This window comes from Bacillus sp. LL01 (assembly GCF_001037965.1).
In genome coordinates, this window is record NZ_LFEL01000003.1 from 55903 (window position 1) to 286588 (window position 230686).

Annotated in this window: 219 protein-coding genes, 4 pseudogenes and 5 riboswitches (2 of these 228 running past the window's edge); of the genes and pseudogenes, 169 read left to right on the forward strand and 54 right to left on the reverse strand. The window is 41.2% G+C overall.

The genetic code is table 11. The annotated features are described in order from the left end of the window. Positions 1-700: the 3' portion of a M42 family metallopeptidase gene (locus AB685_RS09840; RefSeq protein WP_047970442.1), read on the forward strand. Its footprint begins 356 nt before the window's first position; the window shows 700 of its 1056 coding nt (coding positions 357-1056); its start codon lies beyond the left edge, outside the window; its stop codon occupies positions 698-700. Positions 701-775: 75 nt separating this feature from the next. Here the strand turns inward: AB685_RS09840 and splB are convergent, their stop codons facing one another. After that, positions 776-1801 carry a spore photoproduct lyase gene (splB, locus tag AB685_RS09845; protein ID WP_047970443.1) on the reverse strand — a complete coding sequence of 342 codons (1026 nt, stop codon included), beginning with the start codon at positions 1799-1801 and terminating at the stop codon, positions 776-778. Positions 1802-1816: 15 nt separating this feature from the next. Continuing rightward, complete coding sequence (locus AB685_RS09850; RefSeq protein WP_047970444.1) at positions 1817-2074, reverse strand: transcriptional regulator SplA domain-containing protein; 258 nt, start codon at positions 2072-2074, stop codon at positions 1817-1819. Positions 2075-2286: 212 nt separating this feature from the next. On the opposite strand from AB685_RS09850, the gene AB685_RS09855 reads away from it, so the two are divergent. From AB685_RS09855 to AB685_RS09885, 7 genes are all read left to right on the forward strand, one after another. Continuing rightward, on the forward strand, positions 2287-3114 hold the full coding sequence (locus AB685_RS09855) for a VanW family protein (protein ID WP_047970445.1): 828 nt from the start codon (positions 2287-2289) through the stop codon (positions 3112-3114). A 27-nt stretch (positions 3115-3141) separates the two neighbouring features. After that, a complete protein-coding gene (locus AB685_RS09860) occupies positions 3142-3396 on the forward strand; it encodes a DUF2164 domain-containing protein (RefSeq protein WP_047970446.1) in 255 nt (84 codons plus the stop codon). Positions 3397-3636: 240 nt separating this feature from the next. Continuing rightward, positions 3637-4980: an NAD(P)/FAD-dependent oxidoreductase gene (locus AB685_RS09865; RefSeq protein ID WP_241773273.1), complete on the forward strand. Its 1344-nt coding sequence runs from the start codon at positions 3637-3639 to the stop codon at positions 4978-4980. A gap of 2 nt (positions 4981-4982) precedes the next feature. After that, positions 4983-5975: a class I SAM-dependent methyltransferase gene (locus AB685_RS09870; protein WP_047970448.1), complete on the forward strand. Its 993-nt coding sequence runs from the start codon at positions 4983-4985 to the stop codon at positions 5973-5975. 243 nt (positions 5976-6218) lie between these two features. Continuing rightward, entirely contained in the window at positions 6219-7178 is a 960-nt protein-coding gene (locus tag AB685_RS32360) for a 3D domain-containing protein (protein ID WP_047970449.1), read from the forward strand. 159 nt (positions 7179-7337) lie between these two features. Further along, positions 7338-8144 (forward strand): GNAT family N-acetyltransferase, encoded by an 807-nt coding sequence (locus AB685_RS09880; RefSeq protein WP_047970450.1) that lies wholly within the window; start codon positions 7338-7340, stop codon positions 8142-8144. A 127-nt stretch (positions 8145-8271) separates the two neighbouring features. Further along, positions 8272-9012 (forward strand): phosphatase PAP2 family protein, encoded by a 741-nt coding sequence (locus AB685_RS09885; protein WP_053073781.1) that lies wholly within the window; start codon positions 8272-8274, stop codon positions 9010-9012. Positions 9013-9514: 502 nt separating this feature from the next. Here AB685_RS09885 and AB685_RS09890 read toward each other — a convergent pair. Next, positions 9515-10114, reverse strand: a complete 600-nt coding sequence (locus tag AB685_RS09890; protein ID WP_047970451.1) for a hypothetical protein — start codon at positions 10112-10114, stop codon at positions 9515-9517. Between the two features lie 124 nt (positions 10115-10238). Here AB685_RS09890 and AB685_RS09895 point away from each other — a divergent pair, with 124 nt between their 5' ends. The 5 genes from AB685_RS09895 to AB685_RS09915 all read left to right on the forward strand — a co-directional run bounded on the left by AB685_RS09895 (position 10239) and on the right by AB685_RS09915 (position 13920). Then, entirely contained in the window at positions 10239-10781 is a 543-nt protein-coding gene (locus AB685_RS09895; RefSeq protein WP_198530485.1) for a hypothetical protein, read from the forward strand. Between the two features lie 124 nt (positions 10782-10905). Continuing rightward, complete coding sequence (locus AB685_RS09900; RefSeq protein ID WP_047970453.1) at positions 10906-11133, forward strand: hypothetical protein; 228 nt, start codon at positions 10906-10908, stop codon at positions 11131-11133. An 84-nt stretch (positions 11134-11217) separates the two neighbouring features. Then, positions 11218-12489, forward strand: coding sequence for a kynureninase (gene kynU / locus AB685_RS09905; protein WP_047970454.1), 1272 nt, complete (start codon positions 11218-11220; stop codon positions 12487-12489). A gap of 15 nt (positions 12490-12504) precedes the next feature. Then, complete coding sequence (gene kynB / locus AB685_RS09910; RefSeq protein ID WP_047970455.1) at positions 12505-13128, forward strand: arylformamidase; 624 nt, start codon at positions 12505-12507, stop codon at positions 13126-13128. A 69-nt stretch (positions 13129-13197) separates the two neighbouring features. Beyond that, on the forward strand, positions 13198-13920 hold the full coding sequence (locus AB685_RS09915; RefSeq protein WP_047970456.1) for an alpha/beta fold hydrolase: 723 nt from the start codon (positions 13198-13200) through the stop codon (positions 13918-13920). A 74-nt stretch (positions 13921-13994) separates the two neighbouring features. Here AB685_RS09915 and AB685_RS09920 read toward each other — a convergent pair whose 3' ends face one another. Beyond that, positions 13995-14297 carry a Ger(x)C family spore germination C-terminal domain-containing protein gene (locus tag AB685_RS09920; RefSeq protein WP_082153587.1) on the reverse strand — a complete coding sequence of 101 codons (303 nt, stop codon included), beginning with the start codon at positions 14295-14297 and terminating at the stop codon, positions 13995-13997. Positions 14298-14311: 14 nt separating this feature from the next. Then, positions 14312-15663 (reverse strand): annotated as a pseudogene (locus AB685_RS09925) (spore germination protein). Positions 15664-15790: 127 nt separating this feature from the next. On the opposite strand from AB685_RS09925, the gene AB685_RS09930 reads away from it, so the two are divergent. From AB685_RS09930 to AB685_RS09935, 3 genes are all read left to right on the forward strand, one after another. Beyond that, positions 15791-18079, forward strand: coding sequence for a helicase C-terminal domain-containing protein (locus tag AB685_RS09930; protein WP_047970458.1), 2289 nt, complete (start codon positions 15791-15793; stop codon positions 18077-18079). Further along, positions 18055-18375: a hypothetical protein gene (locus tag AB685_RS31670; RefSeq protein WP_198530486.1), complete on the forward strand. Its 321-nt coding sequence runs from the start codon at positions 18055-18057 to the stop codon at positions 18373-18375. The genes AB685_RS09930 and AB685_RS31670 overlap by 25 nt, the downstream gene beginning before the upstream one ends. 124 nt (positions 18376-18499) lie before the next feature. After that, positions 18500-18685, forward strand: a complete 186-nt coding sequence (locus AB685_RS09935; RefSeq protein WP_047970459.1) for a hypothetical protein — start codon at positions 18500-18502, stop codon at positions 18683-18685. A gap of 16 nt (positions 18686-18701) precedes the next feature. On the opposite strand, the gene AB685_RS09940 is transcribed toward AB685_RS09935, so the two are convergent. Next, on the reverse strand, positions 18702-19838 hold the full coding sequence (locus AB685_RS09940) for a mechanosensitive ion channel family protein (RefSeq protein ID WP_082153590.1): 1137 nt from the start codon (positions 19836-19838) through the stop codon (positions 18702-18704). 309 nt (positions 19839-20147) lie between these two features. Here AB685_RS09940 and AB685_RS09945 point away from each other — a divergent pair, with 309 nt between their 5' ends. The 3 genes from AB685_RS09945 (at position 20148) to AB685_RS09955 (ending at position 23046) form a co-directional block, all read left to right on the forward strand. Next, entirely contained in the window at positions 20148-21065 is a 918-nt protein-coding gene (locus tag AB685_RS09945; protein WP_047970460.1) for an ABC transporter permease subunit, read from the forward strand. A gap of 12 nt (positions 21066-21077) precedes the next feature. Continuing rightward, a complete protein-coding gene (locus AB685_RS09950) occupies positions 21078-21968 on the forward strand; it encodes an ABC transporter permease subunit (RefSeq protein WP_047970461.1) in 891 nt (296 codons plus the stop codon). A gap of 100 nt (positions 21969-22068) precedes the next feature. After that, complete coding sequence (locus tag AB685_RS09955) at positions 22069-23046, forward strand: putative sulfate exporter family transporter (RefSeq protein WP_047970462.1); 978 nt, start codon at positions 22069-22071, stop codon at positions 23044-23046. A gap of 63 nt (positions 23047-23109) precedes the next feature. Here the strand turns inward: AB685_RS09955 and AB685_RS09960 are convergent, their stop codons facing one another. From AB685_RS09960 to AB685_RS09970, 3 genes are all read right to left on the reverse strand, one after another. After that, on the reverse strand, positions 23110-23445 hold the full coding sequence (locus tag AB685_RS09960) for a hypothetical protein (RefSeq protein WP_047970463.1): 336 nt from the start codon (positions 23443-23445) through the stop codon (positions 23110-23112). Positions 23446-23479: 34 nt separating this feature from the next. After that, complete coding sequence (locus AB685_RS09965) at positions 23480-25312, reverse strand: DNA ligase D (RefSeq protein WP_347230865.1); 1833 nt, start codon at positions 25310-25312, stop codon at positions 23480-23482. A gap of 63 nt (positions 25313-25375) precedes the next feature. Further along, positions 25376-26269 carry a Ku protein gene (locus AB685_RS09970; RefSeq protein WP_047970464.1) on the reverse strand — a complete coding sequence of 298 codons (894 nt, stop codon included), beginning with the start codon at positions 26267-26269 and terminating at the stop codon, positions 25376-25378. Positions 26270-26382: 113 nt separating this feature from the next. Between AB685_RS09970 and AB685_RS09975 the strand changes: the two genes are divergently transcribed. The 3 genes from AB685_RS09975 to AB685_RS09985 all read left to right on the forward strand — a co-directional run bounded on the left by AB685_RS09975 (position 26383) and on the right by AB685_RS09985 (position 30065). Beyond that, positions 26383-27471, forward strand: a complete 1089-nt coding sequence (locus tag AB685_RS09975) for an SDR family oxidoreductase (protein WP_047970465.1) — start codon at positions 26383-26385, stop codon at positions 27469-27471. A 679-nt stretch (positions 27472-28150) separates the two neighbouring features. After that, a complete protein-coding gene (sigI, locus tag AB685_RS09980; RefSeq protein ID WP_047970466.1) occupies positions 28151-28933 on the forward strand; it encodes an RNA polymerase sigma factor SigI in 783 nt (260 codons plus the stop codon). Next, entirely contained in the window at positions 28902-30065 is a 1164-nt protein-coding gene (locus AB685_RS09985) for an anti-sigma factor domain-containing protein (RefSeq protein ID WP_047970467.1), read from the forward strand. The genes sigI and AB685_RS09985 overlap by 32 nt, the downstream gene beginning before the upstream one ends. Positions 30066-30159: 94 nt before the next feature. On the opposite strand, the gene AB685_RS09990 is transcribed toward AB685_RS09985, so the two are convergent. Further along, positions 30160-30348 (reverse strand): alpha/beta-type small acid-soluble spore protein, encoded by a 189-nt coding sequence (locus tag AB685_RS09990; RefSeq protein WP_047970468.1) that lies wholly within the window; start codon positions 30346-30348, stop codon positions 30160-30162. Between the two features lie 208 nt (positions 30349-30556). Here AB685_RS09990 and AB685_RS09995 point away from each other — a divergent pair, with 208 nt between their 5' ends. From AB685_RS09995 to AB685_RS10020, 6 genes are all read left to right on the forward strand, one after another. Next, positions 30557-31915 carry a TrkH family potassium uptake protein gene (locus AB685_RS09995; RefSeq protein ID WP_047970469.1) on the forward strand — a complete coding sequence of 453 codons (1359 nt, stop codon included), beginning with the start codon at positions 30557-30559 and terminating at the stop codon, positions 31913-31915. 164 nt (positions 31916-32079) lie between these two features. Next, positions 32080-33081, forward strand: a complete 1002-nt coding sequence (locus tag AB685_RS10000) for a LacI family DNA-binding transcriptional regulator (RefSeq protein WP_047970470.1) — start codon at positions 32080-32082, stop codon at positions 33079-33081. A gap of 157 nt (positions 33082-33238) precedes the next feature. Continuing rightward, the gene (locus AB685_RS10005) at positions 33239-35341 is read left to right on the forward strand and encodes an amylo-alpha-1,6-glucosidase (RefSeq protein ID WP_047970471.1); all 2103 of its coding nucleotides are present in this window, start codon (positions 33239-33241) and stop codon (positions 35339-35341) included. Positions 35342-35388: 47 nt separating this feature from the next. Continuing rightward, complete coding sequence (locus AB685_RS10010; protein ID WP_047970472.1) at positions 35389-36636, forward strand: ABC transporter substrate-binding protein; 1248 nt, start codon at positions 35389-35391, stop codon at positions 36634-36636. Between the two features lie 187 nt (positions 36637-36823). Beyond that, the gene (locus AB685_RS10015) at positions 36824-37729 is read left to right on the forward strand and encodes a sugar ABC transporter permease (RefSeq protein ID WP_047970473.1); all 906 of its coding nucleotides are present in this window, start codon (positions 36824-36826) and stop codon (positions 37727-37729) included. Positions 37730-37741: 12 nt separating this feature from the next. Then, positions 37742-38569 (forward strand): carbohydrate ABC transporter permease, encoded by an 828-nt coding sequence (locus AB685_RS10020; protein ID WP_047970474.1) that lies wholly within the window; start codon positions 37742-37744, stop codon positions 38567-38569. 68 nt (positions 38570-38637) lie between these two features. Here the strand turns inward: AB685_RS10020 and AB685_RS10025 are convergent, their stop codons facing one another. Then, positions 38638-38985 carry a DUF3905 domain-containing protein gene (locus AB685_RS10025; protein WP_047970475.1) on the reverse strand — a complete coding sequence of 116 codons (348 nt, stop codon included), beginning with the start codon at positions 38983-38985 and terminating at the stop codon, positions 38638-38640. A gap of 84 nt (positions 38986-39069) precedes the next feature. On the opposite strand from AB685_RS10025, the gene AB685_RS32365 reads away from it, so the two are divergent. The 3 genes from AB685_RS32365 to AB685_RS10035 are packed head-to-tail and all read left to right on the forward strand — an operon-like array spanning position 39070 to position 39586. Beyond that, a complete protein-coding gene (locus AB685_RS32365; RefSeq protein ID WP_277814280.1) occupies positions 39070-39201 on the forward strand; it encodes a hypothetical protein in 132 nt (43 codons plus the stop codon). Positions 39202-39236: 35 nt separating this feature from the next. Then, positions 39237-39392, forward strand: a complete 156-nt coding sequence (locus tag AB685_RS10030; RefSeq protein WP_241773274.1) for a hypothetical protein — start codon at positions 39237-39239, stop codon at positions 39390-39392. 14 nt (positions 39393-39406) lie between these two features. Beyond that, entirely contained in the window at positions 39407-39586 is a 180-nt protein-coding gene (locus tag AB685_RS10035; RefSeq protein ID WP_047970477.1) for a hypothetical protein, read from the forward strand. A 6-nt stretch (positions 39587-39592) separates the two neighbouring features. Here AB685_RS10035 and AB685_RS10040 read toward each other — a convergent pair whose 3' ends face one another. Beyond that, positions 39593-41356, reverse strand: a complete 1764-nt coding sequence (locus AB685_RS10040; protein ID WP_047970478.1) for a B12-binding domain-containing radical SAM protein — start codon at positions 41354-41356, stop codon at positions 39593-39595. A 340-nt stretch (positions 41357-41696) separates the two neighbouring features. On the opposite strand from AB685_RS10040, the gene AB685_RS10045 reads away from it, so the two are divergent. The 3 genes from AB685_RS10045 (at position 41697) to AB685_RS10055 (ending at position 45569) form a co-directional block, all read left to right on the forward strand. Next, the gene (locus tag AB685_RS10045; RefSeq protein ID WP_047970479.1) at positions 41697-43907 is read left to right on the forward strand and encodes a PAS domain-containing sensor histidine kinase; all 2211 of its coding nucleotides are present in this window, start codon (positions 41697-41699) and stop codon (positions 43905-43907) included. Positions 43908-43938: 31 nt separating this feature from the next. Beyond that, positions 43939-44427 carry a methylated-DNA--[protein]-cysteine S-methyltransferase gene (locus tag AB685_RS10050; protein WP_047970480.1) on the forward strand — a complete coding sequence of 163 codons (489 nt, stop codon included), beginning with the start codon at positions 43939-43941 and terminating at the stop codon, positions 44425-44427. Between the two features lie 560 nt (positions 44428-44987). Next, positions 44988-45569 (forward strand): metalloregulator ArsR/SmtB family transcription factor, encoded by a 582-nt coding sequence (locus AB685_RS10055; RefSeq protein WP_047970933.1) that lies wholly within the window; start codon positions 44988-44990, stop codon positions 45567-45569. Between the two features lie 499 nt (positions 45570-46068). Here AB685_RS10055 and mtnA read toward each other — a convergent pair whose 3' ends face one another. Next, the gene (mtnA, locus tag AB685_RS10060) at positions 46069-47118 is read right to left on the reverse strand and encodes an S-methyl-5-thioribose-1-phosphate isomerase (RefSeq protein WP_047970481.1); all 1050 of its coding nucleotides are present in this window, start codon (positions 47116-47118) and stop codon (positions 46069-46071) included. A gap of 6 nt (positions 47119-47124) precedes the next feature. Next, on the reverse strand, positions 47125-48318 hold the full coding sequence (mtnK, locus tag AB685_RS10065; RefSeq protein WP_047970482.1) for an S-methyl-5-thioribose kinase: 1194 nt from the start codon (positions 48316-48318) through the stop codon (positions 47125-47127). A 111-nt stretch (positions 48319-48429) separates the two neighbouring features. Continuing rightward, positions 48430-48589, reverse strand: a riboswitch (SAM riboswitch). Between the two features lie 303 nt (positions 48590-48892). Between mtnK and cspD the strand changes: the two genes are divergently transcribed. After that, positions 48893-49090: a cold-shock protein CspD gene (gene cspD / locus AB685_RS10070; protein WP_047970483.1), complete on the forward strand. Its 198-nt coding sequence runs from the start codon at positions 48893-48895 to the stop codon at positions 49088-49090. A gap of 534 nt (positions 49091-49624) precedes the next feature. Here cspD and AB685_RS10075 read toward each other — a convergent pair. After that, complete coding sequence (locus tag AB685_RS10075) at positions 49625-50407, reverse strand: carbon-nitrogen family hydrolase (protein ID WP_047970484.1); 783 nt, start codon at positions 50405-50407, stop codon at positions 49625-49627. 98 nt (positions 50408-50505) lie between these two features. Between AB685_RS10075 and AB685_RS10080 the strand changes: the two genes are divergently transcribed. The 7 genes from AB685_RS10080 to cbpA all read left to right on the forward strand — a co-directional run bounded on the left by AB685_RS10080 (position 50506) and on the right by cbpA (position 57946). Next, positions 50506-51678 (forward strand): pyridoxal phosphate-dependent aminotransferase, encoded by a 1173-nt coding sequence (locus AB685_RS10080; RefSeq protein WP_047970485.1) that lies wholly within the window; start codon positions 50506-50508, stop codon positions 51676-51678. Between the two features lie 101 nt (positions 51679-51779). Next, positions 51780-51885: riboswitch (SAM riboswitch) on the forward strand. 260 nt (positions 51886-52145) lie between these two features. Beyond that, positions 52146-53390 carry a 2,3-diketo-5-methylthiopentyl-1-phosphate enolase gene (gene mtnW / locus AB685_RS10085; protein WP_047970486.1) on the forward strand — a complete coding sequence of 415 codons (1245 nt, stop codon included), beginning with the start codon at positions 52146-52148 and terminating at the stop codon, positions 53388-53390. Further along, positions 53387-54052, forward strand: coding sequence for a 2-hydroxy-3-keto-5-methylthiopentenyl-1-phosphate phosphatase (locus AB685_RS10090; RefSeq protein ID WP_047970487.1), 666 nt, complete (start codon positions 53387-53389; stop codon positions 54050-54052). Before mtnW ends, AB685_RS10090 begins: the two co-directional genes overlap by 4 nt. After that, positions 54049-54687 carry a methylthioribulose 1-phosphate dehydratase gene (locus tag AB685_RS10095; protein WP_047970488.1) on the forward strand — a complete coding sequence of 213 codons (639 nt, stop codon included), beginning with the start codon at positions 54049-54051 and terminating at the stop codon, positions 54685-54687. The genes AB685_RS10090 and AB685_RS10095 overlap by 4 nt, the downstream gene beginning before the upstream one ends. Positions 54688-54737: 50 nt before the next feature. Beyond that, the gene (locus tag AB685_RS10100; protein ID WP_047970489.1) at positions 54738-55271 is read left to right on the forward strand and encodes a cupin domain-containing protein; all 534 of its coding nucleotides are present in this window, start codon (positions 54738-54740) and stop codon (positions 55269-55271) included. 590 nt (positions 55272-55861) lie between these two features. Then, a complete protein-coding gene (locus tag AB685_RS10105) occupies positions 55862-57199 on the forward strand; it encodes a CoA-disulfide reductase (protein ID WP_047970490.1) in 1338 nt (445 codons plus the stop codon). Between the two features lie 108 nt (positions 57200-57307). Next, positions 57308-57946, forward strand: a complete 639-nt coding sequence (cbpA, locus tag AB685_RS10110) for a cyclic di-AMP binding protein CbpA (RefSeq protein WP_047970491.1) — start codon at positions 57308-57310, stop codon at positions 57944-57946. A gap of 37 nt (positions 57947-57983) precedes the next feature. Here cbpA and AB685_RS10115 read toward each other — a convergent pair whose 3' ends face one another. Further along, a complete protein-coding gene (locus AB685_RS10115) occupies positions 57984-58754 on the reverse strand; it encodes a divergent polysaccharide deacetylase family protein (protein WP_047970492.1) in 771 nt (256 codons plus the stop codon). A 229-nt stretch (positions 58755-58983) separates the two neighbouring features. Between AB685_RS10115 and AB685_RS10120 the strand changes: the two genes are divergently transcribed. Then, positions 58984-59175, forward strand: coding sequence for an aspartyl-phosphate phosphatase Spo0E family protein (locus tag AB685_RS10120; protein WP_047970493.1), 192 nt, complete (start codon positions 58984-58986; stop codon positions 59173-59175). Positions 59176-59211: 36 nt separating this feature from the next. Here the strand turns inward: AB685_RS10120 and AB685_RS10125 are convergent, their stop codons facing one another. Beyond that, a complete protein-coding gene (locus tag AB685_RS10125) occupies positions 59212-59943 on the reverse strand; it encodes a ZIP family metal transporter (protein WP_047970494.1) in 732 nt (243 codons plus the stop codon). Positions 59944-60317: 374 nt separating this feature from the next. Here AB685_RS10125 and AB685_RS10130 point away from each other — a divergent pair, with 374 nt between their 5' ends. The 14 genes and pseudogenes from AB685_RS10130 (at position 60318) to AB685_RS10195 (ending at position 76867) form a co-directional block, all read left to right on the forward strand. After that, positions 60318-61256, forward strand: coding sequence for a phosphate/phosphite/phosphonate ABC transporter substrate-binding protein (locus tag AB685_RS10130; RefSeq protein ID WP_047970495.1), 939 nt, complete (start codon positions 60318-60320; stop codon positions 61254-61256). 78 nt (positions 61257-61334) lie between these two features. Beyond that, the gene (gene phnC / locus AB685_RS10135; RefSeq protein WP_047970496.1) at positions 61335-62108 is read left to right on the forward strand and encodes a phosphonate ABC transporter ATP-binding protein; all 774 of its coding nucleotides are present in this window, start codon (positions 61335-61337) and stop codon (positions 62106-62108) included. A 50-nt stretch (positions 62109-62158) separates the two neighbouring features. Next, on the forward strand, positions 62159-62905 hold the full coding sequence (phnE, locus tag AB685_RS10140; protein WP_082153610.1) for a phosphonate ABC transporter, permease protein PhnE: 747 nt from the start codon (positions 62159-62161) through the stop codon (positions 62903-62905). Next, the gene (gene phnE / locus AB685_RS10145) at positions 62905-63702 is read left to right on the forward strand and encodes a phosphonate ABC transporter, permease protein PhnE (protein WP_047970498.1); all 798 of its coding nucleotides are present in this window, start codon (positions 62905-62907) and stop codon (positions 63700-63702) included. The genes phnE (AB685_RS10140) and phnE (AB685_RS10145) overlap by 1 nt, the downstream gene beginning before the upstream one ends. A gap of 70 nt (positions 63703-63772) precedes the next feature. Next, positions 63773-65349: pseudogene (locus tag AB685_RS10150) on the forward strand (bifunctional UDP-sugar hydrolase/5'-nucleotidase). Between the two features lie 113 nt (positions 65350-65462). Then, positions 65463-65912, forward strand: coding sequence for a MarR family transcriptional regulator (locus tag AB685_RS10155; RefSeq protein WP_047970499.1), 450 nt, complete (start codon positions 65463-65465; stop codon positions 65910-65912). 118 nt (positions 65913-66030) lie between these two features. Further along, entirely contained in the window at positions 66031-67725 is a 1695-nt protein-coding gene (locus AB685_RS10160) for a M3 family oligoendopeptidase (protein WP_047970500.1), read from the forward strand. Positions 67726-67935: 210 nt separating this feature from the next. After that, positions 67936-69426 carry a UDP-N-acetylmuramoyl-L-alanyl-D-glutamate--2,6-diaminopimelate ligase gene (locus AB685_RS10165; protein ID WP_047970501.1) on the forward strand — a complete coding sequence of 497 codons (1491 nt, stop codon included), beginning with the start codon at positions 67936-67938 and terminating at the stop codon, positions 69424-69426. Positions 69427-70027: 601 nt separating this feature from the next. Further along, positions 70028-70939 carry a polysaccharide deacetylase family protein gene (locus AB685_RS10170; RefSeq protein ID WP_047970502.1) on the forward strand — a complete coding sequence of 304 codons (912 nt, stop codon included), beginning with the start codon at positions 70028-70030 and terminating at the stop codon, positions 70937-70939. A 78-nt stretch (positions 70940-71017) separates the two neighbouring features. After that, positions 71018-71350: a hypothetical protein gene (locus AB685_RS10175; RefSeq protein WP_047970503.1), complete on the forward strand. Its 333-nt coding sequence runs from the start codon at positions 71018-71020 to the stop codon at positions 71348-71350. Positions 71351-71504: 154 nt separating this feature from the next. Next, positions 71505-71611: riboswitch (SAM riboswitch) on the forward strand. Positions 71612-71757: 146 nt separating this feature from the next. After that, positions 71758-71871: riboswitch (SAM riboswitch) on the forward strand. Between the two features lie 270 nt (positions 71872-72141). After that, entirely contained in the window at positions 72142-73461 is a 1320-nt protein-coding gene (locus tag AB685_RS10180; protein ID WP_047970504.1) for an O-acetylhomoserine aminocarboxypropyltransferase/cysteine synthase family protein, read from the forward strand. Between the two features lie 15 nt (positions 73462-73476). Next, positions 73477-74562, forward strand: a complete 1086-nt coding sequence (locus AB685_RS10185) for a homoserine O-acetyltransferase (protein ID WP_047970505.1) — start codon at positions 73477-73479, stop codon at positions 74560-74562. Then, on the forward strand, positions 74550-75755 hold the full coding sequence (locus AB685_RS10190; RefSeq protein ID WP_047970506.1) for a homoserine dehydrogenase: 1206 nt from the start codon (positions 74550-74552) through the stop codon (positions 75753-75755). The genes AB685_RS10185 and AB685_RS10190 overlap by 13 nt, the downstream gene beginning before the upstream one ends. Before the next feature lie 89 nt (positions 75756-75844). After that, a complete protein-coding gene (locus AB685_RS10195; protein ID WP_047970507.1) occupies positions 75845-76867 on the forward strand; it encodes a membrane protein in 1023 nt (340 codons plus the stop codon). Between the two features lie 444 nt (positions 76868-77311). Here the strand turns inward: AB685_RS10195 and AB685_RS10200 are convergent, their stop codons facing one another. Further along, complete coding sequence (locus tag AB685_RS10200; protein ID WP_047970508.1) at positions 77312-77713, reverse strand: hypothetical protein; 402 nt, start codon at positions 77711-77713, stop codon at positions 77312-77314. Between the two features lie 70 nt (positions 77714-77783). Further along, the gene (locus tag AB685_RS10205) at positions 77784-78398 is read right to left on the reverse strand and encodes a CPBP family intramembrane glutamic endopeptidase (protein ID WP_047970509.1); all 615 of its coding nucleotides are present in this window, start codon (positions 78396-78398) and stop codon (positions 77784-77786) included. 112 nt (positions 78399-78510) lie between these two features. Between AB685_RS10205 and AB685_RS32095 the strand changes: the two genes are divergently transcribed. The 3 genes from AB685_RS32095 to AB685_RS10215 all read left to right on the forward strand — a co-directional run bounded on the left by AB685_RS32095 (position 78511) and on the right by AB685_RS10215 (position 80002). After that, positions 78511-78630 (forward strand): DUF6254 family protein, encoded by a 120-nt coding sequence (locus AB685_RS32095; RefSeq protein ID WP_010193219.1) that lies wholly within the window; start codon positions 78511-78513, stop codon positions 78628-78630. 131 nt (positions 78631-78761) lie between these two features. Beyond that, positions 78762-79526, forward strand: a complete 765-nt coding sequence (locus AB685_RS10210; protein ID WP_047970510.1) for a hypothetical protein — start codon at positions 78762-78764, stop codon at positions 79524-79526. A 17-nt stretch (positions 79527-79543) separates the two neighbouring features. Next, positions 79544-80002 carry a hypothetical protein gene (locus tag AB685_RS10215; RefSeq protein ID WP_047970511.1) on the forward strand — a complete coding sequence of 153 codons (459 nt, stop codon included), beginning with the start codon at positions 79544-79546 and terminating at the stop codon, positions 80000-80002. An 83-nt stretch (positions 80003-80085) separates the two neighbouring features. On the opposite strand, the gene AB685_RS10220 is transcribed toward AB685_RS10215, so the two are convergent. Continuing rightward, the gene (locus AB685_RS10220; protein ID WP_047970512.1) at positions 80086-81048 is read right to left on the reverse strand and encodes a DUF2254 domain-containing protein; all 963 of its coding nucleotides are present in this window, start codon (positions 81046-81048) and stop codon (positions 80086-80088) included. After that, positions 81033-81416 (reverse strand): DUF2254 family protein, encoded by a 384-nt coding sequence (locus AB685_RS31285; RefSeq protein WP_047970513.1) that lies wholly within the window; start codon positions 81414-81416, stop codon positions 81033-81035. The genes AB685_RS10220 and AB685_RS31285 overlap by 16 nt, the downstream gene beginning before the upstream one ends. A 157-nt stretch (positions 81417-81573) precedes the next feature. After that, positions 81574-81619: riboswitch (PreQ1 riboswitch) on the forward strand. A 129-nt stretch (positions 81620-81748) separates the two neighbouring features. Here AB685_RS31285 and queC point away from each other — a divergent pair. The 7 genes from queC (at position 81749) to AB685_RS10260 (ending at position 86566) form a co-directional block, all read left to right on the forward strand. Beyond that, on the forward strand, positions 81749-82420 hold the full coding sequence (queC, locus tag AB685_RS10230) for a 7-cyano-7-deazaguanine synthase QueC (protein ID WP_047970514.1): 672 nt from the start codon (positions 81749-81751) through the stop codon (positions 82418-82420). Further along, positions 82417-82860 (forward strand): 6-carboxytetrahydropterin synthase QueD, encoded by a 444-nt coding sequence (gene queD, locus AB685_RS10235; RefSeq protein WP_047970515.1) that lies wholly within the window; start codon positions 82417-82419, stop codon positions 82858-82860. Before queC ends, queD begins: the two co-directional genes overlap by 4 nt. Next, positions 82853-83572 carry a 7-carboxy-7-deazaguanine synthase QueE gene (queE, locus tag AB685_RS10240; RefSeq protein ID WP_047970516.1) on the forward strand — a complete coding sequence of 240 codons (720 nt, stop codon included), beginning with the start codon at positions 82853-82855 and terminating at the stop codon, positions 83570-83572. Before queD ends, queE begins: the two co-directional genes overlap by 8 nt. An 18-nt stretch (positions 83573-83590) precedes the next feature. Then, positions 83591-84088 (forward strand): preQ(1) synthase, encoded by a 498-nt coding sequence (gene queF, locus AB685_RS10245; protein WP_047970517.1) that lies wholly within the window; start codon positions 83591-83593, stop codon positions 84086-84088. Between the two features lie 296 nt (positions 84089-84384). Then, on the forward strand, positions 84385-85398 hold the full coding sequence (locus AB685_RS10250; RefSeq protein WP_047970518.1) for a DUF3231 family protein: 1014 nt from the start codon (positions 84385-84387) through the stop codon (positions 85396-85398). A 60-nt stretch (positions 85399-85458) separates the two neighbouring features. Then, positions 85459-86148, forward strand: a complete 690-nt coding sequence (locus AB685_RS10255) for an oxidoreductase (protein ID WP_047970519.1) — start codon at positions 85459-85461, stop codon at positions 86146-86148. A 103-nt stretch (positions 86149-86251) separates the two neighbouring features. Continuing rightward, positions 86252-86566, forward strand: coding sequence for an AbrB/MazE/SpoVT family DNA-binding domain-containing protein (locus AB685_RS10260; RefSeq protein WP_047970520.1), 315 nt, complete (start codon positions 86252-86254; stop codon positions 86564-86566). 256 nt (positions 86567-86822) lie between these two features. Here AB685_RS10260 and AB685_RS10265 read toward each other — a convergent pair whose 3' ends face one another. Beyond that, entirely contained in the window at positions 86823-87005 is a 183-nt protein-coding gene (locus AB685_RS10265; protein ID WP_047970521.1) for a DUF2187 family protein, read from the reverse strand. Between the two features lie 527 nt (positions 87006-87532). Here AB685_RS10265 and AB685_RS10270 point away from each other — a divergent pair. Further along, complete coding sequence (locus tag AB685_RS10270; RefSeq protein WP_047970522.1) at positions 87533-87727, forward strand: hypothetical protein; 195 nt, start codon at positions 87533-87535, stop codon at positions 87725-87727. 41 nt (positions 87728-87768) lie between these two features. Here the strand turns inward: AB685_RS10270 and AB685_RS10275 are convergent, their stop codons facing one another. After that, positions 87769-88242: a sigma-70 family RNA polymerase sigma factor gene (locus tag AB685_RS10275; protein WP_047970523.1), complete on the reverse strand. Its 474-nt coding sequence runs from the start codon at positions 88240-88242 to the stop codon at positions 87769-87771. A 204-nt stretch (positions 88243-88446) separates the two neighbouring features. Here AB685_RS10275 and AB685_RS10280 point away from each other — a divergent pair, with 204 nt between their 5' ends. The 7 genes from AB685_RS10280 (at position 88447) to AB685_RS31290 (ending at position 94498) form a co-directional block, all read left to right on the forward strand. Continuing rightward, positions 88447-88770, forward strand: coding sequence for a hypothetical protein (locus AB685_RS10280; protein ID WP_047970524.1), 324 nt, complete (start codon positions 88447-88449; stop codon positions 88768-88770). A 148-nt stretch (positions 88771-88918) separates the two neighbouring features. Then, positions 88919-90439 carry a spore germination protein gene (locus AB685_RS10285; RefSeq protein ID WP_082153594.1) on the forward strand — a complete coding sequence of 507 codons (1521 nt, stop codon included), beginning with the start codon at positions 88919-88921 and terminating at the stop codon, positions 90437-90439. Positions 90440-90457: 18 nt separating this feature from the next. Then, the gene (locus tag AB685_RS10290) at positions 90458-91564 is read left to right on the forward strand and encodes a GerAB/ArcD/ProY family transporter (protein WP_347230866.1); all 1107 of its coding nucleotides are present in this window, start codon (positions 90458-90460) and stop codon (positions 91562-91564) included. After that, positions 91554-92627 carry a Ger(x)C family spore germination protein gene (locus AB685_RS10295; protein WP_047970526.1) on the forward strand — a complete coding sequence of 358 codons (1074 nt, stop codon included), beginning with the start codon at positions 91554-91556 and terminating at the stop codon, positions 92625-92627. The genes AB685_RS10290 and AB685_RS10295 overlap by 11 nt, the downstream gene beginning before the upstream one ends. A gap of 62 nt (positions 92628-92689) precedes the next feature. Then, entirely contained in the window at positions 92690-93646 is a 957-nt protein-coding gene (locus tag AB685_RS10300) for a nucleoside hydrolase (RefSeq protein ID WP_047970527.1), read from the forward strand. A gap of 337 nt (positions 93647-93983) precedes the next feature. Further along, positions 93984-94316, forward strand: a complete 333-nt coding sequence (locus AB685_RS10305) for a TIGR04104 family putative zinc finger protein (RefSeq protein WP_047970528.1) — start codon at positions 93984-93986, stop codon at positions 94314-94316. A 23-nt stretch (positions 94317-94339) separates the two neighbouring features. Then, positions 94340-94498, forward strand: coding sequence for a hypothetical protein (locus AB685_RS31290; protein WP_157860716.1), 159 nt, complete (start codon positions 94340-94342; stop codon positions 94496-94498). A gap of 304 nt (positions 94499-94802) precedes the next feature. Here the strand turns inward: AB685_RS31290 and AB685_RS31675 are convergent, their stop codons facing one another. Then, positions 94803-94958: a hypothetical protein gene (locus AB685_RS31675; protein ID WP_198530487.1), complete on the reverse strand. Its 156-nt coding sequence runs from the start codon at positions 94956-94958 to the stop codon at positions 94803-94805. A gap of 291 nt (positions 94959-95249) precedes the next feature. Here AB685_RS31675 and AB685_RS10310 point away from each other — a divergent pair, with 291 nt between their 5' ends. The 10 genes from AB685_RS10310 to AB685_RS10355 all read left to right on the forward strand — a co-directional run bounded on the left by AB685_RS10310 (position 95250) and on the right by AB685_RS10355 (position 103831). Continuing rightward, complete coding sequence (locus tag AB685_RS10310) at positions 95250-96035, forward strand: hypothetical protein (RefSeq protein ID WP_047970529.1); 786 nt, start codon at positions 95250-95252, stop codon at positions 96033-96035. Continuing rightward, positions 96032-96409: a GntR family transcriptional regulator gene (locus AB685_RS10315; RefSeq protein WP_047970530.1), complete on the forward strand. Its 378-nt coding sequence runs from the start codon at positions 96032-96034 to the stop codon at positions 96407-96409. Before AB685_RS10310 ends, AB685_RS10315 begins: the two co-directional genes overlap by 4 nt. After that, positions 96406-97098, forward strand: coding sequence for an ABC transporter ATP-binding protein (locus AB685_RS10320; protein WP_047970531.1), 693 nt, complete (start codon positions 96406-96408; stop codon positions 97096-97098). The genes AB685_RS10315 and AB685_RS10320 overlap by 4 nt, the downstream gene beginning before the upstream one ends. A 12-nt stretch (positions 97099-97110) precedes the next feature. Then, entirely contained in the window at positions 97111-97887 is a 777-nt protein-coding gene (locus tag AB685_RS10325; protein ID WP_047970532.1) for a hypothetical protein, read from the forward strand. 15 nt (positions 97888-97902) lie between these two features. Beyond that, on the forward strand, positions 97903-98820 hold the full coding sequence (locus tag AB685_RS10330; RefSeq protein WP_047970533.1) for an ABC transporter ATP-binding protein: 918 nt from the start codon (positions 97903-97905) through the stop codon (positions 98818-98820). Between the two features lie 2 nt (positions 98821-98822). Continuing rightward, a complete protein-coding gene (locus AB685_RS10335; protein ID WP_047970534.1) occupies positions 98823-99779 on the forward strand; it encodes an ABC transporter permease subunit in 957 nt (318 codons plus the stop codon). 570 nt (positions 99780-100349) lie between these two features. Next, positions 100350-101333, forward strand: coding sequence for a nuclease-related domain-containing protein (locus tag AB685_RS10340; RefSeq protein WP_047970535.1), 984 nt, complete (start codon positions 100350-100352; stop codon positions 101331-101333). Positions 101334-101451: 118 nt separating this feature from the next. After that, a complete protein-coding gene (locus tag AB685_RS10345; RefSeq protein WP_047970536.1) occupies positions 101452-102156 on the forward strand; it encodes an ABC transporter ATP-binding protein in 705 nt (234 codons plus the stop codon). After that, positions 102140-103474: an ABC transporter permease gene (locus AB685_RS10350; RefSeq protein WP_047970537.1), complete on the forward strand. Its 1335-nt coding sequence runs from the start codon at positions 102140-102142 to the stop codon at positions 103472-103474. The genes AB685_RS10345 and AB685_RS10350 overlap by 17 nt, the downstream gene beginning before the upstream one ends. 102 nt (positions 103475-103576) lie before the next feature. Continuing rightward, the gene (locus AB685_RS10355) at positions 103577-103831 is read left to right on the forward strand and encodes a hypothetical protein (protein ID WP_047970538.1); all 255 of its coding nucleotides are present in this window, start codon (positions 103577-103579) and stop codon (positions 103829-103831) included. Positions 103832-103967: 136 nt separating this feature from the next. On the opposite strand, the gene AB685_RS10360 is transcribed toward AB685_RS10355, so the two are convergent. The 3 genes from AB685_RS10360 to AB685_RS10370 all read right to left on the reverse strand — a co-directional run bounded on the left by AB685_RS10360 (position 103968) and on the right by AB685_RS10370 (position 106699). Beyond that, positions 103968-104423 (reverse strand): DUF2269 family protein, encoded by a 456-nt coding sequence (locus tag AB685_RS10360; RefSeq protein WP_047970539.1) that lies wholly within the window; start codon positions 104421-104423, stop codon positions 103968-103970. A gap of 76 nt (positions 104424-104499) precedes the next feature. Beyond that, positions 104500-106188 carry an arginine--tRNA ligase gene (argS, locus tag AB685_RS10365; RefSeq protein ID WP_277814281.1) on the reverse strand — a complete coding sequence of 563 codons (1689 nt, stop codon included), beginning with the start codon at positions 106186-106188 and terminating at the stop codon, positions 104500-104502. Between the two features lie 313 nt (positions 106189-106501). Beyond that, on the reverse strand, positions 106502-106699 hold the full coding sequence (locus AB685_RS10370) for an aspartyl-phosphate phosphatase Spo0E family protein (RefSeq protein WP_047970541.1): 198 nt from the start codon (positions 106697-106699) through the stop codon (positions 106502-106504). A gap of 365 nt (positions 106700-107064) precedes the next feature. On the opposite strand from AB685_RS10370, the gene AB685_RS10375 reads away from it, so the two are divergent. Further along, positions 107065-107352 carry a hypothetical protein gene (locus tag AB685_RS10375; RefSeq protein WP_047970542.1) on the forward strand — a complete coding sequence of 96 codons (288 nt, stop codon included), beginning with the start codon at positions 107065-107067 and terminating at the stop codon, positions 107350-107352. Between the two features lie 135 nt (positions 107353-107487). Here the strand turns inward: AB685_RS10375 and AB685_RS10380 are convergent, their stop codons facing one another. Both AB685_RS10380 and AB685_RS10385 read right to left on the reverse strand, forming a co-directional pair. Further along, complete coding sequence (locus AB685_RS10380) at positions 107488-108258, reverse strand: alpha/beta hydrolase (RefSeq protein WP_047970543.1); 771 nt, start codon at positions 108256-108258, stop codon at positions 107488-107490. Continuing rightward, positions 108259-108735: a hypothetical protein gene (locus AB685_RS10385; protein WP_047970544.1), complete on the reverse strand. Its 477-nt coding sequence runs from the start codon at positions 108733-108735 to the stop codon at positions 108259-108261. A 441-nt stretch (positions 108736-109176) separates the two neighbouring features. Between AB685_RS10385 and AB685_RS10390 the strand changes: the two genes are divergently transcribed. From AB685_RS10390 to AB685_RS10405, 4 genes are all read left to right on the forward strand, one after another. Then, positions 109177-110073 (forward strand): manganese catalase family protein, encoded by an 897-nt coding sequence (locus AB685_RS10390; protein ID WP_047970545.1) that lies wholly within the window; start codon positions 109177-109179, stop codon positions 110071-110073. Positions 110074-110224: 151 nt separating this feature from the next. Beyond that, positions 110225-111265: a peptidoglycan endopeptidase gene (locus AB685_RS10395; protein WP_047970546.1), complete on the forward strand. Its 1041-nt coding sequence runs from the start codon at positions 110225-110227 to the stop codon at positions 111263-111265. 512 nt (positions 111266-111777) lie between these two features. Beyond that, complete coding sequence (locus tag AB685_RS29725; RefSeq protein ID WP_053073786.1) at positions 111778-113904, forward strand: sigma factor; 2127 nt, start codon at positions 111778-111780, stop codon at positions 113902-113904. Beyond that, positions 113904-115967: a hypothetical protein gene (locus tag AB685_RS10405; RefSeq protein ID WP_047970547.1), complete on the forward strand. Its 2064-nt coding sequence runs from the start codon at positions 113904-113906 to the stop codon at positions 115965-115967. The genes AB685_RS29725 and AB685_RS10405 overlap by 1 nt, the downstream gene beginning before the upstream one ends. Positions 115968-116035: 68 nt before the next feature. Here the strand turns inward: AB685_RS10405 and AB685_RS10410 are convergent, their stop codons facing one another. Beyond that, positions 116036-116863 (reverse strand): prenyltransferase/squalene oxidase repeat-containing protein, encoded by an 828-nt coding sequence (locus tag AB685_RS10410; protein ID WP_047970548.1) that lies wholly within the window; start codon positions 116861-116863, stop codon positions 116036-116038. Between the two features lie 127 nt (positions 116864-116990). Between AB685_RS10410 and AB685_RS10415 the strand changes: the two genes are divergently transcribed. The 7 genes from AB685_RS10415 to hutG all read left to right on the forward strand — a co-directional run bounded on the left by AB685_RS10415 (position 116991) and on the right by hutG (position 124606). Next, the gene (locus AB685_RS10415) at positions 116991-117776 is read left to right on the forward strand and encodes an SDR family oxidoreductase (protein WP_047970549.1); all 786 of its coding nucleotides are present in this window, start codon (positions 116991-116993) and stop codon (positions 117774-117776) included. A gap of 49 nt (positions 117777-117825) precedes the next feature. Continuing rightward, positions 117826-118440, forward strand: coding sequence for a hypothetical protein (locus AB685_RS10420; RefSeq protein WP_047970550.1), 615 nt, complete (start codon positions 117826-117828; stop codon positions 118438-118440). Positions 118441-118533: 93 nt separating this feature from the next. Next, complete coding sequence (gene hutP / locus AB685_RS10425) at positions 118534-118974, forward strand: hut operon transcriptional regulator HutP (protein WP_047970551.1); 441 nt, start codon at positions 118534-118536, stop codon at positions 118972-118974. Positions 118975-119108: 134 nt separating this feature from the next. After that, positions 119109-120608 (forward strand): histidine ammonia-lyase, encoded by a 1500-nt coding sequence (gene hutH, locus AB685_RS10430; protein WP_047970936.1) that lies wholly within the window; start codon positions 119109-119111, stop codon positions 120606-120608. A 106-nt stretch (positions 120609-120714) separates the two neighbouring features. After that, on the forward strand, positions 120715-122385 hold the full coding sequence (gene hutU / locus AB685_RS10435) for a urocanate hydratase (RefSeq protein WP_047970552.1): 1671 nt from the start codon (positions 120715-120717) through the stop codon (positions 122383-122385). 3 nt (positions 122386-122388) lie between these two features. Further along, complete coding sequence (gene hutI / locus AB685_RS10440; RefSeq protein WP_047970553.1) at positions 122389-123648, forward strand: imidazolonepropionase; 1260 nt, start codon at positions 122389-122391, stop codon at positions 123646-123648. Continuing rightward, positions 123641-124606 carry a formimidoylglutamase gene (hutG, locus tag AB685_RS10445; RefSeq protein ID WP_047970554.1) on the forward strand — a complete coding sequence of 322 codons (966 nt, stop codon included), beginning with the start codon at positions 123641-123643 and terminating at the stop codon, positions 124604-124606. Before hutI ends, hutG begins: the two co-directional genes overlap by 8 nt. Positions 124607-124712: 106 nt before the next feature. On the opposite strand, the gene AB685_RS10450 is transcribed toward hutG, so the two are convergent. Further along, the gene (locus AB685_RS10450; RefSeq protein ID WP_047970555.1) at positions 124713-125600 is read right to left on the reverse strand and encodes an NAD(P)-dependent oxidoreductase; all 888 of its coding nucleotides are present in this window, start codon (positions 125598-125600) and stop codon (positions 124713-124715) included. A gap of 279 nt (positions 125601-125879) precedes the next feature. Between AB685_RS10450 and AB685_RS10455 the strand changes: the two genes are divergently transcribed. The 11 genes from AB685_RS10455 to AB685_RS10505 all read left to right on the forward strand — a co-directional run bounded on the left by AB685_RS10455 (position 125880) and on the right by AB685_RS10505 (position 142536). Next, positions 125880-127745 (forward strand): PAS domain S-box protein, encoded by a 1866-nt coding sequence (locus tag AB685_RS10455; protein WP_053073787.1) that lies wholly within the window; start codon positions 125880-125882, stop codon positions 127743-127745. 394 nt (positions 127746-128139) lie between these two features. After that, on the forward strand, positions 128140-129981 hold the full coding sequence (locus AB685_RS10460; RefSeq protein WP_241773275.1) for a GAF domain-containing sensor histidine kinase: 1842 nt from the start codon (positions 128140-128142) through the stop codon (positions 129979-129981). After that, positions 129974-130612, forward strand: a complete 639-nt coding sequence (locus AB685_RS10465) for a response regulator transcription factor (protein WP_047970938.1) — start codon at positions 129974-129976, stop codon at positions 130610-130612. The genes AB685_RS10460 and AB685_RS10465 overlap by 8 nt, the downstream gene beginning before the upstream one ends. Positions 130613-130718: 106 nt before the next feature. After that, entirely contained in the window at positions 130719-132062 is a 1344-nt protein-coding gene (locus tag AB685_RS10470; RefSeq protein WP_047970557.1) for a sodium-dependent transporter, read from the forward strand. Between the two features lie 375 nt (positions 132063-132437). Further along, positions 132438-133871, forward strand: coding sequence for a S8 family serine peptidase (locus AB685_RS10475; protein WP_047970558.1), 1434 nt, complete (start codon positions 132438-132440; stop codon positions 133869-133871). Between the two features lie 27 nt (positions 133872-133898). Beyond that, entirely contained in the window at positions 133899-136355 is a 2457-nt protein-coding gene (locus AB685_RS10480) for a S8 family serine peptidase (protein ID WP_053073789.1), read from the forward strand. A 317-nt stretch (positions 136356-136672) separates the two neighbouring features. Next, positions 136673-137806, forward strand: coding sequence for a S8 family peptidase (locus tag AB685_RS10485; RefSeq protein ID WP_047970940.1), 1134 nt, complete (start codon positions 136673-136675; stop codon positions 137804-137806). Between the two features lie 281 nt (positions 137807-138087). Next, complete coding sequence (locus AB685_RS10490) at positions 138088-139227, forward strand: S8 family peptidase (RefSeq protein ID WP_047970559.1); 1140 nt, start codon at positions 138088-138090, stop codon at positions 139225-139227. Between the two features lie 232 nt (positions 139228-139459). Continuing rightward, positions 139460-140029 carry a sigma-70 family RNA polymerase sigma factor gene (locus AB685_RS10495; RefSeq protein ID WP_047970560.1) on the forward strand — a complete coding sequence of 190 codons (570 nt, stop codon included), beginning with the start codon at positions 139460-139462 and terminating at the stop codon, positions 140027-140029. Beyond that, entirely contained in the window at positions 140001-140339 is a 339-nt protein-coding gene (locus AB685_RS10500; protein ID WP_047970561.1) for a hypothetical protein, read from the forward strand. Before AB685_RS10495 ends, AB685_RS10500 begins: the two co-directional genes overlap by 29 nt. Beyond that, positions 140317-142536, forward strand: a complete 2220-nt coding sequence (locus AB685_RS10505; RefSeq protein WP_047970562.1) for a hypothetical protein — start codon at positions 140317-140319, stop codon at positions 142534-142536. The genes AB685_RS10500 and AB685_RS10505 overlap by 23 nt, the downstream gene beginning before the upstream one ends. Before the next feature lie 56 nt (positions 142537-142592). Here the strand turns inward: AB685_RS10505 and AB685_RS10510 are convergent, their stop codons facing one another. Further along, the gene (locus AB685_RS10510) at positions 142593-143747 is read right to left on the reverse strand and encodes an aminotransferase A (protein ID WP_047970563.1); all 1155 of its coding nucleotides are present in this window, start codon (positions 143745-143747) and stop codon (positions 142593-142595) included. Positions 143748-143878: 131 nt separating this feature from the next. Between AB685_RS10510 and AB685_RS10515 the strand changes: the two genes are divergently transcribed. Both AB685_RS10515 and AB685_RS10520 read left to right on the forward strand, forming a co-directional pair. Further along, the gene (locus AB685_RS10515) at positions 143879-144331 is read left to right on the forward strand and encodes a DMT family transporter (RefSeq protein ID WP_241773276.1); all 453 of its coding nucleotides are present in this window, start codon (positions 143879-143881) and stop codon (positions 144329-144331) included. 303 nt (positions 144332-144634) lie between these two features. Continuing rightward, positions 144635-144853, forward strand: a complete 219-nt coding sequence (locus AB685_RS10520; RefSeq protein ID WP_047970564.1) for a hypothetical protein — start codon at positions 144635-144637, stop codon at positions 144851-144853. A 16-nt stretch (positions 144854-144869) separates the two neighbouring features. Here the strand turns inward: AB685_RS10520 and AB685_RS10525 are convergent, their stop codons facing one another. Next, on the reverse strand, positions 144870-145106 hold the full coding sequence (locus tag AB685_RS10525) for an IDEAL domain-containing protein (protein ID WP_047970565.1): 237 nt from the start codon (positions 145104-145106) through the stop codon (positions 144870-144872). Between the two features lie 426 nt (positions 145107-145532). On the opposite strand from AB685_RS10525, the gene AB685_RS10530 reads away from it, so the two are divergent. After that, positions 145533-146831: an NCS2 family permease gene (locus AB685_RS10530; protein WP_047970566.1), complete on the forward strand. Its 1299-nt coding sequence runs from the start codon at positions 145533-145535 to the stop codon at positions 146829-146831. Positions 146832-147086: 255 nt separating this feature from the next. Here AB685_RS10530 and AB685_RS10535 read toward each other — a convergent pair whose 3' ends face one another. Next, positions 147087-147662 carry a PadR family transcriptional regulator gene (locus tag AB685_RS10535; protein WP_241773285.1) on the reverse strand — a complete coding sequence of 192 codons (576 nt, stop codon included), beginning with the start codon at positions 147660-147662 and terminating at the stop codon, positions 147087-147089. Between the two features lie 248 nt (positions 147663-147910). Between AB685_RS10535 and AB685_RS10540 the strand changes: the two genes are divergently transcribed. Beyond that, positions 147911-149173 carry an ATP-binding protein gene (locus AB685_RS10540; protein ID WP_047970568.1) on the forward strand — a complete coding sequence of 421 codons (1263 nt, stop codon included), beginning with the start codon at positions 147911-147913 and terminating at the stop codon, positions 149171-149173. Between the two features lie 59 nt (positions 149174-149232). On the opposite strand, the gene AB685_RS10545 is transcribed toward AB685_RS10540, so the two are convergent. Next, entirely contained in the window at positions 149233-149649 is a 417-nt protein-coding gene (locus AB685_RS10545; RefSeq protein ID WP_047970569.1) for a hypothetical protein, read from the reverse strand. A 274-nt stretch (positions 149650-149923) separates the two neighbouring features. On the opposite strand from AB685_RS10545, the gene AB685_RS10550 reads away from it, so the two are divergent. The 6 genes from AB685_RS10550 to AB685_RS10575 all read left to right on the forward strand — a co-directional run bounded on the left by AB685_RS10550 (position 149924) and on the right by AB685_RS10575 (position 153630). Then, entirely contained in the window at positions 149924-151192 is a 1269-nt protein-coding gene (locus tag AB685_RS10550; RefSeq protein WP_047970942.1) for an MFS transporter, read from the forward strand. 433 nt (positions 151193-151625) lie between these two features. After that, positions 151626-152072, forward strand: a complete 447-nt coding sequence (locus tag AB685_RS10555; protein ID WP_047970570.1) for a redoxin domain-containing protein — start codon at positions 151626-151628, stop codon at positions 152070-152072. Between the two features lie 136 nt (positions 152073-152208). Continuing rightward, the gene (locus AB685_RS10560; protein ID WP_053073790.1) at positions 152209-152637 is read left to right on the forward strand and encodes an Hsp20/alpha crystallin family protein; all 429 of its coding nucleotides are present in this window, start codon (positions 152209-152211) and stop codon (positions 152635-152637) included. A gap of 31 nt (positions 152638-152668) precedes the next feature. Next, entirely contained in the window at positions 152669-152875 is a 207-nt protein-coding gene (locus AB685_RS10565) for a hypothetical protein (RefSeq protein WP_047970571.1), read from the forward strand. A gap of 17 nt (positions 152876-152892) precedes the next feature. Beyond that, positions 152893-153330: a spore germination protein GerPC gene (gerPC, locus tag AB685_RS10570; protein ID WP_047970572.1), complete on the forward strand. Its 438-nt coding sequence runs from the start codon at positions 152893-152895 to the stop codon at positions 153328-153330. Next, the gene (locus tag AB685_RS10575) at positions 153331-153630 is read left to right on the forward strand and encodes a hypothetical protein (protein WP_047970573.1); all 300 of its coding nucleotides are present in this window, start codon (positions 153331-153333) and stop codon (positions 153628-153630) included. On the opposite strand, the gene AB685_RS10580 is transcribed toward AB685_RS10575, so the two are convergent. Further along, positions 153627-153869, reverse strand: a complete 243-nt coding sequence (locus AB685_RS10580) for a hypothetical protein (RefSeq protein WP_047970574.1) — start codon at positions 153867-153869, stop codon at positions 153627-153629. The two genes, AB685_RS10575 and AB685_RS10580, sit on opposite strands and share 4 nt — an antisense overlap. A gap of 13 nt (positions 153870-153882) precedes the next feature. Beyond that, positions 153883-154128 carry a hypothetical protein gene (locus AB685_RS10585; protein ID WP_047970575.1) on the reverse strand — a complete coding sequence of 82 codons (246 nt, stop codon included), beginning with the start codon at positions 154126-154128 and terminating at the stop codon, positions 153883-153885. A gap of 229 nt (positions 154129-154357) precedes the next feature. Here AB685_RS10585 and AB685_RS10590 point away from each other — a divergent pair, with 229 nt between their 5' ends. From AB685_RS10590 to AB685_RS10600, 3 genes are read left to right on the forward strand one after another with little or no spacing between them, the layout of a single operon-like run. Then, on the forward strand, positions 154358-155560 hold the full coding sequence (locus tag AB685_RS10590; protein WP_047970576.1) for a M20 family metallopeptidase: 1203 nt from the start codon (positions 154358-154360) through the stop codon (positions 155558-155560). A 17-nt stretch (positions 155561-155577) separates the two neighbouring features. After that, positions 155578-156885 (forward strand): amidohydrolase, encoded by a 1308-nt coding sequence (locus AB685_RS10595; protein ID WP_047970577.1) that lies wholly within the window; start codon positions 155578-155580, stop codon positions 156883-156885. 26 nt (positions 156886-156911) lie between these two features. Beyond that, entirely contained in the window at positions 156912-158222 is a 1311-nt protein-coding gene (locus AB685_RS10600; protein ID WP_047970578.1) for a hypothetical protein, read from the forward strand. 249 nt (positions 158223-158471) lie between these two features. Here the strand turns inward: AB685_RS10600 and AB685_RS10605 are convergent. Beyond that, positions 158472-159137, reverse strand: a pseudogene (locus AB685_RS10605) (AbgT family transporter); the annotation flags it as partial. A 16-nt stretch (positions 159138-159153) separates the two neighbouring features. Here AB685_RS10605 and AB685_RS10610 point away from each other — a divergent pair. The 3 genes and pseudogenes from AB685_RS10610 to AB685_RS10620 form a co-directional block, all read left to right on the forward strand. Next, positions 159154-159894: pseudogene (locus tag AB685_RS10610) on the forward strand (AbgT family transporter); the annotation flags it as partial. Between the two features lie 92 nt (positions 159895-159986). Next, positions 159987-160250 (forward strand): HPr family phosphocarrier protein, encoded by a 264-nt coding sequence (locus AB685_RS10615; protein ID WP_047970579.1) that lies wholly within the window; start codon positions 159987-159989, stop codon positions 160248-160250. Between the two features lie 567 nt (positions 160251-160817). Beyond that, positions 160818-161807 (forward strand): acyltransferase family protein, encoded by a 990-nt coding sequence (locus AB685_RS10620; protein ID WP_047970580.1) that lies wholly within the window; start codon positions 160818-160820, stop codon positions 161805-161807. 66 nt (positions 161808-161873) lie between these two features. Here the strand turns inward: AB685_RS10620 and AB685_RS10625 are convergent, their stop codons facing one another. Then, a complete protein-coding gene (locus AB685_RS10625) occupies positions 161874-162164 on the reverse strand; it encodes a hypothetical protein (protein ID WP_047970581.1) in 291 nt (96 codons plus the stop codon). Between the two features lie 96 nt (positions 162165-162260). Here AB685_RS10625 and AB685_RS10630 point away from each other — a divergent pair, with 96 nt between their 5' ends. Together AB685_RS10630 and abc-f are read left to right on the forward strand one after the other, a co-directional pair. Continuing rightward, on the forward strand, positions 162261-162707 hold the full coding sequence (locus AB685_RS10630) for an NUDIX hydrolase (RefSeq protein ID WP_047970582.1): 447 nt from the start codon (positions 162261-162263) through the stop codon (positions 162705-162707). A gap of 374 nt (positions 162708-163081) precedes the next feature. After that, positions 163082-164806 (forward strand): ribosomal protection-like ABC-F family protein, encoded by a 1725-nt coding sequence (gene abc-f / locus AB685_RS10635; protein WP_047970583.1) that lies wholly within the window; start codon positions 163082-163084, stop codon positions 164804-164806. A 66-nt stretch (positions 164807-164872) separates the two neighbouring features. On the opposite strand, the gene AB685_RS10640 is transcribed toward abc-f, so the two are convergent. The 4 genes from AB685_RS10640 to AB685_RS10655 all read right to left on the reverse strand — a co-directional run bounded on the left by AB685_RS10640 (position 164873) and on the right by AB685_RS10655 (position 168456). Next, positions 164873-165382, reverse strand: coding sequence for a hypothetical protein (locus AB685_RS10640; RefSeq protein WP_047970584.1), 510 nt, complete (start codon positions 165380-165382; stop codon positions 164873-164875). Between the two features lie 64 nt (positions 165383-165446). Next, complete coding sequence (locus AB685_RS10645) at positions 165447-166124, reverse strand: LysM peptidoglycan-binding domain-containing protein (RefSeq protein WP_047970585.1); 678 nt, start codon at positions 166122-166124, stop codon at positions 165447-165449. Between the two features lie 166 nt (positions 166125-166290). Beyond that, positions 166291-167322 carry an SDR family oxidoreductase gene (locus AB685_RS10650; protein ID WP_047970586.1) on the reverse strand — a complete coding sequence of 344 codons (1032 nt, stop codon included), beginning with the start codon at positions 167320-167322 and terminating at the stop codon, positions 166291-166293. Between the two features lie 69 nt (positions 167323-167391). Next, complete coding sequence (locus AB685_RS10655; protein WP_198530488.1) at positions 167392-168456, reverse strand: AbrB family transcriptional regulator; 1065 nt, start codon at positions 168454-168456, stop codon at positions 167392-167394. 216 nt (positions 168457-168672) lie between these two features. Between AB685_RS10655 and AB685_RS10660 the strand changes: the two genes are divergently transcribed. Both AB685_RS10660 and AB685_RS10665 read left to right on the forward strand, forming a co-directional pair. Next, entirely contained in the window at positions 168673-169179 is a 507-nt protein-coding gene (locus AB685_RS10660; protein ID WP_047970587.1) for a hypothetical protein, read from the forward strand. A gap of 102 nt (positions 169180-169281) precedes the next feature. Continuing rightward, on the forward strand, positions 169282-170478 hold the full coding sequence (locus tag AB685_RS10665) for an MFS transporter (RefSeq protein ID WP_047970588.1): 1197 nt from the start codon (positions 169282-169284) through the stop codon (positions 170476-170478). A gap of 318 nt (positions 170479-170796) precedes the next feature. On the opposite strand, the gene AB685_RS32370 is transcribed toward AB685_RS10665, so the two are convergent. Continuing rightward, positions 170797-170931 carry a hypothetical protein gene (locus AB685_RS32370; protein WP_277814282.1) on the reverse strand — a complete coding sequence of 45 codons (135 nt, stop codon included), beginning with the start codon at positions 170929-170931 and terminating at the stop codon, positions 170797-170799. 90 nt (positions 170932-171021) lie between these two features. Between AB685_RS32370 and rsgA the strand changes: the two genes are divergently transcribed. Next, positions 171022-172083, forward strand: coding sequence for a ribosome small subunit-dependent GTPase A (gene rsgA, locus AB685_RS10670; RefSeq protein ID WP_047970589.1), 1062 nt, complete (start codon positions 171022-171024; stop codon positions 172081-172083). A gap of 99 nt (positions 172084-172182) precedes the next feature. On the opposite strand, the gene AB685_RS10675 is transcribed toward rsgA, so the two are convergent. Continuing rightward, positions 172183-172971, reverse strand: coding sequence for an alpha/beta hydrolase (locus tag AB685_RS10675; RefSeq protein WP_047970590.1), 789 nt, complete (start codon positions 172969-172971; stop codon positions 172183-172185). 300 nt (positions 172972-173271) lie between these two features. Here AB685_RS10675 and AB685_RS10680 point away from each other — a divergent pair, with 300 nt between their 5' ends. The 5 genes from AB685_RS10680 to AB685_RS10700 all read left to right on the forward strand — a co-directional run bounded on the left by AB685_RS10680 (position 173272) and on the right by AB685_RS10700 (position 177027). After that, positions 173272-174252 (forward strand): S66 peptidase family protein, encoded by a 981-nt coding sequence (locus tag AB685_RS10680; RefSeq protein WP_047970947.1) that lies wholly within the window; start codon positions 173272-173274, stop codon positions 174250-174252. 117 nt (positions 174253-174369) lie between these two features. After that, positions 174370-175107 (forward strand): TIGR02206 family membrane protein, encoded by a 738-nt coding sequence (locus AB685_RS10685; RefSeq protein ID WP_047970591.1) that lies wholly within the window; start codon positions 174370-174372, stop codon positions 175105-175107. A 302-nt stretch (positions 175108-175409) separates the two neighbouring features. Next, the gene (locus AB685_RS10690; protein ID WP_047970592.1) at positions 175410-175688 is read left to right on the forward strand and encodes a hypothetical protein; all 279 of its coding nucleotides are present in this window, start codon (positions 175410-175412) and stop codon (positions 175686-175688) included. Between the two features lie 201 nt (positions 175689-175889). Then, positions 175890-176216, forward strand: a complete 327-nt coding sequence (locus AB685_RS10695) for a cyclic-phosphate processing receiver domain-containing protein (RefSeq protein ID WP_198530489.1) — start codon at positions 175890-175892, stop codon at positions 176214-176216. A 283-nt stretch (positions 176217-176499) separates the two neighbouring features. Continuing rightward, complete coding sequence (locus tag AB685_RS10700) at positions 176500-177027, forward strand: mismatch-specific DNA-glycosylase (protein WP_047970594.1); 528 nt, start codon at positions 176500-176502, stop codon at positions 177025-177027. A 55-nt stretch (positions 177028-177082) separates the two neighbouring features. Here AB685_RS10700 and AB685_RS10705 read toward each other — a convergent pair whose 3' ends face one another. The 3 genes from AB685_RS10705 to AB685_RS10715 all read right to left on the reverse strand — a co-directional run bounded on the left by AB685_RS10705 (position 177083) and on the right by AB685_RS10715 (position 179383). Next, positions 177083-177343 carry a hypothetical protein gene (locus tag AB685_RS10705; protein ID WP_047970595.1) on the reverse strand — a complete coding sequence of 87 codons (261 nt, stop codon included), beginning with the start codon at positions 177341-177343 and terminating at the stop codon, positions 177083-177085. Between the two features lie 173 nt (positions 177344-177516). Continuing rightward, a complete protein-coding gene (locus AB685_RS10710; RefSeq protein WP_047970596.1) occupies positions 177517-178362 on the reverse strand; it encodes an STAS domain-containing protein in 846 nt (281 codons plus the stop codon). A 58-nt stretch (positions 178363-178420) separates the two neighbouring features. Further along, a complete protein-coding gene (locus tag AB685_RS10715) occupies positions 178421-179383 on the reverse strand; it encodes a D-2-hydroxyacid dehydrogenase (protein ID WP_047970597.1) in 963 nt (320 codons plus the stop codon). Between the two features lie 381 nt (positions 179384-179764). Between AB685_RS10715 and AB685_RS10720 the strand changes: the two genes are divergently transcribed. The 20 genes from AB685_RS10720 (at position 179765) to AB685_RS10815 (ending at position 207605) form a co-directional block, all read left to right on the forward strand. Then, the gene (locus tag AB685_RS10720) at positions 179765-180076 is read left to right on the forward strand and encodes a hypothetical protein (protein WP_128755845.1); all 312 of its coding nucleotides are present in this window, start codon (positions 179765-179767) and stop codon (positions 180074-180076) included. A gap of 120 nt (positions 180077-180196) precedes the next feature. Further along, positions 180197-180718, forward strand: a complete 522-nt coding sequence (locus tag AB685_RS10725; protein ID WP_241773277.1) for a sigma-70 family RNA polymerase sigma factor — start codon at positions 180197-180199, stop codon at positions 180716-180718. After that, the gene (locus tag AB685_RS10730) at positions 180711-182042 is read left to right on the forward strand and encodes a DUF4179 domain-containing protein (RefSeq protein WP_047970599.1); all 1332 of its coding nucleotides are present in this window, start codon (positions 180711-180713) and stop codon (positions 182040-182042) included. The genes AB685_RS10725 and AB685_RS10730 overlap by 8 nt, the downstream gene beginning before the upstream one ends. 176 nt (positions 182043-182218) lie before the next feature. Next, complete coding sequence (locus tag AB685_RS10735; RefSeq protein WP_047970600.1) at positions 182219-182986, forward strand: 3-hydroxyacyl-CoA dehydrogenase; 768 nt, start codon at positions 182219-182221, stop codon at positions 182984-182986. 860 nt (positions 182987-183846) lie between these two features. Next, positions 183847-184506, forward strand: coding sequence for a hypothetical protein (locus tag AB685_RS10740; RefSeq protein ID WP_047970601.1), 660 nt, complete (start codon positions 183847-183849; stop codon positions 184504-184506). A gap of 5 nt (positions 184507-184511) precedes the next feature. Beyond that, on the forward strand, positions 184512-186548 hold the full coding sequence (locus tag AB685_RS29730; RefSeq protein ID WP_053073791.1) for a DUF6792 domain-containing protein: 2037 nt from the start codon (positions 184512-184514) through the stop codon (positions 186546-186548). Between the two features lie 122 nt (positions 186549-186670). Next, positions 186671-186892 carry a hypothetical protein gene (locus AB685_RS10750; protein WP_047970602.1) on the forward strand — a complete coding sequence of 74 codons (222 nt, stop codon included), beginning with the start codon at positions 186671-186673 and terminating at the stop codon, positions 186890-186892. 202 nt (positions 186893-187094) lie between these two features. Next, the gene (locus tag AB685_RS10755) at positions 187095-187388 is read left to right on the forward strand and encodes a WXG100 family type VII secretion target (RefSeq protein ID WP_047970603.1); all 294 of its coding nucleotides are present in this window, start codon (positions 187095-187097) and stop codon (positions 187386-187388) included. Between the two features lie 129 nt (positions 187389-187517). Further along, positions 187518-187757 (forward strand): EsaB/YukD family protein, encoded by a 240-nt coding sequence (locus AB685_RS10760; RefSeq protein WP_047970604.1) that lies wholly within the window; start codon positions 187518-187520, stop codon positions 187755-187757. An 11-nt stretch (positions 187758-187768) separates the two neighbouring features. Next, the gene (essB, locus tag AB685_RS10765) at positions 187769-188968 is read left to right on the forward strand and encodes a type VII secretion protein EssB (RefSeq protein ID WP_241773278.1); all 1200 of its coding nucleotides are present in this window, start codon (positions 187769-187771) and stop codon (positions 188966-188968) included. Between the two features lie 43 nt (positions 188969-189011). Continuing rightward, complete coding sequence (gene essC / locus AB685_RS10770) at positions 189012-193484, forward strand: type VII secretion protein EssC (protein ID WP_128755846.1); 4473 nt, start codon at positions 189012-189014, stop codon at positions 193482-193484. Next, entirely contained in the window at positions 193481-196336 is a 2856-nt protein-coding gene (gene esaA, locus AB685_RS10775) for a type VII secretion protein EsaA (protein WP_047970607.1), read from the forward strand. The genes essC and esaA overlap by 4 nt, the downstream gene beginning before the upstream one ends. Next, positions 196326-196799, forward strand: a complete 474-nt coding sequence (gene essA, locus AB685_RS10780; protein ID WP_047970608.1) for a type VII secretion protein EssA — start codon at positions 196326-196328, stop codon at positions 196797-196799. Before esaA ends, essA begins: the two co-directional genes overlap by 11 nt. 122 nt (positions 196800-196921) lie before the next feature. Next, a complete protein-coding gene (locus AB685_RS10785) occupies positions 196922-198994 on the forward strand; it encodes a sigma-54-dependent Fis family transcriptional regulator (RefSeq protein ID WP_047970609.1) in 2073 nt (690 codons plus the stop codon). Positions 198995-199365: 371 nt separating this feature from the next. Then, complete coding sequence (locus AB685_RS10790) at positions 199366-200889, forward strand: long-chain-fatty-acid--CoA ligase (protein ID WP_047970610.1); 1524 nt, start codon at positions 199366-199368, stop codon at positions 200887-200889. Between the two features lie 12 nt (positions 200890-200901). Next, entirely contained in the window at positions 200902-202077 is a 1176-nt protein-coding gene (locus AB685_RS10795; RefSeq protein ID WP_047970611.1) for an acyl-CoA dehydrogenase family protein, read from the forward strand. A gap of 17 nt (positions 202078-202094) precedes the next feature. Next, on the forward strand, positions 202095-203246 hold the full coding sequence (locus tag AB685_RS10800; RefSeq protein WP_047970612.1) for a thiolase family protein: 1152 nt from the start codon (positions 202095-202097) through the stop codon (positions 203244-203246). Between the two features lie 28 nt (positions 203247-203274). Next, positions 203275-204849 (forward strand): fatty acid--CoA ligase, encoded by a 1575-nt coding sequence (locus AB685_RS10805; protein ID WP_047970613.1) that lies wholly within the window; start codon positions 203275-203277, stop codon positions 204847-204849. Next, positions 204846-205943, forward strand: a complete 1098-nt coding sequence (locus tag AB685_RS10810; protein WP_047970614.1) for a CaiB/BaiF CoA-transferase family protein — start codon at positions 204846-204848, stop codon at positions 205941-205943. The genes AB685_RS10805 and AB685_RS10810 overlap by 4 nt, the downstream gene beginning before the upstream one ends. Before the next feature lie 39 nt (positions 205944-205982). Continuing rightward, positions 205983-207605 (forward strand): long-chain fatty acid--CoA ligase, encoded by a 1623-nt coding sequence (locus AB685_RS10815; RefSeq protein ID WP_047970615.1) that lies wholly within the window; start codon positions 205983-205985, stop codon positions 207603-207605. Positions 207606-207711: 106 nt separating this feature from the next. On the opposite strand, the gene AB685_RS10820 is transcribed toward AB685_RS10815, so the two are convergent. The 3 genes from AB685_RS10820 to AB685_RS10830 all read right to left on the reverse strand — a co-directional run bounded on the left by AB685_RS10820 (position 207712) and on the right by AB685_RS10830 (position 210564). Continuing rightward, on the reverse strand, positions 207712-208836 hold the full coding sequence (locus AB685_RS10820) for a M14 family metallopeptidase (RefSeq protein ID WP_047970616.1): 1125 nt from the start codon (positions 208834-208836) through the stop codon (positions 207712-207714). Positions 208837-208863: 27 nt separating this feature from the next. Continuing rightward, complete coding sequence (locus AB685_RS10825) at positions 208864-210054, reverse strand: sodium:proton antiporter (protein WP_047970617.1); 1191 nt, start codon at positions 210052-210054, stop codon at positions 208864-208866. A gap of 102 nt (positions 210055-210156) precedes the next feature. Further along, on the reverse strand, positions 210157-210564 hold the full coding sequence (locus AB685_RS10830) for an ion channel (RefSeq protein ID WP_047970618.1): 408 nt from the start codon (positions 210562-210564) through the stop codon (positions 210157-210159). A gap of 490 nt (positions 210565-211054) precedes the next feature. On the opposite strand from AB685_RS10830, the gene AB685_RS10835 reads away from it, so the two are divergent. Then, positions 211055-211942: a TIGR01777 family oxidoreductase gene (locus AB685_RS10835; RefSeq protein WP_047970619.1), complete on the forward strand. Its 888-nt coding sequence runs from the start codon at positions 211055-211057 to the stop codon at positions 211940-211942. 67 nt (positions 211943-212009) lie between these two features. Further along, positions 212010-212384 (forward strand): TraR/DksA C4-type zinc finger protein, encoded by a 375-nt coding sequence (locus tag AB685_RS10840; protein ID WP_047970620.1) that lies wholly within the window; start codon positions 212010-212012, stop codon positions 212382-212384. A gap of 89 nt (positions 212385-212473) precedes the next feature. Here AB685_RS10840 and AB685_RS10845 read toward each other — a convergent pair whose 3' ends face one another. The 3 genes from AB685_RS10845 to AB685_RS10855 form a co-directional block, all read right to left on the reverse strand. Next, entirely contained in the window at positions 212474-213748 is a 1275-nt protein-coding gene (locus AB685_RS10845) for an ATP-binding protein (RefSeq protein WP_047970621.1), read from the reverse strand. A 130-nt stretch (positions 213749-213878) separates the two neighbouring features. Then, positions 213879-215240 (reverse strand): MFS transporter, encoded by a 1362-nt coding sequence (locus tag AB685_RS10850; protein WP_047970622.1) that lies wholly within the window; start codon positions 215238-215240, stop codon positions 213879-213881. 28 nt (positions 215241-215268) lie between these two features. Beyond that, positions 215269-216111 (reverse strand): patatin family protein, encoded by an 843-nt coding sequence (locus AB685_RS10855; RefSeq protein WP_047970623.1) that lies wholly within the window; start codon positions 216109-216111, stop codon positions 215269-215271. A 236-nt stretch (positions 216112-216347) separates the two neighbouring features. Between AB685_RS10855 and AB685_RS10860 the strand changes: the two genes are divergently transcribed. The 13 genes from AB685_RS10860 to leuD all read left to right on the forward strand — a co-directional run. Then, positions 216348-217340 carry an iron-siderophore ABC transporter substrate-binding protein gene (locus AB685_RS10860; RefSeq protein ID WP_047970624.1) on the forward strand — a complete coding sequence of 331 codons (993 nt, stop codon included), beginning with the start codon at positions 216348-216350 and terminating at the stop codon, positions 217338-217340. Positions 217341-217404: 64 nt separating this feature from the next. Continuing rightward, entirely contained in the window at positions 217405-218199 is a 795-nt protein-coding gene (locus AB685_RS10865) for a (2Fe-2S)-binding protein (RefSeq protein ID WP_047970625.1), read from the forward strand. Positions 218200-218517: 318 nt separating this feature from the next. Beyond that, a complete protein-coding gene (ilvA, locus tag AB685_RS10870) occupies positions 218518-219768 on the forward strand; it encodes a threonine ammonia-lyase IlvA (RefSeq protein ID WP_047970950.1) in 1251 nt (416 codons plus the stop codon). A gap of 377 nt (positions 219769-220145) precedes the next feature. Continuing rightward, positions 220146-220304 (forward strand): hypothetical protein, encoded by a 159-nt coding sequence (locus AB685_RS31680; protein ID WP_198530490.1) that lies wholly within the window; start codon positions 220146-220148, stop codon positions 220302-220304. Next, positions 220297-221241 carry a branched-chain-amino-acid transaminase gene (gene ilvE / locus AB685_RS10880; RefSeq protein ID WP_047970627.1) on the forward strand — a complete coding sequence of 315 codons (945 nt, stop codon included), beginning with the start codon at positions 220297-220299 and terminating at the stop codon, positions 221239-221241. The genes AB685_RS31680 and ilvE overlap by 8 nt, the downstream gene beginning before the upstream one ends. A 77-nt stretch (positions 221242-221318) precedes the next feature. Then, complete coding sequence (gene ilvD / locus AB685_RS10885; protein ID WP_047970628.1) at positions 221319-222986, forward strand: dihydroxy-acid dehydratase; 1668 nt, start codon at positions 221319-221321, stop codon at positions 222984-222986. Between the two features lie 27 nt (positions 222987-223013). Next, entirely contained in the window at positions 223014-224729 is a 1716-nt protein-coding gene (gene ilvB, locus AB685_RS10890) for a biosynthetic-type acetolactate synthase large subunit (RefSeq protein ID WP_047970629.1), read from the forward strand. Beyond that, positions 224726-224983 carry an acetolactate synthase small subunit gene (ilvN, locus tag AB685_RS10895; protein ID WP_053073792.1) on the forward strand — a complete coding sequence of 86 codons (258 nt, stop codon included), beginning with the start codon at positions 224726-224728 and terminating at the stop codon, positions 224981-224983. The genes ilvB and ilvN overlap by 4 nt, the downstream gene beginning before the upstream one ends. Positions 224984-225182: 199 nt before the next feature. Further along, entirely contained in the window at positions 225183-226208 is a 1026-nt protein-coding gene (ilvC, locus tag AB685_RS10900; RefSeq protein ID WP_047970630.1) for a ketol-acid reductoisomerase, read from the forward strand. After that, the gene (locus AB685_RS10905) at positions 226195-227745 is read left to right on the forward strand and encodes a 2-isopropylmalate synthase (protein ID WP_047970631.1); all 1551 of its coding nucleotides are present in this window, start codon (positions 226195-226197) and stop codon (positions 227743-227745) included. Before ilvC ends, AB685_RS10905 begins: the two co-directional genes overlap by 14 nt. Then, positions 227742-228833 carry a 3-isopropylmalate dehydrogenase gene (leuB, locus tag AB685_RS10910; RefSeq protein WP_047970632.1) on the forward strand — a complete coding sequence of 364 codons (1092 nt, stop codon included), beginning with the start codon at positions 227742-227744 and terminating at the stop codon, positions 228831-228833. Before AB685_RS10905 ends, leuB begins: the two co-directional genes overlap by 4 nt. 88 nt (positions 228834-228921) lie before the next feature. Further along, positions 228922-230343, forward strand: a complete 1422-nt coding sequence (gene leuC, locus AB685_RS10915; protein ID WP_047970633.1) for a 3-isopropylmalate dehydratase large subunit — start codon at positions 228922-228924, stop codon at positions 230341-230343. Next, on the forward strand, positions 230343-230686 hold the 5' portion of the coding sequence (gene leuD, locus AB685_RS10920; protein ID WP_047970634.1) for a 3-isopropylmalate dehydratase small subunit. It continues 247 nt past the right edge of the window; 344 of the gene's 591 nt are visible here — the first part of the coding sequence; it begins with the start codon at positions 230343-230345; the stop codon falls past the right edge of the window. The genes leuC and leuD overlap by 1 nt, the downstream gene beginning before the upstream one ends.

The window sequence follows — 230686 nt, forward strand, 5'->3', positions numbered from 1 at the left end:
AATTCTAATGCACCAGACCTCTGTCCATGTGTATAAAAATGCAGGAGATGCTCCCAGAAACGATGAAAATATTGAAGTCCGAATCGACGAAAAAGTAACCAACGCCAAAGAGGTGCGAGCACTTGGAATTGAAGTGGGGGACTTTGTTTCATTCGATCCTCGTGTTCAAATTACAGACAGTGGCTATATTAAGTCGAGACATCTGGACGACAAAGCAAGCGTCGCAATCTTGCTTAAACTGATCAAATTCATTCAATCTGAAAAAATAACACTTCCATACACGACACATTTCTTGATTTCCAATAATGAAGAGATTGGCTATGGCGGTAACTCCAACATCACTCCGGAAACAGTGGAATATCTTGCAGTAGATATGGGAGCTCTGGGGGATGGACAATCCTCGGATGAATACACGGTTTCCATCTGTGTAAAGGATTCAAGCGGTCCATATCATTATGGCCTAAGAAAGCATCTTGTCGACCTTGCCAATAAAAACAATGTAGATTACAAAGTGGATATCTATCCATTCTACGGTTCGGACGCATCTGCTGCCATCCGTTCAGGTCACGATATCATCCATGGTCTCATAGGACCTGGAATAGAATCCTCCCATGCGTTTGAACGGACTCATGAGAGTTCCATCCGGAATACGGAGAAGCTTATTTATCATTATTTGTTGTCTGAGATGGTGAAGTACTAGAGAATGTTTCAAATATACAATTGAAAAACAGTATCCCTTGGAATTATAGGGATGCTGTTTTTTAGTTGAAAAGTATCATGTAAAATACTCAATCCTCGCCTGTGGAAAATACGAATGGATATATTCAGATAAAGTCTCCTTGATTTCCGTTGCCTCATCCTTTTTATAGACATACTTTCCGATTCCATAACGTCCCCATTTGTATTGGCGTTTTGCTTCATCAAGTTCAAGCTTTGTCATTGGATAGTTCTGCTGGATGACCCTTTTGGCAGGCTTGGTGAATCTGTGCTGAATCAATTCAAAGGTCAGGTCCTCAGTTGCGCTGGCAGGAAGTTTGTCGTAAAGCTTCTGGAACAAAGTCTTGTAACCTTCCTCCCATCCATCGTGCAAGTAGATGGGAGCGACGATAAATCCAAGCGGATAATCTGCATTTGCCACTTTAGCGGCTGCTTCTATTCTAAGGTCTAGAGAAGAGGTTCCCGGTTCAAAGTTTTTGATGACGTAATCGGCATTGACACTGAAGCGGAATCTAGTTTTTCCGCGGTGATCGGCATCTAAAAGATGATCGACATGATGGAATTTCGTAACAAAGCGTAGGAGACCATGTTCTGATTTACCGAAGTACTCTATCGCTTTTTTTAAGGAATGTGTCAGATGGTCAATTCCTACGATATCCGAGGTACATGAGGCCTCAAATCTCGTGATTTCGGGAGCGCGTTCCTGCATGTATTTATCGGCAGCGTCAAATATCTCGTCCAGATTTACGTATGTTCGGATATAGGGTTTGCTTCCCATTGTTGTTTGTAAGTAACAATAGTGGCAATGCCCCATACAGCCAGTAGCGAAGGGGATTGCATATTCTGCGGAAGGTTTGGATGAATCGAACTTCAATGTTTTTCTTACTCCGACAACAAGCGTCGATTTAGCGGTTCTGTATTTTTGAAAATCATTATCTCCAGGAAGGTTTCTAATTTGATTATGTGAAGTGGTTTCCCGAATCTCCAATCCCATCGACTCAAACTTCTCTTTCAATTCCATCCCAAGCGGGTAGTCGAGGGCCTTTGGTTCAATATAAACAAGCTGTGGAACAAACGGCTTCAATCAAATCCCTCCTTATTATTCGTATGTTGGTCCAAAATAATCGTTATACAGTGCTTCCGCTTCCTCTAGAGACGTGAAAAACACAAATTCATCAGATAAAGGATAGTAGGTGTCATATAAGAAAATAGATAATTGTCCGTCCTCATAAGGATTTGCCACAATGCTTGCTTGCTGGACAGTTGCGACATTCTGAGTATGGGGGTTGCGATAAAATAGGTAAACGACATCTCCTTCCTTAAGGGAAGATGATTGTGCTTGCTCATAAAGTTCCATTACATTCACCTGCTTTTTGGTAGGTTCTTTTCTTCTTTTGCGTTGCTACTTTTATAGTTTTTAATAAAGGGGGAAAATTATCCTTGAGAAAATATGGGAGTGAAATAAGATGGAAACATTTCCTTTTTAGTTTTAGTTTTTTAAATATTTTGAAACTTATAGTTGCCCTCAAACGTCTAATGTATAGGAATATACTGGGAGGAGGATGTTTGATGAATCATGTTGATTTAAGACCGAAGAAAAGGTCTGCATTTCGTATTTGGCTTGGAACGCAATTTTACATAATAAAGCGCTGGTTTGAATGGAAAATGGGGGATAAAACTTATGCGGAAGAGTTAACAAATGAAAAGCTTCCATATAAAGCTTTCGCTCATAAAACTCCAACCCTGCGGAAGTTGAAGAATGTGGATATGTGGTATCAGCATAAAAAAGTGATCAATTTGAGACTTGCTGTGGAAAAGCTGAATGGTCTTGTCATCAGGCCAGGAGAAACATTTTCGTATTGGAAACTTATTGGAAACCCTACAAGAAGGAAGGGCTATGTGGATGGTATGGTGCTTTTTTATGGCACATATAAACCTGGACTTGGCGGAGGGTTGTGTCAATTGTCTAATCTTATCTACTGGATGACGTTGCATACTCCGCTAACCGTTACGGAGCGGTACCGCCACAGTTTTGATGTTTTTCCTGATAGCAGGAGGACTCAGCCGTTTGGAAGTGGAGCGACCTGCTCATATAATTATCTGGATTTGCAGCTTAGAAATGATTCAGACCAGCCTTTTCAACTATGTGTTTGGCTGGAAGGAGACTATTTGGTTGGGGAGTGGAGAATGGCCAATCCCCCGCTTCATCAATATAAAGTGTATGAAAAGGAACATAGTATCACAACAGCGTATTGGGGAGGTTATCTTCGTCACAACATCATTCACCGAAAAGTCATGAATTTGGATGGGAATAAAGTTGATGACCAATATATTACCGAAAATCATGCTATTATGATGTATGAGCCACTCTTGGAAGCAGCGGAGCAAAGTGGCTAATCTACGTCTAAAGGTGTGTGTACTAAAATGATTTCCATTCCAAAAGAAATGAAAGACCAGATGATAGGCAAGATACAAGCCTATTTTCAGGATGAACGCGACGAAGAGATCGGTGAACTTGGAGCGGACCTTCTATTGGACGTCTTTATGAAAGAACTAGGGCCGTATTATTACAATCAGGGTATTGCTGATGCGAAAGCTTTGATGGAAGAGCGTTGGGTAACTGTTGAAGAGGACATCGAAGCCCTGAAGCGGTCTACCGGGGGCGGCAGGTACAGGTAAAGTTTTTGACGTGTTTCTTCTATATAAGGTGACATAATGAAAACAATTTTTTTGGCTTTGTAGGCCAGAGAGGTTGTTTTTTTGTTTTGGGTTTTAGGAGGAGGGTGTACATATTGTGGCTTTCGACACAAGGGTCGAAAATCCTGCTGGGGTCTGACCCTTTATTTGCTTTATTTGACCTTTTATTTTGTGACCCATTTTTTAGAGAGTTAACACGTTTTGCTTTTTTGGTTTAGTGGAATGAATGGAGTAGAGGTGGTGATGGTAATGAAAGCGAATGTGTTGGTGATTGGGGGCGGTGTTGGCGGATTGACGGTAGCGCTGAAGCTTGCGAAGTGTGGTATTGGGGTTACGGTTGTGGAACAGGTCAAAGGTAGTACTCATATGTACAAGGGAGAATTGGTGCAGCCGAAGACGTTGCAGATCTTTGAGAAGAATGGAATTCTCAAAAGTGTATTGGACCAAGGTCATATTATAAACAAAATAGAGCTGATAGAAAAGAATAAGCTCGATAAGAAGCCCTCCCTACCGATGCAATCCATGAGTTATAACATATTACCGGAACCATATAACTTCGCGTTGATGATTCCCCATGAAACATTGAAAAAAATCCTACTAGAGGAAGCTGAGAAATACCCTTCCTTCAAATATATACAGCCTGGAAGGTTTATAGGCTTTGAAGGTAAAAAAGCAAAGGTGAGAATAGAAAAAGAAGAAGTATTGCTTGAGGCAGATTACTACATTAGTGCAGAGGGCCGTAAATCGAAAATCAGAGAAACGATGGGTGTGCCGAAAAAGGAGAAGAAGTATGACCATCACTTTCTGACCGTTACCTTTCCGAGGCCTGAAACATTGACAGAGGGAAAAATTATCTCCACTGATGATACATTCCTTGGACTTTTCCCTTTACCGGATAATCTTGTGCGAACGGTGTATCTGATTCCTAAAGGTACCTACAAGGAAATGATAGAAGAAGGGCTGGAATCTTTTTATAAAAAGTATTTGGAACTTTATCCTGAACTGGATGGTTATGTACAACAAATCGATTCATGGAAAAAAATCCAACTTATGATTCCGGTACATTATCATGTTTCCAACTATGTGAAGGATAACGTGGCATTGCTTGGGGATGCAGCGCATAGCGTCCATCCGATGGCAGGTGAAGGGATGAACCTCGCCATTCAAGATGGTGATGTGTTAGGTGAACTCCTTTGTTGGATGTACGACAATGACCAGCATAGCACCGAGAAACTTTCCTATTACGAAAATGTAAGGAAGCCTAGGGTCCGACATGTATTAAAATTGAGCCATCTTTCAGCTCTTGCCTATTCCAGGCCTTTAAAATCCTTGGTGTCTTGGAGAAGTAAGGTGATGGAACAGCTCACGAATGATCCGGTTCTTCATACTAAGCATATGTTGAATATTTCCGGACTCGGCATATGGAAGGAGTCACTGGTTGACCGGGTCATTCAGACCGGGGTGGCCCCTAAAAGGAAGGAGCGGGAAAATCACCTAATCGATCGTCGACATCTTTTTACAGAAGAAGAAGATTACCCGTGGAGAGAGAAGAAGGAGGAAGCATAGGTATGATAAGTGAATATGTAAGGCTTTTAAAAGCAAGAGGGTATATGAAAAGAAATCTACCATTCCTTTATAGTTGGCATGCCTATGTTGGATATGAACTGGATTTATATGAAGCATTCAAGAAACCGAAGACAATAATGGAAGTTGCTCAGGAACAAGACTTGAAAGAAGATCTTTTAAAAAGATGGGTTGAGGTTGGCGGGGTCATCGGCTATTTGAAAAAGAAATCCAAAGAACGCTACCAGACGGTCAAAAAGTTCATGGTCCCTTCCAGTAAGAATAACCCGAGGTCCACTGGTGTACTGTTGAAAGAAATGATGGAGTTGCATATTCCGACACTGATAAAATATCCGAAGATGATGAAAACAGAAAAGAAAGAACAGTTTAATCAAAAGGAACATGGCATGGTCGTGGCGCAAACGTCCTCACTGTTGGAGCAGCTGGCCATACCGAGGGTCATGAATGTAATGAAAAAGGCCAAACCGAAAACAGTGGTGGATGTTGGTTGTGGTAGTGGAGGCTATCTTCTGAAACTCTCACAAAAGTTTCCTAAAGCAACGATGCTCGGGATAGAGTTGAATGAAGATGTGGCAGAAGAAGCAAGCAGAAACTGTGAAAAACAAGAACAAATCAAGATAGTTTGTGAGGATGTTCATAAATGGTCACCAGATGAAAAAGTGGACTTTGTCATGTTGAACAATATTCTTCATTATATATCCCCGGATGACCGAATCCAACTGTTCAAGAGAATCAGCGAATGGCTTCCGAAAAAAGGGACGTTATCGGTGGTAACACCTATTCATAATTCAAAGCATGGAGGACAATTTTCCAGCGTGTTCAACAGTTTTTTTACAGCGTTCGATAATTTGTACCCTCTCCCATCAGAAAGTGATCTCGAACATCTAGCCGATATGGCACAACTGAAAGTGGAAAAATTGAAGCCGGTTATTAAAGAGGGTGGATGGTATCAGATCACTTTTAAGAAAATAAAATAGTTTAACACAGTAAAGTAAACAAGGGCTGAGCTTTGGAGAAATTCCAGGTTCAGCCTTATTTTTTGGATCAATAACCCTCTACTAGAATAGTTTTCCTTATCCTTCTAATATAAGGAAAACTCGTAATAGTCCCTTAATATACTCGTTATGTACGTAACCTAAATGTTATTCTACTGTTCTTTGAATCTATCAGAAAAATGTTATGATGGTACCACTGAGTCAAATACATAGGAGGTATTTAGTATGAAAAAGACCATGGTATCCTTGGTAACGGCAGCGGCCCTTGCAGGCACGTTCAGTTTAGGTGCGAATGCCTCTGCTGCAGAAGTTACGGTAAAGAAAGGCGATACTCTTTGGGACATCGCTAAAGCTAATAACATATCAGTAGAAGAGATAAAAGATTGGAACGGACTATCAAGCGACGTTATCTTCCCACAAGATCAATTAAAAGTGGCATTATCTGAACGCTACAAAATTGAAAAGGGCGATACGTTATGGGGAATCTCCCAAAACTATGAAGGTGTTACCTATCAGAAACTAGCAGAATGGAATTCCATTGCTAACCCTGATTTAATTTATGCAGGAGACGATCTAGTAATTTATGTGAATGGTAATCCAGTCCCTGTAGAAGCTCCTGTCAAAGAAGAGGCGCCAGCAGAAGAAGCACCAGCTGAAGAGCCTGTAACAGAAGAGCCAGCGGAAGAAGTACCTGCTGAAGAACCTGCTGAAGAACCTGTAACAGAAGAACCAGCAGAAGAAGCACCAGCTGAAGAGCCTGTAACAGAAGAACCAGCGGAAGAAGTGCCAGCTGAAGAACCTGTAACAGAAGAGCCAGCAGAAGAAGCACCAGCTGAAGAACCTGTAACAGAAGAGCCGGCTCAAGAAGAAGAAACAGCAGCTGATCCGGAAGTAGCGCAGGAATTAACGATGACAGCGACTGCTTACACAGCAACATGTGAAGGTTGCTCCGGTATTACTGCAACAGGAATCAACTTGTTGGAAAATCCTGACATGAAAGTAATCTCTGTTGATCCAGATGTTATTCCTCTAGGATCCAAAGTTTGGGTTGAAGGATATGGTGAAGCAATCGCTGGAGATACTGGTGGAGCAATCAAAGGAAACAAAATTGATATCTTCATTCCAGAATACAAAGATGCTATCAACTATGGTGTACAAGAAGTACAAGTTAAAGTTTATAAGTAATTTAGAGGAAGAGGGGTTGCCTAATGTGATTGGGTGGCCTCTTTTTTTTGGCATCTGATTTTTGGGTAACGGTAAAATAAAATTTCCCTTCCCCTTTGAACATATTTCTATTAAAATATGAGAATATTTCCAACTATTAAATAGGGAGAGGTAATTATTATGATCAGAAGACTGACAGAAAGGGACCACGATGTATGCTTTGCTTTTTTGGGTGAACAGCCGGCAGAAAACCTGTTTATAATTGGGGACATCGAGGCTTACGGATACGAAAAGGATTTTCAGAAGTTGTGGGGGGAATTTGACGAAGGTGGGGCGCTTAAAGCCGTTCTACTGAAATATGAAGAAAATTATATCCCTTATGCAAATTCAAACTTTGATGCAGAAGGCTTTGCGAACATTATGCTGAGTGATCCGAATTTCAATATGATGTCAGGTTTGAAAGAAATAACTGCGAAGATTGAACCGTTTGTCAAGCATCGTTTAAAAAGAAAGAGACAGACCTATTATGCAAAATGTACAGCTCTGTCATCGGGTTTAGCAAAAACTGTTGATACTTCCGCAGTCCTTCAGGCCACTTCACAAGATGCCGAAAAACTGGTTGAATTATTGAATTCCATCCCAGAGTTCAGTGACTCCAACATTACAGTGGAAAGAAAAAGGCGTGGGCTAGAAGAAGGGGTTTCCCGGTCCTATTATGTGGAGGAAAACGGTAGAATGGTTTCTACCGCTTCCACTACAGCAGAAAACACCCTTTCTGCCATGGTAGTGGGGGTAGCAACCTTGGACGCCTTTAAAAAGAAAGGATATGCAACGCAGTGTATGGTCAAATTGTGTACCAAGCTCCTTGGAGAGGGCAAAGAGTTGTGCCTGTTCTATGACAACCCAAATGCAGGAGTGATCTACAAGCGTATCGGATTTCAGGATATCGGGTTCTGGATGATGTATTCGTTTCATGGTCAAGAATAAAAAAAACTGCCTCACAAATAGTATGCGCCAGAGTTTTCTCACCATCACATCCCAAGTAGAAAGTTTTATGAGGTTGCTAAAGTGGAATAAGGTAATAGGCAACTGAAAATATAAACGAGGCGATAGGATGAATTTTAAAGAAGAAGCTCGCTACTGGAAAGAGCAGATAGATTTTAAAAAAGTATGGGCGCCAGGATTGCTTATTCTTGCTGGGATAGGACTCATGATCACTGCAACCGTTCTGTTCCTTGAGCTGGCAGAGGATGTGTGGGAACAGGAGAAATTCACATTTGACCATGTAATTATGGAGTATTTTCAATCCGTAGAAAACGGAACCTTAAACACTGTGTTCAAGCTTATAACAGAAACAGGTTCTGTCTGGTGGATAACGATAGCTAGCGTTTTTACGGTCTTATTCCTTTGGTTGAGAAAACGGGATGTGCTAGGTATCCTGTTTTTCGTCCTGGCGATTGCTGGGGGAGGTAGTTTCATCTTTGTCTTAAAATACGTCTTTCAGCGGGAGCGGCCTTCATTGGCTCCGGAATACGATGGAAACGGATTTAGCTTTCCAAGCGGTCATGCGCTAGGGAGTTTTATATTATACGGGTTTCTTATCTACTTTATTGGAAGAGAGAAACGTTTCTTTAAAACGAGAATGCTTGCAATCGGTCTGTTGTCGGTTCTTATCATCAGTGTAGGCCTCAGCAGGGTCTACCTTTATGTCCATTATCCGAGTGATATACTGGCGGGTTATGCCGTCGGGCTCATCTGGTTAATCTGTTGCATATTCTCGATGGAAATGATGAGGGTGTATCGGGACAAGGATAAGCGGGCGTCTATTTCAAACCTTATTCATCATAGAAAATAAATTAGGACGATCCATGTATGGGTCGTCCCAGTGTGTAGACAAAGTTATTTTATTCTATGGAATATGCATTAACCAGGTTGATCGCAGTGGAAGGCGCGCAGACTACTGCGGGAGGAGGGGACAGGGAAGACCCCGCAAGGCGTAGCCGAGGCCACTGAAAAAGTACTGAATTTTAGTTCTTGGGTAAACACCGCTGTTGATTTCCGCAAATAGCTTCGCTTTCCGCGGGGCGACCTTGAGCCTCCTCGGGCTGCGCCCTGCGGGGTCTCAAGATTGTCGCTACTCCCCTGCAGGAGTCTACGCTATTTGCTCCAATCCACAGCTAGAAACCATTAAAAACAATTTGTTTTCAGTTTTTCAGTGCCCTCGCTTAGCCTGAGGAGGCTTCCGGACCGCCCGCGGAAAGCGAAGCGCCTGGAACGGAGATATCAACAGCTAGATGCAGTTTCAAATATTTTCAAAGCTTTGTCAACAGTCTGGGACGGTCCCGGTATGGGCCGTCCTATTTTATTTGACCTTCTATTTCCTCATTGAATTTCTCGCCAACTTCATCTCCATCAGTTGTACCGTATGCTTCTTGTAACACTGGTTGGAGTTTTTCCATCATTATTGTTTGTTTATATAAGTCCCTGTCATATTCATGATTCAATTCCTCTAGCGTCATATTTAATGCTTCAGCATACGCTTTTTGCTGAGGAAACTCACTTTGGTCCGGCCCTTCTTTTATCCATGCATCCAGTTCATCTTCTGAAACAGAAACATTATATTTATTTTCGGCAACGGACATAAATGCTTCGTAATACTTAAGATTATAATCCGCTTTCTCCATGGCTTCCTCTTTGGTAAGGTCTCTTTTGTTCATAAGCCTTTCATCACCGATTACACGGATTACCCATTTTTCCAGCTCTTTGTTTTCGATTTCCATTTCCCTGGCGCGATCTACGATATGCTCCATGATGAATTTATACTCATCATAGGAAAGCTCGGTGCCAGCAAATAGGCCATCCAGGGGTCCAGGCTCATTTGTCTCTTTTTGTTCCCCGCAGGCTGTTAACATTATGAGTGAACAGACGATAATAGAGATAACAAGTTGTTTTTTCATGAATTCTCACCTATTGCTTTTTCTTTTAATCCTACCAATAAACGAGGTGGAGGGCAAAGCAAAGGGTCAGATAGGGCATGACGTATTGGGAGTGAGGGCTTTGTTGAAATTTATCTCTGCATTTATGATGATTTCTATAATTGGCGTCATCGGATATCATTATTACGATTATGTAGATGGGGGTTCGTTGTTTTCCTCGACTACGCTAGCAAGTGTTCAGGAGATTGATCATCAGGAATATGAGGATGATATTATATATCAGGAAAACAGGGAGATAAGCACGTTAGAGGTTTTATCGGTCCAACATAAATATTTAAACAATGTGACAGGATGGGGAGGCGCTGACACAGTCAACCTTCGTAATTTAAAAACGTCCGATGAATGGAAAGAACTGAAGGCGGCCGTAAAATGGCTAAAAGCGGAGGGGTTTGCTCCATCCAAAGTATGGAATGATATGGAAAATGCCAGTGCGCTTATCACCCTTGTCGAGAGAAACGATGACAGAACGGCGCTCAAATATTTACACCGCATTTTTCATGATTTGGATGTAACACTAAATGAAGTTACAGAGGAAGAAGGCGAAACAAACATTTGGGGTATTACCCATGCGCAAGGTAACAGCCGAGAAATCAGAAGAGTGAACAATTATTTGAAAAAGAACTTTTAAGCGGATTAAATTTCCGCTTATTTTTTTGCAAAAAATTCAAATAATTTGTTGTGAAAACAAAGGTTTTTGTCCATATCTGTAGAAATAGTAATTGTATGTGAAAGGAGAGAAGGAGGAATCCGTCGTGAAAATCACAGAATTTATGGGCAATAAAGTATGCACCCTGATGATGGACTCAGAAGGACATAAAGTGAAAATCGAATTTATGTATTCCGAAATGCATCCAGAAATTCTTGACTTTAGCTTCCGAATCAATGGTAATCCTTCCTTGCAAACAAGAAATATAGTAAATGATCTTGCAGAAAAGAAAATGCAGGAGCTTTTTCTTAAATTAACTCACAATGTACTTTAGAGGACTCTTTATAGGGTCTTTTTTTCTTGTCCAATTTAACAGAACAATGAGATAATGTGAAGGAAAGCAAAGGGGGAGTACATAATGCCGATAACAACGGAACAGATTCAAAAATGGGATGAAAAAGATTCCTTAAAGGAATATCGTAAAGAATTTTACATAAAAAAAGATTCAATCTATATGGATGGAAACTCACTTGGACTTCTATCGAAGAGAGCAGAGGCATCTTTATTGAGTATGCTGGATACGTGGAAGAACCTTGGAATAGATGGCTGGACAAGCGGGGATGAGCCTTGGTTCTATTTTGCGGAAAAGCTAGGGGAGTTAAGTGCAACATTAGTTGGAGCGAAAAAGGAAGAAGTGATGGTGACAGGTTCCACAACGAGTAACCTTCACCAGTTACTTGCAACGTTCTATAAACCGGAAGGGAACAGGACGAAAATCGTTGCGGATGAATTGAATTTTCCCTCTGACATCTACGCGATACAGAGCATCCTAAAGCTAAAGGGCTTAAACCCGGAAGAGCATCTTATAAGAGTGAAAAGCCGGGATGGCCATACCATTAACGAGGAGGATATTATCCATTCTCTGAATGAAGACGTGGCGATGCTCATTTTGCCGACTGTGCTATATCGCAGTGGGCAACTGTTCAACATTGAAAAAATAACGAAGGCTGCACATGAAAAAGGCATTTTAGTTGGTTGGGACGGCTGCCATTCGGTAGGTGCCATTCCTCATGAGTTCCACAATTGGCAAGTGGACTTCGCGTATTGGTGCAATTACAAGTACCTCAATGCCGGTCCCGGTGGAGTAGGTTCACTGTTTGTACATGAGAAGCACTTCCATGAGACTCCCGGTTTAACGGGCTGGTTCGGGTCAGATAAGCAAAAGCAATTTGATATGGAGCATACCTTTACGCCTGCAACTACGAGTGGAGCATACCAGATCGGAACACCTCACATATTTAGTATGGCTCCATTGCTTGGGTCATTACAAATGTTTGAAGAGGTAGGAATGGTGAAAATCCGCCAGAAATCCCTGCACCAGACAAGAGTATTGATGGAACTTATTGAACAAGAACTATCCGGATTCAATTTCCAGCTTACAAATCCAAAAGTGGATACTTACCGCGGAGGTCACGTCAGCCTCGAGCATCCGGAAGCAGCCCGGATATGTAAATCATTAAAGGAATTAGGGGTCGTACCTGATTTCCGCAAACCGAATATTATCCGACTTGCACCTGTTGCACTCTATACTACTTACAAAGATGTATATGAGACGGTTCAAATAGTAAAGCAGATTATGCAAGAGAAGCACTATGAAAAGCACTCTAATGAACGAGAAGTGGTAGCATAAGGGGGAAGCAAGCAAATGAAAGTGTACGATATATCAAGACAACTTAGTGAGAGTACCCCTACATGGCCAGGGGATACTCCATTCAATTACACTGTAAACTGGTCAAAGGAGCACACAGGATCAGTCAATGTCGGAAGTGTCAAAATGAGCGTTCATACTGCAACTCATGTGGATGCACCATTTCACTTTGATGATAATGGAAAAAGAATGGATGATTTGGATCTCTCTATCTTCATGGGACCTGCAGTTGTAGTGGATGTAAGCCAACATGAAACAGTTGAGCTGAACCATGTGGAGGAAACCATATCTCTTCATCCAACGAAACGAATTCTTTTTAAAACAAATGCATGGGAAATGGAAGAGGAGTTCCCTGTTAAAATACCAACTATATCTGTTGAAGTGGTTAAGCTTCTGGAAAAAATGCAAATACCTCTTATCGGAGTAGATCTCCCAAGTGTGGATGAGCTCGACAGCAAGGACCTGCCTATCCACCATACCTTGCACCAAGCAAATATCTGCATTCTCGAAGGGTTAGACCTGAGGAAAGTGGAAGAAGGCGAATACCAGTTGATTGCACTACCATTAAAGCTTAAAGGCGCAGATGGAAGCCCCGTGAGAGCAATACTTATAAAAGACTAGCTGTCAAAATTTGCTTTCCCATCCTACTTTTCATACAATAGACCTAATCTATTATGGTGAGGTACTAAAATGAAAAAATGGCAAAAGAACAGTTTGGTAACCATTGGTATCATTGTTAGTGTAGCAGCTGTTGCCTGTCTCTATCTGCTTGCTACACCTTATAAATTAGTCAATCAAGACAGTATGGAGTCGACAGACAAAGTTGTCGTAAAAGAAGACAGGGGATGGATCTCCTTTTTTCCAAAAGAAGAAAACGACGAAATTGGAGTCATCTTTTACCCTGGGGGAAGAGTGGAGGCGGCCGCATACGCTCCAATCGCGAAGTTGGCTGCAGAGCAAGGAGTCCCATTTATCATCGCCAAAATGCCGCTGCATCTTGCGGTGTTGAATCCAAATAAAGCAAATAAAGTAATGAAAAAATTTCCCGATCGGGAGTGGGTTATTGCCGGTCATTCCCTTGGAGGAACAATGGCAGCAAGATATGTAAAAAATAACCCCGAAAAAGTGTCAGGCTTGATTCTGATGGCAGCCTACCCAGCAGAAGGTGATGATTTAACTTCATTTAAAGGAGAGGTTATCACATTAGAAGGACAGCTGGATGGTGTAATAGATGAGGAGGCCCTGACAGAAGCGGATTCTCGTCTGCCATCACAGACCTACACGATTATTGTTCAAGGTGGAAACCATTCTCAATTTGGTGATTACGGGTTGCAAAATGGGGATAATGAGGCGGCAATATCGAAAGAGGAACAGTGGAAGAGAGTGGTACAAGGGGTTGTTAGGAGTTTTTAACTAGCCCCAAACTTGTTGTGCGTCAAAGGCATAATGCTAGAGGAGTAGGTCCAGAAACGGACCTACTCCTCCTTTTAATTGATAATCCCCGTACCTGTGATATGCACACTTACGTTTGGAATGATTTCAATAGTGGGATATACTTCTCGCCACTTAATCTCTTTCCATGTTTTATTGTGATGAACTTTAATATTCTGCCCGATTTTCAATACGTCACTATTCGCTTCTTGTATAATCTTTATCACTTCTTGAGCCTGAAGCTCTATATGCTTAGCAGCTTTTTTTTCCAATTCCTTAACTACTTTTTTATCTATGAGCCCATCTTTTGGATACTCTACAATGGAACCGGATATTTTTAAATCTATGTTTACTTTTATATCAGAAGGGGAGTTTACTTAATTGTCTTTTTCTTCTTTTGCGGCAAAGTGTCTTTTGGACGTGTTCTAATGAATGGCAAGGGGACCCTAATCAATGTGTCTTTCATCTCTGTCCATTTTAATGTGGAAAACGGTGCAAAATAAGGGGTGCCAAATGACTCTAATTTACATAAGTGAATTAATACAAACATAAACAAAAAGCTCATTCCGATCAATCCGAACATGGATGCTATTAGCATAAATGGAAAACCCAACAATCTGATAGAGGAACCCATTTCTGTAATCGGAACAATGAAAGAGGAAATGGCGGTGATAGCAACCACAATTATCATGGTATTAGAGACTAGGTTAGCTTCTACAACTGCTGTCCCGATTACCAATCCTCCGACTACACCAATGGTTTGACCAATCCTGCTTGGTAGCCTGATGGAAGCCTCCCTTAAAATCTCTAATGTAATTTGCATTGCAAAAGCCTCCACTAAGGGAGGGTAAGGAACATATTCCAATGAAACGATGGCTATGTACAAAGCTGGAAGGAGAACAGAAATCAAAAATCCGAGAATACGCAAAAAACGAATAAAGGGTCCAATATACCACCTGCTGTTGTAATCATCAGGTGACTGATAGAAAGTAAAAAAGGTAGTGGGTGCTAAGAGGGCTCCAGGACTGTTTTCGGCAATAATGGCAACCCTACCATCCATCAAGTTGGCGACAGTACGATCAGCCCTTTCCGTACTAAGCATGGTCGGGAATATTGAAAAATTATTACTTAAAAATTCCTCGATATGTCCTGGAGCAAGGACAAAGTCGATATCGATTTCAGTAAGCTTATTTTCAATCAATTGAACTGTATTCTTATTTGCTATATGATCAAGGTAAATTATGCTCACTTTGGTGTGGGAATCATTTCCGATCGTGAAAAACTTAATCTTCAAGTTTGAATTGTGAAGACGCTTCCTAATGATTCTATAAAACCTTCATGCGAACCCCGGATGACACCTTCCGTTTCTGGCTCCGATATATTCCGTGTTTTAAAGTATGAAGCATCAAACACCTGTGCAAGCTCTGAATCTTTTTTCAATAGGATGCAATTTCCATGTAATAAATAATTTGCTACTTCTTTCATACTGTTTGTTTCTTTAACCAAAGCTTGACTTGCAGAGCCTGTTCCAAGCATCGGCTTTATAATTTTTTCTTCCACGAGTTTTTTATCTATGATTGTGTCGATGTATAATAAGTAAGCTTCTTCGTTGTACCGGTGAAGAGACTCCATAATGAAATCCTCCGTATGGACGAAAGTTTCCCTTAAATGAAGCAGGTTTTCCTCCAATTTAGTGGTAAGAACAAGAGGGTCGTTGTTCATCATGGTCTCATTCACCTCCTTTAGAAACAGGGTTTTACTATATTTTCCTAACAAATAGATTTATTTATGCATGAGACCAAAAGTTCTTTTGTTATACTTAAAGGAATATAAACCTCGGGAGTTTTTAATCATGAAGAAATTATCTGTCTCAGTTAGAAAGCTTGTAGAATTTGTAATGATGGGTGGCAGCATAGACAGCAGATTTACAGGGGCAAATGTTATGCATGAAGGTACGAAAACACACCAACGACTTCAAGGAAATAGAGGGGAAGACTATGAAAAGGAAGTACACCTTTCCATTGATATCCCGTTGAATGGCTACGCGTTACATATAGAGGGAAGATGTGATGGAATATACCGTACGGATAAACAAGTGATTATAGAAGAGATCAAGACGACAGCAAGGGATTTGAGCGCCATTACCGAACAGGATTTCCCGACATATTGGGCTCAACTGAAAATGTATGCCTATATCTATTGTTTGAAACACAATCTGGAAACCATAACGGTGCATATGGTGTATGCGAAAAGAAGCAGCTTTGAGGAACGGACATTTAAAAAGGAGTATAGGGTGACCGAACTTTCCGGCTTTGTACAGGAAGTGACCCAGGCGTACATTGAATTTCATAAGAACTTGCTGGCTTTTAATGAAGCAAGAACGGAGAGCATAAGGAATATGAATTTCCCATATACATCCTATCGCACCGGACAGAGAGATCTTGCCAAGGCTGTGTACAAAACTATTATGGAAGAAAAGAGACTGTTTGCCAAAGCAGCAACAGGGATAGGCAAGACGATTGCAACCATTTTTCCAGCTGTCATGTCCTTGCAAAAGGGCACACCGGAAAAAATCATGTATTTGACTGCAAAAACGATTACAAGATTGGTGGCTGAAGAAGCTTTTCGGCTGTTAATGGATAAAGGGTTAGCCATTAAAGTGGTGACGATAACTGCTAAGGATAAAATCTGCTTTCAGGAAGAAACGATATGTCAAAAAGAATTCTGCCCGTATGCAGATGGGCATTATGATAGGTTGAAAGATGGAATAATCGATATCTTGCAGAATGAACAACTTATGAACAGGGAAACGATAGAGAGATATGCGCAAAAACACAGGCTGTGTCCTTTTGAGTTCTCTTTGGATCTTGCGTTGTTTGCTGATGTTGTCATCTGTGACTACAATTACTTTTTTGACCCAAAAGTTAAACTGCAACGGTGGGGAGATTTTCATAAAGAAACAGTTCTTCTGGTGGATGAAGCGCATAACCTGGTTGACCGTTCCAGGGAGATGTTTTCTGCCAATCTGACGAAATCTGTTTTCCTGCAGGCAAGCAGGGAAGTGAAAAACCTAGATAAGGAGCTCTTCAAAAAAATAAAAGCGGTAAATGATGCACTCTTAAAGTGGAAAAAGGAGATGCTTGTTTCGAACGATTTTGTATTTGAAGAAAAGCCGGATCATCTGGTGGAGGTGTTGACGGAAGCGGTGGAAGCTTGTGAACAATGGTTGGTACGTCATCCATCAGGAATGGCCCATGAGGAAGTGCTGACGGCCTATTTTGAAGGGCAGGATTTCCTGCGCATCGCAAAGGAATATGATGAACGCTATAAGACGATTGTGTCGATCTTTCAGAGCGAAGTGCTCGTAAAGTTGGCATGCATGGATTCCTCCGCAGCAATCAAGCGGTTGACGAGTAAGACGGTTGCCACTGTGTTCTTCTCTGCAACTTTACATCCACTGGGCTATTTCCAGACTGTGCTCGGTGGGGAGAGGAATGACTATCATCTTTCCATCCCAACTCCTTTTAAACCTGAGCAGCTAGAGGTTTATGCCAAAAAAGTATCTACAAAATATAAAGATCGGGAGTCATCCGTGATTCTGATCATTGATGCCATCAGGGAGGTTTTCCATGCTAAAGAAGGGAATTTTCTCATCTTTTTCCCATCTTATGAGTATTTGACCCTGGTCTTTGAAGCATACAAGGAGTATGCGGTAGAAGATTCCATTGAAACCGTCCTACAGCAACCGGTGATGACAGAAGAGGAGAGGGAGGACTTTTTACTGAACTTCTCTGCTGACAGAAAAGGCACATTTATCGCCTTTGCCGTGTTGGGCGGAATTTTTTCCGAGGGGATAGATTTGAAGGGCGACCGGTTGAAAGGTGTGGGGATTGTAGGTGTCGGCTTGCCGAGGCTATCCCCCGAAAGAAATGTCATGAAAGAATATTTTCAGGAACTAGGTCATAATGGCTTTGATTTCGCCTATGTTTATCCTGGAATGAACAAGGTTCAGCAGGCAGGTGGAAGGCTAATCCGAAGTGAGGAAGACACAGGATTTATCCTCTTTCTCGATGATCGGTATTTTCAACCTAAATACAGAAACTTGCTCCCTCCTGAATGGCAGCACTTCACCCCGAAATGATTTTAAAAAGGCTCTTTTCTCAAAGATTGTTGCTATACACTAGTAAAAAGTCGGCTATTGGACTTTTTACAAGAAAAATCGGCCTTTGGATTTTTCACAAGAAAACTCGGTCTTTGGATTTTTCACAAGAAAACTCGGTCTTTGGATTTTTCACAAGAAAAATCGGCCTTTGGATTTTTCACAAGAAAAATCGGCCTTTGGATTTTTCACGGCTTATCTACTCTAAAATAGGCATGTATATTACTCAGTGTACCCGGGAAAAGAGCACGACAGGAAGGGATATAACGGGTGATTGATAAATACGAAAAAGCAACAAAATTTACGAAAACAGCTTTAAAAAATCTTTACACTGGCTTTATCCTGCATCAATATTTGTCGGGTACAATACTTAATAAATATTGAAAATGGGAGTGGAGGCAGATGAGTAAAAAGCTCCAAAAAGCATTGGAGAAGCAACGTGAACATTATATTAACAAGCTTCTATTAATAGGTGTCTATGATTCACTCATTTTAGACGGAATGACAACAACGGAATTGAAGACAGAATACCATTATTTCTTTTACGATGTACCAAGCAAAAAAGTGAATAACATAAAAAAGGCATAACCCAATTGCCAACGGGTTATGCCTTTTCGCCACTAACACTAAGTTCTTTCACTTTTTCTTCCTGCGGTCCTTTTTCAAAATGCAATGTTCTGGTAGGGAAGGCCACAACCACATCTTCTTCCTCCAGGATCTCCATTATTTTGAAGTTAATATCCTCTTTGACTTCCAAATATTCTCCCCACATGATGGATTTCGTAAAGAAGTAGAGAAAGATATCTAAGCTGCTTGCACCAAAGCTGTCAAAACGGACTAGAATGGTTTCCTGGTCGATGTCTTTATGATTATGCAGCATGTTTTCAATACGCCGGACTACTCTTTCCAGACTTATACGTGATGTATCATATTGAACACCTAGCTTAAAGCTGACTTGCCGCTTCCCCATTTTTGACCAGTTCGTAATCGGTTCATTTGATAAAGTAGCATTAGGAACAGTTACTATAGCTTGCGCAAAGGTTCTAACCTGCGTACTGCGGAAGGAGATATCCTCTACCACACCTTCCACACTTGGCGTCTTGATCCAATCCCCCATTGTAAATGGTTTTTCTGTCACAATGATGAATCCACCTAACAGGTTCTTCAGGGATTCCTGCGCGGCCAAGGCAAATGCAAGACCTCCAAGGCCAAGCCCGGCTACAATTGCACCCACATCATATTCCCAAACCTCCAGCACAATACTGAAAGTCAATGCGAGTAGAATGAAACGCAATACCTTTGTGACAAAGGGCATGACAATCTTATCTACTTCAAAATCCAGACGGTTGGAAAGGTTGGTGAAAAGATTGGATGAATATGGGATGAAATTGAAAATCCCCCAGGAAAATAATCCAATAATCGATGATCGCATTATCTTAGATAATGTTACAGGCTCCATTAGGGTAAACGGAGCTGTTTTAAGGGCGAAAAATATCCCCAAAATGACGAAAAACATTCTGACCGGTTTATCAAAGGCCAGCACAAGATAAGTGAAAAGATCAGTAGGCGTTTTCCGGGAAAAAGCTAATATCCCTTTGAAAAAATACTTGGTGAAAAGCTTTCTCCATAACAGGAAAAGCAACAGGATGATTAGGGAAACCCCTAAATCCAGCCAGAACTCCAGATTAGTCCAATAATCGGCTGTAAAGAAATTGGTGAACCAATCAATCGTTTTATACAAAGCACAAACCTCCTTCGGGTGGGTGCATCCATGTGTTATTTTTCTGAGAGACTATTCAACTCTTTATTGATCGGTGGAATAAGCGATATAAGAAAACTCCATACACACCGAGCCCAATGTATCAAGCTTTAATCGATTCTATCATAAATCACTATATTACTATGAAGTCCTTTAGATTTCAACGACTAGCCTTATTAATAAATGTCGGAATAGTTAATATTTTTATAGAATTACAAAATGAACAGTGGTAGTATTTTACTATATAAAAAGTATTTCGGATATCGTGAAATTATTTTGGGGGGTACTGAGATGGGGATTTTGTGGAACATAACAAAGTCATTCCTGTTCTTTCTGTTGATTGCTGTACTTTTGATCCTTGCTGTATTGTTTCCAAGGCAGCCGGACATCGCTGTTCAGGGAAGGGCACAGACTTTGGAGTATGGTTATGAGTTTTCGTGGGGAGCATATCAGCATAATATTTCCATGTTCATTATAGATGTGAGAGAAAATGACACACTGGGAATGACAAGATATAACAAACCTGCCGAGGAGGAGCTATGGCCCCATCTTAGCAGAAGCCTCAAGGTTATTTTCACCGCGTGTGCCATAACCGTAATCTTCGGTGTTTTAAAAGGGATTTTTGATTTTTTTGACCGCTTCAACGGTTGGAATGTATTTGGAAAAGGCCTTACATGGTTGATACAATCTATTCCCGATTTCTTTCTGATTATTTGTCTTCAATGGCTGATCATCTTTCATTTTCCATTCATCAAGATTTTCGGCCATGACCATTGGTTCAGTTTCCTCATAGCCGGTGGATTGGTTGCCTTGTACCCCATGCTCTATGTAGCAAGAATCACTTCGGCGACCCTAGGGAACGAAAAAGGGAAGCCTTACATACAAGTTGCCCGCTCCAAAGGACTCTCCAAAGAAAGGGTTCTATGGAAGCATATGCTCAGAAACAGTGTGTATCCAATCATTTCAAACTTCCCGGCTGTGATGCTCTATTTATTATCCAATCTATTGATTGTAGAGTGGCTCTTGGATTATAGAGGTGCGGCATATAGAATGTTTCAGGCGCTTGATGTTAAAAGTTCTTTGTCAGGAAGTATGCGCTATGTAAATGAGTCCGGTCTCATCATTGGATTTGGGCTCAGCTTTATGGTCATTGTATTCCTCTCGCAGATCATCTCTATAATTTTAATGAAGAAAATGGAAGCAAGGTAGGGAGCAGACAAAATGAAACGTAATTGGACATTGATAATCGGAAGTGGATTTTTTATTTTTCTGGTGCTGATAACCTTAGTTGGTCCCTATCTACCGTTTATAGATACAGTACTTGAATCGAAACGAGTGGTTTTTACAGATTCCGGCGTTGAAACGGCACCGTTTGAACCTTCAAGAGATTTTCTGTTTGGATCAGATAAAGAAGGTAGGGATCTATTAAGTATCATTGTAGTGGGTGCTAAGGAAACACTGGGGCTGATACTTGCGGTGGCAATACTGCGTTATTTCATTGCAATAGTATTAGCATTACTATCTGTTAATAAAAAGGGGGCAGCCCACTGGATCCTGCAAGGTTGGAACCAGATTTTCTCGGCATTGCCAGTAATTTTTTCTGCTATTATCCTATTGAGCTTGCCTATCATCTTTTTTCATGAGCACCGCTTCTTTTGGGCCATTGTCATACTTGCATCCATTGAAGTCGGAAGGGTGGGAACAGTTCTGCAAAGCCAGTTCCATTCCATAAAAAATACCCCATACGTGGAAGCGGGTATTACGGTGGGGGTATCTTCTATTACTCTATTTAGCAAGTATTTCATTCCGAATGCTTTGCCAGACCTGGTTGTTCAATTTTTTCTTGATATGGGGAGAATCGCTTTGTTAATAGGTCAGCTTGGCATCTTTAGTATCTTCATAACACAACAGTTCGTCCAATTGTCTTACGGGTCGGGAATCATCGAAAACACGAGCCTTAATTGGGCAACATTGCTTGGACAGGCGAGAGGGGACCTGTTGCGAGCCTTCTGGATTCCATTTTTTCCTGCACTGGCCCTTGCCTTCAGCGTATTGACTTTTAATGTTTTGGGAGAAGGGTTGAGAAAACATTTCCATCGATTGGAAGCATAATCCGGAATTTTCATTAGACTGTCGAAAAGTGCTCGACAGTCTTTTTTTAATTCTATAAAATAGGGGAAGTGTTCATTTAGAAGTGTTAGGGGTAATACAAATGAAAAAACTTAATAGATGGATTCCTGGAATACTACTGGTACTTTTAATTGCGGTCGCTGCCAAGTTTTTTGGCGAGTATTTCCCTTCCATTGGCGGAGTGATATTTGCTTTGTTGATTGGAATCCTGATAAGAAACAGTGTGAATATAGATGAAAAGTACATGGCAGGAGTGGATCTAGTCATTAAAAAATGGCTGAAGGTAGCTATTGTGTTACTTGGTGCAACATTGTCCTTTAAAAGTATCCTGGACATCGGTTCTCAATCGATTCTGGTCATCCTTTTTGTAGTTGTAGGGGGGATTTCGGTCACGCTATTAGTAGGAAAACTTCTGAAAATAGACAAAATACTATCCTTGCTGATTGGTGTAGGAACAAGTATTTGTGGTGCCACTGCCATTTCTGTGATAAAAGGTGTGGTGCATGCGAAGGAAACAGTAGTGGCCTATGCGGTTTCTACCATTTTCTTCTTTAATATCCTAGCAACCTTCCTATATCCTTTCCTCGGTCAATGGCTCCATCTGTCAACGCTTCAGATGGGAATATGGGCAGGTACATCCATCCACGATACCTCATCGGTTGTAGCTGTCGGGTATTTGCTTGGTGATGAAGTTGGGGAGGTTGCCACAACCGTCAAGCTTGTGCGAACACTATTCATTCTTCCGCTTGTATTAGCGGTCTCATTTATTGTCGTCCGAAAAAATGATGAGCATACCAGCATTAAGGGAGCTTTTCCGATATTCGTGCTTGGCTTTTTATTGATGAGTGGATTGTATTCGACGGGAGTCATATCAGAAATGCTCAGTGAGTATCTTGGCCAGGTTGCGAAGTTCCTGATAATTATGGTCATGGCAGGAATCGGACTTCAAGTGCAATGGAGAAATATACAAAGCCTGGGGTGGAAGCCATTTGTTGCAGGGCTTATAGCTTCAGTGTTTGTTGGTGTTACCAGCTTGTTGTTAACTTTGTATTTGGTATGAAAGTGCGAACCAAGAATCAATATAGGGCATCGTATATTAATATAAATACGTAAATGCAAAGTATTAGGAGATTGCGTCTTTATTGTCTATATATTCTGCGGACTGCTCTAGTAGTTTTGATTTCAGGGAAGCCAAATAGAAAGTGGAAATCATAGATGTTATATCCTGCCAGCATTCAAGCTTAGGGCGGTACACTATCAGCTTAGTTACTTGCATTGATTGTTTCCTTAAAAACAGGCGGTATCTGCGACTGTCTTCAGGTTCGGTTTCGTCAATAAATTCTATGATTAAGCTATCATCAAATTCGACAATGGGATGGACAACGGCAAAGGCTTGCACAACAATCACCTTTTCCTTTTTTAGTGTCCATTTTTTCCATTGGCTAATGATGTTATACATTTTTGGGACTCTAGTTCCATATTCAAGCTATTTTTCAGTTATTTCTTAGAAAGGATAGGACCTTTTCAAACGGTTGCTTCGCTTTCCATGCATAGAATTGTTGAAAAGGATCTCCGTTTACTTTCAATCGTTCCAATACCGTAAACAATGTAAAATCCTCCGGTCTCAAATTTTCCGTTACCTCGTTCCACTCTAAAGGAGTAGCAACTGTAGGTAAGTTATTCCCCCTCAGTGAATAGGGTGCGATAATGGTTTTGCCTTCAGCGTGCTGAACAAAGTCGACATACACTCTATTTTCTCTATTTTTTTTAAGCCGCTCGACAGTAAAGAGGGAAGGTTCCTTAGACACAAGGTAATTTGCAATAAACTCCGTAAATTTTCTCGTATCCTCGTAAGAGAATCTCCCGTCAGGTAGAGGGATATAGACCTGCAGCCCCTTTCTACCTGATGTTTTTATGAATGATCTGAGTTCAAGCTGATCGAATACCTCCTTCATCATTAACGCTCCTGTGACTGCTCCTGAAAAATCCTCTTTAGAGGGTGGGTCCAGGTCAAAAACAATTTCGCCAGGTTCAACTGTATGTACCGTTTGGAAAGGCACATGAAATTCCAACGCCAATTGATTTCCTAACCAGATCAATGTTTCAAGGTTATTGCACATCATATAGTGAATATCCTGCCCCATATGGGTTTCAACAAATTCAGGTGCATAGTCAGGACAGTTCTTCTGATAAAAGCTTTCTCCATACATACCATGAGGATAGCGGATGACCGTTAGTAGTCTGTTCTTCAGGAATGGAAGCACAAAAGGAGCACAACATGATAGAAATTCAAGGTAATCCTGTTTGGTGACCAATGGATCTTGCCAAAGCGGCTTGTCCGGATTCGTGATAGAAACAGAAGCAGGAAGCTCCCGTTTTGCCAACTGCTTCAAGGTACAATCGTTTACATCAACATCAAAACGGAACTGCTTAAATTCAGGATGGCGAAGTTGGTGTTGATAGAGTTCCAAATAATAGATGTCAACACATATTCCCGGTTGAACATATATATAGTGCTGGTCCTCTTTAAAACTGTTTTCCTTTATGACACTTAATAAAGCGGTTCTTTCTTCAGAAGAGATGCCATGAGAAAACAGACCAATCTCCTTGCTTTTCTTCCCGTCAAATACCCCCACATGAAAATACCCGTTTTCCTTCTGATAGGAAGTGATGAAACAAGTAATGGTCTTATAATTTTTCACTTTGATCCAATCTGATGTCCTTTTTCCAATTTTATATGTACTATTCCATTTCTTTGCGATGATTCCTTCCCCTTGTTGCAGTTTGACTTCATCCCAAAGCTCCTCTAAGTCCCTAAAAGAGGGAATGAACTGAAGTCGTATTTGGTCAGAAACCACAGGGGATACTGGCAGGCTGAACTGAATAAAAATCGATTGTAGTTTTTCTTTGCGTTCTTTGAAAGTGTCCCCGGTTAGCCTTTTGCCTCCAAGTTTAATGATGTCAAAAGCAAGTAAGGTGGCTGGATGATCCTTGGCAAGTATAGCAATCCTTTCTGTTGTTTTTGTCCGCCCCCGCTTTTGGATGGCGGAAAAGTTTGCTTTAGCAGGGGAGGTCAATACTGCCAGCTCACCATCTAGAGTTAAAGGGAGCAAGGAAACAAAATCTGCTTCTCTAGTCAGCTCTTCTAAATAGTTCACCACTTCCGGGAAGGACAAATTTAAATCAAGCCCATTTCTGCTTTGTAGCGTAATTTTGGACGATTCTATGGTAGCGAGACAACGAAACCCGTCATACTTCACCTCATAAACCCAATCCTTTCCTACAGGTGCATCACGGTGAAGGGTTGGAAGCATCGGTTTAATCAAGGAACAGCACCTCCTTTTGGATTATTTAGGACCGAAAACAAACAGGAGAAAACATCTAACCTGTCAGCTAGATGCTTTCTTTTTTCTCGTTGTCCGTTTTTTCGGCTTGGCTTTTTCAGTTGCTTTGTTTTCTTCAGACTTTGTTTTTGACTCCGCTTTCTTTTTGACTGGTTTATCTCCCTGATCTTTTGTCCGTTCAATGCTTGCCTGCAAAGCACTCATGAGATCCACCACATTGGTCTTATCTGATTCTGTCGGGGTGGTGGTTCCTTCTTCCTTATTGATTTTCTCTTGAACGAGTCGTAGGACGGCTTCCCGGTAATCATCATGGTATTTTTCGGGATCGAATTCAGTTGTTAATTGATCAATTAATGTTATGGCAGTATCCAACTCTTTTTGATCCACATCTTTTCTTTCCGGCACGCTTGGTACATCGGAAACATTTCGCACTTCATCCGGGTAATGGACTGTTTCCATAACCAAGCAGTCATTATAGACCCGGACGATGGCAAGCTGTTGTTTGGAGCGGATGGTAATCTCGGCCACTCCAATTTTTTTGGAATCATCCAGGGCTTCACGCAAAAGAGAATAGGCTTTGCTGCCGTTTTCCCCAGGTCCCAGGAAATAGGAGCGATTGAAGTAGATGGGGTCGATGTCCTCGAGTTTGACAAAATCAATAATCTTTACACTTTTATCTTCATGTTCTTCTTTTAATTCCTTCAGCTCGTCGTCTGATAAAATGACATATTTTCCTTTGACATACTCATATCCTTTAACAAGGTCACTCTGTTCCACTTCTTTATCACAGTTTGGACAGACCTTTTCATACTTTATAGGACTGTTGCATTCTTTATGCAATGTCCTGAGCTTAATGTCCTTGTCCTCTGTTGCGGAATACATTTTGATTGGAATATTGACCAAGCCGAAACTGATGGAGCCTTTCCACATTGTATGCATGCTTTATCACCTAAGTTATAAAATTTTGACAAAAGTACTATTCAGGTACTCAAAGGTAGTTTATCCTTATTATAAAAGATAAGTATTATAAATAATGGAAGGGGATAGGACGGTTGAGTGGGTATTTTTTTACTGGATTTCCGGGGTTTATTTGTCAGGAATTGGTTCGTGAACTTTTAGTAACGAAAAAGGAAGTATCATATATTTTCCTGTTGGTTCTTCCCACACAAAAAAGCATGGCTCTTCCCATCATGCAAACCTATCAACGCCTGTATCCGCAGACATCTTTTCATATTATAGAGGGAGATATCACACAGCCGGATTTAATGATGAAGGAAGAGGACCAGGAGATGGTTCGAGACCGAACTCAATATGTTTTTCATTTGGCTGCCATTTATGATTTGGCCGTCAAAAAAGAAATCGCTTTTCAAGTGAATGTTAATGGTACGCAGGAAGTGCTCAGATGGCTAAGGGGTTTGCCCAATTTGAAACGGTTTATGTATTTCAGTACAGCTTATGTAGCTGGAAAAAGGGAAGGGAAGATCCTCGAGGGTGAGCTCGTTCATGAATGCTCCTTTAAAAATCATTATGAAGAAACAAAATACTTGGCAGAGGTCTTGGTGGAAAAAGAGAAAACTAAGCTTCCCATTACCATCATCCGTCCAGGAATAGTCAAAGGGCACAGTCAAACCGGTGAAACCACTAAATTTGATGGTCCATATCTCATGTTGAATTTCCTTAACTCCCTTCGTTTTCTTCCATTGATCCCGCATCTGGGGAAGGGCGAGGCGGAATTTAATGTTGTACCAATTGATTATATTGTCAAAAGTACATGCTTTCTTACCCACTCGGAGCGAGCACTAGGTAAAACGCTCCATCTAACCAACCCTGAGCCTATCACGATAAGAGAAGCTTATACAGTATTAATGGATAAATTACTAAAAAAGGTACCAAAAGGCTCGATTCCACTTCCTTTGGCAAAAACATTCCTCCGTGTTCCAACGGCCAGAAAGTGGATGAAGGTGGAACGTGAAGCATTGGATTATTTTACATGGAAAGGGAGTTTCGATTGTACAGTGGCCAGAAGCATTTTAGAGGAATCCGGAATTGTCTGTCCTCCATTCCAACTAACTGCAGCCACCATGGTGAAGTACTATAACGAGCATAAATATGATGTGATGAAACATATTCATATTTCCTAAAGGGAAGCTGACCTCGGCTTCTCTTTCTTTTGACAGTCTTTACAGAATCGTTTTCATATAGAATCTCCCTGAAGATTGTAGTGCAAGGTGTGAGACTCCTACGGGAGGTAGCGGTAGACTTGAGACCCCTGAAGCGTTGTGAGGAGGCTCAAGCACCGCCCCGTGGAAAGCGAACACCTGGAACGAAAATCTACAGGAGTTACACAGACTGTGGAATAAATATCATGTGAAACTTCTTTTTGGAAGTATCCCTGAACAAAAGCACTAGAAGTTAAATTTATTAGGTATTTCGAAGTATTATAAAAATATTTTTTGACTCGCCCCCGAAAAAAATGAAACATTCACGTAACATTTAAATGACTAGTCGATGATATTTGATCATGGATGCAAAGGAGGAAGCAGAAAAAGAAAAAAAAGAACGATGATTGTATAGAAAACTGTAATATCAATTCAATAAAAAATACCTCTGAAAATTTTGCAATGGAATTATGTGACTTATATTACCTTTATATTACATCCAGAGAGTTCTTAACAGGTTTTTACATTGACATTTTATAGATAAAAGTACACCTTTATATATAGACAGGTGACTTTTTCTATAGATGAAAAAGCTCCTTCTTAATATATGCTTATAATTACAACTACTTGTAAAATGGAATACATATAAGCAGGGGGAGAGGTGAAGCCAGTGCTGAGCCTACTTTTTAAATTTGGCAAACGACGCACGAAGACTCTTGAAGATGAAGTGCTGGAAATACAAGCTGGCAACATTCAACTACAAAATAATCTTATTAATAAATATAAACCTTTTATCGCAAAAGCAGTGTCATCTGTGTGTAAAAGGTATATAAGTGAAACGGATGACGAATTCAGTATCGGTTTAATCGCTTTTAATGAAGCTATAGAGAAATACTCCAAAGAAAAAGGGAGTTCCTTGATTTCTTTTGCAGATTTGATCATCAAGCGTAGAGTTATTGACTATATAAGAAAAGAAAGCAAAAACTCAACCGTTACGATGTCTGAGCAGGAAGTGGATCAGGATGACTATGCGTCCAATAAGATAGAAGCGACGTTGTCCGTGGAGGAGTTCAATAAGCAGATTGATCAGGAGCATCGTAGAGAAGAGATAAGATACTATCAAACGGTGTTAATGGAATTCGGTTTGAGCTTTGCCGATCTTCTGGAATGCTCTCCTAAACATGCAGATGCCAGACAGAACGCCATAGAAGTAGCGCATACTCTAGTCCAGAACCAGGATCTGAAAAACCATCTATTCGAAAAGAAGATGCTGCCAATGAAGCAGTTGGAAGGTCTGGTGGATGTAAGTAGAAAAACAATAGAGCGCAACCGTAAATACATTATTGCTGTTTCCATTATATTATCGGGGGATTATATATATTTGAAAGATTATTTAAAAGGGGCGATTACGAGTGAAAAAAGGGATTGTGCTCGAAGTTCATGATGAACATGTCACCATTCTGACCCCTGAAGGCGAGTTTTTAAAGTCAAGAAAACAAAAGGGGCAAATTGATTTAGGGGAAGAAATCGTTTTTTTTCCTTTGCATAGGGCAGAGGTTGTAAGAGAACAGAAAAAAACTTCTGTTTTTCGTACAAAGTGGGCAGTCATCGGTGTATTGACAGCCATCATTTTGGCATTCTCTCTGTATCCTAAATATGCAAGTAACCAGGTTTATGCGTACGTTTCGGTTGACGTTAACCCAAGTATTGAACTAGGAGTTAATAAAGACATGGAGGTAATCTCCATGGACGCCTACAATCAAGAAGGCGAGGATATAATCAAACAACTGGTGGATTGGGAGAAAAAGGACCTTGCAAATGTTTCCTCCCAAATATTTGATATTTTTCGACAAAAAGGCTTCCTTACTGAAAATAGCGAGGTGCTGATTGCATCAGTCGTGACTAATGAAGATAATATTGGATGGAAAGCATTGATGCAAACAAAGATTACGACCATTTCTGAAAAGGTCCAACAAGATAAGGTGAGTATTACAACTCTCGAAACCACCATCCAAGAACGCTCGGATGCTATAAAAGAGGGAATGTCCCCAGGGAAATACATTCAGAAAGAAAAGAAAACGGAACTGGTGGATAATGAAGATACATCCAAAACGGAAACAGTACCTTCTGCACCGCTGAACCATAAGCCACTTGAAGTCAAGCACGCCAACGCGAAAGATGAAAAAGCTGGACCTCCCGACTTTGTTGTGGCAAAAAAGAAAGAGCGTCAAGAGGATAGAAGCAAGAATAAAGAGCAGAGTAAAGAAGAAATAAAGGAAAGAAAAGAATTAAAAGAACTTCGTAAAGAAAAGAAAAGAGAATTACAACAAGATCGCAAACAAGAGAAAAAAGAATTGCAAAGCCAACGAAAACAAGAAAAAAAAGGTGAGCAAACCCGGCAGAAAGAAGAAAGACAAGAGCACAAACACCACAAGCAAAATGGCAAAGGTGAAAGAAAGAATGAATCCTCAAAGGACCACCATGCCAAAGGTAAGAACAAAGATGATAGAGGGAATGCCCACGGGAAAAACAAGCGCGAAGAAAAGAAGCACGAACATAAAAAAGGGAATCATTGATTCTGCAATCATCTATTAATAACTATACCATCATGATTATACATAAGAGGAACCCAGAGTTTAGATACTCTGGGTTCTATCCATTCATATTGAATTATTTTCCGTGTAATTGAGATTGTGCTTGAGCTACTAGACGCTTTGTGATTTCTCCACCAACAGAACCATTGGAGCGTGCAGCAGTATCAGACCCAAGGGATACACCAAATTCCTGTGCAATTTCATATTTGATTTGGTCGAGAGCCTGCTCGATTCCAGGTACTAGCAATTTATTACTACGTGCCATTCCTATCACTCCTTTTCTAGTTCAACTCTAAAAGGAAGTTGTCAGTACTTTCTTATTAAAGCTGTAAAGTTAGTATGAGATTTTCTTTGTAATCCATACTGGAAAGTATTAGACAAATACTGTAATATTAGTGGGGATTAATAAACCCTGGCAATTCCCTCCTTTTAAAGGGGGCGTACGAAATTCATGGGTATCTGAAAGGGCAATTATGATAAAATTAAAAAGTTCATTTAGCAAGACAGTACATAATTTATCTCCTGCTCAGCTCATCGTCAGCTTCTACTTTATTGCTGTTTTGGTGGCGGTATCCTTGCTGAGCTTACCTGCTGCAAGATTTGAAGGAGTTGATTGGAGCTTTATTAACGCTCTTTTTACCGCTGTTAGTGCGGTGAGTGTGACAGGATTGACTGTAGTCAATACAGCAGAAACCTTTACTGTTCCGGGAGTTTTCATTCTGGCTTTTGTACTCCAATTTGGCGGGGTAGGTGTAATGGCCGTTGGGACATTTATCTGGCTGCTCCTTGGAAGGAAAATCGGACTTCGAGAGAGAAGGCTGATGATGATTGACCAGAACCAGTCCAATCTTTCGGGCATTGTAAAATTAATCAAACAGATTTTGGTATTGATACTTACAATTGAATTACTTGGCGCACTAATTTTGGGTACCCATTTTCTCTCCTACTACGATACATGGCAGGAAGCCTTCTTCCATGGTTTTTTTGCATCTGTAAGTGCGACAACAAATGGAGGTTTTGACATTACAGGTCAATCCCTGGTACCATTCGCGAACGATTATTTTGTACAATTTATCGTGATGATTTTAATAACGGCTGGAGCGATAGGGTTTCCGGTTTTGGTTGAAGTCAAGGAGTTTATTGTGAATAAGAAAGGACGCTTCCGCTTTTCTTTATTCACAAAAATTACAAGCATCACGTTTGCTTGTTTAATTACACTTGGAACAGTGGCTATTCTCATTTTGGAATTCAATTCTTATTTTAAAGGGATGACATGGCATGAATCCCTTTTCTATGCGATGTTCCAGTCCGTGACCACAAGGAGTGGTGGACTTTCAACGATGGATGTCAGCGAATTTACCATGCCCACATTACTAGTGATGTGCGGATTGATGTTCATCGGGGCATCTCCTAGTTCTGTCGGCGGGGGAATTAGAACCACGACTTTTGCCCTGAATATTCTCTTTCTCTTTCATTTTGCGAGAGGACATAAAAACATCAAATTGTTTGGGCGGGAAATCCATGAGGAAGACATTATTAAATCGCTGGTTGTATTATTACTGGCAATCCTCATTTGTTTTTCATCCATTATAATTCTCAGTGTGACAGAGGAATTTGAATTGATTAAGATTATTTTTGAAGTTTGTTCTGCCTTTGGAACAACCGGCTTGTCGATGGGAATTACGCCGGATCTTTCCAGTATTGGAAAGTTGATTATCATATGTTTGATGTTCATTGGTAGGGTAGGGCTATTGACTTTCCTGTTCATTCTTGAGAGTAAGCATAAACCGCCTAAATACCATTATCCTGTTGAGCGAGTTATTATTGGGTAGCATTTGAATAATGATGAAGGAGAGACTGTTTAGGTCTCTCTTTTTATTTTTGGGATATTTTTTGTGTAAATATAAAGAATTTTTACAAAATATATTGCAATCGCTTACAAGTTCATGTTAATCTTCTTGTAATAAGTTATCCGAAACGTTTTGGGAGGAATACCATGACGACAATTAAAGATATAGCAAGGGTGGCTGGTGTTTCTGTCACAACTGTTTCAAGAGCACTAAACGGTTATTCTGATGTAAATCAAAAGACGAAAAAAAGGATTGAAGATGTAGCTAAGGAGTTAAATTACAGTCCCAACTCGGTTGCCAGAAGCCTTGTGATGAAAAAGTCAAAAACGATTGGACTCCTTGTTTCTGATATGAACAGGGAAGGGGTAAAGGATAATTTCACGTTCGAAGTTCTCTGTGGAATCAATGAAGCTTCGGCCAATTCCGACTACGATCTGGTACTTTTCAGCACTACATCCACCAAACAGAGTCAAAAGACATACACCCAGCTTTGTAGGGAAAGGCGAGTGGATGGGGTGATTTTACAGGGGATCAAGATGGATGATCCTTATTTGCAGGAAGTAGTGGAAAGTGACATACCATGTGTACTCGTGGATATTCCTAAGGAGTCCGATACTGTCGGCTATGTTACGACCGACAATGTGGAAGGTGCAAAAAAAGCGGTCGCTCACTTGATAGAACGTGGACATTCCAATATCGCCATGATTAACGGGCATGAGAAAGCGGATGTGAGTATGAGGCGTTTGCAAGGGTATTTTGAAGCTCTCAATGAGGAGGAGCTGCCATACCGTCAAGATTGGATACGAAACGGTGAGTTCAAGGAGAAAGTGGCGGAAGAAGTAGCAGCGAAGCTTCTGACTGACAATCCTGAGATTACAGCTGTTTTCTGTGCAAGTGATCTGATGGCGTTAGGTGTTCTGAGGGCAATAAAGGCAATCGGGAAGAAAGTACCAAAAGATATTGCAGTGATTGGGTATGACGACATTATGCTGGCGTCCTATTCTAATCCAAGTTTGTCAACGATCCGTCAGGACAAATTTAATTTGGGATATGAAGCGGCAGTTCTTCTTATCGACATGTTGGAAGGTAAAGAACAATCTCATGCAAAAATTATTGATACGAAACTCATCCTAAGAGAGTCAACATAAAATGGGCACTATTCAAGTGCTTTTTTACAACTAGAAAATCCGAAACGTTTTGGAAAAAAGTGCAGTTTCGAAAAGGCGCAACTTTTTAACAGGTGAAATGTTATTAAAGCTATAAACCAAAACGTTTCGGATTCATTATAGCCTAGGAGGTACAACAATGGATTACAGAGTGATAAAAGAGAATGATTTATTTTTGCTTACTGATCAAAATGGGGATATCCCGGAAAATCATTCTTATGGGCTGGGGTTATACACAAAGGACACCCGTTTCTTAAGCAAATTAGATGTAAAAATCAATGGAGAAGAGCCAATCCTCCTGCACTCAGATGCGGCAGAAAACTACATGGCGACCATTTTAATGACCAACCCACACATGGAAAAAGACGGAAAGCTTATTTTATGGAGGGAGTCAGTAGAGATTAAACGTACCCGCTTCATCTATAATGATGTTTTCTATGAGACGTTGAAAGTTAAAAATTATTTTCCCAAAAATGTGAGCTTTGATTTAAGTGTTCACATGGATGTGGATTTTGCGGATATGTTCATCGTCCGCGGTTTCCAGAACGGGGATATTGGCAAAAGGTCCGGCCAGACAGTGGATGGAAAGTCGTTGACGTTCCATTACGAAGGAGCAGATAATCTTGCACGCCGAACGTATATTGAATGGGACATGGAAGCAAAATCAACTGATTCCGAATCTGGTGCTGTTCAATTCCATTTTGAGTTGGGGCATGAAGAAGAGCAGTCAATCACGTTAAAGGTACAACCGCAGCATGGCGAGCAAGTGGCAGCTAATCTTCTTTCCGCACCTGACGCTTTGGAGAAGTTAAAGAACTCCTACGAAGGCTGGAATAAGGATATAACAAAGGTGAAAACGGATTGTCTCCCTTTACAACGTTTGGTGGACCGAGGATTAGGGGACTTACGAGTGTTATTGACCGATCTTGGATACGGCAAGTTCCCTGTGGCAGGATTGCCTTGGTTTGGAGTTCCTTTTGGAAGAGATAGTCTGATTGCAGCACTTCAGATGCTAGCCTTTCAGCCGGAAGTGGCCAAAGGAACTCTTTACACCATGGCAAGCAAACAAGGAGCGCAAGTGGATCCATGGCGAGATGAACAACCGGGGAAAATAATGCATGAGATTCGTTTTGGGGAACTTTCGACTACCGAGCAGATCCCGTTCACTCCATATTACGGAACAATCGATGCAACTCCCCTTTTCTTGATCCTTTTGACAGAGTATGTGAAATGGACTGGAGACCTTAAAGTGGTAAAGGATTTGGAATCAAATATCGAAGCGGCATTAACCTGGATAGACCAGTATGGGGATAGAGATGGAGACTTATTTGTGGAATATCACCAGGAAGCGAGTAAAGGTATCGCCAACCAAGGGTGGAAGGATTCTGGCGACTCAATCGTTCATCGCAATGGTGATTATGCTACCACCCCTATTGCCCTTTCAGAAGTACAGGGCTATGTGTTCCAAGCGAAAATGGGCTTGGCTTCGATCTTTGACAAGCTTGGTAATAAAGAGAAGGCGGAAGCATTAAGAGACCAAAGCCAAAAGCTGAAGATCAAATATGATGAAGCGTTCTGGATGGATGATGTCAATTACTATGCAATTGCTTTGGACCGCGATAAACAGCAAGTTGGAACCATTACATCCAATCCTGGACATGTACTTTTCTCCGAAATGTTGGATGAGGAAAAAGCAAAAGCGGTCATTGAAACACTTATTTCTCCTAAAATGTTCTCTGGCTTTGGTATTCGTACGATGGGAACTGAGGAAGCGGGTTATAATCCGATGAGTTATCATGATGGCAGTATCTGGCCGCACGACAACAGCATGGTATTGCTTGGAATGTCAAAAATCAAGGAGCAGGAAGCAGCAAACGTAGTAATCGAAGGACTTATTGAAGCGGCATCCCACTTCGAATATGATCGGTTGCCAGAGCTGTTCTGTGGTTACGATCATTCTGTAGGAAAAGCGGTCAAGTACCCTGTTGCATGCTCACCACAGGCTTGGGCGGCAGGGACATCACTTGTATTTGTTCAATCAATTCTTGGTCTTTTCCCGGATGCACTAGAGAAAAAGATAGTATTGTCGCCGGTATTACCAAATGGGATGAACCTATTGGAAGTGGAGAAAGTTAAAATTGGTGAGGGTCATTTATCGGTAACTGCTGTAAGAAATGCACATGGAAGTGTGGAGCTTAACATTAAGGAAAACACAACAGGTTATGAAGTAGTGCAATATTAGGTTTTCCAGTGGAGCTACTATATAAAAATAGGAAGAGGGGTAATAAGATGAAAGCAAAAAAATGGTTGGCTGCATTAGGTGTCACGACAATGCTTGTTGGGGGAGTGTTATCAGGTTGTAGCGGTGGAAGCAGCGGTTCTTCGGATGGTTCCGGTGATTCTGTGGAAATCACTCTTGCCGGATGGGGTGGGAATCCCTCTGAAACACGTCTTCTCAAGGAAGCTTTGGATGCTTTTGAAGAAGAAAATCCGAATATTAAAGTTAAACATGAAGTAATTTCTGATCAGTATATGGATGTTATGAAAACACGTCTTATTGGTGGAGAAGCACCGGATGTCTTCTATTTGGATGCTTTTGAAGCCCCTGCACTTATTGAAACAGGGGTGCTTGAGCCACTTGATGATTATGTGACTGACAAATTTGATGTAGAGGATTTTGAACAACCGCTTTTGGAAGCTTTTCAAAAGGATGGAGTAACATATGGATTCCCGAAAGACTACTCCACCCTGGCTTTATTTTATAATAAGAAGATGTTCGAAGAGGCCGGTGTAGAAGTGCCAACTACATGGGATGAAGTTCGTGAAGTATCCAAGGAGTTAACGAAAGACGGGGTAGTAGGTCTTGGCGTGGCACCTGAACTTGCAAGGATGTACTATATTGCAGAATCACTTGGTGGAGAAGTGGTGAAGGATGATAAAGCGAACTTTGGGGATGACAAAGTTATTGAAGCCTTACAGCCGATTATCGACCAACGTAATGAAGATAAAACAGCAGCCCAAGCCACTGATGTAGGGGCAAACTGGGGTGGAGAAATGTTCGGACAGGAAAAAGCGGCGATGGTAATCGAGGGGAACTGGGTAATCCCTTTTCTTGAAGATACATTCCCTAATGTCGATTATGGAACGGCGGAACTTCCGACTGTCAATGGCGAGCAATCCACTATGGCTTATACAGTTTCCTACGTTATGAATGCAGGATCCGAGAAAAAAGAAGCGTCCTGGAAGTTAATTGAATTCCTGACTGGTCCGGAAGGTATGGAAATCTGGACGTCCAAGGGGTTTGCGTTGCCGACAAGGAAGTCTGTAGCAGAAAAACTTGGCTTTGATCAGGATGAAAAACGTGCAGCTCTTGTTTCTGGTGCATCTTACGCAACGGTTTGGGCTAATGGTGTGAATTTACCAACAATCATGAATAATTTTAACAACCAATTTGTTTCTGCCTTCCTAGGACAGCGCCCGCTGGATGAAGCGTTGAAAGAAGCGGAAGAACAAGCAAACAGAGAAATTGGCGAGTAATTGTTGCTAGAAGTTTGATTGGACTCCCATGTGCCGTTCTGTCCGTCTTGGTTAGACGGGCAGTCAGGCACTTAACTTGTGGAGTCGCTACTGCTTTCTTTGTGAAGAGGAAATGCATGGTTTTTCTTCTTTAGAAAGAGTTCATGTAGATAAATAGAACTCTTGGAAGGGAAAAGGAGTGAAGAAAATGAAGAAAAAACGTACCTATTCAAAGCGGTCATTACGCGAGGCTACACAAGGCTATTCTTTTATGGCCCCAACGATTTTCGTACTTGCATTATTCATTATCGGCCCGATTATCTATGCATTTTTCTTATCTTTCCATAAGGTACAGCTATTAGGTACGGCAACATATGAATTTGTAGGATTAAGCAATTTTACGAATATATCGGATGATGGCCGGGCAATACGTGCGCTTTGGAATACATTCAAATATGTCATTATAGTAGTTCCAATTCAGACATTGCTTGCACTCATTCTGGCTGCAACGTTAAACGCGGGCTTGAAAGGGCAAAGCATCTTCCGTATCGTCTATTTCCTTCCGACACTGACATCCTCTGCAGTATTAACTTTGATTTTTATGTGGATGTACAATCAGAATGGACTAGTGAATGAAATTTTATCTACGGTCGGACTACCTACCTATAATTGGATAGGGGATCCAAGTGTAGCATTAATAGCAATCATGATTATGAATATTTGGGCTACGGCACCATTCTTTATGGTTATTTATCTTGCTGCCCTCCAGGATATTCCTGAATCTTTATACGAAGCGGCAGAACTTGATGGAGCCAACGCGTTCAAGAAATTCATCTACATTACAGTTCCAAACTTACGGCCGGTGACATCCTTTGTTGTCATTATGGGCCTGATCGGGACTTTCCAGCTCTTTGACCAGTCCTTTATTTTCTCAGGGGGATCAGGTGGACCGGATAACTCTACATTGACAGTTGTATTATTGATTTACCAATATGCATTTAAGAGTCTTGGGACCATGGGTTATGCCGCAGCTATTGCTGTTATGCTATCCCTCGTAATACTAGTAGCGACATTATTGCAACGTAAATTTTCCAAAGAAGAATCTCTATATTAAGGGGGCTGTGTCATGAAAAAGAAGCTTAGCATCGGAAAAGCATTTTTGTATGGGATTCTCGTTCTATATGCGGTTATTACACTTGTTCCCTTTATATGGGCAGTCTCTTCTTCCTTTAAAACGCTAGAGGAGATCGTCAGTGGGACGATCAATTTCATACCGAGAAATTTCACATTTGATAACTATAAACAGATCTTCTTAGAACAGGAGCTGTTCCCTCGTTGGCTGTTGAACAGCTTGATTATTGGGTTGGCGGGTACATCTTTGAACCTGTTATTCAATTCAATGGCAGGATATGCTCTGGCAAGACTCAGCTTTCCTGGACGTAAAACGCTGTTTATCATTATACTTGCGGTATTGATGATTCCTGCCCAAGTAACGATGATTCCTAACTACTTGATTCTTCGTGAATTAGGTTGGTTGAATTCCTATCAAGGGATGATTGTACCTGCAATGATCAATGCAACTTTCATCTTCATGATGAGACAATTCTTCATCAATTTCCCAAAAGAACTGGAAGAAGCGGCGGAAATGGACGGACTGAGCAGATTCGGCACTTTCTTTAAGATAGTGATTCCTTTGGCGAAACCGGCACTTGCTGCCCAAGCGATATTCGTATTCATGGGCTTCTGGAACGACTTTATGCGTCCTTTGATTATTCTGTCGGATCCATCGATGTTCACATTACCACTCGGATTGAACACATTTAAAGGCCAATACATCAGCTACTGGAACTATATCATGGCCGCATCCATGGTCTTCACCCTGCCAGTACTGCTCATCTACGGCTTCTTTAACCGTTACTTCATTAAAGGAATCTCCTTTACTGGTGGAAAATAAAACAATTCGACGTTAGAGCGGAAATTCCTTTGGGGGTCTGACCCCCCAAAGGAATTTTTTTTGATTCTTCAATCTCTGCCGTAACTCACATCTTTATCTGGGTGTGTAAAGGGAATTCCCTGTGGCTTTTTGGATTTTTCTACAAGGTCACGGTTTTCAGATGAATTCCATCCGATATCATTTGTCGGATGCACCCATTGGTCGCCTGCCATGACGGCGGGATCAACGTCTTCGCTCCAATTATTTAATGGCGATTCCTCCGAATTGTATTTGCTATCCCCGATGACAATTCCGTGTTCGTTGACAAATGGTGGCTGCATTTTCATGTTGGAGCCTTTGAAGGAAGTTGAATTAACCTGATGCGGCATTGTCTCCTCCATATAAGGCAATTCGAGTGAGTCATCCTTATCTTTCATACAATTTCACCTCCATAGAATGTATAGTTTTAGCATTTCTTTAAAATAAATAAGTATGTACCAAGAAAAAGGAGGAAGAATCAAGTGGCGGAGAAATTTGAGATTGCAGACCTTTCACAGGACAAGTTAGAACAGATCACGAAGTATGAGCAAAAATTGCGCGAAGAAATTGGGGAGGAAATTGTTTTAATTGCATATGAAGAATGTGAAAAATGACAAAGGGGCAACCTATTAACACGGGGGTGATCGCATTGGCTAAGAGAAAAGTTGCGCATGATGCAGCGCAGAATAATAATAAAACACCAAAGGAAAGCTTGCCGGATACGGAGTTTTCTGCTGAATATCAACAAGAGGATATGATTCGCGGTGCAAACCGCAATTCTAAAAAAGGTCGACAAGGAAAGTAGAGGGGGATTTGCGAATGGATTCAAAAAAGAAAAAGCAAAAGCAGGCACACAAAGAGGAGCATGCGATTTCACGTGACAGCTTGAATGAGGAATTCGGTCCGGAATTCGGGGACCCCAATGCAGCGAAAGCTTTTGAAAATGCCATTGAAGCCAACAATAAGAAGAACAATAAAAACCAAAAGAAAAACTGCTAGCTGAATTCAGCTGGCAGTTTTTCTTGCTTCTGATGCGATAGGAAACATCATCGTTTTGTTTGTGGTTTGGTTGAAATACACCAACACAAAGCATTCTTTTTTAATGATTTGACCTTTTTCTAGGTAAAGACTCAAATCAAAATTGATGGATTCAATCATGGTATGTTTGTATAGCTCTTTTTCGTTTAATTGTAGAGAAGCGAATTCTTCACCCAATAAAACTGGTGTATCCAAAACTTGTTTATAGATGTTGTTTCTGATGTCTTTTTCAAGACGATCCTGCCACCATGGTTTCCGGGGCTTGAACTTCTGGTGTCGTAAGTAATCATATTTCATCATACCTTCAACGACATCTATAGCGGTCTTATTCACTTCTAATAAGAAGGCATAAAGACGCCTGTAGAGATCTTCCAGCTGATGGCCGATTCTGGACCAGCCTTGTTTGTCCCAATAAGAACCGAAATCCTGGAAGAAATCGAATGGCGTATTAAATACATCTGTAACAAGATGCTCGACGGTGGCGTCCATTCTATGGTCGTTCCAATACTTCTCAAGTACATCCTCAACTTGCTTGATACGAATAATATCATCGAAGCTTAGGAGGTTATTGCCCAATATCTCATAGGGAGCGTGATCCATGTAAATGTAATTATGCTCACTGGATCGGATTCTAAGGCCGGTTCCACGAAGCATTTTCAAGAAACCGAGCTGCAGTTCCTCTGGACGGAGTGCGAATACGTCATTGAAGGTTTTTTTGAAAGAGTGGTAATCCTCTTCCGGTAATCCTGCAATCAAATCAAGATGCTGATCAATCTTTCCGCCTTCTTTTACCATGGTTACAGTACGGGAAAGTTTGGAGAAATTCTGTTTCCTCATCACAAGCTCGTTTGTTTCGTCGTTGGTTGATTGTACACCAATTTCAAATCGGAACAAGCCGGCAGGTGCCTCCTGGTTCAAAAACTCAATAACTTCCGGCCGCATGATGTCAGCTGTGATTTCAAATTGGAAGACTGTCCCTGGCAGATGCTCATCAATAAGGAAGCGGAACATTTCCATTGCATAGCTGCGGCTGATGTTGAAGGTGCGGTCCACAAATTTGATGGTCTTGGCTCCATTTTTCATCAGGAAGCGAATATCCTCTTTTACTTTTTCTCGGTCAAAATATCGTACACCCACTTCAATAGAAGAGAGGCAGAATTGACAGCTGAACGGACAGCCCCTGCTCGTTTCAAAGTAAGTAACTCTTTTTCCCAACTCTGACAGGTCTTCTTCAAAGCGGTAAGGGGAAGGAAGCTCCTTCAAGTCCACTTTGTTGCGTTGAGGAGATATTTTCTTTTCGTTTTCTTCCCGATAAGCCAAGCCGCTAATGGAAGAGAAGTTTCGCTCGCCTTCAAGCTCATGTAGAAGTTGCTTGAAAGTAATTTCCCCTTCTCCAAGCACGATGAAGTCAACGTCTGTTAAACGGTCGAGCCATTCGGACACATCGTATGTCACTTCCGGACCACCAAGTACAAGTATCAGATTAGGGTTGATTTTTTTTAACATGCTCATGACTTTTATTGTTTCTTCTATATTCCATATATAACAACTGAATCCAATAACATCAGGTTTTCTTTGAATCAAGTCCGACACGATATTCATGACCGGATCTTTAATGGTAAATTCGACTATATCTACTGTGTATTCTGGCTCCGCATATGCTTTTAAGTAACGGATGGCAAGATTGGTGTGGATATATTTTGCATTTAAAGTTGTCGCAATTATTTTCATGATAAATCCATCAAACTCCTAGTGATAAAAATTCTATAACCAATACAGTTTATCATAATTGATAGGGAGGAGTAATGAATTCTCTGGTTTTTTATGCGCCTTGTAAAACTTTCCTCCATCCTCCATTATCTACAGGAAAGTAGTAAATATTACAATAAGATTTCTGAAATGACTTTTTTATTGCTTTAAATGTAGAAGAAAGGATTTTAGATGGGAAACGTAGAATTTTAACAACTAGCAGAAGTACGTTTTAATCACAAATAATAAATATTGCAGATAGATAATGTAGTTAACTAGACATAAAGACTAATGGAAAATAAACGATAAGTGGGGGAAGATTATGATCCAACACATGGTAAAGGAAGAAACCAAAAAGTTGGAGGCAGAAATAGAAACTCTGACGAAAAAACTTAAAACGCTTGAAAAGGAAAACCGATTTCTGCAGCTTACATTTGAACATGCCAATGATGCCATCATATTATTCAATGAAAACTTGGAATTTTTCCAGGTGAACCCAAAGGCTTGCGAGCTATTTGAATTGTCAAGGGAGGACCTGTTGAAAAGAAAATTGCATGATTTCCTTGATTTGATGTCCAAAGAGGAAGTGGAACTTCAAGAAGCCCAATTGGATGAATTCGGGGAATTGGAAAACGAATTGATTGTTCGTCTGGACAATGGAGCAATAAAATTTGTGGAATATTCGGCAGTGAGAAATCCAGATGAAAGTGGATTGGACATATGCATCATCCGTGATATAACGGCCAGGAAGATGCTGGAGAAAGAGTCGAACAAAAGCAAGCAGATGTATCATGATGTTATTAACAGAGCGGTGGATGGCATTGTTGTGTTTGATAGGGAGGGATATTTTATTGACGTAAACCCTGCCTTCTGTTCAAACTTTGCCATGCCGAAACTTGACCTTCTTCAATCTAAACTCGATGACTTTGTAGAGGAAGATTTTCAATACAAGATGAAGAAAATCTGGGATTTACTTGATAATCATGGAAGAGTGAGAGGGGAGTTACCGGTCATTCTTCAGACTGGCGAGCGTAAGACTTTCGAGGTGACGATTACAGCGAACATTTATGATGACTATTACCTTGCGATTATGAGGGATGTGACGGAAAAGCGAAACATGGAGCTTCAGCTTCAGAAGAGCGAGGAAAGATTCAGAGAGATGTTTCAACATGCCTTAGATGCGATAGTACTAGTTGATAATAACGGAAAAATCATGAGGGCAAACCCGGCAGCCAGCAGAGCATTCGAACTTCCGTTGGATGAGCTGATTCACTCCAAGCTTCACAGCTTTGTTCCAAGACATACGAAAAGAGTGTTTTCCATCGTGAAACAGTTTGGAGCCAAGGGGGAAATAAGGGAAGAGCTGGAGTTCCATATGCCTAATGGACAGAAGAAGCTTCTCGAATTTACAGCCAATAAAGGGATCATTGATGGGTACAATATGATTATTTTCCGGAACGTCAGCGAACGCAGGAAAATGGAAAAGGATTTAAGGGAAAGTGAACAGAAATTCAGGAAGATTTTCGATAACACAATGGATGGAATCATACTATGGGATAGTAGGTGTAATATCATTGATGCCAATCCGAATGCCAGTAAAATCCTGAGTCATTCAAAAGACGAATTAATGGCGAACTATCTACACTACTATATTAAGCATGAGCAACTGCAGGATTTGCTAAAGCAATGGAAAGAATGTCCAAATAACGAAGAACTAAGTGGAGAGGTTATCCTCGAAGATGAAATAGGAATGCAGATTATCGAATACTCGGCAAAGAAAAATGTCATTGAAGGGCTACACATGACCATTTTCCGTAATATCACCGAAAAAAGGGAAATGGAAGATCAACTTAGAAAATCGGATACTCTTACCGTTGTTGGGGAACTGGCTGCAGGTATCGCCCATGAAATAAGAAATCCGATGACGGCATTGAAGGGCTTTATTCAATTGTTGCAAAATAGCATGGAAGAAGACCAGTATGGGATGTACTTCGATGTCATCACCTCTGAATTAAAAAGGATAGAGTCCATTATTACCGAATTTCTTGTTCTGGCCAAACCACAGGCAATCTCCTATCAAAAAAAGAGTGTAACAGTCATTATGAAGGAAACGCTGGACCTATTAAGTGCGCAGGCATCACTGGATAATGTCCAATTCGTCACCACCATTGAAGAAGGATTACCTGATATTCATTGTGAACCAAATCAATTAAAACAGGTGTTTATCAATATACTTAAAAATGCGATAGAAGTGATGCCGAAAGGGGGAACGGTTTCTGTATCGCTCTCAAAAGTAGAAGGGGAACAGGTGCTTATTTCGATTATGGATGAAGGAATCGGGATACCGGAGGACAAGCTAAAGAAACTTGGTGAACCGTTCTATACGACGAAGGATCGTGGTACGGGGCTTGGGCTTATGGTAAGCTATAAAATAGTAGAGGAACACAATGGTACCATTGAAGTGAACAGCGAGCTCGGTAGAGGAACGACCTTCGATATCAGGCTTCCTATTGGCTCTCCGTCTGGCCATTGATATCAAACTACGGTAAAAAGGGGAAGAAAAGATGCTCTATTATAATAGTCTTGACACACCTATCGGTAAAATATATATAATCTGCGACACAAATTATCTTGTAAGAATTGAATTCAATGATGATTTCCTGGTCCTTGATCCGGAAGGAGAACGGTTTGTGTTTGATGCTGCTCATCCATTATGCAAACTTGTAACGAAACAGATGGAAGAGTATTTTCTAGGAAAGCGTTCCACCTTTGATGTCCCTTTTAAAATGAAGGGGACAGATTTTCAGATGGAAGTCTGGCAAGCATTGAGCAACATCCCCTATGGCGAAGTGAAATGTTACCAGGATATAGCTAAAGAGATTAACAGGCCATTGGCGGTTAGAGCTATCGGTCAGGCAAATCGAAGAAATCCATTACCGATTGTCATTCCATGCCACCGTGTCATCGGAAAGAATAAAGACCTTGTCGGGTATGCAGGGGATAAAATCGGAATGAAAGAACAACTTTTGAAACTAGAAGGTATTTTGGCATAGGAAATTGTACGATAGATTATAAATCTATCGCAGTGTGTAGACAAATTTATTTTATTCTATGGAATATGCACTAACCAGGTTGATCGCAGTGGAAGGCGCGCAGACTCCTGCGGGAGGAAGGGACAGGGAAGACCCCGCAAGGCGTAGCCTGAGGAGGCTTCCGGACCGCCCGCGGAAAGCGAAGCGCCTGGAACGGAGATCAACAGCTAGATGCAGTTTTAAATATCTTCAAAGCTTTGTCAACAGCCTGCGATAGATTATAAATCTATCGTATTTTTTTTGCATTCATTCGGTTAAGCAGTATCAACTTTTATTTACCTTCATATAATTTACTAAGACAAAAAAAGTTGCTCAAGGGCAAAACAGGAGATGGTAGTGGTGGGGAAAACAAATAAACTCATTTTTTACACAGAGGTTTTAACGAAGCTGAATATCATCAGTGAACAAGATAAAGATACAATTCTAAAAAAGGGGAAGAAAAAGGGTTGAAAATTCCAGTAGATTAGATTAATATCTAATTAGATAAACATCGAATCTATTTGAATAGGGGGTTGAGAGTTCTGCAACTGGATAAGCTTGTGAATTTCTATAAGGTGATGGGTGATAAAACAAGAATCAAGCTGTTGGTTTTATTAGCTTCGGAGGAGGAACCTCTAAGTGGACAAGAACTTGCAGAAAGATTAGGAGTGAAACCGCCCACCATTTCTCATCACGTTTCAAAACTGAAAGAGATAAGTGCGGTTTATGAAAGAAGAGAAAAAAATACGGTCTATTACTACTTGAATCAGAAGGCTTTGGAGATTCACCATGAAGGTCTGTTTATCGTCTTAAGTAGGAGTGGCAAAGGGGAAAAGACAATGGAAGAACTGAAGGAGAGGGAGCAGATCCTGCAAAACTTTCTTGCGAAGGACGGAACGTTAAAAACCATCCCGGCGCAAAGGAAGAAGAAATTGATTATTTTTGAACACATCGTAAAAGGTTTGGAACTAGGAAAGAAATATAGTGAGAAGGAGATAAATGAGCATATTCAACAGTTTCATGAGGACTTTGCAACGATAAGAAGGGAATTTATCATCAATCATTATATGTATAGGGAAGCGGGTATTTATGAATTGAATCCTAGGGAAATGTGGGCTAAGTAAGAAATACGAGAACAACATCAGAACTATAAGTAGTACTACTATCCATACATATTTAAAGGATCCATTTGCTGAAATGGATCCTTTTGGTGAAAGGTACGAAAGGATAAAAACCGGTTGATTTCCGTTCCAGGCGCTTTGCTTTCCGCGGGCGGTCCGAAAGCCTCCTCACAACGCTTCAGGGGTCTTTCCAGTCCCTTCCTCCCGCAGGAGTCTGCGCGCCTTCCACTCCAATCAACAAGGTAATATCATTCACCGAAGGGTTAAATAAAAACTATCTAAAAGAGGTGAATGGTTTCTAGCTGTGGATTGGAGCAAATGGCGTAGACTCCTACGGGGGAGTAGCGACAATCTTGAGACCCCACAGGCAACGCCGAGGAGGCTCAAGGTCGCCCCGTGGAAAGCGCAGCTATTTGCGGAAAGTAACAGCGGTGATTAAACAAACATCTAATGATATTTTGTTTCAAGAGGACCGGGCGGTATTTGCCCGGTTTTTGTTGTGTTAGTTATCGAATAAGGCTGGGATAGCTTCGGTGTAGTTACCTTGGATAATCCCTTTCTCCGTAATGATGGCGGTAATCAGGTCATTTGGTGTTACATCAAACGCCGGGTTAAAAACGGGAATGCTCTCAGGGGCGATTAGGTGGCCCCCAAGATGGGTGATCTCTTTTGAATCTCTTTCTTCGATTTCAATCTCTTCTCCGCTCTTTCTGGAAAGGTCAAAAGTAGATAATGGTGCAGCAACATAAAAGGGAATCCCAAAGTATTTTGCTAGAATGGCAAGACCATATGTACCGATTTTGTTCGCAGTATCCCCGTTTGCGGTAATACGGTCTGCCCCGACAATTATGGCGGCGATTTCTTTTGTTTTAATTGTATGGGCAGCCATGTTATCAGTAATCAAAGTGACATCCACACCTGATTGTTGCAGCTCCCATGCGGTTAAACGTGCTCCCTGTAGAACCGGTCTAGTTTCACACGCAAAAACACTAAGAGGGAAATCCTGTTCTTTCGCAAGGTGAAAAGGAGCCAATGCGGTGCCATACCTTGCTGTTGCAATAGACCCTGCATTGCAGATTGTCAGGACTTTATCATTTTTCCGAAAAAGGGTAAGAGCGTGCTCTCCGATTTGTCGGCATGTGGCTTCATCCTCAAGCTGGATCTGGATGGCTTCGTGAACGAGAATTGTTTTTGCTTCGTTTACAGATGAAGCTTTCAATGCGACTTGCACCAGCCGGTCAATCGCCCAAAACAAGTTGACCGCAGTTGGGCGGGAGGAAGCAAGATAGTCCTTATCCTTTTTTAACAGGATATTAAAATCAGCCAGATTATCAGTTTCATAGGAGTTTGCGGCTAGCGCAAGTCCGTAAGCGGCAGTAATTCCGATGGCTGGTGCACCTCTTACTTTTAATGTGACAATAGCATCATGCACATCACCGATCGTTTTCAGGTCAAGAAAGACGGTTTCTTGCGGCAATTTCTGTTGATCTAATAATCGAATATACGTATCCTTCCACTCTACAGATAGTGGCAAGTTAAGAGTTATAGTCATAATTCGTTAATTCCCCTTTATAACATTCTCAAATGATGCTTCAATCTCTTTTGTATTCTTGAAGGTTATTGCGTCCAAAATTAATAATCTTCCAAGGTCCAATGCCTTTTGCTTTGTTGAAATGCGCTTTGCATAGGGTTGGATGGTGTCAAGGTCTGCTACATGTGCCAATCCTATGGTCCGTCTAATAACTTCACATCCAGCAAAGCCGATCGCCTCCGCAAAAACTTTTTTTAACACATAATCTAAATAACCTGGGGTTACGGTGAATTGCTCCACGCTCTCGGTTTTCCAAAGGTCGGTGAAAGTGGTAGTGAAAGCCTCCCAGACTTGATGTAGATGTGCGATAATAGCTAAGCGGTTTTCGTCTCCCCTAGTGATGGCCTGTATTAAAACATTGGCAAAAAATTGACCTACATCAAATCCGATGGGACCAAAGTAAGCAAATTCCGGATCAATTACCTTTGTATCAATTTCACTTGCAAAAATGCTTCCAGTATGAAGATCTCCATGTAGAAGTGCTTCCCCGTTTGTCAGAAACTTGTATTTCAGTTTCGCTACTTCCAGCTTTACTGTCTCATCTTTCCAAAGTTCTTCAACTGCACCAAGAAGTTCTGGTTCATAACTGTTCGTCTCACTATCGAAGAAAGGGTCTGTGAAAACAAGATCCTCCGTTATTTTACAAAGTTCAGGATTGGCAAATTGTTGCTGAAGATTCTTTTTTTCCTGCTGGTTCAAACCGAAATCCGAAGAATAGAATAAAGTTTTGGCCAAATACTCCCCAATGTGCTTGGAAAGCAAGGGGTAATCCTTGCCATTGATAAAGCCATTTCTTACAATTTCAAGATGCGAAAGATCTTCCATGATCGTGATCGCCAATGCTTCGTTTGTGTAATATACTTTCGGAACAAGATTTGGGACAAGTATCGCAGCATTCTTCAGATAGTTTCCTTCTATTGTGGCACGTTGAAGGGTAAGCGGCCAGCTCTCACCGACCACTTTGGCATATGGAAGTGCCTGTTTGATAATGATACCTGTGTTATTTTCATCTCTGATATGGAACACGAGATTCAAGTTTCCATCGCCGATTTCCCGGCAATGAAGTAGCGCGCCTTCTCTAAAGAATTCCAAGTCCTTTGCCAGTGATACGGCTGTAGTTTCTGTTAATGGTTCATATTTTGCGGTCGCAGTTATTGTCATTTTAAATACCCCCGAGTCTTAAAGTATTGTTTATATAATGAGTGAGGGGCCATTTTTCATAAATAAAAGCCCCTTTCCATAAGAAAGAGGCTTGAAGGATTGACTTCTCCCCTCTTATCTGCCAGAAATTTCTTCTGCTGGAATTAGCACCGTGCCTTATGAACGTTTACGTTCGGCGTCACAATGTATGTAACGCCCTGTCTCACAACAGTATTACGGTCGGTTGCTGGGTATCATCGGGCCAAATCCCTCCACCTGCTCTTGATAAGAGATCGCAAAAAATTCGCGAATGTATTAAATTGTGTGAAAATTATTGCTTGTTGAAAATAATAACAAGTCGGTAAGGAATATGTCAACAGATTTTTTAAAATAGCAATTTGACAATTTCGAAGAATTAGATGGAATTGTATGAATTGTTTGCTTAATATCTTGTAAAAATGGAGGAAACCTGTTATTATTAAACTATTATTTTTGTTCGAGAATATGGAAAGTCAGAAACAAGTTTTCGTCTTGAAGTGTTTAAAAGAGCAAGAATAGTAATATTTACGTGGGTAAACCACAAGGAGGAACAAACATGTTACAAGGTAAAGTAAAATGGTTCAATGCAGAAAAAGGTTTTGGATTCATCGAAGTTGAAGGTCAAGACGACGTATTCGTACACTTCTCCGCAATCCAAGGCGATGGTTTCAAATCTTTAGAAGAAGGTCAAGAAGTTTCTTTCGAAATCGTTGAAGGCGCTCGTGGACCTCAAGCTGCTAACGTTACAAAATAATGCTAATGCTAGCCAAATAGAAAAGGACTCCATCTCGGGGTCCTTTTTGTTTTGGGCTGTATATGTTTTTTTTAGTAATGGGGGAAAAACACTCGTTTGTGGGGGGAATATCTAGTTCTCTGGTTGGAATTCTGTCTAAAATGGGGGGAATACGCTGTTTATTGGGGGGATTATTGAGATGATGGAGGGATTGCTGTGATATATGGGGGAATTGCTCCCGCTTAACGGTTGAAAAAAGTAACTATACTAAAGAGAAAAACAATCTGAGTGGGGGGATGAAAAAGAAAGAGGGATGTAGTATGGATGTGAAGTTGAAATATGCGCTTAAGAGTTTGAAATGTAGAGGACAAGAGGGAACTATAAGTCTGTGTTGACAAAAGATTGGTCAAGGCCGCTTTCCATGTATGTGCTATGGATCCATTTCGGTTAGTTATTCAAAAAAAGTAGCTTGGAACTGGACGTGAAGAATCCTCAGTCAGCTCCAAGCATTAATTGCTTTTTCGTTATGCGGCCATTAACTTATAGCTAACCGAATCAATAATACTGCGGTCTTCTATCTTCGAAAATTGGAATTCTTTTTCTAACTTCGTCCACTTTAGACAAGTCAACTTGAGCTGTGATGATTTCTTCTCCTTCACCAGCTTCAGCCAATATTTCGCCCCATGGGTCAATAATCATGGAATGTCCTGCGAAGGCATTTTTAGGGTCTGCACCAGATCGGTTACATGCAATTACATAGCACTGGTTTTCGATAGCGCGTGCGATAAGTAGGGTGCGCCAATGGTCTACCCTCGCCAAAGGCCACTCAGCAACAACGAAAATCGCTTTAGCATCTTTAGTGGTGTGGGCACGTATCCATTCAGGAAAGCGGATATCATAGCAGATGAAGCCTGCGCAGGTTTCCCCGTCAAGTTCGAACATGCCATCCGTCTTGCCTGGCTGCAGGAAGTGGTGCTCATCCATTAACCGGAATAGGTGCAGCTTGCTATATTCCCCTGCAACTTCCCCGTCTTTATTTACAGTGAGCATCGTATTATAGATTCCTTTATTTGTCTTCTTGGCAATAGAGCCACCAACAATGTGGGCATCCAGATCTTTTGCTGCGGACTTCAGGAGTTTTGTGGTGACGAAACCGCCGGAATCCGCTATTTTATCAAGTCGGCTCAGATCGTAACCTGTAGACCAGAGTTCAGGTAGAACAATAATGTCGGGATTGTCGGCTCCAGCCTTCTTCAATAATTCACACACTTTTTCTATATTTGCTTCGGGGTCACCGAAGGCTATATCAAATTGAATACAAGCTATTTTCCAGTTCATAAGACCATCCCTCCGTAGAAAAAATACTTTACAAGTTGATTCTAACAATATATTATTTGTGACTAGGATTTCAAGAATTTTAAAAGTAGGTGAACAAGTTGAAACATTTCCAACAATCTGAACTTTTAAATAGATTGCCGAAACAGTTTTTTGCCTCTTTGGTTGAAAAAGTGGGAAGCGTTATGGCACAAGGGCATGATGTCATCAATCTTGGCCAAGGAAACCCTGACCAACCTACGCCAGAACATATCGTAAAATCGTTGCAGGAAGCAGCGGATAAACCGAATCATCATAAATATTCACCATTTCAGGGACACCAATTTTTCAAAGAAGCCATCGCGACATTTTATAAAAGGGAATATGACGTCGACATAGATCCGGATACGGAAGTTGCCATTCTCTTTGGTGGTAAAGCAGGACTTGTGGAAGTTCCCCAGTGCTTACTGAATGAAGGCGATACGGTGCTTGTCCCAGATCCTGGCTATCCGGATTATTGGTCCGGTGTGGCATTGGCAAAAGCTAAAATGGAATACATGCCATTAAAAGAATTATATCATTTTTTACCAAACTATGAAGACATCAATCCGGAAGTTTTAGCAAAAGCAAAGCTTATGTTCCTCAATTATCCTAATAATCCGACAGGGGCAGTTGCGACTTCTGCGTTTTTCAAAAAAACCGTGGATCTTGCAAACAAGCACGATATTTGTGTTGTACACGACTTCGCGTATGGTGCTATCGGGTTTGATGGAAAAAAACCGAAGAGCTTTCTTCAGACGACTGGGGCGAAAGATGTCGGCATAGAAATATACACATTGTCGAAAACTTTTAATATGGCCGGTTGGCGAGTAGGATTTGCTGTTGGGAATGCAAGTGTCATAAGAGCCATCAACCTTCTGCAGGATCATATGTATGTCAGTATTTTTGGTGCGATTCAAGAAGCTGCTGTAACGGCATTGCTTGATACGCAACAATGCGTAGAGGACTTGGTGGATTTGTATGAAGAACGACGTAATGTCCTGATTCATGGAGTGCAGGAGATCGGCTGGGAGGTAACGGCTCCGAAAGGATCTTTTTTTGCATGGCTAAAGGTCCCGGAAGGTTTCACTTCAGAGCAATTTGCGGACAAGCTGCTCTATGAAGCCCATGTTGTGGTGGCACCGGGAAAAGGGTTCGGTGCTTATGGTGATGGATATGTACGTGTCGGTTTGTTGACAACTACCGAAAGATTGAAAGAAGCAGTTCAACGGATCAGAGAATTAAAGATTTTCTGAATAGTCTGTTGACAACCTTTCAAAATGATGGCATAATCTCAACTAGAATTTATGAATTGAAAAATTGGCTCAATGACCGAGCAAAAATAATATATTATCCAATCTTATCAAGAGCAGGTGGAGGGACTAGCCCGATGAAACCCGGCAACCGACTTATTCCAATAAGCACGGTGCTAAATCTTGCAGCACGAGGCTGATAGATAAGAGGATGTTAGGTGTACTAACCTCTTCTTATCGAAGGGGTTTTTTATGTTTTCAACTTACTTAAAATACCAATTTAATCATAGGGACTCTAGCTGTTGATTGTAGCACAGGGCGGAGACTCCTTCGGGAGGTAGCGCTTAGTGGAGACCCCGCAGGCTTGCCGAGGAGGCTCCACAAGTGCCCCGAGGAAAGCGAAGCCCGGTGCGGAAATCAACAGCGGTGTTTAACAGAGCCTATGTTTTAAAAGAGAAAGGGTGTACATAATGTCAGAAATTCTAGCAACCTATCTGGTTCATGACCATAAAGATGACCTTGTGAAAAAAGCGGAAGGAATCGCACTTGGGCTTACAATCGGATCGTGGACAGACCTTCCACAGCTTGAACAAGAGCAATTAAGAAAGCATAAAGGCAGAGTTGTAAGCGTGAAAGAACTTTCTTCAAGTGACAGGGTGAACGCTTATTTGGGAAAAACGGTTACTCGTGGAATCGTAAAAATTGCTTATCCAGGCGTGAATTTCAGTAATGACCTTCCTGCCATTTTGACAACTGTATTTGGCAAATTGTCACTAGATGGAGAGATAAAATTGATTGACCTAGAGTTCGGGAATGACTTGAAGCGTACTTATTCTGGGCCGAAGTTCGGAATAGAAGGACTACGTTCCGTTACAGGGGTTCATCATAGACCTTTTATCATGAGTATATTTAAAGGTGTCATCGGCAGGGACCTCGGCTATCTTAGCAATCAGTTGAAGGAGCAGGCGCTAGGAGGAGTGGATTTCATCAAGGATGACGAGATACTTTTTGAAAACGAACTTACCCCGTTCGAACAGCGGATAACCGAAGGCAGAAGGATACTGGAGGAAGTGAAAGAGGAGACAGGTCATCGTGCAAGATATGCAGTCAACCTGACAGGTCGTACATTTGATCTTAAAGATAAAGCGAAAAGGGCCTCAGAACTCGGTGCCGATTTTCTGTTATTCAATGTTTTTGCATATGGCCTCGATACACTACAAAGTCTTGCGGAAGACAAGGAAGTGTCCATTCCGATGATGGCGCATCCGGCAGTTAGTGGGGCGGTAACACCATCTGAATTTTACGGTATTTCCAATGAACTACTGTTGGGAAAATTACTACGATATGCAGGAGCTGACTTTTCCTTGTTCCCTTCCCCTTACGGAAGTGTTGCATTGCCAAAAGAACAGGCTCTGGGAATACGTGATGCACTAACAGAAGAGGACGTTCAGATAAAAGCGACCTTGCCTGTGCCTTCAGCAGGAATCCATCCAGGATTGGTTCCGCTGCTCTATCAGGACTTTGGAAACGATGCAGTCATCAATGCAGGAGGAGGGGTCCACGGTCATGAACTTGGAGCTGCAGCCGGGGGGAAAGCCTTCCGACAAGCGGTGGAAGCGGTATTGGGAGGCCATACACTTGCTGGCTACTCGGAAACGCATTTTGAGCTGCAAGTTGCCCTCAAGCAGTGGGGAAGTGTGGAGGTTACCAAATGACAGTGAAAAAGCAAATGATTTTTTGCGACTTTGATGGAACCATCACCAATAGTGATAATATCATTGCCATCATGAAAAAATACGCCCCAAAAGAATGGGACGATATTAAGGATAAAGTGCTATCCCAGGAGATTTCCATCAAGGAAGGAGTGGGGAAAATGTTTGCTCTACTTCCTTCCGACCAGAAAGAGGATATCAGCAATTATATTATTAATCATGCTGAAATCAGGGAAGGTTTCAAAGAGTTTGTCGCTTTCACCAAGGAAGAGGGAATCCCGCTCTATATTGTCTCCGGAGGCATAGACTTCTTTGTTGAACCACTTTTGGAAGAGTTGGTGGAAGAAGAGAACATCTATTGCAACGGCTCCGACTTTACAGGGGAAAAAATAAACATCCTTTGGCCTCATTCATGTGATTCTGGATGTGAGAACGATTGTGGCTGCTGCAAGCCATCGATTATTCGAAAGCTTGCAGAACCAAACACCTATAAAATTGTTATTGGAGATTCCATCACGGATCTTGAAGCGGCAAAACTTGCAGATCAGGTGATAGCCAGGGATTTCCTGATCGAAAAGTGCGAGGAGTACTCCATTCCTTTCTTACCATTTGAAACATTCTTTGATGTAATGGAAATTTTGAAAAAAAGGGAGGTGACGGCATGAGTCAATTGGTGAAGAAGTGGACAGAGCTTTCTGATGTGAAAGAAGAGTTGGCTGAACGTGACTGGTTTTTTGGTACAAGTGGAAATCTTTCCATAAAAGTGTCAGATGAGCCGTTGCAATTCCTCGTTTCCGCAAGTGGTAAGGATAAGAGAAAGATAACCTCAGAGGATTTTCTGCTTGTGGATGAACAAGGAAAAGCCGTGGGAAATACAGAATTGAGGCCTTCAGCAGAAACATTGCTGCATCTTATGGTGTACCGGCAGACGGCTGCAGGTTGTTCCCTGCATGTCCACACTATAGACAATAATGTAATATCCGAATTATACGGTGACTATGGTGAAATTACATTTAAAGGACAGGAAATCATCAAAGCCTTCGGTATCTGGGAGGAGGATGCTGAAGTGAAAATCCCGATTATAAGGAATCATGCCGAGATACCAGCATTGTCGGAAGAATTCTCCCAGTATGTGAAGGCTGATGCAGGGGCCGTTCTTATAAGGAATCATGGAATAACCGTTTGGGGAAGAACAGCCTTTGAAGCAAAGAAATATCTGGAGGCATGGGAATTCCTATTTTCCTATCACCTGAAGCTCCTCAGCGTAAAAAACTTGGTGCAACCCAAAATATCCATATAACTACATCAACATCATCCAATGAGATAAAAATTTTAAAGGAGGAAACAATCATGGCAGAAATCAGATTGCATGAAACCAATGAAAGAATCAGCGGAAAGGAACAAGTGGAAAGCTTCTTAAATGAAAATGAAGTAATCTATGAAAACTGGGATATTGCCCAGCTTCCAGAACATCTACAGGAAAACTTCTCATTATCCGATGAGAACAAGGAAGAAATCTTAACGGTTTTTAAGAATGAGATTGCTGCGATTTCATTAAAAAGAGGATACAAAGCACAAGATGTCATTTCTTTATCTGAAACAACACCGAACCTGGAGCAGCTTCTGCAGAACTTCAACAAAGAGCATCACCACACCGATGATGAAGTGCGTTTTATTGTAAGCGGCCATGGGATCTTCGTTATTCAAGGGAAGGATGGTTCATTCTTCGATGTAGAGCTTGAGCCAGGTGATTTGATTTCTGTACCCCCGAATGTTCGACACTATTTCACTCTAATGGATGACCGCAAAGTGGTGGCGGTTCGAATCTTCGTCACAACAGAGGGCTGGGTACCAATTTATGAGAAAGAGGAAGTAAAGCACTGATTTGGAAAAGGTGATCCTTGCGCATTGAGGGTCATCTTTTTTTGAAGTAAGTATATATTTCTGTTGATTCCCGTTCCAGGCGCTTCGCTTTCCTGCGGGCGGTCCGTAAGCCTCCTCACTCCGTTGGAGAGCACTGAAAAACTGAAAACGAATTGTTTTTAATGGTTTCTAGCTGTGGATTGGAGTAAATAGCGTAGACTCCTGCAGGGGAGTAGGACAATCTTGAGACCCCGCAGGGCACAGCCCGAGGAGGCTCAAGGTCGCCCCGCGGAAAGCGAAGCTATTTGCGGAAATCAACAGCGGTGTTTACCAAAGAACTAAAATTCAGTACTTTTTCAGTGGCCCCCTCCGTTGCGGGGTCTTACCTGTCCCTTCCTCCCGCGGGAGTCTGCGCGCCTTCCACTACAATCAACTAGGCGGTTTTTCCTGGTTTTTCTTAGTTTTACTGATGCAGTATTAAAGGAAAGCTGCAGGAGTCAAACGAACTCCATATAACTTTTGCCCAGACGCAATTAATCATGACTACTTTATCCTCTAAGAGGGAATATAATGGTAGAAAATAAAGAAGAACATCTTTAGGAGGAAACACAATGGAGCATGTTGTTATTATAGGTGGAATAGCAGGAGGAATGAGTGCGGCTTCCAAATTGAGAAGATTGGATGAGACGGTGAAAATTACCGTATTTGAAAAAGATTCACATGTATCATATGGTGCATGCGGTTTGCCGTATTACATATCGGGGGTGACGAAATCCCATGAAGATCTTTTGGCAAGGACCGTGGAAGAATTTGAAGAACGTGACATCCAGGTTCATATCCATCATGAAGTAATCAATGTTGATGCCGACAATAAAAAAGTGGAAGTAAAAAACCTCAAGACAGGAGAGAAAACAGGTGTCAGCTATGATAAACTTTTGATTGCAACGGGATCCAAGCCGATTGTGCCACCTTTCATACCAGAGGAGGCTACCAATGTCCACACATTAAAAACACTGAATGATGGCATCCGAATGCGGGATTATTTTTTGGACACAGAGGTGAAAAAGGTAGGAATCATCGGTGGTGGATATATTGGAATGGAACTGGTAGAAACGATGATGGAGTTGGGGAAAGAGGTTGTGGTCATTGAGCTTCAAGATCAGATTTTGCCAAATTATGATGAAGATATGGCCAATATCATTGCGGATTCTTTGCAAGGACGTGTTTCGATCCGGACCGGTGAAGAAGTGAAAGAACTTAGAATGTCCGGGCAAAAAGTGACACATATTGAGACAAATGAAGATTCTTATAAAGTGGATGCGGTAATAGTTAATATTGGGAATAAACCTAACACGGAGTTTGTTAAGGATCTGGACTTGGATATGCTTGATAATGGTGCCATCATTGTTGATTCGCATCAGCAAACGAGCCTTCCATCCATCTTTGCAGCCGGTGATTGTGCCACAAGCAATCACCTTCTTCTAAACAAACCTGTCAATATCGCATTAGGAACAACAGCAAACAAGCACGGAAGAGTGGTTGCTGATAACCTTGCTGGAATTCCAACCAGTTTTTCAGGGATACTCGGAACGAATGTTGTCAAGATAATGGAATGGACTGCAGCTATGACGGGTCTGACCGAAAAAGAAGCAAAAAAAGAAGAAATGGACTATGATAGTGTGAGCATTGAAACAAATAATCATGCTTCCTACTATCCTGACGCAGAAACCATCCATATCAAACTAGTTTATGAAAAAGTATCAAAAAAGCTGCTTGGTGCACAACTTATTGGAAAGGATACTTCCATTGCAAAACGACTGGACGTTTACGCAACGGCAATTACGTGTGGATTGACTACCACACAAATCGGAATGCTTGACCTTTGCTATGCACCACCGTATGCAACGGTTTGGGATGCGGTACAGGTCGCAGCGAACGCAGCAAAATAGGGAGCGATCAAGAAGTTATAATATTATGAATTTTCTTTACCTTAAAACCTAAATATGCTAATGTTATAGTAGTTTTATGACATACATATTGATGAAGGAGTGACACAAATGAAGGTCCGATACAATTTTGTGCCAAAGCATGAGGTTCAATACTGTGAACCGACTTATACGATTAAACAAGCCTATGAAAAAATCAAGAATACAGGTTACCGATGCATTCCGATTCTTTCGAATGACGGCCATACCTTCTTTGGCCTTGTCTATAAAGTCCATCTTCTTGATTATCTTTACGAAGAAAAGGGGAGTGGAGAAGATTCAATTGAAGTGCTCTTGAAAAATCAAGATGCATTCATCTTTGAGGATGATTCCTTCTTTAAAGCGTTTTTCACCATTAAACGTCTCCCGTTTATTGCTGTTTTAAATGAGGAAAAGGAATTTCTCGGAATTCTTACACATGCAAATGTCATGGATGTTCTTGCCGATTCATTCGGAATGAAAACTGGTGGATATACCCTCACGATTGCAACTATTGAACATAAGGGAGCAATTAAAGACCTCGTTTCGATGATGAAGGACGTCAACATAGATGGTATGCTGACACTTGATAATGGGGAGAAATACTTGCGTCGTATCATTGTGAACCTTCCTGCAGAATTGCCGCAGGAAAAGCTGGACAAATTGGTTAAGAAGCTCGGAGAAAAGGAATTCCGTGTTACACATGTCGATCAAATTGATGTGCAAAAATAATAAAGCGAGCAGTCCAAATCACGGGACTGCTCGTTTTTTAATATATCAGTATTTCTTTATCAATTAATATGTTCGATAATGTGACAATCTCCGCTTTATCCTTTAACTTTGGTATATACTGTTTCAGAACACTTGCGGTTTTCTCACCGACCACCCCGACATGTCCAATGGCAATGATGGAATCATCCACTTCTGTCTTTTTGATTAACTGGGTGGTCTGTTTTACAATGTGGTTCGTAGTAAATACTTCATCAAAGAATAACTCGTTCTCCAAAAAAGGTACTCCCATTTCCGTAGCCAACTCGGCAACAACACTCTTTTTAGTCGTTTTACTATCCAAATAATATAGATTGCGTTCTTTACATATGCCAAGGATCACTTTCATAATACGTTTATCGGCGGTTATCTTTGATCCCATGTGGTTATTGATTCCTACTGCATAAGGGACAGAATCAATGGCTTCATTTACTCTTTTATAGATTTCTTTGTCTGAGAGGTTGGATGTGATGGCTCCAGGACCAAGCCAGCTTCTTTTCCCTTTTAGAGGCTCCATTGGCAGATGAAGTATCACTTCATGACCTAAACGATGTGCCATTTCAGCATCTTTTTTGGTTGATGATAAAAAAGGCATGACAGCAACTGTCAACGATACAGGCAATTGAAGAATCTCCTCTGTTCCCTTCATATTGTTGCCGAAGTCGTCGATGACAATGGCCACTTTGTTTGAATGGTGCTCTGCGGATGCCGTTAGAAAAGAGGCATTAAACGCAACAGCAAAGCTCATGATTCCAACTACCAAACATTTCATAACCCACCTGCTTCTCTCATTCTATAGTACATAGCTATCGACAAATTTTGCGACTTACTTTTGCTAAGTTTTGTATTCAATCTTACTCTCTCTAGGTTGTTTGTACTATTTTTATCCTAACTGTCGAAAAAAATTCAATGAAAAAAATGTCTAACTTTGCGATTCTATTTACAATTATAGAAATCATTGTAATAATTTCAATTGTGGAATTTAGAGAGAGAAGAGGCGAATGACATTGTCATATGAAGGGTATGTAGATCAACTGTTACTACTAATTAAGGAAAAAAGGGATAATATGATGACAGTTGCAAACAAGACTGGTTATATCAGTGAACAGACTGTGAAATGTAGCCAGGATCTCGACAAGTTGATTTACCAATACCAAGAAATAATTTACGAGAAAAAACAATCTGAATACTAATATTTGGCGGAAAAAAAAGCCACTCAACAAGAACGGCTAGAAAATTTGTATTAAAAAGATCATGAACAGAAGACCGATTATAAATGAGTATGTTGAAGACGTTTCATGTCCGTCACCATGACTTTCTGGAATCAGTTCCTTATAAATGATATATAACATTGCACCAGCAGCAAAAGCTAGTCCATATGGAACAAGCGAGGCAACCACCGAAGTCAAATAGTAGCCGAGTATTGCCATTGGTACTTCAACTGCCCCAGTTAAAGTTGCTACGATAAAAGCCTTCATCCTTGTTATTTTTTGATTGATTAAAAATAATGCCACGAGAAATCCTTCCGGAGCATTTTGCAATCCTATCGCAAATGCTATCAAGTTTCCTGTCTCTTCTGCGTCAGAAGCGTAACTAACCCCAACTGAAAGGCCTTCAGGGATATTGTGCAGGGTAATTGCCGCAACAATGAGCATCGCTTTTTGATCAAAAGCTATCCCTTTTATACTATGTTCCAAATCAATATGAGGAATGGACTTTTCCAGAAGTGTCAATGTAAAGACACCTAAAAGCAACCCGATTCCTAACGGTAGGAACCCTCCATATGAAAGAGCTTCAGGTATTAAACTTAAAGTGGCGGCAGCCATCATAATTCCAGCCGTAAATGCAAGTAACGTATCTTTCCACCGATGGGTCAACGTATTTTTCAAAAATAAGATAGGTAAGGCACCAACACCGGTGGACATGGCCGCCAGTACACTTCCTAACAAAGCTTCTTTCATATCTATTTCCTCTCTTATCTAAGTGTATTTGCGATATAGATATTGTACCAATAATTCTGTGAGATACAACTACCTAGCTAATAACTATAGTATATATACCACATTCGGATTGAAGGCATGTCGTCTCTCATCAATCATCTGACCTCTTTCCTCATTTTAGAGCGTGAAAACATGAGATTAATGTCGAAAACATTAATTAAGTGTAAAGAGATTGTTAAAGTTATAGTAAAAAGCTGATAATAATGCAATGAAAAGTAAATATTTTTAACATTTTGTAAAAAAACAGAAAAAAATGTAGCCTTACATCTAATAGATTCGTTATAATTTTAATTGTGAGAGAACACCATCATAATTTCTTAGGGGGAAAAAGAAGAATGAAAAAGTTTTTATCCATCTTTTTGGTTGCGATCCTAGCAATCAGCTTGGCTGCATGTGGCAGCAACAACTCGGGCACTGAGAATTCCGGTTCTAATGGGGACTCCGGAGAGCAAATTAAACCGGAAAAGATCGTAATGGGATTTGTACCTTCCCAAGATTCAGATCAAATTGCTGACACTGTACAACCTTTGGCGGACCGTTTAGGTGAAGAATTAGGAGTGGAAGTGGAAGGTCGCGTTATGACTGACTATACTGCTTTAATCGAAGCAATGGGTTCAAACACTGTACATGTTGGTTTCATTCCTGCATTTGGTTATGTTCTCGCTAACGAGCAGTACGGAGCTGAAGTAATCTTAAAATCTATGAGATACGGAAGCGGTACTTATAAAGCTCAATATGTAGTTAGAGCCGATTCAGGTATCGAATCATTAGCTGATTTGGAAGGTAAAGTTTGGGCATATGCAGATGCAACTTCTACATCTGGTTTTCTTTTCCCAGCTTCTCAATTAATGGATGAGTTTGATATTGCAAGCACACAAGATTTACAAACTAACTTTTTCTCAGACACAATTCAAACTGGTGGACATGATACAGCTGCAATCGCAGTATATGAAGGTGACGCTGACGTAGCGACTACTTTTGATGATGTACGTATCGGTAAACTTGAGGAAGAGTACCCTGATATTATGGAAAAACTGAAAATTCTTGGTTACACTGCAGATATTCCAAACGACACAATCTCTGTGACGAAAGAGCTTGATGACGAGTTGGTTCAACAAATTAAAGATGCATTCCTTTCTTTCAATGACGATGAAGAAATGATTCAAATTATGAACGACGTTTACAACTGGGATGCAATCAGTGAAGCATCTGATGAAGAATACAAAGTTGTAAAAGAAACGTATGAAAAATTCAAAGATTCAATTTCTTTCTAATTTAATAAGGTCCGCAATCTAGGGGGAGGTTGCTTCCCCTATTTTGTTTGTATGTATAGAATTGAGGGGGTTTGCAACATGATACAGTTCAAAGATGTTTCCTTAGTGTACCCGAACGGAACGCAAGGGTTGAAGAATATTAATGTAACAATCAATGAGGGCGAATTTGTTGTTATTGTCGGCCTGTCCGGTGCAGGTAAATCAACTTTCATCAGAAGTATCAACCGATTGGTTACTCCAACTTCCGGAGAACTTAATGTAGATAATCAAAACATTCTGGCTTACCGTAACACTGATCTTAGAAAACTTCGAACTAAAGTGGGAATGATTTTTCAGAACTATAATCTTGTAAAAAGATCGAATGTTCTGAAAAACGTACTTGCTGGTCGTTTAGGATATACAGGAACATTGCGTTCCATGTTCAATCTATTCAAAAAAGAAGACATGGCACTGGCTTATGAAAGTTTGAAACGTGTAAATATTGAGGAGAAGCTTTATAACCGTGCTGATGAACTTAGTGGTGGACAGCAGCAACGTGTCAGTATTGCAAGGGTTTTGACTCAAAAACCAAAATACATTCTGGCTGATGAGCCGGTTGCTTCACTTGATCCTCCAACCTCCCATCAGGTTATGACTTATTTGAAAAAAATCAATAAAGAGGACAAGATTACTACTATAGTAAACCTTCACTTTATTGATATGGCGATGGAATATGCGGATCGCATCATCGGTATGAGAGCAGGAGAAGTAGTGTTTGACGGACCTGTATCGGAAGTAACGGAAAAAACGTTCGAACAAATTTATGGTCGTGCAATTCGGGAAGACGATTTGCGCGGAGGTGTAGAACAGTGAAGCTAGAAGAGACTAAAACACCACCTTCACTCCTTCCTGCAAAAACAAAAATGAAGCTTACAGTAATTTTCTCCCTCGTAATCGGCTTTTATATTTTAAGTACTGTTAAGACGAATGCCACAATCGGGGATTTGATTAACGGGATTCCAAATATGTTCAAAGTTATGGTGAAATTCTTTCCACCAAACCTGAACGTTTTTGTACATATTTTAGATCCTTTGGCTACAACTATCCAAATGGCCATAATTGCAACAACTATTGCGGCAATTTTATGTGTACCGTTAAGTTTGTTGGCAGCTCAGAATGTTACCACCAATAAATTTGTTTATACATTTGTTCGTTCGATGTTAAATATTTTGCGTACCATTCCCGACTTGGTACTTGCCGTAATTTTTGTAGGATTATTCGGTATCGGTGTACTACCTGGTATTTTGGCACTTATTATTTTCTCTTTGGGGATTTTAGCAAAATTAATCAGTGAAACAATTGAATCCGTTGATATGAATCCGATGGAAGCAATGAGTGCTTCAGGAGCAAATACAATGCAGAAAATCAGATTTGCCCTAATTCCTCAAATATTGCCGCAGTTTGTATCATTTGTCCTTTATGTATTTGAAATAAATATCCGTGCTTCAGTAGTCCTTGGTCTGGTAGGTGCGGGAGGAATAGGGATAATACTTAGTCAGCAATTGAGGTTCTATAACTATCCAAATGCAATGTTAATCATCTTGGTTATTTTTGCACTAGTAGTAATTATTGAATATATTTCAACTAAGATCAGGGAGGCGATTGTATAATGGAACTCGTTTTACCTCCCAAAAAGAAAACATCCATATTTAAGAAATTAAGAAACTGGGGAATCTTTGTATTTCTAACACTTATGTATATTTGGACTTTTGTCGGAATCGACATTAACTGGGCACGTGCAGCAGAAAGAATGGTCAACAACTTTCATCGTGTAATACCAAAGCTTTTCAGTCCCGAGTGGTCTGCCTTCGGAAAAGTGTGGTCTGCGATGGTTGAGACGTTGTACATTGCTTTTGCAGGGTCTCTGATGGCTGCGATACTAGCAGTTCCCTTAGGTTTCCTGGCGGCTCAGAACATGACTAAGAGTAAGGTGCTAACAACTTTTGGTAAATGGATCTTGAGTGCTATAAGAGCATTTCCTGACCTTATTTTGGCGATACTATTCGTCGTTGCAGTTGGCCCGAATCCCTTCGCAGGGGTACTTGCCATCGCGATCGGTTCTACTGGTATGCTTGGGAAACTCTACTCGGAAGTGTTGGAATCCATTGATATGAACATAGTGGAAGCCATGGAAGCAAGTGGAGCTAATAAGATCCAAATCCTTTTCCAAGGGGTTATTCCACAGATTATTCCCGAATTTCTTTCCTATGCCATCTATCGTTTCGAAATAGACGTTCGTGCATCTACAATTCTCGGTATTGTCGGTGCAGGTGGTATCGGGACACTCATTCAATTCGCACAAATGAATCGTAACTGGGAACAGATGGGGCTGATTTTATTGGTTATCATTGTAGTGGTAACGATTATAGACTTCCTATCCTCATCTATTCGTAAAAGAATCGTATAAGCGCTATCGGGTTGATCTTCGTGATCAGCCTTTTCTATTTCATTCAGAGATTCATTGAGGAGGTAACAAAGTGAAGCTGAAATTAACGATACTTGAAACAAGCGATGTTCACGGATCGATCTTGCCATTAAGCTATGGAAACAATGAACCGGCACCTCTGGGATTGGCAAAAGTATCAACTATCATCAAAGAGGAGCGGGAAAAGGAAGAGCACATTCTATTAATCGACAATGGGGACCTGATACAAGGAACACCTTTGACCTATCATTATGTAAAAAAACAAGCCGACAAGGAAAATCCGATAATCCGTGTATTGAATCATTTGAATTTTGATGCTGCAGTAGTTGGAAATCATGAATTTAATTATGGTTTTGGAGTTTTGAAGAATGCTGTTCATACATCAGAGTTTCGTGGTTATCTGCAAACATTCTTGATCAACAAACTGGAACACCCTTTTTAGGAAAGCCTTATATGATCAAAACTTTCGATTCTCTAAAAGTGGCTGTTTTAGGAATAACAACACATTACATACCCAATTGGGAAAACCCGGATCATATTGAAGGTCTATCTTTTGAAAACGCATTGGTTTCCACTGAAAAATGGGTATCCGACATTCGAGAAAAAGAAAATCCTGACTTGTTAATTGTCAGCTATCATGGTGGTTTCGAGCGTGATCCGTTTACAGGGGAAGCAACAGAAAACCTTACAGATGAAAATCAAGGTTATGAAATCTGCAGCAAAATAGAGGGTATCGATATCCTGCTGACAGGACATCAACATCGGACAATTGCCACGACCATCAATGGTGTTCTTGTAGTGCAACCAGGGGTGAACGGTCAAACGATAGGAAAGGCGACTGTAATATTTGAGAGAGAGAATGATACATGGAAGGTCAGGAGTAAAGAAGCAGAACTAAAATCAGTGGCACATGTAGAAACAGATCACGAGATAGTAGCTTTGATTAAAGAATATGAACAAGCCACACAGTCATGGCTGGATATGCCGATTGGAAATATCAACGGCGATATGCTTGTAGAGAATGCCCTTGATATACGTACACAAGATAATGCTCTCATCGAATTCATCAATAAAGTTCAAATGAAGGTTTCTGGTGCTTCCATTTCTAACACTGCTCTTTTTCATAATAATTCCCCGGGATTTCCTGCAAATGTCACCATGAGGGATATCGTATCAAATTATATCTATCCTAACACGTTGAAGGTTATTCGGATATCAGGCCAAGATATAAAAGATGCATTAGAGCGTTCAGCCTCCTATTTCAATATTGGGAAGGATGGGGAATTGGAAGTGAATCCGTCATTCACCACCCCAAAGCCTCAGCACTATAATTACGATATGTGGGAAGGAATTGAGTATGTTCTGGATATTCGAAAGCCAATAGGTGAAAGAGTGGTAAAACTGGAGCGAAACGGTGTTTCGATTGTTATGAATGAGGAATTTGATGTAGTGATGAATAACTACCGTGCAGGTGGTGGAGGAGACTACACCATGTATCGAGATAAGCAGGTTGTGAAAGACATCCCGTTGGACATGTCCGAATTGATTGCAAACTATATAATGGAGAACAAAGTGATTGATGCGACGGTAAATCGCAATTGGAAGGTAATATGGGGAGAGGGTGTTTAACTCTCCTGCTATGATTTACAATTTCTAGAATATGCATTGACGTATTACTTCAATTGCTATACCATTAGTTTTAATTCAAGATATTTTATAAAAAGAAAAAAGGAATGACTAATATGGCAGAAAGACACGAGCTCGATACTTCTTTAAAACTATTTATCGTCCTATCCAGAGCTTTTCGTGCAGTAAACGATCAAGCAAACCAATCCATTCAAAGTTTCCAGTTAAACCCGACTGAATTTGCAGTACTTGAACTTCTATATCATAAAGGTGATCAGCCGCTTCAACAGATTGGCGGGAAAATTCTATTAGCAAGTGGCAGCATCACATATGTGGTTGATAAGCTGGAAAGTAAAGGGCTTCTTGCCCGAAAAGCCTGTCCAAAAGACAGAAGGGTAACCTATGCGCAAATAACCGAGGATGGCAAAAAGCTGCTCCACGGAATCTTCCCGAAGCATGAACAACACATCCACGGCCTGATGGACGGCCTGACACAACAGGAAAAAGAACAAGCCATCGAACTAATCAAAAAGCTCGGACTGAACGTAGCAACACACAAAAAATGACCTTCAACTACTGAAGGTCATTTTTTTTTTTGCAAAAGGGGTCAGACCCCACAAGGGATTTTTTGATCCATGTCGAATTTATATAAGGTGAAGTCTGTTTGTAAAGGGGATAGTACATATGAGATTTGAGGAATTTAGTTATACTCGTCCGAATGTGGATGAGGTGGAGAAGAAGTTTATGGCTGCTTTGGAGAGGTTTGAGGCGGCAGGTTCTGTTGAAGAGCAGGAGAAAGCGATTCAAGAAATCAATGATGTCCGTAATCATTTAAGCACGGACTTCAATTTGGTGTATATTCGCCATTCAATCGATACAAATGATGAGTTCTACAAAGAGGAACAGGATTTTCTGGATGAGATCGAGCCTCTAACGAAGTCCTGGGATACCAAATTCTACAAAGCGCTCGTTAAGTCACCTTTCCGCAAGGAGCTGGAGGCGAAATGGGGAACACAGCTTTTCGCACTGGCAGAATGTGAATTGAAGACGTTTGATGACTCGATTATTGAAGACCTGCAACTTGAGAATAAACTGACGACCAAATACTCCAAACTGGTTGCTTCTGCAAAGATTGATTTCAACGGTGAAGAACTGACTCTCGCTCAATTGGATCCTTATACAGAGTCCGAAGACCGTGAAATCCGCAAGCAGGCAAGCGAAGCGAAATTCGGTTTCTTCCAGAAAAACCAAGAAGAATTCGATGAAATCTTCGATCAGCTTGTAAAAGTCCGTACCAAAATGGCGAAAAAGCTGGGCTATAAAAACTTCGTGGAGCTTGGCTATGCCCGTATGACACGTACCGATTATAATGCGGAAATGGTTGCAAAGTTCCGCAACCAAGTTAAAGAATTCATTGTCCCACTGGTAGCAAAACTTGCTGGAAGACAGCAGGAGCGTATTGGTGTCGATTCTCTGAAGTATTATGACGAAGGCTTTAAATTCAAAACTGGAAACGCAAAACCAAAGGGGACTCCAGAATGGATTATCGATAATGGAAAGCAGATGTATGAAGAGCTATCCGAAGAAACAAAGGAGTTCTTCCAATTCATGATTGATAAGAACCTAATGGACCTTGTGGCGAAAAAAGGGAAAGAAGCTGGGGGATACTGCACATATATTCCAACATACAAAACGCCTTATATTTTCTCGAACTTTAATGGTACAAGTGGTGATATTGACGTTCTTACTCACGAAGCGGGACATGCTTTCCAGGTGTATATGAGCCGTGATTTTGATGTGCCGGAGTATAACTGGCCTACTTATGAGGCGTGTGAGATCCACTCCATGAGCATGGAGTTCTTTACTTGGCCGTGGATGGAATTGTTTTTCAAGGAAGATACGGAGAAGTACAAGTTTTCACATTTGAGTGGATCAATTTCATTTCTTCCGTACGGAGTGGCAGTAGATGAATTTCAACACTTCGTGTACGACAACCCGGACGCCACTCCTGTGGAAAGGAACAAAGCATGGAGAGAAATTGAACAGAAATATATGCCTGGTCGTGATTTTGATGGGAATGCCTATTTGGAGGCTGGTGGGTTCTGGCAGCGTCAAGGCCATATCTACCGTACACCGTTCTATTATATCGACTACACATTGGCTCAAATTTGTGCTTTGCAATATTGGAAGCTCTCTCAAGAGAACCCCGAGTCAGCGTGGAACTCCTACCTGGAGCTTTGCAAACAGGGAGGAAGCAAGTCCTTTGTGGTCCTAGTGAAGTTTGCAGGTCTACGTTCTCCATTTGAAGACGGTTGCGTAGAGTCGGTTGTAGGGGAAATTGAATCTTACCTGAATGATGTAAATGATAAAGAATTATAAATACCTGAAGCTGTCGTTATTCCACGGCAGCTTTTATTTTGGCTTTTTCTTTCACTTTTTCCGCAAATTTTGTAGAATAGAGGGTACAGTATAACCAAAATAGGTGAATGCTACTCATTATATTTTTAGCAAAAAGCGGTAAGGTACATAGAGATTTTAATGAAGATACTATAATTAACATTTTTAGTATCAGAAAAGGAAGTGGCTATAGTGAAGACTAATGTTTTATTTTCCAATGTTTCAACTTTAAAAGTGTACGGAGAGTTTCCTCTTTCCGTTTCCAATATTTTTTCTGATTCTAGACAAGTGACTACAGATTCCGTTTTTGTCTGCATTAAAGGTTATACGGTGGATGGGCACCGCTACATTTCATCGGCGATTGAAAAAGGTGCAAGTGTCATCGTTGTGCAGGATCTCCCGGACCAAATGGATGAACGAGTGTGTTATGTACATGTAAGAGATACCGAACGTGCTTTGGGTCAGCTTGCAAATGTGTTCTTCGACTATCCTTCTACAAAACTGCGGATTATTGGTGTAACCGGAACGAACGGAAAGACGACAGTGTCAAGCGTCATCAATAATGTCATGAGAAAAGAAGGTTATAAAACCGGCCTAAGCGGTACGATCGAAATTGATATCGATGGAGAGAAATTCGAGAGCAAGAACACAACAAGCGATGTGCTAACGATGCAAAGGATGCTGAAGGATATGGTGGAAGCAGGCGTGACAGATGTGGTGATGGAAGTATCTTCCCATGGTCTGGTCCTAGGGCGACTTGCAGGGGTTGAGTTCCAGAACGGTGTATTCACAAACCTGACCCAGGACCACTTGGACTTCCATGGAACGATGGAGCATTATAAAAATGCGAAAGGCTTGCTCTTCTCCCAACTTGGACAGGATATGCGCAAGGATAAAGCAGCTATCCTGAATGCGGATGACGAAGCAACCGATGACTATACCACTATGACAAGTGCGAGAATCATCACGTATGGAATTAAGAATGAGGCGGACTTTAAAGCAAGGGATATCAAATTCTTTGAAAATAAGACAAGCTTTATACTTGAAACGAACTTTGGTGAATTTGAAATGGAAATTCCTTTCGTTGGCGAATTTAATGTGTATAATGTTCTATCTGTAATTTGTGTTCTATGGGATAAAGGAATGCCATTTGAAAGAATATTAAATCATCTAAGGGAAACACCTCCACCAAGCGGTCGCATGCAGACACTAAAGACAGGCGATAAGCGGAACGTCATTATTGACTATGCACATACGGAAGATGCAATCGGCAAGGTGTTGGACAGTATCCGCATGTTTTCCAATCATAAAATCATCTCTATTATCGGTACTGGTGGCGGAAGAGACAAAGATAAGCGACCGAAGATGGGAAGGATTGCTACCGAGAAATCTGAGTATGTCATTTTCACAACGGACAATCCATTAGATGAGCCGGGCGAGGAAATTGTACAAGGTATGGCAGCAGGCGCTATTCATGAAAACTTCGAATGCATTCCAGATCGTGAGCAGGCGATTATCCGTGCAGTGGAAGTTGCAGGAGAAGGGGATGTTATTCTCATCGCAGGCAAGGGACATGAAAATTACCAATTGATCGGAAAAGAATCTGTACCGTTTGATGAAAAAGAAATCACACTTAAAGCAATCAAAGCCTTTCCACTAACAGAAACCATTCCAACAACATAGAAAACTGGATATAGGCTGACTAGCTGATGCTCCCCTTTTAGCTAAGGAGGGTCTTCAGCTAGTCATCTTTTTTTGAAGAATAATAATTCTGTTGATTTCCGTTTCAGGCGCTTCGCATTCCTGCGGGCGGTCCGTAAGCCTCCTCATTCCGTTGGACGGCACTGAAAAACTGAAAACGAATTGTTATTAATGGTTTCTAGCTGTGGATTGGAGCAAATAGCGTAGATTCATGCAGGGGAGTAGCGACAATCTTGAGACCCCGCAGGGCGCAGCCCGAGGAGGCTCAAGGTCGCCCCGCGGAAAGCGAAGCTATTTGCGGAAATCCACAGCGGTGTTTACCCAAGAACTAAAATTCAGTACTTTTTCAGTGGCCTCCTCCGTTGCGGGGTCTTACCTGTCCCTTCCTCCCTTGGGAGTCTGCGCGCCTTCCACTACAATCAACTAGGTGGTTTCATTCACCGAAAGGAACAGCGGCGATTATACAAATATCTAATGATATCTTGTTTCAGTAGTACCGGTCGTTTTTTGCTCGGTTTTTCTTGGTTAATATAGTTGTTTCTTTGGAAGTAATATGTCGAATTGCATAGGGGATGTAAGTAAAATGGGGAAAAGGGTAGGGGTTATTTTGTTTATGCTATTGGTGTCAACAGGGTGTGCGAGTAATCCAACAGTCATCAACAATGTAACAGTAGATAGCGGTATAGAGAGTAACAATAAACTTGAGGATGATGAAGTATCTGAAAGTAATGAAGGGCTTGTTGAAGAGCACGAACTAGAGAAAAGGGAAGAAGAAAGAAAAGAACTTAAAGAGCTTGCCATAGAAGTAAATGGTCAAGTGTATGGTAATTCGTCGCAATTTTCCGAGTACGTTTCCGGAGTAAAAACAAGAATGGATACAGAGGATAAAGTTATAGCGCTTACTCTAGATGCCTGCGGTGGGGAAAATGGAAGCGGGTATGATGAAGAATTGATTACTTTCTTAATCGAAAATAATATAAAGGCTGATTTATTCGTTAATGCAAGGTGGATTGATGAACAATTCGAGACGTTTGTTGAATTGTCAAAAATGCCGTTATTCACGATTCAGAATCATGGTACGGAACATAAACCGTTATCCACTACTCCTCGCAGTGCGTGGGGAATAGCAAGCACTTCCACTCAATTCGAGATAATCGATGAAATAATGAATAATCAAATGAAAATCTTAGAAATAGCAGGTACGATCCCTCAATATTTCCGGTCCGGTACAGCCTTCTATGATGAAATATCCGTGCAAATTGCGGAGGATTTAGGGGTACAAGTAGTTAATTTTGATGTTATAGGAGACGGCGGGGCTACCTTTACCAAAGATGAAGTGGTGCAAGAAATGCTTACAGCACAACCGGGTTCCATCATCATCCTGCATATGAACCAACCGGCGAGTGAAACGGCAGAGGGAGTAAAAGAGGCAATTCTCACTTTGATTGAACAAGGCTTCAGCTTTGTCCATCTTCATGAATACGAGCTAGAATAATTACAGTTTTGTAACAAGTTACGGTAAAACACATATTGAATAGTATCAGGGTCACGATAAGTGTGGGAGGTAAGTTTCGTGACTTGTATGTTTCATGTGTTGTTTTCCTTTGTTCTGCTTTTCAATGTATCTGCCTGTCAGTCGAAGACAAAGGTGGAGAATACCAATTCGTTAATGGAAGAGAAAATTGTTCTTCAGGAAAAGGTTAACGGTATTGTTAAAGATGTAAATGAGGTCGACGAAGTGCTTAGATTATTCAACCTACAGGGTTTAACCAGATATAACTTGATTTTCATCGGGAATTCTCAAGACGAAAAGATGAAGTTCTATATCCCTGAATTTAAAAGTAGGGGATTCCGGCTTTATAGACGTGGTATAGGCTTAGACTTGAATAAAGAACTAGATGTTTAAGACTTGCTCTATCAGTTAAATTTTCTAACATATTCTACGTTTACTCATACAATAAAAAAAGGGGGAAGTTCAGAATATTTTATTGACTTATGTCCTTCACAGTTGCTATAATTGCAAAAAGCAAAACAAATACCATATAACTTAATAGCAACACTTCTTATTTAGAGTGGCGGAGGGACAGACCCAATGAAGCCCGGCAACCTGCAATGTATGTTTGAAAAGGTGCTAATTTCTGCAGATCTTGTATCTGAAAAATAAGAAGAGGGCTTATGACGATAACCTCTTCTTATGAAGGGGTTTTTATTATTTCTCAAGGAGGATTGTAAAAATTAGTTATATTTAGCCAATCTGATAAATAACGTAAATTAAATACTATTTTCAAGTTAACGTGTTACTCAACTAAATAACTCTTATCCAGAGTGACTGAGGGATCAGGCCCTATGAAGTCCGGCAACCTTCAAGAATCAACATTCTTGAGTTGGTGCTAAATCCTGCAGGCAGAGTAGCCTGAGAGATAAGAGGAGGAATTTCAACCTCTTCTTATGAAGGGGTTTTTATTTTTTGAGTCTGTAATACGTCGCTGTTGATTTCCGCACTGGGCTTCGCTTTCCGCGGGGCACTTGTGGAGCCTCCTCGGCAAGCCTATGGGGTCTCCACTAAGTGCTACCTCCCGCTGGAGTCTTCGCCCTGTGCTCCAATCAACAGCTAAGATTTCTATAATAATTTTAAGTAACATGTGATTTGACTTCGTCGTTTTAAAATTCTAAATTAAAAAATCGGAGGAATCTATAATGAGTAACCAAAATTATGAAGTAGAAACGTTATTACTACACGGTGGGCAAACACCAGACCCTACTACAGGTTCTCGAGCAGTTCCAATCTACCAAACAACTTCCTATGTGTTCGACAACACCGATCATGCCCAAAATCTATTCGCACTTAACGAATTCGGAAACATTTACACACGAATCATGAACCCGACAGTGGATGTGTTGGAGCAAAGGCTTGCCCTTTTGGAAGGCGGAGCGGCTGCCGTGGCTACGAGTTCCGGGATGTCCGCAATTGCTCTTGCCATTTTAAATATCGCTCATGCAGGTGATGAAATTGTTGCAGCGGAAAACCTGTATGGAGGAACGTATAATCTTTTTGCTGTCACCCTTCCGAAATACGGAATCAAAGTTAAATTTGTTGATGCGACAAATCCGGAGAACTTCCGAAACGCGATTACACCGAAAACAAAAGCTTTGTTCGGGGAGATCATCGGAAATCCGAGCCTGCGAGTACTTGATGTGGAGGCGGTAGCCAAGGTGGCACATGATAATTCGATTCCTCTTATCATAGACAATACATTTGCTTCCCCTTACCTTTGTAATCCAATTAAATGGGGGGCGGATATCGTCGTACACTCTGCTACCAAATGGATTGGTGGCCATGGAACGACAATCGGTGGGGTGGTAGTCGATGGAGGGAAATTCAACTGGGATCATCCTAATTTCCCTGGATTTACGGAGCCGGATGAAAGCTATAATGGCATCAAATACGCACAAACTTTTGGAAACTTGGCATTTGCAGTCAAACTCAGAGTACAACTTTTAAGAGACTTTGGTGCATGCCTAAGTCCACAGAATGCATTTCTACTATTACAGGGACTAGAAACCTTGCATTTAAGAGTGGAGAAGCATAATGAAAATGCCCTGGAACTGGCGAAATACTTGCAAGATCATCCTGCAGTGGAATGGGTTTCCTACCCTGGTCTTCCGGATCATCCGGCCCATCCGCTTGCCAGAAAATATCTTGGTGACGGAAATGGTTCAATTGTTAATTTTGGAATCAAAGGTGGAAGGGAAGCAGGCAGAAAAGCCATTGATAATGTTAAGCTTTGGTCGCACGTAGCAAATGTTGGGGATGCCAAATCACTTATCATCCACCCTGCGTCGACAACACATCAGCAGTTGACAGGTGACAATTTGAAAAAATCCGGAGTTACTGAGGACCTTATCCGTCTGTCTGTCGGCATTGAATCCCTACAGGATTTGAAAAAAGACCTAGATCAGGCATTATTCATTGCTACCGGAAAGTCAAAACATGCTGCAGTGAGTCAAAATATATAGAAAAGAGTGGGAAATGTGAGTTGTCAATCAGAACAAACCATTAATAAAGTGTCGATAGGTACACTCTTATTAGAAAATGGGGAGAAGCTCCCGGATGTAGAGATTGCCTACGAAAGGGTCGGTAAGCGGGATGGAGATGTGGTGGTCGTGTGCCATGCGCTTACCGGAAATCAGGAATCAGTAGGTACAGAAGGTTGCCCTGGCTGGTGGAGTACATTCATAGGACCTGACCTTTATATAGATACGAATAGATTTCAAGTGATTACGATGAATGTTCTTGGAGGAGGTAACGGGTCTACTGGCCCTACCAGTATCAATCCAAAAACCGGTGAAAAATATGGAGCGAATTTTCCAACGGTTACAATTAGAGACATGGTCCATTCTCAACACAAAGCATTAACAAGAATCGGCATCAAAAGTGTGAAAGCAATTATTGGAGGTTCACTCGGTGGAATGCAAGTGCTGGAATGGGGGGTGCTTTACCCAGAGTTTTCGGAGATTCTGGTTCCGTTGGCAGTCACTCCCTATTTTACCGACTATGCTCTTGCCTACAACTCTATCGGCAGACATGCAATCATCTCAGATCCAGCATGGGACAGCGGAAACTATCCGAATGGTGCCCATATAAAAGGATTGGAAATTGCCAGAATGGTTGGACTTGTGACCTATCGTTCGGAATCCTTATTCAACGACAGATTTAACAGGGAGAGAAAGGAAGGAAAAGGAATTGAATATCAAGTTGATTCTTATATGAAATATCAGGGAGAGAAATTTTCCCGGCGGTTTGATGCCAATAGCTATCTTGTTCTTCTTCAGGCAATGGACCAATTCGATATTGGCCATGAAAGAGGCGGCTGGCTAAATGCTCTGTCCAAGGTAGAAGCAAAGGTGTGTATGTTCAGCTTTACAGGGGACCTTCTCTACCCTCCACAACTTGCGAAGAATGCAATAGAGCAATTAAAAGAACTTAATAAAGAAGCAGAATTTATAGAAGTGGAAACGATATTCGGGCATGATGGCTTCCTGGTGGAATTTGAAAAATGGGGACAGCATGTTAAAAGCTTACTAGAGAAAAAGGAAGTGACACGATGTCTGGCATAAATGTGGCGTTACTGGGGTTTGGAACGGTAGGGAAAGGTGTCCGTCAATCCATCAATTCTCATCAGTCAAGGTTGGAACAGGTATTGGGTGAAAGAGTGAGGATTGTGGGAATATTAGTCAAGAACTTAGAGAAGCATAAGGAATCTCAAGAAGAAGGGGTCCTGCTGACTGACCGCTTCGAAGAAATTTTAGCATTGCCGGATTTGCATGTGGTCGTCGATGCCATAGTAGGCTGCGAACCAGGAAATACTTATCTGAAAAGAGCGATAAACAAAGGGTGCCATATTGTGACGGCTAATAAAGAGATGTTTGCACATCACGGGGAAGAGTTACTTGCATTGGCAAAGAAAAAAGGCGTAACGGTAGGATTTGAGGCAACGGTTGCGGGAGGTATCCCTGTTATACAAACCATCAGGCAACTGTTGCAAGTGAACCGGATCCAAAGGGTGGAAGCCATATTGAATGGAACATCAAATTTCATTTTGACCAAAATGAGAAAGGATGGGCATTCATTTGAAGACACCTTAAAATTGGCACAAGAAAATGGCTATGCTGAATCAGATCCGACAAATGATATTGAGGGGCATGATGCATATTACAAAGGATTGGTGCTTAGTCAACTTATCTATGGGCAAACACCTGATGAACAAACCTGTACTAGAAAAGGAATTACAAGTATTTCTGCCGATTATATTGATCGCGCGAATGAGCTTGGATTGCGATTCAGGCATATTGTGACTCTCTTCAAGGAAAAAGGAGAAATTCATTGTAAGGTAGAGCCGGCCTTGGTCACATCAGAGCATCCATTCTATCAGGTAGAGGGAGTACAGAACGGGGTATCCGTTGACACCGATCTTGTAGGAAATATCCAGCTGAATGGACCGGGGGCAGGTATGTTCCCAACGGCAAGTGCCATCCTTGAGGATATCATTCAGATAAACCGTCCAGTAGCGGAAGTTCCCGCCTACGTGGAATTCCATGATGAGAGACAGTCTCCTTCGAGATGGGTTCTTTTCAGCAACGAGGTTGATATTAAACTTCCTTATGATACAAAGGTGCTGGCACGTCCAACCTACAGCACGGTGGTTGTTGAAACTGGAAATATCGAAAGGGTCCTTATCGATAACCCGCTAATCACCTATTTTTCTCTAAAAGGTGATTACAGACACACACCTGAAAAAGTGACCATATAGAAAAAACGCTCTTCTTTCTAACCGGCTTGTCTCATATATATGTGACAAGCTGTTTTTATTTATGGAGGAAAGAAGAGGGTGGGGCAATCGTGAAACGCAGCTGGCTGAGTGCATGTCAAATTGGAGCGGTATATGTGGGAACCATAGTGGGAGCTGGATTTGCCACTGGCAAAGAGATTGTCCAGTTTTTCACACAATATGGCTGGATCGGTTTTTTTACTATTCTAATTAGCGGGTTTCTGTTTATTTGGCTAGGAACAAAGATGATGCTTATTTCAAAACGAATCAGAGCCAATTCCTATAAAGAATTTAATGAATATTTATTTGGTGTATCAGCAGGGACTGTAGTGAATATTTTCATGCTGATTATCCTGATATGTGTAGGAGCAGTCATGCTTTCCGGAGCAGGAGCGGTATTTGAGGAACAGCTTGGCTGGTCGTTTCAACTCGGTTTGCTTGTTACGGTAGTGCTTGCAGTGAGTGTTGTTCTGTTCGGAGTGAAAGGTTTGGTGGGGGTCAATTTGATTGTCGTTCCTGTGATGATTATTTTCAGCTTTATCATTGCCGGAAACGCTATATTGGAAAATGGCTTGTCCTTCATGAGCCTCAGCCCGGTAAGTACAGGTGTAAAGGGGTGGATTGCACCATTCATGTATGTAGCTTTCAACCTTGCAATGGCTCAGCCTGTGCTAGTACCTTTGGCAACTGAGGCAAAGGACGACTGGGTGATCAAGCGGGGAGGGTTTATTGGTGGGGCCGTTTTATGCTTCATATTGTTGACCTGCCACATTTCGATTGCTTCGCTTCCCAACTTTCAGGTCTTCGAAATTCCCATGGCGGAAGTAGTTAAAATGAGTATGCTTTCTTTTTTCGGAATTTATGTGTTTGTGATATACGGAGAGATTTTTACGTCGGTAGTTAGTGATATATTTGGGCTGCAAAGGCAGTTGGAAAGTATGTTGAAAGTATCAAGATATGTGATTACCGTTGTCCTAGTCAGTATCATCTATATGATCAGTCAAATCGGGTATGGCAGTTTGATTGAACATCTTTATCCGTTTTTCGGCTATGTTAGTATGGCGTTTCTTTTTCTACTAATTATTCGAAAATGAGATCTCATTGAAAGAGAAGAGTGGAAATTTCATTTTACCCTTTAGAGTCTAAATAAATTTTGATAATGCAATAACCAAGTTGATCGTAGTGGAATGTGCGCAGACTCCCTCGGGAGGAAGGGGCAGAGGGGATACCCCGCAGGTAAAGCGAGGCACTGAAAAAGTACTGAATTTTAGTTCTTGGGTAAACACCGCTGTTGATTTCCGCAAATAGCTTCGCTTTCCGCGGGGCGACCTTGAGCCTCCTCGGGCTGCGCCCTGCGGGGTCTCAACATTGTCGCTACTCCCCTGCAGGAGTCTACGCTATTTGCTCCAATCCACAGCTAGAAACCATTAAAAACAATTTGTTTTCAGTTTTTCAGTGCCCTCGGTAAAGCCGAGGAGGCTCCCGGACCGCCCGTAACGGAGATCAACGGTAGATGTAACTTAATAAGTGAATACAGACTATCGTACGAAAGTCGCAACTACTGCCACTATTGGAATGGCTGTCATCAAGACATTACCCATTAGGAAGAATATCATCAACTTCTCCTTAAGATCTGGTGCCTGAGTTTCCAAGGTGGACTTTTTCATCAAATTCATGATGAAGTTAACCAGTACACTTGCACCTACAATAACTAAAGGTATCATTACGCTGACAGTAGAATCCATCAAGCTAATGAAACCAAAAACGATCATAATGATTGGAATGACCTCAATAATGGCTACATAAATAAAAAACTTACTTTGTATCTGAGGAAAGGATCCTGGTTCAAGTACAAGCTTTTCCATGCTAGATCTTAATACAATGGAAATCCCAAAGCTTGCTATCACTGCAGCTAACAGAAATAAATATAAAGCGTCCACGAAATCACCTCCTAAATCAATATCATAAGATTCTATTTTATCTCAAAATTACCAAGAACGATATCAGAATTTAGAAATTCAATGGAAAAATTACCAATAGCCATAAATCAAAAACAAGGTGGGAGATGATGATAAGGGAGAGTGATTTCTTCCATTCGTATAAAGCCCCCCACGCAATTCCTGCTGTCGCAGCTGCTGCAACAAGCATGGGATTCCCTGTCCATATGTGGGCTATGGCATACATGCCTGCTGCAACAAGCACGCCTTGAAACCGTCCTACTACCTTCACCACCCTCGGCTGAACAAATCTTCTCCAAAAAACTTCTTCTCCAGGTATGATGATAAGAACAAGTGCAACGTAATGCCACCAACTCGACGGCCCGACAATTCTGTACAATTCGTCCACAAAAGGCAGTAAAGGCAATGGTAGAACTTTTAATAAGAGGTATGCTGTCAAAAAAGCACCATACAAAATCGAGCCGGTAATTAATCCGAAAATGACATCCTGTAAAGTGAGAGGCTTCTTTTTACGGGAGTCAGTCTTTCCGCAATTTAAACCGAGGAGCATTAGTATGAAAAGAGAAATGGAAAACAGAATCCAAAAATGGTTAGTAAGCTGAAAGCTGATTCCTAATAAAAGGTTTGCTAAAATCCAGATCAATATTGTGTGGCGTAATTGTATCATTTGTTTTCCCCCGGACTAAGTCTGTCTGCCCTTATTTTAACAGTTAAGACCCTCCATATAAACGTACATACTAATGAAGATAATATATCTTTCAAACGAAGGAGATGTGAAAATGACACAATCTAAAAGTCAGCAGGAAAGACAGCGTAAAGTGAGAAAGCAGTCTCAGAATGAACATGGGAAAGTAAAAAGCTTTGAACAGCTTGCAGATGAGGCCGGAAAGAATAAATAAGGGGTTAGAGAAGGGGCCATTCTGCCAAGGCGAAGAGGCTCCTTCTCTGTATGAACGGCAACCGGCGGTGTATATTGAAAGGTATTAGAAAACATACTATGGGAAGATATTACAAAAAAGGGGTTTGAAGTATGGGGATTCCACAGGGAAAAAAGAGATATGTTGCTATATTAAGCCCCTATACAACTAGTCTTTTACATTATAGAAAACCGTTTGTTGTGGCTTGGTGGGGAGCAGCTTTTCCTGGATTCGGCCATTTCATGCTATCCAAATATTTGACTGCTTTCATTTTAATATCATGGGAAGTAATCATCAATTCTATGGCGCATTTAAATGAAGCAATTTTCCTATCGATGATTGGGAGGTTTGAAGAGGCAATTGCGGTGCTAGATCAACATTGGATCATTTTATATATTTGTATGTACGTTTTTTCCATCTGGGATAGCTATCGGCTGACAGTTGAAATGAATAAGCACTACACATTAGCTTATCACGAAGATTTTCCGGTTCTTATAAAGAATACTTCCTCTATAGAAATCAATGTATTGGATAAGAAGAATCCTTTACTTGCGGTTATCTGGTCACTTTTGACACCTGGATTGGGAAACCTTTATGTTACAAGGGTCCTTTCCGTCATTTTTGTTCTGACATGGTGGCTGATTATTACATATGTAGCAAATGTCTTCCCTGCCATCCATATGACACTTTTGGGGAATTTCCAGGGGGCAACGAAAATATTGGTTCCACAATGGTTCCTGTTTATACCGTCCCTCTATTGTTTTGCCGCGTATGATTCATATGTCAGCGCAGTAGAACTGAATAAATTTATAGATAAGTACCTTGCAAGAGAATTGAAGAAAAAGTACCAGAATATTCAGTTTAAAATGCCGATATAGAAAAGAGCTGGAAGGTAATGTACATTTTCGCGACATTCAAATATAACATGGAAATGGAGCTTACATTACGTGAACTGGAAGACTTGGGACTTACTGAGGAACAGATTCTGGTCATGCCACTAGATAAGATAAAATACCAAACGAAAGTCATTGACTCCATGCATCGTTCTGACGGACGAAGCCTTGTTGACTTGGCGGCTATCTTCGGTATCATTTTCATGCTTCTGGGAGTCATATACGGATATGTATTTTATCTGGGGCCGATTCTTTGGGGGCTTTTTGGGCTTGTCTTTGGTTGCCTTGCTGGATTTTTAATTGACTATTATTTTACTAAAAAAAGTGAGCACTCTTTGCGTAAGCGGGGCTCTGATGCCGATATCGTATTAGTGATCCAATGCCCAAAAGAAAAGCAGGAAAAGGTGGAAGATGTTCTGTGGAACAACATGGTGCTGGGAGTTGGGGTACTTGATAGGTAACGTGGGACTTAGTAAAACCTAAAAAAATCAAATATACCTACAATATAAAGAGCCATTCCCAATATAATAGGAGTGGCTCTTTACTACACCCATAACCGTTGATATTCCTTTCCATTTCCAAGCGAATAACAGAGCTCTTTTAGATTCCTGTTCAACCTCTCTTTTTCCAATTCATAATATGTTTCTTCTTTGATGGATTCCATCGTATGTTTTGTGTACTTCCAAATGGCTTCTTTACGGAAAGCTGGTGAATGGTCGGAAATTAATTTGAGTACATGAATAATGGATGAAATAACATCAATGTCCACTTTTCCGTAACGCAGTATCGGAGAAAAAGCTATATCAAGGTAATCAAAAAAGTCGGGTGTTCTGACAATCACTCGCAAGTTTCTATTTTTATCATTGAAATATGGCTGAGGTCCTTGCATAGATGTAAGCTTGGATAACAGAGTGCCAAGTTGTTCGATACAATGGACAGCTGTACTTGGATCGTTTATTCCGGATGATAGGGCCCTTACCCCGATTTCGGTCACTTTTCTTATTCCGAATTCTACATCTTCCAGGGGAGCGCGTGCAATGGAAACGGTAATCAATGATCGGAAAGATTCTTTATCAATTACGTTACCTGATCCCCAAACAGAGAGAATGGGTGTATGTTCATTGATATAATCCCCTTGCTGCCTCTCGACCCGGACAATGCAGTCCGCCCCATATGCTTCTTTCACTAATGCCTCTACATCAATATACTGAACATACCCAGGTTCCTTGCTCATGATTGTCACAGGTTCTTTCGTGGAGATTTCCTGGCTCTCCCAATCCTCCCATGGAGCATCATGAATGGAGGCGTCACTCTCTTCGAACAATTCTTCCATACATTCCATTGTTTCGACGGTAATGTTATGCAATAAATTACTGACCTGAATCCAAGTAGTAACATGCTGAATGAAAAAGACGAATACAATTAAACAGAGTATGGCAATGGCTACAGCAAAGGAAGGGACAAGAAAGAGCTGTTCTTCTGTCGTTTCTTTTAAAAATAGAAGCAATAGATGCAGTAGATAAACCCTGCCGTAAAAATGCCGAGTACTCTTTGAGTGGAATGGTCGGTAATGAAATTCTGCAAGGCACGGGGAGAGAATTCCGACAGATAAGTGGTCAATACAACGAGAATGGTTGAAAAAGTGATGGTTGTCATCGTTAACAGGGAAGATGCAATCGAGCTCAAAATAGTTTGAGATAACCCAATGTCTGAAAGGAAAATTGCTGGAATCTGATTTTTCGCATTTGTGCTAGACAGAAGATAATTATCCAATAAAAGTGTTCCTATCGCGAGGAGGAATGCAAGTCCTCCATAAAAAGATGGTAGATACCAAAAGCTTGTTCGTAAGCGTAATAGAGTTGCAGACCGTGCCATGTATAACACTCCTTTGGAATGTATGAATGCTGTCTAAAAGCTATTAGTTAAAGTAAACGATATTTCAAATATCATGCAACAAAAAGTAGAATCTTGAATGGAAATATGTTATAGTAACAAAGTTAAATTGAATAAAGACTTACGTCCGCTTTGGTCGTCAGGAGAGGTTCTAGCAAATACCCTCTATAAAAAACTAAGGACAGATACCAAACTATATTCCTTAGGATATAGTTTTTTTATTTTTTCTGAAGTTATGCGCTAGCCTCCATTATTTTTGGTTAGTGTTTTTTTGATTGATTATAGATTGTGATAATTGAAGGAGTGATGACACGATGAAGCAAAAGGGAAAAGCGATGGTCGTGTTCAGTGGCGGGCAGGACAGCACCACGTGTCTGCTTTGGGCAATGAAGAAATTTGATGAAGTGGAAGCTGTCACCTTCCATTATGGGCAGCGCCATGAACTGGAAATTGAATGTGCAAAAAACATAGCAAAAGAACTTGGTGTAAAACACCGCATACTGGATATGTCCCTACTTGGGCAATTAACACCTAATGCGCTTACAAGAGATGATATTGAAATCGAAGAAAAAGACGGGGAATTGCCGAGCACGTTTGTAGACGGTAGAAACCTTCTCTTCCTATCCTTTGCAGCTGTAGCAGCTAAGCAGATAGATGCTAAACATATCGTGACAGGCGTATGCGAAACGGACTTCAGCGGTTACCCGGACTGCCGCGATGTATTCATCAAATCGATGAATGTGACCTTGAACCTTTCCATGGACTATCCGTTTGTGATTCACACACCATTAATGTGGCTGAACAAGGCGGAAACGTGGAAACTAGCAGATGATCTGGATTCCCTTGAATATGTAAGAACGAAAACTTTAACCTGTTACAATGGGGTAATTGCAGATGGATGTGGCGATTGTCCTGCATGTAAACTGAGAAAACGTGGCTTGGATGACTATCTTTACACTAAAAATAAAGGAGTTGTATCCTCATGATGCAACAAATTTATCCGCAGGTTCAGCACGATTATTGCTATGAGCTAAATAAAGATATGCATATAGCGGCAGCGCATTATGTTCCGACAGATGCCGCCGGGAAATGCAAACAAATCCATGGGCATACCTACTTCGTCAATGTAACCGTTGCAGGAGATGACCTGGATGAGGCAGGTTTTCTTGTCAATTTCCAAGCTTTAAAAAAGCTTTTACATGATAAATTCGACCATACAATCCTAAATGATCATAAAGACGTCTTTAATGATCAAGATCCGAATTTTTTCCCAACAACAGAAGTGGTGGCAAGAATCATGTGGGAAACAATCGAAAATCATTTACAGACGTTACCTTCGAAACCGACCTGCTTGCAGGTGTTTGTTAGGGAGACACCAACAAGCTATTGTATGTACCGTCCAAAGAAGGGGAAGAAAAATGCGTAATACAATACCTGTGTTAGAAATTTTCGGCCCCACCATTCAAGGAGAAGGAATGGTCATCGGCCAAAAAACCATGTTCGTCCGCACGGCAGGTTGTGATTACCGCTGCTCCTGGTGTGACTCCGCTTTTACATGGGATGGAACTGCTAAGGATGATATCATATTGATGTCCGCTCAGGAAATCTTTGATCAATTGCGCGAAATTGGCGGAAAATCCTTCAATCATGTAACCATTTCCGGGGGGAATCCAGCGCTTTTAAAAAATATTGGTGAACTAGTTCAGATTTTATATGAAAGCGATATAAAAGTGGCGCTAGAAACCCAGGGTAGCAAATGGCAGGATTGGCTACAGCATATCGATGACCTGACCATATCACCAAAACCACCAAGCTCAGGCATGGATACCAATTTTACCATTCTGGACGATTTACTGAAAAGAGTGAATCTCGAAAATGTCTCATTGAAAGTGGTAGTATTTGATGAAGCGGATTTGGCCTATGCCAAAAAAATCCATCAAAGATACCCCGAAGTGGCTTTCTACGTCCAGGTTGGGAATGAAGATACAACTACAGAAGATGATGAAAAGCTTGTCACTAAACTGTTAAACCAATATGAGTGGCTGATCGATCAAGTAATGAAGGATCATGAAATGAACAATGTCCGCGTATTGCCACAGCTGCACACGCTAGTATGGGGCAATAAACGCGGAGTGTAGAAAAAGGAGAGAATGAACATGTCAGGAAGAAAAGACTCAGAACTGGAAGGTGTAACTTTGCTTGGGAATCAAGGTACAGGCTATTTATTCAACTACTCCCCGGAGGTGTTGGAAACATTCGAAAACAAACATCCGAACAGGGATTATTTCGTTAAATTCAACTGTCCAGAATTTACAAGCCTTTGCCCAAAAACAAATCAACCGGATTTTGCGACCATTTATATCAGCTACATTCCAAGTGAATTGATGGTGGAGAGCAAATCTTTGAAGCTGTACTTGTTCAGTTTCCGTAACCACGGGGACTTTCATGAGGATTGCATGAATATTATTATGAACGACTTGATTGAACTGATGGATCCACGCTATATCGAGGTTTGGGGCAAATTCACCCCACGTGGCGGGATTTCCATTGATCCTTATACAAATTACGGAAAACCAGGTACGAAATATGAAGAGATGGCACAATACCGTCTGATGAATCATGACTTGTATCCGGAAAAAATTGATAATAGATAAAGGCTGTTTTCGCAAACTTTGTTGCTTTTTCGTATTTTTAAAACAACCGTAATAATTGTTACTGTCGTGCTCTTTTCCTGGTTATTCAGGAGAAACTGCATGATATTTTGAAAGTAGATACACTAGTAAAAAGTCCAAATGCCTACTTTTTACTAGTAAATAGCAACAATCTATTAAAAAATAGCCTAGATAAAAAAAGGGACACAACTTTGGTTGTGTTTCTTTTTTTTGACATTTACTTCTACTAAAAACCTCTTCCTTTGAAAATAATAACAAAAACAAAGGAGGAGAAGCGTATGACAAACCATCTCTCGGAATTGACTTGTGCAGAGACAAGTACATTATGGACGTTATACTTGAACAATTCGATGTCCGCGTGTGTGCTGCGGTACTTTTTGGAATGTGTGGAAGACAAAGAAATTAGGGAAGTGGTTGCAAAGGCATACGATGTTGCGTCCAATAATGAAAACGAATTAAAGTCTGTATTTTGGAAGGAGCAATACCCACTGCCCATAGCATTTTCAGAAAACGATATTAATCTTCAAGCTCCACGGCTATTTTCGGATTCCTTTAAGCTATCTTATGTACTTCAAATGGCTAAAATAGGGATGGTCACATATGGTGCATGTCTTGGAGCTGTGTCAAGAAAGGATATAAGACAACTTTATACTACTTTTTTGCAACGAACGGTTGAACTATTTGACGAATCCACAGAACTTTTATTGGAAAGAGGATTATATACAAAAAAACCATACACCATTATTCCGGAAAAGGCTCAATTTGTAGATGACCAAAAATACTTTAGTGGACTGAACCCGTTCGTCAATAAAAGGACTTTGAACACCATTGAAGTTACCCATCTTAGCCTTAATATTGAGACAAACCAGATTGGAATGATGCTATGTACTGCATTTTCACAGGCGGCAATCCATAAAGAAGTCCGTGAATTTATGTTGAAAGGCAAGCAGTTGGCGCATAGACATATTAAGACTTTCATTGATATTTTGATGAAGGATGATGTACAAGCTCCCATGTCAGCTGACTATTCCATTACGGATTCAAAGATACCGCCTTTTTCCGATAAGTTGATGATGTTTCACAACAGTTTTATGATAGCTGCTGGAATAGGAAATTATGCGACGGCATCTTCTGCCAGCCATCGAACAGATATTGCGATTAAGTACGAGAAGCTTTCCTCCGAATCGGCATTGCTTGCCAAATCAGGGGCGGATATCATGGTAACCCACCGTTGGATGGAAAAACCACCGGCAACTTCAGATCGGAATGAATTGTCAAAAAAGAGGGAATAGTTGTAGAAAACGCCTCAATTTGGTATAAAGGAAGTAACAAAAGGCAGAGGAGTACCTGAGATGAACTATAAAAGAAGTGCTTTGGTAATAGGAGCAACTGGTCTGATAGGAGCTCACCTGAAGGAAGAGATTTTACGAAATCCGGATTATGGAACTTTGACTATTTTAGTTAGAAGGCAACTCCAGGAGAAGCACCAAAAATTAACCGAAATTAAAGCTGATTTTGATAGTCTGTCCTCCTATAAGCAATATTTCCACGTGGACGATCTCTACATCTGCCTTGGTACAACGAAAAAAAAAGCAGGAACGCAAGAGAATTTTCGAAAAGTTGATTATGACTATGTGGTGAAGGCAGCCCGTCTTGCCAAAGAGTGTGGAGTAAAGAGGGTAGCAGTCGTTTCCGCCATAGGTGCGGATGCCAACTCTAGGTTCTTCTACAATCATATAAAAGGCGAGATGGAAAAAGCGTTATCTGAAATAGGAATTCCTTCTACCTATATTTTCAGACCATCTTTACTTCTTGGTGATAGGGAGGAATTCAGGATGGGCGAAAGAATTGGGGAAGTATTAGGGAATGCGATTAATCCTATTTTGAAAGGTAAGTTGAAGAAGTACAGGTCAGTTCAGGGCAAAGTGGTTGCACAGGCTATGGTGAAATTCTTGAAAGATGCAAGAGATGGTGTCCATGTAGTGGAGTCGGACCTTATTGCTAAAATAGGAGAACTTGGATCAGCAATCAGAAGGAGTTAAAGCGTGTAACATCATTTGTTTGGACTATTTGCTTTATAAGAGGGAGTTTCGTTTTCATTTCCACAAAGCAGGGAATAAGTATAAAAAAATAGGAGTGTCCTCTATGAGCCAAACGAAAGAATTTAGAAGGATTCGTAAATCTGGCCATTTAACCATTCCCAAGTCAATTCGTGAACAGTTGCAAATTTCCGATGGCGATGTACTAATGATTATGGAACAACCTTTAGGGTTAGTCATGAAACCGATCAATGAAGAGCATATTTATAATGAATCTATTGTTTCCAACAATGGGAAGGTCAATATCCCTATTGAGATTAGGCGTAACTTGAACATAAGTGAGGAAACGCATTTTTCCGTCAAGCTGGATAAAGAAAGGACCGCCGTTATACTGGAAATTTTAGAGGAGGAAACAGGCTAAAAAAAGGACTCCTGAGGAGATATAACCTCGGTGAGCCCTTTTTGGTTGGCTCTTTTCTCAAAGATTGTTGTTATCCTCTTGTAAAAAGTCGGTAATTGGACTTTTTATTGCTTATCTACTCTAAAATAGCATGCCGTTTTTCCTGTACAGCCAGGAAAAGAGCACGACAGCAAGGAGTATAACGGTTAATATAAAAATACGTAAAAGCAACAAGTTTCCGAAAACAGCCTTTTGGTTTGAAAAGGTAATCTATAGCCTACAATCCTCTAACAATCTTATAATTTTTATGATTTACAACTGTACGCTGTTCAAGTTCCAAGTCACGATAATTGTTCATATAGGTCATGTCGACAATAACAGAGTTCTCATTTACTTTTTCTACTACCCCTTGAAGACCTTCCCGAAATTCTATGATATTTCCCACTTCCGCTTTTTTCAATTTAATCTCCCCCTATATAAATGGTATCCCAGCAGAAAGTAAATGCTTTCTAGTTTCTTTTTATTGTAAAATAGTGGTTTGGTAAAAGTGTTACATACATTTTGCATTATTTTTGTAAAAACGTAAATAGTTTCAATGTATTTTTTCTAAATTTTCATTTAATTTGTTTTTCTATACTGTTATGTAACCGATAACCCTGAAATAACATATAGATAAGTAGGGCTTCTTAATGCCCCATTCATTCTATTCCTTATCCCCCATGGAATCCCTTCCGTTCAAGGAAGGGGTTTTTTTGTAAGAAAAGCATAAAACTTTGTATGGTTGTCTTAATGCGGTGGATCTCCGTTCCAGGCGCATCGCTTTCCTGTGGGCGGTCCGCGGAAAGCGAAGCCATTTGCGGAAAGGAACAGCGGCAAAAAACCTAACAACTAAAATTTTTAGATAAGGACCGGGTCGTTTTTGTCAGGTTTTTATTAAAACTTTATGGTAAAATGGAAGTTGGAATTTATGAAGTTGGAGTGATGGGAATGAATGAATCGTTAGCTGAGGAAGTATTGGACAAACTCAAAAATGGTGAGTTACATGAATATAGGATTCAAAAAGAGGAGTTCATGATTTTTAGAAAAGTACTGGTTGCTCGCGATGATTTCAAGCATTTCCGAGGAATTGCAAAGCATAATGGTGAAGTGGTCTACCAATACATGCAAGAAGCAAGAAGCTAAATCAGGTAGCGGGGCCATGGCCCTTCGCTACCTGTTATTATTTATGAAGTGTATGCTTTTCTTAACTTTTTTAATGCTTCCTCCCTCCATGATTTGACGGCACTTATGGAAACGCCCTCCTGTCTGGCAATTTCTTCTACTCTTTTTCCATTCCATATGAATTCAATAAGCCATATATTTTGCTTTTTGGTAAGGTGCCTTGTGTATTTCTCCAATCCCTCCATTTCGAAGTAGGAAGATTCAAAAGACTGCTCTGGCAAGTGTTCGACAAAGGTGTGAGTGGCTTCCCATTTCATTTGTTTTTTCAGGTGATTAAGCAATTTTCCCCTGACGGATGAATATGCATAGGAAGTAAACGATCCTTTCGTGCTATCATGCGAACTAGCAGTTTCCCACAAGGCAATGGTGGCTTCATGAAAATAACGGTCTTTATCTTTATAGATATTCAATGATTTAATGATATGGTGTATCATGGGAGTGTACTGCTCTAAAACTTTATTGAAATTTGTTTCCATTAGGAGTTCCTAACGAAAAGCTAGCTTTTCTTTATTCCCGGTAAAATAAATATAGTGAACTTTCAAACGGTTGACATGTCTGAATACGAGGAATAAACTGTGAACTAGTAGTGGCAAACATCGGATATACCTATAGGTTATGGGGAGTATGAAGGTTACCTGTTAGGAAGTATGAACGAAAATGATTAAAAAGGGGGAATTGCCATGGAACACAAAAAAGAGAATAAATTAGAGAACCAGTCCATGTATCTATGGAAAAATGATGCGGATCGGACAGTTCAGGGGTTTTTACTGTTTCCTGACATTCCCGATATTCAATATATAAAGAAATTGCTGCGCCATATGTATATGGCAAAAGAAGTGTTTAAAATGTCGATCTGGTTTGAAGGTGATGTTATCCAGATTACGGGAAGAATCCAATCCTTTCGTTATAAGGAGAACAAGCTGACCATAAAGGATTTGGAGAAGAATATATATCATATTCGTATTTTTGATGTGGTTGAGATTATCAGACGATCACAGAAATAGAAGAAATAGAAATACAGAGTCCTTTTGGGGCTCTTTTTTTGTTCTTCTACAAAATACTCCTTGGAGCAGAAGGTATATTAAGTAACTTTATAGGAAAAATAAAAGGAGAATTCTGTCAGTCTAATGCTTAAAGTGAGGAGGGGACATGATGAAAAACCTTTTTAAAAAGCTGTTTACATCCGGTCCAAAGTCAACTTCCAACAAGGTGGAAGATATGACAGTAACTCAATTGCTCTTACAAATGGAAAAGTCAGTGGACTTTCTGAGATTCTCCGATTATACGAATGATGGCAGTCGCAAGGTATGGATAAACTACTACTATACATTAGTGGATACGGATTTTCTGCACCGTGACATTTTGCATAGCATCACCACAATACCCTGGTCCTCTCTACAGGACTTGAAAAATATCTTGCCAATCGAAGTGGTGACAATAAGTTCGGACCCTAAGGAAATTAGGGAAAAGCTTCTGAGCGGATTTATATTTGTACAGATAGGAGAGAAGGACAAAAAAGGATTATTGGTACGTTCCGAATTTGTACAAACCCGTGCAGTTTCATTGCCGGAAGTCGAGTTCAGTGTTATTGGGCCCAAAGAGTCCTTTGTTGAAAATATAGATTCCAATATCAACTTGATCAGACGTAGGTTAAGCACTCCGATGCTGACAATCGAGCAGAAAACACTTGGGAGCATCTCCAGAACAAGAGTTGCTGTCATGTATTTAGAAGGAATAGTAAATGAAGAAAATGTCAACACCGTCATTCAGCGGCTAGATGAAGTTCAGTTCGATCATATCAATGACAGCTCCTATGTTTCACAATTAATATCTGATAATGGCAACACTATCTTTCCACTTTTATTAGATACGGAACGGCCAGATCGCATCGTGTCCGCATTGTCAGAGGGGAAAGTGATCTTGTTGGTAAACGGATCCCCACACGGACTCATTGGTCCTACTACATTAGTGGAGTTCTTTTCTTCCTTTGAGGATTATTACTTAAGCTATTGGCTGGCATCTTTTTTTCGAATGATCCGTCTTTTTGGGGTCGCATTCTCAATTTTGGTTACACCGGTGTACGTCGCAGTATTAAGCTACCACTATGAATTGATTCCAAAAGATTTATTGAGTACGTTGATCGCTTCAAGACGTGAGGTTCCCCTTCCGCCGATAATGGAAGCCATTTTCCTTGAATTGACGATTGAACTGTTAAGGGAAGCAGGAGCTAGGCTTCCCACCAAGGTAGGTCAGACAATCGGTATCGTGGGCGGAATTGTTATCGGAACGGCGTCGGTTGAGGCGGGATTAACTAGTAACGTCCTCTTGATTATTGTAGCCCTGGCTGCTCTGGCTTCATTTACGACACCAGTCTATAAAATGGGTAATACAATCCGTCTGTTGAGGTTTCCGTTTCTGTTGTTCGCAGAGTTATGGGGATTGTTGGGAATTGTTTTCTGTTTCTGTATTTTGGCGGCACACTTATTACGGTTAACGTCACTTGGAAGACCTTATTTGGAGCCAATATATCCTCCAAGGGTCAAGGATATGAAAGATGCGCTGTTAAGGCTCCCATTTTCGATGCAAAATGAACGTCCTGGCCAGTTGAGGACCAATAAACCACAGAGAAATACTAAAGTCAGAACGATGAGGAAAAAGGATATCGATGAATGACGAGTTTGGAAAGGAGAGGTGACATTGCAGAAAATCCCGAAAAAATTCCAGGTTTCTCCGTTTTTAGTGTTCTTTTTGATACATAGTACACAGTTTGGAGTCGGTGCCCTTGGATATCAACGGGTTATTGCAATGTCTGCCGGCTATGATGCATGGATGGGAATCATTCTTTTTGGTGCCATCACTCACGTAATTGTCTATATGATCTACAAGATTTGCGAAAAAAGTGAAGGTGATCTGGCCAGTGCACATCGAATGGCCTTTGGAAAATGGATAGGAAAGTTGTTTACCTTATTTTTTATCGTCTATTTCATTTTTACCACGGTAACGGTCCTTAGAACATACATCGAAGTGGTCCAAGTATGGTTGTTTCCGGACTTGAGTACATGGTTTTTCACACTTCTATTTCTTCTTTTGGTTTATTACATTATTACTGCTGGGTTCAGGGTGATTACAGGAATGGCTTTTCTGGGAGTGATTCTACCCTCCTATCTTTTTCTGACTATTGTCATCCCGCTTGAATATGCCAATTTCAGAAACTTGCTGCCCATTTTTGATCACTCTCTTAAGGATATTATCATGTCCGGAAAGGATATGACCTTAAGTATGCTCGGTTTTGAAACTTTGCTAATCTTTTATCCTTTTTTGAACAAGCCTGAAAAGTCTAAGAAATGGGCACATATGGGAATCTTTCTCACTTCATTTATCTATTTGATATTTGCACTTGTCACCTTTGCCTATTTTAGTGAAGGAAAGCTAGAGAAAAATATCTGGGCAACCCTTTCCATCTGGAAAATCATTGAACTACCATTCGTGGAACGAGTTGAATATATCGGTATTGCCAACTGGTGTCTTATCATTCTGCCGAATGTCTGCATTTTCCTTTGGTGTGCCAGCAGATTGGCCAAAAGATTAACAAAATTAAAACATAGAACTTCGTTAATCGGCATAACCATTTTGGTCTTCATCTTAATGAACCAGTTTGAAGACAGGAAATTGATCAACGATTTGAATTCTCATATGGGGACGGTCGGTTTTTATATGGGGTATGTGTATATCCCGCTATTATTCTTGTTGGTCTCATTCGCCCATTGGAGAAAGGGGAAGAAAGAAAATGCAGCATAAATGGATTATAGCTGTGTACATATGTTTCGTTCTTACCGGTTGTTTAGAAAAAGAAATTGCCGACGACATCAACATTGAAACGGTGGAAGGTTTCGATCTAATTGGGGAGAACGAAGTGATGGGGACGTTCCTGGTGCCAGTTTATAAAGCGGATAAGTCCATTGTGAATGAAACATTTACAGCAGTTTCCGAGCTTAATAAAGATATACTGAGAAGTGCACAAAAGGAATCGTCTGCTCCAATTGTAAACGGAAGTTTGGAACTTGTACTTTTTAATATGGCCATGGCGGAGAAGGGAATAATTCAACTTGTAGATGGTTTGCAACGTGATGCAAGCATTGGTACCGGATTGCAATTGGCAATTGTGGATGGAGAAACAAATGAATTGATGAAACAGAATCTTGGAACACGGGGAACCGGGGATCACTTATTTAATCTGTTAAAGCACAATATTGATAGAAGGGACGTACCAAAATCAAACCTACACATCTTTCTTTCCGATTATTATCAGAAAGGGAAGGATCCGAATCTCCCTCTAATGAAGAAAACCGAGGACAAGACGGAAATCGTTGGGGTGGTAGTGTTCAAGGGGGACAAATACGAACTGACAATCCCTAATGAACGGTTATTTTATTTTAAGACACTTGTGGACAAACATTCTGATGGAACAGCTCCTTTAAAAGTGCCGGGAAAAGATGATTTTTTTTCGATTCGAAGTATAAAGACCAAACGTAAAATTAAGGTGGATTGGAAGGGGGATACCCCGGTCATTAATGTGGAGGTAAAAGTGGATGGTACACTAAAGGAATTTACAGGCAATAAAGTTACGCCAAAAGAACTAAAAAAATTTCAAAAATTGTTTGAGGAAAAAATTGTTGCTGAATCAAAGTCGATGATCAAAGAATTTCAAGAAAAAGGGGTGGACCCAATAGGGTTTGGGTATGAGGTGAAATCCAGGAAAAGAGGCTTTGACTTCAAAAAATGGGAGGAACAGACGTATCCCGATGTGCAAATCAATGTTGATGCAAAAGTAAGAATAATAAGTACAGGAATTACCGAATAGGAAAGTTGTTCAGGTCCGGGAATATACTGAATTAACATATACCATTAAGGGGGTACTTATATATGCCTCAGAAGGTCTTGTTATATTGTGATCCCGGAATAGATGATTCTCTTGCTATCATCTATGCTTTATTGAATCCGAAAATTGAACTGGTCGGTATCGTCACAAGCTACGGAAATGTCGATCAGGAGCAAGCAACACAAAATGTCGCCTATCTACTCGATCTTGCAGGTAGGAATAATGTCATATTAATTGGAGGAGCAAAAACACCTCTCTCAGGTGAGTTCACCCCATATTATCCGGAAATACACGGGGAACAGGGACTTGGACCAATAAAACCACCGCCTACCATCAAAGGGGAATTGCTGAATTTTGACGCTATCTTCAAGGTGATAGAAGAGTATGGAGAAGAGCTGATTATTGTGGATGTCGGCCGTGCAACCTCGCTAGCCATCTCATTTAATCTTGCTGGCGAAGAAACGATGAATACAGTGGGTGGATACTACCTAATGGGTGGCGCAATTCTTACTCCCGGAAATGTTACAGCAGGCGCGGAAGCCAACTTTTACGGAGACCCCATAGCTGCCGGTATTGTGATGAATAGGGTGAAGCAGGGTGTATTATATCCATTGAATGTAACAAACGAAGCAATTATTACACCAAAGATGATCGAGAAGATAATACAAGGTCAAAACAACCCTTTTCAAATGCTTGTCAAAGATATCTTTGACTATTATTTTGAAGCTTACCAAAAGCTCGTTCCGGGTATTGAAGGAAGCCCATTGCATGATGTAATGACTTTGTTTGCCGTAACCAACCCACAAGCATTCAAATACGTTGAAAAAGAGGTGACTGTCGGATTGGATGAAGGTAACCTCCGTGGCGTTAGTATGGCGGACTTTCGCCCAAAACCGGATGAAAAAGGAAATAAAGTGACCATTGCTCTGGAATTGGACTACGAAGCTTTTGCTGACGATTTTGTAACAATCATGTCAAGTTCCCTGCCGAACGAAGAATAACCACATGGATTCAGACCGAGAAAGAGTGCGGTCTGAATTCTTTTTAATTGGCTCTTTTCTCATTGTTGCTATTCGTAGTAAAAAGTCGGCACTTGGACTTTTTACCACTTACCTACTCTAAAATAGGCATCCAGTTTATCCTGTATAACCAGGAAAAGAGCACGAAAGCAGGAAGTATAACGGTTGATACAAAAATACGAAAAGGTAACGAAGTTTACGAAACCAGCATTTTAATTCTATTTTTTCTATTCCTTTAACCTTTGATTTGATATGATTAAATTATAGGAATATTGAAACAAAAAAATGCCCTGGAAGTATCTTTAAAGGAGAAGAGTACATGTCATTTCAGCAATGTCCAAACTGCAAAGAGAAAGTAATATATAAAACGAGATTAAATTCGGTGTTTTTCGGATACCGACCCATCAAGTGTGAAAGCTGCAACACCGTCTATGAAGTCGATGAAAAGTTCCGATTCATCTTATCCCTTTACACAGTACTAATACCAATACTTATCGCCTATATGCTAAGCGCAATGATTGGAATTCTACATACTAGATGGAGTCAGGTACTCATAGTGCTTATATTCGGATCTGCAGGAGTGTTTTATGCTGCAACAAAGGTCCGTTATAAGAAATCGAAACAACAACCGGTAGTCGAGAAGAAGAAATGAGTTTTTAAAAGTGAGGGATTGAAATGGCATCTTTCTTTTCAGCGGTATGCTTTATCATCGTGATCTATATACCAATCTTTTACCGTCTTCATGCAGCCAACAGAAAGTTGGAAGACAGAATTATTGAATTGGAAGCAAAATGGGAAACGAGAAATGTTGTTCCTCTTCATAAAAAGAAATAGGCTTTACACATATTAAAAGTCTGTTTTCGTAAACTTTGTTGCTTTTGCGCATTTATTAACCAACCGTTATAATCCTTGCTGTCGTACTCTTTTCCTGGCTATCTCAATAGGCTTCCTGCCAATTTTTTGAGTAGATAAGCGGTAAAAGTCCAATTGCCGACTTTTTACAATCGAATAGCAACAATCTTTGAGAAAAGAGCATATAAAAAAACGAGAAGGATCAGATTTCGATCCTTCTCGTTTTTTTGACTTTTTACACCTGCAACAGACTCTCTGGGCTTCGCTCCAATAGTGTTCTTGCAAGTTAAACTTGATCCAATACCCAGACTAAAAATGCGGCTACAATGACCAGTGAAATTGCATGAAGAACAAAAGAACCGATAAAATCCTTTAATACAATTAAAAAATGAAACTGACTTTTTTTGTTATTGCGTACAATTCTTCTCGCTCTTGTATCCATCACTTCACTCCTACACACATGAAGAAAATTGTAAGTATATTATACAAAATATTCTAATAAATAATAAGTAATTAAGTAGAAATTTGTAAAAAAAACTAAATTTATGTACACCAGTGTCATTTTACCACATTTATGAAAAAGGGGTATTTATTTTATCGGCATAATGATTAGAATGTTTAGTGCAAATTTACGAATCTACTTCTTGTAAAATAATTGAAAAAAATGGTTGACGCTTCAATTTGTCTTAGTGTACTATCTAACTAGAACACTAAGACGTAAAGGGGAGTTTTAATGGAAACGAATGCGTTTAGAGGATTGTTGAGAAAAGAATGGCTGCTATCAAAAAACACTTTTATACTCCTTATATGTTTTAAGCTCTTTATTTGGGCTGTTGTATTGGGGGGGAGTTTGTTCACCAATAACTATGAACTTTTGTATATTGCGACATCCATGATTGTCGGTATTCATGTGATATATATCACCATGATTGTAGGATCAGGACTGAGCATGGAGGAAAAATCGCAGATGTGGCTGCATAATCCACATTCAACTTCGATGATCTTGGGAAGTAAACTCCTGACAGGAATTTTGCTTCATATAACAAGTTTATGTACGGCTTTTCTGTTGCTAGGGATAACAGTGGTTTTTTTTGATCCGGGAGGTATAACAGAAAACTTTTTAACGGCAGGATCTATTTTTCAGATGAGTGTCCAATTAACAGTTAGTGGATTGGAACTCGCGATTTTTTACACGTTCTATTGGACTATCTACCATTCAATGGGGAAATTCTATTATCTAGCCAAATTTAAAGTTGTTCTTTTTACATTATTTATCATTGCTAGCATCCTGTTGGTCGTATTTATAGAAAAGCAGTTGTTGGCAGGGCTGCACTCGATCTTACCTGTTCCGGTTGAAATGACAAAATTCATGAATGTCTATATAGAAGAAGATGGCCTCGGGATTAGATCTGGCACAAAAAATATTTCATTGGCGGGTTTGCTTATTTCATCTATAAAATTAATTGGTCTCTTTTTCCTATCGAGCTTGCTCCTAAATAAGGCGGTGGAAGTAAAATGACGGCAAAATACGATGCTGATAAACCGATTTATATACAAATCATTGATCGAATTAGTAAAGAAATCGTGCGGGGTGTGTTAAAGCCTGGAGATAAACTTCCTTCCGTACGGGAAATGGCAATTCAGTCAGGTGTAAATCCGAATACCATTCAAAGAACATACAGTGAAATGGAGAGGATGGAAATCGTGGAAACCAAGAGAGGTCAAGGGACATTTGTTACAGAAGATGAGGGAATGCTCATGCAAATAAAAAAAGGCATGGAAACAAAAGTCGTAGAAAGTTTTGTCCAAAGTATGAGAGAGATTGGTGCTTCAGAAAATGAGATTGTTGAAAGTGTGGAAAAGTTTTTGGCGGAGGGGGAGAGTCGGAAATGATCAAATTCGAACAGGTTAGTAAAAAATACGGCAAAGATATTGCGGTGAAAAATGGGGACCTGTCCTTTGAAAAGGGGAAAATCATTGGATTACTTGGTCCAAATGGGAGCGGAAAATCTACCAGTCTGAAGATGATAGCCGGTTTGGTAAGACCAGATAAAGGAAAAGTGACGGTAGATGGAGAGGTGGCCAGCCGTCAAATCGCCAAAAAGGTTGCCTATATGACGGAACTTGACGTGTTTTATGACGCGTTATCGGTAGAGGACATGGTCAAATTCTATGAATCTCAATTCAGAGATTTCGACAAAGAGAAGGCGGAAGAGCTCTTGATGTTTATGAAGCTTGATCCATCCAAAAAGATAAAAGCATTGTCCAAAGGTAATAGAGGCAGGCTTAAGCTTGTTCTGGCCTTGTCTAGAAAGGCGGATTATATCTTGTTAGATGAGCCTTTTTCAGGATTGGACCCCATGGTGAGAGATTCAATTGTGAAAGGGCTTCTAACCTTCCTTGATTTCGGTAAACAAACGATTATCATTGCCACCCATGAAATTGATGAAATCGAATCACTTCTAGATGAAGTGGTGTTAATAAAAAATGGAAACTTTATCGCCCATCAAAACGTAGAACAAATTAGGGAATTGGATGGCCTGTCGGTTAAGGACTGGATGATTGCGAATTTACAGGAATAGGGGGGAGAGAAAATGAGCCATTACACGGGGCTGTTATTAAAAGATTGGAAGCTTTCGATAAAAGGACAGTTGCAAAATTATCTGTTAATCCTAGCACTCTGGTTGTTAGGTGTGGGTGTAGCGTTAAGAATGGATGAACCAGAAGTTGCCATTGCTGTCGGGCTGACTTTAATAAGCATCCATATATTCTACATGGGAACAGATGTGATTATGAATCTTGTAAAAGAGCAAAAATTGAAGATTTGGTTATATAATCCAAATCCTGCTCGTTCTCTGCTTTCTAGTAAATTAGTAATCTCGCTGTTCAACTGTCTGTTTTCCACTACTTTTGCTATCGTACTGTATGCCATTTCCTGTTTCGCCAGTGGACAGCCGTTTTTACAAGGCAAGGATTTCAGTGAGGCCTTGGCCTTAATAGGAACCATTATAGGTGTAGGCATGTATTTCGCAATTTGGGCAACTTTTTTTTGGTCCCAATATGCTGCTGCAAAAGGGAAACGTTTTGAATATGTGCGCATCGCTTTTAGCGGGTTTATTGCGTACTTTATTTTTCAGATACATGAAGGCTTCATGCTCAGTTCTTTATATGACAGACTGAAGGATGTTGGCAGTTTTCCTTCTGTATCATTAGGTACTTTGGTCACAAATGAAACGAAGGATGGGTATCAAGAAATTTCGATGGGAGTTAGTTTGTCAGAGTTTTCCTTTGCATTATTTGCGGTCTTTCTAGCGATAAGTGTGTTTGTGTTTTTTCTCTCAGTAAAAAATGTGAAGAAAATAGAAGTATAAAGGGAGTGGCGAATCATGAGTGAAGTGGCAGTAAAGCTTACAAATGTATGTAAAGATATCGGGAGTAAGGAAATCATTAAGGATGTATCTTTTGAAGTGTATAAAGGAGAAGTGTTTGGTTTTCTTGGACCGAATGGTGCCGGGAAGACGACCACTATTCGTATGATGGTGGGGTTGATGAGTATTACTTCAGGTGATATTCACATCGACGGTTCCAGCATCAAGACAGACTATGAAAAGGCGGTCCGGCAAGTTGGGGCAATTGTCGAGAATCCGGAAATGTATAAGTTTCTCACTGGCTATCAGAACCTGATGCAGTACGCACGGATGATGCCGGGAGTAACCGCGGAGCGTCTGGATGAAGTGATTGAACTTGTCGGTCTGACCGGTCGTATCCGTGAAAAGGTGAAGACCTATTCTTTGGGGATGAGGCAGCGATTGGGTATTGCGCAGGCCTTGCTACATAAACCGAAAGTGCTTATTCTCGACGAGCCGACGAACGGATTGGATCCGGCAGGTATCCGGGAAATCCGCGATTATTTACGAAGCCTGGCGAGGGTGGAAGGCATGGCTATTGTTGTCTCCAGTCACCTTCTATCCGAAATGGAACTTATGTGTGATCGAGTGGGAATCATACAAAAGGGTGAATTGATTGATATCCAGAGTATCAGAGACTTCATCCAGGACGGCGGGAAGACTCTTTACCAATTGGAGTGTGAACCAGTTGAAGAGGCGATGACAGTAATGAGTGAGATGGAATTGCCACATAACTTAACAGGTGGAGCTTTGCAAGTGGAAATGGAAAGAGAAGGGGTACCGTTTCTAATTAAGAAAATGATTGAACGAGACATTGCAGTATTTGAAGTAAAAGAAGTGATAAAAACGTTGGAAGATAAATTCCTGGAAAAAACATCAGAGGAACGAGGTGCCTGAAAATGAAAAATCTAATCCAAAATGAACTTATTAAATGGTTCAGAAGGCCAAGCTTTTATGTAATGAGTGCGATACTCGTGTTATTGTCTATTGTTGGGGTAGTATTTACCATCATGATGGGGTCCATGCTTGATGAAGCTAGAAGTGATGGTGGAGCACAACAGTTGGGCTGGCGCGAAAGCCTGGAGCAGGAAAACGAATACCTTCAGATGACCATCCAGGAAGAATCCGATGCAGCAGGGCATCTAGAGCGACAGCTTGCTATTAACGAACACCGTCTGGAGAATAACTTGGAACCATCAAAGGGAAATTCCGTCTGGACATACATGGATGAAAATCTTGGACTGACAAGTGTTGTAACCCTCTTTGTGGTAATCATTGCTGGTGGAATGATCGCCAGTGAGTTTACATGGGGAACCATCAAGCTTCTGATGATCCGACCTATTAGCAGAAGTAAGATTTTAATGGCGAAATATTTAAGTGTACTTGTGTTTATGTTCATCTTTATGACGATATTGTTTGTCACATCATTTGTGACGGGTGCCATTGCATTCGGGTTTGATAGTTCACCTTCTCTGTTGTACTTGGGAGGTAAGGTCTCCGAGATTCATCCGATGCTGTATTTGCTGCTAAAGCTTAGCCTGCACGGATTGGGTATCATCATGTTTGCTACCATCGCTTTCATGATCTCGAGTGTATTCAGAAATAACTCATTGGCAATCGGGATTTCATTGTTCTTGCTTTTCACAGGAACCCAGATTACGACCCTGATCGGAATGAAATTCGAATGGGCGAAATTTTCCCCATTCGCGAATATCCATTTCCAGACCTTTCTTGACGGCATGCCTGTTGTCGGTGGGGTAACGTTCTGGTTTTCGGTTGTGATGTTCCTTGTGTATTTTGTACTGCTTCATGTAGTGAGCTTTTTGACGTTTGTGAAGCGTGATATTGCTGCATGATGGAGTGATGGGTGTTAGAGTGTTTTAAATGTTTTGAGTTTTGGCCGGCTGCCTGGTTTAGGGTGGTCGGTTTTTTGTTTGGGGTATTGGTTAGTTGGAAATAGGTAATATAGTATTTGGTGAGGGATAATAAACTCTAGTTTGGGAGTAGTGGGGGGGAAAACTATCATTTGTGGGGGGATTATCGTGTTTTGTGGTTGAATTCGTCTCTCGTGTGGAGGGAATATCCCCTTTCATGAGGGGATTATTTTCTAGATGGGGGGATTGCTTTGATGTATGGGGGGATTGCGCTCCAAAGGGGTTGAAATAAGCCATTATGGTGACGAGAAAAACGATCTTGGTGGGGGGATGAGAAGGCAATATATTAATTCTGGAGATACGGGTTATAAAATAAGGGGAAAACAAATGAAATTCAGAGAAAATTGAATGCTACTACCTATAGGCAACGCAAAAAACTATCAATTAGTCCCATCTTCAATAGCAAAATACGATTTTACAAATATAGCAGGAGAATCGACAAGATAAAGCAAATACTATTTAGGTACCAATTATAAGAAGGATGTGAAATATTTGATTGTTAAAAAGGAAAGACAACTGTCACAAGTTATTCAAGTACTAACGGCATTAGATAGAAGGTTGCATCCCAATAACCCCAAGCGTGCCCAAGTTAAAAAAGAGTTGGCAGGCTATCTATCAGGGTATAAAGGGGAAGAGTCAATAGATTATTTTCTTGAATTATTGACTGGTATAGGCGAAGATTTCTATGTGTTTCATGATATTAGACTCCCATTCAAGAACCATTACTTCCAGATTGACACCCTCCTACTTTTCCCTTCTTTTATTCTAATCCTAGAAGTAAAAAACCATTCCGGTACAGTAGTATTCGATCCAGCATTTCAACAGATGATACAAAAAATTATGAGAGATGGCTTGGAAGAAGAACTGATATGGGATGATCCTATTGAACAGGTGCTTAGGCAAAGTGCTCAACTGGGTGAGTGGATAAAGGTAACAAAACAACCATACCTCCCATGTGAAAGTCTTGTAGTAATGACAAATAATAAAACAAAACTCACTGTAAAATCTCATCAGAGTACGGTGGAAAAATACGTAACAAGAAGCACCGCCTTAGGAAGAAGAATAAAAGAATTGTATAACAAATATCCTCGTGAAAAATTAAATAAGAAAGATTTGAAAAAAGTCGTTAAGGTTTTATTAAGTGGAAATGAACCCTTTAGGAATACAAACACCCTTGATAAATATGGTGTTACGTCTAATGAAATTTTAAGAGGAGTTCATTGTCTGAGTTGCAATCAACTAGGAATGAGGCTAAATAAAGGACAATGGGAATGCCCCAATTGCAAATTTCGTTCTAAGCTAGCTCATATAGAAACTTTGAAGGATTTTAGTTTGCTGTTAAACTCAACCATTTCCATATCTGAGTTCGGAGAATTTATAGGTGTGAAGAGCCCTACGACTTTAAGGAGACTATTAAATTCAGAGTTTATTTCTTTTTCAGGAAAGACAAAGCTGAGGCGATATTTTCTGGTATAGCTATATTCGAAAAGACAATTTAACAAAACCATAAACCTTTTCCCCTCCCACTTCGTTCCTACTTATGTATCGATACATATGTACATTCAAATTCCAATCCAAAAGGTGAGTTGACAATATGATAAGAGTTCAAGGACTGTCCCATGATTTTGTGGTAGGCAAGAAGAATAAAGAGCAGCGGGTTTCCGTTTTGCGTGACATCAATATGTCTATCTATGAAGGGGAGATTGTGTCCATCATAGGAAAGAGCGGGTCTGGAAAATCGACATTGCTGAATCTGATGAGCGGGTTTATGAAGCCTACTGAAGGTTCCATTGAGATTGCCGGGAAAGATGTTACCAAAATGTCGGAGGCGGAATGGTCGGATTTCAGGTTGGGACATATCGGATTCATATTTCAAAGTTTTCAATTGATTCCGAGCATGACCGCTTTCAGTAATGTGGAGCTAGCGTTGAAGATTAAAGGTGTTGGTGCAGACGAGAGGAAGAAGCGGGTGATGGAGGTACTCTCCAGAGTCGGTCTTGAAGGATTTGAGGAGTTTTATCCAAGTGAGTTGTCTGGTGGTCAGCAACAGCGAGTGGGGATAGCACGTGCGCTTGTGACGAAGCCGCGAATTATTTTCGCGGATGAACCGACAGGAAGCCTGGATAGTGACACGGAGCAGGAATTTTTGAACTTTATACAGGATCTTAACCGAAATGAAGGAATTACGTTTGTGATTATTACCCATGACAAGGATGTGGCAAAAGTCGCAAATCGGACGGTTGAGCTGGTGGCCGGCGGTATGGTGGAAAGAGGCGAGTTGTATGAAGTTCAAAGATAAACTCCAATTTGTACGTGAAAACATGAGAAAAAACCGCAGTCGGGTTTATATGACCATTCTGGCAACCGCAATGGGCTGTGCGTTTTTGATGGTGCTTGCCTCGGTAGGTTTCGGACTTCAGGAAACCATTGTAAAGGATATCACGCAAGATGGTGCAGTAACTCAAGTTGAGGTGATCGGGAAGGCCTCTGAAGATGAGAGTGTGGAGAGACCAGGGTTAACGGAGGAGGATGTTGCCTATTTCGAATCCATGGATAATGTGAAAACGGTGGTGCGTCAAAAAGGGCTGGAGAACTGGGAATCGACATATGCCCTAGGTGAGTATATCAGTAACCACTCTCAGACAAGAGTGGTGCATTATCCATCAGAGGTCGAGTCGGGCTTTGAATTATCGGAAGGCAGGATGCCCGAAAAGGAATATGAAGTGGTCGTTGGCTATCACTTTGCCGAAACGCTCCAGAAGGAATCGAACTCTGAGGAAATGGATCTGTTTGAAGGGGAACTGATTGGAAAAGAAATAACCTTCACGGTACCGCAATATTTTGATGGTGAACGGGAAACGACTGAAATGACTTTCACGGTTGTCGGAATCGGGAAGGAGCCATTAAGAAAATACAGTTTTGATAGTTTTGTCAATATTTCCATGGAAGCAATGGCCGAGATAGAAGCTTTTACCGAAACGGCATATGGTCAGATTATGGAGCCTTCTATGACGGAGGAAATGATTAAAATCCTAAAAGAAGTGCCATCCAATTATTCCTATATGGGTGTTTATGCAATGGATATGGAGCAGGTACAACACATTCTGGACACAGCTAAAGCCGATGGATATTATGCATATTCGCCATTGGAGCAATTGAAAGAGGTTAATGTATTGTTTGCAGTAGTGAAGATTGGGTTGGTCTTCGTGGGGACGGTTGCGGTCATTATTGCTTCTATCGGCATCTTTAATACCATGTCGATGGCGGTTACGGAACGGACGCAGGATATCGGCATTATGAAGGCGATCGGTGGAAGCCCGAAAATGATTAAAAGTCTGTTTTTGATGGAGAGTGCTTATATAGGGTTGATTGGCGCCGCTATTGGAACCATTGCCTCCTATATGATAAGCTATGGGGTCAACTTTGCACTTCCTATTATTGTAGAGGGTGTATTCAATGATGAGGTAGGCGAGGAAATCATGCTATCCTATATTCCTTGGTCCTTAACCTTGACCTGTGTAGGAATCAGCTTGCTTGTAGCGATACTGTCAGGATTGAAGCCTGCTGCAAAAGCTACCAGGATTGATGTGTTGAAAGCATTGAGACGAGATATCTAAGGCTCATAAGAAAGTGTGTAGATATTATGAATCGGTGGTATAGAAAAATAAGGCCCCATTTGTCCTTGATTTTAACCTATCAAAGTAAAGTAGGTGATCAGGATGGAATTAGTGAATATATCTTATATGAAAAAAGGGCAAATACTAGGTTTTTTTGATAATTTTCCTCATTCAAAGGTGCTTTTTACTCCGATAAAAAAGTACTATTTCATTTCCTATGTGTACTGGGATGAACGCGACTCGGTTGTGTCTCAGGAGGATTTGGAGAAGATGGAGATGCTGTTTAACAGTTACATGGGAAGGGAAGCATTTTACAGGAAAAGAAGAAGTGCTGAAATGGAAGTGCGAGGCGTCTGATTATATATGGCGCTTCTTTTTTATATAGCTTGACCAAAATTCTGATCCATTACAGAAAAGGGCTTAATCAATATAGGCCAACACCTCCGCCTACTTTCTGTTCGGACGTGATGATGCAAAGGAGATGACCTATAGATCAAGATGGTTTGATGATCATCAGGATAAAAATGATTATGCCTAAAAAAGTAGTCAGCCAGTATAGGTTGCTTACTTTGTGGAAAGCGCTTGTCTGTTGGGGTGGCAGTTGGGTTGACGCCCGGTTGTCAGGATGTAACAGCCACCGTTGAAGTTCACTGAGGGAAGGTGAGATAAAGCCGATCACGATAACTTGGATAGCAAGGTAAATAACAAGGGAGCCGAAAAGCCATACTTGGAGAATAGAGCCGTAGCTGCCGAAGAGTACAAGTAGAATCCCGGTTATGACCGCTAGTGTTCCACCAATTTTCGGAAAATAATCCAGTTTGTGTTGAAGCAGAACGTTGTGTCTTAGGTCCGAAATGGTCTGATGTTTCCGTAACAGAATACTTCCGAAGAATGTGGGACCAATTCCAATGATTGCAACTAAAACATGAATAAGCACTAGCCATTGCATAGGCATCCCCCCATTGATATTGATACTTCAATATATGAGGGGAATGGAGGTTTCATGTTCTTAATGCCGATTTACTTTACATTTCTTGTGGGGCTTGTATCCCAAGTAATCTAAGTGATTCCTTTATTGTGATGGTCGTTGCTGCTACAAGGGCAAGTCTTGCATTTTTCTCATCATCCTCTTTCAAGAACTTCACTTGTCCGTACCAGCTGTTGAAGCTTTGACAAACGTCTACGGTATGTTTTGCTAATAATGATGGGTCAAAATCTGCGTTAGCTTTTTCAATAATGGATGGGAACTCATGCAAGAGTTTAGTTAATTCCCAGGAATAGGAATCGTTTAAACCATCGTTGATTTCTCCTTGAGTCCAATTTCCTTTCTTCAGGATGGAGCTTGCACGTGCATAGGTGTATTGGATGTAAGGACCGGTTTCCCCTTCGAACTTCAACATGTCTTCGAGGGAGAACTCGACTGAATTCACCCGGTAATTCTTCAGGTCATGAAAAATGATTGCTCCGACCCCAACCTGCCGTGCAATTTCTTCTTTATTAGGGAGATTCGGGTTTTTGGTTTGAATGTTTCTCTCGGCGAGTTTGATGGCTTCTTTTATAACCTCTTCAAGTAAAACGACCTTCCCTTTCCGGGTGGACATCTTTTTCCCATCTTTAAGAAGAAGTCCGAAAGATACATGGTGCATTTCCTCCGCCCACTCAAATCCTGCTTTTTTCAATACAGCTTTCAGTTGTTGAAAATGAATCGATTGCTCCTGACCTACGATGTAAAGTGCCTTTGAGAACTGATACACCTGCTTTCTGTACAAAGCGGCCGCAAGATCCCGAGTTGCGTACAACGTAGCACCATCCGATTTTTTTATGAGACAAGGAGGGAGGGTTGAGTTTCCATCAACCTTGACAACTTTTGCACCTTCCGATTCGACGAGCAATCCTTTTTGTTCTAAAAGACTGACAACAGAATCCATCTTGTCATTATAAAAAGCTTCCCCTTTATAGGAATCAAATGTAACCCCAAGGAGCTGATAGATTTTATCAAATTCCTTCAAAGATTCTTCTCTGAACCATTCCCAAAGCGTTATTGCTTGCTCATTGCCATCCTCTAGCCGTTTGAACCATTGGCGTCCTTCATCATTGAGGGCAGGGTTGCTTGCTGCTTCTTCATGGAATTTAACGTATAACTTCAACAGTTCAGGAATGGGATTGTTCCGTACCTTTTCTTCCTCCCCCCATTTCAAATAAGCGGCAATCAATTTTCCGAATTGAGTTCCCCAATCGCCAAGGTAGTTGATACGGACCGTTTTGTAACCGCACTTCTCCAATATGTTAGCTATGGAATTTCCTATAACCGTAGAGCGCAGATGGCCCATTGAGAAGGGTTTTGCAATATTGGGTGAAGACAGGTCCAATACAACGGTTTCCTTGCTTCCAATATCAAGGCTTCCATATCGGTCTTTTTCCTCCAAGATCTGTTGGATGATATTCTGTTGAACGAGATCTTTTCTGAAAAAGAAATTAACATAAGGACCTACAGCTTCCGTTTTTTCCAGCCAAGGACTTTTCAACGTGGCGGAAAGTTCTGATGCAAGGATAGGTGGTGCTTTTCTTTTTTGTTTTGCTAGCTCAAAGCATGGAAAGGCAAGGTCTCCATGTTGGGCATGTTTCGGTTTTTCGAGCAAACTTATGATTTGAGCCATTGTAATTTCGGGTAATGCTTGGTGAACGGTTTCTGCCGCAATGTTGAACAGTTTCAAATGAGTCATCTCCTTTAATTTGTGGGTACATTGAAACCTTCTGAATACAAAAAAGCCCGTCTCTTCAAAAATTTGAAGAGACGAGCTTGGTTTCTAATGCCCGCGGTACCACTCTAATTGCTTTCCGGTTTGGAAAGCCACTTATCATCCGTATGGGGGATGTGCCCTTTTCATCTCTAAAGTGCGCTTCGTTCCCTAGACTTCCACCAGGCTTCCACCGTCCCTGATTCTCTCAGCTTTTGCCGTCTATGGACTACTCTCTTTTTTCATCAATGATTATATATATGATTTTGAAATTATTATACACAAACTATTAGCTGATGCAACTATCTTTTTTTATTTTGCTTCGTTTTTCTACTTGTTCTTCTGGTATAGGAGGAATAAAGACATTCAACATTTCATCGAGTTCTTGACTTAGCCTTACTGTTTCTACAGAGGTTAATCCGGTTTTGAAAGCAGTCTGCATCATTTGATTGCGTTTCTTTTCTACGGCAAGTTCTACGAGTTTCATCTTTATCACTCCCTCTGCATGATTTCCTATAATTATAGAGGAAAAAGCTCTGTAAGAAAATAGGTTATGTGTAAAAAGTAGGTATTATCGTGAAAAACTTCGAAAATCGAAAAGAAGCATTTCTATTACTACTTTTCCTTTGGTGTTTTTTGTAGATTTTTCGTGAAGTTTATTGCTATGAAAGAGAAGGTTTGCTCGAAATGGTGAGGGTGGTGGCTTGTTATGTCGAGGGGAAGGAATTATGCAATTATCATAGAATAACTTAAAAGAAGAGCTGAATTTGAAAGAATATAGCAATGGTGTGGCATGTGGAACTCTAGGTTTTCATAAAGTAGAAAGAGACGAATCACTAGGAGGAGTTTGCGATGAAAGCTAAGGCGGAAACAATGGAGAAAATGAATCTCTATGCGAATGAGCTTGTCAGATTGATCGTGAAGGATGGACAGTCCCTCCAAGAAGAGAAATTAAGAATCGCTTTCGAAAATGTGGTGCGAGCCATGGTGGATATGACTAACATCCAATTGGAGAGGGAAAAAGATGCAAATGACACCTTGAAAACCACTCTAAGCCGAATGAAAATTGCCCACAACTGTATTAACGGCAGTAGCACTTCTACTAGGAATGTTCAAAAGGATAACATTAATCTCAAATAATTAATTATCACCTCACCTCCATAACAAATCAAAAATAAGGGAAGTGCTCTGGCTGGATCAGAGCACTTCCTTTTTTGGGCGGTGGGATGTATTCGACAAAGATCAGGATATTCCTGCAGGGGTCTGACCCCCTTCTCACAATTTTTTAGTGAATTGTTTGAGGATGGCGTTAAGTTCGTTTGGATATTTGGTCGGGATTTGGTGTTTGGCACCAGAGACATATATGACTTTGGTGTTTGGGAGGCAGGACTGGAATTCTTTTTGGTAGTGGTGTACATAGTAATCCCTTTGACCGTAAATGAGCAAGATAGGTGAAGTAATTTCTCCCAGTCTTGTGGCGCAGTTGTAGGCTAGTCCTTCGGTATAATATTGATGAAGAGTGGTGGCGTCTGTTTTCATAATATAAGATGCCAGCTCTTGTTCGAAATCTTTTGAATACGCATGTGCCTGTGCAATGGTTTTAGCAACTGACTGTACACCATCGATTTGAGTCGTAAGAATACCAAGCAGGAACTCACTGTATAAGAGTAAAGAATCGACTTTCGGAAAAGCGCCAATCAACACAAGTCCTTCTACTAAATCTGGATAGTTCAGGGTGGTTTCCAATGCGATGGAAGCCCCATTGGAATAACCGCACAACACGACTTTATTGATCTCGAGTTGCTGACATACATCGAAAAGATCCCTCGATAATAGGTGGAATGTAATCGGGGCTTCATTTTTACCGCTGTTACCGTTTCCACGAAGGTCCACATACAACAAACGGAAATCAGTCGATAATGGTAGTTGCTGCTTGAACGTGATATGCCCCATTCCTGGTGGATGAATAAATAGAATAGTCTTAGATCCGCAACCGATCAAACGGTAGAAAATCCTCACATTGTCCCTTGTCGTAACATACCCCATCTATACGTCCTCTACTTTCCTTTTTTCTATATACAAAAGAATTGCCCTCACTGTAAATCCAACTACAAGCCCAGGAATGACAAAAAGCATAGGCACCCACATAGGGCCGACCCGTACACCAAAAATCACAATTTTACCTGAAAGCATTAATCCCACTGTGACAAAGTAGGCGCAACTTACAAAAGGGAGATAGGCATAGGGGGATTTTCCACCGCCCGCATCTTTAAAGGCATCCCACATGGCAAAAAAATATAGACATGGATAGAACATAAGCCACAAGTAATTGGTCTCTTGGAATGCTCGTTCTATTTCACCGTTAAAGCTGTACATGATGATGGAATTGAAATTGGACTGTACATTTATAATGAATTCCAACAATATGAATGTTACACCTTTAACGTATTTTCTATTGAGTAATTGGCCAAAGCCGGGAAGTGCTATGCTCCATAGTAGACGCTCAAGGGAATTATTATTCATAGGGAGATCCTTTAAGTGTATGTAATTTTGATTTTCTATTCAGCCTTTGCCACATATAAACTCCTCCAGCCATTACTCTACCAATAGCTTGACCAATTGCCCCTAAATTATGTTAATTTCTTTGAGGGTATACGGAAAAAACGCAGGGGTCGCCCTGCGTTTCATGTGGATGTACTATTAACACAAATATGCCGATCCAATTATGATGAGAAGAATAAATAAGATGATAAACAGTGTAAAACCTGCCCCGCAACCAGCGTCTTTGCTCATTTATACTGTCTCCCTTCTGTATATGATACATTACCTTATGTTATAAACACCCAATGTGTATGGGCGAATGCCCGGTCTGTAAGTGAAAAGCCTTACAAATGTCATAGGACAATTTCCCATCTTCATAAAAGTAAATAGAGCACTTTTTAAGTACAGAGGAGGGAGAAATATTTGTTTACAAGGATAAATCGTCTTCAGATACCGTTGCCAAAACCGAAAAATCCCGATCCGAATGGAGCAGCTGCCGTACAGGAGCTGCTTGGTGGGAAGTTTGGTGAAATGTCAACGCTGAACAATTATATGTTTCAATCGATCAACTTTCGAAATAAAAGGAAATTGAAACCTTTTTATGACCTGGTGGCAAGCATAACAGCAGAGGAGCTTGGGCATGTCGAGTTGGTCACCACGACCATCAACCTGATGCTTGAGGGTGTTACATATCCAGCCCCCCCTGATGCGACGCCATTAAGGGACACTAAAGATTTTCGTAATACCTATCAGTATATAGCGACAGCCCAAACTGCCCTTCCTGGGGATTCCATGGGAAGATCTTGGACAGGAGATAATGTCTTCAATAGTGGAAACCTCGTGTTAGATTTGCTTCATAACTTCTTTCTTGAGTGCGGAGCAAGAACCCATAAAATGCGGGTATATCAAATGACCGACAACCCAGTGGCAAGGGAAATGATTGGCTACCTTCTTGTTCGGGGAGGCGTTCACGTAGTGGCGTATGCCAAAGCGTTGGAAATAGCGACCGGTGTGGATATTACCAAGCTTGTTCCGATACCGAGCTTGGAAAACAAGGCCTTTGAGACGACAAGGAAATTCGAGGCGGAAGGGATGCATAGAAAGCTGTACACTTTCAGTGCCAACGATTATAAGGATGTAGCCATGATATGGAAGGGACGTCACCCGGAAGATGGTGGGAGACTGGAAGTGATACAGGGGACTCCACCTGGAGGCCCAATGCCAGATCTGGAAAATGTTCCAGAAGAATTTGCACCAGGCATATCTCAAGAGGATTTTATGGAGATTGCGAAAAGATTGCAACGGTCTGCAGGAATTTAGACAATGAATAGCTTGTAGAAACATTCATCTGCAAGCTTTTTGTCGTTACGAAAGAGGTGGTGATGAAATTTATATTTTATTGTTGGAAAATGTATGCTAACATCAATTTATACATAGAAAAAAGTAAAATTATGAGGAGAATGGAACAATAATGAAAAAGAAAGTAATTGCAGGTGCCCTTGTAACTTCCTTTATGTTTTCTGGACATGCTTATGCGTCTGATTATACTGTAAAATCAGGTGATTCCCTTTGGAAGATTGCTAGCAACCATCAGGTGACAGTAAGCAATATCAAGACATGGAACAACCTGAAAAGTGACCTTATCTTTCCTGGCCAAACATTATCTCTGAAGGCGAATGGATCGGGCGCTACGCAACCTGCGCCAGTTCAACCGGCCCCCGCCCCAAGCCAACCAACAACATCTACATATACGATAAAAGCTGGAGATTCTCTATCAGTCATTGCTCGAAATCACCAAACTACACTAGCAAATCTGATGAAACTCAATCCGTCCATTACAGACGTAAACAGGATCTTTATCGGACAAAAAATTAACGTTACTGCTCCGAGTGCGACTGCGCCAAGCCAACCGTCACAGCCAGCTCCAACTCCCAGCAAGCCAGCTCCTGCTACAGGAAACTACATCATTAAAAGTGGGGACAACCTCTCATCTGTAGCTAATAGACATGGTGTATCATTGAGCTCGTTATTAGCTGCTAATCCTGCTATCAAAGATGCCAACCGCATTTCGATTGGACAAGTAATAACGATTCCAGGAAATGCGACAAGCACGCCTGTCGAAGATAATTCTTCCTGGCAAGCAAAAGCCGATGCCATCATAGAAACAGGTAAAAAATACATGGGTGCCAAGTATCTTTATGGTGCATCGACGAACAGAACAGATGCGTTTGATTGTTCCTCCTACACAGTGAGAGTGTTCGCGGAGAATGGTATTAACCTACCTAGAACCTCTGCCCAGCAAGGAAATGTAGGAAAAGAAATCCCGTTAAGTGAAATACGCAAAGGGGATCTTGTATTTTTCGATACAGAAGGGGATGGAGTTATCAATCATGTATCGATTGTGATGGATTCCAACACGCTTTTGCACGCAGCTACAAATACCGGAGTTGCTTTCGCATCGTATAATACATATTGGAAACCTAGAGCAGTAAAGGCTGTAAGGGTTTTATAGTAAAGACTCATTAGAAAAAGAGATGTTTTGATGCATCTCTTTTTTTCGTGGACTTTTTTCCTCTCCTCCTCAAGTCTGAGTATCTTTCGGTATAAAGCTGGAAATGACTGTAGGTAAAAGAATGAAAGAAAACCATTCTGCAGGTTGTTATCCAAAACAGCGCAAAAATCTATACTGATAGTGAGAAGAAAACAAAACAAAGGAATGATGGAGGATGAATAGAATGTTGACATTATTTTTCGGAAGTAAAAAAGAGGTTTTGCAAAAAAAATCTGGTGCATCGATTGATGAGAAAAGAATGGAAATCTTTTTGAAAAGTGACTTTGCACGACGTTTCTAGAAGGGGCTACTGAAAATAGGTGGCTTCTTTTTTTCTGTTCGCGGCAAACCATACAAGACCAGCTACTTATCTTTGTTTTCTAAAAACATAAACAATTACAAATTCATTTGCTATAAAATGGTATAATAGTGGAAAAGAGAGACAAAAGATTTATAAAAAGGGTGAAAAGAATTTGAATGAAGAGAGTCTGGTAATTAAGGAGATATTGACTGGTGAAAAGGAGAAATATGATCAAATTATAGAACGCTATAAAGATAGGCTTTATGCTGTTGCATTACGCGTAACCGGCAATGAGGAAAATGCCGAAGATTTGGTGAAACAGGGTTTTTTGGATGCATATAACAAGCTCGATACATATGAAGAATCATCTTTGTTTACGGAGTGGCTTTATGAACAGTTCCTCCCGCTTTTCCAAACGGAATGGAAATCAAGAAAGATAACCACTACCCCACTGCCATTACACAATCCCCATTATATTAAAATGGAAGAAGCACTCCATACTCTGCCTAATCAAGCCAAGTTGGAATTTCTGCTCATAAGGGTTCTCCATTTCTCTTCTGAGCTTCTTTCCAAACGTTTGGAAATAAGTTTAGAGGAGCTTGAGGACAGAAATAAGAACTCATTGATACATATCCGACAGTTCACACTAGTGGACAGCTATCAGGATAAAAGTGATTGCCGTAGTTTGAGTGAATTGACTGCCTTCTATGACGGTGAAATTGTTGATAAGGAAGAGGCTGAAATAAAGGATCATCTGGAGTTCTGTCCTGATTGTCGGGAAGTGTTAGACGGACTAAGAAGGGAAGAGGCCTCACTTAATTTCGTCCTTGAGCTCCCAAAATTGGAAGAATCCTTTAACAGGAAAGTACTGAACGAACTTGTCGCCTTTATTCCAAAGAAACCAAAGCATCGTACTTGGAAGTATCAGCTTAGTGTCCTTGGAATCCTCGGTGGAATATTTCTTTTCAGTGTATTTATTTTACCCAGCCTGAAACCAATTGCGAGCATGGTCAGCACATATATGGAACATGGCACCATCTATAACGTTTGGTCGGAAGGGACATATGTAGCAACGGATAAAGAAATTTCCTTTGAAGTTACAGGTGTGGAGATGGACTCCCTCTATATGTACATCTATTATGATGTCAAGAAGGAAGGGGAAGAAGAGTCAAGTATTCTAAACCACGAAGATATAGATTTTTATTCATATAAACCAGTTAAAATAGTGGATGAAACAGGTAAGGAGTACCCAATACAAGTGACAACCCCCGAGTATCTTCGTAATGATCGGAAGGTAATGGAGAAAGAAGAGGAGTACCGACCTTTCTTTTTAGTAAATATAAAGGATAAGGAAAACCTGCCAGACCAGTTTGACATTAAAATAAACATAGCTAATCTGCAATCAAAATATGGAACCTGGAAATTGGATATCCCAATCAGGTATGACAAGGTAGTTGATACTGCAGTAACAGTTGCGTTGGGTGAAGAAATAAACATTGAGGATAAAATGCTAGTGGAATTTATTGATGTTACCTACAGTAAAAACGCGAGTCGATTCAGGTATAACATCAGACGTACGGATGAAGAAAGGGATAAATTGCTTGCGGTCCTCAAAGAGCACGACCAAGAATACAGAATGCAGGAGTTTGAATTGTGGCATCAGGTTGGGTTAAATGGAGTAACAAAAGATGGGAAATATCTTGTGCCGATATATTTTCATGACATGCAGATGTATGATTCAAATGAAACGATTGAAATGCACTTTTCCCATTATTATATGGATAACCAATACCATGAAGTGAGAGGAAAGCTTGAAAATCCTATGCAGGAGCTTTATGCACAAATAATGGGAATTTATTACCAAGAGCCTGCATTCTTTTCTTTGGAAATTCCTCTTGAAGAAACAGAAAAAACACCGTTGGAAGGCGATATCAACGGGTATGAACTGATAGATTACAGTATTGTCGCAACAAAGGACCGGGATGGTGAGGTCAGCAAGTATGAGTTAATTATCAATGGGAAAAGTGATACTCGAAGCGGCGAGATAGGCTGGAACCTCATGGACGGGAAAGGTGAATATGTACAATCTGAGGGGTGGTACCATTATGATGAGCGGGAAAAGGAAGGAACAAAGAAGTTGCTTCATGTGGACATAACACCAAGATACGGACAAGGACAAGCTGCCTTTCCTGAAACATTGGTCATTAAAGCAGATAACATCTTTACCCAGTTCACGGACCTTGAGGGAGAGAAGTTTCCATTATTTGATGAAGAAGAAGCAGAAGGCGGATCTAACTAATGGACGAGAGGGAAAATATCGATGCTGTCCTTGGAGGAAACACTCTGGCTTTTGAACCGATCATCGAACAACATAAAAATAGTGTCTATGCAATTGCCCTATGGTTGCTAGGGGATTCAGAGCAAGCTGAGAGAGTGACGAAGGACTGCTTTATTCATGTTTATGGAAAGTTGGGAGCCTATAAGAATACTGAGGTGTTTTTTGTCTGGTTTTATCAGGAGGTCCTGATGGAACTTAAAGGAACACCAGTTAAAGCGGATGGACAAGCCTTCAGAGAGGAGGGGTTGTTCTATCATCCACATCACGAGAAGGTAAAGGAATCGGTTCTTTCTTTGGGTCAGGAAACTAGATTTCCCCTGCTCCTAAACTATCTATTTACGCAATTGGAAGACAGACAAGCTGCAGATATTTTGGAAATGAGCATAGAAGATTATGAGAAATCTTTATTTTCTGCGAGAAAGTCATTGCGTATGAGTGTTCTGGAAACGCCAGTACGTGAGCGGAAGACGGACTGTCTAGAAAAGGAAGAACTGATTCAATACTTTAATGGAGAATTGTACCAACAAAAGACAAGGGTGGAGGACCACTTGGAATTTTGCCCGGCATGCAGGGAAGTCCTGGAAATAATGGAGCGAGAAGAGAAAGTGTTAGAACACGTTTTGCAAATGCCACAGCTTGATACCGGGTTTAATGAACAAGTCCTGAAGCACTTATCTCCATATTCCAAACCAGCATCCAACCGACGTTCATGGAAGTATCAACTCGCAGTTGTTGGAGGGATGGTGGCTCTGCTTTTGATCGGATTTGTGGTCATTCCTACCATTGCCCCATGGACAAAGATGGTTTCCAACTATTTAAATCATGGCAGCTTTTATAATGTGTGGGCAGATGGAACTTATACGGCAACCAGCAATGATATTTCAGTAGAAATTACTTCCGTGAATGTGGATCCCTTGCATATATTGGTCCATTACGAAGTTTCTAGTGACAATAAAGATATAGATTATCTCGGTGAGAATGATCTTTTTTCCGTTCATGCCATGGATGAGGAAGGTAATACATATCCGATGGAATCCGCCAAGCCAGTCTTGATCGGTGAGATGTTGTCAAGTAAGATCCCTGAGAGTTCAAATGATCGGAGTCTTTATGTAAAGGCTCTGAACGAAGAAAGCTTACCGGGTGAATTCAACTTGCATTTTCATTTTAAACGTTTAAAGGGATGGGGAGGAGACTGGAAAATAGTCGTACCTATCCACTATGAAAAAGTTGTGGAAGATGTAGAAATAGTGGAGTTAAATGAGGTTACAGTCATTGATGACAAAATAGAAGTGGAGATTATTAGTCTGGAAAAAGGGAAGTACGGAAGTAGGTTGAAATATGATGTCAGATTGAAAGAAGAAGAAATCCAGCGTATTGAATCCAACTTGAAAAAGACGGATCAAAAATATGACCGGGATTTATATAGGAATCATCATGTTTTTGCAGGAGTAGTACTGGTAAATAACGACGAGGAATACATGGTTCCAATCGAATATCCCTCCATGTATAACAACCATATGCAAAAATCTCCGTTTGTAATCGATTTTTCTAAACTGTCCACAGATAGGGACTATATGGAGGTAAGAGGAGAAGAAACGGAAGGTGGGAAGTATTCTGCCGAAATAAGGTCAGCTAGCTTTCTTGAACCAGGATTCTATTCCATGACTGTCCCTATAGAGAAATCGACAGAAGAATCGTTAGATATCGACTTGGATGGTTATACGATGAATAAGCTATCGGTGACAAGGAAAGAAGGACTTACAACCAAGGTCCTCCTCACAGGTAACAAAACGCAAAATTACAAGGTACGCAACTTTTATTGGGAATTTTCAGATCAAAACGGACAACGATTGGATATTTCCAATAGGAACGGGTATGATTGGTTTGACCAAGAAGAAAGCCATGAGTTAGAAATGATTAATGTAAATGTCAGGAATGATGTCACACATTTAATGATACAGGCTGTACAGATTTCCAATGATTATGTTTTTAAAGAAAAGGAATATAGAATTCCTCTTGAGTGATTTAAACAGTGATTACTTGGTTTCCACACTTAGAGCCGTGCTTCCAAAGCGCGGCTCTATAAATTTCCCTACAATCTCCCATAATTCCTCAAAGCATTTAAAATCACAATTGTAAAATAAGGCTGCCAATAGGAGAGGCCGTGTTCATCATCCCAACCGCCATCCTCCCGCTGAGAAGCTTCCAGGTAATTCAGGAATTTCTCCATTAAAGGTTTTGGTGTTGCTTTTGCAACAGCAGAATCAGGCATAGGTGCAAACTGGAAGAAGGTGAAATACTGTTTTTCGGGCACAGCTTCCGCACATTTAATAACCTGCTTAATTGCAGCTTCTTTCAATGCAAGGTTCTCTTCTGTTTGCTCAACATTCGTATAATAATCCACCGCATGGTAATTCATAAACAGCCATTCCGTTTTCTGAATCTGTTCATCATTCAGGTTTTCTTTTACCCACTTGGAAGTATAGAATGCAACTTGTTCCGTACATAGACCATGGAGAAGGAGGTTGCCCGTGATGGAAGCGGGAATGGTCTGTCCTCCTCCGCCCCACCATGGAGAATAAGGATAGTGCAGGATTGTTGCTGGGTTAACAAGAGTGCCGTCTTCATTTTGGTTGCGCTCCACCCATTCAGCAGCTCCTTCAAACACATCTCCAACCGGCAAACCGGTATCGCGAAATACACCTAGCATGAATTCCAATGCTAAGGGATGGGAATCGGGACACTTAATATCATATTCAAAGCCGTGTCCAAATCCGTTATCGTCGTTCTTGTAGGATTTAAGAGCGTTATGAAAATGGGAAATTGGTCCACCCTCGAATAGATGGCGATAGAGTGCTTTTTCCCATAGTGCCCCGTTCAAGTAGATAAAATCCCTTGCTTTCTTCAAATTGATTGTCATATTCAATACCTCCTTTTTCTGTAGTAACTTTTTCGCGATAACTTTTTGAAACCCTTCTTTCTAACGTTACAAGAGAAAAAGTAAGCGTTATAATATAGGTATCATTGTGGAAAGGGCGTGTGTAAAAATGGAATTGAATTTAAAAGGTAAAACGGCCCTCGTTCTGGCTTCAAGTCAGGGGCTAGGGAAAGCTATTGCAGCATCCTTTGTAAAAGAAGGGGTCAATGTGGTACTTGCCAGTAGGAATGAAGAGAAATTGAGTGATGTACAAAAGGAACTTAAGGATCTAGATGGTGGACAGGCTACTTTTATACAAACGGATATAACAGCTCCAGCTCAAATCAAGCAGGCCGTTCAACATGCAATCGATACATATGGACAATTAGATATTTTGGTGAATAACGCGGGGGGACCTCCTGCAGGTTCATTTGAGCAGATTACGGACGAACAGTGGCAGCAGGCCTTTGAATTGAATCTCTTAAGCTATATCAGAACAATCAGGGAGGCGTTGCCGCACCTGAAGAAAAACGGTGGGAAGATTATCAATATCGCGTCTTCTTCGATAAAAGAACCAATTCCTGGCCTACTGTTATCCAATACGTTCCGTACTGGAATTGTAGGTTTGACAAAGACACTTGCGAGCGAGCTTGCACAAGATAACATCCTCATCAACACTGTTGCACCGGGAAGGATTGCAACAGATCGTGTTGCATTTCTTGATGAAGTGAATGCGGAGAAGCAGGGCATCACAAAGGCAGAAATGGAAGAGAAGGTGAAGGCGGGTATTCCGCTTGGGCGCTACGGCGAACCGGAGGAGTTTGCTAAAGTGGTGACATTCTTGGTGTCGGATGCTAACAGCTATATGACTGGTAGCTCGTTCCTAGTGGATGGTGGCATGGTCAAATCCATCTAATCTGAGTTGCTAGGAGTCTGTTAGTTAGAGAGAAGGGAAGCTAGGAAACATGAAAAATTTGCTTTTGTTGATAGTGGGAGGCTTTGCGATAGGTATCATCCTGGGAGTATTGAATGTGCAATTCGATTTCTGGGTCTTTGTCGTCCTCCTTATTTTAGCGTTTATCGCCTTATCCTACCGGGATGTCCGCTATATGTTCTTGTCAAAAGATGTAGAAAAGATAGAGAAGTATCTGGAGAAAAAGCGCCGTGAGCCGTATTATGGCTTCATCTTGGAGCTAGCGAACGGGAACCTGCCAGGTGCCAAAAAGGAATTGGAGGAGCTTGAACGGAAATGGAAAGGCAAGAAGACGGCAGTGTTCTGGGCGCAATATTACCTAAGAGTCGGTAACTATGCTCAAGCGAAGGAAAAAGTTGCACGGATCGACCAAGCAGAAATTAAGACATATGTTCTTGCGGGGATTGCTGCTGGTGAAAAAGATTATAAAAAGGCCGAAGAACTGAAAAATCAATTAAAAAAAGATTGGATGAAGTACGCCATTGAAACAGAGATTGCGCTGAACAGGAAAAACTACACTCTTGCCAAGGAAAAGAAAGAACAGGCACTCGAATCTACAAAAGGTCTTCAATATTACATGATTTCCAAGGAGTTTCAGGAAGTATAATGATAGAAATTCCTTGACAGAAATGCTTGAACAAACTTACACTTGAGGTAGACATTAGTTATTAGAAAATTTTCAGTATTGAGGTAAATGCATATGGTACTAGCAATAGATCGACGAATTGGAAAATATGCAATACTTCTTGCGATGAACGGCGACCAGGAGGAGCTTCCGGTGGCAACACCGCCACACTGGAGGAGCTGCATGGGGAAAGTCGGTTCAATGGATTCGCAAAAAGTGGTGGCTGCGATTGAAACTGCTGCCAAACGAGAAGGTATCATCAAATCAGACGGATACCGGGAAACACATGCACTTTATCATGCCATCATGGATGCCCTTAGTGGTGTGACACGTGGCCAGGTGCAGCTTGGCTCAGTCATGCGGACGGTAGGTTTACGCTTTGCCGTTGTAAGAGGAAACCCATATGAGGATGTAGAGGAAGGCGACTGGATTGCGGTTGCACTCTATGGGACTATCGGCGCTCCTGTCAGAGGATCGGAGCATGAAACGATTGGTCTTGGAATAAATCACATTTAAATAGCGATGCCCATAGTTGCTGATTAATAGGGGGCTGTACTTTGACACATGTTACATGGTCGAAGTATGGCCTCTTTTTGTGTGAATGAGGGGGAAAGAAGATGGAGAAACAGAGGGAGAAAGGGAGAGTTGCGATGATTACGTTGAACGGAGAATCGTTAACGCTTGAAAAAATGAACAGGATACTTTTCGAGGGTGCTCACATTGAAGCATGCAAGGATGCCATGGTGAAGGTGGTGGCAAGTCGGGCAGCGGTGGAGAATATTGTGCTGGAAGGAAAGGTCGTTTACGGAATTACAACGGGATTCGGTAAGTTCAGTGATGTACTGATACCGTTTGATGAAACAGCAGATCTGCAACGGAATCTGATTCACTCTCATGCCTGCGGAGTGGGTGATCCTTTTGCCGAGGTGATAGGACGTGCGATGTTGGTTCTTCGTGCAAATGCACTCCTAAAGGGTTTTTCCGGTGTAAGGCCAATAGTCATTGAACGTCTTTTGCAGTATGTGAATGAGGGGATACATCCCGTTGTTCCTCAGCAGGGTTCGCTAGGAGCTAGCGGAGATCTTGCGCCTCTGTCCCACTTGGTTTTGACCTTGCTTGGCGAAGGGGAGGTCTACTACCAAGGGGAACGACGGGAAACTGCAGATGTTCTAGCTGAAAAAGGAATCTCACCTATTGAACTGAAAGCCAAAGAAGGACTAGCGCTGATAAATGGGACACAAGCGATGACAGCGGTAGGCGTGGTGGCATACTTGGAGTCAGAGAAATTAGCTTATCAATCGGAGTCGATTGCAGCAATGACGTTCGAAGGGCTGGAGGGAATCGTGGATGCTTTAGACCATGATGTCCATAGGGTACGAGGATATCAGGAACAGGTAGATGTGGCAGAGCGTTTTAGAACGCTTCTGGATGGAAGCAAGCTTGTGACAAGGCAAGGGGAAAAACGTGTGCAGGATGCCTATTCCCTGCGGTGCATTCCGCAGGTGCATGGCGCATCCTGGCAGGTGCTCGGCTATGTAAAGGAAAAGCTGGAGATTGAAATCAATGCGGCAACAGATAATCCACTGATATTCAATGATGGTGGAAAGGTGATTTCAGGCGGAAACTTCCACGGACAGCCGATCGCGTTTGCGATGGACTTCCTGAAGCTTGGCATGGCGGAGCTTGCTAATATATCTGAGCGTCGTATCGAAAGGTTAGTTAACCCCCAATTGAATGACCTGCCTCCTTTCTTAAGTCCGAAACCTGGACTTCAGTCAGGGGCGATGATCATGCAGTATTGTGCAGCATCACTCGTATCGGAGAATAAAACGTTGGCACATCCGGCAAGTGTGGATTCCATTCCTTCTTCTGCAAATCAAGAGGATCATGTAAGCATGGGCACCATCGGAGCAAGACATGCGTACCAGATTATCGCAAATGTGCGTAGAGTGCTCGCCATCGAATGGATGTGTGCGATGCAAGCTCTCGAATTCCGAGGCGTCTTCCTCTCCGCACCACTCATGCAAAAATGGTATCAAGAAGGTCGTGCAATCGTACCAAGCATCACAGAAGACCGCATCTTCTCCAAAGACATCGAAGCACTGACAGCCTGGATGAAGGATGAGGGAAGCGTTCTGTGCAGAGCGTGAAATTCCTGTGAGGGTCTGACCCCTCACAGGAATTTAATCTCAACGCAACAAACCTGTAACATTACAGAAAACCAAAATCAATCAATCTATCAAAGGGGATGAAGATATGGAAAAGGAAACAGTGAAGGTTATTCGTGCGCCGAGGGGTAGCGAGTTAAATACGAAAGGATGGGTGCAGGAGGCTGCACTGCGCATGCTGATGAACAACTTGGATCCGGAAGTAGCGGAAATCCCGGAAGAGCTTGTTGTGTACGGAGGAATCGGGAAAGCTGCGCGTAACTGGGAGAGCTTTGATGCCATTGTGGAATCTCTTAAAAACCTGGAAGAAGACGAAACGCTTCTGGTCCAATCAGGTAAGCCTGTTGCCGTTTTCCGCAGTCATGCGGACGCACCAAGAGTCCTGTTGGCGAACTCCAATCTAGTACCGAAATGGGCGAATTGGGACCATTTTCATGAGCTCGACAAGAAAGGGCTCATGATGTATGGACAAATGACAGCTGGTTCCTGGATTTACATCGGTACACAGGGAATCCTGCAAGGGACCTATGAAACGTTTGCAGAAGCTGCCAAGCAATCTTTCAACAATACATTAAAAGGCACCATTACTGTTACTGCTGGACTTGGGGGCATGGGTGGAGCACAGCCGCTTGCCGTAACGATGAACGGGGGGGTGTGTATCGCCATTGAAGTGGATGAACATCGAATAGACCGCCGTATTGAAACAAGATATTGCGATGTGAAAGTCAAAACCGTCGACGAAGCAATCCAGAAAGCCGAGGAATATAAGAAACTTGGAAAACCGCTATCTATCGGACTTCTTGGTAATGCGGCGGAAATCCTTCCGCAGCTCGTTGAAAGAGGGTTTACTCCTGAGCTTCTGACAGACCAGACGTCTGCGCATGACCCATTGAACGGTTATATTCCAATCGGTATGACACTCCACGAAGCAGCGACATTAAGAAAAGCGGAGCCTGCCCAATATGTGAAACTTGCTAAAGAGAGCATGGCCGAGCATGTAAAAGCGATGCTTGACTTACAACAAAAAGGTTCCGTCACATTCGACTACGGGAATAACATCCGCCAGGTCGCGTTGGATGAAGGGGTTAAGAACGCGTTTGATTTCCCTGGATTTGTTCCGGCTTTCATCCGTCCTCAATTTTGCGAAGGAAAAGGGCCGTTCCGTTGGGTAGCGCTTTCCGGTGACCCGGAGGATATTTATAAAACAGACGAGGTTATCTTAAGGGAATTTGCCTATAACGAACATCTATGCAACTGGATCAAAATGGCACGCGAGAAGGTGGCATTCCAAGGGCTTCCATCGAGAATATGCTGGCTTGGGTATGGCGAACGTGCTCGTTTCGGAAAAATAATCAATGAGATGGTTGCTAGCGGCGAACTTTCCGCACCAATCGTAATTGGCCGAGACCATCTGGACTGCGGATCTGTGGCATCCCCGAACCGCGAAACCGAATCCATGCTGGATGGCAGTGATGCAGTGGCAGACTGGCCGATATTGAATGCCCTCATCAATGGAGTCAATGGGGCAAGTTGGGTATCGGTCCATCACGGTGGTGGAGTCGGGATGGGCTATTCCCTTCATGCAGGAATGGTCATTGTGGCCGATGGAACGGAAGCTGCTGGAAAAAGGCTGGAACGTGTACTGACATCCGACCCTGGTATGGGTGTAGTGAGACATGCAGACGCAGGATACGACCTGGCTAAAAAAGTGGCAAAAGAAAAGGGCGTGCACATCCCTTTACTGAAGGAGAGTGAGTAAACGATGCAACTAGATACCTTATTGATCAACTGTGGTCAACTACTGACAATGGATCATGAAACAGATATGGTGAAAGGGAAAAAAATGAAAGTCCTCCCTCACATTGAAAACGGCGCAATAGGTTGGAAGGATGGTGTAATCAAGTTTATCGGGACGACCGATGATGCAAGTAAATGGCAGAGTAATAACGTCATAGATTGTCATGGAAAGCTTGTGACTCCAGGGCTTGTTGATCCACACACCCATCTGGTCTTCGGAGGATCAAGGGAACATGAGATTGCCCTGAAACAGCAGGGGGTTCCTTACTTGGAGATTTTAAAACAGGGCGGGGGAATACATTCGACTGTCAAAGCTACACAAGAGGCAGGTTTTGAAGAATTGGTGGAGAAGGCCGACTTCCACCTCAAACGCCTTTTAAGCTACGGAGTTACAGCGGTTGAAGCAAAGAGCGGCTATGGATTGGAAAGGGAAACAGAACTTAAGCAGCTGAGAGTGGTAAAGGAGCTTCAGGACAAACACCCAATGACGATCGCGTCCACTTTCCTTGGGGCACATGCGGTTCCGAAGGGCTTTGAACAAGACCCTGAAAGCTTTCTCGAAAAGATGACAAGTCTATTTTCAACCATAAAAGAAGAGGAACTTGCAGAGTTTGTGGACATTTTCTGCGAAGAAGGTGTTTTCACCATTGAACAATCGAAAAAATACTTAATAAAAGCAAAAGAGGCTGGTTTTGCAGTCAAAATACATGCGGATGAAATTGTTTCTTTGGGTGGAACAGAGCTTGCCATCGAACTAGAGGCAGCTTCGGCAGATCATCTGATTGCAGCGTCGGATGAGGCGGTGAAAATGTTCGGTGCTTCCGATACTGTTGCGGTACTTCTGCCTGGAACGACCTTTTATCTAAATAAAGATTCGTTTGCAAAAGCACGGGGGATGATTGACGGAGGAGGCGCGGTTGCACTTGCGACAGACTTTAATCCCGGAAGCTCCCCGACGGAAAATATCCAATTCATGATGAACCTAGCGATGCTGAAGCTGAAGATGACCTGCGAGGAGATATGGAATGCAGTCACGGTCAATTCCGCAAAAGCAATCCATAAAGATGGGGTTGCCGGACGACTTCAAGTGGGCCGCCGTGCCGATATTGTCATCTGGAACGCACCAAACTATCAGTATGTCCCTTACCATTATGGGGTCAACCATGTTCACACTGTATTTTTAAATGGTAAAGAAGTTGCAAAAGGGGGAGCGTTTCTTGAATAGGCCGGCTTTTTTACAAACGGCAGGGGCTCCACCGTTCGTCGATCGCCATTATCCGAAAGCGACAGAACTTCTCCAAGATTGGGATGGGAAGGAAGAACTGTTGGGGACTACCATTATAGGTGTCCCTCTGTCCAAGCCTTCCATCAGCCATTCCGGTGCAAGCTTTACACCGGGAGTGGTAAGAAAGCTTCTCCAGTCCTATTCCACATACGCAGTGGAGGAGGAGTTGGACCTACGGGAATCTTCGAAGCTGATGGACGCAGGAGACATCCATATGCATGCCACAGACATCAAAGAATCCTACCGCAGAATTGAAGAAACGGTGGTTTCCCTATTTGATGAAAATAAAGATTGTGTCCCGTTGTTCATTGGAGGCGATCATTCCATCACGTATTCAACCTTAGCGGGGATGATGAAAGTTAAACCTGGGAAAATTGGAATCATCCAATTTGATGCACACCACGATCTCAGAAACACAGAAGATGGTGGGCCGACAAACGGTACCCCTTTCCGAAGACTTCTCGAGGCGGGGGTGCTGGAAGGTGACCACCTTGTCCAGATTGGTATCAGAAATTATTCCAACAGTTCCTATTACCATCAATATGCCATAGAAAATGGGGTCAAGATTTTCACAATGGGTGATGTGAAGAAGAAGGGAATCATTGATGTGATTCGTGATGCTGTGGAACATCTTAAGGGGAAGGTGGAGCATGTTTACCTTTCCGTTGATATCGATGTGCTCGACCAGGCGTTTGCACCAGGCTGTCCCGCCATCGGTCCAGGAGGCATGACAAGTGATCAGCTTCTCGAAGCTATCTATATATTGGGAAAAGAGGAAAAGGTGTGTGGATTAGACATTGTGGAGATCGATCCTACTATTGATTTCCGGGATGTGACCAGCAGAGTGGCCGTCCATTGTGTGTTGGAATTTTTAAGAGGTAGAGTTTCAATTCGATAAAAAAAAAATGGCGACTGCTGGGATGTAAGCAGTCGCCAATGTTGATTTTTAAGATTTCTTATACACCGCTATTGCTAAAATTAAGGGAATCCTTTAACGGTGCTAATTATGAAATAGTTTTGTCACGGAATAGCTTGTAAAGTGCTTGTGTTCCGCTGTCTTGTTCTCCTAGGGATGAAAGTTTCACATACATCTCCCGGGCAAGTGAGAGTCCAGGGACATCAAGACCCAATCTATCCGCTTCATCAAGTGCGATTTCCATGTCTTTGATAAAATGTTTTACAAAGAAGCCAGGCTCATAGTTACCTGCGATAATACGAGGTGCAAGGTTGGACAAGGACCAGCTTCCCGCAGCCCCGCTTGAGATACTTTTAAGGACATTTTCAGGATCGAGTCCAGCCGCTTCTGCATAAGCCAAAGCCTCACAAACACCGATCATATTTGTGGCAATGGCAATCTGGTTACACATTTTCGTGTGCTGTCCGGCACCAGCACCCCCTTGATGGATGATGTTCGCACCGAAGGCTTTAAAGATCGGCATGCAGTCATCAAAAGCTTCCTTGTCTCCACCGACCATTATTGTAAGACGACCTTCACGTGCACCAATGTCTCCACCTGACACAGGAGCATCCAGGCTGTGAAGCCCGCGTTCCTTCGCGTGAAGATAGATTTGCTTAGCAAGCGTCGGAGTGGAGGTTGTCATGTCAATAAGATAGGCACCTTCTTGTGCATGGACCATAATACCGTTCTCTTCTAAATAGACATCCTCCACATCTTTTGGATAGCCGACCATCGTGATCACCACATCCGCACCACTTGCAGCCTCCCCCGCACTAGCCTTCCACACCGCACCACGCTCTACCAGTTTCTCCGCCTTCTCCCGCGAACGAGTGAACACACTAACCTCATACCCGCGCTCCAACAAATGCCTAGCCATGCTACTCCCCATAACACCAGTACCAATAAATGCAACTTTACTTATTTCTATGCTCATGCGTAAATTCCTCCTGGGGTCTGACCCCTTTTTTTATCTTTTTTCATCTTTTTCATCTTTTTTTCCATTCTCCCATTATACATTTTTCGCTGGAAGTCTGGTAGGTTAGGAGAAAGATGTATGTGGGATATATGTAATAGTGTAGAAAGGACCAGGGTAATTAGTTATAATATTTAGAAAAATAAAGAAATTTGTAGTATAATAGGGAATACTTATATTATTTATTGAACGGATTAAATGAAATTATAGAACGATAGATTATGAAGGGAGGAAAATTTGGTGAGTACCCCTGACTCTTTATTAAAAAAAGAGAAAAATCAATCAGTTGAATCCATCTCAAAGGTACAACTTATTATTATCGTTTCTGATATTGGTACCATACATTACGTTTCTTCTACGTGTGAAACAATATTGGGCTATACAAAAAATGAATTGATGGATACAAGTTTGGAAAAATGGATTAATTCGGAGGACCTTTATTTAATAGAGAGCTTAATTTATCAACCCTCCCACCAAACGCACTGCTATTTTCGGATGAAAAAGAAAAATGGTTCATTAGTCTGGATGGAAGCGGTCCTGTCTGAAGTGAAATCACCAAAAGGGGAAGATACTGAAATAGTGCTGATGCTTTCTCCCACATCTAATCATGAAGATCCTACTAAACAGGATCTGGAAAATTCCATCACTTTGCCCACGACTCAGAGCAAAAGGAATCTTCAAATAGAAGAGAATGAGTCAGGACATGTGGACCAGGACTACTCTGCCTATGACCTTATTGAACATTTACCAAATGGTGTGTTAATCTTTGTGGATGGTATCATCAAGTATGTAAATGAAGCTGGTACCAATATGCTAGGGGCCTGCCATAAGGAGCAGATCTTGGAAACTTCCGTATATGAATACATAGAAGAGAATTACCATGATATTGTGGGGAAAAGAATTAAATCTGTACAGCAAGGCTTCCGTGTAGGCCAGATGGAACAGCGCTGGAAACGGTTGGACGGGAGAGCGATTGATGTGGAAATCATCTCAAACCATACCACATTCAAAGGGGATTCAGCTTCTTTTGTTATGCTGGTGGATATTTCACATCGGAAAAACTTTCACAAAATCTTGCAAAATAGTAGAGAAAGATTTCGTAAATTGGTCCAGAACTCCATCGACACAATAGGAGTAATCTGCGAAGAGAAGTGGACCTTTATCAATGAATCGGGATTGAAGATGCTTGAAGTGGACAATTATGGAGAACTTTTTGGACAAAGTATCTATGAAAATATTCCCGAAGAAGATTTTCAAAAGATTTGGAAAGAGGTCCACGAACAGCATAATGGAACAAAACTGCCGACATTCGGACAAGTTTGGACGACGATGAAGGGTAACCGGATCCATACGGAACTGGTTGGTATTCCTATCACATATCTTGGGAAAAATGCGCTTCAAGTCATTATCAGGGACATAACGGAGCGTAAACAGGCGGAAGCACTTATGTTGCAATCAGAAAAGCTATCTGTCGCTGGTCAATTGGCAGCAGGCATTGCCCATGAAATTCGCAACCCGCTTACGGCCATAAAAGGTTTTTTCAAACTTCTAGAGAGGGAGATTGAAGAAAAACAAGAATATTTCCATATTATTGAATCGGAACTCAACAGGATAGAGCTGATTTTAAGTGAATTGTTGCTACTAGCAAAGCCTCATCAAGTCTATATCCATCCAGTTTCTGTCCATTCCCTGCTTAAAGATGTAACAACGCTGCTTGAAACACAGGCAATCATGAACAATGTTTGGTTTGACCTGAAATTGACTGCGAAGGATTCCAAGATAAAATGTGATGAGAATCAGATGAAGCAAGTATTTATTAATTTGCTTAAAAATGGAATTGAAGCGATGCAGAGTGGAGGTACCATCTATATTGATATGGAGAATGAGGAGGAGGAAGTAATCATCAGGATACGTGATGAGGGTACTGGAATTCCTGAGGAAACGATTGCAAGACTGGGAGAGCCGTTTTTTACAACCAAGACAACAGGTACGGGACTGGGTCTGATGATTACATTCAATATTATAAAAAATCATCACGGAACAGTTAAAGTCAAGAGTGAAGTGAATCAAGGTACCACGATAGAAGTGCGCTTTAATAAAGACTAAAATAATACTTAAGTACTAGGTATATATTTCTTTTACCTAATAGAATTAAGAAGAAGTTTTTCTTATGATAGAATTGTACTCCATATCGGGTACGAGGAACTTCAGTTGGGAAGTGATTAACATTATGCCAGCTGGAGTTCTTCTTTCTTTGCAAATGGCTTTTTTCTCAAAGATTGTGGCTGATTGCTAGTAAAAAGTCGGCATTAGGACTTTTTACCGTTTATCTACTTTAATTAAGGCATGCAATTAATATTGATTAGCTAGGAAAAGAGCACGACAGCAACGATTATAACGTTTGTAGTAAAATTTCGAAAAAGCAACAAAGTTTACGAAAACTGCTTTGCAAAGACATTTCTAGAATTCTACTAAATTTAATTGGAATGGTTTGATGAGAATGGAACTACAGTGGAGAAACTACCATATCTCCCAACTATATATGAGCTTTATCTCCATAGCTGGATTAGTGCTGCTTGCCTATCATGTCATAACTCTGGAAACGGTAAATCTGTCCTTGGCTTTATTGCTTTTAGTGATATTTCTTGTCGTGTGCGAATATTACCCGATGCCGATGCCCAGAGGACAAACAACCCTTACCTTTCCAATCATCTACATGTTGTATGTCGTTTTTGGTATTGAACATGTCATACTTATTTATGCGCTGGTAGTGCTTGGGATCAATATAGTTCATCGCAGACCTCTACGCATATTACTTTTTAATCCAGCGCAGTTGATCATCAGTTTTTATATGGCACATATCATCCATGGAATATTCATGGACCAACTGGCAGTGTCTGATTTCTCTCCATTGAACATGGGGCTTTTCGGCTTTTTTATAATGATATCCTTTTTTTATCTTATCAATAATATTATTGTGGATATTGTACTTTGGCTTAGACCGGAAAAGTACCCATTCAGATTTTGGTTGGGTAAGACCCAAGGGGAAGCAATCAGTTATGGGATCGCTTTTGTTTATGGATGCCTGATACATTATCTTGGAAGCCAAAATCGTGGTGATGTGGATGTTTTTTCTTACTTTTTCTTCTTCTCACCCCTAGTTGGATTGTCGTTATTAAGTTCTATCATAGCCAGGCTGAAGGTGGAAAAAAACCGCATCAAAGCACTGTTTGATTTCTCATCGGAACTGAATAAATCTCTCCCATCCCAAAGCTGGGAGGAGCTTATTAAAACGCTGCTGAATGATATTATGGTCTATGAAGATTGCGTTCTTTTACTACGTAACGACCAGATACAGTGGGAAATGACCATGGTGAAAGGTGAGCTTTCTTCCGCTTCGTTGGATAAAGAGGCATTCTTCCTTATGGAATCAATGGAAAAATTAACAATCTTCGATAAACAGGATACAGACAAAGGCCCATTGACTCCTTATTTTCGCCTACAATCTCGATCGGTAGTGTACGCCCCATTAATTTTTGAAAATGAAACAATTGGATGCTTTGTGGTGACCAAATCGCGTACAAAAAGCTTCACTGTTGAAGATACGAGGGCGGTTGCAACCATTGCCAATCAATTGGCGGGCTTTTTCAAAACGAAACAGCTTGTGAAAGAACAGGAGCGGAGGGTGATCCTTGAAGAACGGAATCGAATTGCACACGATATCCATGATGGAATTGCACAGTCACTTGCCGGTGCCGTCATGAAGTTGGATACGTCCTTGAAGAAAATGGACTCTAATCCAGTGGAAGCCAGACAGCTGATAGCAGACAGCAATAATAGGTTAAGGGAAAGTCTAAAGGATGTAAGGGATTCCATTTATGCCTTAAAACCCTACCCTACCGAGCAGCTTGGTTTTCATACAGCCATTGAAAGGAAGATAGTCCAGTTGAAAAAAGACCAGACATTGGGGCTTAATATCAAATTGGAAATCAGAGGAGAACGAGGACCGATCAGCCCGATGACGGAAAAGGTCATGTTTGATGTTTTCCAAGAAAGTGTGCAGAACTGTATCAAGCATGCGAAGGCAACCGATCTCCATATTTTGGTGAGCTATAAGCGGGACCATATTTTATTGAAAATGACTGATAACGGTGTTGGGTTTTCTTTGTATCACGCGATGATCAAAGCAATGAATGAACCTCATTACGGAATACTTCAGATGAATGAAGCGGCTGAAAAAATCGGTGCAGCCCTACAGATTGAAAGTGGGCCAAATGAAGGTACAGAGATAATACTGACAGTACCAAAACTCGGATTGGAAGGGGCGAAAAATGATGATTAATGTCATGCTTGTGGATGACCATGCCATCTTGCGGGACGGCTTGAAGTCCATCATATCCTTGGAAAGTGATATGAAGGTATTGGGAGAGGCGACAGGCGGTAAAGAAATGGTAGCATTTTTGGAAAAAGACCGACCTCATGTTATTGTCATGGATATCAATATGCCGAATCAAGATGGTATTGAACTGACAAAAATAGTGAAAAAGGAATATCCAGAGATAAAAGTGCTAATCCTTACAATGTATAAGCATGACGAATATTTCATGTCTGCCATAAAAGAAGGAGCAGATGGGTATCTACTTAAAGATTCACCATCCGATCAGGTGGTGGATGCGATTCGAACAGTCTTTAAGGGGGAATCCATCATTCACCCTGCGATGACGAAAAAATTGATCGACTATCATCAGAAGGGGATACAGCAAGCAGAGGATTCCACCTTGACCGAACGGGAAAAGGAAGTGCTGGTTTGTCTGGTTGAAGGCCTATCCAATAAAGAAATAGCACAACGCCTGTTCATAAGCGACAAAACGGTAAAAATACATGTAAGTAAAATCTTTAAAAAGCTGGATGTGAAAAGTCGCTCGCAGGTGGTCATTTATGCCGTACAGCATAAGTTGGTTCCACTTCCATAGAATCGTCTGTCAGAACCTACTGTAGACTTTACAGAAAATTCCCTATACATTTTCCCCAAACGGTAGTATTATAATAGACTAATCTTTGAAATAGGAGTTATAGACAATGAAACAGCATGAGCAATGGACGTCAAAAATCGGCTTCATATTAGCAGCAGCAGGGTCCGCTATCGGGCTCGGAGCCATATGGAAATTTCCGTATATGGCTGGTACAAATGGAGGAGGAGCTTTCTTTCTTTTGTTTATCCTCTTTACACTTATTATTGGTGCACCAATGATTTTGGCTGAGTTCATTATCGGAAGGTCCACACAGAAGGACGCCATAACAGCGTATAAGGTATTGGCACCCAAACAGAAATGGCACTACATAGGTATCCTGGGAGTGGCTGCTTCTTTTATTCTTTTGTCTTTCTACAGTGTTGTTGGTGGATGGATTGTCACCTATTTAGGAAAAAGTATCGCAGGTGGTTTGTCTCAATTTTCCCTGGAGGAATACAGTGGACTATTTGGACAGACGATATCCAATCCTGTTCAGGTCTTGATAGCACAAATTATTTTCCTGGGTATTACTGTATGGGTTGTACAAGCAGGGGTGCAGAGTGGAATTGAAAAGGCCAGCAAGATTTTAATGCCATTATTATTTATTATTTTTATTGTATTGCTGGTAAGATCTCTGACTTTGGAAGGGGCTTCTCAAGGAGTTCTTTACTTCTTGCAACCGGATTTATCACTGATTACCCCTAATACATTCTTGATGGCACTGGGACAGGCCCTGTTTTCATTAAGTGTCGGTATATCCATCATGGTTACGTACAGTTCCTATCTGGAAAAGGGAGAGAATTTGGTTCGATCTGCAGGATCTGTGGTCGGGTTGAACATCATCATTTCTCTTTTATCGGGACTTGTCATTTTCCCTGCAGTATTTGCATTAGGATTGCAACCGGATGAAGGGCCAGGATTGGTCTTTGTCGTACTGCCTGCAGTATTCGATCAACTTCCGCTTGGCGGATTATTCTTGACCATGTTTTTGATATTACTTTTATTTGCAACTTTGACATCTGCATTCTCCATATTGGAAATTATTGTGGCGGTCATTGTTAAAGATAATCAGGAGAAGCGAAGAAGGATTGCTGTCATTACCGGTATGATCATTTTTGTACTTGGTATTCCATCAGCACTATCATTTGGCTTACTTTCTGATATTACCATCGGAGGTCTATTGCTCTTTGATGCAGCAGATTTTCTTGTGAGTAACGTCGGACTCCCACTTGGGGCTCTGTTGATTTCTTACTTTGTCGGATTCAGGGTACCTAAAAATATTCTAGAAGATGAATTTTTCCAAGGATCATCTGTTAAAAAAGGCTTGTTCCAAGTATGGTATTCCCTGATTAGATATGTCATTCCAGTCGGGATAATCCTTGTATTTCTTCAATCGTTAGGTATTCTATAAATTGGTTCTGTTAAAGTAAACTATAGATAATGAGCTAGTTTCTAGCTGTTGATTGGAGCAAAAGGCGTAGACTTCAGTGGGAGAGTAGCGACAATCTTGAGACCCCGCAAGCGAAGCGAGGAGGTTCAAGGTCGCCCCGCGGAAAGCAACAGCGGTATTTAACAGACCCTATAAATTATGAATGTAAAAACGTCGGACAAGTTGTCCGGCGTTTTTTTGCGTGGAAATCCTCCTTTACTTACTACTAAAGTAGTAAGCAAAATAGTACAGATACTCTGTTTTTTACAACGGATGACTAATAGTTGGGATGAAAAGGGTATGAGAAAATACAACTAATAATCTTACAATTTAAAAAATTTAGAAAGGGGTTATGTGATGAGAAGAAAAGTTTCTATATTTTCTACAGGGGTTCTATTACTAAGTCTATTAGTGCAGTCGGTTTGGATGCAAGGTCCTCACCAGGTAAACGCAAGTAATTTTCAAAGCCAAGCAACTTATATGGATGAGGCATTGAAGCAGGCTTTTAAAACAAGTGAGGGTCCTGTAGAAGTGATCATATCATTTGATGAAGATGGTGGTGTCCAACTCCGTCATACGGAACTGCTGGAAGAGCTGGGAATCAAGCAAGCTATCACGTTTGAAAGCTTACCATTCATCGGGGCTTTGGTAACAAAGGAACAAGTGGATCAAATCCTGGAGTGGGATAACGTGGTCTCCGTTTATTACAACCAGAAGCTTCAATATGAAAACGATGATGCAACTGCCTATACCGGTGTGGACCGAGTTCGTGAAGATGATGGTTTCCGTCAAATGAATGGTGGGATGCCTCTGAGTGGAGAAGGCATTGGAATTGTCATCAATGACAGCGGAGTGGACGGTACTCATAATGATATCAAGTTCGGACGAAATCTAGTTCAGAATGTACTAGGCAGCACCAATCTTCAAGGGGTAACCGGAATTCTACCAGTAACCTACGTCGAAAATGTTCCCAATACGGATTCTAGCTCCGGACATGGAACACATGTTGCAGGAACAGTTGGAGGTACAGGAGCGATGTCAGGAGGGAAATACGAAGGTGTGGCACCTGGAGCGAATTTGATTGGATACGGTTCAGGAGCAGTTGTTGCGATGCTGGATATCCTTAGTGGATTTGATTATGCCCTGACCCATCAGCAGGAATACAACATCCGTATCATTACGAATTCCTGGGGCGCAACGAGTGATGCGGGCACAGACTTTGATCCCAACGACCCAATCAATATCGCAACAAAAAAACTGTATGACCGTGGAATTATTACCGTTTTTTCTGCTGGAAACTCTGGTCCGGGTGAAGCGACCATTTCCGGTAACTACAAAAAAGCACCTTGGGTCATAACGGTAGCAGCGGGTTCTATTGAAGGGGAGTTGGCAGATTTCTCATCCAGAGGGCTTGAAGGAAATGAAGGCTCCTTGGTAGTAGATGGGACTGAATATACTTGGGAAGACCGCCCCACCGTCACTGCGCCGGGCGTTGACATTGTGTCTGCAAGAGTATTTACTCCTTTATCTGCTCTAAGCGCACAGAAAGACCTGGAATATATCTCACCTGCCCATCTGCCTTATTACACTACATTCAGCGGAACATCCATGGCAGCACCGCATGTCGCAGGAATCATCGCGCTGATGTTGGAAGTAAATCCAACCTTGGATGCATTGGAAATAAAAGAGATACTCGAAGACACGGCCACACCGATGGAAGGATATGCAAAATGGGAGACTGGTGCTGGCTATGTTGATGCACACAAAGCTGTCACGAAAGCAATTCAATAAACAATTCATTGGAAAAGAGGGAATTTAATGAAAAGATGGTTTGCTGCTGTATGTGCTTTATTATTGATGCTGTCTCCATTATTCAGTGTGAATGCCGAGGGGGAGGAATCAACTTCCTCTGTGGTCCAAGAAAAGGTCTGGTCTGTTTTAAATAATGCTACAAGTACTGCCCAAATAATCATTACCTTCAATGGAGATGAAAAACCTTCAGCTACTCAACTCGAATTATTGAAAGAACTTGACATAACTTCAGCAGTAACCATGAACGAGTTGCCGATTGCGGGGGCACTGGCTACGAAGGCACAAGTAGAAGCGTTGGCAGAATCGCCGGAAGTAAGATCGATTTATCTCAATGAAGAAGTAACATACTATAACGCAGAATCAACGGATATTACAGGAGTGAACAAAGTCAGAACTGACAAGGAAATGACCAAGGGGAACGGGGGAATGCCTATCTCGGGAAATGGGATAGGAGTGGTAGTGAATGACAGTGGAGTGGACGGTACACATAAAGATCATGAGTTCGGCAAAAATCTTGTTCAAAACGTACTTGGCTCCACCAACCTTCAAGGAATAACGGGAATCTTACCGATCACATACACGGAAAATGTACCAAACACAGATACAAACTCTGGGCATGGAACACATGTGGCAGGAACTGTTGGCGGAACAGGAGCAATGTCAGGAGGGAAGTATGAGGGAGCGGCACCAGGAGCAGACCTGATCGGGTACGGTTCTGGAGGAGCACTTTTCATCTTGGATGGAATCGGCGGCTTTGATTACGCCATCACCCATCAGCAGGAATATGGCATCCGGGTAATTACAAACTCATGGGGATCGAGTGGTGACTTTGACCCGAATCACCCAATAAATGTAGCAAGTAAAAAAGCGTATGATCGAGGGATCGTTGTTCTGTTTGCTGCAGGTAATGAAGGACCGGCGGAAAACACACATAATCCTTATGCCAAAGCACCGTGGGTCATTTCAGTTGCGGCTGGTGTGAAGGATGGCACCTTGGCTGATTTCTCCTCTCGTGGAACGAAAGGGGCAGGAGGAACATTCAGCATGGACGGGATGGAATGGACTTGGGAAGATAGACCAACCATTACTGCGCCTGGAGTGGATATCGTATCAACAAGAGTGCTGGCTCCACTTTCCGCACTGGCGGCTGAAAAAGATGCAGAATTGATTGAACCTCAACACCTCCTTTACTATACAACAATGAGTGGAACATCAATGGCCACACCACATGTGGCTGGGATTGTGGCCTTGATGCTCGAGGCTGATCCAACATTATCACCAGATGAGGTTAAAGACATCATTCAAGATACAGCCACCAATATGCCAGGTTATGAGGCATGGGAAGTGGGGGCAGGTTATGTGAACGCGTTTGCTGCCGTGGATGCCTCTCTTCATCAGGAAAAGACTTATGGATCGACGTCAATAATGAACCAAACCTTCCACTCGAACGTTGATACGTCAACAACACGGGAAGAGTTTGAATTAAACTACTCCGCACTTACCGGGGGTGCTTATGAATTTTCTGTTGAACAAGGATTGACGAGTCTTCTTGCAAGAGTGGATGGAAAAGGGGTGATGGAAGCTACCGGAAACACTATTAATCTCGTTCTGACAGCACCAGATGGAACAGAATACAGTTCAGGTGTCAGTCTACTATTTCCTTTATATACAGATCGTATTGTATTGATAGACAACCCACAGCATGGTACTTGGAAAGCAGAAATTAGAGGACTTCGAGGAGCCGACCTTAATCCGATTGGAATTGCCCTACCTGAAAAAGTACAAGGAACATTCGCCTTTACGAAAATCGATGGGTTTTCCGGTCTGAATGATATAAGTGGTCATCCAGCAGAAGCTGCCATCCAGCAAGGTGTAAGTGAGAGACTATTTGATGGTTACAAAAATGACTCATTTAAACCGGATGCTAAACTTACCAGATTGGATCTTGCCAAGTCTTTGATGATGGGTGCAGAAATTCGCCAAAGCATTCCAGTTCAACCGACCTTTGGAGATGTTACAGGTGCTGAATCGGCTTTTGCTGAAGCTGTTGTTGCTAAAGGAGGCGCATTCCGGGACCAATTCCACCAATATAATGGAGTCATGCTACCTGGGAAAGATGGAAAGTTTTTACCTAAAGGAACGGTAACGAAAGGGGAACTGGCATACTCCTTGGTTCAGAGTCTTGGATTCCAAGAAGAGGCGGTAGCCCATAAAGGTGATATAAAGGTGATGTATAAAGATGAACTTGTAGTGTTAAAGGATCAGGGAGATATTCCAGAACACTTAAAAGGATATGTGCAATTGGCATTAAACTTGAATATTTTAAATGCGAATTTCTCAGTCACACAGGGAAGGTATGACTTGAAGCCAAAGATCGAGGCTACTTTCCACGGTAACGAGGAGGTTACAAGGGGAGATTTTGCGGTGGCATTTACAAGATATTTTAACGTGTTTTTTAATTGAGGTTTTTTTGTTAAAACATCGATATTTAATAGTTAGAATAGGAGAGAAGCTGTATAGACTCAGCTTCTTTTTTGTAGTTTCTAGATGTGTATCCGATAAAAATCCACACCACCTCATTCTATAGGAGAAACAAGGAAACTATTACAGATTTTCCTATTGGGAAACTTGGAGGTTTAACCTTTAAATTATAGCCCTTTTTTTGCTTCAGTTTCCCAATATGAATTTCCCGTGACAGATGGTAAACTTTCGTTAATAGTTCTTAATAGTAAGAATTATTAAAAATCTTGATTCGAGGAGTGAATCTATTGAAAAAGTGGATGAAAGGTTTTTCGGTCATACTTATAGCAATTTTGGCTTTCTCGTTAGCCTTCGGAACCGCCCAGGCGGAATCATCAGGTCCGAGTGTTAATGCAAAGAAAGAATACTTAGTTGGATTTACAAAAGGTAATAAAGCGAACGCCCAGTCTTCCCAAAACCTAATTAGTGCAGCGGGTGGGGATATCCAACATACATTCCAGTACATGGATGTTGTGGAAGTCTCATTGCCTGCAAAAGCTGCAGAAGCTTTAAAGAAGAATCCTAACATTGCTTTCGTAGAGGAAAACGTCGAAATGATGGCTACTGCTCAAACAGTTCCTTGGGGCATCCCTCATATCAAAGCAGATAAAGCTCATGCTGCTGGTGTGACAGGAAGTGGAGTGAAGGTTGCAATCCTTGATACAGGAATTGACGCCAACCATGCTGATCTAAATGTAAAAGGTGGCGCAAGCTTCGTTTCAGGTGAGCCGAATGCTCTTCAAGACGGAAATGGCCATGGTACACACGTAGCAGGAACGGTTGCTGCATTAAATAACACTACTGGTGTACTAGGTGTAGCTTACAATGCTGACCTTTATGCAGTAAAAGTACTTAGTGCATCCGGAAGTGGAACATTAAGTGGAATTGCACAGGGAATCGAGTGGTCTGTCGCTAACGGGATGAATGTTATCAATATGAGTCTTGGTGGAAGTTCGGGATCTTCAGCATTACAGCAGGCGTGTGATAATGCATACGCTAGAGGCATTGTCGTAGTGGCGGCAGCAGGAAACTCCGGTTCTAGAGGCAAACAGAATACAATAGGATACCCAGCAAGATACAGCTCGGTTATCGCTGTAGGTGCAGTGGATTCTAGTAACAACCGTGCATCCTTCTCCAGTGTAGGTAATGAACTTGAGGTAATGGCACCTGGAGTAAACATTCTTAGCACAACTCCTGGTAACAACTATGCATCATTCAATGGTACGTCCATGGCTTCTCCACATGTTGCAGGGGCTGCTGCATTAATCAAAGCAAAATACCCGAGCATGTCAAATGTCCAAATCCGTGACCGTCTGAAAAATACGGCTACGAATCTAGGTGATCCTTTCTTCTACGGAAAAGGAGTCATCAATGTTGAGAGTGCTTTACAATAACTAGTTTATCCCCCTTCTAATATATGCACCAGACTTCGCTCTTTGTAGGAGCAGGTCTGGTGCTTTTTTCTGCTATTTCAAAAAGTGATTTTAACACTAATGACCTATTTTTTTAATTATTTCCATGATAAACCATTGGGAAATCGTCTACTGAAATATACGTTTAAATCAATCATATCCTGTCCGTTTTCCCAATAACAATTCATTAAATATTATGCTAGTATCATAGGTAACTAAATAATTTGATTATTTAGAAAAAAGACTGGAGTGTGATTTACATAATGAATAAGTCTTTAAGAAAAATGTTTACCGTCTTATTGGCGGTCATGATGGTCCTATCCTTCTCTTTTATGCCATCTGATGCAAGTGCAAACGGAAAACCGTTGATGAAGGAATACCTGATTGGATTAAAAGCAGGTCCTTCCATAGCTAAGGCAGACACATTAGTCTCAACTCTTGGTGGTTCGGTGGAACATCAATTCAAACACATGAACGTCTTACATATCACCTTGCCGGAAGTTGCTGCAGATGCACTTGAAAAAAATCCTCTTGTGGCATATGTGGAAGAAAATGTGGAAATGCATACTACTGCTCAAACGGTACCTTATGGCGTGCCTCATATCAAAGCGGATGTGGCACACGCACAGAATGTAACGGGATCAGGTGTTAAAGTGGCCGTTCTCGATACAGGCATTGATGCAAGCCATGGAGACCTGAATGTGGTAGGCGGGCAAAGCTTCGTTTCTGAAGAGCCTGATGCCTTGACGGATGGAAATGGGCATGGAACACATGTCGCCGGAACAATTGCGGCATTAAACAATAATGTTGGTGTACTCGGTGTTTCCTATGATGTAGACTTGTATGCGGTAAAAGTGTTAAGTTCCGGCGGGAGTGGAACGCTTGCTGGAATTGCACAAGGAATTGAATGGGCAATCGACAACAACATGGATGTCATCAATATGAGCTTAGGCGGTAGTACAGGTTCCACCACATTGAAGCAGGCGAGTGACAATGCCTATAACAGTGGCATTGTAGTGGTAGCAGCTGCTGGAAACAGCGGTTCATTCTTCGGTTTGATCAATACAATCGGGTATCCTGCCAGATATGATTCTGTTATCGCTGTAGGTGCGGTGGATTCCAATAACAACCGTGCTTCCTTCTCCAGTGTAGGCAGTCAGCTGGAAGTAATGGCCCCTGGTGTTGCTATCAACAGTACATTACCAGGAAACCAGTATGGTGAATTGAATGGAACTTCCATGGCTTCCCCTCATGTAGCAGGAGCGGCAGCATTGTTACTTGCGCAAAACCCGAACCTGACAAATGTGCAGGTTCGTGAAAGATTAAGAGATACGGCAACCAATTTGGGATCTGCCTTCAACTATGGCCATGGCGTCATCAATTTAGAAGCCGCACTTCAATAGATCAAAAGAAAATCACATACCTAGAATGCCTGTCCCTTGTGTGGGGGCGGGCATTTTATTTTATCTCCATTTTGAAAAATCCCTCACTCAATCCCAAAATAATATGCTACCGTAAAAAAGTACAACTACCAAAAAACAGAAATTATAATTTTTTTACTAAAATTGAAACTATTATTAGATAACTTGCATCTTAAGTATAGACCTGTAGAAAAGAAAAGGGGGTGAGCATGCTTTGCACCTAGTAGACCGACTGAAAAACAAAGAGGAATCTGCATTACAGGAACTGATGTCCCTTTATGGAGACTATCTGTTGCGAACGGCGTTTCTTCTTTTAAAAGACAAACAGACATGTGAAGAAGTCGTGCAGGATACCTTCATTGCTGCGTACGAAAAAATCCATCAACTAGATGAACATGAAAAATTGAAAAGCTGGCTCACCTCGATTACCATCAATCGTTGCAGGATGATTATGCGGAAATGGAGTTGGAAAAATATCCTCCTGAACCTGGATTGGACTGAACGAACTCAAGGGGACGAAAAAGTGGAGGGACCGGAAACGAAACTACTTGTAAACTTTGAAAATAAATCACTCAGTGAAGCGATACAAAAATTGGATTACAGATACCGGGAAGTGATTATCCTGTACTATTTCAATGAACTGAAAATCAGTGAAATTGCACAGCTATTAAAAGCGGCGGAAAGCACAGTCAAATCGAGGCTGAAGCGAGGACGTGCCTACCTGAAAGAAACATTAGCGAAAGGGGAGGATGGAAGTGCATCAGAAAGAGAATCGAGCGGTTAAAGAAAAACTGGATCATGAACTTGGGGAGTTGTATTTTACCGGCCACGAAAGGGTGTTAAGGAAAACCCATCCCAAAAGCTTTAATGAAAAACTTTCATCCTTCTGGAATAAGGAACTTGAGATACCGGTATTACCTATTGTACTGACAGTCGGGTTATTTTTTACAACAATAAGTATAAAAAGTGAATTATTCCACACGGAAACTCATCTCAGAGCAGACCGGGAAATGATTGAGTTTGCAGGATACACCTATTGGAAAGATGACTTTGAGAAAGCGGTGAAGCTCCATGAAAATAAGAGTGAAAATTAAACACCTCGTGGTGACTGGAGTGGCATTTGCATTATTTCTGCCAATTTGTCTTTATTTGATACAACCTCAAATCTCTATCTATATGGCTGAGCGGCAGATGGCAAAAGGGGAACTGGCAGGCAAAGAGAAAATACTAGAACTTATTGATAATGGAAAAATCTTTACAGAACAGAGGTTTGCACTTATAAGAGAGTATATGATAGAGGGCGCCTATTCAATGGAATATGATGTCTATGTTGGAACTACTTCCACCTATTGGTCTGATACGAATCAGGCCAAGGTGAAATTCTCTATGGAGGAGCGTCTGCCTTACTTGTTGGAGTATGTGGAAAAAGGACCAACAGATGGTTACTTTGAGGAGGCGGCTATAGAGGTCGCAAGTCATTACAATCAGCAAGGGGGATGGGGAAAGGGGGACCAAGTGCTGCAAACTGCAATGGACAGGACCCAAACATCTTACTTCAGATCCGAATTGGCCACTGAACAGATAGAACTGGCTGTGCGAAACGAAGAATACGATATTGCCCTGTCTTATCTAGAAAATTTTTATGAGAATGTTTATGAAGAGGACACATATATGAAAATGAAAGCTGATAAATCACATGTGGAAATCCTCCTCCACAAAGGTGAAGATGAAGAGGCGCTAGCACTGGCAGAAAAAACGTTAGCCGGCTTGGATGGTGAGGATAAAGAAGGAAAAAATGATTACGTTGACCTTCCTCTTGCAGAAAAGCAACTTAGGTCTCTTGTGGATAGAATAGTGGACGGAGAAGCTGCTTTTAGGCAAGTGTCTGGGAAAATCTTCGAAAACGAAAATGGGCAGCGTCCACTTGAAGGAGTAGGGGTGTTCCTTCGCGAAAAAAATAATCTTTACTACAGCATAGGTCCTGAAGAGCAATACAAGGCTGTCACGGATGAAAATGGAGAATATGCGTTTTTTGATGTCCCACCCGGCAGCTATCAGCTTTTTTATGGCTTTACTTTTGATCAGATAGACGGCTTCACTATTGCTATGCCAGCAAACCCTTGGATTGAAGTGAAGGGAAAAGACGTAGTGGCACATGATACTATTATCAATCCATTAATGGAAATCCATCAGCCGGTAAACTCAAAAGAAATAATAGAAGACCAGGTGCATTTTTCATGGGAACCGGTTGAAGAGGCAGCCTACTACAGTATCAGTGTCGGTAGGGAAGTGGAAGGTGGTACAGTTTCCCATCATCTGAAAAACGGAATCAAAAGCCCGGGATTCATAGTGTCTAAGGAAGAGCTCCATTATTCACAAGGGGGGATTCAATTTACGGAGGAAAGTGATTGGAAGGAAATAGACTATTCCTCGGTGCTTGGTTTTGCTGATCCGAGGGGCCGATTCTTTTGGAATGTCCAGGCCTATAATGCAAAAGGAGATTTGATCACGCAAAGTCAGGGATATAGATTAGGTGAAGATACATTTGGAAACCTCCCCATGTTCTACTTGAAAAATAGAGAGTTGACAGAAGCTGATAAAGTATTGCTTAAGAACAAGCCGGAAGAAGCGCTGGAAATGTATAAAGAAAATTTCACGAATGACCCAGGTGACCTGCACAGTCTGCTTATGATTAGTAAAATAATTGGTGTGGAGGCCTCTGTACTGAACAAGACGTCAAAAGAACTTGCAATGCCCTATCTAGAAGAGCTTGCACAAAAATCCCCAAACGAAACTATTTTCTATGATATTCTTGAATACTACTATGAAAAGAAAGATTGGCAAACCTATGAAAAGTGGTATAAAGAGTTCGAAGGGACTAAGGAAGATATCCTTAATGAGTATATCGAAGGCAATCGCGCCATGGCTTTGATGAAACAAGGGAAGTATGAAGAGGCAAGGACTCATTTCCAACTGGTAATGGAGCAAGGGCATCGACATGAATATATTGGTGAATGGATTGCTCTCGAATTATATTTGGGCACTCCGATGAAATTGGTGGAAGAGCTTGGTCGGCAGCATCCAGAACAAGGAATCTATGAGGTGAGGATAGATTGGGAACGGTTAATTAAAAATCTCCAACGGGAAAAAGAACAATTCGATGGTTATGAGGATGAAGTAAAGAGGTTAACAGGATGGTTTGTTAATGAGGAAACAGATGCTATGGAAGCCTGGATAGCATCGACGGATAAGGTGGAGTTAAAGAGGTTTGCGGAAGAGCTAAGAAAATAGAAACATAATAAAGGAACGACTTCGTCACCCGAGCCGTTCCTTTTTCCATGGTATTTTTATAGTTTTCGCAAAAAGTCATCCATTCGATCCATCGCTTTTTCAAGTGTTGCCATGTCATAGGCGTAGGAGAGTCGCACATAACCTTCGCCGAGTTCTGAAAATGCACTTCCGGGAACCACTGCCACTCCAGCGTCCTCAACAAGTTTCAAAGCAAAATCGAATGACTTCATATTAAACTTCTGGATAGAAGGGAACAAATAGAACGCACCGTCCGGCTTCACTACTTCAAGCCCCATTTTCACCAAGCGACCATAGACATATTCCATTCTTGCATTATATTGGACCTTCATTGCCTCTGCATCGTTAAAACCTGCAGTTAATGCTTCCAAGGCTGCATATTGTGAGACGGAGCTCGCACAGGATACGTTGTACTGATGCACCTTTAACATCTGCCTCATGACATATTCAGGACCGAAAACAAGACCGATACGCCATCCTGTCATGGAGTGGGATTTGGATACGCCATTAATGACAATGGTTTTCTCCCTCATGCCTGGCAGGTTGGCAATTGACCGGTGCTTGTCTTCGAAAACAAGTTCGCTGTAAATTTCATCCGATAAGATGAAAACATTCTTGTCTTTCAGTAATGTAGCAATCTTTTCCAGTTCCTTCTCCGGCAATGCCGCACCTGTCGGGTTGGAAGGGTAAGGTAGAATGATACAACGTGTTCTTTCCGACAAGCTTTTTTCTATAAGGTCTGCCGTCAATTGAAAGCCTGTCTCTCTCGTATCAATGTGTACAGGTGTAGCTCCGCATAATTTGATTAGCGGTTCGTATCCAGGATAGACAGGCCCAGGAAGGATTACTTCTGTCCCTGGTTCCAAGATGGTTCGAAAAGCGATATCAATCCCTTGGCTCGCACCGATGGATACGATTATTTCGGACTCTGGGTCATACGACAAATTGTACTTTTTGCTGACGAAATCGGCTGCTGCATTCCGAAGTTCCAAGACCCCTGCGTTTGGGGTGTAAACTGTTCTGTTGGACTCGATCGCCTCTTTGCCTGCATCTTTTACGTGAGTCGGTGTGGGGAAATCCGGTTGCCCTATTGTCAGAGAGATGACATCCTCATATTTTGCTACAAGGTTGAAAAACTTGCGGATACCAGATATTTCGATATCTCGCACATTTGGATTAATCAGATGCTCCATAAGAAATACTCCTTTTTAAGTTCTTGCTTTTTAAGCTAGTTTACCCGACTTTTTTATCCTTGTCCAAAGGAGAATGGGGAAGTATGTAGTATATGTTAGTACAGGCAGATAGCATGAAAGGGTGAATGGGTATGATGAAAATCTGGTTTGTACTGCTGGCATTGTTTGGAGGGATACTTGGAGGGATCCAGGCTCCTATCAACAGTCAATTAGGAAGAAAGATTGGGAGTTTGGAAGCTTCCTTAGTCTCATTTTTTATCGGGACGGTTTTTCTCTTGTTTTTATCTATATTTTTTGGACGTGGAAATATGTTGCATGTGACAAACGTTCCGAAATGGCAACTAGTTGGTGGCTTTCTTGGAGCGTGTTTTGTAACGTTCGTCATCATTGCCGTTCCAAAAGTCGGGGTTGCCTTAACGATAATATCAGTTATAGTAGGTCAAATGATAATAAGTCTTGTCATCGATCATTTCGGTCTATTCGGTACAACCAAAATAGCTGTGAACAGTCAAAGAATTATTGGGGTTCTGTTGATGTTATTGGCGTTGCATTTTATATACAGGGGTACGGTAGCTGTAAAATAACCTGCACTGGCTATGCAGGATTTCAATCCTGCAACCCCTGAATATAGGTATGAAGTGGGGTTTCAAGATACCTAAATCATCTAGGGAAACGTGTGTTTGCTTGTTGATGCACTAGGGAAGACCTATAAAAATAAGAAGGTAGTAGGATAGGAAAATACTTACATAAGTTTTATAATTATTATAAACACAGAATATTCACATAATTATCTCTCTGTTTCCATTGCCTGTTTGATTGCACTCCTTTCACCTTAGGATTACTGGGATTTGGTGTCTGTTGGATTCCGCCTGAAAGGGGATTGTGTAATGGATATTGTTCTACAGATCTGGTTAAGGCTGTTGGAAAGGTATGCAGAGGAGTTGTTTTTTCAGGATTCATCATCAGGGGTCTTTTCATTTTTGATTATTGGGGTGCTCGCTTTTCTATACAGGCAGGAAAAAGAGACAAAAAGAAAATGTGCCTGCTGTGAAACAGAAGCAAAAGAAGAGAAAAAGCAGCCCGAAACAAAAGAAGAAGCGGAATGATTTTCCGCTTCTTTTTTTAATTAATGTGAGCAAATTGCTCTAATAAGTTATTATATTCACTGGATAAAGTTTGGAATTTTTTTCGGTTACCATCACCTAAAGCTCGATCTATTTCATTCATTAGCCTGTTTTTATGAAATTGGAAGACAGAAGAGTCAACAATGATTTGAGCGACTTTCTCCTCTCTGGTCATTTCAAAACTTTTGAAAGTGGAAACAGATTGTTCAGGTTGAAAAGAAAAATGCTTATTCATAATTTCTACCCCCTGTGCGAGATTTTATTTTCCGTGTTAATTGGGTGAATCATGAAAAGGATGAAATGATGTATGATTAATTCATCCTTTTTCCTATTATCTGATATTTTGTCCCGTTTGTGAAGTGTTGTTTTTAGAAAATTTAGATATATCAGAAAAAATAGTGGAAACTTTGTAAATGAGTGACAATGGATTAAGTTGTATTGGTTACTTATTCTTAAATATACCCAAAACAGGAAGGCTGAAAACAAGGTATAAAAAATTTAGCATTATTTCATTCATTTTAGGATTCGGAATCAAAATGAATTTGATCGGAAAAAGATTTAAGAGGTGCATAGTTTTTTTTCTTTTTTGCTTGAATTATCTTCTGAAAACGAATATTATAAGTAAGGTTTCAATATTACATTCGTTTTTGGGGGATTTTTTGTGTTGGAAAACTATTTTGAATTGAAGAAACATCGTACTAGTGTGAAGCAGGAATTTTTAGCGGGAATTACAACATTCCTGACTATGGTTTATATAATTTTCGTTAATCCTGCCATTTTATCTGCTGCGGGAATTCCGTTTGATCAGGTTTTTATGGCGACAATTATAGCTGCGGTAATCGGGACTTTAACAATGGGGATATTTGCAAAATATCCTATAGCAGTCGCTCCTGGTATGGGGCTCAACGCATATTTTACTAGTGTGGTAGCCACGCAAGGCCTTACCTATCAGGCTGTATTGGGGACAGTTTTTCTTGCGGGTCTCGTAATCATATTACTAAGTTTGACCAGTTTGAGGAAAGCGCTGATCGAGGCGATTCCTGCACCATTAAAGTATGGTATTACAGCTGGAATTGGCCTTTTTATCGCTTTTATCGGATTGAAGATGGCAGGCATTGTTGTGCCGAGTGAAGCGACGATGATTACATTGGGGGATCTCACCAGCCCCATTTCAGCGCTTGCAATCGGTGGCCTATTCATTACATTGATTCTTATGACAAGGCGTGTATCAGGTGCTTTGTTTTATGGAATGGTGATTACAGCGATTGCTGGCTACTTTTTTAATATGCTAAATTTCAATGGGGTTGTGGATTTGCCACCTGCTCCTCAATTCATTCATATAGGAGATGCCCTTAGCGGAGTAGTAGCAAACGGTTTATACACTGTCGTGTTTGCGTTTATCCTTGTAACAATTTTTGATTCGACAGGTACGCTTGTAGGAGTGTCAGAGCAAGGTGGATTCATGAAGGATGGGAAGCTGCCACGGACAAAATCGGCTACACTTTCTGATGCATTTGCAACAACAGCGGGTGCAGCCCTTGGAACCAGTCCGTCATGTGCCTATATTGAATCATCTGCAGGAGTTGCTGCAGGAGGAAGAACCGGTTTGACTTCCGTTGTAGTTGCTGGATTGTTTCTTCTGTCGATGTTCTTCTCACCTGCCATTTCTGTCATAGCGGGCTTGCCTGCCATCACAGCGCCGATACTGATCATTGTCGGATGCTTTATGATGGAGGGGCTGGCAAAGATAGAATGGAGAAACTTTGATGAGGCTTTCCCGGCATTTGCCATCATCCTGACCATGCCTTTGACTTCAAGCATTGCGACTGGGATTGCAGTGGGTTTCATTACGTATCCGGTGATGAAAGCTGTAACGGGAAAAGGGAAAGAAGTCAATCCACTGATTTATGTTTTTGCGGTCATCTTTTTGATCCAAATGATATTTTTCCCTGCACATTAAATTAGGTTAATATTAAAGGGGACTTTTTTCGCAAAGTGTGTTGCTTAAATGAAAAATTGCACAAATGAGTGGATTGGAGCGGAAGGCACTCGACTCCGGCGGGAGGTAGAGGGAAACGGGAGACCCCGCAGGCTTGCCGAGGAGGCTCCAGGCCCTCCCCGCGGAAAGCGAGTGCCTGCAGCGAAAAGGAACGGTCAAACTACGAAGTCAACAACATTCTTTTAAAAAATAGCCTTAATTTAAAACGCGTCCCGTTTATGCTTTGGGACGCGTTTTTCCTGTGTTCTTTTGCTTATCTTGGTGAAAAAACAAACCTTGTTCAGCATCTTCCTGCAATCTTGTCAGCCATTTCAATTCCACCTTGCACAACTCATGTGCATTTTCCATGATTGCCTGAGAGCCTTTTGGAGCATGAACTCCGTAAAGGTTGTAAACCCTCTCCAGCATTTCAAGTTGCATCCTGGTATGTGAAATCCGTTCTGTTAGTGCATCTTTTATCATATTTGCATCTCCGTGATGAATGAATGCAAGTGCTGTGTACATCGGATGAAAGTGAGTGCTTTCAGCTTGAATCTGCTTTTGCAGCAATTGTTGAAAAGTTTTCTTACCTTCAGTAGTAATACTATATATGGTCTTATCAGGCCGAGTCTGATCTGTGACCACTTTTTTCACTTCAATAAGATTTTTGTTGAGAAGCTGCTCAACGGCATAATATAAGGAGCCTTTCGCCATTTTTATATATTGTTCCATGTTCCGTTCATGCATTACCTGTTGGATTTCGTACGGGTGTTTGTCCCCTTCCATCAGGAGGCCAAGTATTACAAGTTTCATTGCCAATTTGTTCACACCTATGTCTAGAAAGAGTGGTTTGTTTCTTATTATATAGGAAAGAAGTGAGTTCGGAAATTAATTATGAGTTCAAGTCATCTTTTTGATTTGTTCTTCCTTATATCCTAGACGAAGGTAAATAAGATGCCTATAATAAGTAGAGTGTAATTTTGTATTTATTTTTAGATGCAACCAATAAATGGTTTAACCTGGGCAAGTAATGATGTTAATAATTGGAGGATCAGTTGTGAATGATTTACCTTATAAAACCGTTAATTGTTAATATAACGATTATTTTTTCGTTGATGTTCAATGCGAATCTGTTTTTCCCGTTCAGTAAAAGGAAGCCCCTTAATTTTAAACAACAAACAATATTTGGTCTGTTCAGTGCTTTTTCAGCAAAGCTATGCATGCTGTATCCGATAGAAACATTGGAGGACACCAATTTCGATTTCAGGATGATTCCGATTCTCCTAGTCACATTATATGGAGGATGGTATCCTGGCCTTCTCTGTACAGTAATTGTGGTGACTCTTCGTTATTTCATTGGTGGAGAATATGTCTATGTGGGGATTGCAGTCTCCATTTTGGCATTGGGAATTGGACTTCTGTTCAGATCTGTGTTCTTGAGGAGTGCCAATAAGTTATTGTATGGGATGGTAGTTATCTCTTTTTATTATCTGGTCTATATTTTCATCCTGTTCAGTACTGTTTCCTTCTTGAATATTAATTTTTACATCGTGTATTTTCTTGCATTTGGATTAACTTTCATTGCGTTGATCTACACAGTGGAGAGGTTGATTATCGCCAATCAGCAGTTTGATGAAACATTATATATGGACAAGCTTTCGACTGTCGGACAAATGGCCGCAGCCTTTGCACATGAAATAAGAAATCCCATAACAACAGTCCGAGGCTTCATTCAGTTCATCAATACTGATACGAAAGATGAAAATCTTAAGCGGTTCGCTCCTCTGATACTGGACGAACTGGATCGTACGAACAAAATCATCACCAATTATTTGACTGTAGCACGTCCGGCCAATTTCTCCTTGGATTATATCGATGTCAATAAAGTGTTGCAGGATTCAGTGGAGCTGATCCGACCTTTCGGTTCCTACAGAAATGTAACAATCGAATTGGAGCTTGAAGGAGATCACTACATCTACACTGATGAACAGCATCTTAAGCAAGCCCTGATGAACATTATTAAAAACGGCATTGAGGCGGTGGAAGAGGAACAGGGGGGATATGTGAAAATACACAAACAATCCGGGGAATTGAGAGGAACAATTGAGATATCTTTCACTGATAATGGAATTGGTATGACAGATGAACAGTTGGAGAAAATTGGCCTTCCCTACTATACAACGAAAACAAAAGGAACCGGATTGGGAAGCATGATTACCAATCGTCTCATCCATGAAATGAAGGGGAAGATACTATATGAAAGCAAAGTTTATATTGGGACAAAGGTTACTGTTGTTTTGCCAACTGTTAGGAACATGAATTGACAAAAAGTAAAGAATTGTAGGACTGGGTTTGACAGGTTGTCAACTCCAGTCCATTTTTATTAATCTTCCTCCCATGGAGAAACTTCCCCAGTGTTACGGTTGACCCTATACCACCCCCGAGACAGTTTTTCAGGCTGATTGTTGAAATGGACAAGATTGGAAACGTGAAAGACATAGTATTTACCCTGCATTCCTTCAAAGGATACAGATGTACTATCGTGTTCAGTGAGATCTAGATGATCCATCACTTTTGATTTTGCTTGTTCTTTTGAAGAGATTGCTTCTGTTGGAGGATTCTCCACTTGTATCATTGCCTCGTTTCGTGCATCCCTGAGCAACTCTTCACTAGACAGCCTACCTGGCTCTTTTCTTGCTTCCATAATGGATGGACCTTTCGTGTTTTCTATCTCGTTTTGGTTACCGCAACCTACTATTGCAACTATTAAAAAAAGAACTGGCAGAAATTTTTTGAGCATGAATGTCCACCTCCTATCTTGATGTATTAATTGTTAGTATGAAATAGCTGTGATGTTTTCATGCAAAGCTGGACTTTTCCATTGGAATTCGTTCATATAAATAATAATAATCTGGTGAAGTGTAAAGTTTGAGTAAATTGTGGCGGGAAAAAGCAGGGAGAAGAGAGGTTGTTAGAGAATAGTTTTCTTAAATAAATAATTGGAGGAAGTACCTATGGCTAATTTGGAAAACAAAATCGCACATGATACTCGGAATGAAAAACCGAGATCCCCGATGGCACTCTATTTTTCATTGCCGATATTATCTTGGGCTCTCTATGATTTTGCCAATACTATTTTTTCATCCAACATCATAACCATATTTTTCCCTTTTTATTTGCAGGAAGTTATCGGAACGAATGAAAGAATGGATCAGATCGCAAGTACGTTCCTGTCCTATGCAAATGCGACAGCAAGTTTATTTTTAGTTTTGTTTTCCCCTTTGTTCGGAGTACTGATTGACAGGACAGGAAAAAGGAAAGGATTTATTATCCCTTTTACATTAATTGCGGTCTTGTCCACTATATTCATGGGAGTGTTTGCCTCACTGCAAACCTCACAAATGGTATTCGGATTGCCGATTAGCTTTGTCCTTGTCCTTATTCTGTTTGTAGTAGCAAAGTTTTTCTTTCATTCGTCCCTTATTTTCTACGACACCATGCTCCCTGACCTTGGAACAAAAAGAGAATTGCCGTTGATTTCCGGATTCGGGATTGCGGTGGGGTATATGGGGACATTATTGGGATTGACAGTTTACCTATATGTGGGGGACAGCGGTTTTCATAAAGCGTTCATTCCAAGTGGTGTATTATTCTTACTTTTCTCCCTCCCGTTGTTTTTCCTTTTTAAGGAAAAGCCTAAAGAAGTCAAAGAGAAAAAGTCCTTCTTCAGTGGATATAAAGAGATATATCAGACATTTAAAGAAATGCGTTTGTATCGACCTGTCTTTCTCTTCATGATTGCCTATTTCTTCATCAATGACGCGATTGCGACAGCCATTGCCATGATGGCGATCTATGCCAGGGCGATTGGAGGCTTCAGTGCCTCTGAATTTATCCTGCTTTATCTTGTTTCAACCGTTTCAAGCATTATAGGCTCCTTTGTATATGGATATATTGCAAGAAATATCGGTTCTAAATATGCCGTTGTATCTGTAGCAGCTCTTCTGATAGTAGCACTATGTTTCGCGGTATTTGCTGTAGCCCCATGGATGCTTTGGGTTGCAGGAAGCTTGTTCGGTGTCGCACTTGGTGCTACTTGGGTGACATCCCGTACATTCATCGTTGAATTGACACCTGAAGGCAAAAGGGGACAATTCTTCGGGCTTTTCGCTTTCTCGGGGAAAGTGTCATCCATCGTCGGTCCATTATTGTACGGTACCATAACATTGTTCCTTGCGGGATACGGAAACCTTGCAAGCCGAACCGCTCTCGGTTCCCTGATTATTCTTGCATTCATAGGACTGCTGATTACACTGAGAGTCCCGTATAAGAAAGAAGCTTGAAATATAAAATGTCCATCTAACCAATTGGTTTTTGCGATAGCAGTTGATCTTCGTTCCAGGCGCTTCGCTTTTCGCGGGCGGTCCGGGAGCCTCCTCGGCAAGCCTGCGGGGTCTCCCTTGTCCCTTCCTCCCGCAGAAGTCTGCGCGCCTTCCACTGCGATCAACAAGGTTTTTGCTTTTTCAAAAAGTCCAATTGTTTATTGCTAACTTAAACTTAGGAGCTGCCACAGACGGCTTCTTTTTTATTTGTCGCAAATTGACGAACGAAAAGGGGTCAGACCCTTAAAGGAGCAATTTATTTTAATTATTTATTTATAATTAGTATAATCTGTATTGACAATCAAAAGTGTTATTAATATAATATAAAATGTATCAGATGATAATTATTATAAAAAGATAACAGATATAAAGTGTTGAAAGGGAGAGGTTTTTAATGAAATTGAGAGAGCAGATGCCTGAGTTGACAGGTGCTACGGAATGGATTAATGAGGAAGTTTCAAAGGATGAGTTATCAGGTAAAGCAACTCTTATACATTTCTGGTCTGTAAGTTGCCACTTATGTAAAGAAGCGATGCCGGAAATTAACGAATTACGTGATGAGTATGACGACGACTTGAACGTTGTTGCTGTACACATGCCACGTTCTGAAGACGACCTGGATATCGGCGTTATCCGTTCCATGGCGATGGGTCATGACATTACACAACCGATTTTTGTGGACAGTGAACACAAATTAACGGAAGCATTTGAAAACAAATACGTACCAGCATACTATGTATTTGACGAAGAAGGGAAACTTCGTCACTTTCAAGCAGGCGGTAGCGGCATGAAAATGTTGAAAAAGCGCCTCAACCGCGTCTTGGGCGTAGAAGAAAAATAAAAGCAAAAAAAGAGAAATGGGGAACTTCCCATTTCTCTTTTTTTGCTTTTACAAATAGTGCACGGAATTAACTGAATAAATAGGCCTTCCCGCCTCATATACATGATATAACCTTATGTTTCTGGGGAGGAGGCGGATGAAGAAGAAGCAGGTAAACCCATGGGAAACGATGAACGAGAAAATAGATGAAGTGCTAGGGGAAAAGTTCTGGAAAGATATGCTTCCTGTCATGCCGAGGCGAGTGCCGCTTATAGACATACTTGAAACTGAGAACGAAGGAATAATCGCTTTGGAACTTCCTGGACTGAGGTCCGCAGAAGACGTACAGCTTAAAGTTAAGAACAATCAATTATTTATAAAAGGGACCATACCTTATCCATACCCTGTTCCGAAAGAGAATCTCCTTCAAGGGGAACGGTTCTTCGGTGACTTTCAGCGGCTGATTCAAATACCGTTTTCGTTTGCCCCTCAAAAGCTGGTTGCCCAATATAAACAAGGAGTACTTTTGCTGATTTTTCAAAAAAGCGAACAGGATGTATCTGTGGAGATAGATTTTACTGAATAGAAAACGTTGGTAGAGAAAGTGAGGGAAGCTGATGGAGTTTGAAATAAAATCATTCAAAGTGGATATGATCATGAATTCATCTTCAATAAATAAAGGGAAAAATATCAGTTGGAATGCTAAAGCCACACAAAAAGAGAACCAGGGTTTTGGAATCATGGCAGGTGAGGGGAATTCCATCAGTCATTCTAACAATTCCGTGAGCAGTCAGAGTAAAGCGGAAGAGCAAGCATTCTCATAAATTGGTTGTGATTATCCATGACAAAGCATGAAGAAATGGAAAAGAGAATAGTCGAATTAGAGAGGAAGTTAGAGTATTTGGTCACCATTCTGACTGAGATGCACCAAAAGGAGGATAAGGTTGTCCAGTACCATATCAAACATCTCGAAATCCAATCGGCTCAGATTGAAAAGTTGGATTACCATTTGGATAGTATAGGAATTGAGCAGCTGAGTGGGACTCTTAATATCGGAAATAACTTTAACAAAGAAAAGGATATAGAAACCAAAGTTCCTTTCTATAATAAAAAAGACGCTTCTGGATCCGAAAATAAAACAAAATCCAAGAACGTTCCAACCTATCATAATCCTATCACAAAAAAGTCACGTCAATTCGAAGAACCCAAGCAGCATCTGAAAGTAACAGAACGGGAAAGAGGTTTTTCGATTGCGCTCAGCCAAAAGGAGGAGAAATGAATGAGTCACTATTCCCCCAACTTTTTTATCGGGAGCATTCGCATCGGAGTGGTGGAGAGTGCATCATGTATCAATATGGGCAACAATTACCCTTCGCAGTTTCATAGTCAAAAGAAGCATAACCAAGGTGTCGGAAATATCAGTGGGGACGAAAATGATATTCACGGGACGAAGAGTCAGGTCAGTGACTCATCATTAATTGATATACTGGATCAAACGGATCATAAAGAACTGCCCGAGTGGCTTCAGGATATGATGAAGGAAAAAGAAGAATTAAATGAGGTGAATGACCAAAACTAACTGCTGGAGGTAGATTTGATGGGCATATCCATCACATCTGGATCGTGGACAACATTCATATTCGAATTCGAATGGTTATCCGTCCCTGCCACCAGTCCGAATCCCATATTTGTTTTCTGATAACTGCTCCAATTAGCCTGCAAATTTTCTCCTGTAAAAACTCCTGAACAGTTCATGATAGATGTGATTTCAATCCGGTCAAGCAGTATATGGACATGGGATGACTGTTTCGTTTTCATAGGATCCCCCTCATTAGAACTGTGCTGTTGGTTGTGGATTGTTAATTTCCGGGTTGGCTATGGAAGTATCCACTCCATCTGCATCAAACACGACGTTACAAACATTAGTGACTGCAACAACTCCAATTTCTATTCCATTCCCCATGTTTATTTTTCCTTGTGTCGACCAGTCTGGCTGGTTGTTCTGCCCGGTAGAGATGGTGGAACTTTGACTGATGCTATTGACATTAATCTGATTGAAGATGATAGAAACAGGCATATTGAAACCCCCAATCCGTACAGATTCAAAACCCTTTTATGTAACGTATTCCTGCCAGTAAGAGAACGTGAAAACACCTTTTTAATTAACTGAAAATAAAAAAAGTTCATTGAATTTCTAAAACAATATGTTAATATGTAATTACGGTATTAAAAAGGAATATTTCCTTTAATGGTATTTAAGTAAAGTCAGATCTTGTCTACAACGTGAAAGGAAGTGCAACATACCAATGACCTTAACATTACCAGTCATAGATGAAAAATTACTCGAACAGCTTATTGATTTTAGGCGGGACTTACATATGTATCCGGAAGTGAGTGGAGAAGAATATGAGACATCACAAAAAATTCAGCAACAGTTAGCAAGCCACGGAATTCCGTACCGGACAGGCTTTGCCAAAACGGGAGTTCTTGGAATTATTGAAGGTGGGAAGCCAGGTCCGACCGTAGCCCTCAGAGCAGACATCGATGCGCTACCGATAACTGAAAAAACAAATCTAGGATTCTCCTCGAAAAAAGAAGGAACGATGCATGCATGTGGTCATGATGCTCATACGACGATGCTTCTCGGTGCAGGGATCTTGCTGAATGAACGAAAAGCAGAGCTTTCAGGAACGGTACTTCTTGTATTTCAACCTGCTGAAGAAGCTTCTCCTAACGGTGGTGCCCAACCCATGATGGATGATGGGGTATTTGCAGAATATGAACCAGATGTAATTTTCGGTCAGCATGTATGGCCTGACCTCCCAGTCGGTCAAATCGGTATCCGGGACAAAGAAATGATGGGTGCAACCGACCGCTTCAAGGTGGTCATCAATGGATCTGGTGGACATGCCAGCATGCCCCATCAAACAAATGATGCCATCATTGCTGCAAACCATGTGGTTACCATGCTGCAAACAATAGTAAGTCGAAACGTCAATCCGGTTGATGCAGCAGTGGTCACCATCGGAAGGATAGAGGGTGGATACCGCTATAATGTGATTGCGGACAGTGTCTCATTGGAAGGCTCGATTCGAACTTACAAAAAACAAGTAAAAGAAGTGGTCAAGAAGAGGTTTCATGAAGTGGTCGAGAATGCAGCAAAGGCGATGGGGGCGACTGCTGAAATCGACTATATTGATGGGTATGAAGCAACCATCAATACACAAGAATGGGCAAAGGTTGTGAGAAGCTGCGCACAACATACCCTGAATTCTGAACAGGCAACACCTGAAGTGGACCCTTCATTAGGTGGCGAAGACTTTTCGAGATTCCTTCATAAATACCCAGGTGCGTTCTTCTGGCTTGGTTCAGCGATTGAAGGAAGGGATAGTCAAAAGCCGCTCCATGATCCAAATTTTGAATTCAATGAAAAGGCTCTTCCTATCGGGGTGAAAATGCTTGTCGAGGTCTCAATGAAAGCTTTGGAAAAACTTCAAATTGAAAAGTAAAGGAAGGAGTGGCCGTGATGAACGTTTCGGAATTTGTGAACAATCTAGCTGACTCCCTGGTTACATGGAGAAGGAGATTTCACCATTTTCCCGAGCTTGGATGGACAGAATACCAAACAACCTATCTGATCGGTTCTGAGCTGGAGAAGCTTGGATATGAGTTGCATCTTGGAAAGGAGGCACTGATGACAGAGGAGCGGATGGGAGTCCCGTCTGAAGAAATCATACAATCAGCGGAAGCCAGAGCACACAATCAAGGAGTGCCAAAAGAGTGGCTTTCTAAAATGAAAGATGGGCACACAGGTGTGGTGGCCAAACTTGACACAGGAAAACCGGGAAAAAACATTGCATTAAGGTTTGACATTGACGCACTTCCAATTGCAGAGAATAAAGAGGAAAAAGGTAACCATTTTCCGACACAACTTAAATTTCAATCACGCTACCCAAGTGTGATGCATGCATGTGGGCATGATGGACATGCAGCAATAGGGCTTGGTGTAGCTACTTTTCTTTCTGAACATCAAGATGAGTTGACAGGATCGTACACCTTGCTCTTTCAGCCTGCAGAGGAAGGAAGCAGGGGAGCTAAATCAATGGTGGCAAAGGGATGGCTGGATGATGTGGATGTATTTCTTAGCGGTCACATCGGAATATCATCCATGCAAGTAGGGGAAGTGGTAGCGTCAGCCAGAGGTTTTCTGGCTACATCAAAGCTTGATGTCACGTTTACCGGAAGATCAGCGCATGCTGGTGTTGAACCGCAAGAGGGCAAAAATGCCTTGCTTGCTGCGGCATCTGCTTCTTTGCATCTTCATGCCATTCCCAGGCACTCAGGAGGAGAAACAAGAATTAATGTTGGGACACTCCATGCAGGTAGTGGAAGAAATGTAATTCCGGACCATGCAACGATATCGCTTGAGACACGGGGAGGAACGTCCGAACTAAATCAGTATATGGAAGAGGAAGCGATTCGAATCATAAGGAGTTCTGCTCTTCTCCACGGGGTCAAGGCGGATATCCACTTAGTGGGAAAAGGAGTGGAAGCAGCTGATGAACCTGGATGGAAAGAGTTCCTAGAAGCGGCAACCACTCATAGCACAAGAGTCTCGCGAGTGCATGATACCGTCCCTATAAAGGCATCAGAGGATGTAGCCTATATGCTGAATCATGTTAGAGGGCGTGGGGGAAAAGCGACCTATTTTATTTTCGGTACTCCCCTTGCAGCCGGACATCATCATCCATTATTCGATTATGATGAAAAGGTATTGGAAGTTGCACTTGACGTATATGCTTCTTCTATTCTATCTTTGCTTTTAGATGATTAATCCAATACTCTGTATGAGGTGAAAAAGTGAAAGTTAAAATAGGAATTATCGGACCGACTGATTCCATAGAACGAATCAAGTATGTAGGAAAAGAGTTTGAGAGTGTTGATCTGCTTTCGTTTTCATATACTTCACTGGAGGAGATTGACCAGATAATATATATGAACAAAGGGGCAGTCGATCAATGGATGTTTTCTGGACAAGTTCCATTCTCTTATGCAAGGTCCAAGGAGCTTATTAATAAAAGTGAAGGAAGTTATGCCGAGCTATATGGTTCTAGTTTTCTCGGCACTCTCCTTGAAGCACAGATGAAAGAAAAGAAAATCTTTGAAAACATTAGTATCGATACAATTAAACAAAGCAGGATTGACATGAACAGGGACTTCTTCTCTCTTCAAGCAATCAACTTTCATTCATATGCTTATGATGGCTTTGTGCCGACCGGGGATCTGGTAAAATACCATCAAGAATTGTATGAAGAAGGAAAAATAGAGGTGGCTTTTACTTGTATTCAATCTGTGTCTGTAAAGCTGAAGGAAATGGGGATTCCTTGCTATCGTATCATACCGTCCGACCTTGCCATCTTGTCGACACTGGAAGTGCTAATTGAACGCGCACATTCTTTACGCTACCGAAAATCACAAATTGCGATACTTGGCGTGGAGGTCATCCATACGGCTACTTCCTTGGAGGAGATGCACTATTCTCATAAAATGAAGATCAAGGAGCTGGAGCTAAGGCGGTTGATGCTCCGATTCGCAGAAGAAGTCAACGGCTCATTTGTCCAGTTCGGAGATGGACTTTTTCTACTTTTTACAACAAGAGGGGAACTTGAATTGCATATTGAAGGAGATTCGTTGCTGCAGTTAATTGAAGATATCAACATGCAAAGTAATCTAAAAGTACGACTCGGACTTGGATTTGGTGAGACGGTACTTGCCGCAGAAGAAAATGTGAGACAGGCCTTTCATCATGCAAGGGAGAAGAAGACATCATCGCTTGTTTGCGTGAACGAAGACAGGGATGTAACTGAATTCTTTAATACTAAAGACAAGTTATCTTTTCAATCACGTTCCCTCGGACAGGAATGGGAAGCAAAATTGAAAGATGTTAATATAAGCCCTACCATCGTTTCCAAGATAAAATCCTTGGCACAATACTATCAAAAAGATGTGATTACCTCACAGGACTTGGCAAGCTGGCTAAAGAGTACGGAAAGAAATGCCCGACGTATTCTGACTGAGCTAGAACGTTCCGGGCTTGTAAGGGTGTCAGGGGAAGAACAGTCAGGTCATAGGGGCAGACCCAGAAAAATATATACATTATCGTTTTTGTGAACATGTGGGAAATCCTAGTGAGATTTCCCAATTCTCAAAAACCGCTGAAATAACTGAAAATTTGTTATATTATATTAGTAAATATTTACGGAAGATAAAAGGAACTATACCCAAAAGGAGTGAGTTAAATTGAGCGAACTACAAACTCAGCAACAGAAATCATCCTCCATGCTTGATAGATTCCTGGGAGGTGTCGAAAGAATAGGAAATAAACTGCCTGATCCATTTACTTTCCAACGGATTTGGCTCTTCCAATTCCTTGTCGACTTTTCCTTTGTATTTCCCTAGCCGCGGTTCGATTAATTTATCAGTAATCATTGCACCGACAATAGACAAAATAAAAACAGACACTACCATGAAATAGTAATTATCAACCGGTGTGACAATCAACGTCTCATCAAAAGGCTTAATAGCTTCTGTTGCGATGCCTGATAATAAGGCATCCGTTCCTGCCACAATGACATTGGCTGTAAAGCCCGCACCAACTCCGGCAAAACCTGCTGCAAGTCCAGCTAAGGGATGTCTCCCAATCGTGTAGAATATCATTGCAGCCAGAGGAGGAACAATGACAAACGCTGCATCGGAAGCAAGGTTTCCTAGAATACCGGTAACGACAACCGCATACGTGATCAGCGCCTTTGGGGCATTCAAGATTGTTTTCTTAATTCCCGCTTCAATCAGCCCCACCTTATCTGCAAGACCTATACCGAGCATCATTGCCAAAACCAGTCCTAATGGAGCAAAACCGGTAAAATTCGTCAGCAACGAAGTCAGGATAAACTCTATCCCTTCACTGGATAACAAGCTTTTGATGGGGAGCTCTTCCCCTGTACCCGGGTGTTCGACACTTACACCAAATTGATTGACCGCCCATGAGATCCCGATAATAAAAATAGATAAGTAGACAAATAGCATAAATGGATCAGGCAGTTTAAGAAATGCGGTTATTGCAGGGCTCGTGTATTTGCTTTTATTGGCTGTTGCAGTATTTTGGCCGGAATCAATCCTGAGAAATGAGGATGGTGGACTTGTACCTTCCTTATTCCTTACAGCAATTGTACCGATCACACTCTTTTTCTTTATTGTTGTAGGAATAGCTTATGGTGTTACAGTGGGGAAAATTAAAAACACTGGCGATGTACCGAAGCTGATGGCTGAATCCATGAAAGATATGTCGGGTTACATTGTTCTAATCTTTGCCGCTGCACAATTCATTGCATATTTCAACTGGTCTAATTTAGGGATCTGGATTGCGGTGAACGGCGCGGGCTTGCTGGAAAGTATGAACTTGACCGGTATTCCGGGTATCATCGGATTTGTCCTGCTTGCGGCTTTGTTGAACCTGATTATCTTCAGTGGTTCAGCACAATGGGCATTGATGGCTCCCATTTTCATTCCGATGTTCTGGATGCTCGACTATCACCCTGCTTTCATCCAAGCAGCGTTCCGTATCGCTGATTCATCTACAAATATCATTACACCATTGAATCCTTATATCATCGTCGTGTTAGCGTTCATGAAAGACTACGATAAAAAGGCGGGACTAGGAACACTGATAGCGCTGATGCTTCCTTATAGCCTTATTTTCCTAGGAGTTTGGATCATTCTCTTGGTAATCTTTGCACTAGCAGGAATTCCCTTCGGACCTGGTGTGGAAATGATGATCAAATAGGGTAGGCAAAAGTACTATTTTACAAAAATTATTCATGAACCAATATCCCCTCACATACCATATATAAATTTGATGGTAGGTGGGGGATTTTTATGGTATCCAAACAGATAACAGTAGCACTTGAGTATGGGCTACATTCAAAAGCTGCACAATATTTTGTTGGAAAAGCAAATAGCTATGTGGCTGATATTAAGGTAGTCAGGCATAACAGAATCATAGATGCAAAAAGCATTCTCGGTCTCCTGTCGCTTGGAATTGCCAAGGGAAATGTGGTAACAGTAAAAGCGGAAGGATCTGATGAAAAGGAAGCGGTGGAAGGACTTTCCCGTTTTCTAAAAGGCGAGGAAGAGTATTGATGAAAGCAGGTGGATGTTAGGATCCATCTGCTTTTTTAGTGAGGGATGTAGTTGAGAGGTGAAAAATGAACAAGTATTTTATATTCTTGGGATGCTTACCGCTTTTTGGAGTAGAGGGGAGGGGGTATATAGTATGATTTTCGGGAAGGGATTTTGGGTATCGCTGAATTATGCTGATAAACGCTGATATATTTTAATTTTCGCTGAATTAATTTCAAAATCGCTGAAATATATACTACTTTCGCCGAATTACACAAATATACGACGAATTAATAGGTAATATACGAGGGGGTATCTGGGAAATCGCTGTTGCGAGCACATATTTCCATCATTCTCTTCAACATTAAACAAAATTACCATAACAGATGCCAATTCTCCGTATTCCCCACTTCATAGGCTTCCTCCTACCCTACCTTCTCATGAACCACACACAACCTAAGGAAATTATTACAATTCCCCTACGGACAGGTTCATGTTATACTCTTCGAATGAATATGTGTCCCATGTTTACGATGCTAATAAATTTGGGTAAATACCTTCGTATAAGTAGAAATGGAGGAGAACACCATGAAAACTCGCGATTCCTTCTTTGATAATGCGAAGTTCATCTTAATTTTTCTTGTTGTATTCGGACATATCATTTCACCATATCGTGCAAACGATGAGTGGCTTGTGTCCATCTATCATTTTATCTTTATTTTTCATATGCCGGCCTTTATCCTATTGGCAGGGCATTTCAGTACCAACTTTCACAAAAAGGGTTATTATGTAAAAATAATTACGAGATTACTAGTACCTTATCTGATTCTGCAGACCATCTATACGTTGTTCTACAGTCAGCTATATGCAGATTCATCCATGACGTTGGAATATTTCACCCCGAGATGGGCGATGTGGTTCCTTTTGAGTATGATTGCTTGGAAACTGATGCTTCCATTGTTCGGAAAGCTGCAGGCGAGGTATAGTATTCCTTTGGCGATATTACTGGGAGTAGGGGTCGGGTTCATTGATATACATGAGCGATTCCTGAGCTTGGATAGAACCTTTTATTTCTTTCCATTCTTTCTGATAGGGTACTATTTAACGAGAACAGACTTGTTCGAAAGGCTGAAAAATGGTGCATATCGTGTTTATGCAACTGGATTTCTCGTAGTATTATTTGCAGGGATCTATATCTGGCTGGGCGGAATTGATGGAGCAAGTATCCTGTATGGAACTTATACATTCTCCTCCATTACCGATATGTTGATCCGTATAGGCATCTATGCTGGAAGTATGCTTGTTACCATTGCATTTTTCGCGTTGGTTCCAAAAGAAAAATATATGTTCACTGGTATTGGAAGAAGATCTTTCTACGTATATATTTTACACGGGTTTATCATCAAATGGTTCTTTGAAACAAGCTTCGGTCAGGCGGTCAACTCACCAGCAGGCTATATGCTACTCTTGTTGTTGAGTGTATTGGTGACGGTTATTACCGGTAATAAGTACGTTGTAAAAGCTATTCAAAAACCATTCGGTTATCTGAAGGAAAGCTTGTCATTGAAAAATGGATAAAAGTAAAGCCGCTTTGTAACTTTTGGTTACATAAGCGGCTTTTTTAGTGCAGATACCATAAATATATTATTCGGTTTGTTTTTCTAGTTCCCTCTGACCACTTTGGGCAATTTTTGCGGACCTGAAATTATTTACTACCCATATCCCTAAAAGAGAGAGAACAGTGGACATGGTAATAATGGCCGGCAGAAAAGCCGTAATATTGGCAATTACACTATAGAGTGTGCCAAAGGTGACCATGGTGAGAATGACACTTACAAAGTGAACATTCTTATTCAAAAAAGCCATGATGCCACTTCCTGAAAACACAAGCATTCCTAACAAAAATAGCGCAATCACTGGAAAAAGTATTTCCATGTAATGCATAACCTCCATATGATGGTTTCTGTTTCTTTCTGTATAGTATATCATAAAATAAAAAAAAGATTCAGAAATCGGAAAGTGAGGACGTTTATGAAGATCAGGCAAGCGGTTGGTGCCATTGTCACAATAAGGGAGCATTATGTTCTAATACTAAAAACGAAAATCAATACAACTGAGGGAAAAAATGAAATAGTTGGGGAATGGGATTTCATAAAAGGTGGAGTGGAGGAAAGGGATTCCTCTCTCCAGGAAGCCATCCTCAGGGAACTGAAAGAAGAGACGGGAATGGATTCATATTCTGTTGAATGTAAATTAGAAGAAAAAATAAAATTTGAGTTTCCCGAGGATGTCGCAAAAAGGATCGGATTTCATTCACAGGAGACAACCATGTTTCTAGTTGAATGTAAAGGCAACATAGCTGATTGTAAGCCCCTGGATGATGAGATAAGCGAGATCGGTATTTTCAAGAAAGAGGAGGTTCTAAGAATGCTCTCTCACGAGGAAACCAAGCGGTATTTCAGCAAACACTGTCTATAAATGGCATTGACATATTTAAAAAGGGTAAATATACTAATATGGTAATACAAAACGAGAAAAGGAAGGTACAAGGTGCGATGTGGAATTAATCTATTTCTTAGGAGTGAACTCATATGTTCTATAAAATGAGGAACCTGGAGAATTGGATTAGTCTGCCCATTTTTACCTGCCATAAGTATCGGTGTATATATGCTTCACTATCCGTTAGGGAATAGTGTTATTTTGTGATACTTACTTGTAGAATAGGCGTTGTTTGCGTACGCAATCGACTTATCTTTAAAACCTCTCCAGGAATTCCCGGGGAGGTTTTTTGTGATGATTGATAATATGGCTGCTCATTTATAAATAAAAAAACAATAATGAGGTGCTTATGTATGACAATGATTTTACAGGTGAAACAAGTGAATAAAAGTTTTGGAGAACGGGATATTTTAAAAGATATATCCTTTGATATAAGAAATGGTGAAAAGATAGGGTTGGTCGGATGGAACGGCGCAGGGAAAACGACCTTGATGAAGCTGTTGATGGGCTCGATACAACCAGATTCAGGAAGTATTACGAAACTTCCATCGACATTGAAAATCGGCTATCTCCCGCAAAGCACCGATTACACAATAACGACGGATGAAGAAATGAGGGAGGAAGGGAAAAACCTCCTCCGTACGACCAGTGAGTTGGGATTGGATAAATCCATCACCAATGATGAGTCCTCCTATGGAACCTTGAGTGGAGGGGAGAGACTTAAGTTGGCATTGGCGAAAATTTGGGCGCATTCTGCACAGTTTCTCTGTCTAGATGAACCTACAAATCACATGGATATGAAAGGGGTCAATTGGCTGGTTTTGGAGTTGCAGAAGTTTGCCGGTGCGGCTATCATCATTTCTCATGATAGATATTTTTTGGATAAGACAGTGTCTAAAATCTACGAGATAGAAGATTGTAAGCTTTTGGAATATGAAGGTAATTACACTGTGTACCGTAAAGAGAAACAACGTCGTCTCGAACAGCAGGAACGTAATTATGGAAAGCAGCAGAGAAAAATAAAAATTATTGAAGATCAAGTCGCCAACCTGAAGAAGTGGTCGGAAAAAGCGCATAGGGAAGCAGGGAAAAGGAATAATCCTAGTGAACAAAAACAGATGGGTTTAAAAGAGTTTGAACGGGTAAAAGCAAAGAAAAAGGATAACCAAATCAAATCAAAAACAAAGAGGCTTGAACTTGAACTATCTAAACATAAAGTGGAAAAGCCAAAGGAGGAAGTCCAGGTCAAATTTGAATTTGAAACTGAAGGGAAAAGAGGAAAAAGGATTCTTGAGGCAAAAGGGTTATCTAAACAATTCGGAGATCGACTTGTCTTTGAAAAAAGTCATTTTTATGTGAAGCATGGCGAAAGAATAGGGTTTATTGGTGAAAATGGGGCAGGGAAAACAACTTTTGTAAAAATGTTATTGGAACAGGAATCCATAACGAAAGGTTCCCTCTGGAAAAGCAGTTCTTTGAAAGTGGCATATTTGAGCCAGGAAGTCAGAGACATGTCGATGGATAAAACTGCAATGGAGTATTTGGATCTCAAAGGATTGGGGAATGTATCCAGAGCGCGCACCATTTTTGCGAATATGGGGATGAAAGAGGAAAAGCTCACCAAACCACTGATGATCCTTAGCCTTGGTGAGAAGACAAAAGTCAAGCTTGTGCATATAATCATGCAGGAATATGATGTATTGATTCTAGATGAACCAACCAATCACCTGGATCTACCGAGCAGAGAACAGATGGAGGCTACTTTGTCTACGTTCAATGGAACGCTGATCGTCATCTCTCATGATCGATATTTCATTGAAAAGCTGTGTGACAGATTGTTAGTTATTGAAAATAAAAGAATTAAGCGAATGGAAACCGGCTTAAAAGAATATGAAGAGAATATCAAGAAACAGGTGTCTTCTACTGTAAAAGAAACAAGGGAGAAGATTGCAGTATTGGAGGCAAGGATTACGGAATTGTTGGGGAAAATCAGTATGGTGAGTAAGGATAGTGATGAGTATTCCGCAATGGATGATGAGTTGTTGAAGTTGATGCAATTAAAAAGGGAATTGTCGTAAAATTTATAAGAAGGGGCTGTCGTAAGGTTAAAATCGACCTTAAGGGCAGCCTCTCTTTTTATGGAATCATGTTGCGGCAGAACTGTTTTGTGATCGTCTTCTTTTCTGAATGGCGTTCATTCCCATCACGATGGCAACTAACTCTTCGGCCTCAAGATCCGACGTGTAGTCGGAAAGCTGGAAGGCTACTGACTCAAAGAAGCTGTCCGTTCTTTTGAATTCTGCTGCAAGTTCATCGTTTTCGTCATACAATGTGTACTCCCGGGAAAAAGCGGGACATTCCAACCGGTAAATGCCTCGGCCGAATGCATTATATTCATAAATGGATTTGAAGAAAGCGAAACGCTGGCGGAGCTCCCCAAGCTCTTTATCCTGATGGTCTTTTACAAACCATTTACTTGAGAAGAAACCGAATGCCCCACTTACTATAATATTGCCATCTGGAGTTTTGACATCAACAGCAGCAGAGAACGCACTCCTTAAATCCAGCTTTCCGACCACTTTTTCTTCCTCGTTGAAAATTTCCGTTTCCCCCGATGAGAAGAAATTATCGGAGAAAAAGACTGTTTTTTTCATATTACTGTCCCCCCTTTTTTCTAGTTAATTATACGAGTCAGAAGGGAAAGGGTTTCAATATTATCTAGTTAAGCCGCAAATCCTGTCCTGAGTAAATGGTATTGGAGGAAAGATTATTTAGTTCTTTTAACGCATCTACAGTAGTTCCGTATTTCTTAGCTAAGGAATACAAAGTATCTCCTTTTTTAACCGTAATGGAGAAGCTCTCGGGTGATGGGGAGAGATATAGTTTTTGGCCGATTTTAATCGAGTCGGTAGAAAGGGCGTTCCACTCTTTGAGTTTTCCGACGGATGTTTTGGATTTTTTAGCTAAGGAGTAGAGGGTATCGCCTTTCTTTACTTGAATAATGACCGGAGCCTTGACCAAAAGCTTCTGGCCAGTATAGATATTGTCATATGTCAGCAGGTTCCATTCCTTCAAGTCCTTGACGGTGGTTCCGTGGGATTTGGCAAGGGAATATAAGGTATCCCCTTTTTTTACAACAATATCAGTCACTTCTCTAATAATCAGTTTTTCTCCAGCAATAATCTTGGAAGAAGTAAGATTGTTCATTTTTTTTAGGTCGTCAATGGACACATCATACTTTTTCGAAAGGCTGAACAGCGTATCGCCTTTCTGGATGGTGATCTGCTCAAGTTCGTTGTTAACAGCAAGAGCACTATCATAGGAAGAAAATCCAAACGCACCCGATAATCCTAGTGTCATAGCCAGTGCTAGAGCCGCTTTTTGATGTTTTTTCATGTTGAACACTCCAATGAAGTTATTTTGATTTCATTTAATTTGACGTAGTCGGTTGAAATTTGTCGCTTGTACAAGAAAAATAGTTGAGCCTATTTTTGTTGTGGTGTTTGGGAGAACAAAAAAGAACCTGCGATGTTCTTCATCACAGGTTCTCTAAAGAAATGGTTTAAGTTCTTGTTTTCCAAGCTTCCAACACGTTCTGTTCTTTTTCTCGATGAATGCCGGCCTTTCGTTCTTCATCTTTTCGTGATGTCTCAAAATTTCGGACATCTTTTACCGTTTCTTCTACTGAACGCACTTCCAGCCTGTGCTGCAGGGCCTTTCCAATGTTTATGGAACTTGCACCGCTCCATGGTTTACTGCCTTCAACAAGCGGATGTTCTTCCGGAATCCAAAGGGGCATCTCCGTCCATGGTGCAACATGCTGTTCCAACAAAAAGCTTTCATCTGCCCATACAAATTCCGCATCTGAACCGATTACTTCTTTACACGTGGTTAGAAAATCCTCCATAGAGAGCGGTGTTGTAGGTCCCGTTACATTAAAGATGCCTGTTACTTTTTCATCTGCCATTTTAAGTATCCAGACAGCCATATCTCTTGCATCTATATATTGTATATTTCTTTCTTTTCGACCAGGTGATAGTATCTCCCCACCAGCAGCCACCCGATTGATCCAATAGGAGAAACGGTCGGAATAGTCATAGGGACCAACCAGTAGGCCAGAACGAACATGCAAAACCTTGTCAGGCATATTTTCCTCTGCTGCACGTTCACTCTCTGCTTTCAGAGCCCCATAATGGGTATTGATCTGTTCTTGATTGCCATAGCCGATTTCTTCGATTTCTTTGGCTGATAGGGACTGTACCGGGTAGTCTTCTTCTAGGTTGTGCGGAATCCAATCTTTGTAAACCGAAATACTTGAAATGAAGGTATAATGGTCCACTTTATCCGCAAGAATTCTCGTTGATTCTGTCAAAGCTTTAGGGGTAAAACCGCATGTATCAATTGCTACATCCCATTTCCCTGTTTCAAGAAGGGAAAGGTCCTTGTTGCGGTCTCCTACAATACATTCAACTTGAGGAAACAAATCTAGATGATTGCCACGATTGAACAGGGTCACTTCATGACCTTGCTTTAACGCTTCTTCTACAATAAACCTGCCTAAAAATCGCGTTCCGCCAATCACTAAAATTTTCATATGTAAGCCTCCATGCATAGTTTACTTATATGGTAATTCTATACCTCATGTGAATTTCCCTTTTTTCTTTTATGCAGCCTTCTCTTCCAGCTTCCTTCCAAAATACCACTTAAGGACAGGAGGTACGACAATTATGATAAATAATAGCCTTATCAATTGCAGAGAACTCACAACTGCAGGATCTCCTCCAACAGAAGTTGCCGTCAACACCATTTCAATTAGTCCTCCTGGTGCTACACTCAAGATGGCAGTCGGCAAATTCAAGCTGGTCATTGCCGCCAACATCAACCCCAGACCAAAGGATACAAGAATTAACGTGACGGTCAAGCCGAAATAGACAAAGCAATATCTGCCCCCGAGCTTTAAATCTGCAAAAGATATTCCTTTCCCCATACCTATTCCTACCGTAATCTGCGCGAGTATCAATAACATTGGTGGAAGTGCAGCCATTTCCACTAAGGTGATGTTAAATAATGCAGTTAAGGCAAGGGGGATGATGACAATGCCAGCCGGGATTTTATTTCTGAACAGGATACCCCCAATCACTGCAGGAAGGAACCACAGATATTGCCATCCTCCAAATTCATAGGCATTTCCTAATGAGGCTGACATGTCCAGTCCGCTCCCATTCACTGAAAATGTATGGACTACAATAAAAGGGACCATGAAGAGAACAGTCAACAAACGCACTGTTTGAAAAATGACCACGAGCGAACTTTTCGCATTCAACGATTCACTCGCAACCACCATTTCCGAAAGACCTCCAGGAATCGATCCGAAGACACTCGTGATTTTATCAACCGGAATCCATTTCGTCACCAGCACGCTATTCATGATACTGACTGCAACCAATGCAATGGTAGATAACACATAAGGAAGTATGTAGGGTGCTACGGTTAATAAAGTATCTTTTGTAAAATAAAGACCGAAAAACAATCCGAGTATCAAAAACCCACTCTGCTTCAAAGGATCAGGACAATACACCTCACGTTTAAGAATCCCCTGGTAAAGCATGATGGAAGTTAAAGCCCCGAGAACCCATGGTAAGGGTAGGTTTCCTAGATAAAATACATATCCTCCGAGTCCGCCAATCACATACGCTTCCATTAATCCGATAATAGGTATATTTCGCATATCTAAAGACTCCTTTATTCGAATAAAGCAATTGTAACATAAGTAATGAGGATGGTTGGGGGAAATGCCTGCTAATCAGATGGTGAAATGGTTAATCTATTTATTAAATAGATGGTAGAAACCTATATTCATTGAACAAATTATATGATAGACTTTTTTATGAAAAAATTACCATATTATTGAAAGGTCAATCTTATGTTATGGAGGAGCATCAAATTGAAAAATAAGCCAGAAATCATGTTTGGTGTCATTATCTTTACTATTATTGAAATTATATTGCTCGTAATAATTAACACTAATTTTTATAAGGGAATTTTCAATTTCAGTTTGGTAATACCTATAATTGTTTTACAGGTTGTTGTGACTTACAATTTCTTGCGTGATAGGTTGAAGACTAAAAAGCCTAGGCTTTGGCTGCTCTTTTTCTTTTCTGTACCCATCATTATATTTATAGTAGGCAAACCAACCTATACCTTTAAACAAGCGGAGCAATTGGTGCTTGATGAATATGGGGATGAAATCTCTATAGTGGATAATGGGGAAGAAAAGTTCAGAGATACTGTCCCTATTTATACAGAAGACCACCGTATTTTCATTACCGATCGAGACTATCATTTTAAAGGGGTGACCGAAAAGAAAGAGCAACGATACTTTTTGGTGAACCCACGCACAGGTGAGGTAATTGAAATGAGCCAGCCCTATTGGCAGGAGAGTTACGAATGATAAATATAAACTTCTTCCATTGACATCGTCCTTCAAAAATCATAAAATACTAAAGTTGATTTATTAAGAGGCACGAAATAACTAGCGGGAAGAAGTGACATAATGGCACCTGAACAACGTAAAAAAATGATGATTTTAATGATAAATATGTTTATTGCAGTAGGGAGCTTTGGGATTATTATCCCCATTTTACCTGCATACCTGGCCTCCATTGGCGAGGGGGGGATGGCTGCAGGATTAATGATCGCCATATTTGCTGGAGCGCAGTTTGTCATGTCGCCTCTGGCTGGAAAATGGGCAGATCAATACGGACGAAGAATCATGATTATACTCGGATTGGCTGGATTGACCTTATCTATGTTTGTATTTTATGGATTCGACTCCATATGGATGCTTTATGTGTCGCGTGTGATTGGTGGGATTGGTGCAGCACTCTTAATCCCGGCGCTTTTTGCGTATGTGGCAGATATCACAACGATGGAACAACGTGCGAAAGGGAACAGTTATATTTCTGCTGCCATGTCATTGGGGATTGTAATTGGGCCTGGTATTGGCGGTTTCTTGGCTGACTTCGGATTGAAAACTCCATTGTTGGTGTCGGCGTTGATCTCACTTGTTGCAACTGTTTTCTCCATTCTTGTGTTAAAAGAAAGCAGGGAGAAGGAAACGATGTTGGCGCAGGAGGAAAATCCGGAACCGATGTTCAAAAAGCTGGCATTATCCGTAAACAAACCTTATTTCGTTCCACTTATTATCACGCTTGTGATGAGTTTCGGATTGATGGCGTATGAATCTGTTCTTGGATTGTTTATTGACAACCAGTTCGGTGCAACACCTCAGGAAATTGCGGTAATGATTACGGCTACTGGAATTATCAGTGTGATTGTGCAGCTATTTGTCGTAGATAGAATCGTGCGCGCCATCGGAGAAGGGAATGTGTTGAATATTTTCCTTTGTGTAGCGGCCATCGGATTCCTTGTTTCGCTATTTGCTTCAAGCTATGGTGTGTTCTTTGGCATTACCTTGATCATCTTCTTGGCGACCTCCATCTTGAGGCCTGTCATTAATACGCTGATATCCAAACTGGCAGGCAATGAACAAGGCTTTGCAATGGGAATGAATAACGCATACATGAGTATCGGAAATGTATTGGGGCCGACACTTGCAGGGCTTTTATATGATGTGAATATTATCTATCCATTTGTACTGGGACTTGTCATCCTTAGCATTACCATTGCCGTTTCCTTCACATGGCAGCTAAAACAAAGAAAGAAATTAGCACAAATTGAAGCAAACTAAGGTTTTTTAAGGCTGTTTTCGTAAACTTTGTTGCTTTTTCGTATTTATAGACCAACCGTTATATTCTATGCTATCGTGCTCTTTTCCTGGCTATACGGGATAGACTGCATGCCTAATTTAGAGTTGATAAGCAATGAAAAATCCAAAGGCCGATTTTTCTTTATAAAAAGTCCAATTGCCGACTTTTTAATAGTGAATAGCAACAATCTTTGAGAAAAGAGCCTTTTTTAAAGAAAATTCAGATAGCCTATTTACTTTTAGATAAAAATACCATATTATAGTCTGTGTAAGAAAAAACGAACGGAAGCGAGGGATGTTTTATGAAAAAGTTAATTGTCGTGAATGCCAATCAATTAAATAATGAAGCACAGCCCTTGCACGGAAATCGTTAAACTGATCTGTTCCTTTATTGATGAGATTGTAGATTCCAAGGGCTGTGACCAAACGTCCCATGGTATATAAATTTGTAATGCAAAAGACCGTGAGAACGGTCTTTTTGTTTTGCCCAAAAAAATATCTACTTTCCATTAGGAGGAAAAAACATTGAAAAGAAATGAATTAGGTTGGAATGAATTTTTAAATGAAGCTTTTACAGAATATGAGAAGCAAGGGTACACGGTAGGAAGAGTGATGCTGGAGCATAAAAGATTATACAGGGTGGAAACAGAAAATGGTGAGTGTCTGGCTGAAGTTTCGGGGAAATACCGTTTTGAAACTGCGACGCGGGAGGACTATCCGGCTGTTGGAGACTGGGTGGTATTAAGTGAGCGGCAGGCAGAAGGAAAAGCTACTATCCATGCGCTGTTACCGAGGTTCAGTAAGTTTTCAAGAAAAGCTGCAGGCTTGACGACAGAAGAACAAATTGTTGCTGCAAACGTTGATACCATTTTTCTGGTACAGTCGTTGAACTACGATTTTAATCCAAGACGACTTGAAAGGTATCTGGTAATGGCATGGGAGAGTGGTGCCAATCCTGTGGTTGTGCTAACCAAATCCGACCTGTGTAAAGACGTCCAAGGAAAAAAGGACGAAGTGGAAGGGGTAGCCTTTGGAGTACCGGTTCATGCTGTAAGTGTAAAAGATGAAACCGGGTTAGAAGAACTTGGTGGGTATTTTACTGTAGGGAAAACGGTGGCATTGCTCGGTTCTTCCGGAGCGGGTAAGTCTACCTTGACGAACTATCTGCTCGGGGAAGATAAACAGCTGATACAAGAAGTTCGTAGTGATGATGACAAAGGAAAACATACGACCACATACCGTGAGTTGTACCTGCTGCCTACAGGTGGTTTAGTGCTGGATACTCCCGGAATGCGTGAACTCCAGTTATGGGAAGCAGATGGTGCTATCGGTCATAGTTTCCAGGATGTAGAAGCACTGGCTGAGCAGTGTTACTTCCGCGATTGTAAGCATGCTAACGAACCAAACTGTGCGGTGCGGGAAGCGATTGAAGAGGGGACGTTGGAAGCGGCCAGATATCAGAGCTATGTGAAACTGCAAAGAGAGCTGGCGTTTTTGGAACGGAAAAACGATAAGCGTGCCCAGCTCGCGGAAAAAGAGAAATGGAAGAAAATCACATCCGGTGTACGTGGAGGCAAGAAAAGATAGATTTGATAAAATCACAAGGTGCAACTTAGCCTTGTGGTTTTTTTAGTGGCTATTATCAATAAGAAAAAAACAGCTAGAGAGTTGTCACCCTCCAGCTGTTCAAGCGGTAATACTTATTTTATCCACACGTTTCATAAAGGATACAGCCAAATCATTGAACATGTCACTTTCCTCTATATTGCAAACGTGTCCGCATTTCTGTATAACTTCCATTGTGGAATTATCTTCTTCCTTTGCATAATCCACCGTGTTACTTAAGAACATGTGATCCTCCGAACCGGAAATATATAGTTTCGGAATCCTGTTTTTAGTCCCTTTCAGTCGATCATAGGTGGTATAGCCGTTAAGGCCAGCCAGGACCCAACCTAAATAGGTCTCTTTGGAAAGTTTATAGGCCTCTTTGATAAAAGCCTTTCTCGAATCTGAGTGGTTTTTTCTTGGTAGTAGTACTCTTGCAAAAATGCGATAAGGTACCATATGTGGCAATAGTTTTCTAAGTGGATAAAAAACGGAAAGTCGGCAAAGAAACTCGCCCCATTTTTTCAGCTGTGGTGTAGCGCCGCCGAGTACCATGGACTTAATTGCTGATGGTTTACGCAATGCAATTTCCTGCATAATAATGGTTCCGAGGGATATGCCAACAAAGTGAGCGGATTCAATTTTCAGTTTGTTCATTATACCAATCGTTTTTTCGGAAGAATACTCAAAAAGATCTACACCTTTAGGGTAAGGAGACTTTCCGTGACCAGGCAAATCCAAAAGAAGTATATTATATTCAGCGCGGAATGCTTTAAGCTGTTTGTAAAAGATGGAGGAATTACCTCCAAAGCCGTGAAACAACACAATCCACTCTTTCGATGTAGGGTGAGTAAGCGTTTTATAATACATAATAGTCCTCACTTATCTTGCATATTTCAAATCAACATTCAATACCCGAATAAATTAATAAAAAAACTTGCAACCTCAAGTATACACATAGAACACCAGGTTTCTCAACCTGCAAATTCTTACTATTTTGTGAAGAATGAAAAAGGGGTCTGACCCCTTTTATTAATTTTTTGCATAAATATTCATATTCTAGTAAAACATCTTGTTTTTATTAAGGATTTCTGGGAAGTTATAGAAGTTATGTGGGATTGTTTGGTAGAATAGTAGGTAAATTAGTTTTGAAGGAGGGAGTAGGTAATGATTGTACCTGCAAAGCTTAGGCAGGGGGATGAGGTGAGAGTTATTGCGCCGTCCACTTCTCATTCTATCCTTTCCCAGGAAAATATAGAGCTTTCGACACGTAGGTTGGAACAATTGGGTCTTAGAGTAACATTCGGAAAGCATATCAACGAAGCAAACAGTTTACTGACTTCCTCCATTGAATCCCGCATTGAGGATCTCCATGAGGCGTTCAAGGATGAAAATGTAAAAGCAATTCTCACATCAATAGGTGGTTATCAAGCAAATCAGCTTTTATCCTATATCGATTATGAATTGATTAGAAACAATCCAAAGATTTTTTGTGGGTACTCTGATATAACTGCATTAGGCAATGCAATCTATGCCAAAAGTGGGCTTACCACCTATTCCGGTATCCATTTCTCCTCATTTGGAATGGAAAAAGGGTTTGAGTATTCACTGGAATATTTTAAGAAGATGTTCCTTGACGAATCGGAAGCAATAGAGGTTCAGCCATCGAACGAATGGAGTAATGATTCGTGGTATATGGATCAGAATAACAGGAAGTTCCATCCCAACGATGGTTATCTGGTTATTAATGAAGGAAAATGTGAAGGAACCGCAATTGGGGGAAATCTTTGTACATTGAATCTTCTTCAAGGTACAGAATATATGCCAAGTCTGGAAAATGCAGTCCTTTTCCTTGAAGATGACAAATTGACTTGCCCTAAAACCTTTGATCGTGACTTGCAATCCCTTATCCACCAACCAAGTTTCGGTGGAGTGAAAGGAATTTTGATTGGTCGCTTTGAGAAAGTGTCCAATGTTTCAAACGAACACATCCAAACTATTATCCAAACAAAGAGAGAGCTTGCAAACATTCCGGTGGTGGCAAATGCCGATTTTGGTCATACAAGCCCGATGTTCACATTTCCCATTGGAGGGAAAGTAAATCTTTCCGTTAAGCAAAACGAAGTTGAAATTACATTGAATACCAAATAAATTTAATAGAATATAATAAACATCTGTAATACTATTAATTAATTTTAAAGTAGGCTTGGATTAAAAAGTAGTATTCTTAACCAGAAATAAGCAGTCTCTATTGGAGGTTATGTGCAAATGTTTGATGCCTATACGGATCCGGAAGCTTATATGGAAGGGACACTCCTTTTCTCGGTTTCCCATTTAATAAGTTTATGCGTAACTTTTGCACTTCTTCTCTTCCTTTTTCTATTCAGGAATCACGAATGGATGAAGTCTAGTGGCAGATGGCTAATTATATTGGGATTGGCTGGTTCGGAGATCTGGCTCAATTACTGGTACATTTCCACAAACATGTGGGATATCCGTTATACCTTGCCGTTTCAATTGTGTTCCATCAGTTTATACCTTTGTATATGGATGCTTTTGACTAGGAAGAAATGGGTGTTTGAAGTGGTTTATTTTTTGGGAGTCGGTGGTGCACTGCAGGCTCTACTGACCCCTGAGTTATTTTATGATTTTCCACATTTTCGTTTCCTGCACTTTTTCATAGCTCACGTATCAATCATTCTGGCAGTGTTTTATATAATTTGGGTTGAAAAGTGCCAAATTATGTTCAAGTCGGTCTTGAAGGCTTTTGCGGCATTGAATGTCATTGCCTTACTGGTGTATTTTGTGAACAGGCTAACTGGCGGAAATTATATGTTTCTTGCCCATAAGCCTACCAACGCGAGTTTAATTGACTTTCTTGGACCGTATCCTTGGTATATTCTTTCATTGGAACTTGTGGTTCTTATCATCTTTCTAATTTTATATGCACCATTCTTCATCAAAGGGAAACTATCTCAAATGAAGGAAGGAAAAGCTCATTCATAAATGTAAACAAGCTACTAAAAGAACCGCCCGGATTTCATCTCCGGACGGTTCTTTTAGTACTTTCTGATCGTTTTCATCACGTATTTGTACACCCCAAAAAAAATAAGAGAAAAAACGACGACTATTAAAATATCAATGAAAATCCCCATATATTATAGCCCTCCGCTACATCCATTTTTATTAATTTTATCTGCAATTTAAATAAGTTGCAAACCATTATATTACAAATGTGTATTTTTGTAATAGTCCTGTCACATTCCCGTAATACGTCATACTATGTAGAAAACGAAGGGGAGAGTTTGATGGGAAGTTTAAAAAAGCTTCTACTAATGTATGGAATGGTTCTGACTTTATTCTATGGAGTGTTTTCAGTGTTGACTTATAACAGTATTCAAATCAAAATGGAGAAATTGGAGGTCCTTGAGCAGGAGTATATTATAAAAGAGGAGCAGGGTGAGGTGCCATATGCATTCAAACAGCAGTACGGAAAAGAATTCAAGGAATATGAAAGACTGCAGAATAGATTACAATCATTCTGGATGAAATGGGTGTTCCATTTTCCAGAATTTAAAAAGCCATAAAAGCTTGTTAGAATGTTTATCTTCCTTCTATTCAGGGTATCTATTGGATTAGCACATTTAAAATTGGTACATTATCCCTATATTTCCTTCTACAACCCTTCTTATGTAAGGCTTTATTGCAATTGTAGGTGGATTCTAGGAAAAAATTAGTAACGAATGTATGTTATAATGTAGCTAAGTCGAAATTTTGGAGGTGTCATTTTGAAGATCAACGTTTTTCTTGATGATAGTCGGACATGTCCTAATGGGTATATACTCGCAGAGGACATTGACCAGTGCCTCACCTTGTTAGAGGGTCATGCGATAGATCATCTCTCTTTAGATCATGATTTGTTGAATAGACATCGAAATGGTCTGCTGCTCGTACAAAAGATGGTAGAAAATGAGCTGTATGCGGATAGAATAACCATTCACTCCGCAAACTCGGTTGGCAGTAAAGCAATGTATCGTTATTTGAAGCAAGCGCAAGAAGATTTGAAAATGCCACCAAACATTAAAGTACTCCTAAGACCACTTCCGCTATTCTAAGTATTGCCTACTCTCATTCGCCAAATCTCTTCATATTACCGCAAAAGGATTCGTGCAACTTATAACAAATCGGATCTTTCACCAAGGTTTTTAATCCATACTCTAGTATATAAATATATGCTTGACAAAAGAGAAGTAGCCGTATAACTCGATACAACAGTAAGATTATCCGTCTATATCATTATATGAATTTGGGGGACTGGACGGGAAATTTCCGTTTGGTCTTTTTGGTTTGTGCACGTTAATAACTGTTTGATAAAATAAAACAAAGAGGTGAGGTAAATTGGAATCAATTCATGATCATCTTGCATATGACTTAGATATTCTGTTTGTCGGTTTCAATCCCAGTATCCGTTCGGGTGAAACGGGTCAACATTATGCAAATCCAAATAACAGGTTTTGGAATATTCTTTTTGAAGCTGGTATCACTCCGAGAAAATTTGCTCCTACAGAGGATTTTAAGTTGGTAGAGCTTCATTATGGTTTGACCAATATTGTTTCCCGGCCAACAGTAGGGGCAGCTGATATTACAAAAGAAGAATACAAAAATGGAAGGGGGGAGTTGATGGGGAAAATTCAAACCTACCAGCCTAAAATAGTCTGTTTCGTCGGTAAAGGGGTGTATCAGGAGTATAGTGGTATCCGTCAATTGAACTGGGGGAGACAGGAAACATCCATGGTAGAGGGGACCATTGATTTTGTAGCGCCTTCATCTAGCGGTCTGGTTAGAATGAAAAAATCAACGATTCTCAGCATATATATGGAATTAAAAAGCCTAAAGGACAGTTTGATTGGGCAAGGAACAAATTAGAAAACACTTCCTCCATATTTGGGTGAAGTGTTTTCCGATCTTTGAAAGGTAATTTTTATTTTCGAGCTATGGAACTATCTTGCTCTTTTTCTATTGTTCTTAGAGAATTTCTTATTTCCAGCATGTTTTCTATTTGAAGAGTAAGTGAATGTTTAATCAGTGTATTTTTCTCCTGTTGCCCATCCTTTAAATAGGTAACGTCCTTTTTCAGATGACTACAATCATCCTTTAATCCTTCCTGCTCCTTGTGGAATGCCATTTGAGCTGCTTTTATTTCTTTTAATTCCGAAAGTATTTCATTTAGTACTTTCTCCACGTCTTCCACTCCTTTTATAAGAAGGAAAATCCTCTTATTTTTACATATACCTTAAAAGTATGAAAAGCAGATATATATATATTGTTTAAATACTCTTTCTGATAAGACTTTAAACACAATATTAAAAACTTAAAGAAATTCCAAGCGAAAAGAAAACAACAAACCCGCCTTATTTATGGACGGGTCACCGTTGTTGGTGGCAGAGTAAGTGCTCCTGCCAATGTAGGTTTGATGGATATATTATCAAAAGAGATACCTAATTGTACGGTAGTCTGTGCTATCTCAGGTCTGATACCGGATAGAGTCGTTTCGACACCAATCAGGTTCAGGGCTTTTATGAGATTGAATATTTGGTCTGCAACGAGTGTATCTATGATGACGACACCTGATAGATCGATATATAACTGGTTGATCCCTTTCTCCCCACACTGTTCCAACGTATTTTCCAGAATGAATCGTGCCCTACTTGTATCAATATCTCCCACCAAAGGCAAGAGCGCACGGTTATTATCCAGTGCAATGATAGGTGAACTTAATTCCTTAATCATATCTTGCTGCGCTTGAAGGCGTTGCTCTGAATACTTCTGATTCTCTTCAACAAATTTCAAGACGACATCATCGAATGCTCTATTAATCATATGATTCCATATCAATTCATTTTCTTTTTCCTCTTGGTGGAATTCCACAAATTCTGAGATGAAGGTGAGGTATTGTCCCCGAACCCGGAAAAATTCCCGCAAAGTATGATGGATAGGTGTGTTTAGATGTTGTTCATCTTGTGCAATGGAAAGAATCCATTCTTCAAAATCCTTGAAAAACTTTTCCTCCTCTTCAATAAAGACTTTGCAAAGATGAAGGTGAAAATCATAATTCTGTTTTTTTAGTGTATTGATGACTTCGGGGTTTGTTGATGCGTAGACTCCTTTTGAATTAGCCTTATCCAAAGATTGATACCATTCTTCGGTAAGTATTTTCGCTTTATCTAACAAAAATGTATGTAATTCATTATTTCGATGCATGTTTATTCCCTCCAACTCTCTCCCTATTTACCTTTAATACAAGCGGTATAAACCAATTTCAGTAGCCTTTATTGTAATCGACCAAATTTTTTAATGGATATTCTTCTTTTAGATATTTTTTTAAATTTGGAATGAAAATGTCCTCTATGACTCGCTTTGTATAATGTTCGGTTGAGCCTGAAGTATGAGGGGTTATGATGACATTTTCCATCTCCCAAAGCTTGCTTGATTTATCTAAAGGTTCTTTGATGAATACATCGAGTCCAGCACCGGCGATTTCTTTTTGTTGTAACGCCTGTACAAGTTCTTTTTCAATGATAACTTCGCCACGTCCAATATTAATGAGGAAAGCGGACTTTTTCATAAGCGTGAATTCTTCGCTACCAAACATTCCTTCCGTTTCAGCGGTCAATGGTAGTGTAATAACTACATAATCGCATATTGGTAATACTTCCTGTAGTTTGTCGGGAGTGAACATTTTATCAACATTTTCAGTAGGTTCACCGGAATGCCGAACACCAATTACATTCATTCGAAACGCTTTGGCTATTCTTGCTGTTTCTCGTCCAATCTCACCAACACCTATAATTCCTAGAGTCTTTTCATGCAATTCAAGGTTCATATGTGCGTGATGCCATTCCTTTTTCTGTTGTTGATTCACATATGTATGAATTTTTCTGGTCAAACCAAGCATCAATGCAAAAATTGTTTCGGAGATCGGGTATGCATGGACACCGTTAGCGCTTGTTAATAAGATGTTATTTTCGGAAAGTTGTCTTAGCGGCATGCTGTTGACACCTGCACTCCAGGACTGTAACCAACGAAGTTTTGATTCTTTCCCTAAAGAAAGTTCCTCCAGCCCTTTTTTCCAGCCGACAATTACTTCGGCGTCTTTAGCATGTGGTTCCCATATTTCTTTTTCTTTACCCACAATGACTTCAAAATTTGGAACAAGCTCTTTTATTTGTTGCGTGTACGATTCTTCAATATTCTGAGTGATAAGCATTAAGCGTTTAGGCATTGTTAAAAACTCCTTTTATATTTATCCTTATAATTATTTTAACAGATTATAGATAATTATTAGAAATTTAAAGCAAGGGTTTAAGGGTGATATGTCGAATAATAATAGGAAGAGACCAGTAAAATAGATGGATTAAGTGAGTCAGCAATTACTACTGTGAAGAGGTGAAGCTGAACTTGAAGGGTTATTTAGTGGGTTTTTTAAGCAATCATAAGTTATTTGTTCGGAAAAGAAAGCTCATCAGTACCATCAAATTCATTATTTTTTTCCTTATCATGTTCATTGGCTACCTTATCGCTTGGTTGACGGAAGGAAGACCTTAAAAAATGAAACCTAATCTTTTAATCTACCGTCTAATGGAAAAATTTAAAGGGGAAACATATGAGAAAGTTATTGATAGCATTGGGAGTGTTGGGTTTGGGGATATTACTATCTCTATATCCGTATAACATGTATAAAGAAAAAAAGAATCTGAACAATTTGGATCAATGGTTGAACCATCAGGAAACGAAAGAAAGCCTATTTGAGGAGAACATCGAGATTATCGAGATTATTCATCTTGGCACTGACATCTACAGAGTAAAAGATGAGGATGGTAAAATATTTTTAGTGGAGTTCAAACAACAAAGGCTAAATGTTAGAATTCACGTATATAATGAAGGAAAAGTTATGGAGCGGTTCGGGTTTAAATAATGGCATTTCACCTGTTACTCAAATATACAGGTGATTTTTTTGTTTTATAAAACTTTTTACAGATTCAATAGGTCTAATGAGTATAAAACAACAAAAAGAGCTTTCAGGAGTGTGGGATCGTTGGAAAAGAAGATGTTGGTCGAGAAAGCGAAAAAGGGGGATGAAGAGGCATTTTTCACCCTTATAGCGGCACAAAAAGAACAGCTCTACAGGATAGCCTATTCTTATATGAAGAATGAAGCCGATTCGCTTGAGGCCATTCAAGAGGTTACATATAGAGCATTCAAAGGAATCAAGAAATTGAAACAGGCGGACTATTTTTCCACCTGGCTAGTAAAAATCATGATTAATTACTGTCGAGATGAATGGAAAAAGAGGAAGCGTGAGCCGAACATTCAAATGAAGATGGAAGAGGCATACACAGAGGATAACGATCTCCAGTTGGAAATGCAGGAGGCAATCTCATTATTAGGTGATCCGTATCAGACGGTTATTCAACTGAGGTATATGGAGGACTTTAAAATCAAGGACATTGCGAAAGTGATGGAATCTCCGGAGAACACGGTAAAGACCTGGTTGACAAAAGGGTTGAAGAAACTCCGACTATATTGGGAAGAGAAGGGAGGTAATGAGCATGTTTGAAAAAGAGGAAAAAAAGCTGCAGGAATGGAAAAAGGAGTACACCAATATAAAGGTTCCTGGGGATATTGATGACTTTATTAGAAGCGGGATTCGTAAAGGGAAAGAGCGATCACGTCCGCCATTCTGGAGAATTGGTATGGTTGCTGCAAGCATCCTCCTTATCATCTTTCTAACGACTATCCGAGTTTCGCCGGCATTTGCTAACTACGTGAGCACTATTCCTGGGTTTGAGCGGATTGTGGAGCTGGTCCGGCATAATAAAGGAATCATGTCGGCGGTGGAGAACGATTATCTTCAGGAGGTGGGTATCACACGAGAGGAAAATGGAGTGTCATTGACGATAGATGCCATAATCGTGGATGAAACACAGATGCTGGTTTTTTATACAATAGAAAGTGAAAGAGATTTATCGTCGATTCGTCTAAATGATATCCGTCTAAAATCAGAAACCGGGGAAACTCTGGAACCATATGGCTTAGGTTATGGGGGGCATGATGACATTGACAAAGGGAGAAAGATATCAGGTGAACTCCAGGTTACCTACCCGGATGGAATGGTCATCCCGGAGAGATTCACTTTGGAAACTGGATTGAAGGAAAATGAAATCGAATTGGCGGAAGGTTTCACATTTCCGATAGAAGTGGATATCGCCAAGTTCTCTGCAATAATAAAAGAGATACAGATTAACGAGACTGTGGAAACTGGAGGTCAATCCATCCATTTTGAAAAATTGGAGATACATCCTACCAGAATCGCTCTTTTCATGAGTTATCAGGAAACAAACTCACACAAAATTTTCCGATTTGATGATATTGCGCTGGAAGATGATAAAGGAAACAAATGGATTCATGATGGAACAACTATAACCGAAGATAATGAACAGGTCCTTTACTTCCAGAGTAATTATTTTTCCGAACCTGAAAATCTGGACCTTGTTTTCTCCTCCTTCACAGCTCTTCCAAAAGAGGAACTCGAGGTAGTAGTGGATCTTGAAACAGAAAGCATTATCAAGGCTCCTAGTGACGGAAGATTGAAGAAGTTCTGGGTGGAAAATGAGATGGAAGATTTTAATGGGTTGTATTTTCAGATAGAAATCGATGAAGAGGACCAAAATTATTTCTTCTCAATTTTTGAGAGCAATATTATAGATCGTACAGGTACTAGTCATAGTTATAATACGAGAACTTACGGGACCGAGGAAGAGGTGTCCTTGTATGAGCAAGGCTTAATAGTAGATACAGAGAAATTGGTCAGTCCGGTTACATTGACGATAGCGGATTATCCATCGAGAATCAGAGAAGAAGTGAGATTGAAAATAAAATAACAGTTTGTAGGGGCACAAGTTAACAGATTGTGTCCTTTTTCATCATTCCTCAGTTCTTTACGTATTTCATACAAGCTGTCCAAATTCTGTACACTTTTTCTGCTGAAAACCATCAATAGAATTGGCATGCTTTTTGCATTCAGTATGTGTATTACATAACTAGGAGGTATTTTACTATGGATATTCAAAACTGTGTAGCACTTGTGACAGGTGGGGCATCGGGTCTAGGAGAGGCAACAGTAAGAAATATAGTTGCTAAAGGTGGCCAGGTGTTAATTATAGATTTATCGGAAGAAAGAGGTGCAGTTTTAAAGGAAGAGCTCGGAGATTCCGTTCTATTTGTTAAAACGGACGTTACGAAGGAAGAGGATGTTCGCCATGCTTTGGAAACGGGCATTCAAACTTTCGGCTACATAAATACGGTGGTGAACTGTGCAGGGATAGGGGTGGCAAAAAAGGTCCTGAACCGGAAAGGGCCACACTCGCTTGATGACTTTTCCAAAGTTATCTCCATCAATCTGATAGGCTCATTCAATGTGATCCGTTTAGCAGCTGAACGTATGAAGGAGAATGAACCGAACGAAGGAGGGGAACGGGGTGTCATGGTAAACACGGCATCTGTTGCGGCATTTGACGGACAAATCGGCCAAGCAGCCTATTCTGCTTCCAAAGGAGGAATAGTAGGGATGACCTTGCCGCTTGCCAGAGAGTTCGCGTCATTCGGAGTACGAGTCATGACCATTGCCCCCGGGCTCTTTCACACCCCCATGTTTGATTCCTTACCAGCAGAAGCTAGGGATTCCCTTGGAAAAATGGTGCCATTTCCATCCCGCCTTGGTTACCCAGAAGAATATGCTCAACTCGTACAAAGTATCATAGAAAATCCGATGCTTAATGGTGATACAATCAGGCTGGATGGTGCGATTCGGATGCAGCCGAAATAAAGATATTAACAGCAAGAAGTTAAAACGGATTTCATTTCATAGATGAGATCCGTTTTTTTCTGTTTGTTGTATAGGGAATGATTCTATAGAATTCTAACCATTAGCGGGGGGAAACCGATGAAACTGAAGATGTTTCTAGTAATATCAAGTTTTGTATTATTTCTAGTTGGTTGTGGCATGAAAAATAAAGGAAGAACCTGATACTAGCCTTTCAAGATGAGTTCACAAATGATTTTTTAGAATCATCTGATGAAGTTATAAAAGGACACTATCTCTTCTAATCCCAAACGGAAGGATATACAATTAACTTTCCTGTGAATGCTTCCATGGACAAAGCTGCTTTTGAGAGGGCTGGAGATGAATTTGAAGCAGTCGGTTTTGTAGAAAATGATGAAAAAGAAAATCTATCTTTTTACTACAACATTAAATACTAAGATCAATTTTAATTTATGTAGCTTATTTAACGTCTACTATGCCTATTGTAAAAAGTTAGAAAAATGATTCAAAAGACCTGTTTTGTAATTATGTGAGTCAAATTTGATAAAAATCAAATGAAAAAAGTACATTAATAAACGGATCATCCTTCTAATTAACTATAAAAAACCTCATAATAATAATTCCTCGTTAGGGCCTAACTAACAGACAGGATTCGACAATCGGTTCAGTCAAATTGACTACTTTTGAATCACGTGGTAATTATTATATAGCTATAAAAAAGACGATTGAATTCTTTGATAAATTAAAATAAATTTTTTATAAAAATTTTTATGAAAGGGATTATTTGTATAACGTATAGGGAATAAGTCTTTTAGAAAATACATATTATGCCATGTTAATGGCAATGCCTAGGGGGAAGGGCTATGAAGAAAACGATGCTTCTAGGATTATTGAGTTCGGTACTTTTGTTAGGAGGTTGTGGGATGAATTTAGATAGTGGTGGCAACCAAGGTGTAGGAGAAAAGAATGCTCCAAATTCAATCGCATTTAATGATGAATTTACAAAAGATTTTCTGGAATCATCTGAAGAAGTTGTAACAGGACACTATCTTTTTGAATCCCAAACGGAAGGATATACAGTTCACTTTCCGATGAATGCTTCCATGGACAAAGCAGCTTATGAGAAAGCTGGAGATGAGTTTGAAGCAGTAGGTTTTGTAGAAAATGATGAAAAAGAAAATCTATCTTTCTATTACAATATCAACTATGATGACCAACCAAGAGCAAACGATATCGAATTTAAATTAGATATGTTTGATACTTATTTAAATTATACAGGGGATTTTGAAGAATATACAAAAGACAGTGTTACATATTACTATGCCGAAGATATCTTTGAATATGAAGGGAAAAAGAGTTACCAATATTTTGCTTATATTAAACCTGATATAGAAAATAAAGGGATTAACTTCATTGGTAGTGTTACTTGTATAGATTATGATCAACCTTGTAAACAAGATAGTAATGAAGTAAAAGATAAGGTTTTAAATATTATGCATTCAATAGATTTTAAATCTAGGTGATAAATATGGGAAATACAGAAATACTTCATGCAAAAATTATTAAAGCAAGAATAGCGGAATTAGAATATAAGCAACTTACCATTGAAAACATTAGAAGAATTTACATTGAAGAAATAGGAAAAGAACCCCCTGGGAAAATTACAATATATCACTCAGATGAGCTTCCTAAATCTGTAAGAGATTATGATTCTGGATTTGATGGTACGGTAATTCATTTTATGGATTTAGAAGCAGGTATTAATCAGTCCTATACAATTACCAGAGGGAGTGAGATGGGAGAAAACAATGGTGAAGGGCCCCCAAGTGATTGGTTATATAATACGTTTGGCATATTTGGTGGGAAAGCACAAAATCAATTACAAGATGCTAGACACTTTGAAAAACATGTAAGTAAAGAAATAAATAGTGCAGTAGATAAAGAAGTTAACTATATAAATGGACAAGGAAAACATATTAATCCTCAAGCCTTGACTAAATACGGGATAGGGCACTCTCTTGGTGGAAATCTTATTCAAACTATTCAAATATTGGATCAACCATTTGAAAGTGTAACAGCTATTAATGATGCTCCTCCTAGCTTATATCAACTCGCAGGTCTTGACATAAAGTTTAGACAGGCCATATTCATGAAATTTAACATACAAAGTAGAAAATTAGATGACATCTACGAAATAGATCCTAATAAACTAAAAGAATTTGCTGAGGATTATTACCAAGTTCCGGCCCAGAACATTCACCATATAACGATAAAAGAAGAATTTTTATATTCTGTCATAGGGTTTAGAGGATTTTTAGATCTTGGTTCTCGTGAACTTCTAAAGACGTACCCACACACAGACGGTATTGCCAAATACATGAATAAAGTCTCAGACGAAAACCTATACATCATCCAACAATTTGTTGCAAAACACGCTCCAGCCTACGAAAAATCAGGAATCGATGGCCTCAACAGAAGTATGTTTGGAATCGACCAGGAGCTCTTCATTCTAATCGATGATATCAAACAGGATTGGAAAAAAATCTTTGAACCTCCTAAGTGGAAACGTGGAGCGGTTCCGATGACGATAGGTGTTATTGGGTTTGGAAGCTTTACAGTGGATATGCCGTTTGCGTATCCAGTTAAAGAGTTTCCAAGTGAATTTTTCTCTAATCAACAGGAGTTTATTTCAAGGGCCTTAGAGATAAAAGCCAAGCTGGCAGATTTGACAGAAGTCCTTCCTTCTTTACTGGCTTTAGTTGGAGAAATCAGCTCTGATTTGTTGAAGCTGATTCAGGTTCATGTAGAGGAAATGCTCGGTAGCATAAAGCGGATGATTGAAGCAATCGGTAGTGCTGCTTTAGATATTGGTAAAAACCTTGTTAAAGACTCCTTTACTCATAACTTGTCGCAGCATGAGACTATACTGACAGTAATTGAGCTGGCGGCAACCATGGATCAAGAGAGCAGGAACATTCAGAACAGTTATCAAGCAATCATCGATGATACGAATGAATTTGTTGGGGAATTTGGCGATGCCGCCCATGCTCATGGTATGGAACATGTTGTTAACTCTTTGAATCAGGTAGCAGGTCGTCGTTACGAAGGAACAGATATGATCCGCTATAAAAACGGGACAGATGGAAGAACCATTGAGGTCAACCTATCTTCTGCAGTGAGAATTTACCAGCTTGGTCTAGATAAATGCATGGAAAAGGAAGAAGCACTTACTGCCTGGAGGAGACTGTATTACACAGAATACGTTGACGATCTGGAATTCAGAAAACTGCGGGTGATGAATGCCATCCACCAGATGGAAGCAAATCCGGGGAATTACAGGCATCTCCTACCGATTTCAAGTGATGATGTGAAAGTTACTAAGATTAATGTTCATGAGTATATCAGACCGCTAGATCCTATGTTCCAAGATTCCTTTGAAGGGATGTATCATTACCTACGGGAGGAAATTGAAAAAGCAAAAGGTATGATCAGCAGGGTAAGAAGGTCTATCGAAGAATTATTTGAAGAAGACCAAAGTATTTCGAAGATGTTTGAATTACGGTAAAGGGGGTGGTATGAATAGGACAGTATAAAACCTCGTATGTCTTTGCACCTTATGAAGATTTGAGATTTAAGTACCTTACTTTCAATTCTGAGCTAGGAAGAGTTCGAGCTATTGGTGATGAGTTGGCAAGAATAATTAATGCTGAACTGGAACAGAGTAAAGGAAAAGTTGTAGAACAATCATTATTGGAGTTTAATAAGAACCACCGATTATTTACAATCATCACAAATGATCAGTCAAGGTTGATGGCCACCCTCTCTAACAAATACCACGAACATGTTGATGAGATGAATAGGCAAGACCTGACCATCTTCTTTGAAGAAGTTAAAAAGACGATCGGCTAATGATCGATTAATTAGTCGAAATACCCAGAAAGATATCAATATGTGAAAAAAATACTATACTTTGAGGTTTCAATATTTGGTAACCAGGGTAAAAGTAGGTATATATTACTTAATTTACTAGATTTGCCAGAAAAACTTTGACCTTTTAGTAGTGTGTTTTTTACAATAAAAGTAACTCATAAAAGAAATGGAGAGATGTAGAATGTCAGGAATTATTCGCGTTACCCCTGCAGAGTTAGTTGGAATGTCCACTCGTTACAGAAGTGAAAGCAGCCAGGTTGGAGATCAGATCAACCGTCTGGACAACATGATCCGTGAGCTTGAAAGTGTATGGGAAGGTGAATCCAGCCGTGCGTTCAGTGATCAATACCAATCCTTGAAGCCTTCTATCATTCAAATGCAGCAACTACTTGAGGACATTTCCGTTCAGCTTAACAACACTGCAAGAGCTCTTGAAGATGCTGATACTCAAATCGCCAGCCAAATTCGCAGTTAATTTTCTTAGAAGGAACCCAAATGCCTTTAACTAGGATTTGACAAGTATTTTCAGGCTAGCAAAAAGAAAGAAGGAGCGCCGTGCTTTTAAAGAGCTGAATGCGTTCCTTCTTTTATGAGGTGAAAAATGATGTACATAGAAATCACAATAGATCTAAAAAACTATCAAAATGAGTCCTTTGACCTCCGATTATCCAATTACCATACAGTGAAGAAAGTAGTGGATATTGTGTGGCAAGCATCCTCCATTTCCACTCCTCCAAGAGAAGGTCATTGGGTGAGAGTTGCGAATAAACAGTTGATTTTATCAGGAACAGACAAACTGGTGGAACATGGAATTACATCTGGGGACCGTTTGGAAATTCTATAAAGGAGCAATGTATGATGTCTGATCAAAGTCGAACATATCTGGAAGAAGAATTACAAGCGGTACTTACAAAAGAAGGGGAAACAGTAAAGCTGGTTTTTCAAAAGGAAAGAATCAAGTTGGAAGAAGCAAAGGAAATTCTAATGCTTCAAGAAGTAAATCATTCTATACATAAAAAGATCCAGGAAACGGAAGATGAATTAACCATTATATATCATATTCCACCTGCTTTTTCATCTTTTTCCCAAATGAAAAGAAAAGAAGAAAAAAGCAGATGGATATTTGCCTCGCAATTAATAAAGAGTGTGAAGTACCACTCGCTTTCAAGACTTCATCTCCTTGTTTGTCCCGAAAACATGGTAATGGATGAGAGCCTGACACCATATTTTCTGCATTATGGTGTAATGGAAAGCCTGCCTCCTTATGAAAAGGATCAAGAAAAACTTTGGCAGGAGACAAAGGCAGTTATCGCAACTGCCATTGACAGGAAATTCACCTTCCAAGAGTATCTGAAACTTTCTCAAACATTAGAACTATCAAAAATTGCCAAGTCCATCATGAATGCGAAAGATGAAGAAGAGCTTTTAGCCATCATCCGAAAAGGGATAAAAAGGTTGGAGGAGAAAGAAAAACAAATAATTCACCTTCCGCAAAAAAAATGGAAGTTGACCAAATTTGCATCAATAGGACTTTTAATTCTCTTCATACCTACAGTTGTGCTGGCCGTGTACTCGCTTCTATTTGCACAACCTAAACAGGCAGCATTTATTCAAAGTTCTGAGTATTTCCTTAAAAATGAGTACAGCCAGGTGGTCAATACTTTAAGCGGTTATGAGCCGGCGAATATGCCAAGAGTAGTGCAATATAAATTGGCTACATCCTATATCATCAACGAATCATTGAACGAAGATCAGAAGGATACATTGCAAAACAGGATTACTCTTCAATCTGACCGCCAGTATTACCTCTATTGGATTCATATCGGGAGGGGAGAAGCGGAACAAGCCCTTGATATTGCACGGTCCCTTGAGGATTCGGAAATTATTCTGTATGCATTATTGAAGTATAAAGAGCAGATAAGGGCCCAAAACGATCTTACAGGTGAAGAAAAACAAAATCAGCTGAAAGAGATCCAGGATGAAATAGATGAATATGCGCAAGCAATAAAAGCATTGGAAGAAGAGGAAGAAACCGAAGCTGAAGAGGAAGAATAAAAACATGGTAAATTAACCGCGGACTTTGGAATGAGGTGAGTGTGTGATGAATTTCTGGTTGTTCTATAAAGACCATTATCAAAAGGTTTCTATATCAAATAATAATAGATTAACCATTGGAAAAGACGTAGAGGAACAAGTTACTGTTCATAATTTTCCGTTCATAGAAGGACCTATATTCGTTGAATGCCAGGATGACAGTTTTGTAGTTTACCAAAATGATAGGCAAATAGGAAGCGGAACATACACACAACCTTTCGAATGGAAAAGGGAAGAAGAGGTAATGTGGATGGTATTGACCCCTGGTATGACTGAGGTTAAGTCCTACTATCTAGGGAACAAGAATGAAACTACAATCAGTATGGAGAGCAAGGGTACGACTGATAATTGGAATATTCCCTACTTATTTAAAACGGAATGTAGTGCAATCAATTTCACGAGAAACATTTCCGGAAAATGGGTTGTGATGACAGATGGGACTTCATGCTATCTCAATGGACTTAAACTATCCGGTGAAACCACTCTGGAGTCGGGGGACCTTCTGCTTCTTCCATTCATGGAGATCCGTTACGTGGAAGAGGATATTGTTGAAATTACTAGCTTTGAAGAATATAAATCAGAGTTACCAGAAATGAAGCTTCCCCAATCAGAGATGAAAAAGAAGTATCCGAGTTACCGTAGAACACCGCGAATGGTATATGAGCTTCCAGATGATAAGGTTTCCTTGCAATTTCCTTCACAGGAATCTGATGACAATAATAAAGGACTATGGCTGATCATCATGCCCCCACTCATCATGCTTATTGTCATGGGGGTAGTGGCGCTTGTTGCACCAAGGGGGATATTCATCATCATTTCCATGGTGATGTTCATGACAACTCTTATTACGTCAACAGTGCAGTTCTTTAAAGAAAAAGCCAACCGTAAAAGACGTGAAGAGCGTCGCAGAAGAGTCTATAGTCTCTACCTTGAAAATAAGAGAAGAGAGCTTCAGGAGCTAGCGGATAAGCAGACACATGTTCTGAATTTTCATTTCCCTTCCTTTGAGAGGATGAAATATTTGACCGGTCAAGTATCCGACCGGATTTGGGAAAGGTCAATGGAAAGCCATGACTTCCTACAGTTCCGATTGGGGCGGGGGAAGGTCCCTTCCAGTTACGATATATCCATCAATTCAGGTGATATGGCCAATAGGGAAATTGACGATCTATTGGAGCAATCCCAGCTGATGGAAAAGGTGTACAGGGAAATCGATAATGTCCCTGTAATTGCAGATCTATCCAAAGGAGCAATCGGTCTGATAGGAAAAGAATCTGTCATGAAAAATGAAATACATCAGATTATAGGGCAGCTATCATTCTTCCATAGCTACCATGACCTGCGATTTGTTTTTATATTCAATGAGAAAGAGTATGAACAGTGGGAATGGGCGAAATGGCTTCCTCACTTTCAGATTCCGCAATCCTTTGCCAAGGGTCTTATCTATAATGAACAGACAAGAGATCAGTTGCTCTCTTCCATCTATGAAATGCTAAGAGAAAGAGATCTTATGGAAGATAAGGAGAAGTTAACTTTTTCCCCGCACGTGGTTTTTATTATTACAGAACAGCAATTAATTGCTGATCATGTCATTCTCGAATACTTGGAGGGTGACCACAAAGATCTTGGAATCTCTGTAATTTTTGCTGCTGATTCCAAAGAAAGCCTTACCGATAATATTGAAACGCTCGTGAGGTATATCAATACCCAGGAGGGCGACATTCTAATCCAGGAAAAAAAAGCCGTTTCCATACCATTCAGGTTGGACACCCATAAGAGAGAAGGTAACGAGGACTTCTCTAGGATGCTAAGGACTCTTGACCATCAGGTGGGAATGACAAACTCCATCCCAAATAGCGTCTCTTTCCTAGAGATGATGAAAGTAAAGGAAGTTGGAAAGCTACCAATTAAAGAAAGCTGGCTTACGAGAGAGTCTTCCAAATCGTTGGCAGTACCAATCGGGCTTAAAGGTAAGGAAGACATTTCAGTATTGAACCTGCATGAAAAAGCGCATGGTCCCCATGGTCTTTTGGCTGGGACAACGGGTTCTGGGAAAAGTGAATTTCTACAGACATATATCCTATCACTTGCTATTCACTACCATCCACATGAAGTCGCTTTCCTGCTTATCGATTACAAAGGTGGAGGAATGGCCCAGCCATTTGAAAATATGCCTCATTTGCTTGGGGTTATCACTAATATTGAAGGAAGTAAAAACTTCAGTGCACGCGCTCTCGCTTCCATTAAAAGTGAGCTGAAAAGACGTCAGCGACTGTTTGATCAATACAAGGTCAATCATATTAACGCATACACTGATCTTTATAAACAGAATAAGGCTGAGGAACCTCTGCCACACTTATTCCTGATTTCCGATGAGTTCGCGGAACTGAAAGCGGAAGAGCCGGAATTCATCCGTGAGCTAGTAAGTACCGCACGTATCGGCAGAAGCTTGGGAGTACATCTCATCCTTGCAACTCAGAAGCCTGGTGGGGTGATTGACGAACAGATCTGGAGTAACGCCCGTTTCAGAGTGGCCTTGAAAGTCCAGGATGCAGATGACAGCAGAGAGATATTGAAAAACAGCGATGCCTCATCCATTACTGTGACAGGCCGAGGCTATCTTCAGGTAGGCAATAACGAAGTGTACGAGCTGTTCCAATCCGCCTGGAGTGGAGCACCTTACCTGGAAGATACTTCAGAATCTGAGGATGAAGTTGCATTTGTTACAGACCTTGGCCTTGTGCCACTATCGGACGTTTCAACATCCAAGAAGAAAAAGAAAAGCGGTCAAACCGAGATTGGTGCGGTCGTGGAAGAAATCAATTCCGTCCAACAACGGATGGGAATCAAGCAGCTTAGCAGTCCTTGGCTGCCACCATTGGATGGAAGGCTGTCCCGTAATAAGTATGTCTCGCAAGCTGAAGGCTTTATTTCCTTGGCATTAATGGACGAGCCGGAGAAACAATCCCAGACCGTCTATGAATATGAACTGATGGAAGACGGCAACATTGGGATATTTGGGTCTTCCGGATATGGAAAATCCCATACAGTTCTTATGCTATTGCTCAGCATTGCTGAAAAATACACACCTGAAGAGGTACACTATTATATTTTTGATTTCGGTAACGGAACTTTGTTGCCAATCCGCCAGCTCCCACATACAGCCGACTTCTTCCTGATGGATGAAGAACGGAAAATTGAGAAGTTCATGCGTATCCTGAAGGATGAAATGTCCCAGCGGAAAAACCTGTTCCAACAACAGGAGGTAAGCTCGATTAAAATGTATAACTCTATGAGTGAGGAAAAATTGCCGTTAATCTTTATGACAATCGATAACTTCGATTTGATCAAAGAGGAAATGCAGGACTTGGAGATGCAGATAAACCAGTTCGTGCGTGATGGGCAGTCACTCGGAATATATATGATCTTTACGGCGACAAGAGTCAATTCCATCAGACAATCGTTGATGAATAACTTAAAAACAAAGGTTGTCCACTATTTGATGGACAACAGTGAGGCCTTTACGATTCTTGGAAGGGTGCCATATAATCCAGAGCCTATTCCTGGTCGTGCCATTATTAAAAAGGATGAGGCATACTTCTCACAAGTATTTTTGCCAGGTGAAGGAAAAGACGATTTCGAACTACTGGATACCATTCGAAATAACGTTCAATATATGAAAGAAAAATATAGTGAGTATAAGGAGCCACAACCAGTTCCGATGCTTCCTTCCGATCTGAATGTCATCAATTTTGTAAAATATGCGAAAGGGAAACAAAAGGATGGTCTCGTTCCTATAGGATTGGATGAAGAGCTTGTCCAGCCTGTGTACATCAATTTTGATAAATATAAGCATTGCATGATTGTTGCACAAGCGCAAAAAGGAAAGACCAATGTCATCAAAGTCATTCTGAATACAATATTGGATCAAGGTGTAGAGTCTATAGGATTATATGATTCGTTTGATAGGAGTCTGTCAAACTATAAAGAAGAAAAGAAAGTCACCTACATTGAAACAAAAGACCAAATAGCCATATGGCTGGAAGAAGTGGAGCAAAAATTGCTTGCAAGAGAATCCGATTACTTGGAGAAGGTGCAGTTCGGTGACAGCTCCATGGATTACTCTCCTTTATTCCTTGTAGTGGATGGCTACGCAAGGTTCATTCAGACACTAGATCCGATGTTGCAGGACAAGTTTGCCAGGCTGATGAAGAATTATAGCCATCTTGGCTTTAATATTGTGGTATCAGGAAGCAACAACGACCTGTCAAAAGGGTATGATACGTTGACAATGGAAGTGAAACAAATACGCCAAGCATTGGTTCTGATGAAAAAATCAGAACAGAATATTTTCACTCTGCCATATGAGCGAAACGAAGAAGAAATACATCCAGGCTTTGGTTACTATGTAATCAACGGCAAAGAAATGAAAATTCAGATTCCACTTTGCGCAACTGAAAGGAAGGTATATACATGACGGGAAAAACCACCTATATAATCAAAATGGTGTTGGTTGTTCTCCTTATCCTCGTGACACCCGCTGTTTTCTTTGGGTCTGTCGGCGACAACCCGATGAAGGCTGAAAGAACTGCCTCCAGAGTAATTGCGGTAGTAAATGAAGACACAGGAATGGAAAAGGAAGATAAAGCCCTTGAGTTTGGAAAGGAAATCTCCACTATTTTTGAGGAGGGTTCTAGGTATGAATGGACGGTTATTGGTCGGAGTGCAGCAGTAAACGGGCTGAAAGATTCCAGATACGATGCAGTAGTTTATATCCCTTCCAATTTCTCCACCAACATCATGACCTATGAGAGTATGCAACCGGTAAAGGCGAACTTTGAATACACCGTTCAAGATCAACTGAATGTGATTGATCGCGAAAAGGTGTTACGTGAAATTGAAAAAGCGACCAGCAAGATCAACAGTAGAATATCCACTTTGTACTGGACCTATGTTTCACAGGATCTGGAAAATGTACGAGCTCATTTCGATACGATTCTACAAAAGGAAATAGACTTCCAGAATGCCATGCTCGCATTCTATAAACCTACTTCCTTAAACCTCGCATCCGAAATTGAGAGACAGCGTTCCATGCTTGAAAAACTTCAGTCAACAGTGGCAACTGTTAGCCAAGGCGCATCTGGAAGAGAAAGCACAGTCCAACAGTTTGAAGAAAACCTAACATCTTTTGTACAGTTTGTAGACCAATTTAAAGAATATCAAGATAGCCAACAATTGGTGTTACAAGAACTTCAGGATGAGAGTATGGGAAGTATCCAGCTGTTAGCATCCACCCAACCTTCCCGCCATGCCGAGGTACAAGATTATTTGTCTCAAGAAGGAACAGAGATAAATAATGGGCTGGAGTCTATTAATAACAGCATGGAAAGTAACAAAACCAATCTTGGTGAACTATCTGAATTAAGAAAGTCCGAAGTTGACAGACAAACAAGTGATATGGAAGCATTTTTTGAACAACAAGAACAGATTGCCTTGTCACAAAAGAATGCGGACCTTACTAAATTAGAAGAAACGATTGAGAACCTTAAAAGCAAACTTGAAGAAGAAGGCAAGAAAGAACCTGGAAAACCGGAAGATCCTAAACCCTTAACTACATCAACTAAAAATGATGTTAAGGATAATAATTCGGAATTAGAGGTTCCTGATAACAGAAGTTTTGAGAATGAAATACAAGAATTAAATGCGATTGCTAAAGACATTTATAATATCAAAACAATTATTGATGGGTTGGACGTTGTTCCTGAAGAAATACTAACTGCACTAAGTCCTTTAGGTGAGTTATCGACTAGGATTACAAAGGTGGAAGAAAGCCTTAAAGGTGTAGAAGAAGAAAACCCATTACTAAAGATAATCAAGCAGCTGGAAGCAGAAAAACAAATATTAGAAGAAGAAATAGTAGGATATCTTGAACAGATTTCCGAACTGGAAGAAGTTATTGCGGCCTTAGAAGGGGACAAAGAATCCTTATCAAATAACCTTCAAACAGTTATAAATGAGATTGAAAAGAAAGAACAAGAGATTCTAGATCAGATTCAAGTAGATGAAAGAAAAAAACGTTTAGATGCTATTTTTAAAAAGGAGATAAATAATAACAGTACCAAAGACTTATTAAACTATCACTCGTCTCTTGTTCAATTTGAAGAAACATTAAATAGAAATATTGATGAGGACGTGGAGTCGCTTCTTGAAGACATTCAAACCATTCTGAATGTCTCCAATACAGAGCAAAAAGAATGGATTAGTTTAACAACTGCCATGCCGAACACCATCGAACAGATGCAGGCACTTCAAGACAATTTCTCCGTTTTTATGGAAGAGTACAGAGCGAATATTGAAGAACAACAAACTGCCATCATGAATGATATTTCTTCCTTGGAGGAGAGTGCAAATAGCGTTATGGAGCAAGTTCAATTGTTTGCGAGTAACGAACCGACACCTACTGATGGCAATGATGGGAACACGGTTGTGAACAGACAGCAAACAATCAGTCAGGAGCTTTTGACGTTGAGCGACTTGGTGACATCCGTCGGGGAAAGTCAGTCCAACATTGTCTCCTATACAACGGAATTGCAGACAAATGTAGAAAATGTACAGAATGACGCAGATACACTCAATGCCAAGTGGGCGGAAAATGTGGGTGCAACAAAAATGTACAGAGACGATATTTTTAACGTTCTTGGAAATGCATATGTAGATGGACAGAAAAACGGTCCTGTTTATGACCATCTGTCAAATCCGTTGCAGATTAGCGGGGACGCTGCAAGTGGAACAGAGAACAACAGAGTACCACCGGTTGTAGTACTGGCAATCATCCTGATAAGCAGTCTCTTGATCGGGTATTTCAGCCATTACTTCAACAATGCTCCAATGCTTGTTCAAGGGTCAATGTTCGTGTTGTTAAATATTATCGTGGGATTGATCATCAGCCTTTATGGATTAAATATCTATCCTTTAGGCGAGGATCGTGCTATCCAGTGGTCCATTTTTACGATTCTTCTCCTGACAGCTGCTTCCGCAGTGGTTCTTGCCGGATTTAGTATGGACAAATTGGTTGGCTGGATTGCAAGTGTGGGCCTTGTGATTTTCTTTATTACTCCATTCCTATCACTTACAGCGCCGAACATCAACTATGAGGATCCAATGTCTCGAGTGTATATGTCCATTCAATATGGCTCAAGCTCACTCTTTGTTGGAGCGGTAATCACCTTGATCGTCATTCTTCTGTTGCTCATGATTATTCCGCAAATAGTTACTTTGCTGAAGAATAACAGAGCAAAAAAGAATGAGGACGAAGCATATGAAGGCTAAGATTCTACCTCTATTGTTGACCGTTCTCCTTATCTCTGTCATTCTACCGATAAACGTGGAAATGAAGAGAGCCGACTCTGATATTGAATCGCTGGAACCTAACAGTTATCAGAAACGGGATTTCAGGGAGAACACAAATTTTCTGCGTGAAAACAACCTGAATGAGCCCAGGGAATCTGTTCCAGAAGAACAGAAATTAATAACCTTTAAACAGCGCGAAAAAAAAGCAGAAGAGGATTTTCTTGGCTCCCTTTTTACTACAGAGGGAGAAAAAAACACTACTATTCAAGCCAACGCTGAACAATTAAATCTTTTTAAAGAAAGTGAGAATACTAGATATCAAGCATTTGGTATTACGGAAGATACATCAGAAATGAACAGCATCACCATTTTGTTATTTGGATTTCTTGGAATAGCCATCATCATGTTGCTGGTTCTTATCCTGCCAAGAATGGCCAAATGAAAAGCATAATACCTAAAACCCTCTCTATTTGTTAGAGAGGGTTTTATAATTGCTTAAATATTCTAAAATCTATTCTTTTCCGTTACAATGAAGATAGATAGTAAGTAAAAGGTGGTTTGCCTGTGATTTCTTTAAAAGAGATGATAACACCAGTTCCATATCAAATTACAGTTAGAACAAAGCTTGCAGAAGTGTTGAATATTATGAAAGAAACAAAGTGGAGTCTATTGCCAGTTGTTGATGAAGAAACAAAGTTAGTTGGCGTATTTACCAGAAGTCACCTGTATGCCATGATACTTGACGAAAAGCCCTTAACCACACCAATCAAGGACTATGTCCGAAAGGATGTATCTTCTTTAAGAGTGGATACCCCTTATGAAGAAGTGGAAAAAATCGTTCGGAAAAGTCAGGTCGGTACAGGTGTAGTAGTTGATACCGAAGAGAAAGTCTTAGGAATATTTACAAAGGCCGACATGGTTATGGGATTACTGAATACGACCAACACGCTCAAGGAACAACTTGATACTGTAATGGAGAATGCTCCTATTGGAGTAATCATGACAGACGAGTATTCAAAGATTATCTATGCCAATAAACGATTGTATGAAATAACAGGAATATCAAGGGAGCGTCTTTACAGTAAAAAGCTAAGTAAAGAGTTTCCCGAAATTGAAAAGATGATGGAACAAACAGAATGGAATTCCTCCTTCACTGTAAGTAGAATAAAGTCCATCCTCAATATATCAACATACCAAACTGTTCGTAATGAAAAAGGGTACATCATTCTGTTTCAGGATATCTCGGAAATAGAAGGGATCGCTTCCGAACTTGAATTGGTGAAAAATTTAAAACAGTCTCTTCAGACTGCGATTGACCATGCTTATGATGGGATATTGATGACGGATGCCCAGCAGAATATTCAAATGGTTAGTCCATCCTTGTTGGAACTGTTCGACTTGGAATATAGTGAAGTCATACATAAAAAAACGGACAAAGTGTTTCCTCAATTCCAATTATCAAAAGTTTTTAGTACAGAAGCACCTGAGGTAAGTGATTTCCAAGAAATCATTGGAATTAAATATATCATTCATCGCATTCCAATTATTCAAGATGGACGGATGGTAGGGGCGATTGGCAAGATAATGTACAGACAGCTGAATGAAGTAAGTGAACTATTTAAAAAACTGCAGAAGGCAGAAAATAAAGCGAGTTTCTATCACACGGAATTGAAAAAATCGGAGGCTGCCAGATATACATGGGATCACATCATCAGTGAAAATCCAGTCATGGAAACAATAAAAAAGAGCGCAGCAAAGGCAGCTAAAGGTCGTTCCACCATTCTTATCAGGGGAGAAAGCGGAACTGGGAAGGAATTGTTTGCACATGCCTCCCACAATAGCTCCGCGAGGAAAGACGGTAAATTTATTGTGGTAAATTGTGCGGCCATTCCCGAGGAACTGTTGGAATCAGAATTCTTCGGATATGAGGAAGGTGCTTTTACAGGAGCACGAACCCGGGGAAAAATCGGCAAGTTTGATCTAGCAAATGGAGGCACCCTTTTTTTGGATGAAATCGGGGATATGTCACTAACCCTTCAAGCGAAATTGCTCCGAGTTCTTCAGGAGAAGGAATTCTATCGGGTTGGCGGCACGAAAAGAGTACAGGTGGATGTACGAATAATTGCCGCTACCAACCGCAACCTGGAGGAGATGGTAAGGGAAGGAATGTTTCGTGAAGATCTTTACTATCGATTGAATGTCATTTCCTTATTTATTCCGCCACTTCGGGATAGGTTGAAGGATGTTGAATTGCTTTCAAAGAGAATGATGTGTGAACTTAATAGCATGATCGGTACAAGTATTACAGGCTTTGAACCACAGGCTAACCAGATGCTGTTTTCCTATCATTGGCCGGGAAATGTACGTGAGCTGCGGAACGTGATGGAACGGGCCATGACATTTGCTGAACATGGAAAAATCAAGGTGGAGGATCTCCCCGATTACATGTTTGGTAGCAGGGAGTCCATGCGAGAGATTGCTGTAACAGAAGAGGAGTCCATGGTCGAGAGTGCTGAACGTCATGCAATCGAAACTGCCTTAACAAAAACAAAAGGCAATAAGGCAAAGGCTGCTAAGATGCTGGGAATAAGCAGGTCTAGTCTATATGACAAATTGAAAAAGTACCAATTGAATTGAAATAAGAAGGCTCTTTTCTCAAAGATTGTTGCTATTCACTAGTAAAAAGTCGGCTATTGGGCTTTTTACGGCTTATCTACTCTAAAATAGGCATGTAGTTTACTCTGGATACCCGAGAAAAGAGCACGAAAGTAAGGAATATAACGGTTTGTTGATAAATATGAAAAAGCAACAAAGTTTACGAAAACAGCCAATGAGAAGGAAATGAGTGTCCGAAAGATGGACGCTTTTTTCTTTGTGTATTAAAGTAGGACAATTTTATAAAGCGGAATTAATATAAGTCTCTATTATTGTATATGATTCCTTTCGGTTTCTCTTGGCATAATTCTTGCATTTAAATACTCGAATTCTATTTTAAAGGAGGAACGTGTATGAACATTGGAATGTATGTGTCGCAAAATGCCAGAAAGGTTCCCGAAAAGCTTGCCATCGACTGTGAAGGAAGAACGTATAATTATGACCAGTTCAACCGAGAAGTGAATAAGCTCTCTCATGGCCTGTTGAAGCATGAAGTATCAAAAGGCGACAAGGTAGCCTTCATGATGAAAAACTCGGATTACTTTGTTTTTTCCTATTTTGCAGGTGCAAAAATCGGCGCCGTAATCGTACCGATGAACTTCCGTTTAACTTCCACAGAAATCCAATATATATTGGAGCAGTCAGAAGCGAAATTAATCATCTGTGACGAAGAGTTTGAAGAAACAATCGCCAAAGCAATGACAGGTAGTAAGGTGGAAAAAGTGATTGTGGTGGGAACGCCGACGATTGCCGAAAACAGATCGTATAACGAAGTGTTATCCTCTAATGAACAGGATCCAGAAGTAGAAGTTCTTGAAACAGACGACCTTGAAATCCTATACACTTCTGGAACGACCGGACGTCCTAAAGGAGCCTTGTTCGACCACCGTCGAATTTTCAATGTAGGTCTATCCATGATGATCAGCATGGGAATCAATCAGCAGGAGCGCTTCCTACATATTGCTCCATTGTTTCATTCAGCACAGCTGAATTTATTCCTCGTTTCCGGAACAGTACTCGGTGCCACCCATTTCATTCATCGGGATTTCCATCCTGTGCATACACTCAAAGCAATACACGAACATAAAATAACCCATTTTTTCGGCGTACCGGCGATGTTCAATTTCCTATTGCAGGTACCTGATGCGGACAACTATGATCTTTCCTCCATCAAACGCTGTGGATATGGAGCGGCACCAATGGCACCTGACCTCGTGAAAAAGAGCATGAACTTATTTAAAAATGACCAATTCTTCAACCTTTGCGGTCTAACAGAGGCAGGGCCAAATGGAATACTGTTAGATCCACTCGGACACAAAAAACACCTTGGGAAGAACGGAAAACCGTCATTTTTGACGGAAGCAAGAGTGGTGGATGAAACCGGCAAGGACATTGATGTAGGGGCAGTGGGTGAATTTGTCCTGAAAGGTGAATCCATCATGAAAGAATACTATAAAAAGCCGGAAGAAACGAAAGCAGCGTTAAAAGATGGCTGGTTATATACAGGAGATTTGGCCACCGTTGACGAAGAAGGTTATATCACCTTGGTGGACCGCAAAAAAGACATGATTATCTCGGGAGGGGAAAACGTTTATTCCATTGAAGTGGAGGAAGTGCTCTATGAACATCCTCAAGTGATGGAAGCGGCCATTATCGGACTGCCCGATGAGATATGGGGAGAAGCGGTATGTGCAGTGGTCGTTTCTCATAAAGATCATGTGGTGGATGAAGAGGAACTGAAGCAGTTCTGCCGTCAGAAGCTTGCTGGCTACAAGGTTCCGCGAAAGATTTTTGTGGAAGAGATGCTGCCGAGAAATGCATCCGGTAAAATACTGAAATATCAGCTGAGACAGCAATTAAATCAAGTAAAAGCATAGGAGTGAAGTGGTTTGAAATCGCTTTCAACAAAAAGAGAACCAAGAAAACATCCATATTTAACAGAGGACCATCAACAATTCAGAAAGTCTTTACGCAAGTTTTTGGAAAGGGAAGCTGTTCCTTTTTATGATGAATGGGAAAGTGATCGCATCATTCCCCGTTCGTTTTGGACGAAGATGGGGGAACAGGGCTATCTTTGCCCGGATATTGATGAAAAGTATGGTGGAAGTGAGACAGATTGGGGTTATTCCGTCGTCATTAACGAAGAGCTCGAGCGTGTCGGAACAGGCCTGATCGGCGTTGCACTTCACAATGATATTGTGGTTCCTTATATCACGAGCTTTGGGACAGAAGAGCAAAAGCAGAGATGGCTGCCTTCTTGTGTGACCGGTAGAACGATTTCGGCGATTGCGATGACGGAGCCTGGGACGGGTTCGGATCTTGCCAATATTAATACGACTGCAAGACTGGAAGGCGACCATTATATCGTCAACGGGGCAAAGACGTTCATTACTAATGGAATCCATTCAGATTTAGTTATTGTGGCAGTCAAGACCGATACAGAAATTCGTCCACAGCATAAAGGAGTTAGTCTACTTGTAATTGAGAGGGGACATCCAGGCTTTTCTAGAGGCAGAAAGCTGGACAAAGTGGGGCTACACTCACAAGATACAGCCGAGTTATTTTTCGAGGATTGTAAGGTGCCTAAGGAAAACCTACTCGGTAAGGAAGGTCGTGGGTTCTTATATTTAATGGACAAACTGCAGCAGGAAAGACTGTTGGTGGGCATTGGAGCCCAGATTGCTTCAGAAGAAATGCTGCAATCCACTATCGATTATGTGAAAAGCAGGGAAGCGTTCGGCAGACCTGTCAGCCAATTCCAGAACACACAGTTCAAGATTGCCGAAATGGCAACAGAAGTGGAAATGGGTCGGACATTCCTTGACCAGCTAATTGCCGACCATATTGCCGGGGAAGATGTTGTGACAAAAGTTTCGATGGCAAAATGGAAACTGACCGAGATTGCCAGAAACATCGCGACCCAATGCATGCAGCTTCATGGCGGGTACGGGTATATGGAAGAATACAAGATTGCGAGAAGATATCGTGATATTCCTGTTGCGAGTATCTATGCAGGAACAAACGACATTATGAAAACGATTATTGCCAAAAACTTAGGATTGTAAGGAAGGGGATTTTCAGCATGAGAGAAGTCGTCATTGTAGAAGGGGTACGAACACCAGTGGGAAGAAGAAAGGGGTTACTAAAAGATTACAGGCCAGATGATCTAGCAGGAGAAGTTCTGAAGGAGCTAGTAAATCGCGCCGGGATTGACGCTGGACTTGTGGAGGACGTCATTTTTGGATGTGTGACACAGTCAGGCGAGCAGGCCGGGGATATTGCAAGGGTTGCCGCATTGATTGCAGGGTTCCCGATTGAAGTCCCTGGGACCACTCTTGACCGACAGTGCGGTTCCAGTCAGCAGGCTGTCCATTTTGCATCACAAGCCATTTTGGCGGGTGACATGGATGTAGTCATTGCCGGCGGAGTCGAAAATATGACAAGAGTGCCGATGGGATCCAACTATCAAAAGGCGCCGTTCAGTGACAGGCTGCAGGAAAAGTATGAAATCATCAATCAGGGACTTTCCGCGGAAAGGATTGCGGAAAAGTACGGATTTACTCGCAAGGAGTTAGATACCTTTTCTTATGAAAGCCATCAAAAAGCATTAAAAGCGCAAGCTGAGGGTTATTTTGCAAAAGAAATCATGCCGATTGAAGTGACATTGGAAGATGGCTCGACATTTGTGATGAAGGAAGATTCCGGTCCTCGCAAGGAAACGTCGGTGGAGGCACTTGGTGGATTAAAGACCGTGTTCAAAGAAGATGGCGTTATCCATGCAGGGAATGCAAGTCAGATCAGTGATGGAGCAGCGGCCCTTCTATTGATGACAAAAGAAAAGGCATTGGAGCTTGGATTAAAGCCGCGATTCAAAGTTCATACAAGGGTGGTGGTCGGGTCCAATCCAACCTTGATGCTGACAGGTCCGATTCCGGCTACGGAAAAAGTACTGCAAAAATCTGGCCTGTCCATTGAAGACATTGATGTGTTTGAAGTCAATGAAGCCTTTGCTCCGGTACCAATGGCTTGGCTAGAGGAAACAGGTGCAGATCCGGCAAGGCTCAATCCGAACGGAGGAGCAATTGCATTAGGACATCCACTTGGAGCAAGCGGTGCGAGGATTATGATCAGCATGATGCATGAGCTCGAACGTACAGGAGGAAAGTACGGCTTGCAGACAATGTGTGAAGGACATGGTATGGCGAACGCAACCATCATTGAAAGGCTTGATTGATATTTTAAGAAAAGTAGGAGGATGAAAGATGTCGATAACGATTGGGAGAATCTTTGATCTTACAGTACAAAAGTTTCCGGATAAAGAAGCGCTTTATGATGTGAAGAAAAATGTACGTTATACCTACAAGGAATGGAATGTGGAAGTAAACAGATTAGCCAACTCCCTAATGGATGAAGGAGTGAAAAAAGGGGACAGGGTCTCTACACTACTTTTTAACACAGAGGAGCTTGCCACGACGATGCTTGCTTGTGCGAAGATTGGAGCTGTATTCAATCCAATCAATTTCCGTTTGCAGCCAGAAGAAGTGGCATTCATTTTAAATGATGCCCAGCCGAAAGTTGTGATGTATGAGAAAGCGTTGGAGCCTGTTGTTGCTTCCATTGTCGGGCGTTTTGATAAAACGGGGTTCTGGATTATTGATGGGGAGGAAACTAGTTATTCCTCCTCTTATCAAGAAAAGCTTAAATCCTCTTCAACTGATGAAGTGGCTATCAATGTCCTGGAAAACGATACCTATGCCATTATGTACACTAGTGGGACAACAGGAAGGCCTAAAGGGGTGATTCACCGTCACAGGGATATGGCCGAGCAGAGTTTGATCGTTATATCAGCTACCAAGCTTGAAACAGAGGATATTGGGCTAGTGACAGCCCCGATGTTTCATTGTGCGGAATTGCATTGTGCAGTCATTCCAAGGATTCATGTTGGTGGAAAAAATGTCATCCTGCATCATTTCGAACCGAAAAAGGTACTGCAGCTCATACAGGATGAGAAAGTGACAAAGTTTTTTGCGGCACCCACTATGTGGAATATGTTGTTGCAGGAGAACTTTATTGACTATGACTTGAGCAGTTTAAACCTTGGGTTATACGGAGCTGCTCCGATGGCACCGGCACTTGTAAGAGCGTGCCACGACTTATTAGGAATATCGCTTGTCCAAGCATACGGCATGACGGAAATGGGACCGGCCATTACCTTTCTATCGGAAAAAGATCAGCTCAGGAAAGCTGGATCTGCTGGACAGGCATGCCTGAATCACGAAATTAGGATTGTGCGGCCGAACGAAGAGGGACCGAGTGACCCTGATGATATGTTGCCTGCAGGCGAAGCAGGCGAAATTCTTGTACAAGGCCCTTGCATCATGAGTGCTTATTTTAACAGAGAGGAAGCGACAGCCGCTGCCATGTATAAAGGCTGGTACCATTCAGGGGATATTGGCTATCTGGATAATGAGGGCTTTTTATTTGTAAAGGACCGGGTGGATGACATGATCATCAGCGGCGGAGAAAACATCTATCCACGGGAAGTCGAGGATATCCTTTATGAGCACCCCGGTGTTCTGGATGTAGCCATTGTCGGCCTTCCTGATGACCGCTGGGGAGAAACAGTGACAGCGTTTGTGGTGAAGAAAAACCAGACACTGACAGAAGAAGAGCTAGATGCTTTCTGCTTGAACAGTTCCCAGCTGTCACGTTATAAACGCCCTCGTAAGTATATATTTGTAGATGCCCTGCCTCGGAATGCGAGCGGGAAAATACAAAAGTTTGTCTTGAGAAAGCAAATGGAAGAGCTTGTAACAGAAGAGAAGTCGTCCCGATGACAGAAAACCTGCTGGAAGGGATTAGAATACTGGATTTCACCAATCATCTGCCTGGCCCTTTTGCCACCCAACGTTTGGCCGATCTCGGTGCAGAGGTAATCAAAGTGGAACCTTTGGCAGGGGATCCCGCCCGTCATACTGGGATCAAGCGTGATGGAACTGGTGTGGTTTATCTCGCTAATAATCGCGGGAAGATGAGTGTGTCCGCCGACTTGAAAACCGAGGAGGACAGGGAAAAAATAGTGAGTTTGGTAGAAGGCTGCGATATTATCATAGAAAGTTTCAGGCCTGGTGTGATGTCCCGGTTTGAACTCGACTATGAGACTATTAAACTGCGAAAGCCCGACATCCTCTATTGTTCCATTACAGGGTACGGGAACAATGGCAGATGGAGTAAGTTTGGTAGCCATGATATCAACTATATGGCTTTGAGCGGGATGCTTGCACAATTAAAGGATACATCTGGCCGTCCCATTCACCCTTCCATCACCATAGCCGACTACTTTGGCAGTATGGCAGCCTGTGAAATGGTGCTGGCTCTTTTATTAAAAAAAGAGCGATCAGGTTTAGGGGGCTACCATTCTATTAGTCTTATAGATGTTGCCACTTCCTTCATGGGGACGCACCTATCCATTCATCAGGAGGCAGGAGAGAACCAAGGCATCACGCTACTGAATGGGGAACTCATCAGCTATGGGATTTATGAAACGAAGGACGGGCGATTTATGGCGCTCGGTGCACTGGAAAATAAGTTTTGGGAGAATTTCTGCGAAGCGGTGGACCGGGCAGAATGGCTTGGAGCACATTTTTCCGTTAGAAGAAAAAGTAATCCTTTTGCACAAAAGTTAGAAGAATTGTTTGCTAGTCGGACAATTGAAGAGTGGACAACCTTTAGTCAAGATGTCGATTGCTGCTTAACACCGGTGTTGGAAGTAGGAGAACTTTCTAGTTATCCATATTTTATAGAAAATAAAAGTATTTTTCAGGATGAAGCAGGAAATGTAAAGGTTGCTATGCATGGTGGAAGTTCAAACGGATACAAGCATTCTCCAACTGTGGGAGAGCAAACAGCAAAATGGTTGGACAAGCTTTAACGTAAGCTAAAATCATTTAATCGAGAGGGGTAATGTTAGATGATGAATGTACCAATGACCGTCAGTTCCATGCTTGAAAGAGCGGAAAAGTTTTTCCCGAACAAAGAGGTTGTCTCACGAACTCTGTCTGGAGTGCAGCGTTTGTCCTATCGTAAAATTGGCGAGCGGACTCGAAGACTATCCAGTGCGCTGGAAAAGCTAGGGGTGCAAAAAGGCGATAGAGTAGGAACCTTCGCATGGAATCATCACCGCCACCTGGAAACCTATTTTGGAATTCCTGGAATGGGTGCAGTGCTTCATACCATCAACATCAGATTGGCTCCAGAGCATGTAACTTATATAGTTAACCATGCCGAAGATGTGGTCATGTTTGTGGATGAAGACCTTCTCCCGCTGGTGGAACGTGTGAAAGATCAGCTGGGTACGGTAAAAGCATACATCGTCATGACAGATAAAGAAGAGTTGCCCGCGACGTCACTACATCCCGTGTTCTCCTATGAAGACTTATTGGAAGAGGGAGATCCAAATTATTCTTTTGTAAAAGATATAGATGAAAATGATGCGGCAGGAATCTGCTATACTTCCGCGACAACAGGCAATCCAAAAGGTGTTGTCTATTCGCACCGCTCCTTGGTTCTCCATAGTTTCGCGCTTGGGTTGGCGGATACAGCAGGACTGTCCGAATATGATACATGCATGCCAGTTGTGCCGATGTTCCACGCAAATGCCTGGGGGTTGCCGTTTGCAGCAACCTGGTTTGGTACCACACAGGTGCTGCCTGGACCACAGTTTACTCCGCAGCTCTTGGCGGAGCTAATCCAAAGCGAGAATATTACTTTGACTGCCGGCGTACCGACCATTTGGCTCGGGTTGTTGAATGAATTGGAAAAAGGATTATATGACACATCCAGTTTGCGGGCGATTTTATGTGGTGGTTCTGCTGCTCCTAGGGGCATGATTAAGACCTTTGAAACGAAGTACGGTATCCCTTTCCTTCACGCATATGGCATGACGGAAACAACCCCTCTCGCTACAGTTTCAAGGTTGAAGAGTCACCAGGCAGACCTTGACGAAGAAAAAATGCTGGATATCCGTTCGATGCAAGGCCTGTTGGTACCTGGACTAGAGATGAAGGTCATCGGTGCAGACGGGGAGGTTCAGTGGAACGGGGTAGATATGGGGGAACTTTGTCTACGTGGACCATGGATTGCAGATGAATATTATAAGGATGAGCGTTCTAATGATGCATTTATCGACGGCTGGCTACATACAGGCGATGTGGTTACCGTTGATGAAGAGGGTGTGGTAAAAATTGTGGACCGCACCAAGGACCTTATTAAGAGTGGTGGAGAATGGATATCCTCTGTTGACCTTGAAAATGCGATCATGGCACATGAAGCCGTATTTGAAGCAAGCGTGGTTGCCATTCCACATGATGAGTGGCAGGAAAGACCTGTCGCGTGTGTCGTGCTGAAAGAAGCTTTTGTTGGCAAAGTGGAAAAGCAGGAGATTATCGCTTTCATTTCACCACAGTTCGCGAAATGGTGGCTGCCTGATGAGGTAATCTTCATGGAAGAGATACCGAAGACTTCGGTAGGGAAGTTCCTGAAACGTGCGCTTAGGGATATAGTGGAGAAAGAGATGAAGAGTACAGTAGAATAAAGGAATATATAAGGAGAAAGGCCTTTCGGTTTTTGAAAGGCTTTTTCCTCAAAGAAATTAAAAACTGACATCAACTTATAAAGTCAATGCCAGTCTTCACAGAGGACTATTTTAATATGCCCTCTCTCCCCAAGACAACCTCGAATCCTAAGCGGGCTTCCTTCAAAACGGATTCTCTCCACTCTCTGTCTTTCGGATAAAACATCTTCTGGAATTCATCCATCACCCACTGTCTGTCTTCTTCTTTTTCTGCACCGTACCAATAGAGCTGGTTTTCAAGTAGGATAGTGGTGAATTCACGCAGTTCGGCCTCTTTGTCATCTCCAAAGGTGCCAAATTCAAATAGGGCTGAGAAGAGATATGTATCGGGATACTCTTCTTTTTTAAGCTTATGGAAGTGGTTGGTAAAATCCCCCTTTACCTTATCCGGCGTGAATGTTTGGATGTTTTTTAATGGATACAAGGACTTTAATTCTTCTTCTTTGCGGGAATCAGTCTCTGACACCATCATCGTAATTTCGTTGGATGGACCTAGAGCTGTGTGCCAATCCATATGGATGACACGCCTATAGGTAGAAAGCAGCCTTCTCTGCACGCTCTTCAGGAAGTGGGCCGATTCTTCTGGTTCCTTGCCTCCGAAGTAGACCCCCCGCTCAAATTCGAACTGCCCCATGCCTTTTGCCTCGCTGATTCCACTGTAGCCTTCCTTGATTGAAGCCTTGGTCAGGTGGGAATATAAATCTGTTTTTTCCTTTTTTATGTTTTCGACTTTTCCGTTCGGCAAAAAGAGGTCTTTTGCTTTAGCGAAATTTTTGTTCACGTCTTCCGGTACAGAACCAAGGTCGTACAAATAGTTTCGGTTTAGGTCAATATTATTTTCCGTTACCCTGCGGAAGTTTCTCATTCCCCAAGGGTTCAATGCATGTATCAGACAGATACCGGTTGTTTGGGGATCGATTCCGTTCAAGTAATCATCTACAAAAAGATGCGTTACGGCAGCGCCTGCATACCCTTCAATACCGTGTTCCCCAGTGGTGAAGAAAAGAACCTGTTCATTTGAGGATATGGCCTCGGAAGAGATCATATCAATCGTGTTATCCTTTTCCTTCCCTATATTTTCACTCGTCAACTCCGCTTTCGGCCATTTTCTCTTGATTTTTTCCAAGTGTCCTTGGAATGTCTTTCGTGATTCCTCATAACTAGGTTGGAAGTATTTCTCGATTTCCATCATGATAACATCACCTTTCTAGAAATAAATTTATTTCTGCAATTTCTTTGATAAAGGATGAATGCCGATACTTTGAACAACCAAAGAAATCAGCACTGCGGCAAAGGATAAGGAAATGATCTGATCGGTATCCTTCACCTCTTGAGCTTGAAGGCTCAAGATTAGAAAAACAGACATAGAACCTCTTATACCGGACCAGCTTAAAAGAATGGATTCCTTCCAGTGGAACCTTTTCCTCCATTGCGGAAAGAGCTGCGTAGAACCGGTTATAATAACTAACCTCACCAGGACCGAAGCCAGGAAAATCAAGATGACAAGGCCCCAATTTTCAATCGATAGGTGGTGACCGGCCACTATCCCAATCAAAAGGAATAATAGCGAGAGAATGGAGATTTCCACTACCCCCCAGAAACCGTCAAGGGATTCTCGGAAGTGATCATTCTTGATGGACCGGTCAAATTCGAATGAAAGCATGATTCCAGCAAAAACAGTAGCCAGCACTCCTGAAAATCCGAAATGCTCAGCAAAATTGAATACTCCATAGGCAAGGATGATGCTCAATGTAACCTGATACTCTTTATGGTGGGTAATGTGCACCGCCTTACTGAAAAGCCAGCCTACAGCAAGCCCAATGAATATTCCTCCGAGGGAAACATATAGAAATTCCACAAAAAACGAACCGACAGAAAAAGACTTTCCATCTTTTAGATAGATGCCCGTTATTACCGTAAATAAAACGATACTTGTCCCATCATTGATAAAAGACTCTCCTTCCACCACTTCCGCCAACACCTTATTGCCCGAAGCCTTTTCCAGAATGGAAGTGACAGAGACAGGGTCGGTAGGTGTCAGTATGGCTGCAATCAAAAGGCAGCCTACAAAGGATATGGAAACAATAGGAACACTAACGGCATATATAGCCAATCCGAGAAGAAAGACGGTTATCAGAATTCCTACTGTTGCCAAAAAAGCAATAATACCTCCATTTCGTCTAAATGCTGCAGGTGGAAAGCGATAGGCTGAAACAAACAACAGGCCCGGCAAAAAGAGGTGATAAATCACTTCTTTTGTGATCTCAATGGAAGAGAAATAAGGAATGAAAAACAGGCCTATACCAATCAGCACAAGTATCGGAGGAATCGGAATATCCTCCTTTTTCTTATCGATGGTGAAGATAATATAACCGATTAACAGCAAAAGTATATACGGTGTAGTATTCATTGTTATAGCCTCCATTAGGTAAAAAGGGACTGACTAAAACGGTTGGTCTATAAATACGAAAAAGCAACAAAGCTTACGAAAACAGCCAATTCATATAAAAGATTACTCGCTTTCCTCAGAGGAGCTGCCCAAAGCACTCATGAAGTAGGCAGTCGGCAGGAGCAGGCCCAAGCTTGCTTGAATAAGAGCGAAGAATCTGGCACTTCCTACAGGTATAAGGTCACCATATCCTACAGAAAGCATGGTTACCCCGCTAAAATATAGGAAGGTAAGAAAATCCTCGGAAGCCTGGTCTCCATTTATATCAGACACCCTTAATATGACTTCACCGCTGGACAGCAGATAATACAGAACAGCGAACCCAAAGGTGAGGGCGGTCATTACGAAGAACAGCTTTAAAAATAGTGCTGAGTTGGCATAGCTTTTTTTGTATGTTTTGTTGGTGAAAAAATAGAACAGGTTTATCAATATAAATATGATAGTCAACCCTATAAGTGCACTTGATAGCATATAATACCTCCTTCCTCATAGTTTGTCGTTTCCCTTCTCACGAACGTTAAAACCATACAAGGATAAGTGCTCAATCAAAAAAAAGACATTTCACCTTCTCATCCAACTAAACACCACACCATAACTATGCTAAAATAAATGGTAGATACTTCCTAATAAAGGGCGTGTCCTGAAAATGAAAAAGGCTGATCTATATCAGTACAAAAATCACCCCAAATACAAAGTAAATACAGTAGATCAATGGAATACTTCTCTCCCATATCCAAATAAAACCGGATGAAATTTATGATCCTGAGAAAAAAATAAAGCCATTTCACAAGGACCTAAAAGTAAACGGATTTGGACTACTAAGACTCTTTATCCATGATACAGTGGACCTGAAGCCATCCCAACTCGTAATAGTAAAGGAATCAGATAGTTCAGTAGAAGAAATAATCGTCTATTGGTACTGGCCGTTCCGATAAATAAAACATAGAAGAGAGGTACACAATTGAACAAAAAAGTAGTACTTGCAGGAGGAACCGGATTCATCGGAAGATACTTGGAAAAGCAATTCATTCAACAAAACTATGAAGTTAAAATTATATCAAGGCAGCCTCAGCACATAGCATGGACAGATATGAAGGAGATTGAAGCAGCAATCGATGGTGCGGAGCTAGTCATCAACCTGGCTGGAAAGTCCGTCGATTGCCGCTATAATGAGAAAAACAAAAAGGAAATATTCGATTCAAGAACAGAGACGACAAGAATCATAGGGGAATCAATTAAATCTGTCCCAAATCCTCCAGAATTATGGATTAACTCCAGTACAGCAACCATATACCGACACGCCGAGGACAGACCGATGACGGAAACAACCGGTGAAACAGGAGAAGGATTTTCCGTCGAAGTGGCCAAAACGTGGGAAAAATCGTTCTTTAATTTCAACCTGCTACAAACAAGACAGGTGGCATTACGTATTGCCATAGTACTGGGAAAAAATGGCGGTGTAATGACACCATTCAAAAACCTGGTAACCTTTGGTCTTGGTGGAGTCCAGGGGCCAGGAACTCAAATGTTCAGCTGGGTACATATTGAAGATGTCTACAGAATCATGCTTTTCATAAGAGATAGAAAAGAATTGCAGGGAGTGTTCAACTGCTCTGCACCAAACCCGGTCTCAAACAAACAATTCATGGCTGAAATGAGAAATAAAATGAATAGAAAGATAGGATTGTCTTCCCCCAGATGGATGCTGGAAATCGGAGCGGTTATCATCAGGACAGAAACAGAATTGATTTTGAAAAGCAGGTGGGTTGTACCGGAACGATTGGAAAAATATGGGTATCAATTTAAGTATCCCAGAATAGAAGAAGCATTAACCGAGATTTTACAATAGAATTTCAGGTTGTTTTATTCCTCACTTTTCAGGGAATACCTTCACTAGATGAAGGGAGTAGATAGAAATGAAATTAACAAAAGAAAAGCAGAAAACACTTCAAACCAACCTGGAAAAGATGAAAGAAAGCATAGAGAAAAAGCGGGAAAACAGTATATTAGATGAGTCGATGCGTGAATCTACAGGAGAAATCACCTCTGGAATCGGCAACCACCTGGCAGAAGGGAATGCCGAGAGAGTGGATAGAGAGCAGGAACAAACCTTTGAGCAGATCGATGAGAAATTGCTAGGTGAGATTGAAGAAGCTTTAACCAGAATGGAAGAAGGAACGTATGGTACTTGTGTGGATACTGGGGAAGAGATTCCGTATGAACGACTTGAAGCACTGCCTTATGCGAAGCGAACTGCTCAAGCGCAGGAGAAATTTGATAAAGGTGAATAAAGAATAATTACCAAAATAACATGTTGCTTATATATTCAATAAAAAGCCTGAAGCCTACCGCAATTCTGCGATAGGTTTCAGGCTCTATTTTATCTTATAAATCCTACTTGTCCGGCATCCGTATCCCATTTGAAGTTTTTTTTCTTCTTGTTATCTGCTTGCAGATCCGCACAAATCTTTTCCACGTCCACTGTCTTTTCATAATGCCACTGCAAGGCGACAGAGGTGTACAACTCATTCAATTGTGCATAGGAGAATCCATCTGTCAGCTGGTTGATCTTCATTAACTCTTCCTCTGAAATGAATTGAAGCATATTCTTCTTTTTTAAATAGCCCATTCTTAATTCCAAAGTAGGTAGTTTAATCTCGTATGCTCTGTCAAAACGTCCGGAACGATTAATGAGAGCAGGGTCAATTTTCTCAGGATAGTTGGTAGTTCCAATTAAGAAGATCCCTTCCTTGGAAGTTGCCCCATCCAATGTATTCAAAAAGACGGACCTGACTTCTATTGGCATCGAATCAATATCCTCAATTACCAATGCCATCGGTGTCATCCTGTTTACGGTGGAAAACACTTCATGAACGGAGTAGCTTGAAGTGTGCTCGGTGATTTGCCAATATGCAACGGGTGCTGTAATGCTGTTGGCAATCGACTTCACAAGTGTAGTTTTTCCATTTCCAGGCTTTCCGTATAGCAAGATTCCTCTCTTATAGGGAATTTCATAAGTTTTAAAGAAGGAGCCGCTATCAGTAAAGAACTCGTCGATAGAACGATAGATTTCCTTTTTAAGAGATTCTTCTAAAAACACATCATCACGTGTAACAAAAGTGGTGATTTTCTCTTTTGTGCTTTCGATACCATTTTCCGTGTCAGTAAAAACGGTGACATAGTTTTTCGTGTAGTCCCGCTTTCTTTTAATCACATAGTTTAAAAAGGTTAAGAGGCCTTCATTATTCTTGGCCAAAATAAAATCATGAATGGTCTCTGTATGAGTTTGAAAAATAGGACATCTGACCACTGCCACTTCGTACTCTGTATAGTAGTAAAGAGTATTAGTAAGACGTGGTTTAATGATGAATTCGAGCTGATCTTGATTATGATTAGAGGAGATCGTTCTTGTTTCTAGTCCATCAAATACGTGGGTAACAGCTTCCACTTTTTCAGGATGAATCTCTAAGTCCTCTTCAAGTACTTCCCAAATTTCATTGGATGTTTCATCATCGCCATAAAGATAAAAGTCAGTGCCATATTTATTGTATAGGGCATTTTTCAGTTTGCTGACCACATAACCGAAATCATAATAGCTTCCGATTTCTTCGCGGTCTTTTTCATTGAAGTGAATTAAGTAAGGTGTTTTTTGCATGCAAGTCCTTCTTCCATTTTTGGTAGTTATTTCTTATCATAATATATTTTACTGAGAAAATTGGTTTGAGGCAACAAAAAAGACAGTCATGGAAGGACTGTCGGTGTTTTGTAGTTCTTCTATAGCTATATCAAAACTGTACTCGTTTTTTTGTATTATACTGTAAAAACACAATCGATGTTAGCAGTAAAAGCCCCGAAACCCCCAAGAAGATATTGCGATAAATCTCTTCGACGGGTAAGTGCCCTTGCCATACTATCAACAATCCAGTTAACGCCACCCCAAATGCACCACCGAAAAATTGTACAAGCTGGGCGATTCCCATGCCTGCTCCAAGTTCCGATTTATCCATGATTCTCGATATCTCGTTTGAGATACTTGAGGTAAGTGCTGAAAACCCTGTGCTCATAAACATGTAAGTAAATAAAATGACATAGGGGGAAAGATTCCCGAGTAGTCCGAATGATAGAGTGGAAATGATTAGAAATACCTGACCGAATAAGATCAATGGCATATTACCAAAGCGGTCGATAAATCTTCCAATGAACTGTGCGGCAATGGCAGAAAGAATGGCTCCTGGGAAGATAAGTAATCCAATTGTTGCAGGTTCCTTGTTAAAAATGACTGCTAGCATAATCGGCATTAGAAATAAAGCCGAAAAGTGGGTGACAAATGCCCCAAAGCCGATTCCTAATAATTTCACAAACTGCTTGTTTTTTAATAATGCCGGTTGGATGAACGGCGTGGAAACCTTGTGAATATGGCGCCACAACCACAAGAGTGCAGTAATGCTAACTACCAAGATTGGTACGGAAAACGTGGATAGGTATAGTAAAAGTCCTGTCACTCCAATGCCGATTAACATTCCGCCCAGGTAATCAAATTTGATTTTCTTTGTTTCTTCAGTAGGTAATAGCTTACGAAAGAGTGGAAGGAGCAATAACACGAATCCTGTCACCACGAAAAGGTAATGCCAGCCCAAGTATTGGGTAATCAGTCCCCCAAACACAGGACCTAGACCAAAACCCAGAGAAGCGGCCGAGGAGATGAAGGCCATTGCTTTTCCTCTTCGTGAGATTGGAATATAGCGCCCTGCCAATACCATGGCAAGCCCCGGGACAGCGCCTGCTCCGGCAGCCTGCAATAGTCGCGCGGCCAATAGCCAAATGAAATCGTTTGAAAAAAATCCAATGATTGACGATAAGGCCAGCAAGCCAAGCCCTATACTTAGCAGCTTTCTAATTGGTAAAAAATCTGACAACCTGCTATAGGTCAAGGTTGAAATGGCAAACACGATGGAATAGCCAGATACAATCCAGGAAGCGGTGGAGGAGGATAGGCTCAGCTCGCTCAATACACTAGGTAAGGCAACATTGAACATGGTCGTATTCATGACAACAAGCCAAACAGTGGCGCTCCAGATAAGAATGATTTTATTTTCTTCTATTACGGGTTGTTCTAGTTCTTTATAATCGGCAGCGTGTGATACCATTTGTCTCACCAGTTTCTAAATTAGTATTTTATTTTAAGAATTCTTGTAGTGTCTTGTAGTTGTTTTTCGCATCTTCATACCCTAGTTCATAAAGGGATTGAAGACGTTCCTTTTTCCGTTCCATTCTGCCTACAGGTAACGGCTTGCTTGGCTGAAAAACAAATGTGGAACCTTTTTCTTTCTCAGTTTCCACATAGTCCAATGTGTCATTATAGAGTTTGTAACGTGTCTGAAGACGCTCTGAAATGATCGGAAATTGCTTGTATTTGAAAAGTGATGAAAACCGACTAGCTTTCTTTTTATACCCAACAGGTTTCGTCAAGATGACAACATTTTTTTTAAAGCCGTCCTTTTGTGCTTTTTTTAAAGGAATAGGATCAATAATTCCCCCGTCCAAAAGCATTTTGTCTTGATAAGCGACACTCGGTGCGACAAAAGGAAGGGAACTTGAAGCGCGTATCACTTGAAGCATGTCTTCTCCGTGCTGATCCATATTATAGTATATTGGTTCGCCGGTCAGACAATCCGTTGTCACGACAACAAATTGCTCGGTTCTATTCAGGAACGTTTCATAGTCATATGGAACAAGTTTATTGGGAATCTCATCAAATAGAAAGTCCATATCGAACATCTGACGTTTCTTCCAATAATTCCGGTAGGAAAGATACCGTGGGTCTCCAACAAAGTCAATATTGACCTTTTTGTTTCTCCCTGGTTGTCTGGATAAATAGGAAGCCGCCATACATGCTCCGGCAGATACACCAATTACATATGGAAAGTATAAGTCCTTTTCCATAAAATATTCTAAAATTCCGGCAGTATATACCCCGCGCATACCTCCGCCTTCAAGCACTAAGCCACTGTTCAACAACTGCAATCCCTCTTTTCATACAAGCTTTGAAGTCCATTTATTCAATAAGGGATATTGTAACAAACCATTAGACCCTTTGTCCGAAACGATGCCTGAAAAATTAAAACCTGATAAAAAGTCCATGCAAATTGTTCGAAAAGTGCATAGCGTTCCTGATCTATTGGTCCTATAATAATAATGAAAATCATTATCAATTACATAGACTGATTTTACAGTCAGACGAAAGGGAGATAGAAATGAAGAAGAAAAAAGGGTTTATTCAATTACTGCTTGCCTTCAGTATTATGGCACTACTTTTAGCTGGATGTGGAGCAAACAATACAGGAAGCAACACAGGTGAGAACAGTACTAAAGGCGATGATGCAGCAAAAGCGGAAGAGTCTACGGAATACACGGTTCAGCATGCAATGGGTGAAACTACGATTGAAAACACACCACAAAAAGTCGTGGTACTGACAAACGAAGGAACAGAAGCTGTATTGGAACTAGGGGTAAAACCAGTTGGTGCTGCTAGTCCTGGAGTAGGCACAGAATGGTACGCACATATCAAAGAAGATATGGAAGGGGTAACGGAACTGGGGGAAGAAACAGCACCGAACCTAGAAACAATTGCAAGTCTTCAACCAGACTTGATCATTGGAAACAAAATTCGTCATGAAGAAATCTACGAACAATTAGAAGCCATTGCACCAACTGTATTCTCTGAAGATTTAGCAGGTGACTGGAAGCAAAACTTTGAACTATACGCGAAAGCCTTGAACAAAGAGACAGAAGGTAAAGAAGCAATGGCAAATTATAATGAGCATGTGGAAGAAGTAAAAGGTAAGTTAGCAGATAAATTGGATATGGAAGTTTCTGTTGTCCGTTTCTTACCAACCACGGTTCGAATTTATCAAAAAGATACTTTTGCTGGAACGATTCTTTCTGATTTAGGATTTGCACGTCCAGAGGCACAAGACAAGGATAACTTCATGGAAGTCATTACAGAAGAACAAATGAGCAGCATGGATGGAGACGTTATGTTCTACTTCAATGCAGATTATGATGAAGAAAAAGGCGGCACAAAAATGCAAGAAACTTGGATGAAGCATCCTCTATATGAAAAGCTAAATGTTGCTCAAACTGATTCTGCCTTTAAAGTAGATGAAATCATTTGGAATCTATCTGGGGGAGTTAAAGCGGCAAATCTTCTATTGGAAGATATCGTGAAGTATATGGAAGAAATGTAAATAGAGAATAAAGAAGGTTGACATTTGCTGTCAGCCTTCTTTTCATAGAAAAGGAGGAGGGAAATTGGAATATAAAGAACAAACGTGGACTTGGACACAGATGGAAAAATTCTTTTACATATCAAATCAAGAAATGAAGAATGTTGTCTGGGAGTGTCGGATAAGTGAGTTGGTCAATCCAAAGATTCTACAAGAACTATTAGATATCTATGGAGTTGGAATCAAGGCAACAACAAAGGACGTTACCATTATGTATCTTGCAGGTTGGTTTGGATATTTATGTGGTGCTATACATTTTCTTTCCTCAGATGGATGGAGGGTACTCCCTGAAAATATCAAATTGCAAATATATGAGAGTCAGCGTGGCACCATGATGATCTCATTTGTACTACTCTCTGAAAAATTGGATAGACAAGGAGATAGAGAGTGGGTAGTAGAATTTTATGAAGAGATCATGACGCCTGTTTATAAGCAAATGCAATGTATGTCCAATAACAACAGCATTCTGCAAATGTGGTACCAAGCTGCACATAGTCTTTATTGGATTTCGGATCGAATGAAATATTCGAATCTTCCTGGACGCTCTGTCCTTCAATATAAAAAGAATCTAGAAATATTCCAAGAAGAAACTCCCTCTTCCTGCTTGGGAGTTATGACAGCGAAACATCCCTATGCAAAAAAATTAATATTTATCGATAATCCATGGGATTTGGATGATCCAATGCCATTAAAGCCTTCTTGCTGTCTTGCCTATCAGACTGAGGGAGGACATTTATGCTATACCTGTCCGAGAATGAAGAAATCAGAACGTCAGGACAATTTCAATAAAGTTTTGGCACAGCATTCGACAACTAAGTGAGTTTGTCGGATGCTTTTTTATATTTTGGATAAAAAATTCATCGTGACATTCCCAAACAACATGTTGTACAATAATTCACAATATTCATTTTTTACTAAAGCTCTTTACTCAAAGGTTGTTGCTATTCTCTTGTAAAAAGTCGGAAATTGGACTTTTTACAGCTTATCTACTCTAAAATTCGCATGAAGATTATTTCGAAAGCCAAGAAAAGAGCACGACAACAAGGTATATAACGGTTGGTTGATTAATGCGAAAAAGCAACAAAATTTACGAAAACAGCCTTAATTAAAGGAAGGAGCGGTAAGATTGGCAAAAGCAATGCATACAGGAGTGTCAACAGAAGAAGTGGAGCGCGCCTATGAGGTGTTGAAAGATGTGGTTGTCAGAACCACGCTTCAGTTGGATACGATTTTATCAGAACGATATAACTGTAAAGTGTATCTCAAACGGGAAGATCAACAGATGGTTAGGTCATTTAAAATAAGGGGTGCATACTATTCGGTACATAGTTTGACGGCCGAACAACGGGCAAAAGGTGTAGTGTGTGCTAGTGCTGGTAACCATGCACAAGGGGTCGCTTATGCCTGTAAGAAGCTTGGAATAAAAGGAAAGATTTATATGCCGACCACTACCCCACGGCAAAAAGTGTCAAGAGTGGAGTTTTTTGGTGGAGAGTTTACAGAAGTGGTTCTTACTGGTGATACGTACGATGATTCCTATCATCAAGCGATAAAAGTCTGTGAAGAGGAGGGGATGAAGTTTATACATCCCTTTGACGATCAATTGACGATCACTGGGCAGGCAACCATAGGCTTGGAAATTTCAGAGCAATTACAGGAGGAATGTTCCTATGTGTTTATGAGTATTGGAGGAGGAGGACTGATTTCCGGAGTAGGATCCTATTTGAAAAAGAAAAGCCCCGATACGAAATTGATTGGCGTAGAACCGTTTGGTGCTCCAGGGATGAAGCAATCATTGGCTCAAAATGAAGTGGTGCGTTTAAATGAAATTGATAACTTTGTAGATGGAGCGGCTGTTAAGCAAGTGGGACAGTTGCCGTTTGAGATGACAAAAGAACTTGCCGATGACGTGGTATTGGTTCCAGAAGGAAAGGTATGTACCACTATTCTGAAATTGTACAACGAAAACGCAATAATTGCCGAGCCAGCTGGAGCATTGTCGATTGCTGCACTGGACTTTTATAAAGAGGAAATTGAGGGGAAAACGGTTGTTTGTATTGTAAGTGGAGGCAACAATGATTTAGATCGCATGCAGGAAATGAAGGAACGGTCTCTTATCTATGAGGGGTTGAAGCACTACTTCATCGTCAATTTCCCGCAGCGCGCAGGAGCTTTACGGGAATTTATGGAGGATGTTCTTGGGGAAACGGACGATATTACCAGATTTGAATATACTAAAAAGAATAACCGTGACAAAGGACCGGTGTTGGTTGGTGTTGAATTGCGTCAACCTGACGATTATTTCGCGATTATAGAACGTATGGAAAAGAAAGGATTCACTTATATAGAAATCAATAAAGATAAGCAGCTGTTTAATTTATTAATATAATTTTAGCTTGTGTGGAACAAGAACGGGGAAACTCGTTCTTGTTTTTGCATTTACGTGAAAAAAAGGAGAGTATGTAAAAAAAATTAACAATCTTTTGTAAGCGTTTTCTTTGTTAATAGAACAAATATGAAAGCGTTTTACTATTATCAGTAAAATTAGAATTATCTGAAATTAGGTGTTGACTGCCTGTATAGACGGTATTAAAATAACAACAACTCAAAGAAACATTGATAAATGAAATAACATTTCTCTTATCAGAAGGGTGTCTAGGGTTCCGGTGATTTTAGGAAAATAAAGTGGTAGTGAAATGAAGGATAAGATCCTACTATCACAATATTTTTTGAAGCATGTCTGGTCCGAGCGATACCAACACAATCTTGACAGATGGTGTACACCGCGAGGAAAAAAGCCTCTACGGACAGGTTCTGATGAACGTTCAACGTTTATTAAACCTGACCAAGGGGCAACTTTTTCACCGACTTATGTCAGAATATTCAAACAACATTAAATGGAAAGAGGAGATTAGTTATGTGTAGATACATCTATATGAATGGTCAACTAGTAGAAAAAGAGAAGGCAGTTGTATCTGTATATGATCATGGGTTCCTTTACGGCGATGGCGTTTTTGAAGGAATCCGAATGTATAACGGAAATGTATTCCGTCTTCGCGAACATCTTGAAAGACTATATGATTCTGCAAGATCTGTATTATTAGACGTCCCCTATACCATGTCTGAACTAGAGAATATCATTGCCGAAACTCTCAGAAAGAACAAGTTGTATGATACGGCCTACATTCGACTAGTCCTATCAAGAGGAATCGGAGATCTCGGTTTAGATCCTACAAAATGTAAAACTCCAAACCTAATTGTCATTGCAGAGCAACTGGCATTGTTCCCAAAAGAACTGTACGACGTAGGAATTACGATGGTAACCGTTCCTACGAGAAGAAATCGACCAGATATCCTAAGTCCGAAAGTAAAATCCCTGAATTACTTGAACAACATCATGGTGAAGGCAGAAGCAAATATGGCCGGCGCCAATGAAGCACTCACGCTTAACACAGAAGGCTATGTAGCAGAAGGATCAGGGCAGAACATCTTCATTTTGAAAGGCAATAAGTTATTGACACCGCCAAGCTACGTTGGAGCGTTGGAGGGTATCACGAGAAATGCCATCATCGATCTTGCTAATGAAATGGGATACGATGTTCGCGAAGAGCCGTTTACAAGGCACGATGTGTATGTTGCTGACGAAGTTTTCTTGACAGGAACAGCAGCAGAAGTCATCCCGGTTATCAGCCTGGACGGCAGGAAGATTGCAGATGGAAAGCCAGGTAAAGAAACACACAAACTCCTAAACCGTTTCCGCCAATTAGTTGTAGAAGACGGCCATAAAATCTACCCGGAAGAAACGCAAGTTGGCTGGGAGATCAATGGTGGAGTGTTGTTGGGTGAAGCGTTGAATCATTAAAGTGATAAAGAGGGTCTGACCCTCACTACATTAAAGCATTAAAAGGGGTCTGACCCCTTTAAGGAGTGAAGCAGCCGATGAGAAGTAATACGATCAAGAGAGGGATTGACAGAGCACCACATAGAAGTTTGTTGCATGCAGCGGGAGTAAAGGCGGAGGATATGGATAAGCCGTTCATCGGTGTCTGTAACTCTTACGTGGATATCATCCCCGGGCACATGCATTTGAATAAATTTGCCGAAGTAGTGAAGGAAGCGATCAGGGAAGCTGGCGGAGTACCTTTTGAATTTAATACGATTGGGGTGGATGACGGAATAGCCATGGGACATATCGGAATGCGCTATTCCCTTCCAAGCAGGGAACTTATCGCCGACTCGGCGGAAACAGTAATCAACGCTCATTGGTTTGACGGCGTGTTTTACATCCCAAACTGTGACAAGATCACCCCAGGAATGCTGATGGCAGCTGCTCGAACCAATGTCCCGGCAGTATTCGTGTCCGGTGGACCAATGGAGGCGGGAAGAACTAAGGATGGAAAGCCATTGTCCCTTGTATCCGTTTTTGAAGGAGTTGGAAGTGTCCTTTCTGGGAAAATGTCCAGAGAAGAGTTACTAGAGATTGAATCTAGTGCCTGTCCAACTTGTGGATCCTGCTCCGGAATGTTCACGGCAAACTCGATGAATACATTAATGGAAATGCTCGGAGTGGCCCTGCCTGGTAACGGTACCATGGTGGCAACCTCAAATGAAAGACACCAGCTGATCAAAGAAGCAGCAAAGCATCTCATGAGACAGATCGAAGAAGATGTAAGACCAAGGGATATTATTACAAAAGAAGCAATCGACGATGCTTTTGCACTCGATATGGCAATGGGCGGTTCGACCAATACCGTTCTGCATACACTTGCCATTGCACACGAAGCAGGAATTGAATATAAACTCGAAGACATCAATAAGATTGCGGAAAGAGTACCTTATCTTTGCAAAGTTAGTCCAGCATCCGACTATTCCATGGAAGATGTTCATGAAGCGGGAGGGGTAAGTGCCATTATCAAGGAACTATGTCAAATGGAAGGGGCCATCCACCCAGAAAGAATCACCATTTCCGGTAAAACCATCAAGGAAGTGGTAGATCACGCGCAAATTGTCAACGATCAAGTTATCAGGAAGAAAGATAATCCATACAGTCCTGTCGGTGGACTAAGCATCCTGTTCGGCAATCTCGCGCCAAACGGAGGAGTCATTAAGGTTGGAGCGGTAGATCCATCCATTAAGACCTTTACTGGAGAAGCGATTATTTTCGAATCACAAGAAGAGGCACAAGAGGGAATTAATAGTGGTCAAGTTCGCGAAGGGCATGTTGTGGTAATCAGATACGAAGGACCAAAAGGTGGTCCTGGAATGCCGGAGATGCTGGCCCCTACTTCCTCTATTGCAGGAAGGGGTTTATCCACCAAGGTTGCCCTAATTACAGATGGACGGTTTTCTGGGGCATCAAGGGGAATCTCCATTGGGCATATCTCTCCGGAAGCGGCGGAAGGTGGACCAATCGCATTTGTGGCAAACGGGGATATCATCCAGATCGATCTGCAAAAACGCTCTATCCATCTTCTAGTGGAAAGTGAGGAACTGGAAGCAAGAAAGCAGGACTGGCAACCACCTGAACCGAAAGTCAAAAGCGGGTACCTTGCAAGATATGCAGCTCTCGTAACTTCAGCCAATACAGGAGGAATTCTTAAAGTTTAATACCAACCTTAAGGAGGTGGAGAACGAATGAGTACAGTTGAAAATAGCGGAACGAAAGTGGCCCAGAAACTCCTGACAGGTTCACGGATGATTGTCGAAGCCTTAAAAGAGGAAAAGGTCGAAGTGATATTTGGTTATCCAGGTGGTGCAGTCCTAAACATTTATGACGCACTCTATGACGGTGGTATCCCACACCTTTTGACAAGGCATGAACAGGGCGCCATCCATGCTGCCGAAGGGTATGCAAGGATTACTGGAAAACCGGGAGTCGTAATTGCCACTTCCGGGCCAGGTGCCACCAACATCGTGACAGGCCTTGCAGATGCCATGATTGACTCTCTACCGCTTGTTGTCATTACCGGGCAGGTCAATTCACAGGTGTTGGGATCGGATGCCTTTCAAGAAGCGCCGATTCTGGGGATTTCCATGCCAATTACCAAACATAACTTCCAAGTCCAGGATGTAAAAGAACTGCCAAGAATTTTTAAAGAGGCATTTCATATAGCATCAACCGGGAGACCAGGACCAGTATTGATTGATATACCGAAAGACATCACTGCAACATCTGGAATATATGACTATTCTAAAGAAGTCCATCTGCCAGGATATAAGTTGCAAGCCGAGCCGGACCCACAAGCTATAAAAGAAGTGGCTCAGGCATTGAAAAGATCCGAAAAGCCCGTCATTTTAGCTGGTGCAGGCGTTCTCCACAGCAAAGCAACACAAGAATTGAAAGAACTGGTAGCAAAAACAACCATTCCAGTAGCAAATACATTACTTGGTCTAGGCAGTTTCCCAGCAGACCATCCACTTTTCCTTGGAATGGCTGGGATGCATGGGACATATTCCGCCAATATGGCACTGTATGAAGCAGACCTGATCATTAATGTCGGAGCTAGATTTGATGACAGACTGACAGGCAACTTACAGGAATTCGCAAAGTTTGCCAAGGTAGTTCACATCGATATTGATCCATCAGAAATCGGAAAGAATGTACCGACCGATTATCCGGTAATCGGAGACGCAGCAAAATCCCTCAAGCTTCTTCTAAATGAGCTACCGGAAACAGGAGATACAAGTAACTGGCTGGAAAAGCTGCTACAGTCAAAAGAAGATTACCCATTATGGTATGTGGAAGATGGAGAATCATTTAAGCCCCAGAAGCTTGTCGAGCTAGTTCATGAATTGACGAAGGGGGAAGCGATTGTAACGACAGATGTTGGTCAGCATCAGATGTGGGCCGCGCAATTCCATGGATTTCGAAAGCCTGACCGCTGGGTAACTTCTGGAGGCCTTGGAACGATGGGCTTTGGCCTACCTGCCGCAATAGGCGCACAGGTGGCAGAAAGACCATCCACTGTCGTCGCCGTACTCGGAGATGCTGGTTTCCAGATGACATTACAGGAACTTGCCGTATTAAAGGAGTACTCTCTACCGGTAAAAGTGGTGCTTGTAAACAATCAGTCAATGGGCATGGTTCGCCAATGGCAACAGCTCTTCTATAAGGAAAGATACTCCGAATCACTGCTTCCGAACCAACCGGATTTCGTAAAACTGTCCGATGCATTCGGGATCAAGGCGGCAGTGGTCCAAAATGAAAAAGAGTTCCGCGCGGTATTCGCCGAGGCACTTGCTACAGATGAGCCATATCTATTGGATTGCAGAGTGACTCCTACAGAAAATGTGTATCCGATGATTGCTCCTGGAAAAGGAATTCAACAAATGGAAGGTGTGAAGCCATGAAGCGAACATTGTCGCTCCTAGTAAACAACCAGCTTGGAGTATTGAACCGGTTGACCAATCTGTTTTTGCGAAAAGGATTGAACATCGAAAGCCTGGCAGTAGCACCGGTCAACGAATCCCCCATTTCCTTAATGACCATCGTTGTTAACGTGGTCGAGGAACAAGAAGTGGAGAAAATAAAGCTCCAACTAGACAAACAGATCGATGTCATCCAAATCACCGACATATCCGAGCAAATTGCTCTTACAAATTAACGGAATATTCTTAAATTTATTGTAGTTTCACCCGTTGGCTGTAGTGCAAGGCGTGAGACTCCAGCGGGGAAGTAACGGTTGGTTGAGACCCCGCAACGAAGTGAGGAGGCTCAAGCACCGTCCCGCGGAAAGCGAACGCCTGGAACGAAAGTCATCGGGAGTTCGTTCAAATACTTATATTTTCCAAGGAGGAATTCAAATGGCAGCAAACATGTATTATAACGACGATATCTCACAAGCGGCACTAAACGGAAAAAAGGTAGCAGTAGTAGGCTACGGATCACAGGGTCATGCACATGCACAAAACCTAAGAGAAAGTGGAGTCGAAGTCGTAGTAGGCGTTCGACCCGGTGGATCATGGGATAAAGCAAAAGAGGACGGTTTCCAGGTTTATCCTGTCGGTGAAGCAGTAGCTGCCTCGGATGTAGTCATGATTCTCCTGCCGGATGAGAGGCAACCCGAAGTGTACAAACAGGAAATCGAACCACATCTTACTGCAGGAAAAGCATTAGCATTTGCCCATGGATTCAATGTCCATTTTCATCAAGTAGTTCCTCCTAAAGATGTGGATGTATTCCTAGTCGCCCCAAAAGGACCTGGCCACCTTGTAAGACGTGTATATGAAGAAGGTGGCGGTGTACCGGCATTGTTCGCGGTCCATCAAGATGCAACAGGGGAAGCGAAAGAAGTGGCATTGGCTTACAGCAAAGCGGTCGGAGCAGGCAGAGCTGCGGTTATGGAAACAACCTTTAAAGAAGAGACAGAAACAGATCTATTCGGAGAGCAGGCTGTACTTTGCGGCGGAACGACGGCACTTGTAAAAGCTGGATTTGAAACCTTGGTGGAAGCAGGCTATCAACCGGAAGTCGCCTACTTCGAGTGTTTACATGAACTGAAACTAATCGTAGACCTACTATATGAAAATGGATTAGAAGGAATGCGCTATTCCATCTCTGATACGGCACAATGGGGTGATTTTACCGCAGGGCCGCGAGTGGTCAATGACGGAACAAAGGATGAGATGAGAAAAATCCTTTCCGAAATCCAATCCGGCCATTTTGCCAAAGGTTGGGTGCTTGAAAATCAGGCAAACCGCCCAATGTTCCATTCCATCAATGAACAGGAAAAAAATCACCCACTCGAAGTGGTAGGAAGGGAGCTCCGCGCAAAAATGCCATTCATCCAATCGAAGAAGAAAGGAGTCGTTGGCAGTGCGAAAGGTTGATATATTTGACACAACACTAAGAGACGGTGAGCAGTCAGCTGGAGTGAATCTTCATCCACATGAGAAGTTGGAAATAGCCATACAGTTGGAAAAATACGGAGTAGATATCATGGAGGCAGGGTTTCCTGCTTCCTCCTATGGGGACTTTCAGGCGGTGCAACAGATTGCCAGAACGGTAAAAAAATCCCGAGTGGTAGGTCTTGCCAGGTCGATAAAATCAGATATCGATGCCGTCTATGAAGCAGTAAAAGATGCAGAAAAAAATGGCGTTCATGTCTTCCTTGCCACCTCTCCAATCCATATGGAGCATAAATTGAAGAAAAAGCCGAAGGAAGTAGTAGAGGCAGCCGTTCAGGCGGTCGAATATGCAAAACGATATTTCGACCATGTCCAATGGTCTGCTGAAGATGCAACAAGAAGCGAATGGCCATTTTTGGCACATATCATTGAAAAGGTCATTGACGCAGGTGCAAATGTCATCAACCTTCCTGACACCGTGGGATATACGACTCCACTGGAATATGCTCAATTAATCACATATATCCGTGAACATGTACCGAACATCCATAAAGTGAAGCTCTCTGCACATTGTCATGATGACCTAGGCATGGCCGTATCTAATTCATTATCAGCCATTCAGAGCGGTGTCGATCAGATTGAAGGTACCATCAATGGAATTGGTGAACGTGCTGGTAATGCATCTTTGGAGGAAATCATTGTCGCGTTGCAAATTAGAAAAGACGTGTACGAGGTGGAGACAAATATCGACTTGAAGCAAACGGTCAGAACTAGCAACCTTGTCAGCAAACTGACAGGTATGATAGTCCCGCAAAATAAAGCGGTGGTTGGTGCCAACGCTTTTGCCCATGAGTCCGGAATCCACCAGGATGGGGTTTTGAAGAACAAGAGCACCTATGAAGTGATCAACCCAGAAATGGTCGGTCTTCATTCCAACAAAATGGTCTTGGGCAAGCATTCCGGCAGCCATGCCTTTAAACAACGCTGCGAGGAGCTAGGATTATTTTTAAATGAAGAAGAAGGAAAGAAACTCTTTAAAGCATTCAAAGACTTAACTGCAAAAAAGAAGGAAGTGACGGAGGACGATATCTTTGCCTTGATGATGGATTCGTCCGTTAAAGGTCTTTTCCCTCATTACCGTATGGAAACCTTGCAGATCTCCTATGGTTCCAACATCATTCCGACTACAACCATTGCGATTAAAACGGAGGATGGGGAACTTCTGCAGGAATCTGCAACTGGAAAAGGAAGTGTGGAATCCGTTTATAACACCATCTCCAGGATCCTTCAAAAGGAAATATCGTTGCTTGACTATCGAATTCAATCCACCACAAACGGTAGTGATGCACTGGCCGAAGTTTATGTGAAAATTAAATGTGATGGAGAAGTTTCAAACGGCAGAGGAGTGGAGCATGATGTCCTCGAAGCTTCTGCAAAAGCATATTTAGATGCAGTCAATCGCCTATCCATCAAAGAAAAGTTTGCTAGATACTCAGCCAAAGGAGTGGAGGTAGGATGAGTCAGTACACTATCGCAGTCCTTCCCGGAGATGGAATCGGACCGGAAGTGATAAGGGAAGCCATACTTATCCTCGAGCAGGTTGCCCAGAATTTTCAGCATACATTTACATTTAACTATGGAAAGATTGGAGGAGTTGCTGTCGATGAGACAGGAACTCCTCTTCCACAAGAGACAGTGAAATTATGTAAAAACAGTCATGCGGTACTATTGGGGGCCGTAGGTGGGCCAAAATGGGATGAAGAAACTCCTGAAAGAAGGCCGGAAGCAGGACTGCTAGGGATCCGCAAAGCCTTGAAACTTTATGCCAATTTGCGACCTGTCACTCTATTTGAATCTCTTATCCATGCTTCTCCATTGAAAAGAGAGGTTGTTCTTGACACAGATGTCTTAATCGTCAGGGAACTAACCGGTGGCATCTATTTTGGTACACCACGAGAAAGAAGACAGGGAGCGGACGGTCTAGAGGTGGTGGACACCCTCCTATATTCGGAAAAAGAGATGGAGCGCATTATAAGAAAAGGATTTGAAGTAGCACAGGGACGTAAAAAAAAGCTGACCTCAGTTGATAAAGCGAATGTATTGGAAAGCAGCCGACTATGGAGGGAAACCGCTAACCGGATCTCCAAGGAATTCCCGGATGTCCACCTGGATCATATGCTTGTAGATAATGCAGCCATGCAATTGGTCAGAAACCCCCGACAATTCGATGTAATTGTGACGGAAAACATGTTTGGCGACATTCTAAGTGATGAGGCTTCCATGCTGACAGGTTCACTTGGCATGTTGCCTTCCGCAAGCCTAGGAGTGGAAGGACCAGGTCTTTATGAACCGATCCATGGTTCCGCTCCTGACATTGCCGGCAAAGATGCTGCGAACCCATTGGCAACGATTCTATCAGCCGCCATGCTTCTAAGGCATTCCCTAGGTTTGGAGGAAGAGGCTGCTTCTATTGAAAAAGCAGTCGACCTTGCCCTTGAAGAAGGCTATCGTACACAGGATATTGGCACCAAATGGGAGCCGGTCTTAAGTACCTCACAAATGGGGGAAGCGGTAAGAAGCTATCTTCGGTCTCCTATTAAGAATTAATAAATCTTAGTATTAAGTTCTTTTAGAGAAAATCAATAGCGGCGCTCAACAGTGCCTAAAGAAAAAAACAACGCGGAAGGTGAGTGACATGCAGCCAAGAACACTATTCGAGAAAATCTGGGATCGCCACACAGTAGTAAAAGAGGAGAAAAAACCAAGCCTGTTGTACATCGACCTCCACTTGGTGCACGAAGTCACCTCTCCTCAAGCATTTGAGGGATTGCGCCTTTCAGCAAGAAAGGTAAGACAGCCGGATTTGACGTTTGCGACCATGGACCATAATGTACCGACCATCAACCCGTTTCATGTTACAGATGAGATTGCTTCCAAGCAGATGACCACACTTGAAGCCAACTGCAGGGAGTTTGGAATTAGACTTGCAGACCTTCATAGCTCGGAACAAGGAATTGTCCATGTTATAGGACCAGAGCTTGGCTTGACATTACCGGGTAAAACAATTGTTTGCGGTGACAGTCATACTTCCACACATGGAGCTTTTGGTGCCTTGGCATTTGGAATCGGAACAAGTGAAGTGGAGCATGTCCTTGCGACTCAATGTTTGTGGCAGTCGAAGCCAAAGACATTGAAAATTGAATTTACAGGACTTAAGCCGCTAGGAGTATCTGCAAAAGATATCATATTGGCAGTAATTGCAAAATATGGAACAGACTTTGGTACAGGGTATGTTCTTGAATTTACCGGTAAGGTCATTGAAGAGATGTCGATGGAGGAACGAATGACCATATGCAATATGGCCATTGAAGCCGGTGCACGCGCGGGGCTTGTGGCACCGGACGAGACGACATTCTCCTATTTAAAAGGAAGGAAATATGCACCGGTCGGCGAGGAACGTGATAAGGCGGAAGTAGAATGGTATGCACTTCGATCAGACGAGGGTGCAAAATATGATAAAGAAATACAATTTGACATTACAAACCTTGAGCCGCAAGTGACATGGGGAACCAACCCATCGATGGGAACGAACATCAGCGGTAAGGTACCAGATCCTGCTTCCATTGCAAATGAAACAGAAAGAAAATCGGTTGCTCAAGCAATAGACTATATGGGGTTGCAACCAGGGATGAAAATATCAGATATTGCCATTGATTATGTGTTTATCGGATCCTGTACCAATTCACGAATAGAAGATCTGCGACAAGCTGCAGAAGTGGTAAAAGGAAAATTTGTTTCTTCTAATGTAACAGCACTAGTTGTTCCAGGATCCAAACAGGTCAAAAAACAGGCAGAAGAAGAGGGCCTTCATGAGGTGTTTTTAGAGGCGGGATTTGAGTGGAGAGAGGCCGGTTGTAGCATGTGTCTCAGTATGAATCCAGATGTTGTCCCCGCAGGGAAAAGGTGCGCCTCCACTTCCAACCGAAACTTTGAAGGCAGACAAGGAAGAGGAGCCAGGACTCATCTAGTCAGTCCTGCCATGGCTGCTGCAGCTGCAGTGAAAGGTCGATTCATCAATGTTAATGAAATGCGATATGAAAAGGAGGAGGTCGTATAATGGAAGCTCTCATCACTCATATCGGGAAAGTGATTCCTTTGGATAAGGCCAACGTGGATACGGACCAAATCATTCCGAAACAATTCCTTAAAAGAATTGAGCGTACTGGATTCGGGCAGTTCCTCTTTTATGATTGGCGTTATGATGAAAAAGGAGAAGAAAATAATACATTTGTCATGAATGACCCGAAATTCGATGGGGCTTCCGTTCTCCTTGCAAGAAAGAATTTCGGGTGTGGATCCTCCCGTGAACATGCACCATGGGCGCTGAAGGATTATGGGATTAGCGTGGTCATTGCACCTTCTTTTGCAGATATCTTTTACAACAACTGTTTTAAAAATGG

Bases quoted from the DNA above. Each gene is read 5' to 3' on its own strand.
- AB685_RS31675 (WP_198530487.1), bottom strand. From the start codon at position 94,958: ATGGATACAAGAGCGAGAAGAATTGTACGCAATAACAAAAAAAGTCAG.
- AB685_RS09915 (WP_047970456.1), top strand. From the start codon at position 13,198: ATGAAAAAATGGCAAAAGAACAGTTTGGTAACCATTGGTATCATTGTT.
- AB685_RS09970 (WP_047970464.1), bottom strand. From the start codon at position 26,269: ATGCATACAATGTGGAAAGGCTCCATCAGTTTCGGCTTGGTCAATATT.
- AB685_RS10625 (WP_047970581.1), bottom strand. From the start codon at position 162,164: ATGGAAATACTTTTTCCAGTGATTGCGCTATTTTTGTTAGGAATGCTT.
- AB685_RS10335 (WP_047970534.1), top strand. From the start codon at position 98,823: ATGAAAAATCTAATCCAAAATGAACTTATTAAATGGTTCAGAAGGCCA.
- AB685_RS10420 (WP_047970550.1), top strand. From the start codon at position 117,826: ATGAAAAATTTGCTTTTGTTGATAGTGGGAGGCTTTGCGATAGGTATC.
- AB685_RS10575 (WP_047970573.1), top strand. From the start codon at position 153,331: ATGAGTCACTATTCCCCCAACTTTTTTATCGGGAGCATTCGCATCGGA.
- AB685_RS10210 (WP_047970510.1), top strand. From the start codon at position 78,762: ATGGGGATTCCACAGGGAAAAAAGAGATATGTTGCTATATTAAGCCCC.
- AB685_RS10050 (WP_047970480.1), top strand. From the start codon at position 43,939: ATGCTCTATTATAATAGTCTTGACACACCTATCGGTAAAATATATATA.
- AB685_RS10555 (WP_047970570.1), top strand. From the start codon at position 151,626: ATGAAATTGAGAGAGCAGATGCCTGAGTTGACAGGTGCTACGGAATGG.
- AB685_RS10630 (WP_047970582.1), top strand. From the start codon at position 162,261: ATGAAGATCAGGCAAGCGGTTGGTGCCATTGTCACAATAAGGGAGCAT.
- AB685_RS09990 (WP_047970468.1), bottom strand. From the start codon at position 30,348: ATGGCACGTAGTAATAAATTGCTAGTACCTGGAATCGAGCAGGCTCTC.
- AB685_RS10250 (WP_047970518.1), top strand. From the start codon at position 84,385: ATGACAAACCATCTCTCGGAATTGACTTGTGCAGAGACAAGTACATTA.
- AB685_RS09885 (WP_053073781.1), top strand. From the start codon at position 8,272: ATGAATTTTAAAGAAGAAGCTCGCTACTGGAAAGAGCAGATAGATTTT.
- AB685_RS10505 (WP_047970562.1), top strand. From the start codon at position 140,317: ATGAAAATAAGAGTGAAAATTAAACACCTCGTGGTGACTGGAGTGGCA.
- ilvA (WP_047970950.1), top strand. From the start codon at position 218,518: ATGCATACAGGAGTGTCAACAGAAGAAGTGGAGCGCGCCTATGAGGTG.
- AB685_RS10370 (WP_047970541.1), bottom strand. From the start codon at position 106,699: ATGAAACTCGTAGAACTTGCCGTAGAAAAGAAACGCAATCAAATGATG.
- AB685_RS10090 (WP_047970487.1), top strand. From the start codon at position 53,387: ATGACAGTGAAAAAGCAAATGATTTTTTGCGACTTTGATGGAACCATC.
- AB685_RS09895 (WP_198530485.1), top strand. From the start codon at position 10,239: ATGATGATTTCTATAATTGGCGTCATCGGATATCATTATTACGATTAT.
- AB685_RS10380 (WP_047970543.1), bottom strand. From the start codon at position 108,258: ATGGGGTATGTTACGACAAGGGACAATGTGAGGATTTTCTACCGTTTG.
- AB685_RS10045 (WP_047970479.1), top strand. From the start codon at position 41,697: ATGATCCAACACATGGTAAAGGAAGAAACCAAAAAGTTGGAGGCAGAA.
- mtnK (WP_047970482.1), bottom strand. From the start codon at position 48,318: ATGACAATAACTGCGACCGCAAAATATGAACCATTAACAGAAACTACA.
- AB685_RS10255 (WP_047970519.1), top strand. From the start codon at position 85,459: ATGAACTATAAAAGAAGTGCTTTGGTAATAGGAGCAACTGGTCTGATA.
- leuB (WP_047970632.1), top strand. From the start codon at position 227,742: ATGAGTCAGTACACTATCGCAGTCCTTCCCGGAGATGGAATCGGACCG.
- gerPC (WP_047970572.1), top strand. From the start codon at position 152,893: ATGACAAAGCATGAAGAAATGGAAAAGAGAATAGTCGAATTAGAGAGG.
- AB685_RS10550 (WP_047970942.1), top strand. From the start codon at position 149,924: ATGGCACTCTATTTTTCATTGCCGATATTATCTTGGGCTCTCTATGAT.
- AB685_RS10415 (WP_047970549.1), top strand. From the start codon at position 116,991: ATGGAATTGAATTTAAAAGGTAAAACGGCCCTCGTTCTGGCTTCAAGT.
- AB685_RS10540 (WP_047970568.1), top strand. From the start codon at position 147,911: ATGATTTACCTTATAAAACCGTTAATTGTTAATATAACGATTATTTTT.
- AB685_RS10520 (WP_047970564.1), top strand. From the start codon at position 144,635: ATGGATATTGTTCTACAGATCTGGTTAAGGCTGTTGGAAAGGTATGCA.
- phnC (WP_047970496.1), top strand. From the start codon at position 61,335: ATGATACAGTTCAAAGATGTTTCCTTAGTGTACCCGAACGGAACGCAA.
- ilvB (WP_047970629.1), top strand. From the start codon at position 223,014: ATGAGTACAGTTGAAAATAGCGGAACGAAAGTGGCCCAGAAACTCCTG.
- AB685_RS10460 (WP_241773275.1), top strand. From the start codon at position 128,140: ATGGAACTACAGTGGAGAAACTACCATATCTCCCAACTATATATGAGC.
- AB685_RS10410 (WP_047970548.1), bottom strand. From the start codon at position 116,863: ATGACAATCAATTTGAAGAAAGCAAGGGATTTTATCTACTTGAACGGG.
- AB685_RS09860 (WP_047970446.1), top strand. From the start codon at position 3,142: ATGATTTCCATTCCAAAAGAAATGAAAGACCAGATGATAGGCAAGATA.
- AB685_RS10485 (WP_047970940.1), top strand. From the start codon at position 136,673: ATGAAAGGTTTTTCGGTCATACTTATAGCAATTTTGGCTTTCTCGTTA.
- AB685_RS10450 (WP_047970555.1), bottom strand. From the start codon at position 125,600: ATGAGCATAGAAATAAGTAAAGTTGCATTTATTGGTACTGGTGTTATG.
- AB685_RS10405 (WP_047970547.1), top strand. From the start codon at position 113,904: ATGGACGAGAGGGAAAATATCGATGCTGTCCTTGGAGGAAACACTCTG.
- AB685_RS10295 (WP_047970526.1), top strand. From the start codon at position 91,554: ATGCAGCATAAATGGATTATAGCTGTGTACATATGTTTCGTTCTTACC.
- AB685_RS10180 (WP_047970504.1), top strand. From the start codon at position 72,142: ATGAGTAACCAAAATTATGAAGTAGAAACGTTATTACTACACGGTGGG.
- AB685_RS10270 (WP_047970522.1), top strand. From the start codon at position 87,533: ATGAATGAATCGTTAGCTGAGGAAGTATTGGACAAACTCAAAAATGGT.
- AB685_RS10345 (WP_047970536.1), top strand. From the start codon at position 101,452: ATGATAAGAGTTCAAGGACTGTCCCATGATTTTGTGGTAGGCAAGAAG.
- AB685_RS10560 (WP_053073790.1), top strand. From the start codon at position 152,209: ATGAAGAAGAAGCAGGTAAACCCATGGGAAACGATGAACGAGAAAATA.
- AB685_RS10650 (WP_047970586.1), bottom strand. From the start codon at position 167,322: ATGAAAATTTTAGTGATTGGCGGAACGCGATTTTTAGGCAGGTTTATT.
- AB685_RS10000 (WP_047970470.1), top strand. From the start codon at position 32,080: ATGACGACAATTAAAGATATAGCAAGGGTGGCTGGTGTTTCTGTCACA.
- AB685_RS10465 (WP_047970938.1), top strand. From the start codon at position 129,974: ATGATTAATGTCATGCTTGTGGATGACCATGCCATCTTGCGGGACGGC.
- AB685_RS10810 (WP_047970614.1), top strand. From the start codon at position 204,846: ATGACAGAAAACCTGCTGGAAGGGATTAGAATACTGGATTTCACCAAT.
- AB685_RS10315 (WP_047970530.1), top strand. From the start codon at position 96,032: ATGACGGCAAAATACGATGCTGATAAACCGATTTATATACAAATCATT.
- AB685_RS09955 (WP_047970462.1), top strand. From the start codon at position 22,069: ATGAAAAAACTTAATAGATGGATTCCTGGAATACTACTGGTACTTTTA.
- AB685_RS10790 (WP_047970610.1), top strand. From the start codon at position 199,366: ATGAACATTGGAATGTATGTGTCGCAAAATGCCAGAAAGGTTCCCGAA.
- phnE (WP_047970498.1), top strand. From the start codon at position 62,905: ATGGAACTCGTTTTACCTCCCAAAAAGAAAACATCCATATTTAAGAAA.
- AB685_RS10100 (WP_047970489.1), top strand. From the start codon at position 54,738: ATGGCAGAAATCAGATTGCATGAAACCAATGAAAGAATCAGCGGAAAG.
- kynB (WP_047970455.1), top strand. From the start codon at position 12,505: ATGAAAGTGTACGATATATCAAGACAACTTAGTGAGAGTACCCCTACA.
- ilvE (WP_047970627.1), top strand. From the start codon at position 220,297: ATGTGTAGATACATCTATATGAATGGTCAACTAGTAGAAAAAGAGAAG.
- AB685_RS10475 (WP_047970558.1), top strand. From the start codon at position 132,438: ATGAGAAGAAAAGTTTCTATATTTTCTACAGGGGTTCTATTACTAAGT.
- queC (WP_047970514.1), top strand. From the start codon at position 81,749: ATGAAGCAAAAGGGAAAAGCGATGGTCGTGTTCAGTGGCGGGCAGGAC.
- hutH (WP_047970936.1), top strand. From the start codon at position 119,109: ATGATTACGTTGAACGGAGAATCGTTAACGCTTGAAAAAATGAACAGG.
- AB685_RS10690 (WP_047970592.1), top strand. From the start codon at position 175,410: ATGGGAAGTTTAAAAAAGCTTCTACTAATGTATGGAATGGTTCTGACT.
- AB685_RS10850 (WP_047970622.1), bottom strand. From the start codon at position 215,240: ATGGTATCACACGCTGCCGATTATAAAGAACTAGAACAACCCGTAATA.
- AB685_RS10280 (WP_047970524.1), top strand. From the start codon at position 88,447: ATGGAACACAAAAAAGAGAATAAATTAGAGAACCAGTCCATGTATCTA.
- ilvC (WP_047970630.1), top strand. From the start codon at position 225,183: ATGGCAGCAAACATGTATTATAACGACGATATCTCACAAGCGGCACTA.
- AB685_RS10590 (WP_047970576.1), top strand. From the start codon at position 154,358: ATGACCTTAACATTACCAGTCATAGATGAAAAATTACTCGAACAGCTT.
- AB685_RS32360 (WP_047970449.1), top strand. From the start codon at position 6,219: ATGAAAAAGACCATGGTATCCTTGGTAACGGCAGCGGCCCTTGCAGGC.
- AB685_RS10385 (WP_047970544.1), bottom strand. From the start codon at position 108,735: ATGAATAATAATTCCCTTGAGCGTCTACTATGGAGCATAGCACTTCCC.
- hutP (WP_047970551.1), top strand. From the start codon at position 118,534: ATGGTACTAGCAATAGATCGACGAATTGGAAAATATGCAATACTTCTT.
- AB685_RS10800 (WP_047970612.1), top strand. From the start codon at position 202,095: ATGAGAGAAGTCGTCATTGTAGAAGGGGTACGAACACCAGTGGGAAGA.
- AB685_RS09865 (WP_241773273.1), top strand. From the start codon at position 3,637: ATGAATGGAGTAGAGGTGGTGATGGTAATGAAAGCGAATGTGTTGGTG.
- AB685_RS09995 (WP_047970469.1), top strand. From the start codon at position 30,557: ATGATAAAATTAAAAAGTTCATTTAGCAAGACAGTACATAATTTATCT.
- AB685_RS10010 (WP_047970472.1), top strand. From the start codon at position 35,389: ATGAAAGCAAAAAAATGGTTGGCTGCATTAGGTGTCACGACAATGCTT.
- AB685_RS10285 (WP_082153594.1), top strand. From the start codon at position 88,919: ATGAAAAACCTTTTTAAAAAGCTGTTTACATCCGGTCCAAAGTCAACT.
- mtnW (WP_047970486.1), top strand. From the start codon at position 52,146: ATGTCAGAAATTCTAGCAACCTATCTGGTTCATGACCATAAAGATGAC.
- ilvD (WP_047970628.1), top strand. From the start codon at position 221,319: ATGAGAAGTAATACGATCAAGAGAGGGATTGACAGAGCACCACATAGA.
- AB685_RS09850 (WP_047970444.1), bottom strand. From the start codon at position 2,074: ATGGAACTTTATGAGCAAGCACAATCATCTTCCCTTAAGGAAGGAGAT.
- AB685_RS10470 (WP_047970557.1), top strand. From the start codon at position 130,719: ATGAAACAGCATGAGCAATGGACGTCAAAAATCGGCTTCATATTAGCA.
- AB685_RS09935 (WP_047970459.1), top strand. From the start codon at position 18,500: ATGAGTAAAAAGCTCCAAAAAGCATTGGAGAAGCAACGTGAACATTAT.
- AB685_RS10730 (WP_047970599.1), top strand. From the start codon at position 180,711: ATGTTTGAAAAAGAGGAAAAAAAGCTGCAGGAATGGAAAAAGGAGTAC.
- AB685_RS09890 (WP_047970451.1), bottom strand. From the start codon at position 10,114: ATGAAAAAACAACTTGTTATCTCTATTATCGTCTGTTCACTCATAATG.
- AB685_RS10015 (WP_047970473.1), top strand. From the start codon at position 36,824: ATGAAGAAAAAACGTACCTATTCAAAGCGGTCATTACGCGAGGCTACA.
- AB685_RS09950 (WP_047970461.1), top strand. From the start codon at position 21,078: ATGAAACGTAATTGGACATTGATAATCGGAAGTGGATTTTTTATTTTT.
- AB685_RS10190 (WP_047970506.1), top strand. From the start codon at position 74,550: ATGTCTGGCATAAATGTGGCGTTACTGGGGTTTGGAACGGTAGGGAAA.
- AB685_RS10360 (WP_047970539.1), bottom strand. From the start codon at position 104,423: ATGCAATGGCTAGTGCTTATTCATGTTTTAGTTGCAATCATTGGAATT.
- AB685_RS10715 (WP_047970597.1), bottom strand. From the start codon at position 179,383: ATGCCTAAACGCTTAATGCTTATCACTCAGAATATTGAAGAATCGTAC.
- AB685_RS10035 (WP_047970477.1), top strand. From the start codon at position 39,407: ATGGATTCAAAAAAGAAAAAGCAAAAGCAGGCACACAAAGAGGAGCAT.
- AB685_RS10355 (WP_047970538.1), top strand. From the start codon at position 103,577: ATGGAATTAGTGAATATATCTTATATGAAAAAAGGGCAAATACTAGGT.
- AB685_RS10375 (WP_047970542.1), top strand. From the start codon at position 107,065: ATGAAAGCTAAGGCGGAAACAATGGAGAAAATGAATCTCTATGCGAAT.
- AB685_RS31290 (WP_157860716.1), top strand. From the start codon at position 94,340: ATGGCATCTTTCTTTTCAGCGGTATGCTTTATCATCGTGATCTATATA.
- AB685_RS10645 (WP_047970585.1), bottom strand. From the start codon at position 166,124: ATGAAAAAACATCAAAAAGCGGCTCTAGCACTGGCTATGACACTAGGA.
- AB685_RS10735 (WP_047970600.1), top strand. From the start codon at position 182,219: ATGGATATTCAAAACTGTGTAGCACTTGTGACAGGTGGGGCATCGGGT.
- essA (WP_047970608.1), top strand. From the start codon at position 196,326: ATGAAGGCTAAGATTCTACCTCTATTGTTGACCGTTCTCCTTATCTCT.
- AB685_RS10205 (WP_047970509.1), bottom strand. From the start codon at position 78,398: ATGATACAATTACGCCACACAATATTGATCTGGATTTTAGCAAACCTT.
- AB685_RS10545 (WP_047970569.1), bottom strand. From the start codon at position 149,649: ATGCTCAAAAAATTTCTGCCAGTTCTTTTTTTAATAGTTGCAATAGTA.
- AB685_RS10820 (WP_047970616.1), bottom strand. From the start codon at position 208,836: ATGATGGAAATCGAGAAATACTTCCAACCTAGTTATGAGGAATCACGA.
- AB685_RS10115 (WP_047970492.1), bottom strand. From the start codon at position 58,754: ATGAAATGTTTGGTAGTTGGAATCATGAGCTTTGCTGTTGCGTTTAAT.
- AB685_RS10005 (WP_047970471.1), top strand. From the start codon at position 33,239: ATGGATTACAGAGTGATAAAAGAGAATGATTTATTTTTGCTTACTGAT.
- AB685_RS10535 (WP_241773285.1), bottom strand. From the start codon at position 147,662: ATGAAACTTGTAATACTTGGCCTCCTGATGGAAGGGGACAAACACCCG.
- AB685_RS10580 (WP_047970574.1), bottom strand. From the start codon at position 153,869: ATGAAAACGAAACAGTCATCCCATGTCCATATACTGCTTGACCGGATT.
- ilvN (WP_053073792.1), top strand. From the start codon at position 224,726: ATGAAGCGAACATTGTCGCTCCTAGTAAACAACCAGCTTGGAGTATTG.
- AB685_RS10840 (WP_047970620.1), top strand. From the start codon at position 212,010: ATGAAATTAACAAAAGAAAAGCAGAAAACACTTCAAACCAACCTGGAA.
- AB685_RS10130 (WP_047970495.1), top strand. From the start codon at position 60,318: ATGAAAAAGTTTTTATCCATCTTTTTGGTTGCGATCCTAGCAATCAGC.
- AB685_RS10825 (WP_047970617.1), bottom strand. From the start codon at position 210,054: ATGAATACTACACCGTATATACTTTTGCTGTTAATCGGTTATATTATC.
- AB685_RS10615 (WP_047970579.1), top strand. From the start codon at position 159,987: ATGGTATCCAAACAGATAACAGTAGCACTTGAGTATGGGCTACATTCA.
- AB685_RS10095 (WP_047970488.1), top strand. From the start codon at position 54,049: ATGAGTCAATTGGTGAAGAAGTGGACAGAGCTTTCTGATGTGAAAGAA.
- abc-f (WP_047970583.1), top strand. From the start codon at position 163,082: ATGACAATGATTTTACAGGTGAAACAAGTGAATAAAAGTTTTGGAGAA.
- AB685_RS10585 (WP_047970575.1), bottom strand. From the start codon at position 154,128: ATGCCTGTTTCTATCATCTTCAATCAGATTAATGTCAATAGCATCAGT.
- AB685_RS10025 (WP_047970475.1), bottom strand. From the start codon at position 38,985: ATGAAAGATAAGGATGACTCACTCGAATTGCCTTATATGGAGGAGACA.
- AB685_RS10815 (WP_047970615.1), top strand. From the start codon at position 205,983: ATGATGAATGTACCAATGACCGTCAGTTCCATGCTTGAAAGAGCGGAA.
- essB (WP_241773278.1), top strand. From the start codon at position 187,769: ATGATGTCTGATCAAAGTCGAACATATCTGGAAGAAGAATTACAAGCG.
- leuC (WP_047970633.1), top strand. From the start codon at position 228,922: ATGCAGCCAAGAACACTATTCGAGAAAATCTGGGATCGCCACACAGTA.
- AB685_RS10310 (WP_047970529.1), top strand. From the start codon at position 95,250: ATGGAAACGAATGCGTTTAGAGGATTGTTGAGAAAAGAATGGCTGCTA.
- queF (WP_047970517.1), top strand. From the start codon at position 83,591: ATGTCAGGAAGAAAAGACTCAGAACTGGAAGGTGTAACTTTGCTTGGG.
- AB685_RS10275 (WP_047970523.1), bottom strand. From the start codon at position 88,242: ATGGAAACAAATTTCAATAAAGTTTTAGAGCAGTACACTCCCATGATA.
- phnE (WP_082153610.1), top strand. From the start codon at position 62,159: ATGAAGCTTACAGTAATTTTCTCCCTCGTAATCGGCTTTTATATTTTA.
- AB685_RS10830 (WP_047970618.1), bottom strand. From the start codon at position 210,564: ATGCTATCAAGTGCACTTATAGGGTTGACTATCATATTTATATTGATA.
- AB685_RS32095 (WP_010193219.1), top strand. From the start codon at position 78,511: ATGACACAATCTAAAAGTCAGCAGGAAAGACAGCGTAAAGTGAGAAAG.
- AB685_RS10755 (WP_047970603.1), top strand. From the start codon at position 187,095: ATGTCAGGAATTATTCGCGTTACCCCTGCAGAGTTAGTTGGAATGTCC.
- AB685_RS09945 (WP_047970460.1), top strand. From the start codon at position 20,148: ATGGGGATTTTGTGGAACATAACAAAGTCATTCCTGTTCTTTCTGTTG.
- AB685_RS10330 (WP_047970533.1), top strand. From the start codon at position 97,903: ATGAGTGAAGTGGCAGTAAAGCTTACAAATGTATGTAAAGATATCGGG.
- AB685_RS10640 (WP_047970584.1), bottom strand. From the start codon at position 165,382: ATGAAAAAAACAGTCTTTTTCTCCGATAATTTCTTCTCATCGGGGGAA.
- AB685_RS10805 (WP_047970613.1), top strand. From the start codon at position 203,275: ATGTCGATAACGATTGGGAGAATCTTTGATCTTACAGTACAAAAGTTT.
- esaA (WP_047970607.1), top strand. From the start codon at position 193,481: ATGACGGGAAAAACCACCTATATAATCAAAATGGTGTTGGTTGTTCTC.
- AB685_RS10020 (WP_047970474.1), top strand. From the start codon at position 37,742: ATGAAAAAGAAGCTTAGCATCGGAAAAGCATTTTTGTATGGGATTCTC.
- AB685_RS10120 (WP_047970493.1), top strand. From the start codon at position 58,984: ATGACATTGTCATATGAAGGGTATGTAGATCAACTGTTACTACTAATT.
- AB685_RS10675 (WP_047970590.1), bottom strand. From the start codon at position 172,971: ATGTATTATAAAACGCTTACTCACCCTACATCGAAAGAGTGGATTGTG.
- AB685_RS10740 (WP_047970601.1), top strand. From the start codon at position 183,847: ATGAAGAAAACGATGCTTCTAGGATTATTGAGTTCGGTACTTTTGTTA.
- AB685_RS10300 (WP_047970527.1), top strand. From the start codon at position 92,690: ATGCCTCAGAAGGTCTTGTTATATTGTGATCCCGGAATAGATGATTCT.
- AB685_RS10515 (WP_241773276.1), top strand. From the start codon at position 143,879: ATGATGAAAATCTGGTTTGTACTGCTGGCATTGTTTGGAGGGATACTT.
- AB685_RS10125 (WP_047970494.1), bottom strand. From the start codon at position 59,943: ATGAAAGAAGCTTTGTTAGGAAGTGTACTGGCGGCCATGTCCACCGGT.
- AB685_RS09930 (WP_047970458.1), top strand. From the start codon at position 15,791: ATGAAGAAATTATCTGTCTCAGTTAGAAAGCTTGTAGAATTTGTAATG.
- AB685_RS10565 (WP_047970571.1), top strand. From the start codon at position 152,669: ATGGAGTTTGAAATAAAATCATTCAAAGTGGATATGATCATGAATTCA.
- AB685_RS09880 (WP_047970450.1), top strand. From the start codon at position 7,338: ATGATCAGAAGACTGACAGAAAGGGACCACGATGTATGCTTTGCTTTT.
- AB685_RS10720 (WP_128755845.1), top strand. From the start codon at position 179,765: ATGAGAAAGTTATTGATAGCATTGGGAGTGTTGGGTTTGGGGATATTA.
- AB685_RS10685 (WP_047970591.1), top strand. From the start codon at position 174,370: ATGTTTGATGCCTATACGGATCCGGAAGCTTATATGGAAGGGACACTC.
- AB685_RS10260 (WP_047970520.1), top strand. From the start codon at position 86,252: ATGAGCCAAACGAAAGAATTTAGAAGGATTCGTAAATCTGGCCATTTA.
- cspD (WP_047970483.1), top strand. From the start codon at position 48,893: ATGTTACAAGGTAAAGTAAAATGGTTCAATGCAGAAAAAGGTTTTGGA.
- AB685_RS10845 (WP_047970621.1), bottom strand. From the start codon at position 213,748: ATGCAAAAAACACCTTACTTAATTCACTTCAATGAAAAAGACCGCGAA.
- AB685_RS10075 (WP_047970484.1), bottom strand. From the start codon at position 50,407: ATGAACTGGAAAATAGCTTGTATTCAATTTGATATAGCCTTCGGTGAC.
- AB685_RS10105 (WP_047970490.1), top strand. From the start codon at position 55,862: ATGGAGCATGTTGTTATTATAGGTGGAATAGCAGGAGGAATGAGTGCG.
- AB685_RS09870 (WP_047970448.1), top strand. From the start codon at position 4,983: ATGATAAGTGAATATGTAAGGCTTTTAAAAGCAAGAGGGTATATGAAA.
- AB685_RS10510 (WP_047970563.1), bottom strand. From the start codon at position 143,747: ATGGAGCATCTGATTAATCCAAATGTGCGAGATATCGAAATATCTGGT.
- queD (WP_047970515.1), top strand. From the start codon at position 82,417: ATGATGCAACAAATTTATCCGCAGGTTCAGCACGATTATTGCTATGAG.
- AB685_RS10595 (WP_047970577.1), top strand. From the start codon at position 155,578: ATGAACGTTTCGGAATTTGTGAACAATCTAGCTGACTCCCTGGTTACA.
- AB685_RS10480 (WP_053073789.1), top strand. From the start codon at position 133,899: ATGAAAAGATGGTTTGCTGCTGTATGTGCTTTATTATTGATGCTGTCT.
- AB685_RS10710 (WP_047970596.1), bottom strand. From the start codon at position 178,362: ATGCATCGAAATAATGAATTACATACATTTTTGTTAGATAAAGCGAAA.
- AB685_RS10040 (WP_047970478.1), bottom strand. From the start codon at position 41,356: ATGAAAATAATTGCGACAACTTTAAATGCAAAATATATCCACACCAAT.
- mtnA (WP_047970481.1), bottom strand. From the start codon at position 47,118: ATGACTATAACTCTTAACTTGCCACTATCTGTAGAGTGGAAGGATACG.
- AB685_RS10215 (WP_047970511.1), top strand. From the start codon at position 79,544: ATGTACATTTTCGCGACATTCAAATATAACATGGAAATGGAGCTTACA.
- AB685_RS10155 (WP_047970499.1), top strand. From the start codon at position 65,463: ATGGCAGAAAGACACGAGCTCGATACTTCTTTAAAACTATTTATCGTC.
- AB685_RS10325 (WP_047970532.1), top strand. From the start codon at position 97,111: ATGAGCCATTACACGGGGCTGTTATTAAAAGATTGGAAGCTTTCGATA.
- AB685_RS10160 (WP_047970500.1), top strand. From the start codon at position 66,031: ATGAGATTTGAGGAATTTAGTTATACTCGTCCGAATGTGGATGAGGTG.
- AB685_RS32370 (WP_277814282.1), bottom strand. From the start codon at position 170,931: ATGGGACGTTTGGTCACAGCCCTTGGAATCTACAATCTCATCAATAAA.
- AB685_RS10760 (WP_047970604.1), top strand. From the start codon at position 187,518: ATGTACATAGAAATCACAATAGATCTAAAAAACTATCAAAATGAGTCC.
- AB685_RS10305 (WP_047970528.1), top strand. From the start codon at position 93,984: ATGTCATTTCAGCAATGTCCAAACTGCAAAGAGAAAGTAATATATAAA.
- hutU (WP_047970552.1), top strand. From the start codon at position 120,715: ATGGAAAAGGAAACAGTGAAGGTTATTCGTGCGCCGAGGGGTAGCGAG.
- AB685_RS31285 (WP_047970513.1), bottom strand. From the start codon at position 81,416: ATGGCACGGTCTGCAACTCTATTACGCTTACGAACAAGCTTTTGGTAT.
- AB685_RS10620 (WP_047970580.1), top strand. From the start codon at position 160,818: ATGAAAACTCGCGATTCCTTCTTTGATAATGCGAAGTTCATCTTAATT.
- AB685_RS10655 (WP_198530488.1), bottom strand. From the start codon at position 168,456: ATGCGAAATATACCTATTATCGGATTAATGGAAGCGTATGTGATTGGC.
- AB685_RS10350 (WP_047970537.1), top strand. From the start codon at position 102,140: ATGAAGTTCAAAGATAAACTCCAATTTGTACGTGAAAACATGAGAAAA.
- AB685_RS10320 (WP_047970531.1), top strand. From the start codon at position 96,406: ATGATCAAATTCGAACAGGTTAGTAAAAAATACGGCAAAGATATTGCG.
- AB685_RS31670 (WP_198530486.1), top strand. From the start codon at position 18,055: ATGGCAGCACTTCACCCCGAAATGATTTTAAAAAGGCTCTTTTCTCAA.
- AB685_RS10665 (WP_047970588.1), top strand. From the start codon at position 169,282: ATGGCACCTGAACAACGTAAAAAAATGATGATTTTAATGATAAATATG.
- kynU (WP_047970454.1), top strand. From the start codon at position 11,218: ATGCCGATAACAACGGAACAGATTCAAAAATGGGATGAAAAAGATTCC.
- hutI (WP_047970553.1), top strand. From the start codon at position 122,389: ATGCAACTAGATACCTTATTGATCAACTGTGGTCAACTACTGACAATG.
- cbpA (WP_047970491.1), top strand. From the start codon at position 57,308: ATGAAGGTCCGATACAATTTTGTGCCAAAGCATGAGGTTCAATACTGT.
- AB685_RS10395 (WP_047970546.1), top strand. From the start codon at position 110,225: ATGAAAAAGAAAGTAATTGCAGGTGCCCTTGTAACTTCCTTTATGTTT.
- AB685_RS29730 (WP_053073791.1), top strand. From the start codon at position 184,512: ATGGGAAATACAGAAATACTTCATGCAAAAATTATTAAAGCAAGAATA.
- AB685_RS10490 (WP_047970559.1), top strand. From the start codon at position 138,088: ATGAATAAGTCTTTAAGAAAAATGTTTACCGTCTTATTGGCGGTCATG.
- AB685_RS10860 (WP_047970624.1), top strand. From the start codon at position 216,348: ATGAAGAAGAAAAAAGGGTTTATTCAATTACTGCTTGCCTTCAGTATT.
- AB685_RS09960 (WP_047970463.1), bottom strand. From the start codon at position 23,445: ATGTATAACATCATTAGCCAATGGAAAAAATGGACACTAAAAAAGGAA.
- queE (WP_047970516.1), top strand. From the start codon at position 82,853: ATGCGTAATACAATACCTGTGTTAGAAATTTTCGGCCCCACCATTCAA.
- AB685_RS10170 (WP_047970502.1), top strand. From the start codon at position 70,028: ATGGGGAAAAGGGTAGGGGTTATTTTGTTTATGCTATTGGTGTCAACA.
- AB685_RS09855 (WP_047970445.1), top strand. From the start codon at position 2,287: ATGAATCATGTTGATTTAAGACCGAAGAAAAGGTCTGCATTTCGTATT.
- AB685_RS10525 (WP_047970565.1), bottom strand. From the start codon at position 145,106: ATGAATAAGCATTTTTCTTTTCAACCTGAACAATCTGTTTCCACTTTC.